We start from the raw sequence: 175,311 nt of genomic DNA, 5'->3' as shown, positions 1-175,311 counted from the left end.
TCCATGGCCAGCGCCTCGCGGGGCGAGATGCCGAAGAAGGCGGCGTCGAACCCGCTGGCGGCCTGCAGGAAGCCGCCCTCGCGGGTGTAGGAGGTGCCGCTGTGGCCGGGGTCGCTGTCGTAGAGGTCGTCCAGCGGCCAGCCGCGGTCGGTGGGGAAGGGGACGATGGCGTCGCGGCCGTCCAGGACCAGCCGCCACATGTCCTCGGGGGTGTCGATGCCTCCGGGGTAGCGGCAGCTCATGGCGACGATGGCGATGGGCTCGTCAGCGGCGGCCACGGTGGTGGCCGTGGGTGTGGCGGCGGCCGGGCGGGTGGCGCCCAGCAGTTGGCCGAGGATCAGTTCGGTGACGGCGCCGGCCGTGGGGTGGTCGAAGACCAGGGTGGTGGGCAGCTTGAGGCCGGTCGCGGTGTTGAGGCGGTTACGGACCTCGACGGCGGTCAGCGAGTCGAAGCCCAGCTCCCGGAAGGCGGCGGTGGGCGCGATGGCCGAGGCGTCGGGGTGTCCGAGCGCCGCCGCGGCCTGGGCGCGCACCAGTTCCAGGACGGTTTGCTGCTGTTCGGCCTCGGTCATGGCCTGCAGACGGGCGGCCAGGCCATGGGTGGCGGCCTCGTCGGCGGGCGCGGTGGCCTCGGCGGCGTCCAGGGCGCGGCGGACCTCGGGCAGGTCCGCGATGAGGGGGCGCTGCCGGACGGAGGTGTAGGCGGGGGCGAAGCGCTCCCAGTCCATGTCGGCGATGGAGACGCTGGTCTCCTCGTGTCCGACGGCTCCGACCAGGGCGGCGACCGCCAGTTCGGGGTCCATGGCCTTCAGGCCCAGCCGGAGCAGTTCTCCGCTGTCGCTGCCCATGCCCTCGCCGGCCCAGAGGCCCCAGGCAACGGAGGTGGCGGTGAGTCCGCGGGCGCGGCGCTGTTCGGCGAGGGCGTCGAGCGCGGCGTTGGCCGCGGCGTAGGCGCCCTGGTTGGCGCCGCCCCAGACGGCGGCGTTGGAGGAGAAGAGGACAAAGGCGTCCAGTGGCCTGTCGCCGAGGAGTTCGTCGAGGTGACGGGCGCCTTCGGCCTTGGCGGCGACGATGGCGGCGAGCTCTTCTACGGTGGTGTCGGCGAGCGCGCCGGTGTCGCCGACGCCGGCGGCGTGGACCACGGCGGTGAGCGGGTGCTCGGCCGGGACGGCGTCAAGGACCTCGGCCAGCGCCTCCCGGTCGGCGGCGTCGCAGGCGGCGATGGTGACCTCGGCGCCCGATTCGCGGAGTTCGGCGGCGAGTTCGGTGGCGCCGGGGGCCTGTTCGCCACGGCGGCTGGTGAGGACGAGGTGCCGGGCGCCGTTGGCGGCGGCCCAGCGGGCGACATGGCCGCCGAGGGCACCGGTGCCGCCGGTGATCAGGATGGTGCCGCTGGGCGTCCAGGCGCCGCCGGCGGAGTCGGCGAGGGTGGCGCGGACCAGGCGCCGGGCGAAGATGCCGGAGGTGCGGACGGCGAGTTCTTCTTCGCCGTCCGGTCCGGTGAGCGCGGTGACCAGGCGGGTCTGGGCACGGTCGTCCGCGGTGGCGGTCAGGTCGATCAGGCCGCCCCAGCGCTCGGGGTGTTCCAGGCCGATGACCCGGCCCAGTCCCCATATCTGTGCCTGGGCGGTGTCGGCCGGCCGGTCGGAGCGGCCGGTGGCGACGGCGCCCTGGGTGGCCAGCCACAGCGGGGCGTCGATGCCCGTGTCGCCGAGCGCCTGGACCAGGGTGACGGTGGCGGCCAGGCCGGTGGTGACGGCGGGGTGCCCGGGGTGCTGCCGCCGGTCGAGGGCGAGCAGCGACAACACGCCGCTCAGCGGGGCTTCTTGGGCCTCGGCGGTGTGCTGGAGCGCCTGGGTGAGCGAGGCCCGGTCGGTGGCGGCCGGGTCGCAGGTGAGCAGGACGGTCCGGGCGCCGGCGGTGGCCAGGGCCTGCTGGGCGGCGGTGAGCCAGGGGCTGTCGCCGGCCTCGGCGGGGACGACCAGCAGCCAGGTGCCGTCGGCGCGGCCCGGCTTGGGGGCGATGGGCTTCCAGGTGACGCGATAGCGCCAGCCGTCGATGGTGGACTGCCGGCGGTACTGGCGACGCCAGGCGGAGAGCGCCTCAACGGCCTTGGCCAGCCAGGGGTGTTCGGCCTCGTCCTGGATGTCCAGGGCGGTGGCCAGCGCGCTGTGGTCGGCGCTGTCCACGGCGTCCCAGAACCGGAGCTCCTCGGGGACCGCAGCATAGGCGGCGGCCAGTTCCTCGGGGGCGGTGGACTCCAGCCAGTAGCGGCTGCGCTGGAAGGCGTAGGTGGGCAGATCGACCCGCCGGGCGCCGGTCCCGGCGAAGCACACCTGCCAGTCAACGGTGGCGCCATGGGTGTAGGCCTCGCCCAGGGAGCGCAGGAACCGCTCCAGGCCTCCCTCGTCACGGCGCAGGGTGCCGATCGCGGCGGCGGGGAGCCCGGTGTCGTCGATGGTCTCCTGCACGCCCACGGTCACGACCGGGTGTGCGCTGACCTCGATGAACAGCCGGTGCCCGTCGGCGAGGAGCTTGCGGGTGGTCTGCTCGAACTCGACCGTCTGCCGCAGATTCCGGTACCAGTAGTCGGCGTCCAGGCCGGCGGTGTCAACCGGCTCGGCCGTCACGGTGGAATAGAACGGAACACCGCTCGGAACCGGCTGGATCGGAGCCAGAGTCTTCTGCAACTCGGCCTGGATGCGCTCCACATGGGCCGAGTGCGAGGCGTAGTCCACCGGCACCCGGCGCGCCCGTACCTGGGCTGCCTCACAGGCGGCCAGCAGCTCGTCGAGTGCGTCGGCGTCGCCGGAAACCACCACGGAGCGCGGGCCGTTGACGGCGGCGACCGACAGCCTGCCGTCCCAGACGGCCAGCCGCTCACGGGCCTCGGCCACCGGCTCGGCCAGCGACACCATGCCGCCCTGGCCGGACAGGGCCGTGATGGCCTGGCTGCGCAGGGCCACCACCCGGGCGCCGTCCTCCAGCGACAGCGCGCCCGCGACCACCGCGGCAGCGATCTCGCCCTGGGAGTGACCGACGACCGCGGCGGGCCGCACCCCGTACGCGTCCCACACCGCGGCCAGCGACACCATCACCGCCCATAGAGCGGGCTGCACCACATCGACGCGGTCCAGGCCGTCCCCGTTTGTGAGCACCTCGGTCAGCGACCAGTCCACCCACGGCTCAAGGGCCTGTCCGCATTCGCTGATGCGCTGGGCGAACACCGGAGAGCTCTCCAGCAGTCCGGCGGCCATCCCGGCCCACTGCGACCCCTGTCCGGGGAAGACGAACACCGGCTGGGCCGCGCCGAGCGCCACACCTTCGGCGGCATCCTCGCCCGCCGCCAACGCCCGTATGCCGGTGAGCAGTTCCTCACGGCCGGCGCCCGTGACGACAGCGCGGTGCTCGAACCCGGAACGCGACACGGCCAGCGAGTAGCCCACGTCCGCCGGGGACAGCCCGGGCCGCTCCTCGACGAAGTCGGCCAGCCGCTCCAGTTGGGCGCGCAGCGCCGTACCGGTACGGGCGGAGACCACCCAGGGCACCGTCACATCCTGGTGCGGTGCCGTCTCCGGCTGCGCGGCCTCCGGCTCGGGGGCGGCCGGGGCCTCCTCCAGCAGCACATGGGCGTTGGTGCCGCTGATGCCGAAGGAGGAGACGCCCGCACGCCGCGGACGGCCCTGGGCGGGCCACCGGCGGGCCTCGGTCAGCAGCCGGACCTCGCCCGCGCTCCAGTCCACCTTGGTGGACGGCTTGTCCACATGCAGGGTCCTGGGCATCAGGCCATTGCGCAGCGCCATCACCATCTTGATGACGCCGCCGACGCCGGCCGCGGCCTGGGTGTGGCCGACGTTGGACTTCAACGAGCCGAGCCACAGCGGGTGTTCGGCGTCCCGGTCCTGGCCGTAGGTCGCCAGGATGGCCTGTGCCTCGATCGGGTCGCCCAGCGTGGTGCCGGTGCCATGCGCCTCCACCACATCCACCTGGTCGGCGGTGAGCTGGGCGTTGGCCAGAGCCTGCTGGATCACCCGCTGCTGGGACGGGCCGTTGGGGGCGGTCAGGCCGCTGCTGGCGCCGTCCTGGTTGACCGCCGAACCCTTGATCACGGCCAGCACCTGATGGCCGTTGCGCACCGCGTCCGACAGCCGCTCCAGCACCAGCATGCCGACGCCCTCGGAGAAGCCGGCGCCATCGGCGGCGTCGGCGAAGGCCTTGCACCGGCCGTCGGGGGCCAGGCCGCCCTGCCGGCCGAGGTCGATAAAGGTGTCCGGGGTGGACATCACGGTGGTGCCGCCGGCCAGGGCGAGGGTGCAGTCACCGGTGCGCAGCGCCTGAACGGCCAGATGGAGCGCCACCAGCGAGGAGGAGCAGGCGGTGTCCACGCTGATGGCCGGGCCCTCCAGGCCCAGGGTGTAGGAGATGCGCCCGGAGGTGACGCTGTAGGCGTTGCCGACGCCGAGGTAGCCCTCCACCTCGTCCGGGATGGTGTCCAGCCGGGCGACATAGTCCTGGTACATCACCCCGGCGAAGACGCCGGTCTTGGTGCCGCGCATGGAAAGCGGGTCCATTCCCGCCCGTTCGAAGGCTTCCCAGGCGATTTCCAGCAGCAGCCGCTGCTGCGGGTCCATCGCCAGCGCCTCGCGGGGGGAAATACCGAAGAACGCCGGGTCGAACTCGGCGGCGTCATAAAGGAATCCGCTTTCCCGGCAGTAGAAGGTGCCGGGCTGGGAACGGTCGGGGCTGTAAAGGCGTTCCAGGTCCCAGCCGCGGTCGGTGGGGAAGGCCGATACCGCGTCCCGCTCCTCGGCGACGAGCCGCCACAGCTCCTCGGGTGAGGTCACGCCGCCGGGGTAGCGGCAGCTCATACCGATGATGGCGATGGGCTCATGGGCCCGGGCGTCCGCTTCGCCGAGCCGCTGCCGGGTCTGCTGCAGATCGGCCATGACCCGCTTGAGGTAGTCGCGAAGCTTCTGCTCATTTTGCATGTCAAGACCTCGTGGGAAACGGGCGCGCCCGGGAAGTCATGGGCAATCCGCCGGGGCGTCGATATGAGTCACCAGCGACGCTAGGAGGCCCCCTGATCCGGGGCCACCCCTAGCCCTCCCTAACCGCCCCCTAAGGGTTCGAAGGCCGCCCCGCCCCTGGTGGAGGGGTGGGACGGCCTTCGCTGTGAGTGTTATTGCCCGGGGTTGGGCAAGGGGTTTTTCCGCTAGCCGAGTTGCTCGTCGATCATGGCGAACATCTCGTCGTCGCTGACGTCCTCGAAGTCCGTCACCGGCGCGGCCGCCTCGGGGCCGCCGCTGTCGCGGGTGAGGGTGGCGAGGACGGTCTGCAGGCGGCTGACCACCTTCGCCCGTTCTTCTTCGGGGAGTTCGGTCTGGGCGAGGGCCGATTCCAGCCGGCCGATCTCACCATGCACCGCGGAGGCCGCGGACTTGGTGCTGCCGCCGCCGAAGCGGGTGGCGAGGAAGTCGGCCACCGCCTGCGCGGAGGGGTAGTCGAAGATCAGCGTGGCCGGCAGCTGGAGGCCGGTGACCGCGTTGAGGCGGTTGCGCAGCTCCAGGGCGGTCAGCGAGGTGATGCCCATGTCCAGGAAACCGCGGTGGGGTTCCACCAGGTGTCCCCCGGCGAAGCCCAGCACCTGGGCGGCGTTGTTCCGGACCGACTCCAGCAGGACGGCGGCCCGCTCGGGGCCGGCCAGCCCGGCCAGCCGCTCGGCCAGCGCATTGCGGTCGGCCGCGCCGGCCTGGGCGCTGTGCGCGGTGCGGCGCGGCGGGGTGCGGACCAGGCCGCGCAGCAGGGGCGGCAGTTCGCCGCCGGCCGCCTGCCGGCGCAGCGCGGCCAGGTCCAGGCGGACCGGGACGGTGGCCGGTTCCCCGGTCGCCCAGGCGGTGTCGAACAGCTCCAGGCCCGCCGCCGAGTCCAGGGTGAGCACGCCGCCCTGGGCGATGCGATCGACGTCCGCGTCACCGAGCCGGGAGGTCAGCGTGGAGCGTTCCTCCCACAGTCCCCAGGCGAGTGAGTGGGCGGGCAGCCCCTGGCCGGCGCGCAGTTGGGCCAGGGCGTCGAGGAAGGTGTTGGCCGCGGCGTAGTTGCCCTGCCCGGGCCCGCCGAAGACGCCGGCGGCCGAGGAGAACATCACAAAGGCCGCCAGGTTCTGCTGCCGGGTGAGCTGGTGCAGGTTGACGGCCGCGTCCACCTTGGGGCGCATCACCGTTTCCAGCCGCTCGGCGGTCAGCGAGCCGATCACCCCGTCGTCCAGGGTGCCCGCGGCGTGGATCACCGCGGTGAGCGGGTGACCGGCCGGGATGCCGGCCAGGACGGCGGCCAGCGCGTCACGGTCGGCGGCGTCGCAGGCGGCGACGGACACCTGGGCGCCCAGGCCGGTGAGTTCACCGGCCAGTTCGGCGGCGCCCGGGGCGGCCGGTCCGCTGCGGCTGGTGAGCAGCAGGTGCCGCACCCCGTGCTCGGTCACCAGGCGGCGGGCCAGCAGGGCGCCCAGGGTGCCGGTGCCTCCGGTGATCAGTACGGTGCCGTCCGGGTCGAGCGGGGGGCGGCCGGTATGGGCCGAGGCCGGCACCCGGGCCAGCCGTGCCACGGTGGGCGCTCCCCGGCGTTCGGCGAGTTCGGGCTCGTCACCGGTGGCGGCGAGGGCCAGCACGGACGGCGTGACGGCCGGACTCTCGGGGTCCAGGTCCAGCAGGACGAAGCGGCCCGGGTTCTCGCTCTCGGCCGAGCGGACCAGGCCCCATACCGCGGCTCCGGCCGGATCGCGCAGGTCGCCGGGGGTTCCGGCGGCCATGGCGCCCCGGGTGAGGAGCAACAGCCGGGATCCGGCCAGTCGTTCGTCGGCCAGCCACCGCTGGAGGAGAGCCAGCGCCCGGGCGGCTCCGTCACGGGACGCCTCGGCCGCGCCGTCGGCGTCCCCGGCCGGGGACGGATCCCAGGGCAGGCAGACGATGGCGGGGGCCGGGACACCCCCGTCCAGTGCCTTGGACAGCCCGTCGAGCCCCTGGTGGGTGTCGGCCTGGACGCCCAGTTCCTTCAAGGCGGTGAGCAGCGCGGTGTCCTCGCCGTCCCCGGTGAGTACGGCCCAGCCGGCGGCGGGCAGCGCATGCCCGGCCCGTTCGACGGCCGTTCGGTCCGCCGCCGTCCACTCCACCCGGTACAGGGCGTCGTGCAGGGCGCCGCCGGAGGCCGGGGGCGCGAGGCGGTCGGCGGCGACCGGGCGGGTGGTCAGGCCGGTCACGGAGACCACGGGGGCGCCGGTGGTGTCGGCCGCGTGCAGCACGATGCGCTTGTCGGCGTCCAGGGTGAGGCGGACCCGCAGGCGGGTGGCGCCGGTGGCGTGCAGGGCCACGCCGCCCCAGGAGAAGGGCAGGCTCACCGGGGCGTCGTCGGCGGGCGCGGTGCCGGTGAGGCGGTCCCCGCCGACGATGACGGAGTGCAGGGCGGCGTCCAGCAGCGCCGGGTGGATGGCGAACCGTCCGCCGTCCATGTCCTCGGGCAGCGCGACCTCGGCGAAGAGCTCCTTCTCGCGCACCCACAGCGCGCGCAGGCCCTGGAAGGCGGGGCCGTATTCATAGCCCTGCTCGGACAGTTCCCGGTAGGTGCCCTCCAGCGGAAGGCGTTCGGCGTCCTGCGGGGGCCAGGTGGCCAGGCCCGCGTCCGCCGGTTCCACCGGCGCCTCGGCGAGGGTGCCGATGGCATGGCAGGTCCAGGGCTCGTCGTCGTCGGTGTCCCGGCGGGTGTGGATGGCCACGCCGCGCCGCCCGCTGTCGTCGGCGGCGCTCACGCTCACCTGGAGGTGCAGGCCGCCGGTGGCGGGCAGGATCAGGGGTTCCTGGAGGGTCAGCTCCTCCACGGTGCGGCAGCCGGCCCGGTCCCCGGCTTGGATGGCCATTTCCACCAGTCCGGTTCCCGGCAGCAGGACGGTGCCCATCACCGCGTGGTCGGCCAGCCAGGGGTGGGTGGCCAGGGAGATGCGTCCGGTGAGCACCTGGCCGTCCAGGTCGGCCAGCGGGACCGCCGCGCCGAGCAGCGGGTGGTCGGCCGGGGTCAGGCCCAGGCCATGGGCGTCGGCGGGTGCGGTCTGGGCGTCCAGCCAGTAGCGCCGGCGCTGGAAGGCGTAGGTGGGCAGCTCGACCCGGGCCGGGCGGATGGGATGTTCGCGGTCCGGGCCGGCGAACACCGCCTCCCAGTCCGGCAGCACACCGCCCGACACCGCCTCACCCAACGAGGCCACAAACCGGTCCCAGCCGCCCTCGCCCCGCCGTAGCGTCCCCACCACCGACGCCGGCGCACCGGCGTCCTCGATGATGTCCTGCACCGCCATTGACACCACCGGATGCGGCGAGACCTCCACCACCACACACGGCCCCACATCTCCCAGTGCCGAACGCACGGCGGACTCGAACTCCACCGTCTCCCGCGCATTGCGGAACCAGTAACCCACGTTCATCAACCCGGTATCCAACGGCCCGCCGGTCACCGTCGAATACAGCGGCACCGGCGACGACACCGCACCCAGACCGTCGAATGCCTCGCCCAATTCGGCCTGGATCGCAGCCACCTGCACCGAGTGCGCCGCGTAGTCCACCGCGATTCGCCGCACCCGCACGCCGTCGTCCTCGCACTCGGCGAAAAACTCCTCCAGCGCCCCCGACTCACCCGACACCACCACCGACAACGGCCCATTCACCGCCGCCACCGACACCCGGCCCTCGAACCGCTCCAACCGCCGCCGTACCTCGGCCACCGGCGCCACCACCGACACCATGCCGCCCAGCCCCGACAGGGCCAGCACCGCACGCGCCCGCAGCGCCGCCGCACGCGCGCCCGCCTCCAGCGACACCGCGCCCGCCACCACGGCGGCCGCCAGCTCACCCTGCGAGTGCCCCACCACCGCGGCCGGCACCACACCCACCGACCGCCATACCTCGGCCAACGACACCATCACCGCCCACAACGCCGGCTGCACCACATCGACCCGCTCCAGGCCCTCACCGGTCCTCAGCACTTCGGTGAGGGACCAGTCCACCCAGGGCTTCAGCGCCTGTTCGCACGCATGGATGTGCCCGGCGAAAACCGTTGAGGTGTCCAGCAGTTCGGCGGCCATTCCCTCCCACTGCGCTCCCTGGCCGGGGAAGACGAACACCGCCTTGGCCGCGCCGCGGGCCATGCCCGCGGAGCCCTCGTCGGCGGCCAACGCCCGTACGCCCGAGAGCAGTTCCTCCCGGCCGGCGCCCGTGACCACCGCACGGTGCTCGAACGCCGTACGCGAGACCGCCAGCGAGTAGCCCACATCCACGGGCGACAGCCCGAGTCGTTCCTCGACGAACCCCGAGAGTCTGCGCAGTTGTTCGCGCAGCGCCGCCTCGGACTTGGCCGACACCACCCAGGGCACGGCCACGCCCTCGCGCGGCCCCGTCTCAACGGCCTCCCGTTCGGGGGCGGCCGGCGCCTCCTCCAGCACCACATGGGCGTTGGTGCCGCTGATGCCGAAGGAGGAGACGGCGGCCCGGCGGGCGTGTTCGCGCTCCGGCCAGGGCTGGGTGTGTGTCAGCAGCCGGACTTCACCCGCGCTCCAGTCCACCTTGGTGGACGGCTTGTCCACATGCAGGGTCATGGGCATCACCGCATGCCGCAGCGCCTGCACCACCTTGATGATGCTGCCCACACCCGCGGCCGCCTGGGTATGGCCGGTGTTGGACTTCAACGAGCCCAGCCACAGCGGGTGGCCGGCGTCCCGGTCCTGGCCGTAGGTCGCCAGGATGGCCTGTGCCTCGATCGGGTCACCGAGCGTGGTGCCGGTGCCATGCGCCTCCACCACATCCACCTGGGCGGCCGCCACCTGGGCGTCGGCCAGGGCCTGCCGGATGACCCGCTGCTGGGACGGGCCGTTGGGAGCGGTCAGGCCGTTGCTGGCGCCGTCCTGGTTGACCGCCGAACCCTTGATCACGGCCAGCACCTGATGGCCGTTGCGCACCGCGTCCGACAGCCGCTCCAGCACCAGCATGCCGACGCCCTCGCCCCAGCCGGTGCCGTCCGCGGCATCGGCGAACGCCTTGATCCGCCCGTTCCGGGCCAGGCCGCGCTGCCGGCTGAAGTCGGTGAACGCCACCGGGGTGGACATCACCGTGGCGCCGCCCGCCAGGGCCAGCGAGCACTCGCCGCGCAACAGCGCCTGCTTGGCGACATGCACGGCCACCAGGGAGGAGGAGCAGGCGGTGTCCATGGTCAGGGCCGGGCCCTGCAGACCGAGGGTGTAGGAGATCCGGCCGGAGGCGACGCTGCTGATATTGCCGTTGGAGATGAACGGCTCCAGCTCCGGCGGGATCGTCGGCACGGACCAGGCATAGTCGGTGTGGATCATCCCGACATAGACGCCGGTCGGCGTCCCCTTCAGCCGGGCCGGGTCGATACCGGCGTTCTCGATGGCCGTATAGGAGGTCTCCAGCAGCAGCCGCTGCTGGGGGTCCATGGCGACCGCCTCGCGGGGCGAGATACCGAAGAAGGCGGGGTCGAAGTCGCCCACCCCGTCCAGGAATCCACCCTCGCGGACATAGGTGGTTCCCGGGCGGTCCGGGTCCGGGTCGTACAGCTTCTCAAGGTTCCAGCCACGGTCCGCCGGGAATTCGGAGAGCGTGTCAATGCCCTCCGAAACCACCCGCCACAGTTCGTCCGGCGAGTCCACGCCGCCCGGGAAGCGGCACGCCATGCCGACGATGGCGATCGGCTCGTGTGCCGCCTCCTCGACCTCGATCAGGCGATTGCGGGTTCGACGCAATTCGGCGGTGACGAACTTGAGGTTTTCCAGGATCTTGTCGTTTTGCGTCATGGGGAGGAGTGCACCACCTGTCGGGTCGGTCTTTTCACGGGAGTTGACGGCCCTGACCTTTCCTGGGAAGGGTCAGGGCGCTGGGAGAGGTCAGGCCCCTGGGAAGGGTCAGGACTTTCCGAACTCCCGCTGAATGATGTCCAGGATCTCGTCGGCGGTCGCCGATTCCAGATCGTCCGCTTCGCCACCGCTCCCGCTGGTGGTGCTCCGCAGTTCGTCCCACTTGGCCAGCACCGCCCGCAGCCGGGAGGCCACCTGGGCGGCCTCGTCGCTCTGCTGCGCCCAGCCGTCGGGCACCCGGGTGAGCGCGGACTCCAGCCGCTCCAGCTCCGCCAGCACCGAACCGGCGCCCGGTTCGGTGGGCTTGGCGTCCGCCACCAGCCCGGCGAGCAGGTACTCGGCCAGGAGGGCGGGCGAGGGATAGTCGAAGACGACGGTCGCGGGCAGCCGCAGGCCGGTCTCGCCGGTCAGCCGGTTGCGCAGTTCCACGGCGGTCAGCGAGTCAAAGCCCAACTCGCGGAAGGCACGCTCGGGTTCCACCGCATCGGTGCCCGAGTAGCCGAGTACCGCGGCCACATGGGAACGCACCAGGGCCAGCACCAGGGCCTCCTGCGCGGCGGCCGGGCTCTCCGCGAGCCTGGCCCGCAGCGCCGAGCCGCCCGAGGCCCCGCCGGAAGCCCCGGCCTGGGCCGCGGCACCGCCGTCCGCGCGCACCGTGCGACGCATCGGGGCCCGCACCAGGCCCAGCAGCAGTGCCGAGCCGGGCCCGCCGTCGAGCTGCACCGCGGACGGCCGGAACACCATGGGCGCGACAACCGGGCTTTCCAGGCCGGCCGCCAGGTCGAACAGGGCGCGGCCCAGTTCGGCGGTCACCGGGGTCATGCCATTGCGCTTGATCCGTTCGATGTCCGCCTCGGTCAGCCGGCTGCCGATGCCCACGGTCGATTCCCACAGACCCCACTGGAGCGACAGCCCCGGCAGCCCCTGCGCCCTGCGGTATCCGGCCAGCGCGTCCAGGAAGGTATTGGCGGCCGTGTAGTTGCCCTGACCCGCCTCGCCGAACAGCGCGGCCGAGGAGGAGAACATCACAAACGCCGACAGCTCCATCTCGCGGGTCAGCTCATGCAGATACCAGGCGGCATCCGCCTTGGGGCCGAGCACCTTGTCCAGGTGCCCGGGAGTGAGCGAACCCACCGTGCCATCGCTGATGACACCGGCGGTGTGGATGACGGCCGTCAGCCGACGCCCCTGAAGCAGGCCCGCCACCGCGTCCCGGTCGGAGACATCACAGGCCGCGACCTCCACCTCGGCGCCCAGCCCGGAAAGCTCCGCCACCAACTCCTTGGCACCTTCCGCCTCAAGACCACGACGGCTGGTCAACAGCAGGCTGCGCACCCCGTGTTCGGCCACCAGATGACGGGCGAACAACGAACCCAGGCCACCCGTACCACCGGTGACCAGCACCGTACCGTCCCCGGCGGCAAAGCCCTCACCGGAACCGGCCGCCGGAACCCGCGCCAGGCGGGCCCCGTGCACCACCGCGTCACGGACGGCGAGTTCCGACTCGGTGCTCGACACCAGCGCCGACCACAGTGTGGACAGCTCCGGGTCCGCGCCGGGCTCCAGGTCCAGCAGCACCAGCTGGTCGGGGTTCTCCGCCTGCGCCGCGCGCACCAGACCCCGTACCGGGGCGTTGGGCAGGTCCCGGACGGCGTCCTTGGGCCCGGTGGCCACCGCGCCCCGGGTCACCAGGACCAGGCGGGCGTTGACGAACTGCGGGTGACCCAGCCACTGCTGAAGCAGGCCGAGGGCCCGGTGAGTGGCCGCATGGGTCGCGGCCACCACATCCTTCTCCCCGGCATCCTTCTCCTCGCCCCGGGCATGGGCGGCGTCCGGTTCGGCGAACTCCACAAACACCAGCTCCGGCTGCGGCACCGTGCCCGCCGACACCGCGTCCACCAGCGCATCCAGGGAGGAGAAGGCCGGGCCGCCGGTGCCGAAGGGGTCCTTCCCCACCACCGCGAAGGGGCCGACCGCGGTGGCGGGCACCTCCACGGGCTTCCACTCCATCTGGAACAGGGCGTCCCGCACCCGGTCCCGCTCGCCGCCCTGAGCGCCGGCGACGGGCGCCTGCCACTGGGCGGTCCGAGCGGTGAGGACCGCCGCGCCGGAACCGTCCGCGGCGATCAGCTCGGCCTCGTCGGCCGTCCGCCGCAGCCGGACCCGCAGCATGGACGCGCCGGTGGCATACAGGCTGACCTCGCGCCAAACAGTGGGGAGCAGCACGGCTTGTTCGTCCAGCGCGGCCGGGTGCAGGGCCGCGTCCAACAGGGCGGGGTGAACACCGAAGCCGGCGGTCGCGGTGCCCCTGGGCAGGACGACCTCGGCGAAGACGTCCGCACCGCGCTGCCAGGCCGCCTGTACGCCCCGGAAGAGCCGGCCGTGGGCCAAACCCATCTCCGCGAGCTCCTGGTAGAGGACGTCGGTATCGATCGCCATGGCGTCCGCCGGGGGCCACACGGCGAGTTCGGTGGCCACCGAGGCGGGCGGCACGGACGCGGCCAGGGCCAGCACACCGGTGGCGTGCAGAACCCATGGCTCGTCGTCGGCGGCGGACTCCGGGCGGGAGAACACGGTCAGTTCGGGGCGGCCGGCGTTCTCCGTACCGTCCACGGTCATCCGCAGGGCGACACCACCGCGCTGCGGCAGTACCAGCGGCGCCTGGAGCACCAGCTCCTCCAGCCTGCCGCAGCCCACCTGGTCGGCGGCGTGGATGGCGAGTTCCACCAGCGCGGCCCCCGAGACCACCACCTCACCCGAGACGGTCCGCTGCCCCAGCCAGGGGTGGGACTGCACCGACAATCTGCCGGTGAAGACGGTGGTGTCGGTGGTCGGAATGTTGACCACGGCCGACAGCAGCGGGTGTTCGGCCGCCATCTGGCCCAGCCCGGTGGCGTCACCGGACTTGGCGGCGGTCTCCAGCCAGTAGCGCTGGTGCTGGAAGGCGTAGGTGGGCAGTTCCACACGCTTGGCGGCACGGCCGGCGAACACACCCTCCCAGTCAAGGTCCGTGCCATGGGCGTGCATCGTGCCGATGGCCGTGGTGAAGGTCTGGGCCTCCGGGCGGTCCTTGCGCAGGACGGACGCGAAGACGGTGCCCTCGCTGATGCACTGCTGGCCCATGCCGGAGAGAATCCCGTCCGGGCCCAGCTCCAGGAACTTGGCCACGCCCTGAGCGGAGAGGTAGGCCATGCCATCGGCGAAACGGACCGCCTGACGGACATGACGCACCCAGTAGTCCGGCGAGCACAGCTCCTCGGCGGTAGCCAGCGTGCCGGTCACATTCGAAACCACCGGGATCTGCGGCGCGTTGAAGGACAGCTCCGCGATCGCACTACGGAAGTCCTCCAGCATCGGCTCCATACGCGGCGAGTGGAACGCATGGCTGACGGTTAGGCGGCGCACCCGCCGGCCCAGCTCCTGGGCCTGCGCGACAGCCGCCTCAACCGCATCCTCGTCACCCGAAACCACCACGGACGACGGGCCGTTGACCGCCGCGGTCGCAACCTCAGCCTCACGGCCGGCAATCCACTCGGCGACCTCGGCCTCGGTGGCCTCCACGGCCGCCATGGCACCACCGGCCGGCAGAGCCTGCATCAACCGGCCACGAGCCGCCACCAACTTGGCCGCATCGGCGAGCGACAGCACACCGGCAACATGAGCCGCGACGATCTCCCCGACCGAATGACCGATCAGGAAGTCCGGCCGCATCCCCCACGACTCCACCAACCGGAACAACGCCACCTCAAGCGCGAACAACGCCGCCTGAGTAAACGCCGTCTGATCCAACAGAGACGACCCATCCCCGAAGACAACGTCCTTCAGTGAACGGTCCAACTGCTCGTCCAGATGAGCGCAGACCTCGTTGAAGGCGGCCGCGAAGACCGGGAAGGTCTCATACAGCTCACGGCCCATACCGGCCCGCTGACTGCCCTGCCCCGTGAACAACAACGCCAGCTTCGAACGCGACGCACTGCCCATGGTCACAGCACCAGATATCTCACCGGACGCCAACGCCCGGACACCCGCGAGCAGTTCGTCACGATCCGCGCCAGCGATCACCGCCCGGTGCTCGAACCGCGACCGCGCAACCGCCAACGAGTAGCCCACATCCACCGGCGACAGGTCGGCACGCTCCTCCAGGAACGCCACCAGCCGCTCCGCCTGAGAGCGAACCGCCGCCTCCGACTTCGCCGACAGCACCCATGGCAGCACCGTGTCAACCACCGGCTCCACAGCAGCAACAGCCGGCTCCGGCGCCTGCTCCAGCACCACATGCGCATTGGTGCCACTGATACCGAACGAGGACACCGCGGCCCGCCGCGGACGACCGGCCTCCGGCCATTCCCGCGTCTCGGTCAGCAACTCCACCGCACCCGCCGACCAGTCCACCTCAGGAGTCGGCGCATCGACATGCAGCGTCTTCGGCAGCAGTCCATACCGCATCGCCTGAACCATCTTGATCACGCCGCCGACGCCTGCGGCCGCCTGACTGTGGCCGATATTGGACTTCAACGAGCCCAGCCACAAGGGACGGTCCTCGGGGCGCTCCTGCCCATAGGTCGCCAGCAACGCCTGCGCCTCGATCGGGTCACCCAGCCGCGTACCCGTACCATGCGCCTCCACCGCATCCACGTCCCCCGCCGACAGTCCGGCATCCGCCAGGGCCTGGCGGATCACCCGCTGCTGCGCGGGGCCGTTGGGGGCGGTCAGGCCATTGCTGGCACCGTCCTGATTGACCGCCGTGCCACGGACGACCGCCAGCACCTGGTGTCCATGGCGCAGGGCGTCCGACAGCCGCTCCACCAGCACCATGCCGGCACCTTCACCCCAGACGGTGCCGTCCGCCGCCGCGGAGAAGGCCTTGCACCGGCCGTCCATGGCCAGAGCGCTCTGCTGGGCGAAGTCGATATAGGTGTCGGGGCTGGTCATCACGGTGACACCACCGGCGAGTGCCATGGAGCACTCCCCCCGGCGCAGCGACTGGATGGCCAGATGCAGGGCGACCAGCGAGGAGGAACAGGCAGTGTCCACGCTGAGCGACGGACCGCTCAGGCCCAGCAGGTAGGAGACCCGGCCGGAGACCACACTGCTGGTGTTGCCGGTGCCCAGGAAGCTGTGCACTCCCTCGGGGGCGTTGGCGGCGCCCGGGTAGTAGTCGGAGTTCAGCACACCGACGAACACGCCGGTCTGGCTGCCGCGCAGGGTCGCCGGGTCCAGCCCGGCGGATTCCAGCGCCTCCCAGGAGGATTCCAGGATCAGCCGCTGCTGCGGGTCCATCGCCAGCGCCTCACGCGGCGAGATCCCGAAGAACGCCGGGTCGAAGGCGGCGGCGGGTACGAATCCGCCCTCACGGACATAGGTCTTGCCGACGCGGCCGGGCTCGGGGTCGTAAAGGGCCTCCAGGTCCCAGTCGCGGTCGGTCGGGAAACCGGTGATGGCATCGACGCCGTTGACCACCATCCGCCACAGTTCCTCGGGGGAGGTGACATCGCCGGGGTAACGGCAGGCCATGCCGACGATGGCGATCGGGTCGTTGTCCAGGGACGGCTGCGCCACCGCGGACACCGGTGCAGGCGCCTCGGCGGTGCCCAGCAGCTCGGTGCGCAGATACCGGGCCAGCGCCACGGCGCTGGGGTAGTCGAAGACCAGTGTGGTGGGCAGGCGCAGGCCGGTCTCGGCGGCCAGCCGGTTGCGCAGATCAACCGCGGTCAGCGAGTCGAAGCCCAGTTCCTTGAAGGCCCGCTCGGGCTCGATGGCGTCCACTCCGTCATGGCCGAGTACGGCAGCGACATGGGAACGCACCAGTCCCAGCAGCAGGGCTTCCTGCTGCTCGGCGGGCAGGCCGGAGAGTCGTGCCCCAAGCGACGCGCCCTGGGTGCCGCCGGTGGTCACCGCCCGGCGCGCGGGGGCGCGCACCAGCCCGCGGAGCAGCGCCGCACCAGGGCCGTACTCGGGCTGGATGACGGCCAGCCGCAGTCCCATGGGTGAGACCACGGCCCGGTCAAGGGCGAAAGCCGCCTGGAACAGGGACAGGCCAAGCTCGATGGTCAGCGGTGTCATGCCATTGCGCTTGATGCGCTCCACATCGGCGTCGGTCAGCCGGCTGCCCATGCCCGCGGAGGGCTCCCAAAGGCCCCACTGGAGCGACAGCCCCGGCAGCCCCTGCGCCCTGCGGTATCCGGCCAGGGCGTCCAGGAAGGTATTGGCGGCCACATAGTTGCCCTGCCCCGCCTCGCCGAACAGCGCGGCCGAGGAGGAGAAGACCACAAAGGCCGACAGGTCCTGGCCCCGGGTGAGCTCATGCAGATGCCAGGCGGCGTCCGCCTTGGGGCCGAGCACCTTGTCCAGACGCTCGGGGGTGAGCGAACCCACGGTGCCGTCGTCGAGTACACCGGCGGTGTGGATGACGGCCGTCAGCCGGCGCCCCTGAAGCAGGCCCGCCACCGCGTCCCGGTCGGAGACATCACAGGCCGCGACCTCCACCTCGGCGCCCAGCCCGGAAAGCTCCGCCACCAACTCCTTGGCGCCTTCCGCCTCAAGACCACGACGGCTGGTCAACAACAGGCTGCGCACCCCGTGTTCGGCCACCAGATGACGAGCGAACAACGAACCCAGGCCACCCGTACCACCGGTGACCAGCACCGTACCGTCCCCGGCGGCAAAGCCCTCACCGGAACCGGCCGCCGGAACCCGCGCCAGGCGCGGCACCAGTACCGCACCGTCACGGACCGCGAACTCCGGCTCCCCGAGGTCTGCGAGCGGCACCAATCCGGCGAAGTCCGGCTCCATACCGGCGCCGGCGTCCGGGTCGGTATCGAGGTCGAGGTCGAGGTCAAGGTCGAGGTCGAGGTCGATAAGGAGAAAACGGTCGGGGTTCTCCGACTGGGCGGCGCGCACCAGGCCCCACACCGGCGCATGCGCCAGGTTGCGCACCCCCGGGTCGGTGCCGGCGGCCACCGCGCCCCGGGTCACAAAGACCAGGCGGGAGTCGGCGAACCGCTCATCGGCCAGGAACTCCTGGAGGAGCGCCAGCGCCCGGTGGGTGGCGGCATGGGCAGCGGCGACCATATCGTCACCGGCGTTCTGAACGACGGCCTCGAACGGTGCGAACACCACATCGGCGCCTTCGCAGCTCTCCAGCCCCGCCTGGACGCCGAGCACTTGGTGGGTGTCGGCCGTGCCGGAGGTCATGGTGCCCGCCGGAAGCGGAACCCAGTCCACCTGGAACAGCGAGTCGCGGGTACGGACGCGCGCCGTGGCAGGGCCATCGATCTCCGCCGGCCGCTGTTCCACGGCCCGGGCCGTGAGCACGGCTGCGCCGGATTCATCGGCGGCCAGCACGCTCAGCGTGCCGTCGGCATGGGTGAGGCGCACCCGCAGCGCGTCGGCACCGGTGGCGTACAGCCGTACCCCTTCCCAGCGGAAGGCGAGTTGGGCGGCGCCGTTCTCCGCGGCGACGGCGTGCAGGGCGGCGTCCAGCAGGGCCGGGTGAAGGCCATAGCCGTCGGTCGCGGTGCCCTCCGGGAGCGTCACCTCGGCGAAGATCTCCTCGCCCCGGCGCCAGGCGGCTCGCAGGCCGCGGAAGACCGGACCGTGGGACAGCCCGGCGCCCGCCAATTCGTCATAGACGGCGCCGACATCGACCGGCTCGGCGTCGGCCGGCGGCCAGGCCGACAACTCAGAGCTCTCGGGTGACACACCCATGGTGGCCATGGCGAGTGTGCCAATGGCGTTGAGCGTCCACGGGGAGTCGGGCGCCACATCGTCGGCCCGGGAATGCACGGTGACCTCACGGGCCCCCTGCTCGTCCGCGGCGGTTACGCCCACCCGCACGGCGACGCCCCCGCGTTCGGGCAGGACGAGCGGTGCCTCGATGGTCAGCGCTTCCAGTCCGTCACAGCCGACCTGGTCACCGGCATGGACCGCCAGCTCCACCAGCGCGGCGGCGGGCAGCACCGGAACACCACCGATGGCGTGGTCGGCGAGCCAGCCATGAGTCTGGAGCGAGAGACGGCCCGTGAGGACCAGCGACTCGGTGTTGGGCACCTCGACGGCCGCGCCCAGCAGTCCATGTCCGGTCGGCTCAAGCCCAAGGCTGTTGACATCGCCCGCCGATGACACGACTTCCAGCCAGTAGCGCTTGCGCTGGAAGGCGTAGGTGGGCAGGGCGACGCGTTTGGCGGCTCGGCCCGCGAATACGCCTTCCCAGTCAAGTTCGGTGCCGTGGGCGTGCATCGCGCCTACGGCCATGGTGAGCGTCCGGGCTTCGGGGCGGTCCTTGCGCAGGACGGAGGCGAACACCGCGTCGTCGCTGACGCACTGCTGTCCCATACCGGAGAGGATGCCGTCCGGGCCCAGCTCCAGGAACTTGCCCACGCCCTGACCGGAGAGGTAGGCCATGCCATCGGCGAAGCGGACGGCCTGGCGGACGTGGCGCACCCAGTAATCGGGCGAGCACAGCTCCTCGGCCGTGGCCAGGGTGCCGGTCACGTTCGAAACGACCGGTATCTGCGGCGCGTTGAAGGACAGCTCCGCGATGGCGCTGCGGAAATCCTCCAGCATCGGCTCCATACGGGGGGAATGGAACGCATGGCTCACCGTCAGGCGACGCACCCGTCGGCCCAGCTCCTGGGCCTGGGCGACAACCGCCTCAACCGCATCCTCGTCACCCGAAACCACCACGGACGACGGCCCGTTGACCGCCGCGATCGCAACCTCAGCCTCACGCCCGGCAATCCACTCGGCGACCTCGGCCTCGGTGGCCTCCACGGCCGCCATGGCACCACCGGCCGGCAGAGCCTGCATCAACCGCCCACGGGCCGCGACCAGCGTCGCCGCATCCTCAAGCGACAGCACACCGGCAACATGCGCGGCGACGATCTCCCCGACCGAGTGACCGATCAGGAAGTCCGGCCGCACCCCCCACGACTCCACCAACCGGAACAGAGCAACTTCCAGAGCGAACAGGGCCGCCTGAGTAAACGCCGTCTGATCCAGAGAGGCCTCATCGCCGAAGACAACATCCTTCAGCGAACGCCCCAGCCGCTCATCAAGGTGAGCGCACACCTCGTCAAACGCGGCCGCGAAGACCGGGAACGTCTCATACAGCTCACGGCCCATACCGGCCCGCTGACTGCCCTGCCCCGTGAACAACACCGCCAGCCGGCCACGCGTCACACTGCCGCTCACCACGGCACCGGACACCTCACCGGAGGCCAACGCCTTTACGCCTGCCAGCAATTCGTCCCGGTCCGCGCCGGTCACCACCGCCCGATGCTCGAACCGGTCGCGTACAACGGCCAGCGAGTACCCCACATCCACCGGCGACAGCTCAGGCCGCTCCCCTGCAAAGGCGGCGAGGTTCTCCAGCTGGTCCCGAAGCGCGGCCTCGGTCTTGGCGGAGACCACCCACGGTACGGCGGTGTCCCCGACAACCGGTTTGACCGCCGGCGCCTGTTCGATGGCTGGGGCCTGTTCCAGCACGACATGTGCGTTGGTACCGCTCATACCGAAGGACGAGACACCCGCCCGACGCGGACGACCCACCTCCGGCCACTCCCGCGCCTCGGTCAGCAACTCCACCGCACCCGCCGACCAGTCCACCTCAGGCGACGGCGCATCGACATGCAGCGTCTTCGGCAGTACCCCATGCCGCATCGCCAGCACCATCTTGATCACACCGGCCACACCCGCAGCCGCCAGGCTATGACCAATATTCGACTTGATCGAACCCAGCCACAACGGCCGCTCCCCCGGCCGCCCCTGACCATAGGTCGCCAGCAACGCCTGCGCCTCGATCGGGTCACCCAGCCGCGTACCCGTACCATGCGCCTCCACCGCATCCACATCCGCCGCCGACAAACCCGCACCAGCCAGCGCCCGCTCAATCACCCGCCGCTGCGACGGACCATTCGGCGCCGTCAAACCATTACTCGCACCGTCCTGATTCACCGCCGAACCACGAACAACCGCCAACACCTCATGCCCCAGACGCCGGGCATCCGACAGCCGCTCCACCAGCAGCATGCCCACACCCTCAGCCCAACCCGTACCATCCGCCCCCGCCGCAAACGCCTTACAACGCCCATCGGCAGCCAGACCGCCCTGGCGCGAGAAGTCGATAAAGGTGTCCGGGGTGGACATCACGGTGGCACCACCGGCGAGCGCCAGATCGCACTCGCCCCGGCGCAGCGACTGGACGGCCAGGTGCAGGGCGACCAGCGAGGACGAACACGCCGTGTCCACACTCACCGCCGGGCCCTCAAGGCCAAGCGTGTAGGACACCCGGCCCGAGGCCACGCTGCCCGAGTTCCCGGTGCTCAGATAGCCCGCGATGTTCTCCGGCACAGCGTCGGAGCCGGGGAAGTAGTCCGAGCTGAGGACGCCGACGAACACACCGGTCTGACTGCCATGCAGGGATGCGGGGTTGATGCCGGCCGACTCCAGCACCGAGTACGAAGCCTCCAGCAGCAGCCGCTGCTGCGGGTCCATCGCCAGCGCCTCACGCGGCGAGACGCCGAAGAAGTCGGCATCGAACTCGCCCGCGTCATAAAGGAATCCGCCCTCCTTGGCCGTGACCTTGGCGGGCCGCTCCGGGTGGTCGGAGGTGAACAGACCTTCCAGGTCCCAGCCTCGGTCGGTGGGGAACTCGGCGATGGCGTCCACACCATTGGACACCAGTCGCCAGAGGTCCTCGGGCGAGTTGACCCCGCCGGGGTAGCGGCAGGCCATGCCGACGATGGCGATCGGCTCGGTGGCCGCGCTCACCAGCTGGCGGTTCTGCTGCTTCAGCTGCTCGGTTTCCTTGATCGACGCACGCAGTGCCTCGACGAGTTTGTCCTGAGGGGTAGTCATCAAGTGCTCCACACGTCGAACATCAGGAGTCGGAGTTGAGGTCGGTGTCGCCGAGCGCCCAGCGGATCAGGTGCTCGGTGTCCATCGCATCGATGTCGATGGCGTCGGTGTCGCCGGTCTCGGCCACCGGAGCCGGGCCTTCGCCGAGGCCGGCCAGGTCGCGCAGGAGGTCCAGGACGCCGGCCTCGCGGAAGCGGGCCATCGGAATGGCCGCCAGCGCCTCGCGGAGCTGGATCTCCTCCGGGTCGGCGGCCGGCCCGCCGGTCCCGGGCTCGTCCGGCATCACCTCGGCCAGCAGATAGGCGACCAGCGCCTTGGGCGTCGGGTAGTCGAACACCAGGGTCGCCGGGAGCTTCAGCCCGGTGGCGGCGTTGAGCCGGTTGCGCAGCTCCACCGCGGTCAGCGAATCAAAGCCCAACTCGGTGAAGGAGCGCGCGGGTTCGAGGCTCGACGGGTCACTGTGGCCCAGCACCGCGGCGATGTCGCCGCGCACCAGGTCCAGCACCAGCCGTTCGCGCTCCTCGGCGGGCGTGGCGGCCAGCCGCTCGGCCAGTCCCTGGCGGCCGGCGTCCGGGGTGGCGGAGGCGGCGCTGCGGCGGCCGTACGGCATGGTGGCGCGCATGGTTCGCAGCAGGGCGTCGTCCATGCCATCGCGGGACAGCAGCACCGGGAGGTTGAGCCGCATCGGCGCCACCAGGGGCAGCCCGGCCAGCCGGGCCCGGTCGAAGAACGCCAGGCCGCGGGCCGTGGGGATGAGCACCATGCCACCGCGCTGGAGGCGCTGGATGTCGGCGTCGGTCATATTGGCCGCGATGCCGCTGCGCTGCTCCCAGGAGCCCCACTGCAGTGACGTTCCGGCGAGACCGAGGGCGTGCCGGTGCTGGGCGAGGGCATCCAGGAAGGTGTTGGCGGCGACATAGTTGGCCTGCCCGGCCTCGCCGAACATGGCGGCGGCCGAGGAGAACAGCATGAACTCCGCCAGTTCCATGTCCTGGGTCAGCTCATGCAGGTGCAGGGCGGCATCGACCTTGGGCCGCAGCACTCTTTCCAGCTGGGCGGGGGTGAGCGAGCCAACGGTCGCGTCGTCCAGTACGGCCGCGGTGTGGACCACCGTGGTCAGCGGGTGCTCCGCCGGGATCGACTTCAGCAGCGCCTCCACGGCGGAACGGTCCGCCACATCGCAGGCGACGACCTCCGCCCGAGCGCCCAGCCCGGACAGCTCGGCCACCAGCTCTGCCGCGCCCTCCGCTCGCATACCGCGCCGGCTGGTGAGCAGCAGATGCCGGACGCCGTACCGGGTCACCAGGTGCCGGGCGATTTGGGAGGCCAGTACGCCGGTACCGCCGGTGATCAGGGCGGTACCCGCTCCGTCGGCGCCCGCCGGGCCGGCCTTGGCCGGGGCCGCCTCCGCCGGGGAGGACGGCACCCGGGCCAGCCGGCGTGCGGTGAAGGCACCGCCGCGTACGGCCAGTTCGGGCTCCTTGGCGGCCAGAGCCGCGGCCAGGGCCTCGGTGGTCAGCCGGTCGTCGGGGTGCCGGTCGGAGTGGTCGAGGACATCGACGTCCAGGAGCACAAACCGGTCCGGGTTCTCCGTCTGCGCCGACCGGATCAGGCCCCATGCCGCCGCATTGACCAGGTCGGTGACCTCCTCGCCGGGCCGGGTGGCCATGGCGCCACGTGTGACGACCACCAGCCGGGAATCGGCGTAGCGGTCGTCGCTCAGCCAGCCCTGCACCAGGGCGAGCAGGCGCCGGGCCGCAGCATGCACCGCGTCCGCGAGGTCGGTGGAGTCGATGGCATCGGACGCGCCCGGTGCCATCGGCGCGAACACCACGGACGGGACGTCCGGCACGGTGGCCAGCTCCGCCAGCTCGGTGCCACGGGCAGCCGCCGGGCAGGGCAGGCCGAAGGAGTCGTCGCCCACAACGGCCCATTGGGCGGATGGGTCGGTGGCCGTGGCCGCCTTGGACAATTCCAGCGGGACCCACTCCGAGTGGTAGAGCGGATCGTGGAACATCTCCCCGGCCGAACCCAACTCCTCTGCCACTACGGCTCGTACGGCGACCGCGCCCAGGGATGCCACCGGTGCGCCCGTGGCATCGGCAAGAGTCACCGACACTTCGTCGGCACCGGTGGGCACCAGGCGCGCCCGCAGCGCGGAGGCGCCGGTGGCGTACAGGGTCACTCCCCGCCAGAGGTGGGCGAGTTGGGCGCTGCCGTGCTCACCGCCCAGGGTGTGCAGGGCGGCGTCCAGCAGCGCGGGGTGAATTCCGAAGCCATCGGTCGGGACGCCCTCGGGAAGGACGATCTCGGCGAACACCTCGTCGCCACGGCGCCAGGCCGAGCGCAGGCCCTGGAAGACCGGACCGGGGACAAAGCCGGAATCGGCCAGGGCCTGGTAGAGCAGGCCGGTGTCCAGCGGCTCGGCGTCCTTCGGCGGCCAGACGGCCAGGTCGCCGCCCGAGCTCTGTGCGACGGACGCGCGGGACAGCGTTCCACTTGCGTTGAGCGTCCACGGCTCCTCGCGCACGGCACCCTCGCGGCGCGAGTGGAGGTGGAAGGCGGCGGTGCCGGTCTCGGTCACGCCGTCCACGGTCACCCTGAGGGTGATTCCGCCGCGCTCGGGGAGGACAAGCGGTGCCTGGAGCGCCAGCTCGTCCAGCGTGCCACAGCCGACCTGGTCGCCCGCGTGAATGGCCAGATCCACCAAGGCGGCCGCGGGAACGGCCACCGTACCCAGCAGTACATGATCGGCCAGCCATGGCTGGGCCTGAACGGACAGACGCCCGGTAAGAACGACCCCACCACTGTCCGGAAGCTCAACCGCCGCACCCAGCAGGGCATGACCGGCAGACCCCAGACCCAGGCTGGTCACATCACCGGCGGAGGCGGATGCCTCCAGCCAGTAACGCTGGTGCTGGAAGGCATAGGTCGGCAGGGCAACGCGTTTGGCGGCGCGGCCGTCGAAGATGCCCTCCCAGTCGAGGTCGGTGCCATGGGCGTGCATCGTGCCGAGAGCGGTGGTGAGGGTCTGGGCCTCCGGGCGGTCCTTGCGCAGGACGGAGGCGAAGACCGCACTCTCGGATACGGACTGCTGGCCCATGCCGGAGAGAATCCCGTCCGGACCCAGCTCCAGGAACTTGGCCACGCCCTGAGCGGAGAGGTACGTCATGCCATCGGCGAATCGGACCGCCTGACGGACATGACGCACCCAGTAGTCGGGCGAGCACAGTTCCTCGGCCGTAGCCAGGGTGCCGGTGACATTCGAAACCACCGGAATCTGCGGCGCGTTGAAGGACAGCCCGGTGAGCACCGCGCGGAAGTCCTCCAGCATCGGCTCCATACGCGGCGAGTGGAACGCATGGCTGACGGTCAGGCGGCGTACCCGTCGGCCCAGCTCCTGGGCCTGGGCAACAGCCGCCTCAACCGCATCCTCGTCACCGGAAACCACCACGGACGACGGGCCGTTGACCGCCGCGATCGCAACCTCAGCCTCGCGACCGGCAATCCACTCGGCGACCTCGGCCTCGGTGGCCTCGATAGCAGCCATGGCGCCACCGTTCGGCAGGGCCTGCATCAACCGCCCACGAGCCGCCACCAACTCGGCCGCGTCGGCAAGCGACAGCACACCGGCAACATGCGCGGCGACGATCTCCCCAACCGAGTGACCGATCAGGAAGTCCGGCCGCACCCCCCACGACTCCACCAACCGGAACAGAGCAACTTCCAGGGCGAACAGGGCCGTCTGAGTGAACGCCGTCTGATCCAGGGAGGGCTCATCGCCGAAGACGACATCCTTCAGCGAACGCCCCAGCTGCTCATCCAGATGAGCACAGACCTCGTTGAAGGCCGCCGCGAAGACCGGGAAGGTCTCATACAGCTCACGGCCCATCCCGGCCCGCTGACTGCCCTGCCCCGTGAACAACAACGCCAGCCTGGCACCAGAAGCAGCGCTACCGGAAACCACGGCCCCCGACGCCTCACCGGACGCCAAAGCCCTCACACCAGCGAGCAGTTCGCCACGATCCGCGCCAACGACCACCGCCCGGTGCTCAAACCGCGACCGCGCCACCGCCAGCGAATAACCGATATCGATCGGCGAAAGGTCGGCACGCTCCTCCAGGAACGCCACCAGCCGCTCAGCCTGAGCCCGGACCCCGGCCTCGGACTTCGCCGACACCACCCATGGCAGCACCGTGCCGACAACCGGCTCAGCCACCTCAACAACCGGCTCCGGAGGCGCCTGCTCCAGCACCACATGCGCATTGGTGCCACCGATGCCGAACGAGGACACCGCGGCCCGCCGCGGACGACCCACCTCCGGCCACTCCCTGGCCTCCGTCAGCAACTCCACCGCACCCGCCGACCAGTCCACCTCAGGAGTCGGCGCATCCACATGCAGCGTCTTCGGCAGTACCCCATGCCGCATCGCCAGCACCATCTTGATCACACCGGCCACACCGGCAGCCGCCTGGCTATGGCCGATGTTGGACTTCAAAGAGCCGAGCAGCAACGGCAGTTCCGGTGCGCGTCCGCGCCCGTACGTGGCCAGCAGGGCCTGTGCCTCGATCGGGTCACCCAGCCGCGTACCCGTACCATGCGCCTCCACCGCATCCACATCCGCCGCCGAGAGACCGGCGTCGGCCAGGGCCTGGCGGATCACCCGCTGCTGCGCGGGGCCGTTGGGGGCGGTCAGGCCATTGCTCGCGCCATCGGAGTTGACAGCCGTGCCGCGCACCAGGCCGAGCACCTGGTGCCCGTTGCGCCGGGCGTCCGACAGCCGCTCCACCAGCAGCATGCCCACACCCTCGGCCCAGCCAGTACCATCCGCCGCGGCCGCGAACGCCTTGCACCGGCCATCGGCGGCCAGGCCCCGCTGACGCGAGAAATCGACGAAGGTGTCCGGGCTGGCCATCACGGTCACACCGCCGACCAAGGCAAGCGAGCACTCGCCGCTGCGCAGCGACTGCATGGCCAGATGCAGGGCGACCAGCGAGGACGAGCAAGCGGTGTCCACACTCAGCGCGGGGCCGCTCAGGCCCAGCACATAGGCGACGCGCCCGGAGGCGACACTGCCGGAGTTGCCGGTGCCAAGGTAGCCCTCGACGCCCTCGGGTGTGGTGCCGCGGCCGGTGTGGTAGTCGGAACTCATCACTCCGGTGAAGACACCGGTCTTGGTGCCGCGCAGGGATGCGGGGTCGATGCCCGCGGACTCCAGCGCCTCCCAGGACGCCTCCAGCAACAGCCGCTGCTGCGGGTCCATCGCCAACGCCTCACGCGGCGAGATCCCGAAGAAGTCGGCATCGAACTCCCCGGCACCGTCGAGGAATCCGCCCACTCGCGCATAGGTGGTGCCAGGACGGTCCGGGTCGGAGTCGAAAAGAGAGTCCAGATCCCAGCCACGATCGGCCGGGAACTCGCTCAGCCCCTCACGACCGTCCAACAGCAGCCGCCACAGCTCCTCCGGAGAGCCGGCACCGCCCGGGTAGCGGCAGGCCATGCCCACGATCGCCAGCGGGTCGTCGTGGACCGCCATCGCCGTCGCGGCCTGTGACGGTACGGGCTCCTGCTCCTCCACCAGGCCGTCGCCGAGGAGTTCGGTCCTCAGGTAAGCGGAAAGGTCTTCGGGGGTCGGGTAGTCGAAGACCAGCGTGGTGGGCAGACGCAGCCCCGTCTCGGCATTGAGCCGGTTGCGCAGTTCCACCGCGGTCAGCGAGTCGAAGCCCAGTTCCTTGAAGGCCCGGTCGGCCGTGATGCCATCGGTGCCGCCGTGGCCGAGTACGACGGCCACATGTGTACGCACCAGCTCCAGGAGCGCGGCGTCCCGCTCGCGGGCCGGCAGCACGGACAAGCGCTGGGCGAGCGCGGAGCCGCCGGCGGCTGCGCTGCCGCCCGAACCCGCGTGCGCCACCCGCCGGGCCGGAGCGCCGACGAGCTTGTGCAACAGGGGCGGAACAGCGGCGGCGCCCTGGGCGCGGAGGGCGGCCACGTCCAGCGGTATCGGGACCAGCAGCGCCTGATCGACGGCGCGCGTCACCGCCGCGTCGAAGAGGGCGAGGCCGGTATCGGTCGGCAGCGGGATGGTTCCCGCGCGCCGCATGCGCTGGATGTCGGCCTCGGTGAGGTGCGCGGTGATGCCGCTGCGCTGTTCCCACAGGCCCCATGCAAGGGCGGTCGCCGGAAGGCCCTGGGCCCTGCGGTGGGCGGCCAGGGCGTCCAGGAAGGTGTTGGCGGTCGCGTAGTTGCCCTGACCGCCCTCGCCGAACACACCGGCGGCGGAGGAGAACATCACAAACGCCGACAGTTCCATGTCCCGGGTCAACTCGTGCAGATGCCAGGCCGCGTCGGCCTTGGGGCGCAGCACGGTGTCCAGCCGCTCCGGGGTGAGGGAGTCGATGGTGCCGTCGTCCAGCACACCGGCGGTGTGCACCACGGCCGTCAGACGACGGTCCGCCAGCAACTCGGCCAGTTGCTCACGGTCACCCGCGTCACAGGCGGCGACCTCCACCAGGGCGCCGAGCGCGGACAGTTCCGCCACCAGCTCCTGCGCGCCATTGGCCGCGAGGCCGCGGCGGCTGGTCAGCAGCAGCTTGCGCACGCCGTGTTGGGTGACCAGGTGGCGGGCGAGCATGGACCCCAGCCCGCCGGTACCGCCGGTCACCAGCACGGTGCCTTCGGTGTCGATGCGGGTGTCTCCGATGACGCTGCCGTGCACCGGCAGCCGGACCAGGCGGGGCACCAGGACGGTGGTACCGCGCAGGGCGAGCTGGGCCTCGTCGGTGGACACCGCGGCCAGCAACCGGTCGGTCCCACTGCCCTGGCCGTCCGCGTCCGGTTCCGGGGAGTCCAGGTCGCACAGCACAAAGCGGTCCGGGTTCTCCGACTGCGCCGAGCGCACCAGGCCCCACACGGGTGCGTGCACCAGGTCGTCAACGCCCGTGTCGGGGCCGGTGGCCACCGCGCCACAGGTGACGAACACCAGCCGGGAAGCGTCGAACTTCGGCTCGGCCAGCCACAGATGGACCAGTTCCAGCACTCGGTGAGTGACCTCGTGTATTCCGGAGACGACATCGCCATCCGGGTTCGGCGGCAGCATCACCACCACCGTCCGCGGCACCGAGTCGGCCATGGCCAGTTCGCCGAGCGCTTCCCGGGCGGCGGTCAGACCGTGCGCCACACGCGCATCGGCGCGGGCATCGGGGTGTGTCTCCGGCAACGGGCTGGAAACCCACTCGACCTGGAACAGCTCGTCGTAGAAGTGCCCCTGCGACTTGGCCAGTTCCTCGGCGGAGAGCGGCGTACGGTCGAGCGCCCGGAGGGAGAACACCGGGGCGCCGGACTCGTCGGCGGCCTGGACGGACAGAGGGCCGCCGGCATGGGACAGCCGCACCCGCAGCGCGGTGGCACCGGTCGCGTGGAGGGTCACTCCGCGCAGCACGGAGGGCAGTTGGACGTTGCCCTCTTCAAGAGCGACGCCATGCAGGGCGGCGTCCAGCAGCGCGGGGTGAATACCGAAGCCATCGGTCGGGATGCCCTCAGGAAGAGCGATCTCGGCGAACACCTCGTCACCGAGCCGCCATACGGCCCGAACTCCCTGGAAGGCGGCTCCATACGACAGCCCGGCGTCGGCCAGCGCGGCGTAGAGCCCATCGCTCGCGACCGGCTGTGCGCCCATGGGCGGCCAGTCGTTGACGGCTGGCTCGGGCCGGGTGGCGGCGGGCACGAGGGCACCTGCGGCGTGCACGGTCCACGAGTCGTCCGCCTCGGCACGCGAGTGGATGGCGACCCTGCGGCGACCAGTGGCGTCCGCGCTGCCAACGGTCACCCTGAGGGTGATTCCGCCGCGCTCGGGGAGGACGAGCGGTGCCTGGAGCGCCAGCTCGTCCAGCGTTCCACAGCCGACCTGGTCGCCCGCATGAATGGCCAGATCCACCAAGGCGGCTGCGGGAACGGCCACCGTACCCAGCAGTACATGATCGGCCAGCCATGGCTGGGCCTGGACGGACAGACGCCCGGTGAGAACGACCCCACCACTGTCCGGAAGCTCCACCGCCGCACCCAGCAGGGCATGACCGGCAGACCCCAGACCCAGGCTGGTCACATCACCGGCGGAGGCGGATGCCTCCAGCCAGTAACGCTGGTGCTGGAAGGCGTAGGTGGGCAGGGCAACGCGCTTGGCGGCTCGGCCCGCGAACACACCGTCCCAGTCAAGGTCGGTGCCATGGGCGTGCATCGTGCCGATGGCCGTGGTGAGGGTCTGGGCCTCGGGGCGGTCCTTGCGCAGGACGGAGGCGAACACCGCGCCCTCGGGCACGGACTGCTGGCCCATGCCGGAGAGAATCCCGTCCGGACCCAGCTCCAGGAACTTGGCTACGCCCTGACCGGACAGGTACGTCATGCCATCGGCGAAACGGACCGCCTGGCGGACATGACGCACCCAGTAGTCGGGCGAGCACAGTTCGTCGGCCGTGGCCAGGGTGCCGGTGACGTTCGACACCACCGGGATCTGCGGGGCGTTGAAGGACAGGCCGGTGAGTACTGCGCGGAAGTCCTCCAGCATCGGCTCCATACGGGGGGAATGGAACGCATGGCTGACGGTCAGGCGGCGTACCCGTCGGCCCAGCTCCTGGGCCTGCGCGACAACCGCCTCAACCGCTGCCTCGTCACCGGAAACCACCACGGAAGACGGGCCGTTGACCGCCGCGATCGCAACCTCGGAGTCACGGCCGGCGATCCACCCGGCGACCTCGGCCTCGGTGGCCTCGACAGCAGCCATGGCACCACCGGCCGGCAGGGCCTGCATCAACCGGCCACGAGCCGCGACCAACACAGCCGCGTCGGCGAGCGACAGCACACCCGACACATGCGCGGCGACGATCTCCCCGACCGAGTGACCGATCAGGAAGTCCGGCCGCACCCCCCACGACTCCACCAACCGGAACAACGCCACCTCAAGCGCGAACAACGCCGCCTGAGTAAACGCCGTCTGATCCAGCAGAGCAGACCCATCCCCGAAGACAACATCCTTCAGCGAACGACCCAGCCGCTCATCCAGATGAGCGCAGACCTCGTTGAACGTATCCGCGAAGACCGGGAACGTCTCATACAGCTCACGGCCCATACCAGCCCGCTGACTGCCCTGCCCAGTGAACAACAACGCCAGCCTGGCACCGGAAACAGCGCTACCGGAAACCACGGCCCCCGACGCCTCACCGGACGCCAACGCCTTAACACCCGCCAGCAGTTCGTCACGATCCGCACCAACGACCACCGCCCGGTGCTCGAACCGCGACCGCGCCACCGCAAGCGAATAACCCACATCCACCGGCGACAGGCCGACACGCTCCTCCAGGAACGCCACCAACCGCTCAGCCTGGGAGCGGACCCCCGCCTCCGACTTCGCCGACACCACCCACGCCACCGGAGCCGCACCAACAACCGGCTCAGCCACCTCAACAGCCGCCTCCGGCGCCTGTTCCAGCACCACATGCGCATTGGTGCCGCTCATACCGAAGGACGAGACACCCGCCCGACGCGGACGACCCACCTCCGGCCACTCCCGCGCCTCCGTCAGCAACTCCACCGCACCCGCCGACCAGTCCACCTCAGGCGACGGCGCATCGACATGCAGCGTCTTCGGCAGCAGTCCATACCGCATCGCCTGAACCATCTTGATCACACCGGCCACACCAGCAGCCGCCAGGCTATGACCAATATTCGACTTGATCGAACCCAGCCACAACGGCCGCTCCCCCGGCCGCCCTTGCCCATAGGTCGCCAGCAACGCCTGCGCCTCGATCGGGTCACCCAGCCGCGTACCCGTACCATGCGCCTCCACCGCATCCACATCCGCCGCCGACAAACCCGCACCAGCCAGCGCCCGCTCAATCACCCGCCGCTGCGACGGACCATTCGGCGCCGTCAAACCATTACTCGCACCGTCCTGATTCACCGCCGAACCACGAACAACCGCCAACACCTCATGCCCCAGACGCCGGGCATCCGACAGCCGCTCCACCAGCAGCATGCCCACACCCTCAGCCCAACCCGTACCATCCGCCCCCGCCGCAAACGCCTTACAACGCCCATCGGCAGCCAGACCCCGCTGACGCGAGAAGTCGATAAAGGTGTCGGGTCCGGCGATGACCGTCACGCCGCCCACCAGCGCCAGGTCGCAGTCCCCCTGGCGCAGTGCCTGCATGGCCAGGTGCAGGGCGACCAGCGAGGACGAACAGGCCGTGTCCACGCTCATCGCCGGGCCCTCAAGGCCGAGCGTGTAGGACACCCGGCCCGAGGCCACGCTTGCCGAGGTGCCGGTGCTCAGATAGCCCTCGAACTCATCGGGGACCGTGCCCAGTCCGGGGAAATAGTCGGTGCCCAGCACTCCGGTGAACACACCGGTCTGACTGCCGCGCAGGGATGCGGGGTCGATGCCCGCGGACTCCAGCGCCTCCCAGGACGCCTCCAGCAACAGCCGCTGCTGCGGGTCCATCGCCAACGCCTCACGCGGCGAGATCCCGAAGAAGTCGGCATCGAACTCCCCGGCACCGTCGAGGAATCCGCCCACTCGCGCATAGGTGGTGCCAGGACGGTCCGGGTCCGGGTCGAAAAGAGAGTCCAGATCCCAGCCACGATCGGCCGGGAACTCACTCAGCCCCTCACGACCGTCCAACAGCAGCCGCCACAGCTCCTCGGGCGAGGTGACCCCGCCCGGGTAGCGGCAGGCCATGCCCACGATCACCACCGGGTCGTCGTCCAACGCGGCCCGGCCGACCGCAGGCTCCGGCGCCTCCGTACGGGAGAGCGCGCCTGTCGCCTCGTCGCGCAGGAACTCGGCGAGGGTGATCGGGCTGGGGTAGTCGTAGACCAGCGTCGCCGGCAGCCGGAGGCCGGTCGCCGCGTTGAGCCGGTTGCGCAGCTCCACCGCGGTCAACGAGTCGAAGCCCAGATCCTTGAACGCCCGGGCCGGCTCGACCGCCCCGGCGCCGTCGTGGCCGAGCGCCGCCGCGACCTGGGTGCGTACCAGGTCGAGCAGCAGCTCCAGTTGCTCCTGCTCGGGCAGCGCCTCAAGCCGGCGGGCCAGCGAGGACGCCTCCGGTTGCCCTGCACCGCCCAGTACCGAACGCCGGGAGGTGGGTACGCCCACCAGTCCTCGCAGCAGCGAGTGCAACGCGGCTCCATGGGCACGGAGCGCGGCCAGATCGAGCGGCATGGGGACGAGCAGGGCGTCCTCCGCCCGGCCCGCGGCCACGTCCAGCAGGGCGAGCCCTTGGTCGGCGGTGAGCGGCAGCACTCCGTCGCGTCTGATCCGGTTCAGGTCGCCATCGGAGAGATGGGCGGTGAACCCGCTGCGGAGTTCCCAGAATCCCCAGGCGAGCGAGGTGGCCGGCAGGCCATGGGCGCGCCGGTGGGCGGCCAGGGCGTCCAGGAAGGTGTTGGCGGTCGCGTAGTTCCCCTGGCCCGCCACGCCGAACACTCCGGCGGCGGAGGAGAACATCACAAACGCCGACAGTTCCATGTCCCGGGTCAGCTCATGCAGATGCCAGGCCGCGTCCATCTTGGGACGCAGCACATTGTCCAGCCGCTCGGGGGTGAGGGAGTCGATGGTGCCGTCGTCCAGCACACCGGCGGTGTGGAACACCGCGGTGAGCGGGTGTCCGGCCAGCAGCGCACTCAGCGCCTCGCGGTCGGCCACATCACAAGCGGCCACCTCCGCCTGGGCGCCGAGTTCCGACAGTTCGGCCACCAGCTCCTCGGCGCCTTCGGCCGCGAGTCCCCGGCGGCTGACCAGCAGCAGCCGGCGGACGCCATGCCGGGTGACCAAGTGACGGGCGATCAGGCCGCCCAGCGTGCCGGTGCCACCGGTGATCAGTACGGTGCCGTCGCCCAAGTCGAAGCGGGCCGTGGTGTCGAGGGAGGGTACGCGCGCCAGGCGCGGTATTCGCACGCCGCCGTCCCGCACCGCCAGTTCGGGCTCCCCGCAGACGGCCAGCGGCCACAACTCGTCGGTGTTGGGCTCCCCTTCGGCGTCGATCAGGACGAACCTGTCCGGGTTCTCCGACTGGGCAGCGCGCACCAGGCCCCACACGGGGGCGCGCATCAGGTCGATCACGTCTTCGCCGTCCGCCACCGAAACGGCGCCTCTGGTGACGAACACCAGCCGGGAGCCGGTGAACCGCTCATCGGCCAGGAATGTCTGCATCAGCTCCAGTGCACGGTGCGTCGCGGATCGCACCTCGGCGGCCAGGGTCTGTGCGTCCCCCATCACGGGGCCGAACGGCACAAAGATCAGTTCGGCGCCGACCGCCTCGTCCAGGCCGGTGGAATCGGTGATCACGGTGGTGGCGGGCCGCGGTCGCTCCGGTGCCGGAAGCGGCAGCGCCATCCACTCCACCCGGAACAGGGCATCGCGGAAGCCGCCCTGGGCCTTGGCCAACTCCTCGGCGGACACCGGGCGCCACTTCAGGGCGCGTGCCGAGAACACCGGGCCACCGGACTCGTCGGCCGCCTCCACCGACATGGTGTCCTCGCCCAGGACGAAGCGCATACGCAGCACCGAGGCCCCGGTCGCGTGCAGGGCGACCTGGTCCCAGCACGAGGGAATCCGCGCGGTTTCGCCGTCCACGGCGACGGCGTGCAAGGCGGCGTCCAGCAGGGCGGGGTGCAGGGCATAGCCCTCGTTCTCCAGGCCTTCCGGAAGAGCGACCTCCGCGTACACCTCGTCGCGGTGCCGCCACGCGGCGCGCAGACCGCGGAGGGCCGGCCCAAGGTCCCAGCCCACTGCTGCCAGCCGGTCGCGGACCAGGGCCGGCTCCAGGCGCTTGGCGCCACGCGGCGGCCAGTCGGACAGGTCGAAGGACGAATGCGGTGGCGTTTCGACCAGGGTCCCGGTGGCGTGGAGGGTCCATGGGGCCACGTCCATCGCGCCCCGCGGGCGGGAGTGAACGGCCACTGTCCGGCGGCCGGACTCGTCCAAGGCACTTACAGAAACCCGCAGATCAACGCCATCGTCCTCGGCCAGCACCAGCGGTTCCTGGAGCGTCAGCCGCTCAATGGCCCCGCATGCCACCCGGTCACCGGCCTTGAAGGCCAGCTCGACCAGTGCGGTGGCGGGCACCACGACCGAGCCCATCAGCATGCTGTCGGCCAGCCATGGATGCGAGCGCAGCGACAGACTGCCGGTCAGGACCAGGGCGTTGGCTTCGGGCAGCGCCACCACGGCGCCAAGGAGCGGGTGGTCCAAGGGAGTCTGGCCCACGGGCGTGAGATCGCCGGTGGAGACCGAGAGTTCGAGCCAGTAACGCTGGTGCTGGAAGGCGTAGGTGGGCAGGTCCACGCGCTTGGCGGCGCGGCCCGCGAACACACCTTCCCAGTCGAGGTCGGTGCCATGGGCGTGCATGGTGCCGATGACCGTGGTGAAGGTCTGGGCTTCAGGGCGGTCCTTGCGCAGGACAGAGGCGAAGACCGCGCCCTCGCTGACGCACGCCTGACCCATGCCGGAGAGGATGCCGTCCGGGCCCAGCTCCAGGAACTTGTCAACTCCCTGACCGGAGAGGTAGGCCATGCCATCGGCGAAACGGACCGCCTGACGGACATGACGCACCCAGTAGTCCGGCGAGCACAGCTCCTCGGCCGTGGCCAGGGTGCCGGTGACGTTCGAAACCACCGGGATCTGCGGCGCGTTGAAGGACAGCCCGGTGAGCACCGCGCGGAAGTCCTCCAGCATCGGCTCCATACGCGGCGAGTGGAACGCATGGCTCACCGTCAGACGACGCACCCGCCGGCCCGCCGCACGGGCCTGGACGACAACCGCCTCAACCGCTGCCTCGTCACCGGAAACCACGACTGACGACGGGCCGTTGACCGCCGCGATCGCGATCTCGGAGTCACGGCCGGCAATCCACCCGGCGACCTCGAGCTCGGTGGCCTCCACGGCCGCCATGGCACCACCGGTCGGCAGGGCCTGCATCAACCGCCCACGGGCCGCGACAAGGGTTGCCGCGTCGGCAAGCGACAGCACACCGGCAACATGCGCGGCGACGATCTCCCCGACCGAGTGACCGATCAGGAAGTCCGGCCGCACCCCCCACGACTCCACCAACCGGAACAGAGCAACTTCCAGAGCGAACAACGCCGCCTGAGTAAACACCGTCTGATCCAGCAGAGACGACCCATCCCCGAAGACAACGTCCTTCAGTGAACGGTCCAACTGCTCGTCCAGGTGAGCGCAGACCTCGTTGAACGCATCCGCGAAGACCGGGAAGGTCTCATACAGCTCACGGCCCATACCGGCCCGCTGACTGCCCTGCCCCGTGAACAACAACGCCAGCCTGGCACCGGAAACAGCGCTACCGGAAACCACGGCCCCCGACGCCTCACCGGCCGCCAACGCCCTCACACTTGCGAGCAGTTCGTCACGATCCGCACCAACGACCACCGCCCGGTGCTCGAACCGCGACCGCGCCACCGCCAACGAGTAGCCCACATCCACCGGCGACAGGCCGGCACGCTCCTCCAGGAACGCCACCAGCCGATCAGCCTGAGAGCGAACCGCCGCCTCCGACTTCGCCGACAGCACCCATGGCAGCACCGTGTCAACCACCGGCTCCACAGCAGCAACAGCCGGCTCCGGCGCCTGTTCCAGCACCACATGCGCATTGGTGCCACTGATACCGAACGAGGACACCGCGGCCCGCCGCGGACGACCCACCTCCGGCCACTCCCGCGCCTCGGTCAGCAACTCCACCGCACCCGCCGACCAGTCCACCTCAGGCGTCGGCGCATCCACATGCAACGTCTTCGGCAGCACACCGTGCCGCATCGCCTGAACCATCTTGATCACACCGGCCACACCCGCAGCCGCCTGACTGTGGCCGATATTGGACTTGATCGAACCCAGCCACAACGGCCGGTCCTCCGACCGTCCTTGCCCATAGGTCGCCAGCAGCGCCTGCGCCTCGATCGGGTCACCCAGCCGCGTACCCGTGCCATGCGCTTCCACCGCGTCGATCTGGTCGGTCCGCAGTCCGGCGTCGGCCAGGGCCTGGCGGATGACGCGCTGCTGGGACGGGCCATTGGGCGCCGTCAGGCCATTGCTGGCACCGTCCTGGTTGACGGCCGTACCCCGCACCACGCCCAGCACCCGGTGCCCCTTGCGCACCGCGTCCGACAGCCGCTCCACCAGCAGCATGCCGACGCCCTCGCCCCAGATGGTGCCGTCCGCCGCGGCCGCGAAGGCCTTGCAGCGGCCATCGGCGGCCAGGCCCCGCTGGCGCGAGAAGTCGACGAAGGTGTCCGGGGTCGCCATCACGGTCACACCGCCGGCCAGGGCCAGTTCGCACTCGCCGCGGCGCAGTGACTGCACGGCCAGGTGCAGGGCGACCAGTGAGGAGGAGCAGGCGGTGTCCACGCTGACAGCCGGGCCTTCAAGGCCCAGGGTGTAGGAAATCCGCCCGGAAGCCACGCTTCCTGAGGTGCCGGTGCTGAGGTAGCCCTCCAAGTCCTGGGGGACGGAGGCCAGTCCGGGGAAGTAGTCGGTGTTCATGATGCCGGCGAAGACACCGGTCCGGCTGCCGCGCAGGACGGCGGGGTCGATACCCGCGGATTCCAGCGCCTCCCAGGACGCTTCCAGCAGCAGCCGCTGCTGCGGGTCCATCGCCAGCGCCTCACGCGGCGAGATCCCGAAGAAGTCGGCGTCGAACTCCGCCGCCGGTACGAACCCGCCCTCGCGGACATAAGTGGTGCCGGTCCGCTCGGGGTTGGGGTCGTACAGGCGCTCCACATCCCAGCCGCGGTCGGCCGGGAAGGGGGAGTTCCCCTCGGCGCCGTTCAGGACCAGGCGCCACAGGTCGTCCGGCGAGTTGATATCGCCGGGGTAGCGGCAGGCCATGCCCACGATGGCGATCGGCTCCTCGTCGGAGCGGGCTGAGCGCTCCGTGTCCGCGGGCAGTCCTCCGGGCAGTTCCCCAAGCGGTTCTCCGGACAGTTCGGTGAGCAGATGGCGCACCAGGGCCGCGGAGTTGGGGTAGTCGAAGACCAGGGTGGTGGGCAGGCGCAGGCCGGTCGCGGCGTTGATGCGGTTGCGCAGTTCAACGGCGGTCAGGGAGTCGAAGCCGAGTTCCGCGAAGGCGCGTCCGGGCTCGATGGCGTTGCCGTCCTGGTGGCCCAGTACGGCCGCGACATGGCCGCGCACCAGGTCGAGCAGGGTGTTCTCACGCTGCTCGGGCGGGAGTCCGGCGAGGCCGCGGGCGAGGGACGAGGCGTGGGTGCCTGTCTTGGCGGCGGCGGTGCGGCGTGCCGGTGCGCCGAGGAGGCCGCGCAGCAGGGCGGGCACAGGGGCGTTGGCGCTGCGCAGTGCGGGCAGGTCGAGGTTCATCGGTGCGAGCACCGGGGTGCCGCCGGCCGTGGCCGCGGCGGAGAGCAGGGCGAGGCCCAGTTCGGCGGTGAGCGGGGCCATGCCGTTGCGCCGGATGCGCTCGATGTCGGCGTCGGTCAGGCGGCTGCCCATGCCCGCGGAGGGCTCCCACAGTCCCCACTGGAGGGAGAGGCCGGGCAGGCCGTGTGCCCTGCGGTGGGTGGCGAGGGCGTCCAGGAAGGTATTGGCCGCGGCGTAGTTGCCCTGCCCGGCGTCGCCGAAGAGGCCGGCCGAGGAGGAGAACAGGACGAAGGCGGACAGCTGCTGGTCGCGGGTGAGTTCATGGAGGTGCCAGGCGGCGTCGGCCTTGGGGCGCAGTACGGTCGCCAGGCGCTCGGGGGTGAGGGAGCCCACGGTGCCGTCGTCGAGTACCCCGGCGGTGTGGATGACGGCCGTCAGCCGGCGCCCCTGGAGCAGGTTTGCCACCGCGTCCCGGTCGGAGACGTCACAGGCCGCGACCTCCACCTCGGCGCCCTGCTCGGCCAGCTCGGCCACCAACTCGGCGGCACCCTCGGCCTCAAGGCCGCGTCGGCTGGTCAACAGCAGGCTTCGAACCCCGTGTTCGGTCACCAGGTGGCGGGCGAAGAGGGAGCCCAGGCCGCCGGTGCCGCCGGTGATCAGGACCGTGCCGTCGCCGGGGGTGAAGCCGTCGGTGGCAGCGGTTGTGACCCGGGCCAAGCGCGGTGTGTACACCATGCCGCCGCGTACGGCGAGTTGGGGTTCCTCGCCCATGGCCAGCGGCCAGAGCTGGTCGGCGTCGAGGTCGGCGTCGGTGTCGATCAGGACGAAACGGTCGGGGTTCTCCGACTGGGCGGCGCGTACCAGGCCCCATACCGGGGCGTGCACCAGGTCGGTGGTGTCGTCCTGGTCCGATACGGCGACCGCGCCGTGGCTGAGGAAGACCAGCCGGGAGTCGGCGAATCGGTCGTCGGCCAGGAATGCCTGGATGAGGGCGAGGGCGCGCTCGGTGGCGGTGTGTACGGCGCCGGGCAGGCCGGTGTTCCCGTCAGCGTTCTCGCCGTTGTTGCCGCTGGTGGTGAGCGGGGCGAGGAGGAGCCGGGCACCTGCGGCACCGGCGAGGCCGGCCGGGTCGGTGATGGTGGCGTGGGTGCCGGGGGCGGCGGCGGGGGCGGCGACGGTCTGCTGGGTCCACTGGACCTGGAAGAGAGCGCGCTGGAGCCCGTTGTGCCCCTGGGCGAGTTCCTCGGCGGTTATGGGGCGCCAGTCGCCGGTGTGGGCGGTGAGGACCGGTTCGCCGGTGGTGTCGGTGGCGTTGATCTCGACCGATCCGGCGTTGGGTGTCAGCCGGATGCGCAAAGTGGTGGCGCCGGTGGCGTGCAGGTTGAGCCGGTCCCAGGTGAAGGGGGCCCGGGCGGTGCCGTCCTGGAGGGCGACGGCGTGCAGGGCGGCGTCGGCGAGGACCGGGTGCAGAGCGAAGTCGTCGGCGGTGGTGCCCTCGGGGAGGGTGGTCTCGGCGAACACCTCGTCCTTCAGGCGCCAGGCGGCGGTGAGGGCGCGGGCGGTTGGGCCGTACTCCCAGCCGGCGTCGGCGAGTTGGGTGTAGAGGGAGTCGAGGTCCACCGGCCGGGCACCACGAGGCGGCCAGGGCGAGGGTTCGGGGGCGGGCCCGGGGACGGCCGCAGTGGCGGTGAGCACGCCGGTGGCGTGCAGGGTCCAGGGGGCGTCGGGGGCGTCCTGCGGGCGGGAGTGGATCCACAGGTGGCGCCGGCCGTCGTTCTCGGCGGCTCCTGCGGTGACCCGCAGGGCCGTGGCACCGGTGGTGCCGGTGGTCAACGGGCTGTGCAGGGTGAGGTTTTCGACGGTGCTCAGGCCCACCTGGTCGGCGGCGTGGACCGCCAGTTCGGCCAGCGCGGCGCCGGGGATCACGGGGGTGCCGTGCACCGTGTGGCCTGCGAGCCAGGGGTGGGACTGGACGGTGAGCCTGCCGGTGAGCACCACGGTGTCCGGCTGGGGGACGGTGACCACGGCGCCCAGCAGTGGGTGGCCGCTGACGTCCTGGCCGAGTCCGGTGGCGTCCCCGGTGGTGGCGGGTTCCAGCCAGTAGCGCTGCCGCTGGAAGGCGTAGTGGGGCAGTTCGACGCGCCGGGCGGCGCGGCCGGCGAAGACGCCTTCCCAGTCGAGGTCCACGCCATGGACGTGGAGGGTGCCGACGGCAGTGGTGAGGGTGTGGGGTTCGGGGCGGTCCTTGCGGAGGGCGGAGGCGAAGACCGCGCCGTCGCCGACACACTGCTGCCCCATGCCGGACAGCACGCCGTCCGGGCCGAGCTCCAGGTAGTGGCGGGCGCCCTGGCGTTCCAGGGTGGCCATGCCGTCGGCGAAGCGGACGGCCTGGCGGACATGGCGCACCCAGTAGTCGGGCGAGCACAGTTCCTCGGTGGTGGCGATGGCGCCGGTGACATTGGAGACGATGGGGATGGCGGGCGGCGAGTAGTCCAGTACCCGGGCGTACCGCCGGAATTCGTCCAGCATGGCGTCCATGCGGGGCGAGTGGAAGGCGTGGCTGACGCGCAGCCGGTGTACCCGGCGGCCGGCCGTGCGGGCCTGTTCCATGACCTGCCGGACGGTGTCCTCGTCGCCGGAGACGACCACGGAGCGGGGGCCGTTGACGGCGGCGATGGAGGCCCTGGTGTCCTTGCCGTCGAGCCAGGCGGTGGCCTCGGCTTCGGTGGCTTCCAGGGCCGCCATGGCACCGCCGGCCGGCAGGGCCTGCATCAGGCGGCCGCGGGCGGTGACCAGGATGGCGGCGTCGGAGAGGGAGAGGACTCCGGCGACATGGGCGGCGGCGATCTCGCCGACCGAGTGTCCGGCGAGATAGTCGGGGGTGATGCCCCAGGATTCCACCAGCCGGTAGAGGGCGACCTCGGTGGCGAAGAGCGCGGCCTGGGTGTGGACGGTTTCGTCCAGCAGTGCCTGGTCGGTGCCGAAGACGATGTCCTTCAGGGGCCGTTCGAGGTGGATGTCGAGGTGGGCGCAGGCCTCGTCGAAGGCTTCGGCGAAGACCGGGTGGGTGGCGTGGAGTTCGCGTCCCATGCCGGCGCGCTGGCTGCCCTGCCCGGTGAACAGCACGGCCAGTGCGGCCGGTTGGGCGGTTGCCGTGGTGACGGCGGGGGTTGTGGTGCCGTCGGCCAGGGCCTGAAGGGCGGCACGGAGTCCGGGGCGGTCGGTGCCGGTGATGACCGCGCGGTGTTCGAAGCGGGCGCGGGTGACGGCGAGGGAGTAGCCGATGTCGGCGGGGGACGGCTCGGGGTGGGCGTCGAGGTGGGTGGCGAGCCGTTGGGCCTGGGCGCGCAGTGCGGCCTCGGAGTTGGCGGACAGCACCCACGGCAGGGGGGCGGTGACGGTGGGCTGGGCAGCGGGGGCCGGCTCGGTGGCGGGGGCCTGTTCCAGGACGACATGGGCGTTGGTGCCGCTCATGCCGAAGGAGGAGACGGCGGCCCGGCGGGGGCGTTCGGTGTCCGGCCAGTCGCGGGCCTCGTCGAGCAGGCGGACGGTACCGGCGCTCCAGTCGACATGCGGGGTGGGCTGGTCGATGTGCAGGGTGCGGGGCAGGGTGGCGTGGTGCAGGGCGAGCACCATCTTGATCACACCGGCGATGCCGGCGGCGGCCTGGGCGTGCCCGATGTTGGACTTGACCGAGCCGAGCCAGAGCGGCTGCCCGCCGTCCCGGCCCTGTCCATAGGTGTCGATCAGTGCCTGGGCTTCGATGGGGTCGCCCAGGCGGGTACCGGTGCCATGCGCCTCGACCGCGTCCACGTCCGTGGTGGACAGGCCGGCATCGGCCAGGGCCTGGCGGATGACCCTTTGCTGGGCGGGGCCGTTGGGGGCGGTGAGGCCGTTGCTGGCGCCGTCGGAGTTGATGGCGGTGCCGCGTATGACGCCGAGGATGCGGTGGCCGTTGCGCTGGGCGTCGGAGAGCCGTTCCAGCAGCAGCATTCCGGCGCCCTCGGCCCAGCCGGTGCCGTCCGCGTCGGCGGAGAACGCCTTGCAGCGGCCGTCCTCGGACAGGCCGCGTTGCCGGCTGAAAGCGAGGAAGCCGCCGGGGGCGGCCATCACGGCGGCGCCGCCGGCCAGGGCCAGCGGGCAGTCACCGCGGCGCAGCGCCTGGACGGCCAGGTGGAGGGCGACCAGGGAGCCGGAGCAGGCGGTGTCCACGGTGATGGTGGGGCCCTCGAAGGCGAGGGTGTAGGAGATGCGGCCGGAGGCCACGCTGGCGGCGGTGCCGGTCAGCAGATAGCCCTCCAGACCGTCGGCGGCGTGGTGCAGGTGCGGCCCGTACTCATGGTTCTCCACGCCGGCGAAGACGCCGGTGCGGCTGCCGCGCAGGGTGGTGGGGTCGAGGCCGGCCGACTCCAGGGCCTCCCAGGAGGTCTCCAGCAGCAGCCGCTGCTGGGGGTCCATCGCCAGCGCCTCGCGCGGGGAGATCCCGAAGAACGCGGGGTCGAATTCGTCGGCGTCGTGCAGGAATCCGCCCTTGCGGGTGTAGCTGGTGCCGGGCTGCTCGGGGTCGGCTGAGTAGATGCGGTCCAGGTCCCAGCCGCGGTTGGCGGGGAAGTCGGTGATGGCGTCCCGTCCCTCGGTGAGCAGGTCCCACAGCTGCTCGGGGGTGGTGATGCCGCCGGGCAGCCGGCAGGCCATGCCGACGATGGCGACCGGCTCATGGAGCGCGGCCTCGCCGGTGGTGGCGGGCGGGGTCTCGGGGTCCGGATCGGGGGTGCCGTTGAGCAGCCGGTGCAGATGGCCGGCGAGCGCGCGGGGGGTGGGGTGGTCATAGGCCAGCGTGACCGGGAGGTCGTGGCCGAGCGCCTCGGTCAGGCGGCGGTGGAATTCCACCACGGCCAGCGAGTGGAAGCCCAGCTCCACAAAGGAGTTGTCGGGTGCGATGGGCCCGGAGGTGCCGCGTTCGGCGTCGTGCAGCACATCCGCGGCCAGCCGGGAGATCAGGTCGAGCAGTGAAGTCTGGGAAGGCTTTTCGTTCGGCGAACGGAATTCCCCGGCCTGGCTAACCATCGCTTGCTCCACAACTTTACTGGCAGGGCTATTGCTGACGAGAGAGAGGAATGGCGGATGCCATGCGACGCTACGGGGAGCCCTGGGCCCGGCTACACCCCTATTCGCCCCCGAATCGCGCGCCGGGCATCGGGGGTTCAGCGGGTGCCGGCGGTTTCCCGGGCGGTGCGCACCGGGCGGAGGATCTCTCGCAGGGTGCTCTTGGGGTCCACGGAGACGACCTCGAAGTTGCGTACGGTGCACCGCACCCGGCGGAAGAGATTCTCCGGTCCGGGGATGTAGACCTTGGCAACGCCCAGGTCCTTGAGGGTCCGTACCACTGCGGGCCAGTCGAGGGGCCGGTCGAAGGTGTCCATCATCATGGCGCGCAGGTCGTCGGCGGTCTCCACGATCCGCCCGTCCTGGTCGGCGATGACCGGCAGGCCGGGCGCGCCGATGGTGTGGCCGGACATGAACTCCGCCTCGGCCTTGGCCCGCAGGCCGGCGAAGGCCCTGGCGTGCACCGGCGGGCGCATGGTGGACATGGAGTAGCCGCCCATGGCGCTGATGGCCTTTTTGAGGCCGTCGAGCAGGGGTTCGCGCAGTGACACCATCAGGAAGCCGTCGTCCAGACGGCCGGAGATGTCGTACCAGTGGCCCTGGGCGGTGAGGGAGTCCAGGTATTCGCGCAGGGCGTCCTCGGGCACCCGGACCGCGGTGTGGGTGACCACGTCGGAGTATTCGGTGGCGAAGAACTCCTCTTCGCAGCGGGCGTGTTCGACGGTCATGCGCAGGGCGTCGGCGAAGTCCATGGCGCCGGTGAAGACCGCGGCGGCCTTCTGTCCGAAGCTGGGGCCGGTGCAATAGTCGGCGCGCATACCCAGCCGCTGAACGGCCCGGTCGGCCAGGGCAAGGGAGTTGACCAGGAACGCGGCCTGGGCGGCCTCGGAGTACTCGTCGCCGGACTCGTAGAAGCGGTCGAGGAGCGAGTAGCCGAGGACCTTGTCGGCAATGGGCAGGCGCCTTCGCACATACTCGTCGAGCACCATGAACTTGCCCGCCGCGGAAAAGTCTGACGGCGCCATCCCCGGGAATACGACAGCTGCCTTCTCTTCCATATTGAGCTTCACCACAACCGGTCGGCGGACGACAGAACAAGCCCTCACGCTAGGTCAGGCGGGCACGGCCGGGCCACCCCATAGGCCCCCTACCGGGACCCCGCATCCCTGGTGCGGCCGCGGCCGCCGGGAACCCGTATCCACCGGTAACAGGGTGGGTAGGGGTTGCGGCCCGTGGTGGGCCAAAAATACCTTCGCGGCAGCATCGCGACGGGTTCGAGGGGTTTTCCAAATGACGTCAGCCATTCCGGCTCCGGTAACCATGCTCGTGCCGGATTTCCCCTTCTCGTACGACAGTTGGCTCTCTCATCCATCCGGTCTGGGGGCATTGCCCGCCCGGCATGCGGGTACCGAGGTGGCCGTGGTCGGCGGGGGCATGGCCGGGCTGACGGCGGCCTATGAGCTGATGCGGCTGGGCCTTCGGCCGGTGGTGTACGAGGCGGGGCGGCTCGGCGGCCGTATGCGGTCGGTGCCCTTCGACGCCGATCCGGCCTATGTCGCGGACCTGGGGGCGATGCGCTTTCCGATATCGGCGCGGGCACTGTTCCACTACATCGATCTGCTGGGGCTGACCACCCGTCCGTTCCCCAACCCGCTGGCCCGGGCGACCCCTGCCACCCTGATCGACCTCAACGGCCGCAGAGAATGGGCGCGTTGTACCGAGGATCTTCCGGAGCCCTATCAGCAGGTGGCCGAGGCCTGGGAGAAGACACTCCAGGAGCGGGCCGGACTGTCCACGCTGCGCAGCGCCATCCGGGACCGGGACCTGGAGACGCTCAAGGCGGTATGGAACCGGCTGGTGGCGGCCTTCGACGATGAGTCCTTCTATGGATTCCTCGCCGATTCCCCGGCGTTCGCCTCGTTCCGGCACCGGGAGCTGTTCGGGCAGGTCGGCTTTGGTACCGGCGGCTGGGACACCGACTTCCCCAACTCGGTGCTGGAGATCCTGCGGGTGGTGGCCACCGACGCGGACGACAACCAGATGCTGATCAGGGGCGGGGCGCAGCAGGTGCCGGAGGGGCTGTGGGAGCACCGTCCGGAGCGCCTGGCGCACTGGCCGCGTGGCACCTCGCTGTCCTCGCTGCACGGCGGCCGGCCGCGGCCCGGGGTGACGGCCCTGCGACGGTCGGGTGAGAGGTTCACGGTGGTGGACGCCGCGGGGCGGCGGGCCGAGTACCCGGCGGTGGTGTTCACCCCGCATGTGTGGGCGCTGCTGAATCACATCGAGTGCGATCCGGATCTGTTGCCCACCGAGCACTGGATAGCGGTGGAACGCACCCATTACATGGGCTCCTCCAAGCTGTTCGTGCTGACCGACCGCCCGTTCTGGCGGGATGCGGACCCGGTGACCGGGCGGGAGCGGATGGGGATGACCCTGACCGACCGGCTGGCGCGTGGGGTGTATCTCTTCGACGACGGGCCCGGCCGGCCAGGGGTGATGTGCCTGTCCTACACCTGGAACGACGACTCGGCGAAGTTCTCCACGCTCACCCCCGACGAACGGCTGCGGGTGCTGCTGCGCACCCTGGACGGGATCTATCCGGGGGTGGACATCGCCTCGCATATCGTGGGCGCCCCGGTGACGGTCACCTGGGAGAACGAGCCGCATTTCATGGGCGCCTTCAAGGCGAACCTGCCCGGCCACTACCGTTACCAGCGGCGGCTGTTCACCCATTTCATGCAGTCGGGCATGGATCCGCGCCACCGCGGTCTCTTTCTGTGCGGTGACGATGTGTCCTGGACGGCCGGGTTCGCCGAGGGCGCCGTGACCACCGCGCTCAACGCGGTGTGGGGTGTGCTGCGCCACCTGGGCGGGGCGTGCCCGCCCGACAATCCGGGCCCCGGTGACCTGTTCGCCTCGCTCGCCCCGGTGGAGCTGCCCGAGGGCTGACCGAATCCACCCCCGAAGACCTTTTGTCTGTGATTTTTCGTATTCCCAGTTCCCCTCCCCTTAAAGAACGGGTATTCACGACAATGACCATCACCCAGCTCGGTTCTCCGCCGGGCGTTCCCGAGACCGTGACGGATGCGCTGCGGCTGCGCGTGGAGAAGGAGCCGGACGCGACGGCCTTTGTGTTCCTGCGGGACGGCGAGGAGCCCGAGGAGTCGCTCTCCTACCGCCAGTTGGACCGCGATGCCCTGGACCGGGCGGCGGCCCTGGCGGCGGCGGGCCTGTCCGGCCGCGCGGTGGTACTGCTCTACCCCTCCGGCCTGGAATTCGTCCGCACCCTGCTGGGCTGCCTGTATGCCGGAGTGGCCGCCGCCCCGGTGCAACTGCCCACCCGGCAGCGCGGACTGGCCCGGCTGCGCCGGATCGCCGACGACGCGGGCACCACCACCGTGCTGACCACCGGTGAGGTCGCACGGGACCTGCAGGAACGCTTCGGGCGGCTGCCGGAGTTGGCCGGGCTGACCCTGGTGGCCACCGACGAGCTACCGGCCGGGGCGGGCGACGGCTTTCGCGGCGGGCGGCCCGCGCCGGAGGACATCGCGCTGCTGCAGTACACCTCCGGCTCCACCGGCGATCCCAAGGGCGTGCGGGTCACCCACCGGAACTTCCTGGAAAACGTCGCGGAAACCGAGGAGTTGTGGCCTTCGGGGCCGGACGCGGTGGTGGTGTCCTGGCTGCCGCTCTTCCACGACATGGGCATGCTCTTCGGCGTCATGCTGCCGCTGTGCTCGGGGGTCCCCGCCTATCTGATGGCCCCCGACGCGTTTGTCCGCCGCCCGGGACGCTGGCTGGAGGCCGTCTCCCGCTTCCGCGGCACCCATGCCGCGGCGCCGAACTTCGCCTACGAACTGTGCGTTCAGGCCTATGCCGGCAAGTCCGCCGGGGATCTGGATCTGTCCTCGTGGCGGATCGCCGCCAATGGGGCGGAGCCGGTGCGCCGGCGCACCATACGGTCGTTCACCGACACCTTCGCGCCCGCCGGTTTCCGGCCGGAGGCGATGTGCCCGGGATACGGGCTGGCCGAGAACACCCTCAAGGCCACCGGCAGCCCCGCCGACACCGAACCGAAGGTGCTGTGGGTGTCCTCCCGGGCGCTTGCGGCCGGGGTCATCGAGCCGGCCGGCGGACCGGCGGACGGGGCGCAGCCGCTGGTGAGTTCGGGCGTGGCCGTGCGCGGCACCCGGGTGCGGATCGTGGACCCGGACACCCTCGGGGAGTGCCCTCCGGGCCGGGTGGGCGAGATCTGGATCGACGGCCCCTGCGTGGCGGACGGCTATCTGGGGCGGGAGGCGGAGAGCGAGCGGACCTTCCGCGCCCGGGTCGCCGGGGAACACTCCGGCCCGCCCCATCTGCGCACCGGGGATCTGGGTTTTCTGTACGACGGTGAGCTGTATGTCACCGGCCGGCTGAAGGATGTCATCATCCGCAAGGGCCGCAACTACTACCCGCAGGACATCGAGTTGTCCGTGGAGTCGGCGGTGCCCGGACTGCGGCCCAACTGCGCCGCGGCCTTCTCGGTCGACGACGGCACCGCCGAACGGCTGGTGGTGGCCGTGGAGGTGGACGGCAAGGTGCTGCGCGGCACCACTGCCGAGGAACTGGCCGGGCTGCTGCGGGCGGCCGTCCATGAGGGGCAGCGGCTGACGGCAGAGGAGATCGTGCTGGTGCGGCGTGGCGCCCTGCCCCGCACCACCAGCGGCAAGATCCAGCGCCGGGCCTGCCGCAAGCTCTACCTGGACGGTGAGCTGAGGCCGGCGGCGCCCGCGCCGGAGCATGCGTCATGACAAGCACAAAGGGAGAACCGGTGCGTACCACCGCCGATCGGCTGACCGAACTGCAAAGGCGCCGGGAGGAGTTGGCGGCGCACGCCGACTCCGACGCGATCCGCCGCCAGCACGAACGGGGCAAGCTCAGTGCCCGGGAACGGATCGAACTGCTGTTGGACCCAGGGTCGTTCACCGAGCTGGACGCCCTGGTGCGGCACCGCAGCCAGGAGTTCGGCATGGCGGACCACCGCCCGCTGGGCGACGGTGTGATCACCGGCCATGGCACGGTGGACGGCCGCCGGATATGTGTCTTCGCCCATGACTTCACCGTGCTCGGGGGCAGCATGGGCGAGGCCCACGGCGAGAAGATGCTCAAGCTGATGGACTTTGCGCTGAGCACCGGCTGCCCCGTGGTGGGCCTCAACGACGGTGGCGGGGCCCGTATCCAGGAGGGTGTGACGGCGCTGGCGTACTACACCCAGCTGGCCGGCCGCCATGTCCAGGCCTCGGGGGTGATTCCCCAGATCTCGCTGGTGCTGGGCCCGTGCGCGGGCGGCGCGGTGTACACCCCGGCACTCACCGACTTTGTGATCATGGTGGATGGGCTGTCCCATATGTTTGTCACCGGCCCGGATGTGCTGCGCACCGTGCTCGGCCAGGATGTCAACCGGGAGGAGCTGGGCGGGGCCCGGGCCCAGAACACCATCACCGGCAACGCCCACTACATGGCGCAGGACGAGAAGGACGCCATCGACTACGCCCGTCAGCTGCTGTCCTTCCTGCCGTCCAACAACCTTGAGGACCCGCCGGTTTTCGACTCGGACCAGCCGGCCGGGCCGACCGAGGCGGACCTGGCGCTGGACCGGCTGATCCCGGACAACCCCAACCAGCCCTATGACATGCACCGGGTGATCAGCGCCGTGCTCGACGACGGCGAACTGCTGGAGGTGCACCCGCTGTTCGCGCAGAACATCATCTGTGGTTTCGGCCGGATCGAGGGGCACAGCGTCGGGGTGATCGCCAGCCAGCCGACGGTCAACGCCGGGGTGCTGGACATCAACGCCAGTGAGAAGGCCTCGCGTTTCCTGCGCACCTGCGACAGCTTCCATGTGCCGGTGGTCACCTTCGCGGACGTCCCCGGCTTTCTGCCGGGCCTGGACCAGGAGCATCACGGCATCATCCGGCGCGGCGCCAAGCTGCTGTACTCCTACTGTGAGACCACCGTGCCCACGGTCACCGTGGTCACGCGCAAGGCCTACGGCGGCGGTTATGGCGTGCTGGGCTCCAAGCACACCGGCGTGGACGTCAATCTCGCCTGGCCGACCGCGGAGATCGCGGTGATGGGCGGGGAGAGCGCGGTGACCGTGCTGCACCGGCGGCAGATCGCCGCGGCGGACGACCCGCAGGCGGAACGGGCCCGGCTGCGCCGGGAGTACGAGGACGCGCTGTGCAACCCCTATGTGGCGGCCGAACGCGGCTATGTGGACGCCGTGATCATGCCGCATGAGACCCGGGAGAGCGTGGCCCGCGCCCTTCGGTCGCTGCGCGGCAAGCGCACCTCCCGGCTGCCCCGCAAGCACGGGAACATCCCGCTGTGACCGGCAGCGGGGAAGCGTTCGACCTGCGGGTGGTGCGGGGCGACGCCACGCCGGAGGAGCTGGCCGCGGCCGTGGTGGTGGTACGCACCCTGCTGGCCCGCGAGGCCGGCGGGGAGGACACGGGGCAGTCCGGGCGGCCGCCGTCCCCCCGTACCTGGTCCGCGCCCGCCGAGCGGCTGACCGCCTGGCCGGTTCCGCGCGGTCCGGGCGCCTGGCGCAACAGCGGCAGGCCCCGGTGAGGGCGGCGACAGAGCAACCATGGACATGTCCATCGAGTGATGATTGAGGAAATGCATCGTGTATAAGGTGCTCATCGCCAACCGTGGCGAAATCGCTGTCCGCGTCGCTCGTGCGTGCCGGGATGCCGGGATCGGCAGTGTGGCGGTCTACGCCGACCCGGACCGTGACGCATTGCATGTCCGGGTGGCAGACGAGGCGTACGCGCTGGGCGGTGACACCCCCGCGACCAGCTACCTCGATATCTCCAAGGTGCTCGCCGCGGCGGCCGAGTCGGGGGCCGACGCCGTCCACCCCGGCTATGGCTTCCTGTCCGAGAACGCCGAGTTCGCCCAGGCCGTGCTGGACGCCGGGCTGATCTGGATCGGCCCCCCGCCGCAGGCCATCCGCGACCTCGGCGACAAGGTGGCGGCCCGTCATATCGCCCAGCGCGCGGGCGCGCCGCTGGTGGCGGGTACCCCCGACCCGGTGTCCGGTGCCGAGGAGGTCGTGGCCTTCGCCGAGCAGCACGGGCTGCCGATCGCCATCAAGGCCGCCTTCGGCGGCGGCGGGCGTGGCCTGAAGGTCGCCCGCACCATGGAAGAGGTCCCGGAGCTGTATGACTCCGCGGTGCGCGAGGCGGTGGCCGCCTTCGGCCGCGGCGAGTGCTTTGTGGAGCGCTACCTGGACCGTCCCCGGCATGTGGAAACCCAGTGCCTGGCGGACCAGCACGGCAATGTGGTCGTGGTCTCCACCCGTGACTGCTCCCTGCAGCGCCGCCACCAGAAGCTGGTGGAGGAGGCCCCGGCCCCGTTTTTGTCCGCGGAGCAGAACGCCGAGCTGTACCGCGCCTCCAAGGCCATCCTCAAGGAGGCCGGCTATGTCGGCGCGGGCACCGTGGAGTTCCTGGTCGGCCAGGACGGCACCATCTCCTTCCTGGAGGTCAACACCCGTCTTCAGGTGGAGCACCCGGTCACCGAGGAGGTCACCGGCATCGACCTGGTGCGGGAGATGTTCCGCATCGCCGACGGCGAGGAGCTCGGCTACGACGACCCGCCGGCGCGCGGTCACTCCTTTGAGTTCCGCATCAACGGCGAGGACCCCGGCCGCAACTTCCTGCCCGCCCCCGGCACCGTCACCAAGTTCAGCCCGCCCACCGGCCCGGGCGTGCGCCTGGACGCCGGTGTGGAGTCCGGCTCGGTCATCGGCCCGGCCTGGGACTCCCTGCTGGCCAAGCTGATCGTCACCGGCGCCACCCGGGAACAGGCCCTGCAGCGCGCCGCCCGCGCCCTGGCCGAGTTCGAGGTCGAGGGCATGGCCACCGCCATCCCCTTCCACCGCGCCGTGGTCGCCGACCCCGACTTCACCGCCGAGCCCTTCCGGATCCACACCCGGTGGATCGAAACCGAGTTCAACAACACCATCCAGCCCTTCACCGGCGCGGGCGGTCAGGACGGCCAGGCGGAGGAGGAGCGCCGGACGGTGGTGGTGGAGGTCGGCGGCAAGCGCCTGGAGGTCTCGCTGCCCTCCTCGCTGGGCGGGGCGGCCGCGCCGGGCGGGGCCCGGCCCAGGCCCCGCCCGCGGCGGGAGACCGCCCGCCGCTCCCCCTCGGCCGCCTCCGGTGACGCGGTGGTCTCCCCCATGCAGGGCACCGTGGTGAAGGTCGCGGTGGCCGACGGCGACCAGGTGGCCGAGGGCGATCTGGTGGTCGTGGTGGAGGCCATGAAGATGGAGCAGCCCATCAACGCCCACCGCGCGGGCACCGTCAAGGACCTGGCCGTGACCGCGGGGGCCGCGGTGACCTCCGGCTTCGTCCTGTGCGAGATCAAGGACTGACCGGGCCGCTCCCGCCGCACGGACAAAGGGCCCGGGGCCGCACAAGCGGCCCCGGGCCCTTCGGTGTTGGCCCTCAGGCCTGGTTACGGGCCATGGTGCGCCAGCCCAGCAGCCCGCATACCACCGCCATCACCACGGTGATCAGCGTGCCCTGGACGGCGGCGGTGGAGCCGTAGTGTCCGGCGGTGATGGCCCGCAGCGCCTCGACCACATGGGACAGCGGATTGATCCTGGACAGGGTGTGCAGCCAGCCGGGCGCGTTGTCCATCGGCAGCAGCACCCCGGACAGCAGCATCAGCGGCACCAGCATCATGTTCAGCAGCGGTGCGAACTTGTTCTCCTCCTTGACCGTCAGGGCCAGCGCATAGGAGAGCGAGCTGATGGCGGCGCCGAGAACGGCGGCCAGGGCCAGGGCGAGCACCACGGCGAGCACCGGGGTGCGGAAACCGAAGGCGGTGGCGGCCGCGAGCAGCACGCCGCCCTGGATGACCAGTTGGGCCATGTCGCCCAGGACGCGGCCCAGCAGCAGGGCCAGCCGGCTGACCGGGGTGACCCGGAGCCGTTCGGTGACGCCGCTGCGCAGTTCGGGGGTGATGGCGAAGCCGGCGTAGGCGGCGCCGAACAGGGTGAGCTGCATCAGCATGCCGGGAACGAACCACTGCCAGGCGTCCACCTTCGGCGGCAGGGCGTTCTTCACCAGCGGCCCGAACAGCACCAGATACAGCAACGGGCTGAAAACGGCGACGATATGGAGTGCCGGGCTGCGCAGCCACGGCTGGGCGGAGCGGACGAACACCAGACGGGTGTGCCGGAACAGTCGCAGGGTACGTGTCATGGGTCTACTCCTGTTCCGCGCCGTCGCCGGCACCGGCCTCGGCATCCCTGAGGCTGCGGCCGGTCAGGGTGAGGAACACATCATCGAGAGTGGGTCGTTGGGTGCTGACGGCCTCAACCGGTGCCCCGATGCGGTCCAGTTCGCGGACCAGTACGGGCACCGCCGCGTCGCCGCGGGGCACCCGGAACCGTACCGAGGTGGCGTCCGTGGTCACCTCGCGGGCGCCGGGAAGGTGGCCGATCACCGTGGCGGCCTCGGCGGGGGCGCCGGTGTGCAGGGTCACCAGGTCACCCGAGACCTCCGTCTTGAGGGAGTCCGGGGTGCCCTCGGTGATGATCCTGCCGTCGTCGATGACGAGGATGCGCTCACACAGCGCGTCCACCTCGTCCAGGTAGTGCGTGGTGAGGAACACGGTGGTGCCGTGCCGGTCGCGCAGGGACCGGATGTGCTCCCACAGATTGCTGCGGCTCTGCGGGTCCAGGGCGGTGGAGGGCTCGTCCAGGAAGACCAGACCGGGCCGGTGCACAATGCCCATCACGATGTCCAGGCGGCGGCGCTGGCCTCCGGAGAGGGTGGAGACCGTGCGGTTGTCCATCCCCTCCAGGTCGAACTGTTTGAGCAGATCCGTCACTTGGCTCCTGGCCTCGGCGGCGGGCATCCCGTACAGCCGTGCCTGCATGACGAGTTCCTCGCCGACCCGCAGGCCGGCGCCGGCCCCATTGCCCTGGCCCACATAACCTATGCGGTTGCGCACCCCGTTGGGGTCCGCCAGCAGGTCGCAGCCCGCGACGACGGCCTCGCCGCTGGTCGGGCGCAGGAGCGTGGAGAGCATCCGCAGCGTGGTGGACTTTCCGGCGCCGTTGGGGCCGAGGAAGCCCACCAGTTCCCCCTCCGCCACGTCGAAATCAACACCCTGTACGGCTTTTACAGTGTTTCTCCGGCTTCGGAAGGTCTTGGTAAGACCCCTCACCTTGAGCATCGACTGGCCCTCATTCGATCAGGTCACAATTGCGGCATTAAAGGGCAAGGTAGAGAAGGGGAATTGGCCGGGCAACCCCTAGTCGCCCCTGTCGGAACCCCCACTCCGGAAGGCGGCCCGCGGCTTCCGCGGCCGTTCTCCGTATCGAAAAATCAGCCTGTGGGTGTATGGCCCTGCAGGTCCGGGCATAGTGTGATGGCTGTGTTCAAGCAGTAGTCACCAAATCTCCATGAAGGGACGTGGCGGTGTCCTTGGCAGTTGCTGAAGACGTCGAGGTGATCAGCATCAGCCACCTCCTTACTCCCAGTAAATTCAAAATGGCCTGTTTTCCGCATTTCATCGGCTCGGCGGCGGCCTTCCTGGGAATGTCGGAACTGCTGCTGCCCACCGTGGAGGTGCTGGCCTTCCAGTATCCGCACTGGGACGGATCTCCGGCGCCCTCCCACATCGCCCGCACCGAGGCGCTGGTGGCCGGCTGTTTCGAGGCACTGGCGGACCACACCGACCGGCCGCTGGCCCTGTTCGGGCACCGCTCGGGCGCATATCTGGCCTACCGGGTCGCCCAGCGGCTGGAGCGCGAGACCGGGCGGGTGCCCTGCACCCTGTTCGTCTCCTCGCAGAGCGCTCCGCAGCCCTGCCGTACCGTCCCGGCCGAACCCCCGTTGTCCTGCGATGTGGTGGCGCTGATGAGCGGGAGTGACCCGCGTATTTCGCCGGCGGACATGGGAGGTTGGGCGTTGTGCACCGGCGGTCGCTTCGACCTGGAGGTGTTCCCCGGCGCGCGCGGCTTTCTCGACTCCGACCGGCGCCAGGTCGTCAACCTCATCCATGACCAGTTAATCTCGCTGCCCGGGATGCCGGACTGACCGCCGCCGTCCGGCCGAGACAGCGGAGGTTCCCCAGAAGATGAAAGACCGTCCGGCCCAGCGGCCGATCCGAGTGGCCGTGGTGGACGATCAGGAGATCGTGCGGGAGGGACTGACCGCGCTGGCCGGGTTGTTGGAGGGCATCGAGGTGGTCGGCGACGCCAGTGACGGGCAGGCCGCGCTGCGGCTGGTCGCCGAGCGTTCCCCCGATGTGGTGCTGATGGACATGCGGATGCCGGTGATGGACGGCATCGAGGCGACCCGCCGCATCACCCGTGACCATCCCCGGGTGGCGGTGCTGGCGCTGTCCACCTATGCCGAGGACAAGCTGGTCATCGAGGCGCTGCGGGCGGGAGCCCGGGGCTATCTGACCAAGGACGCGGGCCGTGCCGAGATCGCGGCCGCGGTGCGTTCGGCGGTCTCCGGCAATCTCACCCTGGACGCGCGGGTGACCCGGTATCTGGTCAACGCCCTGTCCGCGAAGGGCGGTGAGGACGAGGCACGGCAGTGCCCGCCGGGGCCGGACGGGCTGACCCGGCGGGAGGTGGAGGTGCTGCGGCTGGTGGCGCGGACCCTGAACAACGCGGAGATCGCCGCCGCGCTGTTCATCAGCGAGGCCACGGTCAAGACGCATCTGAACAACATCTACTCCAAGACCGGGCTGCAGAACCGCGCCGACGCCGTGCGCTACGCCATCACCCAGGGCCTGACCACCGACTGACCTGCCCGGCCGCTCACTTCGGCACCGTGGCGGTCACCAGCCACCACTCGCCGCCGTCCGCTCCTTTCTCCTGCGGTCCGGCGGCCAGCGTGCCGCCGACCAGTGCCAGCCGTTCGTGCATGCCGGTCAGGCCATAGCCGGGAACATGGATCTCCGGCTGGACCGGCGGCTCCTCGGGCAGCCGGTTGCGTATCTCGATGCCCACCGAGTCCTGCCGGTAGCGAAGGGTCATCTCCACCCGTTCCCAAGGGGCGTGCCGTCCGGCGTTGGTGAGTGCTTCCCGGGCTGCCTGGAGCAGGGAGACGGTGGCCGCGGACGATATCGGGTGCTGCTCGCCCTCGACCTGGAAGGCCACCGCGACCCGGTGGTCGCGCTGATGCTCCTGGCCGAGTTCGGCCAGCGCCTCCTGGAGGGAGGGCACATCGCCGCGCAGGGCGGCGACGGCCCGTCTGGCCTCGCGCAGGCCTTCCTGGACCAGCCGCCGGGAGCGGCGCACCCGCGCCAGCGCCTGGTCCACATCGTCGTGTTCGCTCAACAGGGCGTCGGCGACCTCCAGTTGGACGCTGAGGGCGCCCAGGGAGTGGGCCAGCACATCGTGGATCTCCCGGGCGATGCGGGAGCGTTCGGCCAGCGCGGCGGCGCGGGCCTGTTCGGCATTGGCGCACTCGGTCTGTTCCAGCAGTTGCCGGGCCTGGCGGATCTGTACCGCGTACTGGCGGCGGTTGAGGCCCAGCAGCACGGCGACCACCAGCAGCACAAAGGTGAACAGCACCGTGGACAGCGGGAGTCCATGGGCCGTCTGGGTCACCAGGGGCAGTGCCAGGACCAGGCCGACGGTCAAGGACAGCCGCCGGACGGGGATTTCATCCAGGGCGCACAGCCGGCCCAGCAGCACGCTGCACATGGCGGTCGCCGCGGGGTCGGCGGCGAAGCCGATCGCGGCCGAGGCCAGCAGGGTGCTGCCGATCAGCGCGGCGTGTGCCAGGTCCGGCAGGATCCGTCCGCAGCCGACGAACAACAGCCAGCCCAGACAGGACGCCGCGTACAGCGCCCACACCCAGGGCTTGTCCTCTCCGGAGACGGCGAGGATGACGGACAGGACGACGGTCCCCAGCAGCTGGACCACCAGCCAGCTGGGCGCAAGGCGGTCCAGGAGCGGTTGTTGTCGGGCCATTCTCCGGATGGTAGCCAGAGCGCTCGGGTGGCTCGCACCCGCCTCCATTGCCGTACCAGGGGCCCCTACGGGGGCCTTAAGGGTTCTGTGCCCCCATCCGTCTCAGCAGACTGGGCAGGGCAGCAAGCTCCGCAAACACCCGCAGACAAAGGAAGCGTGCGACAGGTGACCGCGAAGATCTTTGCGGCTGACTCCGTGCGGACCCTCCTCGAAGCCGAGGACGAGGCCGTACGTGTCGCCCAGGTGCTCCGTGAACACGGCATCGTCCCCGGCGACCGGGTGGTGCTCAAGGCCGGCAACTCCACGGCGTGGGTGGTGACTCTGCTCGCCCTGATGCACGCCGGCGCCTCGATCGTCCTGATCGACCAGCAGGAACACGCCCGGGACACCCGGGAGATCATCCTGCGCACCGGCGCCCGAGTGGTGCTGGCCGATGAGGAAGCCCCGCTCGACAAGGAACAGCGTCCCATCCTCCTGTATTCGCTGCTGGTGGCCGCCGCCGGGCGGGAAACCGGCGGGGAGCGGCTGTCGGTGGACACCTGGTGTGCTCTGCCGGACGGGCTGATCATGTGGACCTCCGGCTCCACGGGAACGCCCAAGGGCGTGGTGAAGTCGGGCCGGAAGTTCCTGAAGAACCTGGAGCGCAATGCCGCGCAGGTGGGGCACCGGCCGGACGATGTGCTGCTGCCGCTGCTGCCCTTCCCGCACCAGTACGGCCTGTCCATGGTGCTGATCGCCTGGCAGAGCCGCTGCTCCCTGGTGATCGCCCCCTACCGCCGGCTGGACCGGGCGCTGCTGATGGCGGACCAGACCGGCGCCACGGTGATCGACGCCACCCCGGCCAGTTACCGCAGCATGCTCAACCTGGCAGCTCGCAAGCCGGAGTTGAGGCGCAGCATGGAGCGGGTGCGGATGTTCTGTGTGGGCGCCGCGCCGCTGGACGATCCGCTGGTGGAGCGTTACCGCGAGGAGTTCGGGCAGCCGCTGCTGGACAGCTATGGCTCCACCGAACTGGGCAATATCGCCTTCGCCACCCTGGAGAACCCGGTGGCCTGCGGGCAGGTCATGGACGGCATCAAGCTGCGGATCGTGGACGACTCCGGGCACCCGGTGCCGCCGGGCGCGATCGGGGAGATCGAGGTGGACACCCCCGACGGGCTCGAGGGGCACCTCGCCGAGGACGGCACCCTGCTGCCTACCCCCACCGGCTGGCAGCGCACCGGTGACCTGGGGTATCTGGACGAGGGGGACAATCTCTTCGTCCTGGGCCGCAAGTCCGCGGTGCACCGGATGGGTTACACCCTCTACCCGGAGGTGATTGAACGTCAGGTCGCCAAGGGCGGCTGCTCGGCGCGGATCGTCCCGCTGCCCGATGAACGGCGCGGTGCCCAGCTGGTGTTCTTCATCGAGGACGAGGAGCAGCGGCCGGAGGCGTACTGGCGCGAGCGGCTCAACGGAATGCTCTCCGCCTATGAGCGCCCGGACCGCGTTGTTGTCCTTGAGCGCTTCCCCCTCAACCGCAATGGCAAGCCGGACAAGCGCCGGCTCGCGGAGCTCGCCGCCGGCTGAGGCCGCTGCTTCGCTTCTTGCATCGGCCGCCCCCTGACCGTCAGGGGGCGGCCGATGACGTGTGCCGGACCGCCCCGATCAAGTCGCGCCGCCCGGCTACCAATTCGATCACCCCCCGCCCGCCTCAGGCCCCTAGGCGGCGAATGATCGATTGATGAATTCTCAACGCTGAACACAAATTTCACACGACCCCTCTACATACTTGGCTTCCCTGGTCTAGATTGTGCGTGCTTCAGCCGCTCGGGTACGAGGCGACCAGTAATGATCTATGGGGCCGGCGCTGCCGGAGATCCATCAGTCGCGTCCCGGTGCCAGACGTGGGGGTGATCAATTCTTGGCGCCCGGGGGGGGGCCTTGGGTACGGGGAGCACCCGAGGACTCGACGGGTTCCCGTGCGCTCAAGAGGCCGGCGGGATGTGCGAGGTCGCTGCTGCCAAAGTGGCGGTTTTCCAAGTAGCCCTGAAATAGCCGGGGTTTCATGTGCGGGAGGCGGGGGCCTCCCGAGGGGGGAGCAACAGTGCCAGGCGAACACGTCGAACCACTGGCGACCTGGGGGGACTTGTGCGGCAGGGGGAATTAGTCAGCCCGTTTCCGTCGGAGCGAAGACGCCTGGGGAACGGGACAATCAGCCAGCCGGAGATCGACTGGGAACAGCGGTACCGCCGTACCGTGATCACCAGCGATACTCTGGCCACCGCCTTTGTGGTGGCGTCGATCGGGATCTTCTTCGGGGCCCGGGACGCGACCAACTGGCATGAGAAGTGGGGAATTCTCGCCTTCGGCACCGAACTGCTGGTGCTGGGAGCGCTCGCGGTGAGCCGGGCGTGGGCTCCGGCCGTGCTGGGCCAGGGGGCCGAGGAATTCCGCCGGCTCGGACGCTCACTGTCCACGGCGGCCGTCGTATTGGCGCTCGGGGGGATCGCCCTCACCTCGCGCAATATCAAACTCTGGATCTTCGCCGCGATTCCCGCGATCGCGCTCGTCACCATGACCGCGCGGTATCTGCTGCGCCTCTGGCTGCATAAACAGCGGAAAGAGGGACGGTGCCTGCGGCCGGTGCTCGCCGCCGGGAGCCCGGCCACCGTGCGCGATCTGATCGCCCGGACCCGTAAGTTCCCGCATCTCGGCTGGCGGGTGGACGCGGTGTGCACCACGGACGGTCCAGGACTCGACGGTGACCAACTGGACGGAGTGCCGGTCGTCGGCCCGCTGGCGGAGGTCGCCGGCCATGTCCGGCGCGACGGCTACCGGGTGGTCGCGGTCACCCCGGACCCGCACTGGTCACCGGACCGGCTGCAGCGGCTGGCCTGGAACCTCGAGGGCAGCGACGCCGAGATGGTGGTGGCACCGGTGCTGATGGAGGTGGCCGGCCCGCGGCTGCACATTGACGCGGTGCTGGGGATCCCGCTGCTGCGGGTCAGCATGCCGGCCTTCACCGGGGGCCGCCGGGCGGTCAAAGAGGTCGTGGACCGGGTGGGCGCGGCGATCCTGCTGCTGCTGTTCGCGCCGCTGATGGTGCTCGTCGGGCTGCTGGTGCTGGTGGACAGCCGGGGCGGGGCGTTCTACCGCCAGCGCAGGGTCGGCAAGGACGGCCGCGAGTTCACCATTCTCAAGTTCCGCACCATGGTCGCCGGGGCCGACCGCGCACGGGCCGAACTGGCCGACCGCAACGAGGGCGCCGGCCTGCTGTTCAAGCTCCGCCGGGATCCGCGGGTGACCCGGGTGGGAGCGGTGCTGCGCCGCTACTCGATCGACGAGCTCCCGCAGCTTTTCAATGTGCTCACCGGATCGATGTCGCTCGTCGGTCCACGGCCTCCGCTGCCGGAGGAGTCCGCCGCGTACGGCCCGGACATCCGGCGCCGGCTGCTGGTCAAGCCCGGGCTCACCGGCCTGTGGCAGATCAGCGGACGCAGCGATCTGCCATGGGAGGAGGCGGTCCGGCTGGACCTGCGGTACGTGGAGGACTGGTCGCTCGCCCTGGACACAGTGATCTTGTGGAAGACGCTGCGTGCGGTGGTCCATGGGCAGGGGGCCTATTGATGCGCGGGGGTCGTCAGCCGGCCGGCGCGCGGATCGCAGGCCGTCAGGGCCTGCCCGGGGGGAGGAACGGGTCATGAGGGTCAGCGTTTTCGGGCTCGGCTATGTGGGCTGTGTATCGGCCGCGTGCCTGGCCGGGATGGGGCACCAGGTCATCGGGGTGGACGTCAACCAGGTGAAGGTCGGCCTGGTCAACGACGGCAAGACCCCGGTGGTCGAGGAGCGGATCGGCGAGCTGATCGCCGAGGCCGTGCGGACGGGAGCGTTACGCGCCACCGGCGACGTCCGTGAGGCGGTCATGGGCAGCGAGGTGTCGCTGGTCTGCGTGGGCACGCCATCGGAGCCCAATGGCAGCCTGTGCACCACTTATCTGGAGCGGGTCACCGAGCAGATCGGCGCCGTGCTGGCGGATCGTCATGGGCGCAGCGGGCGACACACCATTGTCTTCCGCAGCACCATGCTCCCGGGCACCTGCCTGAACCTGCTGGTGCCGATCCTGGAGAAGTACACCGGCGGCACGGCCGGGGTGGACTTCGGGGTCGCGGTCAACCCGGAGTTCCTGCGCGAGGGCACCAGCGTGCGGGACTTCTTCGACCCGCCCAAGACCGTCATCGGCGAGCTCGACCCGGCAAGCGGGGACACGGTGCTGGCGCTGTACGACGGCTTGCCCGGCGAGGTGTTCCGGGTGCCGGTCCCGACCGCCGAGGCGGTCAAATACGCGGACAACGCGTTCCATGGCCTCAAGATCGGCTTCGCCAATGAGCTGGGCGCGGTGTGCCAGGCGCTCGGGGTGGACTCACACCAGGTGATGGATGTCTTCCTGGCCGACCGCAAGCTGAACATCAGCCCCGCCTATCTGCGGCCGGGCTTCGCCTTCGGCGGCTCCTGCCTGCCCAAGGACCTGCGCAGCCTGGTCCACGCGGCGCAGCGGGCCGATGTCTCGGTGCCCATCCTGGCCCATGTGCTGCCCTCCAACTCCGCGCATCTGCAGCGCGCGGTGGAGCTGGTGGAGCGTACCGGCAAGCGCCGGGCGGGGCTGTTCGGGCTGTCCTTCAAGCCCGGCACCGACGACCTCCGCGAGAGCCCGCTTGTGGAGCTGGCGGAACGGCTCTTCGGCAAGGGTTACGACCTGCGGATCTATGACGCCAATGTGAGCCTGTCCCGGCTGCTCGGCGCCAACCGCGAGTACATCGAGACCCGGCTGCCGCACCTGGCGCAGCTGCTCGCGGATTCCGTCGAGGAGGTGCTCGACCACGCCGAGGTGTGCCTGGTCGGGACCAGGGATCCGGCCGTGCTGTCGGCGCTGCCCCATGGCGACGGCCCGGTGCTCATCGACCTCGTCCGCCTTCCCGACGCCGAGGCGCGCCGGGCCGAACCGGGGTATATGGGCCTTGCTTGGTGACACGGCATTTGGTGACACATCGTTCGGTGAATTCGGTGACACAGCCGGCGGCGGGCGGCGCGCGCTGATCCTGGTGGAGAACCTGTCGGTGCCCTTCGACCGGCGGGTGTGGCAGGAGTGCACAACGCTGCGCGATGCGGGCTGGGAAGTGCATGTCATCTGTCCCCGGGGGCGCAACCGGGACACGGAGCCGGAGGCGGAGATCGACGGGGTGCGGATCCACCGCTACCCCTTGCGCGCGGCCACCGGAGGGCCGGCCGGCTATCTGCGGGAGTACGGGGCGGCGTTGTGGCATACGGCCCGGCTGGCCCGCAAGGTCGGCCCGGTCGATGTGGTGCACGCCTGCAACCCGCCCGATCTGCTGTTCCTGACGGCCCTTTTGCTGAAGCGGCGCGGTGCGCGGTTTGTCTTCGACCAGCACGACCTGGTGCCCGAGCTGTATCTCTCCCGGTTCGGCCGTGGCGAGGACCTGCTCTACCGCGGCGTATGCGCGCTGGAACGGCTGACCTACCGGGCCGCGGATGTTGTGCTCGCCACCAATGAGAGCTACCGGGATGTCGCGGTATGCCGTGGCGGCCGGCGGCCGGAGGACGTCTTCGTGGTGCGCAGCGCGCCCCAGACAGACCGGTTCCAACCGGTGCCGCCGGAGCCGGAGTTCAAGCGCGGCAAGCCTCATCTGCTGTGCTATCTCGGTGTGATGGGCCCACAGGACGGCGTGGACTACGCCTTGCGGGCCCTTGCGAAGCTGCGCGACGAGCTCAAACGGGACGACTGGCATGCGGTGTTCATCGGTGCCGGGGACGCCTTCGAGGCGATGAGGGAGCTATCGGGGCGGCTGGGGCTCGGTGAACAGGTGCAGTTCACCGGGCGCATTCCGGACGCCGATCTGGTGCGCTATCTGTCCACCGCGGATGTATGCCTCTCCCCCGACCCGCGCAATCCGCTCAACGATGTGTCCACCATGAACAAGGTCCTGGAGTACATGGCGATGGGCCGGCCGATCGTCTCGTTCGACCTCCGGGAGGCGCGCGTCTCCGCCGGTGACGCTGCCGTGTACGCACCCGCCAATGACGAGGCCCAATTCGCCGGGCTGATCGCGCTGTTGCTGGACGATCCGGAGCAGCGGGCCCGGATGGGCAGGATCGGTCAGGAGCGGATCAACGGGCGGCTTTCCTGGCGGAACTCGCAAGCGTCGCTGCTTGCCGCCTATGCCGCCGCCTGCCGCGACCGCTCCGCGGGGCCGGCGGGCCGCCCGGTCCCCGCACGGAAGAGGCCGCGCCATTGAGCGATGATCCGATACGCCTGGTCACCATCGGGCGGATTCTCCGTCGGCGCTGGCGGCTGCTCGCCGTCCTCGCCGTGGTGGGCGCGCTCGCCGGCTATGGCACCTCGCTGCTGTATCCGCCGCGCTACACCGCTTCGGCATCGGTACTGCTGCCGGGGCAGTGGGAGGAGCGGGCGCTGCTGACCCAGGCGGAGATCGCGACCAGTTCCGCGGTGGCCGACCGCGCGGCCGCCGCGCTCGGCTGGCGGGGCGTCAGCGGCCGTGAGCTGCACAACCGGGTGAGCGCCAAGGCCGCCGACGGCAACATCATCAAGATCTCGGGGACGGCCGACACCCCGGAGCGCGCGCAGCGGCTCTCCGACCAGGTGGCCCAGCAATTCGTCACCTTCGCCGCGCGGATCGCGGGCGCCGGCGGTGACAGCACCGACCCGGACGCGGCCACCGGGCCCGAGGCGCTGCGGCAGAAGGTGGCGGAGGCCGGCCGGCGGATCACCGACCTGGCCAATTCAGCCAATCCCGGGCAGACCGTGGAGGGCGTACAGGCCCGTACCGAGCTGGAGAAGCTGCGTACCGGGCTGGAGGAGGCGATAAAGAAGCTGGACCAGGCCGGTCCGGCGGCCAACAAGGCCGGCATGGTGGTCATGGGTCCGGCGGCCCGGCCGGCCGGCGCGGCGCCGCCGACCAGGACGCAGCTCATCGCCGCCGGAGCGCTGCTGTTCTTCCTGCTGGCGGTCGTCGGCCATCTCATCGCCGCGCGGGTGAACCGCCGGCTGCGCACCGAAGCGGAGATCGCCGCGGCGCTGGGCTCGGTGGTGCTGGGTACGGTCGAGGTAGTTGCCGAACGGTCCGCGCACGGGCCGGAAGGGCGCGGCGCGCGGGCCCGGATCCGCCGGCTGCTGGGCGTGGACACCCGCTGGGAGATACCGGTCCCGCCGGCGTCCGGCGACGAGGCCGGCAGACGGATCCGCTGCCGGCGGGTGTGTGCCCGCCTCCGGGACCAACTGCCCGCGGACGGGTGCCTGTTGGTGGTCGTACCGGACGGCGATGAGATCGCCCGCCGGGCCGCCGGGCAGCTCGTCGCCGAGGCCGGGGGCGATTCCCTGCTGCGGGTGGTGGGGGTTCCGGTGTCCCAGCCGATGGTGCCGGACCGCGACACCGAGTCCGGTGCCCTGGTCGTACTCAGCGCGGGCAGCCGGACCGCGGAGGAGCTCGCCGGTATCGCGGAGGCGTGTGCGGATGGCGGGCATGAGGTCGTCGGCATTGTCCTCGCCGGGCCGGTCCGGGCCCGTGCCAGGCGGTCCGCCGGCCATTCCCCGGACAACGGCCATGCGCCGGACAACGCCACCGGGGCGCTCGCGGTTCGCGGCCACGCGGCGGGAGGTTCTGTGTGACGACCGGCAAGTCTTCGGAGCCGTCGGCCGCCGCTCCGCTGCTGGACCTGCAGGCGCTGGTGGTGGCGGTGCGCAGGCGCCGCCGCTTGTGGTGCGCCATGGCGCTGCTGGGGCTGCTGGCCGGCGCGGCGATGGCGGTCCTGCTGCCGTCGCGGCCGGCCGCGGTGACCAAGGTGCTGGTGGCGCATCAGGCGGACCAGCCGAATGACACCGGAACGCTGATCCGCACCGATGTCGAGCTGCTGCGGACCACGCGGATAGCCGGCGAGGCCCTGCGGTCCCTCAACTCCCCGGAAAAACCGGAGGACTTCATACGGGACTACCGGGGTACCGGCTTGACCAACAATCTGCTGCGGATCGATGTGACGGGCGACAGCGACGCCCAGGCCTTGGCCCGGGCCAAGGCGCTGGCCGATGCCTTCGTCGCGGACCATCTGCGACGGATGCGGGAGACCGCGCAGGCCGAGGCCAAGGCCCTGCTGGACCAGCGGGACCGGATGCGGGAGGAGCTCGCCCAGGTCAACAAGGCGATCGGGGACCGGTCGCCGGGAAGCGACCCAAAGGCGTCGGCCAGCTTTGAGTCGCTCTTCGCCCGCCGGGCCGAGCTCAACTCGCGGATCTCCGATTTCGACCAGCGCGCCGCGGAGGCACGCACCGGCGCGCCCAGGCTCATCGCCGGCACCCAGATCGTGGACGGCCCGAGCGCGGTGCGGCACTCCCTGCCCAAAGCCGCTGCCACCAACGCCGCCATCGGGCTGGTCCTCGGGCTTGTCCTCGGGCTCGCGGTGGCCGCGGTCGGCGCGGTGGTGGCGGACCGTCCGGTGCTGCGCCGGGAGATCGCGGCGAACCTGGGCGCCTCGGTCATCGCCGAGCTGCCCCGTGCGCCCCGCCGGCCGGCCGGGCGGTGGCAGCGCCGACGGACCAGGGCGGCCTATGAACGGCTCACCACGACCCTGGCCCGCACCGTGCGCGGCCCTGCGGAACCGGTGTCGCTGCTGGAACTGGGCTGTGCGCGCAGCACCGCCGTGATCGCCCTGAATGTGGCCAGGGCCTTGGCGGCGGACGGGCCGGTGGTCATCGTCGATGGTCTGCCCGGCCCGGAGCTCACCGGCAGCCGTGAGAAGCCGGGCGGTCTGACCGTGGTCAGCGGCGAGCGGGTGGCGGCCGTGCCGCAGCAGGCGCGCCGGCTGGGCGTCGGTTCGGTCGCGCCCGGCACGGCGTGGACGGACCTCCGGTATCTCGGCAGCCGGACCGTGCTGGTCGTGCGTGCCGGGCACGGCAGCGCCGCCTGGCTGCACACCGTGGCACGGCACCTGGCGGACCAGCACATCGTGGTGATCGGTGTGGTGCTGATCGACCCCGATCCGGGTGACCGGACCGACGGCACGCTCTGGGACGGGCCGCGCACCGCCCCGCGCGGCCATGACGAGCGGGCGGCCCGGCAGAACGGTGGGGGTGCCTCCCACGCCGTTCCGGCAGTGGGGGAAGGGCGGGCGCGGACGGGGCGGCCGCCGAGGCCGGCCAGTGGGGCCTCCCCTGCTCGAACGGAGTTGAGAGCTCGGGGAAGGGTCCCGGACAGCGACCAGGAGGCGCGCTAGCAGATGTGTGGCATCGCAGGCAGTTACCGATGGCCGGACGGTCGGGCCGTCACCGGCCGGCTCACCGATATCCTCGCCCACCGCGGTCCGGACGGGGCGGGCCGGTACAGCCACCCCGCCGGTGACGGCGAAGTGCACCTGGGGCACCGCCGGCTGGCCGTCATCGACCTGTCCCCGTCCGGCGCCCAGCCAATGGTCTCGGGCGGTCTCGCCCTGACCTACAACGGCGAGCTGTACAACGCGCCCGAACTGCGTGCCGAGCTGGCGGCCGCCGGGGTGCGCTTCCGGGGCACCTCCGACACCGAGGTGCTGCTGGAGTCCTGGCGGCGCTGGGGCACGGACTGTCTGCCCCGGCTGCGCGGCATGTTCGCCTTCGCCGTCTTCGACGAGCGGACCGGTGACCTGGTGCTCGCCCGCGACCAGCTCGGCATCAAGCCGCTGTTCCTGCTGCGGCGCGGTACGGGCCTGGTGTTCGCCTCCGAGCTCAAGGCGCTGGCCGCTGTGACCGGTGGATCGCTGGAGGTGGACCATGCGGCGCTGGTGGCCTCGCTGCTGTACTACTGGGTGCCGGACTCGCGCTGCGCCTTCCGGGAGGCGGAGAAGCTGCCGCCGGGGAGCTGGCTGCGGTGCCGGGCCGACGGCCGGGTGGAGCGCGGCCGGTTCTGGAACCTCCGTGAGGTGGCCGCCGGGGCCCGGGAGCGGGCCCGGGGCGGCGGGCAGCCTGACCTGGCCGCCATCGTGGAGGAGTCGGCCCGGCGGCACCTGCTCTCCGATGTACCCGTGGCGGCCTTTCTCTCCGGCGGGCTGGACTCCAGCTATCTGACCGCGCTGGCGGCCCGTCACCAGGGCGGGATCTCCGCTTACACCATCGGGTTCCGGGCCGAGGACGCCAGATTCGAGGCGATGCCGGACGATCTGCGCTATGCCCGGCAGGTGGCCGAGCGGTTCGGCGTCGATCTGCATGAGATCGAGATCGCTCCCAATGTGCTCGATCTGCTGCCGCGGATGACATACCACCTGGACGAGCCGATCGGCGACCCCGCCGCGATCAACACCTTTCTGATCTGCTCGGCCGCCCGGGAGGCCGGGGTCAAGGTGATGCTCTCCGGGATGGGCGCCGATGAGCTGTTCGCCGGTTACCGCAAGCACCTGGCCAATCTGCTGGCGCTGCGCTACCAGCGCGTCCCGCGTCCCCTGCGGCGCGGCCTGTCCGCCACCGTGGACCGGCTGCCGGTCGCCACCTCCCGCCGGGGCTACCGGTCGGTGCGCTTCGCCAAGCGGTTTCTCTCCTTCGCCGAGCTGCCGGAGGAGACCGCCTTCCGGCGCAGCTACACCATGTACGACCAGGACGAGCTGCTCGCCCTGGTCCATCCGGACCTGGCGCCGGCGGTCGGGGATGTGCTGACCGAGCACGCGGACATCTATCAGGACAACGACCTGGACGACTTCGTCAACCGGATGTGCCTGGGCGACGCCCGGATGTTCCTGCCGGGGCTGAACCTCGCCTATACGGACCGGTCGAGCATGGCCGCCTCGACCGAGGTGCGGGTGCCCTATGTGGACATCGAGGTGGTCAAGGCGGCATTCGCCGTGCCCGGCGACCGCAAGATCGTCGGGCGGCAGGGCAAGGCCGTACTGAAGGAGGCGGCCGCCTCGGTGCTGCCCCGGGAGATTGTGTACCGGCCCAAGGGCCTGTTCAGCGCCCCGCTGCGGGCCTGGATCAGCCGGGATCTGGCACCGCTGGTGCGCGAGGTGGTGCACGACGGCGAGCTGGTCCGTTCCGGGTTGCTGCGGCGTGAGGCGCTGGCACGGCTGGTCGCCGAGGACGCCGCCGGGCAGCGGGACTTCTCCAAACATCTATGGCATGTGCTGACCCTCGAGTACTGGTATCGCGGCGCGACCTCTGGCTCCGGCCAGAGCCAGGCGGCCTGACGGAGTGGAAACAAGAGGAGCTCGGGTGAAACAGGTTGTGCAGAACTACAAGAGCGGCGAACTGGCGGTGCTCGAGGTGCCGGTGCCCGGGTGCAAGCCGGGCGGTGTGCTGGTCCGCAGCGCCTACTCGCTGATATCCACCGGGACCGAGCTGATGAAGGTCTCCGAGGCCGGCATGTCGATGCTGGGCAAGGCCCGTTCCCGTCCGGACCAGGTGGCCAAGGTCATGCAGAGCGTGGCCACCCAGGGGGTGCCCGCCACCTACCGCAAGGTGATGGGCAAGCTGGACTCCTATACGCCGCTGGGCTATTCGCTGTGCGGGGTGGTCGAGCAGGTCGGCACCGGGATCGACGATGTGAAGGCCGGCGACCTGGTGGCCTGCGCCGGCAATGAGCACGCCCTGCACGCCGAGCTGAACTGGGTGCCGAAGAACCTCTACACCCCGGTGCCGGACGGCCTCGCCTCACGGCACGCGGCCTTTGGCACCGTCGGGTCCATCGCGTTACAGGGTGTCCGCCGCGGCGAGTCCCAGCTGGGCGATGTGGCGCTGGTCATCGGCCTGGGGCTGATCGGGCAGCTGGTGGTGCAGCTGCTGGCCGCCTCGGGGGTCCGCGTCGTGGGGGCCGACCCCGACCCGGTGCGCTGTGAGCTCGCCGAGCGGCTGGGCGCCGCGGCCTGCGGCGATCCCGGGTCCGCGGCCGTGGAGGCCGCCGTCGCCAAGCTCACCGGCGGGCATGGGGTGGACCAGGTGTATCTGGCCGCCGGCGGCGCCAGCAACCAGCCCGTCGAGCTGGCCGCCCGGCTGAGCCGGGACCGTGGCCGGGTCGTGGACATCGGCAAGTGCCGCCTGGACCTGCCGTGGAACGCGTACTACGAGAAGGAGCTCGACGTCCGGTTCTCCCGCTCCTACGGCCCCGGGCGCTATGACCCGGAGTACGAACTCGAGGGGCGGGACTATCCGATCGGTCATGTGCGCTGGACCGAGCGCCGCAACCTGGCCTGTTTCCTCGATCTCCTGGCCCGTGGCCGGGTGGACGTGGAACCGCTGGTCTCCCACATAGCCGACTTCGAGGACGCCGTGGAGACCTATCAGCGCCTGAAGGACGGCGAGTTGAAGGCCGTGGCCGTGCTGTTCCGGTACCCCGGACAGGCGCCGGAAGCCAAGGCCCCGGCGGTCACGGTGCCCACGGTGACGGTGCGGCGGAGTCCGGCCCGGGCCGCCAAGGGGCCGGTGCGGCTGGCGTTCGTCGGCGCGGGGAACTACGCGACCTCGATGCTGCTGCCGCACCTGGCCCAGCGCGACGGCGTCGAGTTGTCGGCGGTCGTCACCACCACGGCGCTGTCCGCGGCCAACGCCAAGCGGAAGTTCGGCTTCGGCAGGGCGACCACCGATCTCGACGCCGTGCTCGGCGACCCGTCCATCGACGCGGTGTTCGTGGTCACCCGGCACAGCTCACACGCCCAACTGACCCGGAAAGCACTGCTGTCGGGCAAGGCGGTGTTCGTGGAGAAGCCGCTGGCGCTCAGCGAGGACGAACTGGCCGCGGTGCTCACGGCGGTGGAGGAGTCCGGCAACGACCGGCTGCAGGTGGGCTTCAACCGCCGGTTTGCGCCGCTGCTGCGGGAGGCCGGCGAGCGGTTCGGCGCCCGCAGGGGTCCGGCGAGCCTGCGCTACCTGGTCAACGCGGGCCGGCTGGGGCACGGCAGCTGGTACCTCCAACAGGACACCGAGGGCTCCCGGTTCGCCGGTGAGGGCGGGCACTTCATCGACACCGCGAGCTGGCTGCTCGCGGCCGACCCGGTCTCGGTGTATGCCATCGCCACGCCCGGCAACGAGGACCTGCAGGTCGTGCTGGGCTACCCGGACGGATCCACCGCCACCATCAGCTATGTCACCACCGGCGCGCCCGGCTTCCCCAAGGAGACGCTGGACGTGGTCGCGGACGGCAGGGTGCTGCGGCTCGACGACTTCGTCCGTGCCTCGGTGTATTTCGAAGGCACGGCCGGCCGCAAACGGTGGGTCAGTTCGCGGCTGCCCCAGGCCCGGGACAAGGGCCAGAACGCCGAACTGGCCGCGTTTGTCAAGGCGGTACGGACCGGCGGGCCGATGCCGGTGCCGCTTCAGTCGCTGGTCGCCACCACGACGGCCACCCTCGCCGTGCGGGCGAGCCTGGCGGGCGGCGCGCCGGTGACCTTGGCGAGGGCGCGATGACCATGAACGCGGGCTGGTATCTGCGGCGGCTGTCCCGGATGGGGCCGCTGGAGGCCGCCGGCCGGGTGGGCGACGCGGTGCGCAGACGGCGGTGGCGGTCGGCGCCGCCGCACTGCCCGAGGGTCACCGGCGCCCGGTTCACCGCGGTACTGCCCGCCGGGACGATCGCCGCACTGCCACCGGACGCCGCGAAACGTCTTGTCGCGGAGGCGGACCGGCTGATGGACGGGCACGCCGGGTATTTCGGCGTGGACCGCGACGACCTGGCCGACCCGGACTGGTGGTACGACCCGAAGACCGGGCGCCGGGCCCCCTGGGGCCATGCCTTCGATATGCCGTACCGCGACGAGGACGCCGTCGGGGACATCAAGCAGATCTGGGAGCTGTCCCGGCATCAGTACCTCACCGTGCTGGCCGCCGCCTACGCGATCACCGGGGACGAGCGGTACGCCGAGCGCGTGGCCGGGCATCTGCGGTCATGGTGGGCGGCCAACCCGCCGCTGCGCGGCGTGCACTGGACCAGCGGCATAGAGCTGGGCATCCGGCTGCTGTCCTGGGTGTGGATCCGCCGGCTGCTCGACGGCTGGCCGGGCGCGGCCGGGCTGTTCGAGGACAACCCGGTGGCACTGCGCCAGATCTGGCACCACCAGCGCTGGCTGGCCGCCTTCCCCAGCCGGGGCTCTTCGGCCAACAACCATGTCATCGCCGAGGCCGCCGGGCAGTTGGCGGCGGCCTGCGCCTTCGGCTGGTTCCCCTCCTCGGCGCACTGGCGGGCCGGCGCGCTGCGGTCGCTGGAGCGGCAGCTGCGGGGCAACACCTTCGCCTCCGGCCTCAACCGCGAGCTGGCCACCGAGTACCACGGACTGGTGCTGGAGCTCGGCCTGGCCGCGGTGGCCGAGGCGGATGCCGCCGGGGTGCCGGTTCCCGCGTCCGTCCGGCTGGTGCTGCTGCGGATGACCGACGCGCTGGCGGCCATCGTGGACGGCCGGTTACGGCCGCCGCGCCAGGGGGACTCGGACGACGGGCACGGTCTGGTCCTGGACGGCGCGGGCACCGACCGCTGGGCCTCGCTGCTGGCCACCGGGGACGCCGTGTTCGGCCGGCTCCCCTGGTGGCCGGTGGTGACCGGCACCGATCTGCGCACCGGGCTGCTGGCCGCGCTCATCCGGCCGTACCCGGACGAGGGAACCGCGGCGGCGGTGGCCCGCCCGACGAGCCGGCCGGGCCACTTCGCCGACGCGGGCATGACCATCCTGCGTGGTCCGGCGGGGATCTGGTGCCGCTGTGACGGTGGCCCGCACGGCTTTCTGTCGATCGCCGCGCATGCCCACGCGGACGCGCTGTCCCTGGAGGTCCGGCACGACGGGGTCGATGTGCTCGCCGACCCGGGGACGTTCTGCTACCACGGGCAGCCCGAGTGGCGGCGGTACTTCCGGTCCACCCTCGGCCACAACACCCTGCAACTGGACGGCGCCGACCAGTCCGTCTCCGGCGGCCCGTTTCTGTGGACCCGGCATGCCCGCAGCCGGGTGCTGGCCGTGGACACCTCCGGCACCCCGGCCCGCTGGTGTGCCGAGCACTACGGCTACCGGCACTCGGTGCACCGCCGCCGGGTGGAACTGACGGCCGCGAGCCGGGAGCTGAGGGTCATCGACGAGGTACGCGGCCCGCGCCGGACCGTGCGCCTGGCCTTCCACCTCGGCCCGGCGATCGCCGCGGAGCTGGTGGGGAACCGGGCGGTGCTCACCTGGACCCGGGACGGCGAGGACCGCTCGGCGGTGCTCGACCTGCCCGGGCGGCTGTGCTGGCGGGCGCACCGCGGCGAAAGCGACCCGCCGCTGGGCTGGTACTCCGCCGGCTTCGGGCGCAAGGAACCCACCACAACGCTGGTCGGCACCGGCTTCACCGACGGCGTCGAGGGGTTCACCACCGTACTCGGGTTCCACGGCTAGGGAGGACGCGTGGGGATCAAGTGGCGGCACCGGGCCTGGGCGGCGGCACCGCCGGCGCTGGCCCTGCTGGCGGCCGGCTGTGCGGGCACCTCGGGTGCCGGTACGGAGCCGACCGCCCGGCCATCGGCGTCCCCGGCCCGGTCCGTGGCCCGGGTGTGCGCCCAGCCCCCGGCCGGGCCGGCGAAGGCGCCGGCGGGCGCGGTGACGGTGGACCCCGCGGTGGCCGGTGACCTGGCCGCGAAGACCAAGAGCAGCCCCCCGAACACCACCTTCTGGCTTCGGCCGGGCAAACACCGGCTCGACCCGGACCGCTACTCCCAGGTCATCCCCAAGGAGGGGGACCGCTACCTCGGCGCGCCGGGCGCGGTGCTGGACGGCAACAAGACCAACCAGTACGCGTTCGGCGGCACCGCCCGCGATGTCACCATCGGCCATCTGACCGTGCAGGGATTCGCCGCGCCGCAGAACGAGGGCGTGGTCAACCATGATTCGGCCGACGGATGGGTGATCGAGCACTCGACCATCCAGTACAACTCCGGCGCCGGGCTGATGGCCGGTGCCCGCCAGCGGGTCAGCGCCAGTTGCCTGCGCGGCAATGGGCAGTACGGAATGAACGCCTACAAGGCCGGCGACCCCATCAGCGGCCTGGTGCTGGAGGGCAATGAGATCACGGCCAACAACACCGAGGACTGGGAGCGGCGGAAGCCGGGCTGCGGCTGCACCGGGGGCGTCAAGTTCTGGGCGGTCAACGGCGCCGATATTCGCGGCAATTGGGTGCACGACAACCGTGGCACCGGGTTGTGGGCGGACACCAACAACAATGACTTCCGCATCGAGGACAATGTGCTGGAGGCCAATGACGGTGCCGCGCTGATCTATGAGACCAGCTATAACGCGGTCATCCGGAACAACACGATCCGGCGGAACAACTGGGTCGAGGGCCGCAAATACGCCGACCGGGGCGACAACTTCCCTTTCGCCACCGTCTACTTGTCCGAGTCCGGCGGTGAACCACGGATCCGGGCCCGCACGGACAAAATCGATATCTACCGGAATACGCTGGAGAACAACTGGTCCGGAATCACCCTGTGGGAGAACGCCGACCGGTTCTGCAACAGCCCGGCCAACACCTCGTCCGGTGACTGCACCTTGCTGGTGCGGCACTCCGACCGCTGTGCGCGGCCGACGATCGCCAGCGCACCGCTCTATGCCGACTGCCGGTGGAAGACCCAGCGGGTGGACATCCACAACAACCGCTTCCTGCTGGACACTTCCGTCGTCAAGTGCACGGCGAAGTGCGACCGCATGGCGGTGCTGGCCAACTACGGCACCTATCCCGACTGGTCGCCGTACCAGGGCGAGCGGGTGGCCGAGGCGATCACCCTGGAGCAGCACAACCGCTGGCATGACAACGTCTATACCGGGCCATGGAAGTTCGTCGCCCATGACCCGGCCCGGGTGCTCGACTTCGGGCAGTGGCAGGGCACCCCGTACCAGCAGGACCCGGGCAGCACCCTCGACCCACGGGCCGGTGGCTGAGATGGGCACACCGCACGGCACACCGAGGATGGCCGGCCTGGTCTGGGGATTGCTGATCCTCAATACGCTCGGCTCCGCCGGGGCGAAGACCATCGTCCCGCTGCCCCGCTCCCTCATCCAGCTGGTCACCATGGGCTCGCTGGTGGCCGCGTTCACGCTGGCGCTCGCGCTCAATCCCCGGCTGCGCATCAAGGCCGGCGCCTTCCTGTTCCTGCTCACCCTGCTGCTGGTGCCGAGCGTGATCTCCAGCGTGAACCTGGAGTCCGGCCTGGGCGCCCTGTTCCGGTGCGCCCGGCTGGCCCTCTTCACCGGCACGCTATGGCTGCTCAGCCGCTGGTGGGACGACGGCCAGACCTTTGTCCGGCACCACATCCGGATGTACTTCGCGGTGCTCGGGTCGGTGGCCGCCGGGCTGGCCGTCTCACCGGGCGCGGCCATGCCCGACCTCTATGGCGGGCGGCTGGTCGGCGCGCTGTGGCCGCTGACGCCGCCGCAGATCGGCCAGTACGCGGCGGTGATCACCGGACTCACCGTGCTGCTCCTGCTGGGCCGGCGGACGGACCGGGCGAGCGCGGCGGTGGTCATCGTGCCGTCACTCATCCTGCTCGCGCTGACCCATACCCGGACGGCCACCCTCGGCCTGTTCATCGGGCTGGCCTTGGCGATCGGCTCGCTCCTGCTGACCAGCGCCGCGGCCCGCCGGTTCTTCACCTGGGCGGTGCTGTGCGCCGTGGTGGCCGCGGTGGCGTTCGCCTCCGCGCTCCAGGCATGGTTCCTGCGCGGGCAGAGCCAGGAGAACTTCTCCAACCTCACCGGGCGGGCCAAGGTCTGGGACGCCCTGCTGGCCGCGCCCCGGACGGGAGTGCAGCAGGCCTTCGGCGTGGGCCTGGGCGACAAGTCCTTCGGCGGGCTGCCCATCGACAACAGCTGGCTGGCCGTCTACAACGAGCAGGGCCTGACCGGTATCGCCCTGGTGGCGGCGGTCTTCGTCGTACTGGGCGGGGTGGCGCTGCTACGGCCGCCGTCGCTGTCGAGGGCCTGCGCGATCTTCCTGATCGGCTACTGCGCGATCGCCTCGTACACCGAGGCCGGGCTGGGCGATGCCTCGCCCTATCTGCTGCACCTTGCCGTGGCCGCCGCTCTGCTGACGGCGCCTGACACGGCCACGCCCCTCCCGGCGCCCGCTCTCCCCCGCCGGCATCTCCCGGGCCGGGCCCTGGATCGGAGGTCACCTTGAGCATGCACATCCTGGTGGTGCACAACCGCTACTCCTCGGCACAGCCGAGCGGGGAGAACAAGGTCGTCGATCAGGAGGTGGAGCTGCTGCGGGCGGCCGGCCACCGGGTCGAGATGTTCGAGCGGCGCAGCGATGACATCGCCGCCCGCTCCCTGCCGGGCAAGGCCGCGGTGCCGCTGCTGGTGCCATGGAACCCGGCGGTCCGCACCAAGCTCGCCGCCCGGCTGCGCGCGGAGCGGCCGGATGTGGTGCATATCCACAATGTCTTCCCGCTGCTGTCGCCCGCGGTGCTGGCCGCCTGCGCCGACACCGGGGTGACCGCCGTGGCCACCCTGCACAACTACACCCAGATCTGCCCGCCCGGCACCCTGCAACGGGACGGCCGGCCGTGTGCCGAATGCGTCGGGTCGGCGCCGCTGCCCGCCGTGCGGCACGGCTGCTACCGGAACTCCCGGCTGGCCACGGTGCCGTTGGCGGTCAGCCTGTCGGTCAACCGTCGCCGGTGGTGGTCGGGTGTGGAGCGGTTCTTCTGTATCTCGGCGGCGCAGCGCGATGTCCTGGTGCGGGCCGGTATGCCACCCGGGCGGCTGGCGGTGAAGCACAACTTCGTTCCCGAACCGGGCGCCCGCCGGTCGGGCACCGGTGAGCATCTGCTCTACCTCGGCCGCCTCGCGGAGGCCAAGGGCGTACGGCTGCTGATGGCCGCCTGGGACGAGATCGCCGCCAACGGCGGTGTGGGCGTGCCGCTGGTGATCGCCGGCGCGGGGCCGCTGGCACCGGAGGTGACGGCCTGGGCGGCAGGCCGGGAGGACGTGCGGTACGCCGGGCTGTACGGCCCGGAGCAGTGCCGGGAGGCCATCGCGCGATCGGTCGCCGTGGTGGCCCCCTCGACCTGGCTGGAGGCCTTCGGCCTGGTGGTGGTGGAGGCGATGGCGGCGGGGGTCCCGGCCGTCGCCGCCGGTCATGGCGCCTTCACCGAACTCGTCGAGGACGGGGTGACCGGACTGCTGCACCGGCCGGGCGAATCCGCCTCGCTGGCGTCCTGTCTGCGCCGGATCACCGCCGGTCCGGCCGCCAACCGGGAGCTGGGCCGGGCGGCCCGGCGCCGCTATGAGCAGGCATTCAGCCCGGCCGTCGGGCTGGAGCGCCTGGTGGACGGATACCGCACCGCGATCGCGGGGCGGCTGGAATCAATGGGGGGCAATAGATGACACGATGCCGGCTCTGCGACTCGGAAGCGATGGCGAGCGTGGTCGATCTCGGGGCGACACCGCCCTGTGAGAGCTTTCTCGCCGCGGACCAACTGGACCGGCCGGAGCCGGCGTACCCGCTGCATCTGCGGGTCTGCACCGACTGCTGGCTGGCGCAGATCCCTCCGCTGATCACGCCGGAGGAAACCTTCACTCAGTACGCGTACTTCTCCTCCTATTCGACCTCCTGGGTCGAGCATGCGCGCACCTTTGTCGCCGACGCCGTACCGCGGGTGGGCCTCGGCCCCGACGCCTTTGTGGTCGAAGTCGCCAGCAATGACGGGTACTTGCTGAAACATGTGGTGGACCGCGGGATCCGCTGTCTGGGCATCGAGCCGTCGGTGAATGTCGGTGCCGCGGCGCGGGACGCGGGAGTGCCCACGCTCACGGAGTTCCTCACCCCGGCCACCGGCTCGGCCGTCCGCGCCGAGCACGGCCCGGCGGACCTGGTGGTGGCCAACAATGTGTATGCCCACATCCCCGATGTGGTCGGGTTCACCCAGGGGCTGCGCGCCCTGGTCGCCGACGACGGCTGGGTCTCCATCGAGGTCCAGCATCTGCTGACCCTGATCGAGCAGAACCAGTACGACACGATCTATCACGAGCACTTCCAGTACTACACGGTCGGGTCCGCGATCCGGGCGCTGGCCGCCGGCGGACTCACCCTGGTGGACGTCGAGTTGCTGCCCACACATGGCGGCTCCATCCGGCTGTGGGCCCGGCCGGCCGAGGCGGCCGGCGAGCCAAGCCGGTCCGTGGCCGAGGTGCTGGACCGGGAAAAGGCCGCCGGGCTGCGGGAGTTGTCCGGGTACACCGAGTTCTCCGCCCGGGTGGCCAAGGTACGCCGGGACCTCCTGCGGTTCCTGATCGAGGCGGCCGAGCGCGGCGAGACGGTGGTCGGCTATGGCGCCCCGGGCAAGGGCAACACCCTGCTCAACCACTGCGGCATCCGGCCCGACCTGCTCCCTTACACGGTGGACCGCAACCCCTACAAACACGGCAGGTTCACCCCGGGCACCCGTATCCCGGTCCTGCCGCCCGAACGGATAGCCGCCGACAAGCCGGACTACATCCTCGTCCTCCCATGGAATCTGCGGGCCGAGCTGACCGAGCAGTTGTCCTTTGTGCACGACTGGGGCGGCCGGCTGGTCTTTCCCATCCCGGAACTGACCATTGTCGAGGCCACGTCCTGAAAGGGGTTGCAGCATGAAGGTCGTTCTGTTCTGCGGCGGTTATGGGCTGCGTATGCGCAATGGCGCCGCCGACGATATGCCCAAGCCGATGGCGATGGTCGGCCCCCGGCCGCTGATCTGGCATGTGATGCGCTACTACGCGTACTTCGGGCACACGGAGTTCATCCTCTGCCTCGGCTATGGGGCCCACCACATCAAGAATTTCTTCCTCAACTACGAGGAGACCACCTCCAACGACTTTGTACTGCGCAATGGGCGGACCGAGTTGCTGTCCACCGATATAGCCGACTGGACCATCACCTTTGCGCAGACCGGCATCGAGTCACCGATCGGCGAGCGGCTGCGCCGGGTACGGCACCACCTGGACGGCGAGGAGATGTTCCTCGCCAACTACGCCGATGTGCTCACCGACGCCCCGCTGCCGCAGATGATCGACTCCTTCGCCCGGCGCGACGCCGGTGCGTCGATGATGGTGGTGCCGCCGCAGTCCTCGTTCCACTGCGTGGACCTGGGCGAGGACGGCCTGGTGGGGGGCATCACCGCGGTGAGCGAACTGCCGCTGTGGGAGAACGGCGGCTACTTTGTGCTCCGCCAGGAAATCTTCGACCACATCCCCGAGGGCGGAGACCTGGTCGCCGACGGCTGCGCCCAACTGGCCAAGCAAGGCAGGCTGTTGGCGCACCAGCACCGTGGCTTCTGGAAGCCTACCGACACGGTGAAGGAGCGGGCCGCGCTTGACGCCGCCTACGCCCGGGGCGATCGCCCATGGGCCGTCTGGGAACGGGACGCCGCCGGAGCGAGGGCGTGATCCGGCTCGGGGCCGGGCGCCTGGACCGGCTTGTCGCGGTGGGCGCGCACTGCGATGACATCGCCATCGGCGCCGGCGGCACACTGCTGACCCTGTGCCTGGCACGGCCGGGTATCCGCGTTGACGCGCTGGTGCTCTCCGGCGGTGGCAGCGAGCGGGAGCAGGAGGAGCGGGCCGCGCTCGCCGCCTTCTGCCCGGGCGCCGAACTGCTGCTGACCGTGGACAAGTTGCCGGACGGCCGGCTGCCCGCGCGCTGGGACGAGGCCAAGGCCGCCATCGAGGAACTGCGCATCCGGACCGAGCCGGATCTCGTGCTGGCCCCGCGCACCGATGACGCGCACCAGGATCACCGTGGCCTGGCGAAGCTGGTGTCCACCGCGTTCCGCGACCACCTGGTGCTCGGCTACGAGATCGTCAAGTGGGACGGCGATCTCGGCCGTCCGGCGGCGTACCAGCCGCTGTCGCCGGAGATCGCCGAGGAGAAGGTGCGGCTGCTGCAGGAGCACTACCCCTCGCAGCGGCACCGGCCCTGGTACGACCGGGAGGCATTCCTGGGGCTGGCGCGGATCCGTGGCATCGAATGCCATGCGCGCTACGCCGAGGCCTTCGCCGCCACCAAACTCACTCTCAACCTGGGGGGTTGAACCTTGCGCGTACTGCTGACCGGACACCAGGGCTATCTGGGCACCGTGATGGCCCCGGTCCTCGCGGCCGCCGGGCATGAAGTCACCGGGCTGGACGCGGGCCTGTTCGCCGACTGTGTACTGGGCCCGGCGCCCATGGACCCGCCGGGACGGCAGATGGACCTGCGCGATACAACGGCCAAGGAGCTGGCCGGAGTTGACGCGGTGATCCATCTGGCCGCCCTGTCCAACGACCCCTTGGGATCGCTGGCGCCGGAGCTCACCTATGACATCAACCACCATGCGTCCGTACGGCTGGCCAAACTGGCCCGCGAGGAGGGCGTACGGCGCTTCCTGTACGCGTCCACCTGCTCGGTCTACGGCGCCGCCGGCGGCGATGAGCTGGTGACCGAGGACGCCCCGCTGCGCCCGGTGACGCCCTACGCGGAGTCCAAGGTACGGGTGGAGGACGAGCTGCATGCGCTGGCCGATGGCGACTTCAGCCCGGTGTATATGCGCAATGCCACCGCCTTCGGCTACTCCCCCCGGCTGCGCGCCGACATTGTGCTCAACAACCTGGTGGGCCATGCGCTGCTGTCCGGCGAGGTGCTGGTGCTCTCCGACGGCACCCCCTGGCGCCCGCTGGTGCACGCCGCCGATATCGCCCGGGCCTTCGCGGCCGCGCTGACCGCGCCCCGGGAAGCGGTGCACGACCGGGCCTTCAACATCGGCAGCGAGATCAACAACGTCACGGTCGCCGAGATCGCCGGGCAGGTCGCCGAGGCGGTATCCGGCTCCCGAGTGGTGATCACCGGGGAGACCGGCGCCGATCCACGGTCGTACCGGGTGGACTTCTCCCGGTTCCGCGCCGCGGTGCCCGGCTTCGCATGCGAGTGGACGGTAAAGCAGGGCGCGCTCGAACTGGCCGATGCCTACCGGAAATACGGGCTGACCCGGGAGGACTTCGAGCGGCGCTTCACCCGGCTGGCCGTGCTGCGCGCGGCGTCCGAGGCCGGCACCGTGGACGACACCCTGCGGCGGCGTGGATGACGACCGTAGGCCACCAAATGCACGCCCTGGTGGAGCGGTTGTACCCGCTGTGCCGGAGCATCACCGGCGACGGGGTGCGCGCCACCCTGGAGATCGTCGGCGAGTATGTCCCCTTGCGGGTGCATGAAGTGCCCACCGGGACTCAGGTGCTCGACTGGACGGTGCCCCAGGAGTGGAACATCCGGGACGCCTATATCGCCGACAGCGCGGGCAACCGGGTCGTTGACTTCGCCGCGTCCAGCCTTCATGTGCTCGGCTACAGCGTGCCGGTGTCGGCGACCATGCCGCTGGCCGAGCTGCGCGGCCACCTGCACACCCTGCCGGACCACCCGGCGTGGGTGCCGTACCGCACCAGCTACTACCAGCCGGCCTGGGGGTTCTGCCTGGCCCAGGAGACCTTGGACGCGCTGCCGGACGGCGAGTACCAGGTCCGCATCGACTCCACACTCGCCGATGGCCACCTCACCTACGCCGAACACCTCGTTCCCGGGCAGGTCGCCGACGAAGTGCTCGTCTCCTGCCATGTCTGCCATCCATCGCTGGCCAACGACAACCTGGCCGGCATCGCGGTGGCGGCATTCCTGGCCCGGGCGCTGGCGGAGCAAACCCCCTACTACACCTACCGGTTCCTGTTCGCACCCGGCACCATCGGGGCGGTCACCTGGCTGGCCCGGAACGCGGAGCGGATCGACCGGGTCAAGCACGGGCTGGTGCTGGCCTGTGCCGGTGACCGGGGACAGCTGACGTACAAACAGAGCAGACGCGGCGACGCGGAGATCGACCGGGTGCTGCGGCATGTGCTGCGCGCATCCCAACGCCCGCACCGCATCGTCGAGTTCACCCCGTACGGCTATGACGAGCGGCAGTTCTGCTCGCCCGGGTTCGATCTCGGCGTGGGCTCGCTCAGCCGGACCCCGTACGCCGGCTACCCCGAGTACCACACCTCGGCGGACAACCCGGACTTTGTCTCCCCGGAGGCGATGGCGGACACGCTCGCCGTCTGCCGTGAGGCATTCGCCGTGCTGGACCGCAACCGGCGGTATGCCAACCTCAGCCCGTATGGCGAACCGCAGCTGGGCCGGCGGGGGTTGTATGACTCGCTCGGCGGGCGCAGCGACGCCAAGCAGGCCGAGATGGCCATGCTCTGGGTGCTCAGCCTCTCCGACGGCGAGCACAGTCTGCTGGACATCGCCGAGCGGTCCGCCCTGCCGTTCGACACCGTCGCCGCCGCGGCCGACGCCCTGCACGGCGCCGGGCTGATCAAGGCATGACGCCGATGACCGCCGGGAGACAGCCCCGGGCCGGAGGCGCCCGGCCGACCGCCGGGCGGGCCATGGCCGGCCGGCTGTCCTGGGGACTGGCCGACCAGGCGGCCTCCAGCCTGAGCAACTTCGCGGTGGGGATCTATGTGGCCTGCTCGCTGGGGCTGGCCGCGTTCGGGGCGTTCAGCCTGGCCTGGGTGACCTATGGCGTGGTGCTCAGCGTCTCCCGCGGGCTGGCCACCGACCCGCTGGTGGTGCGCTTCAGCGGTGTGCCGGAGGCGTCCTGGCGCGGGGCGGTGGCCCGGTCCTCGGGTACCGCGCTGGGCGTGGGCGCCGTCATCGGCGCGGTGTGCATGGTGGCCGGGCCGGCTCTCGGCGGCCGGGTGGGGCCCGCCTTCGGCTGCCTGGGCGTGATGCTGCCGGGGCTGCTGCTCCAGGACGCCTGGCGGTACGCGTTCTTCGCCGCCGGCTCCGGGCGGAAGGCGTTCGTCAACGACCTGGTGTGGGGCGTCGCGCTCGTCCCGGCCATGGTGGTGGCGGCCCGGGTGGGCAGCGTGGCCGCCTTTGTGCTCGCCTGGGGCGGGTCCGCCGCGGTGGCCGCGGGCTATGGCTGCCTCCAGTCCGGGATCCGGCCACAGCCGGCCGGAGCGCGCCGGTGGCTTCGCGAACACCGCGACCTCGGCTACCGGTACCTGGCCGAGAACACCTGCGTCAGCGGCGCCGGCCAACTGCGGGCGTATGGTCTCGGCGCGATCGTCGGGGTCAGCGCGGTGGGGGTGATCCGGGGCGCCGAGCTCCTGCTCGGCCCCTTCCTCGCCGTGCTGATGGGGCTGTCGCTGGTCACCGTGGCGGAGGCGGCCCGGGTGCTGCGACGGGCCCCGCACCGGCTGGGCGCCTTCTGCCTTCTGCTGGGCGGCGGACAGGCCGTCGCCGCGCTGCTCTGGGGCGCGACGCTGCTGCTGGTGCCGGACCGGCTCGGCGAGCTGGTGCTGGGCGATGTCTGGGGCTCCGCCTCGGGGCTCATCGTGCCCGCCACCCTCGGCGTCGCGGGCGCCGGCCTGGGCACCGGCGCGGCGGCCGGGCTGCGCGCGCTCGGCGCGGCCCGGCGCAGCCTGCGCAGCCAGCTCTTCGCCTCCACCTGCTATGCCGGCGGCGGGCTCGGCGGGGCGGCCCTGGCCGGCACGGCCGGCTCGGCCTGGGGCGTAGCCGCCGCCACCGCCTGCGGCTCGGCCGTGTGGTGGCTGCAACTGCGGTCCGCCCTGCGCGGGCGCCGCCGAGATCCATCAGACACCCCCTGAACCCCATCCCCGAAGTGAGGACGCCATGACCGCCCTTCCCCGGCTGAGCATCGGCCTGCCCGTCTACAACGGTGAGGAGTACCTCGCCGAGGCGCTCGACGCCCTGCTCGGCCAGACCTATGAGGACTTCGAGCTGGTCATCTCCGACAACGCCTCCACCGACGGAACCCAGGCGATCTGCCGCGAGTACGCCGCGCGGGACTCCCGCATCCGCTACCTCCGGCTGCACCGGAACATCGGCGCCGCACCCAACCACAACCATGTGTTCACCGAGTGCCGCGGCGAGCTGTTCAAGTGGGCCTCGCACGACGACCTCTACGCCCGGGACCTGCTGAGGCGCTGTGTGGAGGCGCTGGACGAGCGGCCGGAGGTGATCCTGGCGCACTCCGGCCAGGCGGTCATCGACGGCGAGGGCCGGGTGAAGGTCCCCTATGAGTACGGGCTCGCCACCGACTCGCCGTCTGCGCCGGAACGCTTCCGCAGTCTGCTGTTCGAGCCCGGTGGCGACGACTTCTACGGGGTGATACGCGCCGATGTGCTGCGCCGGGTGAAGCCGCACGACAGCTACCACCACGCGGACCGCACCTTTGTCGCCGAGATCGCCCTGCACGGTCCCTTCCACCAGGTGCCGGAGCTGCTGTACTTCCGCCGCGACCACCCCACCCGTGCCGAGCGGGCAAACCCTTCCAAGCGCTCCCGGTGCGTCAACCTGGACCCGCGCCGGGCGGGCCCGCTGCATCCGGTGCCCCGGCTGCTCGCCGAGTATGTCTGGGGCTTTGTCGCGGCGGTCCGGCGGGCGCCGCTGTCCCCGGCCGACCGGCGCGCATGCTACGGCCACCTGGCCGCATGGCTGGCCAGCCGCCTCCGGCCGGGTGCCGGCGAGCGGGTCGAGGACCGCGCCCCCGTGGACCCGGGCCGGCTCACCGTCCCGGTGGACACCCTGGTCGCGGGCCGGGAGAGGCGGAAGGCATGAAGACCGCGCCGCGGGTAGGGGTGTTCGGCCTGCTCGGCTCCGGCAACCTCGGCAATGACGGGTCGTTGGAGGCCGTGCTCGGGTACCTGCGCGCCGAGCACCCGGAGGCGGTCGTGGACGCACTGTGCGGCGGACCCGAGGTCGTCATGGCCCGGTACCGGATCCCGGCGACACGGCTGCACTGGTACCGCGGGGAGTACCGGACCGCGTCGGGCGCGGGAGCGATCGCGGCCAAGGCTCTGGGCAAGCTCGTCGATGCCGTCCGTACCGCCGCCTGGGTGCGCCGGCACGATGTGGTGATCGTGCCGGGCATGGGCGTCCTGGAGGCCACGCTGCCGCTGCGGCCATGGGGCTTTCCGTATTCGCAGTTTCTGCTCTGCGCGGCCGGCCGGCTGTTCGGCACCCGGGTCGCGCTGGTCGGTGTGGGCGCCGACGCCATCGGCAACCGGCCGACCCGGGCCCTGGTGCGCTGGTCGGCGCGGCTGGCCGCCTATCGGTCGTACCGGGACGCCCTGTCCCGCGAGGCGATCCGGGCGATGGGCGTGGACACCACGCAGGACGAGGTCTATCCGGACCTCGCCTTCGCCCTGCCCACGCCGCGGACGACCGCGCCCCCAGGTCCGCCGGGATTGGTCTGCGTCGGCGTCATGGCCTTCCACGGGGGCGACGACGACCGCGCCCGGGCCGAGGAGATCCACCGTCGCTACCTCGACGGGACAACTCGGTTCGTCCGCACGCTGGTTGACGAGGGCAGGCCGGTCCGGCTGCTCACCGGCGACAAGTGCGATGCGCCGGTGGTCGCCGCGATCCTCGACGCGGTGGACTCGCCGCTGGTCACCGCCGCCGAGACGGCCTCGCTGGCCGACCTGATGAAGGAGATGGCGGCCGCCGAAACCGTGGTGGCGACCCGCTATCACAACCTGATCTGCGCGCTGAAGACCGGCACACCGACGCTGGCACTCAGCTATGCGGCGAAGAGCGACGCGCTCATGGAGCGGATGGGTCTGGGCGCGTACTGCCACCCGGCGCGCCAGATCGACGCGGGCCAACTGCTCGCACAGTTCCGGTCGCTGGAGAAGCGATCGGCCGAGCTGCGGCGGACCCTCGCCGAACGGAACCTGGCCGCCGCCCGGCAACTCCAGGACCAGTTCACCGCCTTGACCGCCGCGCTCTTCCCGACGGCCGGCAAAACCCTGCAGGAGGTTCGATGAAAGTGACCCAAGTCCCGGCGATCGACGGCGCATTCCTTTTCGAGCCGACGCCATACGGCGATGAACGCGGCTTCTTCTGCCGCACCTTCGACGCCGAGGTGGCCCGCTCGGTGGGCCTCGACCCGGATGCCTTTGTCCAGGACAGCGTGTCCCGCTCGGCCCGGGGAGTACTGCGCGGCCTGCATCTGCGCTCCGGCGCCGGCGAGGCCAAGCTGGTGCGCTGCTCCTACGGAAGCATCTTCGATGTCGTCGTGGACCTGCGGCCCGGCTCCCCGACCTACCGCACTGTGGCCTCCTTTGAACTGTCCGGTGAGACGCAGACGACCCTGTACATCCCGGCGGGGTGCGCGCACGGCTTCCAGGCGCTGACCGAAACCGCTGACACGTCCTACCGGATCGACCGCCCGCACGATCCGGCCGAGGATGTGACGATCGCCTTCGACGACCCGGAGCTCGCCATTCCATGGCCGCTGCCGGTCACCTCGATGTCCCAGCGGGACCGGGAGGCGCCGAGCCTCGCCAAGGTCCTCCAGCGGTTGGGGAGTTGATGTAGGCCATGGCCACCGAAAACCCCGAAATCCCCCAAAACCCCGAAGTCACCGAAAACACCGAAGAGTTCCTCCTGCCCCGGTCGCGGCTGGCCAATGAGCGGCTGCACACGATGATCCCCGGTGGCGCCCACACCTACGCCAAGGGCGACGACCAGTACCCCGAGAATCTGGCCCCGGTCATCAGTCATGGCCGCGGTGCCCATGTGTGGGACATCGACGGCAACCGCTATATCGAGTACGGCTCCGGGCTGCGGTCGGTCAGCCTCGGCCACGCCCACCCACGCGTGCTGGAGGCGGTGCGGCGGGAACTCGACCGCGGCAGCAACTTCGTCCGGCCGTCCATCGTGGAGGTGGAGGCCGCGGAACGCTTCCTGGCCACGGTGCCGACCGCCGAGATGGTGAAGTTCGCCAAGAACGGCTCCGACGCCACCACCGCCGCGGTGCGCCTGGCCCGCGCCGCCACCGGGCGCCCCCGGGTGGCCATCTGCGCCGACCATCCGTTCTTCTCCGTGGACGACTGGTTTATCGGCACCACGCCGATGTCCGCCGGTGTCCCGGCGGCGACCACCGAGCTCACCCTGGCGTTCCCCTACGGGGACCTGACCGCCACGGCGGAGCTGCTCACCCGGTACCAGGGCGAGATCGCCTGCCTGATCCTCGAACCCGCCACCCACACCGAGCCCCCGCCCGGGTACCTGGCCGGCCTGCGCCAACTGGCCGACCGGCATGGCTGCTTACTGATCTTCGATGAGATGATCACCGGTTTCCGCTGGTCCGAGGCGGGCGCCCAGGGCCTGTACGGCGTCGTCCCCGACCTCTCCACCTTCGGCAAGGCGCTGGGCAATGGATTCGCCGTCTCCGCGCTGGCCGGGCGCCGCGAACTGATGGAGCTGGGCGGACTGCGTCACTCCGGCGACCGGGTGTTCCTGCTGTCCACCACGCATGGTGCGGAAACGCACTCGCTGGCCGCCGCGATGGCCGTGCTCACCACCTACTCCGAGGAGGGCATCACCGCCCGGCTGCACGCCCTCGGTGAGCGGCTGGCCACCGGTGTCCGCGCCGCCGCGGCCGCCATGGGCGTCGGCGACCACATCCTTGTCCGGGGCCGGGCCAGCAACCTGGTCTTCGCCACCCTCGACGAGAATGGGCAGCCGTCCCAGCGGTACCGCACCCTGTTTCTGCGCCGGCTCCTCGCGGGCGGGGTGCTGGCCCCGTCGTTCGTGGTGAGCAGCGCACTGGACGACGCCGACATCGACCGCACCATCGAGGTGGTGGCCCAGGCCTGTGCGGTGTACCGGAAGGCACTGGACGCCGCCGACCCCACCCCCTGGCTGGCCGGGCGACCGGTGAAGCCCGTATTCCGCCGCCTGGCCTGACGTCACATCAGCGGTGCTCCGCCAGCCGGTCCACCAGCCACGCGGTGGGCGGTATCACCGCCAGCGCGGTGCACCAGCCGCCGAGGACGTCGGTCGGATAGTGCGCGCCCAGGGCGACCTCCGCCCAGCCCATGGCGGCGCCGGCAACCAGCGCCGCGGCAAGCACGAGCAGCGTGCCGGCCGTCCCGCCGAGGCCGAGCCGGCCGCTCACCAGCAGCGCCACCACAAGGGCGAGCGCGGTGGCGAAGGCGGTGTGCCCGCTGGGATAGGACAGGTAGCCACCGTGGATGGTGCGTCCCGCCAGATGCTTGAGCAGCGTCGTCGCCCCCACGGTCAGGCCGGCACCGGCAACGCCGAGCACCGCCAGACGAGGCCGCCGAAGCAGCAGGCAGCCCGCCACGGTGGCCACGACCGGCAGCACCGACCCGGCGGGCTCCCCCAAGAAATCCAGGACCAGGGCGACTTGCCGCCACGGCGGCCGCACACCGTCCACCGCCGGCTGGACCCATCCGTCCACCAAGCCGGGCTTGCCGTCATCCGCGTACCGGACCCCGAGCACGACGACCACCAGCGCGGCAAACACCGCGACCAGCCCGAGCGGCGCACGCAGCGTTGGGGGCAACACCCCGGGCGCCGGCCGGCCGGTCACACCCTCACCGCGCGTGGTCGGCGCGCGCTAGCCTGCCGGGACCGTCCAGCGGATGCGACGCGCCTTCGGCTTCTGCCAGGCCGACTCCCCACCAAGCGCCCCCCTTTGTATCCGGCTTGGCCCGCGCGGGGGCCATCAGCTACGCGCCACCCTAACCAACCATGTGATCGCGCACCCCCAAACCATCGCCGCACAGGCCGAGTTGCGAGTACGGCGAGGCGTGCGGGCGGAACATGGTGCCCTCATGCCTTGCAGGCACAACAAGAAACCGCGGGTCACCGAGGCATCATGGACCGCCGGTTGTGTGCAATCGCGATCACCAGGGAGGTGACGGTGACCGCGGTGGCCCCCGCGAAGACGCCCGACGGCGTCCGGGGCGCGGTGGTGGGCGCGGTGGCGCCCAACGCCCGCCACGTTGGGTTGCTGCACGGGCCCGGTGCGGGAGCATGGCCGCCGCCTCAGCCCTGGATGCCCTCGAGTGCGGTGACCTCGGGGTGGTGCAGGTCAAAGGCGGGGGACTCGGAACGGATTCGGGGCAGGCTGGTGAAGTTGTGCCGCGGCGGCGGGCAGGTGGTGGCCCACTCCAGCGAACGGCCATATCCCCAGGGGTCGTCCACCTCGGCCTTCTTGCCGTGCTTGGCGGTCTTCCAGACGTTGTAGAAGAACGGCAGAAAGGACAGGCCGAGCAGGAACGAACCAATGGTCGCGAGGGTGTTGAGCGCGGTGAAACCATCGGCGGCGAGGTAGTCGGCGTAACGGCGGGGCATGCCCTCGACGCCCAGCCAGTGCTGCACCAGGAAGGTGAGGTGGAAGCCGACGGTCAGCGTCCAGAAGGTGATTCTGCCAAGCCGTTCGTCGAGCATTCTGCCGGTGAACTTGGGCCACCAGAAGTGGAATCCGGCGAACATCGCATAGACCACGGTGCCGAACAGGGTGTAGTGGAAGTGGGCGACGACGAAGTACGAGTCGGAGAGATGGAAGTCCATCGGCGGTGAGGCCAGGATGACGCCGGTGAGGCCGCCGAAGACAAAGGTGACCAGAAAGCCGGTGGCCCAGAGCATCGGGGTCTCGAAGGACAGCGAGCCCTTCCACATCGTGCCGATCCAGTTGAAGAACTTCACCCCGGTGGGGACCGCGATAAGGAAGGTCATAAAGGAGAAGAACGGCAGCAGGACACCGCCGGTGACATACATATGGTGCGCCCACACCGTCACCGAGAGACCCGCGATGGAGATGGTCGCCGCGATCAGTCCCCAGTAACCGAACATCGGCTTACGGGAGAAGACCGGAATGACCTCGGAGACAATGCCGAAGAACGGCAGGGCGAGGATATAGACCTCGGGATGGCCGAAGAACCAGAACAGGTGCTGCCACAGCAGCGGGCCGCCGTTGGCCGGGTCGAAGATATGGGAGCCGAACTTCCGGTCCATTTCCAGCGCCAGCAGCGCGGCCGCCAGCACCGGGAAGACCATCAGGACCAACACGGCGGTGAGCAGCACATTCCAGGTGAAGATCGGCATCCGGAACATCGTCATGCCGGGGGCCCGCATACAGCAGATGGTGGTGACGAAGTTGACCGCACCCAGAATGGAACCGAAGCCGGACATGGTCACGCCCAGGATCCATAGATCGGAGCCGATGCCGGGCGAGTGCACCGCGTCGGACAGCGGCGCATAGGCGAACCAGCCGAAGTCCGCGGCTCCTTGCGGGGTGAGGAAGCCGCCCGCCGCTATCAGCGAACCGAACAGGAACAGCCAGTGGACAGCATATTCAGCCGGGGGAAGGCCACATCGGGTGCGCCGATCTGCAACGGCATGATCCAGTTGGCGAATCCGGTGAACAAGGGCATGGCGAAGAGCAGCAGCATGATCGAGCCATGCATGGTGAACGCCTGGTTGAACTGCTCGTTGGTCATTATCTGCCGGCCGGGGCGGGCCAGTTCGGCGCGCATCAGCAACGCCATCACACCACCGACGAGAAAGAACGCGAACGCGGAAACCAGATAGAGCGTTCCGATCTTCTTGTGGTCGGTGGTCGTCAGCCACTCCACCAGCGGGCTCCTGGGCGCCCGTACGGGCCCCTCATCGGCCTTGGGGTGCCCGCCCACGGGCCCCCTCCCTGTCGTACGCACCACGTCCACTGGTCGGTGACCTCCTGCTCGTGCTCAGTGCCTGTGCCAAGGGCCAGGCGGGAGGGCAGAGTTCGAGGGGGAGCCGCGCCTCCCGCCCGGCGTCTCATGATCGGTTGCGGGAGCAAGGTTCGGAGGAGGGGCGAACAGGCCCTTCACCAGGGCCGATGGTCCCTTTTGACCGCCGGTGCCACTCCCGGCTCCCGCGCCATGCCGCCTGTCGGCGCGCCGAGGCCGTCCGGGCCTGGGTCAGGGCCGTTCGGCCCCCATGGCAGGGCCGGTCGGCGGCTGCGGCCGCCTATTGGGCGGGGCTGGATTCTGTGTGCGGGCGGCGCTCCCTCACCATCCCCCGACCGCCCGCGGGCCGCGGGTCCCGGTCCCGTCCCCGGCAAGCGGCAACGCCGGGGCGGAGGCCGGGGCCATCCGCTTCTCTGCCGTTGTCATCGGCCCCGGCGCCATGGTGGTCCAACTGCCGCCAGGACTACCAGCGGACCATCGATGTCCCCCCACGTGGCGGCCCGGTACAGCCGAACCGCACTCCGGGTCCGTGCGCCGACCCCGGCCTCGGCCCCGCCGTGCACCAGCGACTGCCGGCGGCGGCAAGCGGGGCCGGCGACCCCGTAGTGGTGGCCGGCGCGGGGCCGAGCCGGCCGCAATGGCAATGATGGAACCCTGGCGGTGGTACGGCAGTTGGCCGCCGCGCTGCCCGGCATGCCGGTGTACGACGCCTACTGCTCCGCCGGGCCAGCGGCTCGGCGGCACCGGTCTGTTTTGCCGAGCAGGTGAAGGCGGTTACAGCACTGTGGGGCTGCGGCGTTCGATGAGGACGACATCGCGCCGCCGGCCGCGATGGCGGCTGATCCGTTCGCGGGATACCGGTCATCTGCGGCCAGTTGGCCGGGCGCGGTCTGCTCGTTGTCGTGCCCGGCAGCCGCGGCATCAGCCGGAATCAGATCGTGATCAGCCGGCGAGCCAGCCGTGGTAGCGCGTGGGGGCGATGTGCGAGCCGTCTGTCGCGGTGAGGGCGTTCCCGGATGCGGCGGCGAAGGGGCCTGCGGTGTCATCGGTGATGACGGTGCGGCCGTCGCCACGGGCGGCGAGGGTGATCCTGCCGAGTTCGTCCAGAGGCAGGACATCTGGGCCGGCGACGTCACAGACACCGTGAAGGGGGGCTCCGACGGCGATGTCCGCGACGGCGCGGGCGGCATCGGCGGCAGCTATGGGCTGCAGCAAAGTGGTGGGCAGCCGGACGGTATCGCCCTCCGTCGTCCAGGACATGATCTCTTCGATGTACTCGAAGAACTGGGTGGCGCGGACGATGGAGTACGGGACCGGTCCGGTCCTGAACAGCTCCTCCTGGAGCACCTTGGCCCGGTAGTAGCCGAGGTCGGGTACCCGGTCCACGCCGACGATGGACAGCAGGACGGCGTGACGGACGTCGGCCTCCTTGGCGGCGGTGAGGAGGTTGCCCGTCGCGGCACGGAAGAAGTCGGCGGAGGCGTCGGCGGCGGTGGGCGACTGCGTTGCGTCGATGACGGCATCGACGCCTGCCAGCGCCGGGGCGAGGCCCTCGCCCGTGAGGAGGTCCACGCCGGTGGATCGTGCGTGCGGTACTGCTTTGTGCCCGGCCGCCGTGAGGGTTTCCACGACCTTGGAGCCGATCCGTCCGGTTCCGCCGATCACTGCGAACTTCATGTCGCACCTTTCTGAAGGGAGTTGTGGAGGTTTGCGAGGGCCATGAGGTCAGGAATCAGGGGCCCTCGTGTGGTTCTGCAGGTTGGGATCAGCTGAAGATCGCGGCGGGGTTGCCGGTGTACCAGGTGTTGTCGATGCGAAGTCGGCGGATGACCCAGCGGTCACCGTCGCGGACCAGGTCGACGTCGTAGGGGTTCTTCAGCAGGGCGTGCGTGGTGCGGTCGGCGGTGAGCAGGTGCTGTGCTTCCACCAGGGCGGTGAGCCGGGCGGTGTCGCCGTCGATGGTGATCCGCACGTTGGTGATCTGGTGGGTGGTGTCCACCCGGCCGGTGAACATGGCCAGGATGGTGGTGACGATGGTGTCGCGCCCGGACATGAGCGGCGGCTTGGCCCCCCACTTGGAGGCGGCCGGGCGGAAGTCCAGCTCGGCGTCGGCGGCGAAGGCCGAGGCGAACAGCTCCTTGTCCTTGAGGTCCTGCCCCAGGCCGAAGCGGTAGAGCGCGTCGGTGATCTCCGCTCGGTCCCTGAGCTCGGCGACGACCTTGGCGGTGTCGTGCGCGGGGGCGGTCAGGGCGCGGTCGCGGGTGACGTACATGATGTTCTCCTGGGCAGGTCAGGTGGTCTTTCAGTGCCTCTGATCCTGCTGTGGTCCGGATGGGGCATCAATGCGCACCTGGGCAACGATCCTGAAGCCTCGATTAACGATGAGAGGGGGCGGGGATGCTGGAGCGACACGAGCTGGAGGCGTTCTTGACGCTCGCCGAGGAGCTGCACTTCGGCCGCACCGCCGAGCGGCTGCATGTTTCCACGGCCCGGGTCAGCCAGACCATTGCCAAACTGGAGCGCCGCATCGGAGTCCAGCTGTTCAATCGCACCAGCCGCCGAGTGGAGCTGTCCCTGGTGGGGCGGCAGCTGTATGAAGAGATACGCCCCGCATGGTCCCGGATCACCGGCGCGTTCGAGCGGGCCGTCAACGCTGGACGTGGCCTGACCGGGCTACTACGGGTTGCCTTCAACGGGCCGGCGGCGGGCCAGTTGCTGGTCGGGGCCACGCAGACGTTCCGCACCCGGCACCCCGACTGTGACGTCCAGATCCGTGAAGCACGCCTGCCGGAAGTCCTGCCGTGGCTACGCAGTGGCGAGGTGGACATCGCGCTGACCTGCCATCCGATGCACGAGGAGGGCGTCGTCATGGGACCGGTCCTGGTGCGGGAGGCACGCATGCTCGCCGTACCGACTGGGCACCCGTTCGCCCGCCGCACGACCGTCTCCGTCGAAGATCTGGCTCGCGTGACCGTGCTGCAGATTCCCGAGACATTGCCGGAATCCCTGCGCGAGGACCGCGCGCCACGCCGGACACCGGCTGGGAAGCCCATCGCACTCGGCCCGTCGGCTATGACGTTCAACGAGATGCTGACGCTCGTCGGCGCCGGGGAGGGCGTCTTCGCTGTCGGCGCCCACACAAGGCGCTACTTCGCCCGCCCCGACGTCGTCTACGTCCCCTTCGAGGATGCCGCGCCAGTGGAATGGGGCCTGGTATGGCTCGCCGACGACGCAACAGCCCGCGTTCGCGCCTTCAGCGAGGCAGCACTCAACCTGGTGCAGGAACCTGCACCGGCTCGCTGACGGTGCCGACAGCCCGGCCGCCATCAGGGAGCAGACACCGGTTCGAGGGCGCGGCAGCCCCATCGCTCGCGGCGAAGTCGGTCACGCTTCTCGCGCTCGCAGATCGGCTTCTGGCCGAAAGGGTCGTAGAGGACTCGACAGGCGAGCTCTCTGCGTACTTCACGGCAGTGGCCGGGAAGATCGAAGAGCACGCCCAGGTGCAGGGGATCCGCCCCAGTGGCGAAGGCCTCGCCCAGCACCGGGTCGGCGCGGATGCGGGCGAGGCTGACTCCGCGGAGGGTGAGCCGGCGCTCCATCGCCGAAGACCCGGATCGTCGTCCTCGTACAGCAGGTCCGGACCGGCGAGGATCTCGGCGGCACAGCGGCCTCGCCGGTGGCGCGAGCGCCGCCCGGCAGAAGAAGCCTTCGGCGAAGAAGTCCGCTGTAGGACACCGGGTTCCGTCTCGGCAGGGGCCGTCACCCGGTTGTCTGCAAAGCGCCTGCCGCCCCGGCCCCGGCGATACCTGAATCGCGGTGGCCATCGGCCGTTTCCGGCAGCAACGCAAGTACCGGAACGGGTGAGCGACCACGCCCGAGTGAATCGCTCACCACTCGGCGGCCCGCCTGCCCAGCGGCCGCAGGCCAGTTGACGGTCATTCGAATTTCTGCGCGACAAAACGGCCCCGGGAGGCCGTGACCACACCCATCCGGGGGCCGTTCTTCCGATCGCGCGTCCGACCCGCTCGTCAATGAGGAGGCATCGTGCATCACCGTCAGGATCGGCTTGCAAGCACCACGGGGGTGTGGTTGCGATTCGAACACGGCCAGGCGGAACCTGGCCACCACCGCGCCGGCACGGCCACCGGGAGGTGTGCGTGAGGCAGCCGCCGCGCTACCGGCTCATGGTCCATGTGCTGGTGCTGATGGTCCGCGATGACGGGCGGGTCCTGCTGCTCCGCCGGGCCGGGAACGTCTATGCCTCCGGGCTGTTGTGCCCGCCCGGTGGCCACCTGGAAGACGGCGAGACAGTCACCGCCGGCGCCCTGCGCGAGGTCGCCGAGGAAGTCGGCGTCACGATCGCCCGCCGGGACCTGGAGTTCTGCCACGCCATCCACCACCGCAGCCCCGAAAGCGAGGGCCGCATGGGGATGGTGTTCACCGCCCAGCGGTGGGCGGGCCAGCCATCGATCCGGGAGCCGGATAAGTGCTCGCAGTTGGTGTGGGCCGAGCCCACACAGCCGCCGGCGGACTGCATGCCGTACACCGCCGCCGTCCTGAAGCAGTTCTGCGGCGGAGGACTGCTGTCCGAGCACGGCTGGCCGGCCGGAGGGACAGCGTGAAGACGACCAAGCGGAAACGGGCGGCCACCGCGCCAGGCGAGAAGAACGGCTGAGGAGGGGAACATGAACGAGATCGTTCTGATGAGCGACCCGCGGGTCGCGGCCATCGGTGTCCAGGAGTGCGGCGAACCGCTGCTGGATGTGCGTCGGTCCACGCTGCTGGTGGACAACAGCAGGAGCGATGCAGCGGGGGCGTTCGCGCATCTGCGCCGGAGTGTGCTGGAGCGGCTGCTGACCGCCCAGGCCCAACTCCCCGCGGGTCTGCGGCTGCTGGTAGTCGAGGGCTACCGGCCGCCCGCCCTGCAAGCCCGGTATTTCGAGGAGTATGCCGCCGACCTGCGGACCCTGAACCCGGCCTGGTCGGATGACCAGGTGCGTGCGGGGGCGTCACGGTATGTCGCCCCGCCGGAGATCGGCCCGCACACCGCCGGGGCCGCCGTTGACATCACCCTCGCCGATACGGGCGGCCGGGAGCTGGATCTGGGCACCAGCACAAACGCCACGCCCGAGGAGAGCGACGGTGCCTGCTACACCGCCGCGACGAACATCAGCCCCCGCTCACGCGAACTGAGGCAGGTCCTCGGCACGGCCCTCACCTCCGCCGGCCTGGTCAACTACCCGAGCGAGTGGTGGCACTGGTCGTACGGGGACCGGTACTGGGCGCTGTTCACCGGGGCTTCCTCCGCCCGGTACGGCCCGTGTTCCCTGCCCCGCCAAGACGCTGGATCTCAGGTGCGTTGAGCATCGCGTTGTCATCAACCAGGGAGGGAGCGAAATCAGTGGGTGGTTCTCGGGGGGACACACAGGCCCGGACGCGGCCGCCGTATCCGGAGCCGGTGGACATCGAGCGCAAGGCGCAGTGGACAAAGTCGGCGTTCGACCGGTACGGCGTCTGGCAGTTGGTGACGACGATCCCGGCCGTGCTTGCACAGGTGTTCAAGATGGCCTGGCGGATCGACCGCCGCGATGTGCTCATCATGGTCGGCGCGCAGGTGGTCTATGGGATCGGGTCGGCGGCGGCGCTGGCGGCGACGGCCCGGGCGATGGGGCCGGTGCTCGGCTCCGGTCCGGTCTCGTACCGGGTGCACCAGGCGCTGCCGGCCCTGGTTGTGATCGCGGTCGCGGCCGGTGTGGGCAGGGTCGCCTATGGGCTGGCGTCATGGTCGGTCGGGCGGCTGAAGCCGCGGTTGATGACGGCGGCGGACATCGCGGTGGTCGAGTCAATGCTGAAAGTGGAGTTGGCCGCGTTTCTGCGCCCGGAATTCTCCGAAGAGCATGAGGCGGCCGAGACCGGTTCGGTGCGCTGTGACCGGCTGATCTACGACGTGCAGTCGTTTATGTCGGCGCTGATCAAGCTGGTGGCGGCGTTCGGTGTGCTGACCGCCCTGCACCCGCTGATGCTCCCTGTGCTGGTCCTGGCGGTACTGCCGTCGGGGGTGGGGGCGATGGCGGAGGCGCGGATCGAGCACCAGGTGCACCACGCCAACAGCACCGGCCGCAATGTGCGCGGCATGATGCGCTGGTTTGTGACCTCGGGCAAGCTCGCCGACGAGGTCCGCGGGATGAGCATGGCCGGGTATCTGTCGTACTGGTACCGGACCCTCTCCCAGCGCCTGGACGACCGGACCCTGACCGGGGCCGGGCGGCAGCTGCGCGCAAACCTCATCGCGGCCGTCTTCGGCGGCCTGTGCCTGTCGTTGGCCTGGGGCACGCTGCTATGGCTCACCGTGTCCGGCCGTATGTCCCTGGCCATCGCGGCGACCGCCGTCCTCGCCGTACGCACCGCACTGGGGAACCTGACCAACGTGGTGCACTACGCGGCCTCCTTGTTCCACTCCTCACTGTTCCTCGGGGACTGGAAGCAGTTCATCGAACGGTCCAAGGCCCTGATGCCCGCGGCCGGCACCGTACCTGCACCGCGCGAGCCGGAGACCATCCAGATCCGCGACGTGGTCTTCACCTACCCGAACAAGGACCGCCCCGCGGTCAACGGGGTCTCGCTGACGCTGCGCCGGGGCGAACTGGTGGCGGTGCTGGGCGAGAACGGGTCGGGCAAATCAACCCTCACCCGTCTGATGACCGGCCTCTACACCCCCGACAAAGGACAAGTCCTCTGGAACGGCACCGACTTGTCCCGTGTCGATGTCAACGAGGTATGGGAGCGAACGGGGTTCGTCACCCAGCAGTTCGGCTACTGGCCACTCTCCGCACGCGACAACATCACCATGGGCCAGCCCGTCTCCTTCGACGACGAGCGGGTCTGGGAAGCCGTCGCCGCGGTGGGGATGCGGGGTGCCTTCGAGGAACTGCCGCATGGCCTGGACACCTTGCTCGCGGCAGAGTTGTGGGGCGGAGTATCACTGTCAGGCGGGCAGTGGCAGCGCATCGCCTGCGCCCGCGTGCTGTACCGGCGGCCGGCCGTGGTCGTCATGGACGAACCGACCTCGGATATGGACCCGCGCGGTGAGCACCAGATGTTCAAGCTGCTGCGCGAGATCGCCCCGGGCCGGATCACGGTGGTGGTCACGCACCGCCTGGCCAACACCAAGGTGGCCGACCGGATCGTCGTCATGGACAAGGGGCATATCGTCGAGCACGGCACCTTCGACCAACTGGCCAAGGGCGGCGGGCTCTTCCAGGAACTCTACGAACTCAGTCTGGACCGAGGGGAGAACGCATCTTGACCGTGATCGTCGGGCTCACAGACCAAGGCCGAGTGCATATCGGCGGGGACTCCGCCGGCATCTCCGGATGCAGGCTCACCATCCGCAAAGACCCGAAGGTGTTCCGCAATGGTCCATACGCCCTGGGTTTCTGCGGCAGTTTCCGCATGGGTCAGCTGCTGCAGCACGCTTTCAAAGCGCCCAAGCGCCCTCCATGCCACCGCGGCCGCGAACCTGAGGGCACCCGGCCGCCTGACCGCCGCCCTCACCGCAGCCGGCCATCACAGCCCTCACGTCTGCGGACCCTTCACCTACACCAGCGCACCCTCGGTAAGCGAGCTGCTTGAACTCAAGTCCGCCAAGCGCGCGGGGGCGGTGCCTGCTCCGAGGGAGGAGAAGCCTGCACACGATGTGGGCCCCCGCTAGTACGCGGACGCGCCCGTGCCAGTGACACGCCGCCCGGCCCAGGGGCGGTCACACACGATGCGACCGCCTTCCTGCCCGCCCCAGCCAGTCTCCTGTGCGGCGCCTCACCGGTGTGCGGTAGCAGGCGGTGAAGCAGGACTCCTGGTGTCCAGGACCTCCCGTCGGTGGCCGTTGGACACGATCGTCGTTGCCGGGAGCACGGCTTCGGAGCCCGCAGCCGGCATTCTGTGAAGAGCTTGCGTGCCGGGAACAACCCTGAGATGTCAGCGGCCTCTTTCTCGGCAATCTCCCTCGAGCAGCGTTCTCCCCCTGCACTTCCCGCGAGTTGGGCGCACACGGGCTCGCCGGGTCAGGCCGCGGTCACCGAACCCCAATGCGGGACATACCTCAAGCGAAGTTCCGCAACCGCCGGTAGACCTGGCAGCAGTCCAGGGCCGGTGTTATCGCGTCTGCCACGGCAGGCTCACTGGATCCCCCGCAGCCGGACCACCGCCGCCGGACGGGAATCTTCATCCCCGGCCTGCAACGGCGTCATTGAGCCCACCGCGGGATTCCCGTCACATCGGCCCCAGCCTCGCCACACGCCAGGAGCGGGAGAACGCTGTCGCAGCACATCCCCAAGCTGGGCCAGAGCGGATGCATGGCTGGATATCGCCCCATGTAACAGGTTGGCCGGTTTTAAAGCCACGATATTGCCGGGGAGTTAACCCGAGTACATGATCACTGCTCGTATCGACCTGATCACTCATCCAGGAGCCGAGAAGTGATACGCAGAACCGCTCTTCGTGCCCTCACCACCGTCGCCGTGACCGCGGCCCTGACCCTGCCGCTCATTCAGGAGACGCAGGCGGCCACGCCGGACATGGCCGCCCCGGCGGCCGTTACCACGGCTGCCACGGGCAACTCGGACGACGACAACCCCTTCAGCCGGATGGAACTGGACGGCCTGCGGGCCGACTTCCAGTTCATGTGCCCCACTGGCCACTGTGTGGGCTTCTGGTCCCTGGTCCTGACAGAGGACGTCGCACAGCAGGACTTCACTGGCGGCAAGTTCTTCGTCTACGCCCCGGCGACGGGTGAGTTCGGCTTCTTCCTCGACACGGACATCGCCGTGCGCACGGTCGAACGCCCCGGCCAAGTCCGCCTGATCGGTACCGAGTTCATGCGCTCCCACCCGCGCGTGGAGATCCGCTACGGCGACCCCGGCCAACCGGACCGGGCCCGCGTAGTCGCATCGGCGACGACCCTGGTGTAGCCGATCAACGGCCCCGCCCGACCCGGGCGAGAGAGTCGCGCCCAGCATGCCAGGCGGCCACCACGGTCATGGCCCGCAACAACCGCACCCCCCGCCGGCGCGGCAGCGTACAACCGCGCGGCGGCTGGCCGCATTCGCATGCCCTCGTTCACGAGATTTCATCCAAGGGAGTCATTGATTTCCATGCGTAAAAGTCGGAGATTCTTCGCGTTCGCCACGGTGAGTGCGGTCATATGCACCGCCGGATTGATGCCGTCGGTCAGCCAGGCCGCCGGCAACGGCAGCGGGGAAGAGAAGCGGTCCTATGCCGAAACGCACGGCCTGACGGCGAACGATGTCGAGAACATCAATGCACTCAACGAAAGAGCCCTGGCTCTGGGCCGGCCCGGCGCCGCGCCGTCATTCCGGTCCCCCAGCTTCTCCGATGACCGGGAAACCCCTCCCGCCGAGCCGCTCGACAGGATGCCCGACGCATACCGGGCCTACGCGGGAAGGGCCACTACGGTCGTCAACAACTACATACGCAAGTGGCAGCAGGTCTACAGCCACCGCGACGGCAAGAAGCAGCAGATGACTGAAGAGCAGCGAGAAAAGCTGTCCTATGGCTGCGTCGGCGTCACCTGGCTCAACTCGGGCCCCTACCCGACGAACAAGTTGGCGTTCGCGTTCTTCGACGAGAACAAGTACAAGAACGACCTGAGGAACACCAGGCCCCGGCCCGGTGAAACGCGAGCGGAGTTCGAAGGCCGCACCGCCAAGGCCGGCTTCGACGAGGAGAAGGGTTTCAGGCGGGCGCGTGAAGTGGCGTCCATCATGAACAAGGCCCTGGAAAACGCGCACGACGAGGGCACTTACATCGACAACCTCAAGACAGAACTCATGAACCACAATGACGCTCTGCTCCACGAGGACAGCCGCTCGAACTTCTACTCGGCACTGCGGAATACACCGTCCTTCAAGGAAAGGGACGGAGGCAACTACGACCCGTCCCGGATGAAAGCGGTGATCTACTCGAAGCACTTCTGGAGCGGGCAGGACCAGTGGGGCTCCTCCGACAAGAGGAAGTACGGCGACCCGGACGCCTTCCGGCCCGACCAGGAGACCGGCCTGGTCGACATGTCGAAGGACAGAAACGTCCCGCGCAGCCCCGCCAACCCCGGTGAACGCTGGGTCAATTTCGACTACGGCTGGTTCGGTGCCCAAGCAGAGGCGGATGCCGACAAGACCATCTGGACCCACGCCGACCACTATCACGCGCCCAATGGCGACCTGGGCCCGATGCACGTCTACGAAAGCAGGTTCCGGAACTGGTCCGCAGGGTACGAGGACTTCGACCGCGGAACCTACATGATCGCGTTTATACCCAGGAGTTGGAACACCGCCCCCGCCAAGGTCGAGCAGGGCTGGCCCTGACAGAACAGGGTAGGGGGACCGGGCTGCCCGGCCCCCCTACCGCACCAGCGGACAGACCGTGGGCCGGGGAGTGCCGCGCCCGGCCCTGAAGCCCGCCGACGAGGCGGTCTGCAGAAGCGAACGCTCCGAGAGTGGCTGACAAGGCCGTCGTGGGAGTTTCGATCCCTGCGCTGATCTGGGATGTTCCCGTCACCCGTACGGTGACATGCGGTGTGCCGAAGTGCGTAGGCGATTAGGGGGCGGTGGCGACTGCCGAGGGGAACTGGCCGCAGCCGCCCCCCTCCCCCCCGGATGAGCCACTGGGAATGGCACGCGGGGAGCGGCTGTCGTAACAGGTGGCGGCACGGCGCCGCAGTAGGCCGACTCAGAGCCGTCCGAGCGTCCAGGTCCCTTCAGGTTCCGGCGCGTGGCGGTTCACCGGATTCGTCACCAGACCGGACTGCCGCGTCCGTAGTACCTGGCCCCCCACCCCGGCGACCGCCGCCATGGCGAGACCGGTGGCGTCGCGCCTCCGCGAGGGTCAACTCATCTCATGCCCGTCCAGGTGGTAGATCTCGATCGTCACCCGCGCGGCCTGGGGGTCCAGGAATTGCTCCACCAACGCCTCGTTGAGCTTGTTGCGGGACCAGGCGTCCCGGGCCTTCTGGCACAGCTCCTTCAAGCCCAGGCCGGCCCCGGTGGGCCTGCGCAGCCTGTTCTGGTCCACCCACGAGGCCCTGGTGGTACGGAGGAATTCGGCCGTCCGGTCCTTGTTGGGGTTTCCCGCCTGGTCGAACGAGAGGTAGCGGTGGGGCGGGAGGCCATTGCGGTTGGGAATGGCCTGGTTGTTGAGCGCCTGGCTCAACAACCTCCGGGAGGCGTCGGTCCATCCGATGGCGGCGTGCTGGGGGGGCTCCAGGTGGCGCCGTGTGCGAGGGCATCGTTCATTTCGATCGTGGATATGTTGCTGAGGATGAAGTGGCCTGACATGGCGCTCCTTTGGGGGAACGCAGCGCTGAACTGGCCGAACGCGCGGCGCGCTGGGCGACTCTGTGTCTTCGCGGTGATCGGGGATGCGAGTCGGCGATTTCGGATCACCGGAAGCCGGAACGGCTATTCGTCCGGGAAGTGTTCCAGGAGATCGTCAACGGATAAGGGCACGGGAAGGCGTCTCTCTCATAGGCGGCGGCGGGAGGTTGCGGAAGTTCCGTGCCGACGCGACGAGGGCAGCACATCGCCCGACGTTCGAGGCACGGCGAGATATGTACATGGCAAAGCGCTCGGCGTTCAAACCGACGAGCAAGGCAGCGAACAGAAACCGCCAGGTGTCCAACCCACGTGGTGACGAGGGCAGTTACACCGGGCTGCCGGCCGGCTGCCCGCATCAGAGGGCGGGGCGGTCTCCGGCGGACCCCAGTATGGGCTGGCGGCCGGCCACACTCCCATGGTTTCCCGCGCCTTGGCCGTAAACCGCTTGTGGCCGGCGGCATCCGGCCATGGGACCGGCCTCGGCCGTTTCCCTTCGATACGCACACGGGCAGACTGCTGGGGCGGCCCGCCGACGGGTACCCGCGGCGGTCACGGTGCCGGAAAGAGAACTCCATCCACACAACCTGCCTGTCGGGTGGGGCCCATGGCGGGATCCGGTCCGATCGGGGCAGTGGATCCGATCTGCTTCGGCGGCGACATCGTGACCGTTGACGACGCCCGGCCCACGGCCGAGGCGGTGGCCGTCAAGGACGGCCGGATCGCCGCCGTCGGCGACCTGGCCCATGTGCTGGATCTGGCCGATGAAGGCACCCGGACGGCCAACCTGTACGGACGGGCGCTGCTGCCCGGTTTTGTCGATGCGCACAGCCACCTTTCGCTGATCGGGTTCCAGGCCGGCGCGGCCAATCTGCTGCCCCCGCCGGGCTTGGTGCACGAGGCCTGACACTCGTAGCCGCCGGCCAAAGCGCGGAGCCGTAGGGCGGCGGCAGCCGCCCTACGGTCCAGGAGTGTGCATGTCTCACACGCGTCAGCGGTAGGTGTAGAACCCCCGGCCGGTTTTCCGGCCCAACAGCCCCGCTTCCACCAGCCGGACCAGCAGGGGCGGCGGTGCGTAAAGCGGTTCCTTGTACTCCTCGTAGAGGGCGTCGGCGACCGAGGCCACGATGTCCAGGCCGATCATGTCGGCGAGCCTCAGCGGACCGACCGGGTGCGCACAGCCGACCGTCATCCCCTGGTCGATGACCTCGGCGGGAGCCATGCCGGAGTCCACCATCCGGATGGCCGAGAGCAGATAGGGAATGAGCAGGGAGTTGACCACGAACCCGGCCCGGTCGGGCGAGCGGATCACCTGCTTGCCGAGGGTCTCGGTGACCAGTGTCCGGGTACGGTCATAGACCCGCTGGTCGGTGAGGAGCGAGCCGACCAGCTCCACCAGCGGGAGGACGGGTACCGGGCTGAAGAAGTGGACGCCCAGCACGCGTTCCGGCCGGTTGGTGGCGCGGGCGATGCGGATGATGGGGATGGAGGAGGTGTTCGACGCCAGGATCGCGTCCGGATCTTCGACGATCTTGTCCAGGGTGCTGAACAGCTCGGTCTTGGCCGGTTCGTCCTCCTTGATGGCCTCGACGACCAGCTGGCGGTCGGCGAGGTCGATGAGGTCCACGGTGAACGAGATCCGGCCGAGCGCCGCGTCCCGGTCCGTCTCGCTGAGCTTGCCCTTGTGGACGGCGCGGTCCAGCGAGCCGCGAATCCGCTTCAGGCCCGCGGTGGCGGAGGCGGACCGGGAGACGGCGACCGTCACCTCCAGTCCGGCCTTGGCACACACCTCGGCGATGCCCGAGCCCATCAGTCCGCAGCCGACGATGCCGACCCGTCGGATGTCCGGCTCGCTCATGCCGTCACCGCCCAGTGCATCAGGCCGACGCCCAGGGACATCCCGCCGCCGAAGCCGCCGAGCAGCACCAGGTCTCCGTCCTTGAGACGGCCGGCCCGGTTGGCCTCGTCCAGTGTCACCGGGATGGAGGCGCTGCCGGTGTTGCCGTAGCGCTCCAGGGTCCGGTGGGTATGCGCTCCCGCCAGACCGGCACGTGTCACCAGTTCGGAGAGCATCACGCCATTGGGCTGGTGGGGCACGAAGTGCTGGATCCGGTCGATGGCGACACCGGTCCGGTCGGAGAACTTCCGCAGGAACGGGGGGAAATTGTCCATCACAAAGTCCCGGACGCCCCGGCCCTCCATCCGGAAGTAGTGGCCGCCCTCGGCGATCGTCTCCGCGGAGGCGGGCAGCCGGCTGCCGCCCGCTTCGACCCGGATAAGCCGGTGCGCGTCTCCCCGGCTGCCCAGCTCGAAGTCGATGAAGCCACGCCCCTCGGGGACCGGTCCGACCACCGCCGCACCCGCGCCGTCACCGAGCAGCACCGCGGTCCTGCGGTCGGAGAAGTCCAGGATCCTGGAGTAGACATCGGCGCCAACGACCAGGGCGTGGCTGCCCGGCCGCTGGGCCACCAGGCTGCGGGCCAGTGCCAGGCCGTAGACGAATCCGCTGCACACCACATTGATGTCAAAGCAAGCCGCCGCGTGGGCGTCCAGCGCCCGCTGCACATGGTAAGCGGTGGGCGGTTGCGGGGAGTCGGGGGTCGAGGTGGAGACGATGAGGTAGTCGATCCGCTCCGCGGCTGTCCCGGCCTGCTCCAGCGCGCCGGCGGCCGCCCTTGTCGCGAGGTCGGACGTGGCCTCGTCCGGTGCGGCGTAACGCCGCCCGAGGATCTGCGTCTTGTTCTCGATCCACTCGGTGGGCACCCCCACCCGGGCCGCGACCTCGGCGTTGCCGACTTCCTCCTTGGGCAGATACGACCCGGTACCCAGGATTCCAATGGACTGCCTTGACATCGGCACTTGCACCTTTCGTCGATGAAAACCGCTCAACTGCCCGTGCTCGACAGCTCAGTTCTCGCGGAGCGGGTTCAGATACCGCTCGCCCAGCTTGTCGCGCAGTTCGCGGTTGGTGACGCCCAGCCCGTCGGCGGGGGCCAGACAGCGCACACCGACCTTGCCTATGTGCTGGTTCATCTGCACCAGTCGGGTGGCTTCACCGACCTCGGCAAGCGGATACACCCGGGAGACGATCGGCCGGAGCTTGCCGATGCCGAAGAGCCGGCTGCATTCGACCTGCTCATTCAGGTTCGCGCCATGACTGCCCAGGATGCGCTTGGAGTTCATCCACAGATAGCGGTTGTCGTAGTCGTGCTGGTATCCGGTGCTGGAGCCGCAGGTGACCACGGTGCCACCGCGCCTTACCACGAACACCGATATCCCGAAGGTGGCCCGGCCGACATAGTCGAAGGCGACATGGGGGTCCTCCCCCACCTGGTCGCGGATGATCCGCCCCAGCCGCTTTCCGTACTCGATGGTGCGCTCGGGAGTGAGTTCGCCGCCGAGCCCGATCTCGGAGCGGTTGATAACCACATCGCAGCCCAGCTCGCGCAGTTGGCGCGCCTTGGCCTCCGAGCTGACCACACCTACCGCGATGCCACCGGCGTTCTTGACCATCTGCACGGCGAAGGCGCCCAGTCCTCCGGTGGCGCCCCAGATGAGCACCACATCACCGAGCTTGATGCGGGCGCCCTTGTCACTGATCAGCATGCGGTACGAGGTGGCCGCGGTCAGCATGCTGCTTCCCGCTTCCTCCCAGGTCAGATGGCCCGGCTTGGCCATCAGCTGGTTCGCCTTGACGACCGCGTAGTGCGCCAGGCCGCCGAAGTTGGTCTCATAGCCCCAGGCGCGCTGCTCGGCGCCCAGCATGCCGTCCGCATGGGTGGCCGGCTCATGGTCGTCCACCTGGATGCAGCTCATCATGACGTGGTCGCCGACGTTCCAGCGACTGACGCCGATGCCCGCCCTGACCACCACGCCGGTGCCGTCGGAGCCCAGGACGTGGTACGGACGGTCATGCCGGGTGGCGAAGCCGCCGCGCTTGCCGTACCGCTTGAGGAAGTTGAAGGTGGGCATCGGCTCGAACGTCGCCGACCAGACGGTGTTGTAGTTGATGGAGCTCGCCATGACGGCGACCAGCACCTCGTCCGGGGCGAGTTCGGGCATCGGCACCTCGCCGACCCGCATCGATTTGCGTACATCCTTGTCCGCGACGTCCTCGAACATCCCGACGTCGTCCACCCGGGTGTGGGCGGCGAGGTAGGAGTCCGGCACCGGCTCCCGCAGCAGTTCGGCGGGGGATGCCCCTGCAAGTACGGCCTCGGTCAAGGAATCCATGACACTCCCTGTTTGCTGATACAGCGCGTATGAGAGGCCCTGCGAATCATGCGGGGTCGAAGGACCGCGGCAGGGCATGTGGTTGAGGGGGAGGTTCCGGTCGCGCAAGGGAAATGCCACCGAAGGCAACCGGCAGCGGCTACTGCATGTCGCGGTTCGCAGCCGGTCCGGAAAGCGCGATATCGGCACACCAGAGACAGCGACCGGCGTTCATGATTCCCCCATGAATTAAGAAACCCCGTGTGCAGGCTGCGCGTGAGCAACTCCTGCCGCACCCAGGCGATATCAATGGATATCACATGCCACCGGGGCGTCTTGAAAGCGTCTTGCAGTGGTCATCACACTAGATCGATTGGACGCCACCCACAACTTCTGAATCGCTATCACATCCCGGCGCAGCACACTGATTTGGGACATAACCTGTACGAACATCCACCATCCACCGCCTGTGATATGCCCCACATGCCACATGGGGCGGTGACGGCGGGAATTCATGGAATATGGCCGCAGGGATAAACGCCGCGTTAGTAAAGCGCGTCGGCCATCGCGGTGCCGGCTTCTTGAATGGCCCCCGCCCCGGCATCGTATGGATGCCGGGGCGGGGCACTCATCAGGGCCGGGCGCCTTCAGGAGGCGGGGTGGCCGAGCCAGTCGAGGACCGGCCGGGCCGCCGAGGCGGCGTGTTCCTCCATCATCGTCCAGTGGTTCCCCGGTACCTCGACCGCGGTGTGCGGCAGTTGCCAGGTGGCCTGCATGGCGGGGGCATGGGCCTGGTCCTTGTTGACGATCCGTTCACCGGCGCGCACAAACAGGGTGGGAGCGAGGAGGTCGGTCGGCTCCCAGTCAGCGAAGACCCGGAAGTAGCCGCCCATGCCGGTCAGCCTGGTGAAGTCCACTCCGTCCACCACCCCCTCCCGGTCGAACATGCTGTCCATAAAGACCGACGCGAAGCCGTGGATGGCGTCGTTGCCGGGCAGATAGGTGTCCAGCAGCACCACACCGGCGAGCTTCTCCCCGAGGCTCTCCAGCCGGGCGGCCACGGCATGGGCGAGCCAGCCTCCGGAGGAGTGCCCGGCCAGTGCGACCGGTCCCCCTTCGGCGCAGGCCAGCACCGCCTCCGCCTGGGCGGCGATGAGAGCTTCGGGCGAGCGCGGCAGTGCCTCCCCTTCGGCGAAGCCGGGGGGCACCAGCACCGAGACATCACAGACGCCCTGGAAGGCCGCCGCGAAGCGCGCGTACTGGTGGACGCTGGACAGCGCCACCGGGGCGGCAAAGCAGACCAGCGACGGCCGCCCCGGGCCCCGGGAGAGCCGCACCGGTTTCGGGGCGTGCCGGGCGCCGTCCGCCGCGTCGAAGGCGGGGCGGATCCTGGACGCCGCCATCAGGAGTTCCACGCCGTCCTGGTACTGGCCGGCGTCACATGCCTGGCGGAACAGGGCCTCGATGGACCCGGCCGGCGCCGGAGCGGACGAGGTACCGGTCGGCTTCCCGCCCTGGTCGGCGGCGTCCTGCACACCGGAATCCGCCAGCAGTTGGCGCAGGTGCGCGGCGACCGCGCCCGGCGTCGGATGATCGAAGATCAGCGTCGCCGACAGCCGGAACCCGCCCGCCGCCATCAGCCGGTTGCGCAACTCGATGGCGGCCAGCGAGTCGAACCCCAGGTCGGTGAAGGGCTGGTCGGCCTCGATCGCCGCCCCGGAGGTATGGCCGAGTACCGCGGCCACCTGGTCGCGTACCGCCGTACCGAGGAACCGGTCCCACTCGGTCTCCGGCAGCTCCAGCAGAGCGCGCCGCAGGCCGCCGGTGCCGCCCTCGGCGGCGGGCCGGGTACGGCGCACCGGGGCCCGTACCAGGTCTCGCAGCAGCGGCGGCACCAAGTCGCCGCTGGATTCGGCGAGTTCGAGCCGCATGGGCACCAGGGTGGCGTCCTGGCCGGCGATGGCGGCGTCGAAGAGCGCCAGACCCTCCTGGTCCGAGAGCGCCCCCAGACCCGACCGGCGCAACCGTCGCAGTTCGGCCGCGCCGAGTCCTTCGGTCATGCCGCTGAGCCGGGCCCACATGCCCCAGGCCAGGGAGACCGCGGGACGGCCGGCCGCCCGCCGTTGGTGGGCCAGCGCGTCCAGAAACGCGTTCGCCGCCGCGTAGTTGCCCTGTCCGGCCCCGCCCAGCGTGCCCGCCAGCGACGAGAACAGTACGAACATGGACAGGTCCGCGTCGGCGGTCAGCTCATGCAGGTTCCAGGCCCCGTCCACCTTGGGACGCAGCACCGCGGCCATCCGCTGCGGGGTCAGCGAGCCGATCACCCCGTCGTCGGTGATCCCGGCGGCGTGCACCACACCGGTCAGCGGATGCTCGTCCGGTATGGCGGCCAGGACCCGCGCCAACGCGTCCCGGTCGGCGACATCGACCGCGGCGATCGTCACCGAGGCGCCGAGCGCGGCCAGTTCGGCGGTCAGCCCGGCGGCGCCCGGGGCGGCGGTGCCCTGCCTGCTGGTGAGCACCAGATGCCGCACGCCACGGTCGGCGACCAGATGCCGGGCCACCAGGGCACCCAGCGTTCCGGTGCCACCGGTGACGAGTACGGTGCCGGCCGCGTCGGGCTGGGACTCGGACGGGGCGGCCACCGCGGCCCGTACCAGCCGGGCGGCGGACACCACGCCCCGGCGGATGATCAGCTGTGGCTCGTCCGGGCCGAGGGCGGACGGCACCGCGGCGCGGGACTCCTCCGTACCGTCCAGGTCCAACAGCGCAAAGCGACCGGGGTGTTCGGCCTGCGCGGAACGCACCAGACCCCACACGGCGGCGGCCGCCGGGTCCGTCACGGCCGGGGCCATCGCGCCCTGGGTGACGACCACCAGCCGCGCCGAGGCGAACCTCTCATCCGCCAGCCAGGACTGCAACAGGCCGAGTACGGCACCGGTCAGCCGGTGCGCGCGGTCCGCCGGGCCCAGGGCGTCCACCGGGCCCGGCACTGCTGCCAGCACCAGGTCCGGGACCGTAGCGCCGGACTCCCGCAGCGCCGCCAGGTCCTGGTGGCTGTCGATGGGGATACCCGCACCCGCGAACGCCTGGCGCAGCCCTGACTGCTCCGGGCCTACCAGGGCACACCGGCCGGCGCGGGCCGGGCCGGCGTCCGCGGCCGGAAGCGGCGTCCACTCCAGCCGGAACAGCGACCGCCGGTAGGCACCGGCCTGCAACTGCCCGGCGCTGACCGGCCGCAGCACCAGTGACGCCACGGACGCCACCGGAGCGCCCGAGGTGTCGGCGGCCGCGAACGAGACCGCATCCGTTCCGGCCGGGGCCAGTCGCACCCGCAGCGTGGTGGCGGCCACGTGGTGCAGCCGCACCCCGCTCCAGGAGAAGGGCAGCCGTCCCTGGCCGGTGTCGGCCAACAGCCCGCCCAGGTTCAGACCGTGCATCGCCGCATCCAGCAGCGCCGGATGGATACCAAAGCCGTCGGCCGCGTCCCGCGTCCGGTCCGGCTGCTCCACCTCGGCGAAGACCTCGTCACCGAGCCGCCAGGCTGCCCGCAGGCCCTGGAAGGCCGGTCCGTAGCCGAACCCCGAGTCGGCCAGCCGCTCATAGAAACCGTCCAGCGGCACCGGCTCGGCTCCGATGGGCGGCCAGACCTCCGGGCTCCACGGGGGCGCGGCGTCCGGCGTGCCGGCGAGCGCCCCTTCGGCGTTGAGCGTCCACTCCGGGTCCGTCTCGGCACCGGCCGGACGGGAGTACACCCGCACCGGCCGACGGCCCTCCTCGTCGGCCGCGCCCACCACCAACTGCAGGGCGACCGCGCCCTGTTCCGGCAGGATCAGCGGAGCGTGCAGGGTCAGCTCGGCCAACTGGCCGCAGCCCAGCCGGTCTCCGGCGCACAGGGCCAGGTCCACCAGGGCCGTACCGGGAAGCAGGACCACACCGGCCACGGCATGGTCGGCGAGCCACGGGTGGGTGTTCAGCGACAAGCGGCCGGTGAGCAGCAGCCCGTCGGAGTCGGGCAGTTCCACGACGGCACCCAGCAGCGGGTGACCGGCCGGTCCCAGCCCGGCGAACTCGACATCCCCCGCCGGAACCCCACCATCCAGCCAGTACCGCTCGTGCTGGAAGGCGTAGGTGGGCAGGTCCACCCGGCGGGCACCACGGCCCGCGAAGAACCGGGCCCAGTCCACGGCCGCGCCCCGCACATGGGCCTGGGCGATCGCGGTGGTGAGGGTGTGCGCCTCGGGGCGGTCGGCGCGCAGGACCGGTACGAACAGCGCGTCGGCGCTGTCCTGGCCCATGGCGGAGAGCACGCCGTCCGGGCCCAGTTCGATGAACGTGGTCACGCCCTGGCCGGCCAACGCGCCTATGCCGTCGGCGAACCGGACAGCCTCCCGGACATGCCGCACCCAGTACTCCGGAGCGCACAGCGCCTCGGCGGTGGCGAGCTCACCCGTCAGATTCGATACCACCGGGATACGCGGCGCCTGGTACGACAGGCTCTCGGCGACCTTCCGGAAGTCGGCCAGCATCGGCTCCATGCGCGGCGAATGGAACGCATGCGACACCGTCAGGCGCTTGGTCTTACGACCCTGCTCCACAAACCCGGCCGCCAACTCGACAACCGCGTCCTCGTCACCCGAAATCACCACGGACAACGGGCCATTGACGGCGGCGATCGACACCCGGCCCCGGTAGCCGGCCAGCACCTCCAGGACCTCGGCCTCGGTGGCCTGGACAGCCACCATCGCACCACCCTCAGGCAGCGCCTGCATCAGCCGGCCACGCGCCGCCACCAGCACACACACATCCGCCAACGACCACACACCCGCCACATACGCGGCGGCCAGCTCACCGATCGAGTGGCCCGCCAGATAATCCGGCGCAATCCCCCACGACTCCACCAGGCGGAACAACGCCACCTCAACCGCGAACAACGCCGCCTGAGCGTAAACAGTCCGGTCGATCAACCCGACCCCGCCGAACACCACCTCACGCAGCGGACGGTCCAACTCACGGTCGAACTCGGCACACACCGCATCAAAGGCCTCGGCGAACACCGGGAACGCCGCATACAACTCCCGGCCCATCCCCACCCGCTGCGCACCCTGACCGGTAAAGAGCACGGCCAGTTTGCTGCGGCGGGAAGCGACCCCTCGTACCACACCGGGTACGTCCCGGCCTTCGGCGAGCGCGGCCAGTGCGGCGGCGAAAGCCTCCTGGTCCGCTGCCACCACCGCGGCGCGGTGGTCCATCAGGGCACGGGAAGTCACCAGGGACAGACCGATGTTGTGGGTTTCGCTGTCCGGCTGGGCGGCGAGATGGGTGTGGAGGCGGTGTGCCTGGGCGCGCAGGGCGCCCTCGGACCTGGCGGTCAGCACCCAGGGCACCGTGTCGGTCCGCACGGTGGGCTCCGGGGAGGCGCCGGGGGCGACGGCCGGTGCCTGTTCCACGATGGCGTGTGCGTTGGTGCCGCTGATGCCGAACGAGGAGATGCCAGCGCGGCGCGGGCGGCCGGTCTCCGGCCAGTCACGGGCCTCGGTCAGCAACTCCACCGCGCCCGCCGACCAGTCCACCTGCGGTGAGGGCTCGTCGATGTGCAGGGTCCGCGGCAGCGCACCGTGCCGCATCGCCATCACCATCTTGATCACACCGGCCACACCCGCGGCCGCCTGGGTGTGCCCGATGTTCGACTTGAGCGAGCCGAGCCACAGCGGACGGTCCGCCGGGCGCTCCTGACCATAGGTGGCCAGCAGCGCCTGTGCCTCGATCGGATCGCCCAGCCTGGTGCCGGTGCCATGCGCCTCCACGGCGTCGATCTCGTCGGCGGACAGCCGGGCGTCGGCCAGCGCCTGCCGGATCACCCGTTGCTGGGAGGGGCCGTTGGGCGCGGTCAGACCGTTGGACGCACCGTCCTGGTTGACCGCGGTGCCGCGGACCACGGCCAGTACCGGGCGGCCGTTGCGCTGGGCGTCGGACAGCCGCTCCAGCAGCAGCATGCCCACTCCCTCGCCCAGTCCGGTGCCGTCCGCGGCGGCGGCGAACGCCTTGCACCGGCCGTCCGCCGCCAGTCCCCGCTGCCGGGAGAACTCCAGCAGGGTCACCGGAGAGGACATCACCGAGACCCCGCCGGCCAGTGCCATCGAGCACTCGCCGGAGCGCAGTGACTGGACGGCGAGGTGCAGCGCCACCAGCGAGGACGAGCAGGCGGTGTCGAGGGTGACGGCGGGGCCTTCCAGCCCGTAGGTGTACGACAGACGCCCGGAGGCGATGCTGCCCGAGTTGCCGTTGCCGATGTAGCCGGCCACATCGTCCGGTACGGCGCGCAGCCGGGCCGCGTAGTCGTGGTACATCACCCCGGCGAACACGCCGGTGCGGCTGCCCTTGAGCGAGGTCGGGTCCAGGCCGGCCCGCTCGAACGCCTCCCAGGCGGTTTCCAGCAGCAGGCGGTGCTGCGGGTCGGTGGCCAGCGCCTCACGCGGGGAGATGCCGAACGGTACGGGGTCGAACTCCCCCGCGTCGTAGAGGAATCCGCCCTCCCGTGTGTATGCGGTACCGACCCGGTCCGGGTCGGGGTCGTAGAGCTTCGCCACGTCCCAGCCGCGGTCCTCCGGCAGCGCGGACACCGCGTCGGTGCCGTTGGACACCAGCCGCCACAGGTCCTCCGGGGAGCCGACGCCACCGGGGTAGCGGCAGGCCATGCCCACGATGGCGATGGGCTCCTGGTCACCGGACTCCAGCTCGCGCAGCCGCAGCCGCGCCTCCTGGAGGTCGGCGGTCACACGGCGGAGATAGCTGAGGAGCTTTTCCTCGTTCATCACAGACTCATCGCTCCTCGCGGGTTGTCGTCTAGGTTGCGGGGCCATCTGGTCACAGCTCCCCGAGTTCGCCGTCGATGAAGTCGAAGAGCTCATCGGCGGTGGCCATTTCGAGGTCGCGTGCGCGTTCCGCGTCGTCCGGCTCGGTGCGGAATCGGCTCCACTTGGCGAGCAGGGTCTGCAGCCGCACGGTGACCTCCTCGTATGCGGTGTCGTCCGGGGCGACCTCGGTCAGGCCGTCCGGGGTGATCGCGGAGAGGGCCGTTTCCATCCGGGCCAGTTCCGCCAGCAGCGGTGCCGTGGCGGTGGGCTCTTCGAGGTCCAGGTCGGTCAGTAGCTGGGCCGCGAGCCGGACGGGGGTGGGGTGGTCGAAGACCAGGGTGGCGGGGAGCCGGAGACCGGTGGCCTGGTTGAGCCGGTTGCGCAGTTCCACCGCGGTCAGCGAGTCGAAGCCGAGCTCATTGAACGCCTGATCGGGTTCGATGGCGTCCACGGAGGTGTGCCCCAGGACGTCGGCGACCTGAGCGCGGATCACATCCAGCAGCACGGTGATCCGGTCCGCCGTGGGCACGTTCAGCAGACGGCCGCGCAGCGGTGTGCCGTCCGTCTCGGTCCGTGCCTGCGCGGTACGCCGTACCGGTCCACGGACCAGATCGCGCAACAGCGGCGGCACCGCCGCCGCGCCGCCCGGCACCAGGTCCAGGCGGGTCGGCATCAGCAGGGCCTCGTCCATCGCCTCCGCCATGTCCAGCAGCGCCAGGCCCTCGTCGGCCGACAGGCCGGTCATGCCGGACCGGGCCATCCGCCGTACATCGGCATCGCCGATGCTGTCGGCCATGCCGCTGTTGACACCGGTCTCGTCCGCCCACAGGCCCCAGGCGAGCGAGGTGGCCGCCAGCCCCTGGGCCCGGCGGTGGTGGGCCAGGCCGTCCAGGAAGGCGTTGGCCGCCGCGTAGTTGCCCTGGCCCGGTCCACCGAAGACACCGGCCGCCGAGGAGAACAGGACAAAGGCCGACAGCTCAAGTTCCCGGGTCAGCTCATGCAGGTTCCATGCCGCGTCCACCTTGGGGCGCAGCACCCGGTCCATCCGCTCCGGGGTGAGCGAGCCGATCACTCCGTCGTCGAGCACGCCCGCGGCGTGCACCACGGCGGTCAGCGGATGCTCCCGCGGGATGCCCGCCAGCAGTTCGGCCAGCGCTTCCCGGTCGGCCGTGTCGCAGGCGGCGATGGTCACGGCCGCGCCCAATTCGGTGAGTTCCGCCGCCAGTTCGGCGGCGCCGTCGGCTGCCGGTCCGCGTCGGCTGGTGAGCAGCAGGCTGCGTACACCGCGGGTGGTCACCAGGTGGCGGGCCACCAGGCTGCCGAGGGCGCCGGTGCCGCCGGTGATCAGGACGGTGCCGTCGGGCCGGGCCGAGTGGCCGGCTCCGGTGTCGCCGGCCGCGGCGGCCCGGCCCAGGCGGGCGGCGTGCAGGGTGCCGTCGCGCAGGGCCAGTTGGGGTTCGCCGCCCGTGGCCGCGGCGGGCAGCACCCGCCAGGACGCGTCCCGGTCGTCGATGTCCAGCAGCATAAACCGCTCCGGGTTCTCGGTCTGTGCCGACCGGACGAGCCCCCAGACCGCGGCGCCGGACAGGTCCGGCACGGTGTCCTCGGGGTGCGCGGCCACCGCGCCGCGGGTCGTCACCACCAGGCGGGCGGTGTCCAAGCGGGCGTCCGCCAGCCAGGACTGGACCAGGTCCAGCATGTGGTGCGTGGCGGTATGTACCGCGTCCGGCGTCCGCTGCCCGCCGGCGGATACCAGCACCACGTCCGGTACCGGGGTGCCGGCGGCGATGGCCTCGCCGAGCGCGGCCAGATCCGGGTAGCAAGCGGGCGGGGCGCCCGCGGCCTTGAGCCCCTCGGCCAGGCCGAGTTCGTCGGAGCCCAGCACCGCCCAGGAGCCCGGGGCCGGTGACGCGGACGGGGTGGGAAGGGCGGCCCAGTTGAGCCGGTACAGCTTGTCGTGGTGACCGCCGCGTGCGCCGGCGAACGCTTCGGCCGATACCGGCCGCAGCACCAGCGACTCCACCGAGGCGACCGGCGCGCCCGAACCGTCGGCGACCGTGAGGGACACCGTGTCCGGGCCGGCGGACGACAGACGGACCCGCAGTGCGGTGGCGCCGGTCGCGTACAGCGACACACCGGACCAGGAGAACGGCAGCCGGACCTGGCCGGTGTCGGCCACCAGGCTGCCCAGTCCGATGGCGTGCAGCGCCGCGTCCAGCAGCGCCGGGTGCAGACCGAACAGCCCGGCGTCACCGGCGGTTTCCTGGTCCAGCGCCACCTCGGCCACCACGTCCCGGCCGTCCTGCCAGACGGCCCGCAGGCCCTGGAACACCGGGCCGTAGTTGACGCCGGTCAGCGCCAGCCGCTCATACAGGTCGTCCACCGGGATGGGGACGGCGCCGGCGGGCGGCCAGACACCGGTGCCGGCCGGGGCCGCCCCGCCGCCGACCGCCAGCAGGCCGTTGGCATGGCGGATCCAGGGTCCGGCGGCCACGGTGTCCGGGCCGTCCACGGGCCGGGAGTGGACGCTCAGCGGGCGCCGCCCCGCGGAGTCGGCGTCCCCGACGGTGAGTCTCACCTGGACGGCACCGCGCTGCGGCAGCAACAGCGGGCTCTCCAGTGTCAGTTCCTCCAGCCGGTCGCAGCCGACCTGGTCGCCGGCGCGGATCGCCAGCTCCACAAAGGCGGTTCCGGGCAGCAGCGCCACACCGGCGACGGCATGGTCGGCGAGCCAGGGGTGGGTTTCCAGCGACAGGCGCCCGGTGAACAACAGGCTTCCGGAGTCGGGCAGTTCCACCGTGGCACCCAGCAATGGGTGGCCGGCGGCGGCCAGTCCGGCCGAGGTGACATCGCCGACGCCGGCCGGACGCAACTGCGGCCAGTACGGCTGGTGCTGGAAGGCGTAGGTGGGCAGGGCGACCTGGCGGGCGCCCCGACCGGCGAACACCGGTTCCCAGTCGACGGGGACACCGCCGACATGGGCCTCGGCCAGCGAGGTCAGGAAGCGGGCCGGTCCGCCCTCGTCGCGGCGGAGCGTGCCGAACACGGCCACCTCGGTGTCGGCCTGCTCCACGATCTGTTGCAGGGCGACGGTCAGCACCGGATGCGGGCTGGATTCCAGGAAGGCCCGGTGCCCGTCCGCCAGCAGACGGCGGATGGTGGGCTCGAACAGCACCGTGCCACGCATATTGCGGTACCAGTAGTCGGCGTTCAGCTCGGCGGTGTCGATGACCTCGCCGGTGACCGTCGAGTAGAACGGGATCTCGGTCGACCTGGGTGACACCGGGGCGAGCAGTTCCAGCAGCCGGTCCCGGAGCGGTTCGACCTGGGGGCAGTGGCTGGGGACGGACGCGGCGAGGACCCGCGCCCGGATTCCCTCCGCCTCGCATTCGGCGACGACCTGGGTCAGTGCCTCTTCGTCGCCCGCCAGTGTGACCAGCGAGGGGCCGTTGATGCCGGCCACCGACAGTGCCTCGCCCCAGGGGGCGATGCGCCTGGCCGCCTCCTCGGCGGAGATCATCACGGAGGCCACGCCGCCCCGGCCGGTCAGGTTCTCCGCCAGCATGCGGCTGCGCAGCGCCACGATGCGGGCCGCGTCCTCCAGCGAGAGCGCGCCTGCGAAGCAGGCGGCGGCGATCTCGCCCTGGGAGTGGCCGATCACTGCCGAGGGCCGCACCCCATAGGAGCGCCACAGTTCGGCCAGCGAGACCATCACCGAGAACAGCACCGGCTGGACCACGTCCACCCGGTCGAGGCCCGGTGCTCCGGGCTCGCCACGCAGCACCGCCATGACCGACCAGTCGAGGAACTCTGTGAACGCGGCGGCGCACTCCGTCATCCGCTCGGCGAACGCCGGGGAGGTGTCCATCAGTTCCAGGCCCATGCCGAGCCACTGGGAGCCCTGGCCGGGGAAGACGAACACCGGGCCGTTGCGGGTCGCGGTCACCGGGCCGCCCCGGACCAGACCGGGCAGTTCCCGGCCTTCGGCGAGCGCTGCCAACTGGTCCATAAACACGGCCCGTTCACCGGCGATCAGGACCGCACGGTGGTCGAACAGCGTCCTGGTGGTGCGCAGCGAATGGCCCAGGTCGAGCGGGCGGGTGTCCGGGTGGCGCTCCAGATGGGCGCGCAGCCGGGCGGCCTGGGAGCGGACGCCTGCCGCGGTCTTCGCGGACAGCAGCCAGGGCACCACCGAGGTGGCGTCCTCCTGCCCTTCGCCGTCGGCCGGGCGCCGATCCGGTGCGTCGGGCTGTTCCAGGATGATGTGGGCGTTGGTGCCGCTGATGCCGAAGGAGGAGACGGCGGCGCGGCGCGGCCGGTCCAGGACGGGCCAGTCCCGGGCCTCGGTCAGCAACGACACCTGGCCCGCGGTCCAGTCAACCTGTGTCGAGGGCTTGTCCACATGCAGGGTCTTCGGCAGTACACCGTGCCGCATCGCCATCACCATCTTGATCACTCCGGCCGCGCCCGCGGCGGCCTGGGTGTGACCGATGTTGGACTTGATGGAGCCGAGGAACAGCGGCTCGGTGTCCGCCTCGCGCCGGCCGTAGGTGGCCAGCAGCGCCTGGGCCTCGATCGGGTCGCCCAGCCTGGTGCCGGTGCCATGCGCCTCCACCACGTCCACGTCCGCCGTGGACAGTCCGGCGCTGTCGAGCGCCTGGCGGATCACCCGCTGCTGGGCCGGTCCGTTCGGGGCGGTGAGCCCATTGGAGGCGCCGTCCTGGTTGACCGCGCTGCCGCGCACGATCGCCAGCACCTGGTGACCGTTGCGGCGGGCATCGGACAGCCGCTCCACCAGCAGCATGCCGACGCCCTCGCCCCAGCCGGTGCCATTGGCGGCGTCGGAGAACGCCTTGCTCCGCCCGTCCGGGGACAGCGCCCGCTGCCGGGAGAACTCGACAAACGTACCGGGGGTGGACATCACGGTGACACCGCCGGCCAGCGCCATCGAGCACTCCCCCGACCGCAGCGCCTGCGCGGCCAGATGCAGGGTCACCAGCGAGGACGAGCACGCGGTGTCGATCGTCACCGCCGGGCCCTCCAGCCCGAGGACATAGGACACCCGGCCGGAGGCGACACTGCCCGAGTTGCCGGTGCCGCCGATGCTGTTGTCGCCCTCGGTGTCCTCGCTGGTGGCCTGCGCCACCAGCACCCCGTAGTCGTGGTACATCACTCCGGCGAACACACCGGTGCGGCTGCCCTTGAGCGAGGTCGGGTCGATGCCCGCCTGCTCGATGGCCTCCCAGGAGGTTTCCAGCAGCAGCCGCTGATGCGGGTCCATCACCAGCGCCTCGCGCGGGCTGATACCGAAGAACGCCGGGTCGAACTGGGGCGCGTCATAGAGGAAACCGCCCTCGTTGGTGTACGAGGTGCCGGGGCGCGACAGCTCCGGGTCGTACTCGACGTCCCAGCCCCGGTCGGTGGGGAAGACACCGACGCCGTCGCCGCCGGTGGCCACCAGCCGCCACAGGTCGTCCGGGGATGCCACCCCGCCCGGGTAGCGGCAGGCCATACCGATAATCGCGATGGGCTCGTCGGTCACCGGGGCCGAAGTGGTGGCGGTCACCGCCAACTCCGGATCGGTACCGACCAGTTCATCCCGCAGGAAGCGGACCAGCACCAGTGGTGTGGGGTAGTCGAAGACCAGGGTGGCGGGCAGCCGCAGCCCGGTGACCTTGTTGAGCCGGTTGCGCAGCTCTACGGCGGTCAGGGAGTCGAATCCGGCTTCCCGGAACGCCTGGTCGGCATCGACCGCGTCCGCGGAGGCATGGCCCAGTACCGCGGCCACATGGGTGCACACCAGATCCAGCAGCCGCTGTTCCTGGTCGGCCGGGGCGAGCCCGGCCAGCCGCTGCGCCAGGCCCGATCCCGGGACGGGCTCCTCGGCGGTCAGCAGGCGCCGGGCCGGGGTCCGTACCAGACCGCGCAGCAGGGCCGGGACAGCAGTGGTGTCCGGCCGGCTGGGCGGCGTGCCGAGGTCCAGGCGCATGGGCACCAGTACGGTCTCGTCCCTCGCGGTCGCGCTGTCGAACAGCGTGGTGCCCTGCCGGGCGGACAGCGCGTGCATGCCCGAGCGGGCCAGCCGCTGCCGGTCGTTCTCGCTCAGCGCATCGGCCATGCCGCCGGCCTGGTCCCATGGCCCCCAGGCCAGGGACTGGGCCGGCAGGCCGGCTGCCGCGCGGTGCTGGGCCAGTCCGTCCAGGAAGGCGTTGGCCGCCGCGTAATTGCCCTGCCCGGCGCCGCCCATGACCCCGGCGACCGAGGAGAACAGCACAAAGGAGGTGAGGTTCAGCTCCAAGGTCAGCTCATGCAGGTTCCAGGCCCCGTCCACCTTGGGACGCAGCACCGCGGCCATCCGCTCCGGGGTCAGCGAACCGACCACACCGTCGTCGGTGATACCGGCGGCGTGCACCACCGCGGTCAGCGGATGCTCGGCCGGTACCGCCGCCAGGACCTCGGCCAGCGCCTCCCGGTCCGCGACGTCCACGGCGGCCACCCGCACCGACGCGCCCAGCGCCGCCAGTTCGGCCGTCAGCTCGGCCGCGCCCGGCGATGCCTCGCCGCGGCGGCTGGTCAGCAGCAGCCGGCGCACCCCGCGCTCGGTCACCAGGTGCCGGGCCAGCACCGCGCCCAGCGCGCCGGTGCCACCGGTCACCAGCACCGTGCCATCCGTCTCCGGCGCCTCCGGTGCGACCGGCGTCGCATCGGCGGCGGCCGGCACCCGGGCCAGCCTGGGCACCCGGACCCCATCGCGGCCCACCGCCAGCTGGGGTTCGTCGGCGGCGAGGGCGGCGGTCAGCAGCCCGGCCGGGATGGCTTCCCCGGCCAGATCCAGCAGGACGAACCGGCCCGGGTTCTCCGACTGCGCCGAGCGCACCAGTCCCCATACCGCCGCACCTGCCAGGTCCGACACCCCGTCCCCGGCGTCGGCGGCCACCGCGCCCCGCGTCACCAGTACCAGGCGCGCGGACGCCAACCGCGCATCGGCCAGCCAGGACCGCACCAACTCCAGTGCGGTGACCGCGCTTTGGTGCACCGCTCCGGCCGCGGCGCCGGAACCGGCAACACACGCGAACACCACGTCCGGCACCGGACCGTCCAGCGCGGCCAGGTCCGGGTATGTGGCAAGGCCCTGTCCATCCGGACCGAGGGCCGTACCGACGCCGAACACATCGGCGCCCAGGATTGCCCAGGAGCCGCCCCGCGCATCGGAAGCCCGCCCGGGCAACGGGACCCACTCCAGCCGGAACAGGGACTCCTCGAAACCGCCCCGGGCCGCCGCCAGCTGCCCGGCGCTCACCGGTCGCAGCGACAGCGAGTCCACGCTCGCCACCGGGACGCCCGCGGGATCGGTGACCGTCAGCGACACCGTGTCCGCACCCGTGCCGGAGCGGGACAGCCGCACCCGCACCGCCCGCGCGCCCGCGGCGTGCAGGCTGACCCCAGACCAGGCGAAGGGCAGCCGGGCCTGACCGGTGCCCTCGATCAGGTCCCCCAGCCCGACCGCGTGCAGCGCCGCGTCCAGCAGCGCCGGATGCAGACCGAACTGACCGGCGGCCTCGGCGACATCCTCGTCCAGCGCGACATCGGCGAACACCTCACCGGCACGCACCCACACCGCACGTACGCCCTGGAACGCGGGCCCATAGGTCAGCCCCGCGGCGGCGAACCCGTCGTAGAGGCCCTCGATCGCCACCGGGACCGCGTCCGCCGGCGGCCAGGCCGGGGACATCATGTGCGGCGCCGGACCGGCCGGAGCCAGCCGGCCACTGGCGTGCCGCGTCCACGGCTGCCCCACCGTCCGGGAGTGGATGCTCAGCGAGCGGCGGCCCGAGCCGTCCACCTCGCCGACCGCCAACTGCACCTGTACCGCGCCCCGTTCGGGGAGCAGCAGCGGTGCTTCCAGGGTCAGTTCCTCCAGGCGGCCGCAGTCAACCTGGTCACCGGCCCGGATGGCCAGCTCCACAAAGGCCGTACCGGGCAGCAGCACCGAGCCCAGCACTCCATGGTCGGCGAGCCACGGGTGGGTGTCCAGCGACAACCGACCGGTCAGCAACAGCCCACCGGTGCCGGGGATCTCCACCGCGGCACCCAGCAGCGGGTGGTCCGCCGCGCTCATGCCCGCCAGCTCGACATTGCTCGCCGACACCCCGACTTCCAGCCAGTACCGCTGGTGCTGGAAGGCGTAGGTCGGCAACTCCACCTGGTTGCCGCCCCGGCCCGCGAAGAACTCCGCCCAGTCCACCCGCAGGCCCCGCACATGGGCGGTGGCGACGGCGGCGGTCAGGCTCTCGGCCTCCGGACGGCCGGCGCGCAACAGCGGCACACTCAGCGTGTCGATGTCATCGGGCAGGGACTCCTGGCTCATCGCCGAGAGCACGCCGTCCGGGCCCAGTTCGATGAACGTGGTCACGCCCTGGCCGGCCAACGCGCGTATGCCGTCGGCGAACCGGACGGCCTCGCGGACATGCCGCACCCAGTACTCCGGAGCGCACAACTCCTCGGCGGTGGCGAGCTTGCCGGTGACGTTGGATACGACCGGGATACGCGGCGCCTCGTACGACAGGCTTTCGGCGACCCGGCGGAACTCGGCCAGCATCGGCTCCATACGGGGCGAATGGAACGCATGCGACACCGTCAGGCGCTTGGTCTTACGACCCTGCTCCACAAACCCGGCCGCCAACTCGACAACCGCGTCCTCGTCACCCGAAATCACCACGGACGACGGGCCATTGACGGCGGCGATCGACACCCGGCCCTGGTAGCCGGCCAGCACCTCCAGGACCTCGGCCTCGGTGGCCTGGACAGCCACCATCGCACCACCCTCAGGCAGCGCCTGCATCAGCCGGCCACGCGCCGCCACCAGCACACACGCATCCGCCAACGACCACACACCCGCCACATGAGCAGCGGCCAGCTCACCGATCGAGTGGCCCGCCAGATAATCCGGCGCAATCCCCCACGACTCCACCAGGCGGAACAACGCCACCTCAACCGCGAACAACGCCGCCTGAGCGTAAACCGTCCGGTCGATCAACCCGACCCCGCCGAACACCACCTCACGCAGCGGACGGTCCAACTCGCGGTCGAACTCCGCACACACCGCGTCAAAGGCCTCGGCGAACACCGGGAACGTTTCATACAACTCCCGGCCCATCCCCACCCGCTGCGCACCCTGCCCCGTGAACAAGAACCCAACCCGGCCCTCGCCCGAGGCAGTTCCCTGGATCAGCCCCGGCGCGGACCCGTCCTCGATCAGTGAGGTCAGGCCGGCCAGAAGTTCGTCCCGGCTTGAGGCGACCACCGCGGCCCGGTGTTCCAGGGCTGCCCGGGAGGTCGCCAGGGACAGTGCCACATCGATCGGCTCGAGCTCGGGCTGGTCCAGTACATGGGCACGCAGCCGCTCGGCCTGGGCCCCAAGGGCCTTGCCGGTCTTGCCGGAAAGGACCCAGGGCACCACCGGCGACATCACCGTCACCGGTTCCGGCGCGTCGGCGGGCTCTTCCTGCGGCGCCTGCTCCAGCACCGTGTGCGCATTGGTGCCACTGATGCCGAAGGAGGACACCGCCGCGCGACGCGGACGGCCGGTCTCCGGCCAGTCACGGGCCTCGGTCAGCAACTCCACCGCACCCGCCGACCAGTCCACCTGCGAGGAAGGGGCGTCCACATGCAGGGTCCGCGGCAGTACTCCGTGCCGCATCGCCATCACCATCTTGATCACACCGGCCACACCCGCGGCGGCCTGCGCATGGCCGATGTTGGACTTCACCGACCCCAGCCACAACGGCCGGCCCTCGGGCCGGTCCTGGCCATAGGTGGCCAACAGCGCCTGCGCCTCGATCGGGTCGCCCAGCCGGGTACCCGTACCGTGCGCCTCCACCGCGTCGATATCCGCCGTGGACAAGCCCGCACCGGCCAACGCCTGGCGGATCACCCGCTGTTGAGAGGGGCCGTTGGGCGCCGTCAGACCGTTGGACGCACCGTCCTGGTTGACCGCCGAACCACGCACCACGGCCAGCACCCGGTGGCCATGGCGTCGCGCATCGGACAGGCGCTCCACCAGCAGTACGCCGACGCCCTCGCCCCAGCCGGTGCCGTCCGCCGCGTCGGCGAACGACTTGCACCGGCCGTCCGCGGCGAGACCACGCTGCCGGGAGAACTCCACAAAGGTGCCCGCGGTCGGCATCACCGTCACACCACCCGCCAGCGCCAGCGTGCACTCGCCCGAGCGCAGCGCCTGCACCGCCAGGTGCAGCGCCACCAGCGAGGAGGAGCAGGCGGTGTCCACCGTCACGGCAGGGCCTTCGAGGCCGAAGGTGTAGGCCACCCGGCCGGAGACCACACTGGCCGAGGTGCCGGTCATGGCGTAGCCCTCAACGCCCTCCGCGGCGTTGTCGAAGCCGGCGCCATAGCCCTGGTATCCGGATCCGGCGAATACTCCGGTCCGGCTGCCCTTCAGGGTGGACGGGGCGATGCCGGCGTTCTCGATGGCCTCCCAGGAGGTTTCCAGCAGCAGTCGCTGCTGTGGGTCCATCGCCGTCGCCTCACGCGGCGAGATGCCGAACATTCCGGCGTCGAAGTCCCCCGCCCGGTAGAGGAAGCCGCCCTTGCGGACATAGGCGGTCCCGGGGTGGTCGGGGTCCGGGTCGTAGAGCCCGTCCAGGTCCCAGCCACGGTCGGTGGGGAATTCACCGATGCCGTCGGCGCCGTTGGCCACCAGTCGCCACAGGTCCTCGGGAGAGCTGACGCCGCCCGGGTAGCGGCAGGCCATGCCCACGATGGCGATCGGCTCGTCGGACTGTACGGCGACGACCGTCTCGGGGGCGGCGGCCGCCGCGTCGGTGCCCTGGAGTTCCCGCCCCAGATGCTCGGCCAGTACGGCCGCGGTGGGGAAGTCGTACACCAGGGTCGAGGGGAGGCTCAGGCCGGTGGCGGAGTTCAGCCGGTTACGGAATTCGACCGCGGTCAGCGAGTCGAAGCCGAGCTCCTTGAACGGGCGCTCGGCCGCCACCTCGTTCGGCGACGTGTGTCCCAGCACGCCCGCCACTTCGGTACGTACCAGCTCGGACAGCGCCCGGCCGCGCTCCGCCTCGGACAGGCCGCGCAGTCGGCGTAGCAGTGCCGAGTCCTCGGTGGCCGGGCTGTGCTGCCGTGCTTCGGCGTCCAGCGCCTTCCGGACATCCGGCAGATCGCCGATGAGCGGACGGGGCCGGGCGACGGCGAAGCCGGGCAGGAACTGCTCCCACACCACGTCGGCGATGGCCAGCGCGGCATCGTCGGCATCCATGGCCTGCTGGAGCGCGGCGATGGCCAGTTGCGGGGACAGCGGCAGCAGCCCGCCCCGTCGCAGGTGCGCCTCGCTGACCGCGTTGGCCGCTGCCAGGCCCACCTCCGCCCATGGCCCCCAGGCGAGCGCGGTCGCGGCCTGTCCACGTTCCCGGCGCTGCTGGGCCAGGGCGTCCAGGTAGGCATTGGCCGCGGCATAGGCGCCCTGGCCTCCGCTGCCCCAGATGCCGGAGATGGAGGAGAACAGAATGAACGCGTCCAGCGGCGTGTCGTACAGCAGCTCGTCCAGGTTGCGGGCGCCGGCGACCTTACCGGTCACCACGTCCGCGAATTCCTCGCCGCCCATTTCGGCGAGCGGGGTGAACTGGCCGATACCGGCGGCGTGTACGACCGCCCGCACCGGCTGGTCGGCGGGCAGTTCGGCCAGCAGGCTCGCCAGCGCGTCCCGATCTGCGACATCGCAGGCCGCCACCGTCACCTGGGCACCGAGCCCGGTCAACTCCTCGCATAGTTCCACCGCGCCCTCGGCCGCGATGCCCCGGCGGCTGGTCAGGAGGAGGCGTTCGGCTCCGTTACGGGCCAGCCAGCGGGCGACCTCGGCGCCCAGCGCGCCGGTACCGCCGGTCACCAGCACGGTGCCACGCGGCCGCCACGGGGTCTCGGCCGTCTCCGGCCGGGGAGCGTGGCCGAGCCGTCGGACGAACACGCCCGAGGCGCGCACCGCCAGCTGGTCCTCGTCACCGATCCCGGCCAGCACACCGACCAGCCGCCGCAGCGCGTACTCGTCCACCGTCTCGGGAACGTCAACCAGACCGCCCCAGCGGTCGGGGTGTTCAAGTCCCACCACCCTGCCGAGCCCCCAGGTCTGTGCCTGCGCCACACTCGCCAGCCGGTCGGAGCGGCCCACCGAGACCGCGCCACGGGTCAGACACCACAGCGGTGCCGCGATGTCCGCGTCGCCGAGGGCCCTGACCAGTTCCAGGGTGGACCACAGGCCCGCGGTCACCCCGGGGTGGCGCGACTGGGCGGTCTCGTCCAACGCGAGGAACGACAGCACTCCGGCGACCGGCCCGTCGGTCTCGGACAGCCGTCGGGCCAGCCCCGCACGATCGGTCTCGGCCTCGCCGACGGTCAGGACCACGCTCCGCGCCCCGCGCGCGTTCATCGCGGGCACAACCGCCTCAACCCACTGATGGCTCTGCCGGCCCTCGGGCACCACCACGATCCAGGTTCCGGACAGCGCGGCGGCGGCAGCCTCCGGCACCGGCTTCCAAGTGATCCGGTAGCGCCAGGAGTCCACGACCGACTGGGTACGGTGCCGCTTGCGCCAGGCGGACAGCACCGGCAGTACCGCGCTCAGCGAGTCCCGCTCGGCCGCGTCGATCTGCAGGGTCCCGGCGACGGTGGCCACATCGGCCCGCTCGACGGCGTCCCAGAAGGCGGCATCTACCGGATCCACCCGGTCGACGACTCCGGCCGCCTCCAATGCCGTCCAATACCGCTGCCGTTGGAAGGCATAGGTCGGCAGCTCCACCGACCGGGCGCCCCGGCCCGCGAAGACCTGTGCCCAGTCAACGGGAATGCCCCGGACGTGGGCCCGGGTGACCGCGGTGGTGAGGGTATGAGCCTCGGGCCGGTCGGCACGAAGTACGGGCACGAACACGGCCTCGGGCAGCGACTCCTGGCCCATGGCGGAGAGCACCCCGTCCGGGCCCAGCTCGATCAGCGTCCCAACGCCATGGGCGGCCAACATGCCTATTCCGTCGGCGAATCGGACCGCCTCCCGGACATGCCGCACCCAGTACTCCGGAGCACACACCTCCTCGGCGGTGGCGAGCTTGCCGGTGACGTTCGATACGACCGGGATACGCGGCGCCTGATACGACAGGCTCTCGGCGACCCGACGGAACTCGTCCAGCATCGGCTCCATACGCGGCGAATGGAACGCATGCGAGACCGTCAGCCGCTTCGTCTTACGACCCTGCTGCTCAAAACCCGACGCGATCTCCACGACCACGTCGTCATCACCCGAAATCACCACGGACGACGGGCCATTGACGGCGGCGATCGACACCGCGCCCTCGCGCCCGGCAAGCGCCGCGACAACCTCGGCCTCGGTGGCCTGTACCGCAACCATCGCGCCGCCCTCGGGCAGCGCCTGCATCAGACGGCCACGCGCCGCCACCAACGCACACGCATCAGCCAGCGACCACACACCCGCCACATACGCGGCCGACAACTCACCGATGGAATGACCCGCCAGATAATCCGGCCTAATCCCCCACGACTCCACCAGGCGGAACAACGCCACCTCAACCGCGAACAACGCCGCCTGAGCGTAAACAGTCCGGTCGATCAACTCCGCCTCGCCGAACACCACCTCACGCAACGGACGGTCCAACTCGCGGTCGAACTCCGCACACACCGCGTCAAACGCCTCGGCGAACACCGGGAACGCCGCATACAACTCCCGGCCCATCCCCACCCGCTGCGCACCCTGCCCCGTGAACAGGAAGGCGACCCGACCACCGTCGGATATCGAGCCTCGCGCCAGCCTCGGCGTGTTCCGGCCCTCGGCCAGTTCCGTCAGTGCGGCGAGGAAATCGTCCCGGTTGGTCGCGACCAGACCGGCCCGGTGTTCCAGCGCCGCCCGTGAGGTGGCCAACGCATGGCCCACATCGACGAGTTCGTCCTCAGGGTGTGTCTCCAGCCACTCCGTCAGCCGCTGTGCCTGTGCGCGCAGGGCGGCCTCGGTCCGGCCGGACAGTACCCAGGGGATCACCGGCGAGGTCACCACGGGTGCGACCGGTGCGGTCGTCGCGGCGTCCGGTGCCTGCTCGATGATGGTGTGCGCATTGGTGCCACTGATGCCGAAGGAGGACACCGCCGCGCGACGCGGACGGCCGGTCTCCGGCCAGTCACGGGCCTCGGTCAGCAACTCCACCGCACCCGCCGACCAGTCCACCTGCGAGGAAGGCGCGTCCACATGGAGAGTCCGTGGCAGCATGCCGTGCCGCAGCGCCATCACCATCTTGATGACACCGGCCACGCCCGAAGCGGCTTGGGTGTGCCCGATGTTGGACTTGATGGAACCCAGCCACAACGGCCGGTCCTCGGGCCGGTCCTGGCCATAGGTGGCCAGCAGCGCCTGCGCCTCGATCGGATCGCCCAGCCGCGTGCCGGTGCCATGCGCCTCCACCACATCGACGTCCGCCGTGGACAGTCCGGCGCTGTCCAACGCCCGCCGGATCACCCGCTGCTGGGCCGGACCATTGGGGGCGCTCAGCCCGTTGCTCGCACCATCCTGGTTGACGGCGCTGCCGCGTACCACCGCCAGTACCCGGTGGCCGTTGCGCTGGGCGTCCGAGAGCCGCTCCACCAGGAGCATGCCGACGCCCTCGCCCCAGCCGGTGCCGTCCGCCGCGTCGGCGAACGACTTGCACCGGCCGTCCGCGGCGAGACCACGCTGCCGGGAGAACTCCACAAAGCTGCCGGCGGTCGGCATCACCGCGACGCCACCGACCAGTGCCAGCGAGCACTCCCCCGACCGCAGCGCCTGCGCGGCCAGATGCAGTGCCACCAGGGAGGAGGAGCAGGCCGTGTCCACGGTCACCGCGGGGCCTTCCAGCCCGAGGGCGTAGGCGATCCGGCCGGAGGCGACGCTGGTCGAGATGTCGGTGAGCGAGTACTCGGCCGAGTCGTCGCCCTGGCGGCCGCCGATGCCGTACCCCTGGTAGCTGGAGCCGACGAATACGCCGCCCTGACTGCCCTTGAGCGAGGTCGGGTCGATGCCCGCCCGTTCCACGGCCTCCCAGGAGGCTTCCAGCAGCAGCCGCTGCTGGGGGTCCATCGCCGCCGCCTCGCGCGGCGAGATGCCGAACATTCCGGGGTCGAAGTCCCCGGCGTCATAGAGGAAGCCGCCCTCGCGGGCGTATGAGGTCCCGGGGTGTTCGGGGTCCGGGTGGTACACCGCGTCCAGGTCCCAGCCACGGTCGGTGGGGAACTCCCCGATGCCGTCCAGGCCGGCGGCCACCAGCCGCCACAGGTCCTCGGGAGAGCTGACACCGCCCGGGTAGCGGCAGGCCATGCCCACGATGGCGATCGGCTCATCGGTGTGCGCGGCGGTCGCGGGCAGAGCGGTGTGTACCTGGTCCGCGCGGCCGAGCAGCTCATCGTGGATGTGCGCGGCCAGCACGGTGGGGGTCGGATGGTCGAAGACCAGGGTGGCGGAGAGCCGCAGCCCGGTGTGGGTGTTCAGCCGGTTGCGGAGTTCCACCGCGGTCAGCGAGTCAAAGCCGAGCTCCCGGAAGGCGCGCCCCTGATCCACCGCGTCCGCCGAGGCATGGCCCAGGACGCCGGCCGTCTCGGTGCGCACCAAGTCCAGCAGCAGGCGGCGCTGTTCGGCCTCGGGGAGCGCGGTCAGGCGCCGCAGCAGGTCCGAGTCGTCGTCTTCCGGTGCGACATCCGTGACCACGGCACCGCGGACCTCGGGCAGGTCACCGAGGAGGGGGCTGGGGCGTACTGCGGTGAAGCCGGTCAGGAAGCGGTCCCAGTGGACATCGGCGACGGCCACCGCCAGGTCACCGTGCTCGACGGCCTGGCGCAGCGCGGCGACGCCCAGTTCGGGGTCGAGCGCGGGCAGGCCGCGGCGGCGCAGATGGTCCTCGGCCCCTCCCTCGGCCATGCCACCGCCGCTCCATGGACCCCAGGCCACCGAGGTGGCGTTGAGGCCGCGGTCCCGGCGCTGCTCGGCGAGGGCGTCCAGGTAGGCGTTGGCGGCCGCATAGGCGCCGTTGCCACCACTGCCCCAGACGGCGGAGATGGAGGAGTACAGGACAAAGGCGTCCAGTGGTGTATCACCGAGCAGTTCGTCCAGGTTGCGGGCACCGGCCACCTTGGCACGCAGCACATCGGCGAGCTCGGCCAGGTCGGTGTCGGCGACCTGGGTGAACTGGCCGGCGCCCGCGGCGTGCACCACCGCGCTGAGCGGCAGCTCGGCGGGCACCGCGGCGAGCAGCCGCGCCAGCGCGTCGCGGTCGGCCACATCGCAGGCCGCCACGGTCACCGCCGCGCCGAGCTCGGTCAGCTCCTGGCGCAGTTCCTCCGCGCCGGCCGCGGCGAGTCCCCGGCGGCTGGTGAGGATCAGGTGTTCGGCGCCGTTGCGGGCGAGCCAGCGGGCGAAGTGCGCGCCCAGCGCCCCGGTACCGCCGGTCACCAGTACGGTGCCGCGCGGCCGCCATGGGGTGACGGCCGACTCGGAGCGGGGGGCGCGGGCCAGCCGTCGGACGAACACGCCCGAGGCGCGCACCGCGACCTGGTCCTCGGTGCCGTGCTCGGCCAGTATCCGCAGCACCCGGGTCAGCGACCGCTCGTCCAGTGCTTCGGGCAGGTCGAGCAGGCCGCCCCAGCGGTCGGGGTGTTCCAGGGCCACCACCCGGCCGAGTCCCCACGTCTGGGCCTGTGCCGGGCCGGCCGGCCGGTCGGCCCGGCCCACCGACACCGCGCCCTGGGTCAGGCACCACAGTGGCGCCGTGATCTCGGCGGCGCCGAGGGCCCGTACCAGCTCCATCGTGGCCGCCAGGCCGGAGGCGACCTCGGGGTGCTCCGGGTGCGGGGTTTCGTCCAGTGCCAGGAAGGACAACACACCGGTGACCGAAGGGGTTTCGGCGGCCATCGCGCGCAGGTGCGGGAGCAGCGAGGTGACGGTGCAGTCGGCCATGGCGACCTCGACCGGTATCGGCTCGGCGCCGGAGACACTCAGTGCGTCCAGGACCGCGGCGGCCACCTCGGGCCGGTCCTGCGGCAGCAGCACGATCCAACTTCCCGCGAGCTGTACCGGTTCGGTGGCGTGCGTCACCGGCTTCCAGACGATGCGGTAGCGCCAGGAGTCCACCACGGACTGAGTGCGATGCCGCTGCCGCCAGGAGGACAGCACCGGCAGCATGGCGCTCAGCGAGGACCGCTCTTCCTCACCGACCTCCAGTGCATCGGCGAACGCCGCCACATCGGCACGCTCCACGGCATCCCAGAACGCGGCGTCCGCAAGGTCGGCCGTGCCCGTCTCCACGGTGGCTTCGGGCCAGTAACGGGCGCGTTGGAAGGCGTAGGTGGGCAAATCGACCTGTACCGCTCCGCGCCCGGCGAACAGCCGCGTCCAGTCCACCTGGACGCCCTGTGTGTGGGCCTGCGCGACGGCGGCGGTCAGGGTGAACGCCTCGGCGCGGTCGGTGCGCAGGACCGGTACGAACAGCGCGTCGGCGCTGTCCTGTCCCATGGCGGAGAGCACGCCGTCCGGGCCCAGTTCGATGAACGTGGTCACACCCTGGTCGGCCAAGGTGCGGATGCCGTCGGCGAATCGGACGGCCTCGCGGACATGCCGCACCCAGTACTCGGGAGCGCACAACTCCTCGGCGGTGGCGAGCTTGCCGGTGACGTTGGATACGACCGGGATACGTGGCGCCTGGTACGACAGGCTCTCGGCGACCCGACGGAAGTCGGCCAGCATCGGCTCCATACGCGGCGAATGGAACGCATGCGAGACTGTCAGCCGCTTCGTCTTACGACCCTCGGCCCGGAAACCCTCCGCGATCTCCACGACCGCGTCCTCGTCACCCGAAATCACCACGGACGACGGACCGTTGACCGCAGCAACCGACACCCGGTCCTCGTAGGCGTCCAGCGCCTGGAGAGCTTCTGCCTCCGTTGCCTGGACGGCGACCATCGCACCACCGGCCGGCAGCGCCTGCATCAGACGGCCACGCGCCGCCACCAGCACACACGCATCCGCCAGCGACCACACTCCCGCCACATGCGCAGCGGCCAACTCGCCGATCGAGTGGCCGAGGAGCGCCTGCGGCCGGACGCCCCAGGACTCCAGGAGCCGGTAGAGGGCCACCTCCAGGGCGAACAGCGCCGCCTGGGTGAACTCCGTGCGGTTGAGCGGGTCCTGGCCGTCCCCGGCGAACACCACCTCGCGCAGTGGCCGGTCCAAGGTGCCGTCGAACTCCGCGCACACCGCGTCGAAGGCGGCGGCGAACACCGGGAACGCCGTGTACAACTCCCGTCCCATACCGGCCCGCTGGGCGCCCTGGCCGGTGAACAGGAAGGCGGCCCGGCCGTCTTCGGTGGCCACGCCCTGGAACAGGCCCGGCGCCCCCTGGCCTTCGGCCAACGCCGCCAGTCCGGCGAGGAGTTCGTCCCGCCCCCCGCCGACCACGGCGGCCCGGTGTTCCATGGCCGTGCGCGAGGCGGCCAGGGACAATCCCACGCTTGCGGGGTTCGGCCCCGGCGTGTCCAGCAGATGGGCGCGCAGCCGCCGCGCCTGCGCCCTCAGCGCGTCTTCGGTCCTGCCGGACAGCACCCATGGCACCACCGGTGTCCCCACCGTCACCGGCGCCGCCTCGGAAGCGGGCTCGTCCTGCGCCTGCTCAAGCACCACATGGGCGTTGGTGCCGCTGATGCCGAACGAGGACACCGCCGCCCGGCGCGGACGATCCGACGCCGGCCACTGACGGGCCTTGGTCAACAGTTCCATCCTGCCCGCCGACCAGTCCACCTGTGGTGTGGGCTCATCGATGTGCAGGGTCTGCGGCAGTACTCCGTGCCGCATCGCCATCACCATCTTGATCACACCGGCCACGCCCGCGGCACCCTGGGTGTGACCGATGTTGGACTTCACCGAGCCCAGCCACACCGGCCGGTCCTCGGGCCGGTCCTGGCCATAGGTGGCCTGCAGTGCCTGCGCCTCGATCGGGTCGCCCAGCTTGGTGCCGGTGCCATGCGCCTCCACCGCGTCGATGTCGGAGGCGGTGAGCCGGGCGTTGGCCAACGCCTGCCGGATCACCCGCTGTTGAGAGGGGCCGTTGGGGGCCGTCAGACCGTTGGACGCACCGTCCTGGTTGACCGCCGAGCCGCGCACCACGGCCAGCACCTGATGGCCGTTGCGCCGGGCGTCGGAGAGCCGCTCCAGCAGCAGCATGCCGACGCCCTCGGCCATGCCCATACCGTCCGCGGCGGCGGCGAACGCCTTGGACCGGCCGTCCGCCGCGACACCGCGCTGCCGGGAGAACTCCACCAGCCCACCGGGGGTTGCCATGACCGTCACACCGCCCGCCAGGGCGAGCGAGCATTCGCCCTTCCGCAGCGCGTGGGCGGCCAGATGGAGGGCCACCAGCGAGGACGAGCACGCCGTGTCCACGGTGACCGCCGGGCCTTCCAGGCCGAGGGTGTAGGCGACCCGGCCGGAGAGCACACTGCCCGAAGTGCCGGTGCCCACATAGCCTTCTGCCTCGCCGGGCGCCGTCCCGAAGAGTGCCGCATAGTCCTGGCTGCTGATTCCGGCGAATACGGCGGTCTGGCTGCCCTTGAGTGCGGCGGGGTCGATTCCCGCCCGTTCGATGACCTCCCAGGAGGTTTCCAGCAGCAGCCGCTGCTGCGGGTCCATCGCCAGCGCCTCACGCGGGCTGATCCCAAAGAATCCGGCATCGAACTCCCCTGCGTCGTGCAGGAATCCGCCGCTGCGGACATAGGACTTGCCCGAGGCGTCCGGGTCCGGGTCGTAGAGGCCGTCCAGATCCCAGCCGCGGTCCGCGGGCAGCGGGGTGATGGCGTCCGAGCCGGTGACGAGGAGTCGCCACAGCTCCTCCGGGGAGCTGATGCCCCCGGGGAAGCGGCAGCTCATCGCCACGATCGCGATCGGCTCCTGCTCCTTGTCGGTGGCCTCGCGCAGCCGGTCGTGCGCCTCGTCGAGCTCGGCGGTCACTCGCCGGAGGTATGCGCGAAGCTTGTCTTCATTCGCCATGGGAGCAGCATCCATTCGCACTTGCAGGGAACTGGGCGGGCACGTCGCGGGGTGGGATATGGCCGGGCACGTGGTCAGCCTTTTCCGAATTTCTTGTCGATGTAGTCGAAGATGTCGTCGTCGGTGGCCGAGTCGAGTTCATACGGGGCGGCTTCGCCCCGCGCCTCGGCACGGGTGTCGCTCCACGTCGAGAGCAGGGTTCGCAGACGCTCCGTGATGCTGTCCAGGGCGGCCTCGTCCAGGGCCGTCCCGGCGAGTACGTCCGGGGTCATGGCGGAGAACGCGGATTCGAGCTTGCCGATGTCCTCCAGCAGCGGGACGGCCGGTGCCGAGGGCGCCGGGGCCAGTTCCGCGAGCAGGTAGCGGGCCAGGGCGGTCGGGGTGGGGAAGTCGAACACCAAGGTGGCCGGCAGCCGTTGACCGGTGGCCGCGTTCAGCCGGTTCCGCAGGTCAACCGCGGTCAGCGAGTCGAAGCCGGACTCCTTGAAGGTCTGTCGCGGGCCGACCGCCTCCGGTCCGGCATAGCCGAGCACGGTGGCGACATGGGTCCGTACCAGGTCCAGGAGCAGGCGTTCCCGCTCCTCCTCCGACAGCCCCTCGAGGCGGCCTTGCAGGGTGCCGGTGGTCTCCGAGGCCTGCTCGGGCCGCGGCCGGGCGGCGCCTCGGACCAGGTCGCGCAGGACCACGGGCACCGGGACTCCGGCGGCCCGGGCCTGCATCTGCAGGGCCCCCAGTTCCAGCCGGGCCGGTACCAGCACCGCTTCGGCCCGCCGGAAGGCGGCGTCGAACAGGGCCAGGCCGAACTCCGCCGGCATCGGCCGAACTCCGCCGCGTGCCATGCGGGTACGGTCCACGTCCTCCAGCCGGCCGCCCATGCCCGTGCTCTCCGCCCACAGCCCCCAGGCCAGCGACAGCGCGGGCAGCCCCTGGGCCCGGCGGTGCCGGGCGAAGGCGTCCAGGAAGGCGTTGGCCGCGGCGTAGTTGCCCACACCGGGGCTGCCGAAGAGCCCGGAGAAGGAGGAGTAGAGCACAAACGCCGTCAGATCCAGGGACCGGGTCAGCTCGTGCAGGTTGAGCACCGCGTCAACCTTCGGGCGCAGCACCCGGTCCAGCCCGTCCGGGGTCAGCGAGCCGATCACGCCGTCCGCGGTCACCCCCGCCGTGTGGATCACGGCGGTCAGCGGGTGTGCGGCGGGGATCTCGGCCAGCAGGCGCTTCAGTGCGTCGCGGTCGGTCATATCGCAGGCCGCCACGGTCACCTGGGCGCCCAGTCCGGCGAGTTCGGCGCGGAGTTCGGGCATGCCATCGCCCGCCGGGCCGCGGCGGCTGGCCAGTACCAGGTGCCGTACCTCGTGTTCGGTCACCAGGTGGCGGGCCAGCAGCATGGCGAGACCGCCGGTGGCGCCGGTGATCAGTACGGTGCCCTGCGGGTCGAGCCGCCTGGGCGCGGCGGCCTCGGCCGGTCCTCCGGGTTCAACGGCGCCCGCCCGGGTCAGCCGGGGCACCCGCACCCGCCCGGCACGCAGGGCGAGTTGCACCTCGTCCAGGGCCGGGTCGAGGGACGAGCCGATGGCGCGCGGCAGTTCCCGGTACGAGTCCTGGTGGCCGTCGAGGTCCACCAGCAGGAACCGGTCGGGGTTCTCCGACTGCGCCGAGCGCACCAGGCCCCACACCGGGGCGCTCGCCAGGTCCGGCACATCCTCCGCCGGGTGGGTGGACACCGCTCCGCGGGTCAGCACCACCAGCCGGGACGCGGCGGAACGCTCGTCGGCCAGCCAGCCCTGGAGCAGTCCGAGCACCTGGTGGGCGGTGGCCCGGGCCGTCTCCGCCGGGTCCACGGTGGCGGGGCGGGGCAGGCAGGGCGCGATGACCACCGGCGGGAGCGGTGTGCCGCCCTCGCTCGCCGCGAGCAGGGCGGCCAGGTCGGGGTAGGTCACGGTGCCGGGCGTGGCGAGGGCGGCGGTCAGCTCGGGGTCGGACTCGCCCAGCAGCGCCCAGGCACCGGTGGCCGGCGTGGGTCCGGTGGCCGGCGGCAGCGCCTTCCAGTCGAGCCGGAACATCGAGTCGCCGGTTCCGGCGGCGGGGAGCTGGGCCGGGGAGACCGGTCGCGAGACCACCGCGTCAACCTCGGCCACCGGGGCCCCGGTGGCGTCCGCCACGGTCACCGACAGCGCGTCCGCGCCTGCCGAGCCGAGCGTGACGCGCAGCACGGTGGCCGCCCCCGGCGCGTACACCCGGATGCCGCGCCAGGAGAACGGACGGGTCGCCCGGGTCTCGCCGGCCGGGTCGCCCATCAGGGCATCGGCGGCGGCCGCCTGCAAGGCGCCGTCGAGCAGCGCCGGGTGCAGGGTGAAACCGTCGGCCGGTACCCCGTCGGGCAGCTGGACCTCGGCGAAGATCTCGGTGCCGTCCGCCGTGTCGGGGCCGGCTGCCGTGGTGCTCCGCCGCCAGACGGACCGCAGGCCCTGGAAAGCCGGTCCGTACACCACGCCGGTCTCGGCCAGCCGCTCATGGAAGCCGTCGATGGCCACCGGTTCGGCCCCGGCGGGCGGCCAGGCGGTGATCGCGCCCGCCGGCCGTGCCTCGGCGGCCGCGGTCAGCGAGCCCTCGGCGTGCCGGGTCCAGGGTGCGTCGGGCTCGGCGCCGTCCGGCCGGGAGTACAGGCTCAGTGCGCGGTGCCCGGACTCGTCCGGGCCGGCGACCGCGAGCCGTAGCACCACCGCGCCCTGTTCGGGCACCACCAGGGGTGTCTCCAGGGTGAGTTCTTCCACTTGCTCACAGCCGGCCTGCCGGCCGGCCCGCAGCGCCAGCTCCACAAACGCCGTGCCGGGCAGCAGCGCCGAGCCCATCACCAGATGGTCCGCCAGCCAGGGGTGCGTCGCGAGCGAGAGGCGCCCGGTGAAGACCAGGCCATCGGAATCGGGCAGTTCGAGCGCGGCGCCCAGCAGCGGGTGGCCGGTGGCGCCGAGGCCGAGGCCGGCCACATCGCCCACCGGCGCGGCGGCCTGGGGCCAGTACCGCTGTCCCTGGAACGGATAGGTCGGCAGCTCCACCCGGCGGGCGGGGCGGCCGGCGAACACCGTGTTCCAGTCCGGTGTCGCGCCCTGTATCTGGGCCTCGGCCAGCGACCGCAGGAAGCGGTCGGTGCCGCCCTCGTCGCGCCGCAGCGAACCGACCGCCCGGGCATCGCTGCCCAGCTCGTCGAAGGTCTCCTGCAGTCCGATGGTGAGCACCGGGTGCGCGCTGGCCTCGACGAAGAGGCGGAAGTCCTGCTCCAGCAGGCGCCGGGTGGCCCGGTCGAGGCGGACCGGCCGGCGCAGGTTGGTGTACCAGTACTCGGCGTCGAGCTGCTCGGTGTCCAGCCAGTCGCCGGTGACCGTCGAGATGAAGGGGACCTCCGCCGGGCGCGGGGTGATCGGCCCCAGCTCCCGGAGCAGCTCCTCGCGCAGGGATTCCACCTGGGCGGAGTGGGAGGCGTAGTCCACCGGGATCCTGCGGCACCGGATCTCCTCGGCCGCGCAGCCGGTCATCAGCTCGTCCAGGGCCTCGGGTTCGCCCGAGACCACCACCGACCCGGGGCCATTCACCGCGGCGACCGAGAGGCGGCCGCCGAAGGGCTCCAGGCGTTCGGTCAGCTCGTCCACCGGCAGTGCCACCGACACCATGCCGCCGCGGCCGGACAGCGCGCCGAGCGCCTTGCTGCGCAGCGCGACCACCCGCGCCGCGTCCGGCAGCGACAGGGCGCCGGCCACACAGGCGGCGGCTATCTCGCCCTGGGAATGTCCCACCACCGCCGCCGGATGGATGGCGTACGCGCGCCACAGCTCGGCCAGCGAGACCATGACGGCGAACAGCAGCGGCTGTACGACGTCCACCCGCTCCAGTGGCGGCGCGCCGGGCGTGCCGCGCAGCACCTCCTCCGGTGACCAGTCCACATAACCGCCGAGGGCCCGGGAGCATTCGGCGAACCGCCGCGCGAACACCGGGGAGGCGTCGAGGAGTTCGGCCGCCATGCCGGCCCACTGGGAGCCCTGGCCGGGGAAGACGAAGACGGTACGGCCGGTGGACTCGACGGTCGTTTCGAGCACATCGGGATCGCTGTGGCCCTGTGCCAGCGCGGACAGGGCCCGTTGGAAGCCGGCCCGGTCGGCGGCGAGCAGCACGGCCCGGTGGGGGAACGCGGCGCGGGAGGTGGCCAGGGCGTACCCGATGTCGGCAGGGTCGGCCTCCGGATGGGCGTCCAGGTGGGCGCGCAGCCGGCCGGCCTGCTCGCGCAGTGCGTCGGGGCTCTTCGCCGACACCGGCCAGGGCAGCAGCGTGCCCTCGGCCGTGACGGGCACGGCGGGCTGTACGTCCGCCGGGGCCGGGTCCGGTGCCTGTTCCACGATCACATGGGCGTTGGTGCCGCTCATGCCGAAGGCGGACACACCGGCCCGGCGCGGCCGGCCGGTGTCCGGCCAGGCGGTGTCCTCGGTCAGCAGCCGCACCGTGCCGGTGGACCAGTCGATATGCGGTGAGGGCTCGTCCACATGCAGGGTCCGCGGCAGTTCGCCATGGTGCATGGCCATCACCATCTTGATCACACCGGCCACGCCCGCGGCGGCCTGGGTGTGGCCGATGTTCGACTTCACCGACCCCAGCCACAGCGGCTGCCCGGGGTCACGGTCCTGGCCGTAGGTGGCCAGCAGCGCCTGGGCCTCGATCGGATCGCCGAGGCTGGTGCCGGTGCCATGTGCCTCCACCGCGTCAATATCGGAGGCGGTGAGCCGGGCGTTGGCCAGGGCCTGCCGGATGACCCGCTGCTGGGAGGGGCCGTTGGGCGCGGTGAGGCCGTTGGAGGCGCCGTCCTGGTTGATGGCGCTGCCACGCAGCACCGCGAGCACCGGGTGGCCATGGCGCTCGGCGTCGGAGAGCCGCTCCACCAGCAGCAGGCCGACGCCCTCGCCCCAGCCGGTGCCGTCCGCGGCGGCCGCGAAGGGCTTGCAGCGCCCGTCCGGGGCCAGCCCGCGCTGCCGGGAGAACTCGGTGAAGGGGCCGGGGGTGGTCATCACCGTCACCCCGCCGGCCAGCGCCATGGAGCACTCGCCCTGGCGCAGTGCCTGGGCCGCCAGGTGGAGGGCCACCAGCGAGGAGGAGCAGGCGGTGTCCACGGTGACCGTGGGGCCCTCCAGACCGAAGGTGTAGGCGAGCCGTCCGGACACCACGCTGGCCGCGCTGCCGGTGGCCAGGTATCCGCCGACGTCCTCGGCGGAGTGCAGCAGCAGGGTGCCGTAGTCCTGGCCGTTGGATCCGATATAGACGCCGGTCCGGCTGCCGCGGAGGGCGTCCGGGTCGATGCCGGCCCGCTCGAACGCCTCCCATGAGGTCTCCAGCAGCAACCGCTGCTGCGGGTCCATGGCCAGTGCTTCCCGGGGGCTGATGCCGAAGAACGCGGCGTCGAAGTGGGCGGCGTCCGCCAGGAATCCGCCCTCGCGCACATAGCTGGTGCCCGGCTGGTCCGGATCGGGGTCGTACAGCTTCGCCAGATCCCAGCCACGGTCGGTGGGGAACTCCCCGATGGCGTCGACTCCGTCGCGCAGTTGCTGCCACAGCTGCTCGGGGGATCGCACCCCGCCGGCGAAGCGGCAGCTCATCGCCACGATCGCCAGCGGCTCGTCGTGCGGCACCGCGGCGGCCGGCTCCCCCTCGGGGGTTCCGGTCTCGCCGAGGAGTTCCGCGGCCAGCTGCCGGGCCAGCTCACGGGGGGTGGGGTAGTCGAAGACCACGGTCGCGGGCAGGGCCAAGCCGGTGGTGGCGGCCAGCGCGTTGCGCAGCTCCAGCGCAGTCAGTGAGTCAAAGCCCAGCTCGCGGAAGGCGGTCCGGACCGGCACTGCGTCCGGGGCACCATGCCCTAGTACGGTCGCCACCTGCTCCAGCACCAACTCCTGTACCAGGCGCAGCCGTTCGTCCCCGGGCAGCCCGGTCAGGCGTCGCACCAGCTCGGCCGCGCCGCCGGTCGCGGCGGCGTCGGCCGCACCGGCTCCGGCCTGTGCCTGAGCGATGTGCTGGAGCTCGGGGAGGCCGGCCAGCAGCCTGTGCTGCCGGGCGCTCGCGGCGGGGGCGAAACGTGCCCAGTCCACATCGGCGATGACGACCTGCGCCAGGTCCTGCTGCCAGGACCGCTCCAGTGCGCCGAGCGCCGCTTCCGGGTCCATCGCGGACACGCCGCCGCGCGCCAGGCGGTGCGCGGTCTCCTCGGTCTCCGCCATCCCGGCGTCGGCCCAGGCGCCCCAGGCGATGGAGAGCGCGGGCAGGCCATCGGCCCGCCGCTGCTCCGCGAGAGCGTCCAGATAGGCGTTGGCTGCCGCGTAGTTGGCCTGGCCGGCGCTGCCGACCACTCCGGCGATCGAGGAGAACAGCACAAACGCCGACAGCTCCAGGTCCCGGGTCTGCTCATGCAGGTGCCGGGCGCCCTCGGCCTTGGCGCGCAGCACGGCCTCGAACCGGTCGGGGGTCAGTCCGTCCAGCACACCGTCGTCCAGCACCCCCGCCGTGTGCACCACGGCGGTCAGCGGCCGCTCGGCCGGGATGGCCGCCAGCACCGCCGCCAGCGCCCGCGGGTCGGCCACATCGCAGGCGGCCAGGGTGACCTCGGCGCCGAGCGCGGTCAGCTCGTCGCGGAGCTGGGCCGCGCCCTCGGCCGCCGGGCCCCGGCGGCTGGTCAGCACCAGGTGCTCCGCCCCATGACGGACCAGCCACCGCGCGACCCTGGCTCCCAGTGCGCCGGTACCGCCGGTCACCAGTACCGAGCCGGACAGCTGCGGCGCCGCGCTCGTCCCGGCCGGCCGGGGCGCCCGGATCAGGCGGCGTACGAAGACGCCCGAGGGCCGCAGGGCCAGTTCGCTCTCCTCGCCCGTGCCCGCGAGCACGCCCGCCAGGCGCGCCGCGGCCCGCTCGTCCATGGTCTCGGGGAGGTCGATCAGCCCGCCCCAGCGGTCCGGGTGCTCCAGGGCCACGACACGGCCGAGGCCCCAGATCAGGGCCTGCTCCGGGGCGGCCGGCCGGTCCGAGCGGCCCACCGACACCGCGCCCCGCGTCAGGCACCACAGCGGTGCCGTGATCCGGGCGTCGCCCAGTGCCTGCACCAGCTCCATCGTGCGCAGCGCACCCTGCCGGCCGTCCGGGGCGAGCAGCGACAGCACGCCGGCGACCGGCCCGTCGATGCCGGCCAGCCGCTCGGCCAGTTCGCTACGACCGCCCTGCCCCGCCTCGACCGGCACCGTCCGGGCGCCGTGCGCGCCCAGCGCGTCCGCCGTCGCGGTGGCCCACTCCGGACCGGCCTGGCCCTGCGGGGCCACCACCAGCCATCGGCCGGACAACACCGGGGCGGTGTTCTCCGTCGAGGGCTGCCAGTCGGTCCGGTAGCGCCAGGAGTCCGCCATGGACCGGGTACGGTGCCGCTGCCGCCAGGAGGACAGGGCAGGCAGCACCGCACTCAGCGGGGCCCGCTGCTCCTCGCCGACCTCCAGAGCGCCGGCCACCGCCGCCACATCGGCGCGCTCGACCGCGTCCCAGAACTCGGTGTCCGCCGGATCCGCCGAAAGTGCCGGCGCCGCGTCCACCGGCGCCTGCGGCCAGTACCGCTGGTGCTGGAAGGCATAGGTGGGCAGCTCCGTCAGGGAGGCGCTCCGGCCGGCGAAGAACCGCGCCCAGTCCACCGGCACACCATGGGTGTAGGCGCCGGACAGCGCGGTGATCAGGGTCTGTGCCTCCGTACGGCCGTCCCGCAGTACGGGTACACACAGCATCTCGGCGCCATCGGCCAACGCGTCCTGCCCGGACGGCCGTTGGGCCAGCGTCTCCTGGGCCATCGCGGACAGCACTCCGTCCGGGCCCAGCTCGATCAGTGTGGTCACGCCCTGTCCGGCCAGCGCCCGCACCCCGTCGGCGAACCGGACCGGCTGCCGCACCTGGCGTACCCAGTACTCGGCCGAGCACAGCTCCTCGGCCGTGGCCGGCTCACCCGTCACATTCGAGATCAGGGCGATCTGCGGCGGTTGGAACGCCAACTGGGTGGCCACCTCGCGGAATTCGGCCAGCATCGGCTCCATGCGCGGTGAGTGGAAGGCGTGGGAGACCGTCAGCCGCTTGGTCTTGCGGCCCTGCTCCGCGAACCGGGACGCGATCTCCACGACCAGGTCCTCGTCGCCCGAAATCACCACCGAGGCCGGCCCGTTGACCGCGGCGACCGACACCCGCTCGGTATGTCCCGCCAGAGCCGCCGTCACCTCGGCCTCGGTCGCCTGTACGGCCGCCATCGCGCCACCGGCGGGCAGCGCCTGCATCAGCCGGCCACGAGCCGCCACCAGCGCACAGGCGTCGTCCAGGGTCAGCACGCCCGCCACATGAGCGGCCGACAGCTCGCCGATCGAATGGCCCGCCAGCCAGTCCGGGGTCACCCCCCAGGACTCGACCAGCCGGTACAGCGCCACCTCCAGCGCGAACAGGGCCGCCTGGGTGTACATGGTCCGGTCGAGGGCCGTCGCGTCCTCGAACACCACCTCCCGCAGTGACCGGTCCAGCCGCCCCTGGAAGCGCTCGCACACCTCGTCGAGGGCCTCTGCGAACACCGGGAACGCCGCATACAGTTCGCGGCCCATGCCCACCCGCTGCGCACCCTGCCCGGTGAACAGGAAGCCGACCCGGCCCCGGCCGGCGGCCACGCCGCGCACCAGGCCGGGCGCACCCCGTCCGGCGGCCAGCGCGGCCAGCCCGGCGAGCAGTCCCTCACGGTCCGCGGCGACGATCGCCGCCCGGTGCTCCAGCATCGTCCGGGACACCGCCAGGGACAGACCGACGTCGGCGGGGTCGGCCTCCGGCACTGCCCGCAGATGGGCATACAGCCGCTGTGCCTGCGCGGTCAGCGCCGCCTCGGTCCGGCCCGAGAGCAGCCACGGCAGCTCCGGGGCGGCCGTGCCGGTCCGGGCCGGTGCGGGGGCCTCTTCCACGGCGGCCTCGTCCACGGGAGCCTGCTCCACGGGAGCCTGTTCCACAGGGGCCTGTTCCAGGATGGTGTGGGCGTTGGTGCCGCTGATGCCGAAGGAGGAGACGGCCGCCCGGCGCGGCCGGTCCAGGGCGGGCCAGTCGCGCTCCTCGGTGAGCAACTCCACGGCGCCCGCCGACCAGTCCACCTGGGAGGAGGGCGCATCGACATGGAGGGTGCGGGGCAACACACCGTGCCGCATGGCCATCACCATCTTGATCACACCGGCCACGCCCGCGGCGGCCTGGGTGTGGCCGATGTTGGACTTCACCGACCCCAGCCACAGCGGCTGCCCGGGGTCACGGTTCTGCCCGTAGGTGGCCAGCAGCGCCTGGGCCTCGATCGGGTCACCGAGCGTGGTGCCGGTGCCGTGCGCCTCCACCACGTCGATGTCCGCGCCGGACAGTCCGGCACCGTCCAGCGCCTGCCGGATCACCCGCTGCTGCGATGGGCCGTTGGGCGCGGTCAGACCGTTGGACGCACCGTCCTGGTTGACCGCGCTGCTGCGGACCAGCGCCAGCACCCGGTGGCCGTTGCGCCGGGCATCCGAGAGCCGCTCCAGGAGCAGCAGGCCCACGCCCTCCGCCAGCCCGGTGCCGTCGGCCGCCTCGGCGAAGGCCTTGACCCGTCCGTCGGTGGCCAGCCCGCGCTGACGGGAGAACTCCACAAAGGTGCCTGGGGTGGCCATCACCGTCGCCCCGCCGGCCAGGGCGAGGGTGCATTCGCCCTGCCGCAGCGACTGGGCGGCCAGGTGCAGGGCCACCAGCGAGGACGAACAGGCCGTGTCTACGGTCACCGCCGGGCCTTCGAGTCCGAAGGTGTAGGCGAGCCGTCCGGAGGCCACGCTGGTCGAGTTGCCGGTGCCCAGATAGCCCTCGTCACCGTCGAGGGCGGAGGCGAGCTGGGCGGCGTAGCCCTGGTACATCACACCGGCGAACACGCCGGTGCGGCTGCCCTTGAGCGAGGCGGAGTCGATGCCGGCCCGTTCGAAGACCTCCCAGGAGGTCTCCAGCAGCAGCCGCTGCTGCGGGTCCATGATGCGCGCCTCGCGCGGCGAGATGCCGAACAGGCCCGGGTCGAAGTGGTCGGCGTCGTAGAGGAATCCGCCCTCGGAGGTGTACGAGGTGCCCGGCTTGTCGGGTGCGGCGTCGCGCAGCACCTTCTCCAGGTCCCAGCCGCGGTCGGTGGGGAATGCGCCGATGCCCTCGCCGCCGTTCGCGACCAGCCGCCACAAGTCCTCGGGGGACCGTACGCCGCCGGGGTAACGGCAGGCCATGCCCACAATGGCGATCGGCTCATCGGTGCGCACCGCGGTCACCGCTGCCGCGAACCGCTCGCCCTCGCCGAGCAGTTCGGTGCTGAGGTAGCGGGCCATGCCCCCGGGGGTGGGGTAGTCGAAGGCCAGCGTGGGGGGCAGCCGCAGGCCGGTGGCGGTGCTCAGCCGGTTACGGAGTTCCACCGCCGTCAGCGAGTCGAAGCCCAGGTCCTTGAACGCCTGGTCCGGCTCGATCGTCTGTGGTGACGCATGGCCGAGGACCGCCGCCACATGGGTACGGACCAGGTCCTCCAGGGTGCGCTCGCGCTCGGCCTCGGACAGCCCGGCCAGCCGCTGGGCCGCCTCCGGCCGCGCGGCGTCCGCGCGAGCGGTCCCGGCCGCCGTGGGCCGGGCCGGGCGGCGCAGCAGTCCGCGCAGCAGGTGCGGCTGCTCCTGGTCGGCGGCGGTGCGCAGCCGGGCGGGGTCCAGGTGCATGGGGACCAGCACGGTGTCGTCCAGCCGGCCGGCCAGGTCGAACAGGGCCATGCCCTCGGTGGCGGACAGCGCGGCCATTCCGGCGCGGCGCATCCGCTCCTCCTCGGCCTCGCTCAGGCCGCCCAGCATTCCGTCCGCCTCGGCCCACAGGCCCCAGGCCAGGGACTGCGCGGGCAGTCCGGCCGCTCTGCGGTACCCGGCCAGTGCGTCCAGGGCGGTATTGGCCGCGGCGTAACCGCCCTGGCCGGCACCGCCCATGAGCCCGGCGGCGGAGGAGAACAGTACAAACGCCGACAGGTCCAGGTCCCGCGTCAGCTCGTGCAGGTTCCACGCTCCGTCCGCCTTGGGGCGCAGCACCTCGGCCAGTCGCTCCGGTTCCAGCGTGGCCACCACACCGCCGGCCGCCACTCCGGCCGTGTGCACCACGGCGGTCAGCGGGTGCTCGGCCGGGATCTGCGCCAGCACCTCGGCCAGCGCCTCCCGGTCCGCCACGTCCACCGCGGCCACCCGTACCGACGCGCCCGCCGCCGTCAACTCGGCCACCAGCTCCGCCGCGCCCGGCGCGGCCGCACCGCGACGGCTGGTCAACAGCAGCCGCCGCGCCCCGTGTTCGGCCACCAGGTGCCGCGCCAGCACCTTGCCCAGCGCCCCGGTGCCACCGGTGACCAGCACAGTGCCGTCCGCGCCGAAGGGCTCGGTGGGCCGGGTGCCGACGTTCGGCGTGGTGGCCCGGGTCAGCCTGGCCACCAGGGCCGCTCCCCCGCGCACCGCGAGCTGCGGCTCACCGGTGCCGATCGCCGCCGGCACCGCGCCGGGGGACTCGGTGTGCTCGTCGATGTCCAGCAGCAGGAACCGGTCCGGGTGTTCCGACTGCGCGGAACGCACCAGGCCCCACACCGCCGCGGCGGCGGGATCCGGCACGGTGTCCCCGGCGGTCGCGGCCACCGCGCCCCGGGTCACGATCACCAGCCGGGATGCCGCCAGCGACTCCTCGGCCAGCCAGGACCGCAGCAGGGTCAACGCGGCGTCCGCCGCCAGGTGTACGGCTTCGGCGCCCGGGCCGGAGCCCTCGACCGGCGCCAGGACCACGTCCGGCACCGGATCACCGGACGCGGTCAGCTCGGCCACCGTCCGGTAGGTCCGGGCCGGGGCGGCCGCCCCGGCCAGTCCTTCCGCCAGCCCGAAGCGGTCGTCCAGCACCGCGTAGGAGACGGCGTCCCGGGGAGCGGAGGGCGCGGACGCCGTCCAGTCCAACCGGAACAGCGAACCGTTCGGGGTGTCCTGCGCGGCGCCCAACTGCCCGCGCGACAGCGGGCGCAGGGTCAGCGATCCCACCGAGGCCACCGGCGAGCCGGAGACATCGGTCACCGCCAGCGACACCGCGTCCGCGCCCACCCGGGACAGCCGCACCCGCAGCGCCGAGGCGCCGGTGGCGTACAGGCTCACATCCGACCAGGAGAACGCCAGCCGGGACTCGGCCGCCTCCCCGGTGCCGGCCGTTTCCCGCGGGCCGGATATGAGACCTCCGGCGCCGATGGCGTGCACCGCCGCGTCCAGCAGCGCGGGGTGGACCCCGTACAGCCCGGCGTCGGCCTCGGCTCCCCGCGGCAGTTCCACCTCGGCGGCCAGTTCGTCGCCGCACCGCCATACGGCACGGAGCCCCTGGAACAGGGGACCGTATTCCAGGCCCGTTTCGGCCAGCCGCTGGTACAGGTCCTCGATCGGCACCGGCACAGCTCCCGGCGGGGGCCAGGCCGCCGGGCCTGCCGGGGCCGGCCGGCCGCCCCCGGCCAGGACGCCTTCCGCGTTCAGGGTCCACGGCTCATGGGAGAGGGCGCCGGCCGGGCGGGAGTGCACGCTCAGTCCGCGGTGTCCGGATGCGTCGGGCGCACCCACCAGCAGTTGGATGTCAACCGGCTCGGATTCGGACAGCAGCAGCGGGGCCTGTAGCGTCAGCTCCGCCACCCGGCCGCATCCGACCTGGTCGCCCGCGTTGATGGCCAGTTCCACGAACGCGGCCCCCGGCAGCAGGACGGTGCCCAGGAACGCGTGGTCGGCGAGCCAGGGATGGGTGGCCAGGGACAGCCGTCCGGTCAGCAGGAAGCCGTTCCCGTCGGCCAGGGTCACCGCCGCGCCCAGCAGCGGGTGTTCGGCCGGTCCCAGGCCGAGTCCACCGGCGTCACCCGGCGGCCGGCCGGTGTCCTGGATCCAGTAGTGCTCGTGCTGAAAGGGGTAGGTGGGCAGTTCCACCCGGCGGGCGCCGTGCCCGGCGAACACCGTCTGCCAGTCAACCCGGACGCCTTGGGTGTGGGCCTCGGCGAGCGAGGTGAGGAAGCGGCCGATGCCGCCTTCGCCGCGGCGCAGGGTGCCCAGGGCGGCGGCCGCGCCGTCGATGCCGGACAGGACTTCCTGCATGCCCATGGTCAGTACGGGGTGCGGGCTCACCTCGATGAAGACCGGGCGGGCCTGCTGGGACAGGGTGCGTACGGCCTGTTCGAAGTGGACCGTCCGACGCAGGTTGCGGTACCAGTACGCGGCGTCGAGCCCGGCGGTGTCGATGGCCTCGCCGGTCACCGTCGAGCAGAACGTCACCTCGGCGGTCCGGGGCGCGATCGGTGCGAGCGCGGTCAGCAGCCGTTCCTCGATGGCCTCCACCTGGGCGGAGTGCGAGGCATAGTCCACCGCGACCCGGCGTGCCCGGATCTCCTGGGCCGCGCAGTCGGCCAGCAGTTCGTCCAGCGCCCCCGGGTCTCCGGAGACGACCACGGAGGCGGGGCCGTTGATCGCCGCGATGGCGAGCCGGTCCGCCCAACGGGCCAGGCGCTGTTCCAGCTCGGCGACCGGCAGTGCCACCGAGACCATGCCACCCAGACCGGACAACTCGGTCAGGGCCTGGCTGCGCAGGGCGACGACCCGGGCCGCGTCCTCGAGGCTGAGCGCGCCGGCCACCGCGGCGGCGGCGATCTCGCCCTGGGAGTGGCCGAGCACGGCGGCCGGCCGGACCCCATGGGCCTGCCAGACCGCGGCCAGCGACACCATCACCGCGAACAGCACCGGCTGGACCACATCGACTCGGTCCAGGGACGGTGCCCCGGGCTCGCCGCGGACCACATCCAGGAGCGACCAGTCGGTGAAGGGTTCCAGGGCCGCCGCGCAGTCCCGCATCCGGGCCGCGAACACCTCGGAGGTGTCCAGCAGTTCGACCGCCATGCCGGCCCACTGGGAGCCCTGGCCGGGAAAGACGAAGACGACGTCCGCGGTGTGGCCGGTGGCCGTGCCGCGCAGCACCCCGGCCGACGCCCCGCCTTCGGCGAGGGTGTCCAGGCCCTGGAGCAGCTGGTCGCGGTCGGTTCCGATCACGGCCGCGCGGTGCTCGAACAGCGCCCGGGTGGTGGCCAGCGAGTGGCCCACATCGGCCGGTCGCGCCCCGGGGTGGGCCCGCAGGTGTGCCGCCAGCCGGGCGGCCTGGTCCAGCAGGGCGGCTTCGGTGCGGCCGGACAGGATCCAGGGCAGGGTGGCAGCGCCATGGACCGGTGCGCCGTCCCCACCGGTCTCCCCATCGGTCTCCTCACCGGCCGGTTCGGGCTGTTCGAGGATCACATGGGCGTTGGTGCCGCTCATGCCGAACGAGGACACCCCGGCCCGGCGCGGTTCGCCGGTCTCCGGCCAGGGGGTGTTCTCGGTGAGCGGTTCGACGGCGCCCGCGGTCCAGTCCACCTCGGGGGTCGGCCGGTCGAAGTGCAGGGTCCGCGGCAGCACGCCATGGCGCATCGCCATCACCATCTTGATCACACCGGCCACGCCCGCGGCGGCCTGAGTGTGTCCGATGTTGGACTTCACCGACCCCAGCCACAGCGGCCGGCCGTGGCGGCGGTGCCGGCCATAGGCGGCCAGCAGCGCCTGCGCCTCGATCGGGTCGCCCAGCTTGGTGCCGGTGCCGTGCGCCTCCACCACCTCGACCTGCTCCGGCGTCAGGTTGCCGGCGATCAGGGCCTGCTGGATGACCCGCTGCTGGGCGGGGCCGTTGGGGGCGGTGAGCCGGCTGCTGGCACCGTCCTGGTTCACCGCGGAACCGCGCACCACGGCGAGGACCGGGTGGCCGTTGCGCCGGGCATCGGAGAGCCGCTCCACCAGGAGCATGCCGACGCCCTCGCCCCAGCCGGTGCCGTCCGCCGCGGCGGCGAACGGCTTGCAGCGCCCGTCCCGGGCCAGGCCGCGCTGCCGGGAGAACTCCAGGAAGGTGCTGGGCGCGGACATCACGGTGACGCCGCCGGCCAGTGCGAGGGAGCACTCGCCCTGGCGCAGCGCCTGGACGGCCAGATGCAGGGCCACCAGGGACGAGGAGCAGGCGGTGTCCACCGTCACGGCCGGCCCTTCCAGACCGAGGGTGTAGGCCACCCGGCCGGAGGCGATGCTGCCCGCGCTTCCGTGGCTGAGGTATCCCTCGAACTCCTCGGGGATGTCATGGAGACGGGCCAGATAGTCGTGGTAGATCACGCCGGCGAAGACCCCGGTCCGGCTGCCGCGCACCGACCTCGGGTCGATTCCGGCATGCTCGAACGCCTCCCAGGAGCTTTCCAGCAGCAGCCGCTGCTGGGGGTCCATGGCCACCGCCTCGCGCGGCGAGATCCCGAAGAAGGCGGCGTCGAAGCGGGCGGCATCGTGCAGGAAGGCCCCCTCCCGTACATAGGAGGTGCCCGGGTGGTCCGGATCGGGGTCGAACAGGCCGTCCAGATCCCAGCCGCGGTCGGTGGGGAACGCCGATACGGCGTCCGTGCCCGAGGCGACCAACTGCCACAGGTCGTCCGGGGAGTTGACGTCACCGGGGAACCGGCAGCTCATCCCCACGATGGCGATGGGCTCCTGCTCGCTGGACTCGGCCTCGCGCAGCCGCTGGCGCGTCTGGTGAAGGTCGGCGATGACCCGCTTGAGGTAGTCCCGAAGCTTCTGCTCGTTCTCCACTTGACGTTCGCTCCTCATGACGTGCGGAAGGCGTGGGGAATCGTTCATCTGGCTGCTCATGAGAGGCCGAGGTCTTTGTCGATCAGCTCGAAGAGTTCGTCGTCGGTCGCCGATTCGAGCCGGTCGACGACGCTGACGCCGTCGTCCGGTCCCTGGGCACCAGGTGCGGTGCCGCCCGGTTCGATGCCCAGCTTGGACAGCAGGCTCTCCAGACGCAGGGCGACCCGGATCCGCTCGACCTGGTCGTCGGCGATCGACGTGAGCCGGGCTTCCAGCCGGTCCAGCTCGTCGTTGACCGACAGCGGTTCGGCGGCGGGCGCCAGCTCGGAGCGCAGATACCGGGCGAGTCCGACCGGTGCCGGATAGTCGAAGAGCAACGTGGCGGGCAGTCGGAGGCCGGTGACCGAGGCGAGTCGGGTGCGCAGCTCCACCGCGGTGAGCGAGTCGAAACCGGATTCCATGAACCCGCGCTCGGGTTCGATCGCCTCAGGGGTGAACTGGCCGAGTACCGCCGCGGCCTCCTTGCGCACCACCTGCAGCACCATGTGTTCCTGCTCGTTCTCCGGCTGCCCGGCCAGCTGCTGGGCGAGGCTGTTGGGCGTCACCGGGCCGTCCTGAGCGGCCGCCGCCCGGACCGGCGCGGGCAACAGGCCCCGGAGCAGGGCCGGTACGGCCGCGCCTTGGGCGGCCTGGGCGCGCAGTGCCGCCAGCTCCAGCCGCACCGGCACCGGCGCCGGCTCGTCCCCGGTGTACGCCAGGTCGAACAGCGCCAGGCCTTCGGCGACGGACAGCGGGGACATGCCCATGCGCCGGATACGGGCCAGACCGGCCTCGTCCAGGCCGCCGGCCATGCCCGAACCGCCCTGGTCCCACAGCCCCCACGCCAGCGAGGTGGTGACCAGGCCCTGGTCGCTGCGGTGACGGGCCAGGGCGTCCAGGAAGGAGTTCGCCGCGGCGTATCCGGCCTGGCCCGCTCCGCCGAAGACCCCGGCGACGGAGGAGAACAGCACAAACGCCGACAGGTCGAGGTGCTGGGTGAGTTCATGCAGATGCCAGGCGGCATCCACCTTGGGCCGCAGCACCCGGGCCAGCCGGTCCTCGGTGAGGGAGGACAGCACACCGTCGTCCAGCACACCCGCCGCGTGCACGACCGCCGTAAGCGGCTTGTCCAACGAGGCGATGAGGGCGGCCAGTTGGGCCCGGTCGGCGACATCGCAGGCTTCGACCCGCGCCAGGGCACCAGCTGCCGCGAGTTCGGCCACCAGCTCGGCGGCACCCTCGGCCGCCGCGCCGCGCCGGCTCACCAGCAGCAGGTCCCGGACACCGTGACGCTCCACCAGGTGCTTGGCGAAGAGCGCGCCGAGGCCACCGGTGCCGCCGGTGATCAGGACCGTTCCGGACGGGTCGAGCGTCCGCGGAACGGTGAGGACGACCTTGCCGATGTTGCGGCCCTCGCGCAGGAACCGCAGCGCCTCGGCGCCCCGGCGCACATCCCAGGCGCGGATGGGCGCGTTGGTGATCACGCCGCGTTCGAAGAGGGCGCTGATCTCGACCAGCATCTCCTGGATCCGGTCCGGACCCGCGTCGATGAGGTCGTAAGCGCGGTACCGGACGCCGGGGTGCGCCGCGCCGATGACCTCGGGGTCGCGGATGTCGGTCTTGCCCATTTCGAGGAACCGCCCGCCCCTGGGCAGCAGTTCAAGCGTGGTATCGACATACTCGCCCGCGAGGGCGTTGAGGACCACATCGACGCCCGCACCGTCGGTCGCCTCCAGGAAGGTGTCCCGGAAGGTCAGTTCGCGCGAGGAGGCGATCCGCCCGTCCGGGACCCCCAACGCCCTCACCGCATCCCACTTGTGGGAACTCGCCGTCGCAAACACCTCCGCGCCCAGGTGACGGGCCAGCTGCACCGCTGCCATGCCCACACCACCCGCCGCGGCGTGCACCAGCACCCGCTCACCGGCGCGCAGACCGCCAAGGTCGACCAGGCCGTAATACGCGGTCAGGTAGACGAGGGGTACGGCGGCCGCCCGGACGAACGAGCAGCCGGACGGCATGGGGGCGATCAACCGGCGGTCGGCCACCGCCACCGGACCGAAGCCCTCGGGAACGAATCCGAAGATGCGGTCGCCAGGCTTCAAGTCGGTTACCTCGGCGCCCACTTCGAGCACCACACCGGCGGCCTCACTGCCAAACGGCGCCTCACCCGGATACATCCCCAGCGCGATCAGCACATCGCGGAAGTTCGCACCCGCGGCCCGTACCTCGACCCGCACCTCGCCGGCGGCCAACGGCCGGCTGCCATCGGACGGAAGCAACGCCAGGCCCTCCAGCGAACCGGCACGCCCCACCGCCAGCCGCCATGCCCCACCCGCCGGCATCGACTCGGACACCCGCCCCAGCCTGGGCACCAGCACTCGGCCACCACGCACCGCGATCTGCGGCTCATCACCGCCCGCGAACGAACCCCACTCCGGAAGCCCGTCCTCGTCCACATCGATCAGCAGGAACCGGTCCGGGTATTCCGACTGCGCGGACCGGACCAGGCCCCATACCGCCGCCTGCGCCAGGTCCGGCGACTGCTCGCCCGAAACACCGGTGGTCACCGCGTTCCGGGTGACCAGCACCAGCCGGGCGCCGGTCAGACGGTCATCGGCCAGCCACCGCTGGGCCATGGCCAGAGCGCCGCCGACAGCCGAGGCGACCGCTTCGGGGATGTCCGGATGGGCGCCGGCCACCGCACCGGAGGCATCGAGGAACACCAGCTCCGGCTCGGCGGTACCCGCCGCGACGGCGTTCCACAAGGACTCCGGGTCCGGGTACGCCAAGACGTGGACGCCGTTCGCCCGCAGGCCGTCCGCCAGCCCCAGGGTGTCCTGGCCCAGCACCACGCAGCTCTCCGGCCGGGGGGTCGCCGTCACGGCGACGGGCGCCGCCGCCCAGCCGAGCCGGAACAGCGAGTCCCGGTGACCGCCCCGGGCCGCCGTCAGCTGTTCCTGGGTCACCGGACGCAGCCGCAGGGATTCCACGGTGGCCACCGGCCTGCCGGTCCGGTCGGCGATGTCCAGCGCCACCACTTCGGGTGTGGAGACCGACAGCCTGACCCGCAGGGCGCCGGCTCCGGCACTGTGCAGCCGGACCCCCGACCAGGAGTACGGCAGTCGCCCCGTCCCCGCTTCGGTGGCGCCGTCCGCCGCCAGCCCGAGGGTGTGCAGGGCGGCGTCCAGCAGCGCCGGATGCAGCGTAAACAGGCCCGTGCCGGCCAGGGTCTCACCGGCAGGCGCGACCTCGGCGAACAACTGGTCGTCCAGGCGCCAGGCGGCCCGTAGCCCCTGGAACACCGGCCCGTACCCGAATCCGGCCTCGGCCGCCCGGTCGTAGAGCGTGTGGACCGGCAGCGGTGTCGCCCCCACCGGGGGCCATACGGACAGTTCGGCCGGTGTGGCCGTGTCGCCACCGGAGGTGGCCAGTACACCGGTCGCATGCCGGGTCCACACCTGATCGTCCGCCGCGCGGTCCGGGCGCGAGTGGACGCTGAAGTCGCGCCGCCCGTCGTTGTCCGGCCCGCTCACCAGCAACTGGAACCGTACGCCGCCCAGTTCGGGCAGCACCAGCGGCGCTTCGATGGTGAGTTCCGCCACCTCGTCGCATCCGCAGCGGTCCGCGGCCCGGATGGCCAGCTCGACAAAGGCCGTGCCCGGCAGCAGGACCGAGCCCATCACGGCGTGGTCGGCGAGCCATGGGTGTGTCTGCACGGACAACCGGCCGGTGAACAACAGTCCACCGGTGTCGGGCAGTTCCACGGCGGCACCCAGCAGCGGATGGTCCGCCGTCCCCAGACCCGCGAGTTCCACATCGCCCGTGGACGGTCCACCGGCCAGCCAGTACGACTCGTGCTGGAAGGCGTAGGTGGGCAGGTCCACCCGGCGGGCACCACGGCCCTCGAAGAACCGGGCCCAGTCCACGGCCACGCCACGCGTATGAGCGGTGGCGACGGCCGTGGTGAGAGTGTGCGCCTCGGGCCGGTCGGCACGCAGTACGGGCACGAACACGGCCTCGGGCAGCGACTCCTGGCCCATGGCGGAGAGCACCCCGTCCGGGCCCAGCTCGATCAGCGTCCCAACGCCCTGGCCGGCCAAGGTGCTTATCCCGTCGGCGAATCGGACCGCCTCCCGGACATGCCGCACCCAGTACTCCGGGGCGCACAACTCCTCGGCGGTGGCCAGCTCACCCGTCAGATTCGATACCACCGGGATACGCGGCGCCTCGTACGACAGGCTTTCGGCGACCTTCCGGAAATCCGCCAGCATCGGCTCCATACAGGGCGAGTGGAACGCATGCGAGACCGTCAGCCGCTTTGTCTTGCGACCCTGCTCCACAAACCCGGCCACCGTCTCGGCAACCGCGCCCTCCTCGCCCGAAATCACCACCGAAGACGGACCATTGACCGCCGCAATCGACACCCGGTCCCGGAAATCGGCCAACGCCCGGAGCGCCTCGGCCTCACTCGCCTGCACCGCCACCATCGCACCACCCTCAGGCAGTGCCTGCATCAGCCGGCCACGCGCCGCCACCAACGCACACGCATCCCCCAACGACCACACACCCGCCACATGGGCGGCAGCCAGCTCACCAATGGAATGACCCGCCAGATAATCCGGCCTAATCCCCCATGACTCCACCAGGCGGAACAACGCCACCTCAACCGCGAACAACGCCGCCTGAGCGTAAACAGTCCGGTTGATCAACTCCGCCTGGCCGAACAGTACCTCACGCAGTGACCGATCCAACTCACGGTCAAACTCCGCGCATATCGCATCAAAGGTCTCGGAGAACACCGGGAACGTCTCATACAACTCCCGGCCCATACCGACCCGCTGGGCACCCTGCCCGGTAAACAGGAAGGCCATCCGGCCCTCGCCCGAAACAGTTCCGCGGACCACTCCCGGCGCATGGTCGCCCTCGACCAGCATGCCCAGGTTCTCCAGGAATCCGCTCAAGTCGGGCGCGACCACGGCCGCGCGGTGCTCCAGCGCCGCGCGGGACGTCGCGAGCGAGAAGCCGATATCGGCCAACGCCTCCTCGGGACGGGCCCGCAGATGCTCGATCAGGCGCTGTGCCTGAGCCCGCAGTGCCGCCTCGGTCCGGCCGGACAGCACCCACGGCACCACGGGCGACATCACCAGGGGCGCGACCGCCGCGACCGCACCGGCGTCCGGCGCCTGCTCCAACACCGTATGCGCATTGGTGCCGCTGATACCGAACGAGGACACCGCCGCCCGGCGCGGACGACCGGTCTCCGGCCAGTCACGAGCCTCGGCCAGCAACTCCACCGCACCCGCCGACCAGTCCACCTGCGAGGAAGGCGCGTCCACATGCAGCGTCCGCGGCAGCACACCATGCCGCAGCGCCATCACCATCTTGATCACACCGGCCACACCCGCGGCGGCCTGGGTGTGCCCGATGTTGGACTTCACCGACCCCAGCCACAACGGCCGGTCCTCGGGCCGGTCCTGGCCATAGGTGGCCAGCAGCGCCTGCGCCTCGATCGGATCGCCCAGCCGCGTACCCGTACCGTGCGCCTCCACCACATCGACATCCGCCGCGGAGAGTCCGGCGCTGTCCAACGCCCGCCGGATCACCCGCTGCTGGGCCGGACCATTGGGGGCGCTCAGCCCGTTGCTCGCACCATCCTGGTTGACCGCCGAACCACGGATCACCGCCAGCACCTGGTGGCCGTTGCGCCGGGCGTCCGACAGCCGCTCCAGCAGCAGCATGCCGGCGCCCTCGGCCATGCTGGTGCCGTCCGCGGCGGCCGAGAACGCCTTGACCCGTCCATCGGCGGCCAGGCCACGCTGCCGCGAGAACTCCACAAAGGTGTTGGGCGTGGACATCACGGAGACGCCGCCCGCCAGAGCCAGCGAGCATTCGCCCTGCCGGAGGGCCTGCGCCGCGAGATGCAGAGCCACCAAGGACGAGGAACAGGCCGTGTCCACGGTCACCGCGGGGCCTTCCAGCCCGAAGGTGTAGGCGACCCGCCCGGAGGCGATGCTGCCGGAGGTGCCCGAGCCCAGGTAGCCCTCGACGCCCTCGGGGACGGCCCCCACCTGGGAGGCGTAGTCCTGGTACATGATTCCGGCGAACACCCCGGTGCTGCTGCCCTTCAGCGAGTGGGGGTCGATCCCCGCGCGCTCGAACGCCTCCCAGGAGGTCTCCAGCAACAGGCGCTGCTGCGGGTCCATCGCCAGCGCCTCGCTGGGCACCACACCGAAGAATCCGGAGTCGAACTGCGCGGCGTCGTAGAGGAATCCGCCCTCCCGCGCATAGGACGTACCGGTGCTGTCCGGACTGGGGTCGTACAGCCTCTCCAGGTCCCAGCCACGATCGGTGGGGAACCCGCCGATGCCGTCGCCACCGGTGGCGACCAGCCGCCACAGGTCCTCGGGAGAGCTGACGCCGCCCGGGTAGCGGCAGGCCATACCGACGATGGCCACCGGCTCGTCCGAGGCGACCACCACGGTCCGCGTGGCGTGCCCGTCCTCCTCGTCCAGCAGCTCGGTCCGTATGTGGTCGGCCAGCACGGCCGGCGTCGGGTAGTCGAACACCAGCGTCGCGGGCAGGGACAGTTCCGTGGCCGCGGTGAGGCGGTTACGGAGCTCCACCGCGGTCAGCGAGTCAAAGCCCAGCTCGGAGAAGGCCCGGCCGACCTCGATCCGGTCCCCGGACACATGGCCCAGAACGGTCGCGACCTCGCGGCGCACCAGCTCCAGCAGCGTCCGGCTACGGTCGGCGGCCGGCAGGGCGAGCAGTCGCCGCTTCAGGGACAGTTGACCGTCGGCCGACCCGGCGCTCAGCCGCCGCCTGGCGGGTCTGCGGACCAGGCCACGCAGCGGTGCGGGGACCGCTGTGGCCGGTTCCGCGGGCAGAAGGGTGGTGTCGAGGTGCATCGGCACCAGTACCGGCTCACCGACCCCGCCCGCGAGGTCGAACAGCGCCATGCCCTCGGCGGCGGACAGCGCCGCCATCCCGGCACGCCGCAACCGGTCCAGGTCCCCGTCGTCCAGTGCGCCCGCCATGCCGCCGGCCTGCTCCCACAGGCCCCATGCCAAGGACTGGGCGGGCAGCCCGGCCGCGCGACGGTGCGCCGCCAGCGCGTCCAGGAAAGCGTTCGCCGCCGCGTAGTTGCCCTGACCGGCTCCTCCCAGCACACCCGCCACCGACGAGAACAGCACAAACGCCGACAGCTCCAGCTCCCGGGTCTGCAGATGCAGATTCCATGCGCCGTCCGCCTTGGGCCGCAGCACTCCCGAGACCCGCTCCGGCGTCAACGCCCCCAGAACGCCGTCGTCCAGCACACCGGCGGTATGCACCACACCCCGCAGCGGATGCTCCGCCGGGATGTCCCTCAGCACCTTCGCCAGCGCATCCCGGTCGGCGACATCGCACGCGGCCACGCTCACCTGGGCACCCAGTGCGGTCAATTCGTCCCGCAGCTCCGCCGCACCCGGCGCCTCAAGCCCCCGGCGGCTGGTCAACAGCAGGTGGCGGACGCCACGTTCGGCCACCAGATGGCGGGCCACCACCGCGCCGAGCGCACCCGTGCCGCCGGTGATGAGCACCGTGCCGTCGGCATCCCAAGCGGCAGCGGCCGGTGCCGGTGCTGCCACCCTCGCCAGCCTGGGCACCCGTACGGTGCCCGCCCGCACCGCGGCCTGCGGCTCGCCGGAGGCCAGCACCGACGGCAGCGCCCGCGCCGCATCCTGCTCCGGGCCGAGGTCAACCAGGACGAACCGGTCCGGATTCTCCGACTGTGCCGAACGAACCAGACCCCATACGGCGGCCGAGGCCGGATCGGCGGCATCCTCGCCCGCGCCCACGGCCACGGCACCACGGGTGACCAGCACCAGACGCGACCGCCCAAACCGGTCGTCAGCCAGCCAGGCCCGCACCAGCTCCAGCGCCCACCGGGCCGCCCCATGCACGGCCTCGGGCATTCCCTCGCCGTCCCGATGCCGGGACAGTGGGCCGAAGCGGTCGGGCGTACCCGCCAGCACCACATCCGGCAGCCGCCCACCGGCGCCCGCCAGCTCGGCCAGGTACCGGTACGCCGGCGCCGCGACCCCGTCACCGCCCAACTGCCGCGTCAGCTCCGGGGTGTCGCCCAGCACCGCCCACGAACCCGTCACCCCATCCACCGGAGCGACCGGCAGCGCCGTCCACTCCATCCGGAACAACGACCCATGACGCCCGGAGCGGCCGGCGGCGAACTGCTCTGCGCTCACCGGTCGTACGGTCAGCGCGTCAACAGTGGCGACCACTACGCCCGAGGCGTCGGTGAGCGTCAACGACAGCGCATCGGTACCGGTGTGGCGGGACAGCCGCACCCGCAGTGCGGTGGCGCCCGCCGCATGCAGACTCACCCCGGACCAGGAGAACGGCAACCGCGCCTGGCCGGTGTCCTCGACCAGCGACCCCAGTCCCACCGCGTGCAGCGCGGCATCCAGCAGCGCCGGGTGCAGACCGTACCGACCGGCCTCATCGGCCATGTCATCCGGCAGCGCGACCTCGACGAACATCTCCGTGCCCCGTCGCCAGGCGGCCTGAAGTCCCTGGAAGACCGGACCGTAGGCCAGGCCCCGGTCCGCCAGGCCCTCGTACAGGCCCTCGACCGGCACCGCCTCGGCATCCGCGGGCGGCCAGGGCAGCATCTCGGCCACGGTCGCCGTACCGTTCGGGGCCAGCAGGCCGTCGGCGTGCCGGGTCCATGACCGGCCGTCGGCGGTATCCGCCGGGCGGGAGTACACGGTCAGGGACCGCCGACCCGCCTCGTCCGCATCGCCGACGGCCAACTGGATCTGAACAGCGCCCTGTTCCGGAAGGACCAGCGGGGTCTCGAACGTCAACTCCGCGATCCGGCCGCAGCCGACCTGGTCCCCTGCCCAGATGGCCAGGTCGACGAAGGCCGTGCCGGGGAGCGGAACCGTGCCCATCACGGCGTGGTCGGCGAGCCATGGGTGTGTCTGCACGGACAACCGGCCCGCGAACAACAGCCCGCCGGTGTCGGGCAGTTCCACGGTGGCACCCAGCAAGGGGTGATCCGCCGCCGCCAGGCCCGCGGACTCGGTACCGCCCTCCTGCACACCGGCGTCGAGCCAGTACCGCTCGTGCTGGAAGGCGTAGGTGGGCAGGTCCACCCTGCGTGTACCACGGCCCTCGAAGAACCGGGCCCAGTCCATGGCCACGCCACGCGTATGAGCGGTGGCGACGGCCGTGGTGAGGGTGTGCGCCTCGGGCCGGTCGGCACGCAGTACGGGCACGAACACGGCCTCTGGCAGCGACTCCTGGCCCATGGCGGAGAGCACACCGTCCGGGCCCAGCTCGACGAACGTGGTCACACCCTGACCGGCCATGGTGCGGATGCCGTCGGCGAATCGGACGGCCTCGCGGACATGCCGCACCCAGTACTCCGGAGCACACAGCTCCTCGGCGGTGGCGAGCTTGCCAGTGACGTTCGATACAACCGGGATACGCGGCGCCTGATACGACAGCCTCTCGGCGACCTTCCGGAAGTCGGCCAGCATCGGCTCCATACGCGGCGAATGGAACGCATGCGACACCGTCAATCGCTTCGTCTTACGACCCTCGCCCCGGAAACCCTCCGCGATCTCCACGACCGCGTCCTCATCACCCGAAATCACCACGGACGACGGGCCATTGACCGCGGCGATCGACACCCGGTCCTGGAAACCGGCCAACGCCTCCAGGGCATCGGCCTCGGTGGCCTGCACCGCGACCATCGCACCACCGACGGGCAGCGCCTGCATCAGCCGGCCACGAGCCGCCACCAACGCACACGCATCCGCCAGCGACCACACACCCGCCACATACGCGGCCGACAACTCACCGATGGAATGACCCGCCAGATGATCCGGCGCAATCCCCCACGACTCCACCAGGCGGAACAACGCCACCTCAACCGCGAACAACGCCGCCTGAGCGTAAACAGTCCGGTCGATCAACCCGACCCCGCCGAACACCACCTCACGCAGAGGACGGTCCAACTCGCGGTCGAACTCCGCACACACCGCATCAAACGCCTCGGCGAACACCGGGAACGCCGCATACAACTCCCGGCCCATCCCCACCCGCTGCGCACCCTGCCCCGTGAACAGGAAGGCCGTCCGACCCTCGCCCGAGGCGGTCCCCTGGACCACCCCCGGCGCTTGGTCGCCCTTGACCAGCGCCGTCAGCCCCGTGACAAAGGCGGGGCGGTCGGCGGCGATCAGTGCGGCGCGCCGCTCCAGTGCCACCCGGGAGGTGGCCAGGGACAGGCCGATATCACCGAGTTCGGACCGCGGGTCGTCGTTCAGGTGGGCCAGCAGGCGCGCCGCCTGGGCCCGTAGCGCCGCCTCGGTGGAGCCGGACAGCACCCACGGCACCACCGGCGAGGTCACAGCCGGTGCCGGCTCATCGACCGGGGTGACCGCCGGTGCCTGCTCCAGGAGGGTGTGGACATTGGTGCCGCTGATGCCGAAGGAGGACACCGCCGCGCGACGCGGACGACCGGTCTCCGGCCAGTCACGAGCTTCGGCCAGCAACTCCACCGCGCCCGCCGACCAGTCCACCTGCGAGGAAGGGGCGTCTACATGCAGGGTCCGCGGCAGTACACCGTGCCGCATCGCCATCACCATCTTGATCACACCGGCCACACCCGCGGCGGCCTGGGTGTGCCCGATGTTGGACTTGATGGAACCCAGCCACAACGGCCGGTCCTCGGGCCGGTCCTGACCGTAGGTGGCCAGCAGCGCCTGCGCCTCGATCGGGTCACCCAGCCGCGTACCGGTACCGTGCGCCTCCACCACATCGACATCCGCCGCGGACAGCCCCGACGCGGCCAACGCCTGCCGGATCACCCGCTGTTGGGAAGGACCGTTGGGCGCCGTCAGACCATTGGACGCACCGTCCTGGTTGACCGCCGAACCACGCACCACGGCCAGCACCTGATGGCCGTTGCGCTGGGCGTCCGAGAGCCGCTCCACCAGGAGCATGCCGACGCCCTCGCCCCAGCCGGTGCCGTCCGCCGCGTCGGCGAACGACTTGCACCGGCCGTCCGCGGCGAGACCACGCTGCCGGGAGAACTCCACAAAGGTGCCCGGGGTGAACATCACCGTCACACCGCCGGCCAGGGCCAGCGTGCACTCGCCGGAGCGCAGCGCCTGCACCGCCATGTGCAGCGCCACCAGAGACGAGGAGCATGCGGTGTCCACTGTGACCGCCGGGCCCTCCAGCCCGAAGGTGTAGGCCACCCGGCCGGACACCACGCTGCTCGATGTACCGGTGCCGATAAAGCCCTCGACTTCGTCCGGTACCGTCCGCAGCCGCGCGCCATAGTCGTGGTACATCACTCCGGCGAACACTCCGGTACGGCTGCCCTTCAGCGAACCGGCGTCGATGCCGGCCCGCTCGATGGCCTCCCAGGAGGTTTCCAGCAGCAGCCGCTGCTGCGGGTCCATCGCCAGCGCCTCACGCGGCGAGATACCGAAGAGCCCGGCATCGAAGTGGTGCGCGTCGTAGAGGAATCCGCCCTCGCGGGCATACGAGGTGCCGATGCGGTCGGGGTCCGGGTCGTAGAGACTCTCCAGGTCCCAGCCACGGTCGGCGGGGAACTCCCCGATGCCGTCGGCGCCGGTGGCCACCAGCCGCCACAGGTCCTCGGGAGAGCTGACGCCGCCCGGGTAGCGGCAGGCCATGCCCACGATGGCAATCGGCTCGTCGTCGGCCGCCGCCGGGCCGTCCGCACCCGGCCGGCCGTGGAGCACGGTCTCGGGCCGGCCGCCGAGGAGTTCCGAGCCGAGGAAGTCCGCCAGTGTGATGGGCGTGGGGTAGTCGAACACCAGCGTGGCGGGCAGCCGCAGTCCGGTGGCGGTGTTGAGCCGGTTGCGGAGTTCGATCGCGGTCAGCGAGTCAAAGCCGAGTTCCTTGAACGCTCTCCCGGACGCCACCTCGTCGAGGCCGGCGAAGCCCAGGGCGGCGGCGGCCTCGGTACGCACCAGGTCCAGCAGCATCCGGTCCCGGTCCGCCGCGGGCAGCCCGGCCAGGCGGTGGGCGAGGGATCCCGCGGCCGGCACCGTGCCGGTGGCCTCCACCGCGCGCCGGACGGGGCCACGGACCAGGCCACGAAGGAGCGGGGACGGCGCCGCGGTCCGGCGGACGGCCGCCAGGTCCAGGCGCACCGGCACCAGCGCGGCGTCGGCCCCGGCGCAAGCCGCGTCGAACAGGGCCAGACCTTCTTCGCCGGTCAGTCCGAGCATTCCAGCACGGTTCATCCGGGCCAGGTCGTTCTCGGCGAGGGCACCCGTCATGCCCTCGGCGCTTTCCCACAGCCCCCAGGCCAGCGAGGTCGCGGTGAGGCCTTGTGCCCGGCGGTGCCCGGCCAAGGCGTCCAGAAAGGCGTTGGCGGCGGCATAGTTGCCCTGGCCCGAGCTGCCCACCACTCCCGAGATGGAGGAGAACAGCACAAACGCGGACAGGTTCAGGTGGCGGGTGAGCTCATGCAGGTTGACCGCGCCCCGCACCTTGGGCCGGAACACCCGGTCGAGCCGCTCCGGGGTGAGGGCCTCGACCAGGCCGTCGTCCAGCACTCCCGCCGCATGCACCACAGCGGTCAGCGGATGCTCCACGGGAATCTGTGCCAGCAGCCCGGCCAGCGCTTCCCGGTCCGCCACATCACAGGCCGCCAGGGTCACCGTGGCGCCCAGAGCGGAGAGTTCCGCCGCCAGCTCGGCCGCGCCCTCGGCCCGCGCCCCGCTCCTGCTGATCAGCAGCAGCTGACGGGCACCGTGCTCGGTGATCAGATGCCGGGCGAGCAGACCGCCCAGCGCCCCGGTGGCGCCGGTGATCAGCACCGTGCCGGCCGGGTCCAGGACGAGGGCCGCTCCGGCCTCGGCCCGTGCCACCCTGGCCAGTCGGGGCAACAGCAACTTGCCGTCACGTAGGGCGAGTTGAGGCTCTCCGGAGCGCACTGCGGCGGCCACCAGGCGTGCGGGGTCTGCTGCCGGGTCGATGTCCAGCAGGACGAACCGGCCGGGGTTCTCCGACTGTGCCGAACGCACCAGTCCCCACGCCGTCGCCAGGGCGGGGTCGTGGACGTCCTCCTCGGTGGTCGCGGCGACCGCGCCGGCGGTCACCAGGACCAGCCGGGCCGAGTCGAACCGGCTGTCAGCCAGCCAGGACTGGGCCAACTCCAGGGCGGCGCAGGCGTTTTGGTATCCGGCGTCGGCGACGGTGGCGGTACCGGAAGTGAGCCGGTGGACCACCACCTCGGGGGCCGGCCGGCCGGCGTCTACCGCCGCACCGAGCGCGGCCAGGTCGGGGTACCGCTCCGCACCGTCGATCGTGCTGGCCGGCGCGACGTCCTCGGCGACCAGCTCGACCCAGCCCTCGGTACCGCCGTACGGCAGCTCGTCCGCCACCGGCAGCGCGGTCCACTCCACCCGGAACAGGGCCTCGTGGTGATCGGAGCGCGCCTGCGCCAGCTGCTCCGCGGTGACCGGTCGCAGCACCAGCTGTTCCACGGTCAGCACCGGGCGGCCCAGGGTGTCGGCGACGTCCAGCGCTATCGCGTCGGCGCCCGCCGAGGACAGCCGGACCCGCAGGGCCGGTGCGCCGGCGGCGTGCAGCGAGACGCCACGCCACTCGAAGGGCAACTGGACCTGGTTCGGCTCCTTGATGAAGTCGGCCAGTCCGAGCGAGTGCAGGGCGGCGTCCAGCAGCGCCGGGTGCACCCCGAATCTGGTGGCGTCGGCGGCCGTCTGCTCGTCCAGCGCGACCTCGGCGAAAACCTCGTCGTCGCGTCGCCAGACGGCCCTCAGGCCCTGGAACACAGGGCCGTATCCAAGGCCCAGGCCGGCCAGGCGTTCATAGAAACCGTCCAGCCCGACCGGCATGGCATCGGCCGGCGGCCATGCCTGGCCGGGCTCGGTGAGCGCCACGGCCCGCGCGGCAGCGGACAGCACCCCGCTGGCGTGCCGGGTCCACGGCCGGGCGTCCGGCGAGGAGGTGGCGGGGCGGGAGTGCAGCGTCACCGACCTGCGGCCGGACTCATCGGCGGCGCCCACCTCCAGCTGGAGTTCCACCGTGCCCTGCTCCGGCACGATCAGCGGCGCCTCCAGGGCGAGTTCGTCCAGCCGGTCGCAACCGACCTGGTCACCGGCGCGGATGGCCAGTTCCACAAACGCCGTACCGGGCAGCAGCACCGATCCCAGCACCGCGTGGTCGGCCAGCCATGGCTCGATGTCAACCGCCAGCCTGCCCATCAGCAACAGCCGGTCCTCACTGGCGAGGCTGACGGCGGCACCCAGCAGCGGATGGTCCAACAGGGCCATACCACCGGGCAGTTCGCCCGCCCCCGGCCGGGTGGTCATCCGCAGCCAGTACCGCTCATGCTGGAAGGCATAGGTGGGCAGGTCCACCCGGCGGGCACCACGGCCCGCGAAGAACCGGGCCCAGTCCACGGCCACGCCACGCGTATAAGCGGTTGCGACGGCCGTGGTGAGAGTGTGTGCCTCGGGCCGGTCGGCACGCAGCACCGGCACGAACACAGCCTCGGACAGCGACTCCTGGCCCATGGCGGAGAGCACCCCGTCCGGGCCCAGCTCGACGAACGTGGTCACACCCTGACCGGCCAACGTACGGATGCCATCGGCAAACCGGACCGCCTCCCGGACATGCCGCACCCAGTACTCCGGAGCACACACCTCGTCCGCCGTGGCCGGCCCACCGGTCACATTCGACACCAGCGCGATACGCGGGGCCTGGTACGACAGGCTCTCGGCGACCCGACGGAACTCGTCCAGCATCGGCTCCATACGCGGCGAATGGAACGCATGCGAGACCGTCAGCCGCTTCGTCTTACGACCCTGCTGCTCAAAACCCGAAGCGATCTCCACGACCACGTCGTCATCACCCGAAATCACCACGGACGACGGGCCATTGACGGCGGCGATCGACACCGCGCCCTCGCGCCCGGCGAGCGCCGCGACAACCTCGGCCTCGGTGGCCTGTACCGCAACCATCGCGCCGCCCTCGGGCAGCGCCTGCATCAGACGGCCACGCGCCGCCACCAGCACACACGCATCCGCCAACGACCACACACCCGCCACATGAGCAGCGGCCAGCTCACCAATGGAATGACCCGCCAGATAATCCGGCGCAATCCCCCACGACTCCACCAGGCGGAACAACGCCACCTCAACCGCGAACAACGCCGCCTGAGCGTAAACGGTGCGGTCAATCAACTCCGCCTCACCGAACACCACTTCACGCAGCGAGCGGTCCAACTCACCGTCAAAGTCGGCACACACCGCGTCAAACGCCTCGGCGAACACCGGGTACGCCGCATACAACTCCCGGCCCATGCCCACCCGCTGCGCGCCCTGCCCCGTGAACAGGAAGGCGACCACGGATTCCCCGGTTGCCACGCCGCTCCGCAGGGCAGGCGCCTCGCGGTTCTCGGCCAAGGCGGTCAGGCCCGCCAGCAGTCCTTCCCGGTCCGCGCCGACCACGGCCGCGCGGTGCTCCAGCGCCGCGCGGGAGGTGGCGAGCGACAGGCCGATATCGGCCAACCCTTCCTCGGGACCGGCCTGCAGATGCTCGATCAGGCGCTGTGCCTGAGCCCGCAGCGCCGCCTCGGTCCGGCCGGACAGCACCCACGGCACCACCGAGGACCCGATAACAACCGGCTCGCTCACCTCAGAGGAAGCAACCGCCTCAGGCGCCTGCTCCAACACCGTATGCGCATTGGTGCCGCTGATACCGAACGAGGACACCGCCGCCCGGCGCGGACGACCGGTCTCCGGCCACTCACGAGCCTCGGCCAGCAGTTCCACCGCACCCGCCGACCAGTCCACCTGGCGCGACGGCTCTTCCACATACAACGTCCGCGGCAGCACACCATGCCGCAGCGCCATCACCATCTTGATCACACCGGCCACACCCGCGGCGGCCTGTGAATGGCCGATGTTGGACTTCACCGAGCCCAGCCACAACGGCTGCCCCGACTCCCGCCCCTGACCGTAAGTGGCCAACAGCGCCTGCGCCTCAATCGGATCGCCCAGCCTGGTGCCGGTGCCATGCGCCTCCACGGCGTCGATCTCGTCGGCGGACAGCCCGGCGTCGGCCAACGCCTGCCGGATCACCCGCTGTTGGGAGGGCCCGTTGGGCGCGGTCAGACCATTGGACGCACCATCCTGGTTGACCGCCGAGCCACGGAGCACCGCCAGCACCTGATGGCCGTTCCGCTGGGCGTCCGACAACCGCTCCAACAGCAGCATGCCGACGCCCTCGGCCATGCCCATACCGTCCGCGGCGGCCGAGAAGGCCTTGCAGCGGCCGTCCATGGCCAGGCCGCGCTGGCGGCTGAACTCGACCAGTGGACCGGGCGTCGCCATCACCGCGACACCGCCGGCCAGGGCGAGGGTGCACTCACCGGATCGCAGCGCCTGGGCGGCCAGATGCAGGGTCACCAGCGAAGAGGAGCAGGCGGTGTCCACCGTCACGGCGGGGCCTTCGAGGCCGAGCGTGTAGGCCACCCGTCCGGACAGCACGCTGGTGGCGCTGCCGGTCAACAGGTGTCCTTGCACGCCCTCGGTCGGTTCATGGAGCCGGGGGCCGTAGTACTGGTGGCTGGCTCCGGCGAACACTCCGGTGCGGCTGCCCTGCAAGGAAGTGGGGTCGATACCGGCCCGCTCCAGCGCTTCCCAGGAGGTCTCCAGCACCAGTCGCTGCTGGGGGTCCATCGCCAGCGCCTCACGCGGCGAGATGCCGAACAGCTTGGGATCGAAGTCCCCGGCGTCGTGCAGGAAGCCGCCCTCGCGGACATAGGTGGTGCCGGGGGTCTCGGGGTCGGGGTCGTACAGGCCCTCAAGGTCCCAGCCCCGGTCGGCGGGCAGCCCGGAGATCCCGTCGCCGCCGGCGGTCACCAGCTGCCAGAGCTCTTCGGGCGAACTCACGCCGCCGGGGTAGCGGCAGGCCATGCCGACGATGGCGATCGGCTCATGCGCCGCCGCGGTCAGTTCGCGGTTCTGCTGCCGTAGCCGCTCGGTCTCCTTGAGAGACGCTCGGAGCGCTTCAACGACCTTGTCGGTGGATGCGGTCATGTCCTTGCCTCACACTTCGAGCGTCATCAGGAGTCGGGGTTGTCGAGCGCCAGTCGGATGAGCGCGTCAACGTCCAGCAGATCGATCGCCTCGGCCGCGTCCTGCGCCGCCGGTTGCGGTGTTTCCTCGGGGGCTTCGGCCAGCTTCAGCAGGGCTTCCAGCAGCCCCGCCTCCTGAAGCCGGGCCAGCGGGATGGAGGTGAGGACGCGCCTGGTCTCCGCCTCGTCCCCCGGGAGTTCCGAGGTGCTGGGTTCCGCTTCGGTGCCGAGGATCTGTTCGCGCAGGAACTCGGCGAGCACCGTCGGTGTCGGGTAGTCGAACACCGCGGTGGCCGGGAGCCGGAGTCCGGTGGCCTCGTTCAGCCGGTTACGGAGTTCCACGGAGGTCAGCGAGTCAAAGCCGACGTCCTTGAACGGCCGGTTGACCTCGACCGATTCCGCGCCGCCACGTCCCAGTACGGTCGCCACCTGGCCGCGTACCAGCTCCACCAGGGTGCGCTTGCGCTCCGATGCGGTGAGCCCGGTCAGGCGCTGCCGCCACTGCGCGGTGCCGTCCTGGTCGGTGTCCTGTGTCGCGGCGGCGGCCAGCAGCTCACGCACCTGGGGTACGCCGCTGAGCAGCGGGCTGGGACGGGCGGCGGTGAAGGCCGCGGCGAACCGCTCCCAGTCCACGTCCGCCACCACCGGGTAGGTCTCGTCCCGGTCCAGGAGCCGCTGAAGTGCCTCGATCGCCAGCTTGGGCGGCAGCAGCGGCAGTCCGCGCCGGTCCAGGGTGTCTCCGGCGACATGGTCCGCGACCATGCCGCGCTCGGCCCACGGCCCCCAGGCCACCGAGGTGGCCGCCAGTCCGCGCGCCCGGCGCTGCTGGGCCAGTCCGTCCAGATACGCGTTGGCCGCCGCGTACGCCGCGTGTTCCCCGCTGCCCCAGACACCGGCGATGGAGGAGAACAGGACGAAGGCGTCAAGGGGCTGGTCATGGAGCAGTTCATCGAGGTGGCATGCGCCGCGGACCTTGGCGCCGACCACCTCGGCGAGTTCGGCGTGGCCGAGCTCCGCCAGCGTTGACAGCCGGTTGACGCCCGCGGTGTGGAAAACGGCGGTCAGCGGGTGTTCCCGCTGGATCTGTGCCAGCAGCTCGGCCAGCGCCGAGCGGTCGCCGACATCGCAGGCCGCCAGGGTCACCCGGGCGCCGAGTTCCACCAGTTCGGATTCGAGGGCGGTGGCGTCCGGGGCGGCACGGCCGGCCCGGCTGACCAGAACCAGATGGTCCGCACCACCGCGGGCCAGCCAGCGGGCGACCTGGCTGCCGAGGGCGCCGGTGCCACCGGTGATCAGCACCGTGCCGCTGGGCCGCCAGGTCCGGGCCGCGGGGGCGGCGTCGGTGCCGGAGGCGGGTACCAGGCGGCAGCCGAGGACGCCGGAGGCACGGATCGCCAGCTGGTCCTCGTCCCCCGGGTCGGCCAGCATGCCGCGCAGCCGGGTGCGTACCCGCTCGTCGATCAGCTCCGGCAGGTCCACCAGACCACCCCAGCGCTTGGGGTGCTCCAGGCCCATCACCCGTCCCAGACCCCAGGTCAGCGCCTGGAGCGGGCTGTCCACCCGGTCGGACCGGTCCGCCTGGACGGCGCCGCGGGTGGCGAACCACAGCGGCGCGCCGACCTCCAGGTCGCCGAGCGCCTGGATCAGGGACAGGTTGAGTAGCTGACCGAGCGGCAGTTCCGGGTGCGCGGGGTGCGCGGACTCGTCCAGGGCGAGCAGGGACAGCACTCCCTCGACCGCGCCGCCTTGGGGCAGTACGCCGCGCAGCCGCTCGGCGAGCACCGCCCGGTCGGCGTCGTCCACGGTCACCGGCACCCGGACCGTCCGGGGTGCCAGGTCCGCCAGGGCGTCCGCGGTCCGCTGGGCCGCCGGGCCCGGCGGGACCAGCAGCAGCCAGGTGCCGGACGGGGCATGCGGCGTCGGTTCGGGCAGGGCCTGCCAGTCGACCCGGTAGCGCCAGCCGTCCAGGATGGCGAGCTCATGGCTCTGCCGCCGCCAGGAGGACAGTACGGGCAGCACCGCGCCCAGCGCGGAGCGGTCGTCCGCTCCCCCGACCCTCAGCGCATCGGCCAGCGCCGCCAGGTCCTCCTTCTCCACGGCCGCCCAGAAGCGCGCCTCCATCGGGTCCGCGGCGCGGGCCGGGGCGGCGGCGGGGGTGGGCCAGAAGCGTTCCCGCTGGAAGGCATAGGTCGGCAGTTCCACCCGGCCGGGGTTCGGGCCACCGAACACGGCCGGCCAGTCAACCACGGTGCCCCGCACATATGCCTCGCCGAGCGAGGTGAGGAAGCGGTCCAGGCCGCCCTGGTCGCGGCGCAGGGAGCCCACCACCGCGCCGTCCGGCACCGGCTCGTCGCCCTCGTCGAGGGTTTCCTGGATGCCCATGGCCAGCACCGGGTGCGGGCTGATCTCGATGAACACCCGGTGTCCGGAGTCGAGCAGGGCACGGGCGGTGGGTGCGAACCGGACGGTCTGCCGGAGGTTGGTGTACCAGTACGTTGCGTCCAGGCCGGTGGTGTCGATGCGCTCACCGGTCACCGTGGAGTGGAACGGCACCCGGGACGCGACCGGCGTGATCGGGGCCAGCAGTTCCAGCAGTTCCGCGCGGATGGATTCCACCTGCGGGGAGTGCGAGGCATAGTCCACCGGGATCCGGCGGGCCCGGATGCCGACGGCGGTCAGTTCGGTGTGCAGGCCGTCCAGCGCCTCGGGGTCACCGGAGAGCACCACCGATCCGGGACCGTTGAGTGCGGCGACGGCGAGCCGGTCGCCCCACGGTGCCAGCCAGGGGCCGAGTTCCGCCTCCGGCAGCGCCACCGACATCATGCCGCCCCGGCCGGCCAGCGCCACCAGGGCCTGGCTGCGCAGGGCGACGACCCGGGCCGCATCCTCAAGGCTGAGCGCGCCGGCCACCGCGGCGGCGGCGATCTCGCCCTGGGAGTGTCCGATCACGGCGTCGGGGTGCACTCCACAGGAGCGCCACAGCGCGGCGAGCGAGACCATGACCGCGAACAGCACCGGCTGGACCACATCGACCCGGTCCAGCGAGGGGGCTCCCTCCGCTTCGCCGAGCACCTCCAGCAGCGACCAGTCGACAAACGGGGCCAGGGCTTCTTCACAGGCCCGCAGCTGGTCCCGGAAAACCTCCGAGGCCGCCATGAGGTCACGGGCCATCCCGGCCCACTGAGCGCCCTGGCCGGGGAAGACGAAGACGACCTTGCCGCCGGGGCCGGCGGTGCCCTGGACCAGGCCGGGGGCGCTGTCGCCGGCGGCGAGGGTCTTCAGGCCGAGCAGGAAGTCGTCCCGGTCCTGGGCCACCACCGCTGCCCGGTGTTCCAGGGCGGTCCGGCTGGATACCAGGGCGTGCGCCACATCCCTGACGGACGGAGCGGGCTCGGTGCTCATCCGCTCCAGCAGACGGGCCGCCTGATCGCGCAGCGCCGCCTTGCTCGCGGCGGACAACAGCCAGGCGGTGGGCCGGAGTTGGGGGGCCGAAGCCAGGTGGGGGTCGGCGGAGGCGGGCAGTCGGTTGCCCGCGGCCTCCTCGATGATCACATGGGCGTTGGTGCCGCTGATGCCGAAGGACGAGACTCCGGCCCGGCGCGGCCGCTGGGTCCGCGGCCATGCCACGGTCTCGGTGAGCAGTGCCATGGCACCGGTGGACCAGTCGATATGCGGTGAGGGCTCGTCCACATGCAGGGTCCGCGGCAGTTCGCCGTGGTGCATGGCCATCACCATCTTGATCACACCGGCCACGCCCGCGGCGGCCTGGGTGTGGCCGATGTTCGACTTCACCGACCCCAGCCACAGCGGCTGCCCGGGGTCGCGGTCCTGGCCGTAGGTGGCCAGCAGTGCCTGGGCCTCGATCGGGTCACCGAGGCTGGTGCCGGTGCCATGTGCCTCCACCGCGTCGATGTCGGAGGAGGTGAGCCGGGCGTTGGCCAGGGCCTGCCGGATGACCCGCTGCTGAGAGGGGCCGTTGGGCGCGGTCAGGCCGTTGGAGGCGCCGTCCTGGTTGATGGCGCTGCCACGCAGCACCGCGAGCACCGGGTGGCCATGGCGTTCGGCGTCGGAGAGCCGCTCCACCAGCAGCATGCCGATGCCTTCGCCCCAGCCGGTGCCGTCCGCGTCCGCGGCGAACGCCTTGCACCGTCCGTCCGGCGACAGCCCGCGCTGCCGGGAGAACTCGATGAACAGCCCGGGGGTCGACAGTACGGTCACTCCGCCGGCCAGCGCCATGGAGCACTCGCCCTGGCGCAGTGCCTGGGCCGCCAGATGCAGCGCCACCAGCGAGGAGGAGCAGGCGGTGTCGATGGTGACAGCGGGCCCTTCGAATCCGAAGGTGTAGGCAACGCGGCCGGAGAGCACACTGCCCGCGTTCCCGGTGCCGATATAGCCCTCGGCGGCGTCCGACGAGGCGCCGGTCAGAACCCCGTAATCCTGGTTGCTGATACCGGCGAAGACGCCGGTCCGGCTGCCCTTGAGCGAGCTCGGGTCGATGCCCGCCCGCTCCAGGACCTCCCAGGAGGTCTCCAGCAGCAGCCGCTGCTGCGGGTCCATCGCCAGCGCCTCACGCGGGCTGATGCCGAAGAACTCGGCGTCGAACCGGGCCACATCGTGCACAAAGCCGCCGTCGCGAACGTAGGAGGTGCCCTGGTGGTCGGGGTCGGGGTGGTACAGCCGCTCCAGGTCCCAGCCACGGTCCGTGGGAAAGCCGGAGATCGCGTCACTCCCGTCGGCGATCAGCCGCCACAGCTCCTCCGGGGACGCCACCCGGCCGGGGAAGCGGCAGGCCATGCCCACGATGGCGATCGGTTCCGCTTCGGTGGCGGCGACCTGCGGCGCGAGCTCGGCCACCGCCGCCGATCCGGCCAGCTCCGCCAGCAGGAACCGCGCCAGGGCGGCCGGGGTCGGGTAGTCGAACACCAGGGTGGCAGGGAGCGCCAGTCCGGTACCGGCGGTGAGCCGGTTGCGCAGTTGGACGGCGGTCAGCGAGTCGAATCCGGTCTCCTTGAACGCCTTGTCGGCCGGGACCGCCGCCGAGGCGGCATGTCCCAGGACGAGGGCGACCTGTTCGCGGACCAGCTCCAGCAGGGCCGGTTCCCGTTCCTCCTCAGGCAGCGCCACGATGCGCGACCGCCACTGCTGGGACGCGTCCGCGTCTGCCCTGTCCATGTCGGTGGTGTGCCGTCGTGCCTCCGGGAGGTCGGCCAGCAGTGCGCTCGGGCGTGCCGCGGTGAACACACCGGCGAACCGGCTCCAGTCGATATCGGCGACGGCGGTCAGCGCCGCACCGCTCTCCACAGCCTGGCGCAGTGCGTCGAGGGCCGGTTCCCGGTCCATCGCCGACAGACCGATGCGTCGCAGGCCATCACCGGTGAGGTTCTCGGCGGCGGCCATCCCGGCGCCGGCCCAAGGACCCCAGGCGATGGAGGTCGCGGGCAGACCGTCGGCCCTGCGCTGCTCGGCCAGCGCGTCCAGATAAGCGTTCGCCGCCGCGTAGTTGGCCTGCCCGGCATTGCCCACCGTGCCCGCGATCGACGAGAACAGTACAAACGCCGACAGCTCCTGGCCCGCGGTCAGTTGATGCAGGTTCCGTGCCGCGTCCACCTTGGACCGCAGCACCTCGGCGAACCGCTCCGCCGACTGCCCGGCCAGCACACCGTCGTCCAGCACACCGGCCGCATGGATCACCGCGGTCAGCGGCTGTTCGGCGGGTATCGAGGCCAGCAGTCCGGCCAGTGCCTCCCGGTCGGCCGCGTCACAGGCCGCGACCGTCACCTCGACGCCGAACTCCGCAAGTTCTTCCCGCAGTTGGGCGGCGCCCTCGGCCGCCGGACCCCGACGGCTGGTCAGCAGCAGATGACCGGCACCCTGACGGGCCAGCCACCGCGCGACCTCGGCACCCAGGGCGCCCGTGCCGCCGGTCACCAGCACGGTGCCGCGCGGCCGCCACGGTGCCGCCCCGGCCGCCACACGGGGGGCGCGAGTCAGTCGCCGTACAAAGACGCCGGAGGCGCGCACCGCCAGCTGGTCCTCATCCGCAGGTTCCGCCAGCGTGGCCACCAGCCGGGCCATGGACCGTTCGTCCGGAGTTTCGGGCAGGTCCACCAAGCCGCCCCAGCGGTTGGGATGTTCCAGCGCCGCCACCCGGCCCAGGCCCCAGAGCTGAGCCTGCACCGGATGGGCCGGGCGGTCCGAACGGCCCGTGGACACCGCGCCGGTCGTCAGGCACCACAGCGGCGCCCCCACACCGGCATCGCCCAGCACCTGCACCAGCGCGAGCGTCCCCGCCAGGCCGGATGACACGCCCGGCACCGGTGCGTACGGTTCCTCGGCAAGCGCCAGCAGCGACACCACACCGCTGACCGGGCCGTCCGTCCCAGCGATCAGCTCGGCGATGCGCTCGGCGAGCATCGCTCGCTCACTCGCCGCCGCACCGACCACAACCGGCAGCACCCGGGCGCCATGTGCGGTCAGCGCGGGAACGCACCCGCTCACCCACGCGTGATCCTCCAGGCCCTCCGGAAGCACCACCAGCCAGGTGCCCGTCAGCACCGGCCCCGGGACGTCCGCCACCGTTCGCCAAGTGATCCGATAGCGCCAGGAATCCGCCAGATAGCGGGAACGGTGCCGCTTGCGCCACGAGGACAGCACCGGCAACACCGCGGTCAGCGAGGCCTGTTCGGCCGCCCCAGCCTCCAGCGCACCGGCCACCGCCGACACATCGGCACGCTCCACCGCGTCCCAGAACGCCGCGTCCGCCGCGTCCACCTGGTCCGCGCGCCCGCCGAGCGGCGCCGCGTCCGGCCAGTACCGCTCACGCTGGAAAGCGTAGGTCGGCAAGTCCACGAGCCTGCCACCCCGACCGGCGAAGAACCGCTGCCAGTCCACGGCCGCGCCGCGCGCATAAGCCTCGGCCACCGCCGCGGTCAGGGTGAATGCCTCGGGGCGGTCGGTGCGCAGGACCGGTACGAACAGCGCGTCGGCGCTGTCCTGGCCCAGGGCGGAGAGCACGCCGTCCGGGCCCAGTTCGATGAACGTGGTCACGCCCTGGCCGGCCAACGCGCCTATGCCGTCGGCGAACCGGACGGCCTCCCGGACATGCCGCACCCAGTACTCCGGAGTACACAGCTCCTCGGCGGTGGCGAGCTCACCCGTCAGATTCGATACCACCGGGATACGCGGCGCCTGGTACGACAGGCTCTCGGCGACCTTCCGGAAGTCGGCCAGCATCGGCTCCATGCGCGGCGAATGGAACGCATGCGACACCGTCAGGCGCTTGGTCTTACGACCCTGCTCCACAAACCCGGCCGCCAACTCGACAACCGCGTCCTCGTCACCCGAAATCACCACGGACGACGGACCGTTGACGGCGGCGATCGACACCCGGCCCCGGTAGCCGGCCAGCACCTCCAGGACCTCGGCCTCGGTGGCCTGGACAGCCACCATCGCACCACCCTCAGGCAGCGCCTGCATCAGCCGGCCACGCGCCGCCACCAGCACACACGCATCCCCCAACGACCACACACCCGCCACATGAGCAGCGGCCAGCTCACCGATCGAGTGGCCCGCCAGATAATCCGGCGCAATCCCCCACGACTCCACCAGACGGAACAACGCCACCTCAACCGCGAACAACGCCGCCTGAGCGTAAACCGTCCGGTCGATCAACCCGACCCCGCCGAACACCACCTCACGCAGCGGACGGTCCAACTCGCGGTCGAACTCGGCGCATACCGCATCAAAGGCCTCGGCGAACACCGGGAGCGTTTCATACAACTCCCGGCCCATCCCCACCCGCTGCGCACCCTGCCCCGTGAACAGGAAGGCCAGCTTGCCCTGTTCAGCTGCTACGCCCTGGAGCAGTCCCGGCGCCTGACGGCCCGCGGCCAACGCCGCCAGTGCCGCCAGGAATTCGTCCCGGTCGGCGGCGACCACGGCCGCGCGATGGTCCAGCGCCGTGCGAGCGGTGGCCAGCGTACGGCCGACATCGACCGGTTCCGCAGCGCCCGCAGCATCAACGTGGGTGAGCAGTCGCCTCGCCTGGTCCCGCAGCCCCGGTGCGGTGTTTGCCGACAGCAGCCAGGGCACCACCGGGGAGGACCCGGTGGCCTCGGCGACGTCGGGCTGGGCGCTCGGCGGTGCCTGCTCAATGACGGCATGGGCGTTGGTGCCGCCGATACCGAAGGAAGACACGGCCGCCCGGCGCGGACGGTCGAGCTCCGGCCACGGCCGCGCCTCGGTCAGCAACTCCACCGCGCCCATGGACCAGTCCACCTGGGGAGTGGGGTCATCGGCATGGAGGGTCCGCGGCAGCATGCCGTGCCGCATCGCCATCACCATCTTGATCACACCGGCCACACCGGCGGCAGCTTGGGTGTGCCCGATGTTGGACTTGATGGAACCCAGCCACAACGGCCGGGCGGTGTCCCGCCCCTGGCCGTAGGTGGCCAGCAGCGCCTGCGCCTCGATCGGGTCACCCAGCCGCGTACCGGTACCGTGCGCCTCCACCACATCGACATCCGCCGTGGACAGCCCCGACGCGGCCAACGCCTGCCGGATCACCCGCTGTTGGGAGGGTCCGTTGGGCGCGGTCAGACCATTGGACGCACCGTCCTGGTTGACCGCCGAGCCACGGAGTACCGCCAGCACTTGATGGCCGTTCCGCTGGGCGTCCGACAACCGCTCCACCAGCAGCATGCCGACACCCTCGGACCAGCCGGTGCCGTCCGCGTCCGCGGCGAAGGACTTGCAGCGCCCGTCGGGCGACAGTCCGCGCTGCCGGGAGAACTCCACAAAGGTGGTGGGCGTGGCCATCACGGTGACACCGCCGGCCAGCGCCAGCTCGCATTCACCCTGCCGCAGCGCCTGAGCGGCGAGGTGCAGGGCCACCAGCGAGGAGGAGCAGGCGGTGTCCACCGTCACGGCAGGGCCTTCGAGGCCGAAGGTGTAGGCCACCCGGCCGGACACCACGCTGCCGGCGGTGCCGGTGATGGTGTAGCCCTCGGCGTCGTCGGAGAGTCCCGCGGAGTGGGCCGCGTAGTCGTGGTACATCAGCCCGGCGAAAACGCCGGTCCGGCTGCCCTTGACGGAGGCCGGGTCAATGCCCGCCCGCTCGAAGACCTCCCAGGAGGTCTCCAGCAGCAGCCGCTGCTGCGGGTCCATCGCCAGCGCCTCACGCGGCGAGATACCAAAGAGCCCGGCGTCGAAATGCCCGGCGTCATACAGGAATCCACCGGTACGGGTGTAGGAGGTGCCGGCGTGCTCGGGGTCCGGGTGGTACAGGTTGTCCAGATCCCAGCCGCGGTCGGCGGGGAACTCGCCGATGCCCTCCAGTCCGGCGGTGACCAACTGCCACAGCTCCTCCGGGGAGTTGACGCCCCCCGGGTAGCGGCAGGCCATGCCGACGATGGCGATCGGCTCGTCCGGGTCCGCGACCGGCTGCGGCTCCGGCGTGGCGGACGGCGCCTCGCCGAGGAGGAGTTCGCCGTGCAGATGACGGGCGACGGCGAGTGGCGTGGGGTGGTCGAAAACCAGGGTGGGCGGCAGGCGCAGGCCGACCGCGGTGCCCAGCTGGTTGCGCAGTTCGATCGCGGTCAGCGAGTCATAACCGAGGTCCTTGAAGGTGTGATCGGCTCCAATGGCCTCGGCCGAGTCATGGCCGAGAACGGCCGCCACCTGCCGGCGTACCAGGGTGAGCAGAGCGCTGTGCTGTTCGGCCTCGGGCAGGGTGGCCAGCCGTCCGGCCAGTGACGCCGCACCGTCGGCTGCACCGGGCAGCACGGTGCGGGATGCGGCGGCCGGCCGGACAAGGCGCCGCAGCAGGTCCGGCACGGGCCGGGTGGCGGCCTGGGCACGCAGCCCGGGGATGTCCAGCAGGGCAGGCACCAGCAGGGCCCGGTCCCGGCGAATGGCGGCGTCGAAGAGCGCCAGTCCCTGGTCGGTGGGCATGGGCAGGATGCCCGAGCGGGCCATCCGGGTCAGATCGGTGTCGGCCAGGTCGCCGGTCAGGCCGGATGCCTGTTCCCACAGGCCCCAGGCCGCCGCCGTGGCCGGGAGGCCCTGGGCATGGCGCGTGTGGGCGAGGGCGTCGAGGAAGGTGTTCGCGGCGGCGTAGTTGGCCTGGCCGGGGCCACCGATGACGCCGTTGACCGAGGAGAACAGCACAAAGGCGGCGAGGTTGGCGTCCTGGGTGAGCTGGTGGAGGTTCCAGGCGCCGTCCGTCTTGGGACGCATCACCTGGTCGATGCGCTCGGGGGTGAGCGCCTCGAGGACTCCGTCGTCGGTCAGACCCGCGGCGTGCACCACCGCGGTCAGCGGGTGTGCGGCCGGTATCCGGGCGAGCAGTGCGGCCAGTGCGTCCCGGTCCGCCACATCGCAGGCGGCCACGGTGACCTCGGCGCCCAGGGCGTGCAGTTCCTCGCGGAGCTCGGCCATGCCGGGGGCGTCGAGGCCCCGGCGGCCGGTGAGAACCAGGTGCCCGGCACCGTGCTCGGTGACCAAGTGGCGGGCGATCAGTCCGCCCAGGGTGCCGGTGGCTCCGGTCACCAGCACCGTGCCGGCCGGGTCGAACAGCGGCGTGGGCTCGGTCTCGGCCTCCGCCGGGACGGCGGTCAGCCGAGGGGCGGTCATGTTGCCGCCGCGCACGGCCAGTTGCGGCTCACCGGATGCCACCGCCGCCGGGAGCACGGCCGCCAGGTGGCTGTCCTGGTCGAGGTCGAGGAGGACAAAGCGGCCGGGGTGCTCGGTCTGGGCGGAGCGGATCAGACCCCACAGCGGTGCGTGCACCAGGTCGGTGACGGGCTCCGCTACGCGGATGCCGACCGCGCCACGGGTGACGACCACCACTCCGGTGTGCGCCAGTCGCTCGTCGGACAGCAGGTCCTGGACCAGCGCCAGCAGCTCGGAGGTGGCGGCGCGTGCCGCGGCGGCGGGTCCGTCGCCGTCCAAGTGCCCTTCGCCGCCGGTGCGGAAGGTCACAAGGACGTCCGGGGCCGGTGCGCCGGCGTCAAGGGCCTGCCGCAGGGCGGCGATGCCGGAATGGCTCACCACGGTCGCC

Annotated in this window: 57 protein-coding genes and 1 pseudogene (1 of these 58 only partly in view); 36 read left to right on the top strand and 22 right to left on the bottom strand. The window is 71.3% G+C overall.

Annotated features, from left to right (window positions below):
- The 5 genes from CV755_RS07405 to CV755_RS07350 form a co-directional block, all read right to left on the bottom strand.
- On the bottom strand, window positions 1–4,988 hold a 4,988-nt coding region (locus tag CV755_RS07405; RefSeq protein WP_153068604.1), incomplete at its 3' end, for a type I polyketide synthase.
- A 224-nt stretch (window positions 4,989–5,212) separates the two neighbouring features.
- Window positions 5,213–10,699, bottom strand: coding sequence for a type I polyketide synthase (locus CV755_RS07400; RefSeq protein ID WP_435881547.1), 5,487 nt, complete (start codon window positions 10,697–10,699; stop codon window positions 5,213–5,215).
- Window positions 10,700–10,951: 252 nt separating this feature from the next.
- On the bottom strand, window positions 10,952–21,772 hold the full coding sequence (locus tag CV755_RS34095; RefSeq protein WP_422070517.1) for a type I polyketide synthase: 10,821 nt from the start codon (window positions 21,770–21,772) through the stop codon (window positions 10,952–10,954).
- A gap of 10 nt (window positions 21,773–21,782) precedes the next feature.
- Entirely contained in the window at window positions 21,783–43,202 is a 21,420-nt protein-coding gene (locus CV755_RS35880) for a type I polyketide synthase (RefSeq protein ID WP_109279361.1), read from the bottom strand.
- Between the two features lie 137 nt (window positions 43,203–43,339).
- Window positions 43,340–44,266: an ACP S-malonyltransferase gene (locus CV755_RS07350; protein WP_206608392.1), complete on the bottom strand. Its 927-nt coding sequence runs from the start codon at window positions 44,264–44,266 to the stop codon at window positions 43,340–43,342.
- 265 nt (window positions 44,267–44,531) lie between these two features.
- Here CV755_RS07350 and CV755_RS07345 point away from each other — a divergent pair, with 265 nt between their 5' ends.
- From CV755_RS07345 to CV755_RS07325, 5 genes are all read left to right on the top strand, one after another.
- Window positions 44,532–46,190 carry a flavin monoamine oxidase family protein gene (locus tag CV755_RS07345; RefSeq protein ID WP_109279360.1) on the top strand — a complete coding sequence of 553 codons (1,659 nt, stop codon included), beginning with the start codon at window positions 44,532–44,534 and terminating at the stop codon, window positions 46,188–46,190.
- An 83-nt stretch (window positions 46,191–46,273) separates the two neighbouring features.
- Window positions 46,274–48,034 carry a fatty acyl-AMP ligase gene (locus CV755_RS07340; protein ID WP_109279359.1) on the top strand — a complete coding sequence of 587 codons (1,761 nt, stop codon included), beginning with the start codon at window positions 46,274–46,276 and terminating at the stop codon, window positions 48,032–48,034.
- Complete coding sequence (locus CV755_RS07335; RefSeq protein ID WP_109279358.1) at window positions 48,031–49,614, top strand: acyl-CoA carboxylase subunit beta; 1,584 nt, start codon at window positions 48,031–48,033, stop codon at window positions 49,612–49,614. Before CV755_RS07340 ends, CV755_RS07335 begins: the two co-directional genes overlap by 4 nt.
- Entirely contained in the window at window positions 49,611–49,853 is a 243-nt protein-coding gene (locus tag CV755_RS07330; protein ID WP_241561030.1) for an acyl-CoA carboxylase subunit epsilon, read from the top strand. The genes CV755_RS07335 and CV755_RS07330 overlap by 4 nt, the downstream gene beginning before the upstream one ends.
- A gap of 58 nt (window positions 49,854–49,911) precedes the next feature.
- Entirely contained in the window at window positions 49,912–51,666 is a 1,755-nt protein-coding gene (locus tag CV755_RS07325; RefSeq protein WP_109279357.1) for an acetyl/propionyl/methylcrotonyl-CoA carboxylase subunit alpha, read from the top strand.
- A gap of 73 nt (window positions 51,667–51,739) precedes the next feature.
- On the opposite strand, the gene CV755_RS07320 is transcribed toward CV755_RS07325, so the two are convergent.
- Together CV755_RS07320 and CV755_RS07315 are read right to left on the bottom strand one after the other, a co-directional pair.
- Entirely contained in the window at window positions 51,740–52,501 is a 762-nt protein-coding gene (locus CV755_RS07320; protein WP_109279356.1) for an ABC transporter permease, read from the bottom strand.
- 4 nt (window positions 52,502–52,505) lie between these two features.
- A complete protein-coding gene (locus tag CV755_RS07315; protein ID WP_241561029.1) occupies window positions 52,506–53,399 on the bottom strand; it encodes an ATP-binding cassette domain-containing protein in 894 nt (297 codons plus the stop codon).
- A 326-nt stretch (window positions 53,400–53,725) separates the two neighbouring features.
- On the opposite strand from CV755_RS07315, the gene CV755_RS07310 reads away from it, so the two are divergent.
- Together CV755_RS07310 and CV755_RS07305 are read left to right on the top strand one after the other, a co-directional pair.
- Window positions 53,726–54,346, top strand: coding sequence for a thioesterase II family protein (locus tag CV755_RS07310; RefSeq protein WP_422070516.1), 621 nt, complete (start codon window positions 53,726–53,728; stop codon window positions 54,344–54,346).
- A 40-nt stretch (window positions 54,347–54,386) separates the two neighbouring features.
- A complete protein-coding gene (locus tag CV755_RS07305) occupies window positions 54,387–55,067 on the top strand; it encodes a response regulator transcription factor (RefSeq protein WP_109279353.1) in 681 nt (226 codons plus the stop codon).
- Window positions 55,068–55,080: 13 nt separating this feature from the next.
- Here the strand turns inward: CV755_RS07305 and CV755_RS07300 are convergent, their stop codons facing one another.
- Window positions 55,081–56,241, bottom strand: a complete 1,161-nt coding sequence (locus tag CV755_RS07300) for a sensor histidine kinase (RefSeq protein ID WP_109279352.1) — start codon at window positions 56,239–56,241, stop codon at window positions 55,081–55,083.
- A 165-nt stretch (window positions 56,242–56,406) separates the two neighbouring features.
- Between CV755_RS07300 and CV755_RS07295 the strand changes: the two genes are divergently transcribed.
- From CV755_RS07295 to CV755_RS07190, 22 genes are all read left to right on the top strand, one after another.
- Window positions 56,407–57,810: a class I adenylate-forming enzyme family protein gene (locus tag CV755_RS07295; RefSeq protein ID WP_109279351.1), complete on the top strand. Its 1,404-nt coding sequence runs from the start codon at window positions 56,407–56,409 to the stop codon at window positions 57,808–57,810.
- Between the two features lie 561 nt (window positions 57,811–58,371).
- Window positions 58,372–59,850 (top strand): sugar transferase, encoded by a 1,479-nt coding sequence (locus CV755_RS07290; RefSeq protein WP_109279350.1) that lies wholly within the window; start codon window positions 58,372–58,374, stop codon window positions 59,848–59,850.
- Window positions 59,851–59,923: 73 nt separating this feature from the next.
- A complete protein-coding gene (locus tag CV755_RS07285; protein ID WP_109279349.1) occupies window positions 59,924–61,249 on the top strand; it encodes a nucleotide sugar dehydrogenase in 1,326 nt (441 codons plus the stop codon).
- Window positions 61,239–62,534: a glycosyltransferase family 4 protein gene (locus CV755_RS07280; protein WP_193553368.1), complete on the top strand. Its 1,296-nt coding sequence runs from the start codon at window positions 61,239–61,241 to the stop codon at window positions 62,532–62,534. The genes CV755_RS07285 and CV755_RS07280 overlap by 11 nt, the downstream gene beginning before the upstream one ends.
- The gene (locus CV755_RS07275; RefSeq protein ID WP_109279348.1) at window positions 62,531–63,925 is read left to right on the top strand and encodes a Wzz/FepE/Etk N-terminal domain-containing protein; all 1,395 of its coding nucleotides are present in this window, start codon (window positions 62,531–62,533) and stop codon (window positions 63,923–63,925) included. The genes CV755_RS07280 and CV755_RS07275 overlap by 4 nt, the downstream gene beginning before the upstream one ends.
- Window positions 63,922–65,523 carry a Wzz/FepE/Etk N-terminal domain-containing protein gene (locus tag CV755_RS07270; protein WP_109279347.1) on the top strand — a complete coding sequence of 534 codons (1,602 nt, stop codon included), beginning with the start codon at window positions 63,922–63,924 and terminating at the stop codon, window positions 65,521–65,523. Before CV755_RS07275 ends, CV755_RS07270 begins: the two co-directional genes overlap by 4 nt.
- A 3-nt stretch (window positions 65,524–65,526) precedes the next feature.
- Window positions 65,527–67,455: an asparagine synthase (glutamine-hydrolyzing) gene (asnB, locus tag CV755_RS07265; protein WP_109279346.1), complete on the top strand. Its 1,929-nt coding sequence runs from the start codon at window positions 65,527–65,529 to the stop codon at window positions 67,453–67,455.
- A 25-nt stretch (window positions 67,456–67,480) separates the two neighbouring features.
- On the top strand, window positions 67,481–69,667 hold the full coding sequence (locus CV755_RS07260; RefSeq protein ID WP_109279345.1) for a bi-domain-containing oxidoreductase: 2,187 nt from the start codon (window positions 67,481–67,483) through the stop codon (window positions 69,665–69,667).
- Complete coding sequence (locus CV755_RS07255) at window positions 69,664–71,619, top strand: heparinase II/III family protein (protein ID WP_109279344.1); 1,956 nt, start codon at window positions 69,664–69,666, stop codon at window positions 71,617–71,619. Before CV755_RS07260 ends, CV755_RS07255 begins: the two co-directional genes overlap by 4 nt.
- A 9-nt stretch (window positions 71,620–71,628) precedes the next feature.
- Window positions 71,629–73,158 (top strand): right-handed parallel beta-helix repeat-containing protein, encoded by a 1,530-nt coding sequence (locus CV755_RS07250; protein WP_109279343.1) that lies wholly within the window; start codon window positions 71,629–71,631, stop codon window positions 73,156–73,158.
- 1 nt (window position 73,159) lies between these two features.
- A complete protein-coding gene (locus CV755_RS07245) occupies window positions 73,160–74,395 on the top strand; it encodes a hypothetical protein (protein WP_109279342.1) in 1,236 nt (411 codons plus the stop codon).
- 2 nt (window positions 74,396–74,397) lie between these two features.
- Window positions 74,398–75,606, top strand: a complete 1,209-nt coding sequence (locus tag CV755_RS07240; RefSeq protein WP_109279341.1) for a glycosyltransferase — start codon at window positions 74,398–74,400, stop codon at window positions 75,604–75,606.
- Window positions 75,603–76,838, top strand: a complete 1,236-nt coding sequence (locus CV755_RS07235) for a class I SAM-dependent methyltransferase (RefSeq protein WP_109279340.1) — start codon at window positions 75,603–75,605, stop codon at window positions 76,836–76,838. The genes CV755_RS07240 and CV755_RS07235 overlap by 4 nt, the downstream gene beginning before the upstream one ends.
- 13 nt (window positions 76,839–76,851) lie before the next feature.
- Window positions 76,852–77,646, top strand: a complete 795-nt coding sequence (locus CV755_RS07230) for a glycosyltransferase family protein (RefSeq protein WP_109279339.1) — start codon at window positions 76,852–76,854, stop codon at window positions 77,644–77,646.
- Window positions 77,643–78,290, top strand: coding sequence for a PIG-L deacetylase family protein (locus tag CV755_RS07225; RefSeq protein WP_109279338.1), 648 nt, complete (start codon window positions 77,643–77,645; stop codon window positions 78,288–78,290). The genes CV755_RS07230 and CV755_RS07225 overlap by 4 nt, the downstream gene beginning before the upstream one ends.
- Before the next feature lie 3 nt (window positions 78,291–78,293).
- Window positions 78,294–79,319 (top strand): NAD-dependent epimerase/dehydratase family protein, encoded by a 1,026-nt coding sequence (locus CV755_RS07220; RefSeq protein WP_109279337.1) that lies wholly within the window; start codon window positions 78,294–78,296, stop codon window positions 79,317–79,319.
- A complete protein-coding gene (locus tag CV755_RS07215) occupies window positions 79,316–80,590 on the top strand; it encodes a DUF4910 domain-containing protein (protein WP_109279336.1) in 1,275 nt (424 codons plus the stop codon). The genes CV755_RS07220 and CV755_RS07215 overlap by 4 nt, the downstream gene beginning before the upstream one ends.
- Window positions 80,587–81,879, top strand: a complete 1,293-nt coding sequence (locus CV755_RS07210) for an MATE family efflux transporter (RefSeq protein ID WP_109279335.1) — start codon at window positions 80,587–80,589, stop codon at window positions 81,877–81,879. Before CV755_RS07215 ends, CV755_RS07210 begins: the two co-directional genes overlap by 4 nt.
- A gap of 25 nt (window positions 81,880–81,904) precedes the next feature.
- The gene (locus tag CV755_RS07205) at window positions 81,905–82,852 is read left to right on the top strand and encodes a glycosyltransferase family 2 protein (protein ID WP_109279334.1); all 948 of its coding nucleotides are present in this window, start codon (window positions 81,905–81,907) and stop codon (window positions 82,850–82,852) included.
- Window positions 82,849–84,063, top strand: a complete 1,215-nt coding sequence (locus CV755_RS07200) for a polysaccharide pyruvyl transferase family protein (RefSeq protein ID WP_109279333.1) — start codon at window positions 82,849–82,851, stop codon at window positions 84,061–84,063. Before CV755_RS07205 ends, CV755_RS07200 begins: the two co-directional genes overlap by 4 nt.
- Window positions 84,060–84,611 (top strand): dTDP-4-dehydrorhamnose 3,5-epimerase, encoded by a 552-nt coding sequence (gene rfbC / locus CV755_RS07195; protein ID WP_109279332.1) that lies wholly within the window; start codon window positions 84,060–84,062, stop codon window positions 84,609–84,611. The genes CV755_RS07200 and rfbC overlap by 4 nt, the downstream gene beginning before the upstream one ends.
- 8 nt (window positions 84,612–84,619) lie before the next feature.
- A complete protein-coding gene (locus CV755_RS07190; protein WP_109279331.1) occupies window positions 84,620–85,990 on the top strand; it encodes a glutamate-1-semialdehyde 2,1-aminomutase in 1,371 nt (456 codons plus the stop codon).
- A gap of 7 nt (window positions 85,991–85,997) precedes the next feature.
- Here CV755_RS07190 and CV755_RS07185 read toward each other — a convergent pair whose 3' ends face one another.
- The 4 genes and pseudogenes from CV755_RS07185 to CV755_RS07170 form a co-directional block, all read right to left on the bottom strand.
- A complete protein-coding gene (locus tag CV755_RS07185) occupies window positions 85,998–86,639 on the bottom strand; it encodes a phosphatase PAP2 family protein (RefSeq protein ID WP_109279330.1) in 642 nt (213 codons plus the stop codon).
- Window positions 86,640–87,097: 458 nt separating this feature from the next.
- Window positions 87,098–88,746: pseudogene (gene ctaD / locus CV755_RS07180) on the bottom strand (aa3-type cytochrome oxidase subunit I).
- A gap of 981 nt (window positions 88,747–89,727) precedes the next feature.
- Complete coding sequence (locus CV755_RS07175) at window positions 89,728–90,462, bottom strand: SDR family oxidoreductase (RefSeq protein WP_109279329.1); 735 nt, start codon at window positions 90,460–90,462, stop codon at window positions 89,728–89,730.
- A gap of 88 nt (window positions 90,463–90,550) precedes the next feature.
- The gene (locus tag CV755_RS07170; RefSeq protein ID WP_109279328.1) at window positions 90,551–91,057 is read right to left on the bottom strand and encodes a nuclear transport factor 2 family protein; all 507 of its coding nucleotides are present in this window, start codon (window positions 91,055–91,057) and stop codon (window positions 90,551–90,553) included.
- A gap of 125 nt (window positions 91,058–91,182) precedes the next feature.
- Here CV755_RS07170 and CV755_RS07165 point away from each other — a divergent pair, with 125 nt between their 5' ends.
- A complete protein-coding gene (locus CV755_RS07165; protein WP_109279327.1) occupies window positions 91,183–92,088 on the top strand; it encodes a LysR family transcriptional regulator in 906 nt (301 codons plus the stop codon).
- Between the two features lie 23 nt (window positions 92,089–92,111).
- Here CV755_RS07165 and CV755_RS34900 read toward each other — a convergent pair whose 3' ends face one another.
- Window positions 92,112–92,384, bottom strand: coding sequence for a hypothetical protein (locus CV755_RS34900; protein WP_109279326.1), 273 nt, complete (start codon window positions 92,382–92,384; stop codon window positions 92,112–92,114).
- A gap of 558 nt (window positions 92,385–92,942) precedes the next feature.
- Between CV755_RS34900 and CV755_RS07155 the strand changes: the two genes are divergently transcribed.
- The 5 genes from CV755_RS07155 to CV755_RS07130 all read left to right on the top strand — a co-directional run bounded on the left by CV755_RS07155 (window position 92,943) and on the right by CV755_RS07130 (window position 99,164).
- On the top strand, window positions 92,943–93,407 hold the full coding sequence (locus CV755_RS07155) for an NUDIX hydrolase (protein ID WP_161968611.1): 465 nt from the start codon (window positions 92,943–92,945) through the stop codon (window positions 93,405–93,407).
- 63 nt (window positions 93,408–93,470) lie between these two features.
- Window positions 93,471–94,148 (top strand): M15 family metallopeptidase, encoded by a 678-nt coding sequence (locus CV755_RS07150; protein ID WP_109279324.1) that lies wholly within the window; start codon window positions 93,471–93,473, stop codon window positions 94,146–94,148.
- A 200-nt stretch (window positions 94,149–94,348) separates the two neighbouring features.
- Entirely contained in the window at window positions 94,349–96,091 is a 1,743-nt protein-coding gene (locus CV755_RS07145) for an ABC transporter ATP-binding protein (protein ID WP_241561031.1), read from the top strand.
- Window positions 96,092–97,259: 1,168 nt separating this feature from the next.
- Window positions 97,260–97,751, top strand: coding sequence for a hypothetical protein (locus tag CV755_RS07135; RefSeq protein WP_109279323.1), 492 nt, complete (start codon window positions 97,260–97,262; stop codon window positions 97,749–97,751).
- Window positions 97,752–97,889: 138 nt separating this feature from the next.
- Window positions 97,890–99,164: a protein-glutamine gamma-glutamyltransferase gene (locus CV755_RS07130; RefSeq protein WP_338323624.1), complete on the top strand. Its 1,275-nt coding sequence runs from the start codon at window positions 97,890–97,892 to the stop codon at window positions 99,162–99,164.
- 520 nt (window positions 99,165–99,684) lie between these two features.
- Here CV755_RS07130 and CV755_RS07125 read toward each other — a convergent pair.
- A complete protein-coding gene (locus CV755_RS07125) occupies window positions 99,685–100,008 on the bottom strand; it encodes a hypothetical protein (RefSeq protein WP_109279321.1) in 324 nt (107 codons plus the stop codon).
- 795 nt (window positions 100,009–100,803) lie between these two features.
- Here CV755_RS07125 and CV755_RS07120 point away from each other — a divergent pair.
- Entirely contained in the window at window positions 100,804–101,076 is a 273-nt protein-coding gene (locus CV755_RS07120; protein ID WP_153068602.1) for a hypothetical protein, read from the top strand.
- 84 nt (window positions 101,077–101,160) lie between these two features.
- Here the strand turns inward: CV755_RS07120 and CV755_RS07115 are convergent, their stop codons facing one another.
- The 8 genes from CV755_RS07115 to CV755_RS35875 all read right to left on the bottom strand — a co-directional run.
- A complete protein-coding gene (locus tag CV755_RS07115) occupies window positions 101,161–102,027 on the bottom strand; it encodes a 3-hydroxybutyryl-CoA dehydrogenase (protein WP_109279319.1) in 867 nt (288 codons plus the stop codon).
- On the bottom strand, window positions 102,024–103,022 hold the full coding sequence (locus tag CV755_RS07110) for a 3-oxoacyl-ACP synthase III family protein (RefSeq protein ID WP_109279318.1): 999 nt from the start codon (window positions 103,020–103,022) through the stop codon (window positions 102,024–102,026). Before CV755_RS07110 ends, CV755_RS07115 begins: the two co-directional genes overlap by 4 nt.
- Before the next feature lie 54 nt (window positions 103,023–103,076).
- Window positions 103,077–104,402 carry a crotonyl-CoA carboxylase/reductase gene (gene ccrA, locus CV755_RS07105; protein WP_109279317.1) on the bottom strand — a complete coding sequence of 442 codons (1,326 nt, stop codon included), beginning with the start codon at window positions 104,400–104,402 and terminating at the stop codon, window positions 103,077–103,079.
- A gap of 626 nt (window positions 104,403–105,028) precedes the next feature.
- Window positions 105,029–111,244, bottom strand: a complete 6,216-nt coding sequence (locus tag CV755_RS07100) for a type I polyketide synthase (protein ID WP_422070515.1) — start codon at window positions 111,242–111,244, stop codon at window positions 105,029–105,031.
- Between the two features lie 4 nt (window positions 111,245–111,248).
- Window positions 111,249–131,324, bottom strand: a complete 20,076-nt coding sequence (locus tag CV755_RS07095; protein WP_109279315.1) for a type I polyketide synthase — start codon at window positions 131,322–131,324, stop codon at window positions 111,249–111,251.
- A 74-nt stretch (window positions 131,325–131,398) separates the two neighbouring features.
- Window positions 131,399–147,106: a type I polyketide synthase gene (locus CV755_RS07090; RefSeq protein WP_422070514.1), complete on the bottom strand. Its 15,708-nt coding sequence runs from the start codon at window positions 147,104–147,106 to the stop codon at window positions 131,399–131,401.
- Window positions 147,107–147,114: 8 nt separating this feature from the next.
- Window positions 147,115–164,214 (bottom strand): type I polyketide synthase, encoded by a 17,100-nt coding sequence (locus CV755_RS07085; protein WP_109279313.1) that lies wholly within the window; start codon window positions 164,212–164,214, stop codon window positions 147,115–147,117.
- Between the two features lie 26 nt (window positions 164,215–164,240).
- Window positions 164,241–175,311, bottom strand: the 3' portion of a protein-coding gene (locus CV755_RS35875) for a type I polyketide synthase (RefSeq protein WP_241561026.1). 5,414 nt of this gene lie beyond the right edge of the window; the window shows 11,071 of its 16,485 coding nt (coding positions 5,415–16,485); its start codon lies beyond the right edge, outside the window — the gene reads right to left on this strand; its stop codon occupies window positions 164,241–164,243.

The organism is Streptomyces orinoci, from assembly GCF_003121295.1.
GTDB lineage: Bacteria > Actinomycetota > Actinomycetes > Streptomycetales > Streptomycetaceae > Streptomyces > Streptomyces orinoci.
The sequence above is the reverse complement of the archived record's forward strand: the minus strand, read 5'-3'. Positions and strand labels throughout refer to the sequence as shown.

What these genes read in the sequence shown, in the direction of transcription:
- CV755_RS35880 (WP_109279361.1), bottom strand. Translation starts at nt 43,202, where the DNA reads ATGGTTAGCCAGGCCGGGGAATTCCGTTCGCCGAACGAAAAGCCTTCC.
- CV755_RS07350 (WP_206608392.1), bottom strand. Translation starts at nt 44,266, where the DNA reads ATGGCGCCGTCAGACTTTTCCGCGGCGGGCAAGTTCATGGTGCTCGAC.
- CV755_RS07345 (WP_109279360.1), top strand. Translation starts at nt 44,532, where the DNA reads ATGACGTCAGCCATTCCGGCTCCGGTAACCATGCTCGTGCCGGATTTC.
- CV755_RS07340 (WP_109279359.1), top strand. Translation starts at nt 46,274, where the DNA reads ATGACCATCACCCAGCTCGGTTCTCCGCCGGGCGTTCCCGAGACCGTG.
- CV755_RS07335 (WP_109279358.1), top strand. Translation starts at nt 48,031, where the DNA reads ATGACAAGCACAAAGGGAGAACCGGTGCGTACCACCGCCGATCGGCTG.
- CV755_RS07320 (WP_109279356.1), bottom strand. Translation starts at nt 52,501, where the DNA reads ATGACACGTACCCTGCGACTGTTCCGGCACACCCGTCTGGTGTTCGTC.
- CV755_RS07305 (WP_109279353.1), top strand. Translation starts at nt 54,387, where the DNA reads ATGAAAGACCGTCCGGCCCAGCGGCCGATCCGAGTGGCCGTGGTGGAC.
- CV755_RS07300 (WP_109279352.1), bottom strand. Translation starts at nt 56,241, where the DNA reads ATGGCCCGACAACAACCGCTCCTGGACCGCCTTGCGCCCAGCTGGCTG.
- CV755_RS07285 (WP_109279349.1), top strand. Translation starts at nt 59,924, where the DNA reads ATGAGGGTCAGCGTTTTCGGGCTCGGCTATGTGGGCTGTGTATCGGCC.
- asnB (WP_109279346.1), top strand. Translation starts at nt 65,527, where the DNA reads ATGTGTGGCATCGCAGGCAGTTACCGATGGCCGGACGGTCGGGCCGTC.
- CV755_RS07255 (WP_109279344.1), top strand. Translation starts at nt 69,664, where the DNA reads ATGACCATGAACGCGGGCTGGTATCTGCGGCGGCTGTCCCGGATGGGG.
- CV755_RS07245 (WP_109279342.1), top strand. Translation starts at nt 73,160, where the DNA reads ATGGGCACACCGCACGGCACACCGAGGATGGCCGGCCTGGTCTGGGGA.
- CV755_RS07240 (WP_109279341.1), top strand. Translation starts at nt 74,398, where the DNA reads ATGCACATCCTGGTGGTGCACAACCGCTACTCCTCGGCACAGCCGAGC.
- CV755_RS07235 (WP_109279340.1), top strand. Translation starts at nt 75,603, where the DNA reads ATGACACGATGCCGGCTCTGCGACTCGGAAGCGATGGCGAGCGTGGTC.
- CV755_RS07230 (WP_109279339.1), top strand. Translation starts at nt 76,852, where the DNA reads ATGAAGGTCGTTCTGTTCTGCGGCGGTTATGGGCTGCGTATGCGCAAT.
- CV755_RS07215 (WP_109279336.1), top strand. Translation starts at nt 79,316, where the DNA reads ATGACGACCGTAGGCCACCAAATGCACGCCCTGGTGGAGCGGTTGTAC.
- CV755_RS07210 (WP_109279335.1), top strand. Translation starts at nt 80,587, where the DNA reads ATGACGCCGATGACCGCCGGGAGACAGCCCCGGGCCGGAGGCGCCCGG.
- CV755_RS07205 (WP_109279334.1), top strand. Translation starts at nt 81,905, where the DNA reads ATGACCGCCCTTCCCCGGCTGAGCATCGGCCTGCCCGTCTACAACGGT.
- CV755_RS07200 (WP_109279333.1), top strand. Translation starts at nt 82,849, where the DNA reads ATGAAGACCGCGCCGCGGGTAGGGGTGTTCGGCCTGCTCGGCTCCGGC.
- rfbC (WP_109279332.1), top strand. Translation starts at nt 84,060, where the DNA reads ATGAAAGTGACCCAAGTCCCGGCGATCGACGGCGCATTCCTTTTCGAG.
- CV755_RS07190 (WP_109279331.1), top strand. Translation starts at nt 84,620, where the DNA reads ATGGCCACCGAAAACCCCGAAATCCCCCAAAACCCCGAAGTCACCGAA.
- CV755_RS07175 (WP_109279329.1), bottom strand. Translation starts at nt 90,462, where the DNA reads ATGAAGTTCGCAGTGATCGGCGGAACCGGACGGATCGGCTCCAAGGTC.
- CV755_RS07170 (WP_109279328.1), bottom strand. Translation starts at nt 91,057, where the DNA reads ATGTACGTCACCCGCGACCGCGCCCTGACCGCCCCCGCGCACGACACC.
- CV755_RS07165 (WP_109279327.1), top strand. Translation starts at nt 91,183, where the DNA reads ATGCTGGAGCGACACGAGCTGGAGGCGTTCTTGACGCTCGCCGAGGAG.
- CV755_RS34900 (WP_109279326.1), bottom strand. Translation starts at nt 92,384, where the DNA reads ATGGAGCGCCGGCTCACCCTCCGCGGAGTCAGCCTCGCCCGCATCCGC.
- CV755_RS07150 (WP_109279324.1), top strand. Translation starts at nt 93,471, where the DNA reads ATGAACGAGATCGTTCTGATGAGCGACCCGCGGGTCGCGGCCATCGGT.
- CV755_RS07145 (WP_241561031.1), top strand. Translation starts at nt 94,349, where the DNA reads ATGGCCTGGCGGATCGACCGCCGCGATGTGCTCATCATGGTCGGCGCG.
- CV755_RS07130 (WP_338323624.1), top strand. Translation starts at nt 97,890, where the DNA reads ATGCCCTCGTTCACGAGATTTCATCCAAGGGAGTCATTGATTTCCATG.
- CV755_RS07115 (WP_109279319.1), bottom strand. Translation starts at nt 102,027, where the DNA reads ATGAGCGAGCCGGACATCCGACGGGTCGGCATCGTCGGCTGCGGACTG.
- CV755_RS07110 (WP_109279318.1), bottom strand. Translation starts at nt 103,022, where the DNA reads ATGTCAAGGCAGTCCATTGGAATCCTGGGTACCGGGTCGTATCTGCCC.
- ccrA (WP_109279317.1), bottom strand. Translation starts at nt 104,402, where the DNA reads ATGGATTCCTTGACCGAGGCCGTACTTGCAGGGGCATCCCCCGCCGAA.
- CV755_RS07100 (WP_422070515.1), bottom strand. Translation starts at nt 111,244, where the DNA reads ATGGCCCCGCAACCTAGACGACAACCCGCGAGGAGCGATGAGTCTGTG.
- CV755_RS07095 (WP_109279315.1), bottom strand. Translation starts at nt 131,324, where the DNA reads ATGGCGAATGAAGACAAGCTTCGCGCATACCTCCGGCGAGTGACCGCC.
- CV755_RS07090 (WP_422070514.1), bottom strand. Translation starts at nt 147,106, where the DNA reads ATGAACGATTCCCCACGCCTTCCGCACGTCATGAGGAGCGAACGTCAA.
- CV755_RS07085 (WP_109279313.1), bottom strand. Translation starts at nt 164,214, where the DNA reads ATGACCGCATCCACCGACAAGGTCGTTGAAGCGCTCCGAGCGTCTCTC.